The 179385-nt window shown below is 72.0% G+C and carries 153 protein-coding genes, 3 tRNA genes, 2 pseudogenes and 2 riboswitches (1 of these 160 only partly in view); of the genes and pseudogenes, 75 read left to right on the forward strand and 83 right to left on the reverse strand.

The features are described 5' to 3' along the window. A protein-coding gene (locus H180DRAFT_RS17070; protein ID WP_055486946.1) for a VOC family protein crosses the window boundary here: on the forward strand, positions 1 to 286 show its 3' portion. Its footprint begins 182 nt before the window's first position; 286 of the gene's 468 nt are visible here — the last part of the coding sequence; its start codon lies beyond the left edge, outside the window; its stop codon occupies positions 284 to 286. A gap of 107 nt (positions 287 to 393) precedes the next feature. Here H180DRAFT_RS17070 and H180DRAFT_RS17075 read toward each other — a convergent pair whose 3' ends face one another. Beyond that, a complete protein-coding gene (locus H180DRAFT_RS17075; RefSeq protein WP_055486947.1) occupies positions 394 to 1176 on the reverse strand; it encodes an IclR family transcriptional regulator in 783 nt (260 codons plus the stop codon). A 124-nt stretch (positions 1177 to 1300) separates the two neighbouring features. On the opposite strand from H180DRAFT_RS17075, the gene H180DRAFT_RS17080 reads away from it, so the two are divergent. Together H180DRAFT_RS17080 and H180DRAFT_RS30800 are read left to right on the forward strand one after the other, a co-directional pair. Continuing rightward, entirely contained in the window at positions 1301 to 2776 is a 1476-nt protein-coding gene (locus H180DRAFT_RS17080; RefSeq protein WP_055486948.1) for an MFS transporter, read from the forward strand. A gap of 286 nt (positions 2777 to 3062) precedes the next feature. Then, positions 3063 to 4688 carry a thiamine pyrophosphate-dependent enzyme gene (locus H180DRAFT_RS30800; protein WP_055486949.1) on the forward strand — a complete coding sequence of 542 codons (1626 nt, stop codon included), beginning with the start codon at positions 3063 to 3065 and terminating at the stop codon, positions 4686 to 4688. A 276-nt stretch (positions 4689 to 4964) separates the two neighbouring features. On the opposite strand, the gene H180DRAFT_RS17090 is transcribed toward H180DRAFT_RS30800, so the two are convergent. The 7 genes from H180DRAFT_RS17090 to pcaH form a co-directional block, all read right to left on the reverse strand. Beyond that, entirely contained in the window at positions 4965 to 6017 is a 1053-nt protein-coding gene (locus H180DRAFT_RS17090; protein WP_055486950.1) for a transglycosylase family protein, read from the reverse strand. Between the two features lie 5 nt (positions 6018 to 6022). Further along, positions 6023 to 6203: riboswitch (cyclic di-AMP (ydaO/yuaA leader) on the reverse strand. A gap of 277 nt (positions 6204 to 6480) precedes the next feature. Further along, positions 6481 to 7308, reverse strand: coding sequence for a response regulator (locus H180DRAFT_RS17095; protein ID WP_055486951.1), 828 nt, complete (start codon positions 7306 to 7308; stop codon positions 6481 to 6483). Positions 7309 to 7758: 450 nt separating this feature from the next. Beyond that, a complete protein-coding gene (locus H180DRAFT_RS17100; protein WP_055486952.1) occupies positions 7759 to 8676 on the reverse strand; it encodes an oxidoreductase in 918 nt (305 codons plus the stop codon). Positions 8677 to 8773: 97 nt separating this feature from the next. After that, complete coding sequence (locus H180DRAFT_RS17105; RefSeq protein WP_055486953.1) at positions 8774 to 9616, reverse strand: alpha/beta fold hydrolase; 843 nt, start codon at positions 9614 to 9616, stop codon at positions 8774 to 8776. 93 nt (positions 9617 to 9709) lie between these two features. Next, on the reverse strand, positions 9710 to 11281 hold the full coding sequence (locus H180DRAFT_RS28645; protein ID WP_254666060.1) for a lyase family protein: 1572 nt from the start codon (positions 11279 to 11281) through the stop codon (positions 9710 to 9712). A 61-nt stretch (positions 11282 to 11342) separates the two neighbouring features. Beyond that, positions 11343 to 11939 (reverse strand): protocatechuate 3,4-dioxygenase subunit alpha, encoded by a 597-nt coding sequence (gene pcaG, locus H180DRAFT_RS17125; protein WP_055486954.1) that lies wholly within the window; start codon positions 11937 to 11939, stop codon positions 11343 to 11345. Further along, entirely contained in the window at positions 11939 to 12706 is a 768-nt protein-coding gene (pcaH, locus tag H180DRAFT_RS17130; protein ID WP_055486955.1) for a protocatechuate 3,4-dioxygenase subunit beta, read from the reverse strand. Before pcaH ends, pcaG begins: the two co-directional genes overlap by 1 nt. Between pcaH and H180DRAFT_RS29865 the strand changes: the two genes are divergently transcribed. Next, positions 12705 to 12854, forward strand: coding sequence for a hypothetical protein (locus H180DRAFT_RS29865; RefSeq protein ID WP_159033584.1), 150 nt, complete (start codon positions 12705 to 12707; stop codon positions 12852 to 12854). The two genes, pcaH and H180DRAFT_RS29865, sit on opposite strands and share 2 nt — an antisense overlap. Positions 12855 to 13108: 254 nt before the next feature. Further along, positions 13109 to 13546 carry a MarR family winged helix-turn-helix transcriptional regulator gene (locus H180DRAFT_RS17135; RefSeq protein ID WP_055486956.1) on the forward strand — a complete coding sequence of 146 codons (438 nt, stop codon included), beginning with the start codon at positions 13109 to 13111 and terminating at the stop codon, positions 13544 to 13546. A 175-nt stretch (positions 13547 to 13721) separates the two neighbouring features. On the opposite strand, the gene H180DRAFT_RS17140 is transcribed toward H180DRAFT_RS17135, so the two are convergent. Genes H180DRAFT_RS17140 through H180DRAFT_RS17150 form a run of 3 tightly spaced genes read right to left on the reverse strand, consistent with a single transcriptional unit; the run spans position 13722 to position 18336 of the window. Next, a complete protein-coding gene (locus H180DRAFT_RS17140) occupies positions 13722 to 14255 on the reverse strand; it encodes a nitrite reductase small subunit NirD (RefSeq protein ID WP_079100175.1) in 534 nt (177 codons plus the stop codon). Beyond that, positions 14252 to 16939 (reverse strand): nitrite reductase large subunit NirB, encoded by a 2688-nt coding sequence (gene nirB, locus H180DRAFT_RS17145; protein ID WP_055486957.1) that lies wholly within the window; start codon positions 16937 to 16939, stop codon positions 14252 to 14254. Before nirB ends, H180DRAFT_RS17140 begins: the two co-directional genes overlap by 4 nt. Beyond that, positions 16936 to 18336, reverse strand: coding sequence for an NAD(P)/FAD-dependent oxidoreductase (locus H180DRAFT_RS17150; protein ID WP_055486958.1), 1401 nt, complete (start codon positions 18334 to 18336; stop codon positions 16936 to 16938). Before H180DRAFT_RS17150 ends, nirB begins: the two co-directional genes overlap by 4 nt. Before the next feature lie 153 nt (positions 18337 to 18489). On the opposite strand from H180DRAFT_RS17150, the gene H180DRAFT_RS17155 reads away from it, so the two are divergent. Then, complete coding sequence (locus tag H180DRAFT_RS17155) at positions 18490 to 19224, forward strand: helix-turn-helix transcriptional regulator (RefSeq protein ID WP_055487071.1); 735 nt, start codon at positions 18490 to 18492, stop codon at positions 19222 to 19224. Here H180DRAFT_RS17155 and H180DRAFT_RS17160 read toward each other — a convergent pair. Beyond that, the gene (locus H180DRAFT_RS17160) at positions 19164 to 19559 is read right to left on the reverse strand and encodes a VOC family protein (protein WP_055486959.1); all 396 of its coding nucleotides are present in this window, start codon (positions 19557 to 19559) and stop codon (positions 19164 to 19166) included. The genes H180DRAFT_RS17155 and H180DRAFT_RS17160 overlap by 61 nt on opposite strands. Before the next feature lie 305 nt (positions 19560 to 19864). Here H180DRAFT_RS17160 and H180DRAFT_RS17165 point away from each other — a divergent pair, with 305 nt between their 5' ends. Continuing rightward, entirely contained in the window at positions 19865 to 21358 is a 1494-nt protein-coding gene (locus H180DRAFT_RS17165) for a short-chain fatty acid transporter (protein ID WP_055486960.1), read from the forward strand. 72 nt (positions 21359 to 21430) lie between these two features. On the opposite strand, the gene H180DRAFT_RS17170 is transcribed toward H180DRAFT_RS17165, so the two are convergent. From H180DRAFT_RS17170 to H180DRAFT_RS17185, 4 genes are all read right to left on the reverse strand, one after another. Beyond that, positions 21431 to 21844 (reverse strand): VOC family protein, encoded by a 414-nt coding sequence (locus H180DRAFT_RS17170; protein ID WP_055487072.1) that lies wholly within the window; start codon positions 21842 to 21844, stop codon positions 21431 to 21433. 96 nt (positions 21845 to 21940) lie between these two features. Then, a complete protein-coding gene (locus H180DRAFT_RS17175; RefSeq protein WP_055487073.1) occupies positions 21941 to 22747 on the reverse strand; it encodes an SAM-dependent methyltransferase in 807 nt (268 codons plus the stop codon). A gap of 59 nt (positions 22748 to 22806) precedes the next feature. Then, entirely contained in the window at positions 22807 to 23502 is a 696-nt protein-coding gene (locus tag H180DRAFT_RS17180; RefSeq protein ID WP_055486961.1) for a SanA/YdcF family protein, read from the reverse strand. A gap of 166 nt (positions 23503 to 23668) precedes the next feature. After that, positions 23669 to 25918: a molybdopterin oxidoreductase family protein gene (locus H180DRAFT_RS17185; protein ID WP_074466851.1), complete on the reverse strand. Its 2250-nt coding sequence runs from the start codon at positions 25916 to 25918 to the stop codon at positions 23669 to 23671. A 255-nt stretch (positions 25919 to 26173) separates the two neighbouring features. Between H180DRAFT_RS17185 and H180DRAFT_RS17190 the strand changes: the two are divergent. The 4 genes and pseudogenes from H180DRAFT_RS17190 to H180DRAFT_RS17205 form a co-directional block, all read left to right on the forward strand. After that, positions 26174 to 26971 (forward strand): annotated as a pseudogene (locus tag H180DRAFT_RS17190) (sirohydrochlorin chelatase); the annotation flags it as partial. A 278-nt stretch (positions 26972 to 27249) separates the two neighbouring features. Then, on the forward strand, positions 27250 to 27768 hold the full coding sequence (locus H180DRAFT_RS17195; protein WP_055486962.1) for an SH3 domain-containing protein: 519 nt from the start codon (positions 27250 to 27252) through the stop codon (positions 27766 to 27768). Positions 27769 to 28051: 283 nt separating this feature from the next. Next, entirely contained in the window at positions 28052 to 29458 is a 1407-nt protein-coding gene (locus tag H180DRAFT_RS17200; protein ID WP_055486963.1) for a deoxyguanosinetriphosphate triphosphohydrolase, read from the forward strand. Between the two features lie 263 nt (positions 29459 to 29721). Further along, on the forward strand, positions 29722 to 31005 hold the full coding sequence (locus H180DRAFT_RS17205; RefSeq protein ID WP_055486964.1) for an NAD(P)/FAD-dependent oxidoreductase: 1284 nt from the start codon (positions 29722 to 29724) through the stop codon (positions 31003 to 31005). 90 nt (positions 31006 to 31095) lie between these two features. Here H180DRAFT_RS17205 and H180DRAFT_RS17210 read toward each other — a convergent pair whose 3' ends face one another. After that, positions 31096 to 32130: a LacI family DNA-binding transcriptional regulator gene (locus tag H180DRAFT_RS17210; RefSeq protein WP_079100193.1), complete on the reverse strand. Its 1035-nt coding sequence runs from the start codon at positions 32128 to 32130 to the stop codon at positions 31096 to 31098. 213 nt (positions 32131 to 32343) lie between these two features. Between H180DRAFT_RS17210 and H180DRAFT_RS17215 the strand changes: the two genes are divergently transcribed. The 6 genes from H180DRAFT_RS17215 (at position 32344) to H180DRAFT_RS17235 (ending at position 39529) form a co-directional block, all read left to right on the forward strand. Continuing rightward, positions 32344 to 33057: a nitrilase family protein gene (locus H180DRAFT_RS17215; RefSeq protein WP_199822496.1), complete on the forward strand. Its 714-nt coding sequence runs from the start codon at positions 32344 to 32346 to the stop codon at positions 33055 to 33057. A gap of 63 nt (positions 33058 to 33120) precedes the next feature. Continuing rightward, entirely contained in the window at positions 33121 to 33261 is a 141-nt protein-coding gene (locus H180DRAFT_RS30095; protein ID WP_199822497.1) for a hypothetical protein, read from the forward strand. Between the two features lie 13 nt (positions 33262 to 33274). Then, positions 33275 to 34567, forward strand: a complete 1293-nt coding sequence (locus H180DRAFT_RS17220; RefSeq protein WP_199822498.1) for a hypothetical protein — start codon at positions 33275 to 33277, stop codon at positions 34565 to 34567. Further along, positions 34564 to 35937, forward strand: coding sequence for an amidase (locus tag H180DRAFT_RS17225; RefSeq protein ID WP_055486966.1), 1374 nt, complete (start codon positions 34564 to 34566; stop codon positions 35935 to 35937). Before H180DRAFT_RS17220 ends, H180DRAFT_RS17225 begins: the two co-directional genes overlap by 4 nt. A gap of 129 nt (positions 35938 to 36066) precedes the next feature. Continuing rightward, complete coding sequence (dnaG, locus tag H180DRAFT_RS17230) at positions 36067 to 37992, forward strand: DNA primase (protein WP_055486967.1); 1926 nt, start codon at positions 36067 to 36069, stop codon at positions 37990 to 37992. A gap of 331 nt (positions 37993 to 38323) precedes the next feature. Next, the gene (locus H180DRAFT_RS17235; RefSeq protein WP_254666061.1) at positions 38324 to 39529 is read left to right on the forward strand and encodes an RNA polymerase sigma factor; all 1206 of its coding nucleotides are present in this window, start codon (positions 38324 to 38326) and stop codon (positions 39527 to 39529) included. A 68-nt stretch (positions 39530 to 39597) separates the two neighbouring features. Here H180DRAFT_RS17235 and H180DRAFT_RS17240 read toward each other — a convergent pair whose 3' ends face one another. The 3 genes from H180DRAFT_RS17240 to H180DRAFT_RS17250 all read right to left on the reverse strand — a co-directional run bounded on the left by H180DRAFT_RS17240 (position 39598) and on the right by H180DRAFT_RS17250 (position 44830). Next, the gene (locus H180DRAFT_RS17240) at positions 39598 to 41520 is read right to left on the reverse strand and encodes an ABC transporter ATP-binding protein (RefSeq protein ID WP_055486968.1); all 1923 of its coding nucleotides are present in this window, start codon (positions 41518 to 41520) and stop codon (positions 39598 to 39600) included. Further along, entirely contained in the window at positions 41517 to 43250 is a 1734-nt protein-coding gene (locus H180DRAFT_RS17245) for an ABC transporter ATP-binding protein (RefSeq protein ID WP_055486969.1), read from the reverse strand. The genes H180DRAFT_RS17240 and H180DRAFT_RS17245 overlap by 4 nt, the downstream gene beginning before the upstream one ends. 173 nt (positions 43251 to 43423) lie before the next feature. Beyond that, the gene (locus tag H180DRAFT_RS17250) at positions 43424 to 44830 is read right to left on the reverse strand and encodes an FGGY family carbohydrate kinase (protein WP_055486970.1); all 1407 of its coding nucleotides are present in this window, start codon (positions 44828 to 44830) and stop codon (positions 43424 to 43426) included. A 109-nt stretch (positions 44831 to 44939) separates the two neighbouring features. Here H180DRAFT_RS17250 and H180DRAFT_RS17255 point away from each other — a divergent pair, with 109 nt between their 5' ends. Beyond that, on the forward strand, positions 44940 to 46094 hold the full coding sequence (locus tag H180DRAFT_RS17255; RefSeq protein ID WP_254666054.1) for a MalY/PatB family protein: 1155 nt from the start codon (positions 44940 to 44942) through the stop codon (positions 46092 to 46094). A gap of 98 nt (positions 46095 to 46192) precedes the next feature. Here the strand turns inward: H180DRAFT_RS17255 and H180DRAFT_RS17260 are convergent, their stop codons facing one another. The 3 genes from H180DRAFT_RS17260 to H180DRAFT_RS17270 form a co-directional block, all read right to left on the reverse strand. After that, positions 46193 to 46723, reverse strand: coding sequence for a hypothetical protein (locus tag H180DRAFT_RS17260; RefSeq protein ID WP_074466853.1), 531 nt, complete (start codon positions 46721 to 46723; stop codon positions 46193 to 46195). Positions 46724 to 46922: 199 nt separating this feature from the next. Beyond that, positions 46923 to 47573 carry a Clp protease N-terminal domain-containing protein gene (locus tag H180DRAFT_RS17265; protein WP_055486972.1) on the reverse strand — a complete coding sequence of 217 codons (651 nt, stop codon included), beginning with the start codon at positions 47571 to 47573 and terminating at the stop codon, positions 46923 to 46925. A gap of 6 nt (positions 47574 to 47579) precedes the next feature. Continuing rightward, on the reverse strand, positions 47580 to 47804 hold the full coding sequence (locus tag H180DRAFT_RS17270) for a hypothetical protein (RefSeq protein ID WP_055486973.1): 225 nt from the start codon (positions 47802 to 47804) through the stop codon (positions 47580 to 47582). A 417-nt stretch (positions 47805 to 48221) separates the two neighbouring features. On the opposite strand from H180DRAFT_RS17270, the gene H180DRAFT_RS17275 reads away from it, so the two are divergent. Next, complete coding sequence (locus H180DRAFT_RS17275; protein WP_055486974.1) at positions 48222 to 48518, forward strand: antibiotic biosynthesis monooxygenase family protein; 297 nt, start codon at positions 48222 to 48224, stop codon at positions 48516 to 48518. A gap of 465 nt (positions 48519 to 48983) precedes the next feature. Here H180DRAFT_RS17275 and H180DRAFT_RS17280 read toward each other — a convergent pair. Next, positions 48984 to 49060: transfer RNA gene (locus H180DRAFT_RS17280), tRNA-Ile, on the reverse strand. Positions 49061 to 49250: 190 nt separating this feature from the next. Further along, positions 49251 to 49323 (reverse strand) — tRNA-Asn (locus tag H180DRAFT_RS17285). Between the two features lie 156 nt (positions 49324 to 49479). Between H180DRAFT_RS17285 and H180DRAFT_RS17290 the strand changes: the two genes are divergently transcribed. Beyond that, entirely contained in the window at positions 49480 to 49779 is a 300-nt protein-coding gene (locus H180DRAFT_RS17290) for a hypothetical protein (RefSeq protein ID WP_055486975.1), read from the forward strand. A 170-nt stretch (positions 49780 to 49949) separates the two neighbouring features. On the opposite strand, the gene ligD is transcribed toward H180DRAFT_RS17290, so the two are convergent. Next, the gene (gene ligD / locus H180DRAFT_RS17295) at positions 49950 to 50840 is read right to left on the reverse strand and encodes a non-homologous end-joining DNA ligase (RefSeq protein ID WP_055486976.1); all 891 of its coding nucleotides are present in this window, start codon (positions 50838 to 50840) and stop codon (positions 49950 to 49952) included. 30 nt (positions 50841 to 50870) lie between these two features. Here ligD and H180DRAFT_RS17300 point away from each other — a divergent pair, with 30 nt between their 5' ends. The 3 genes from H180DRAFT_RS17300 to H180DRAFT_RS17310 all read left to right on the forward strand — a co-directional run bounded on the left by H180DRAFT_RS17300 (position 50871) and on the right by H180DRAFT_RS17310 (position 54038). Next, positions 50871 to 52097 (forward strand): non-homologous end joining protein Ku, encoded by a 1227-nt coding sequence (locus H180DRAFT_RS17300; RefSeq protein WP_055486977.1) that lies wholly within the window; start codon positions 50871 to 50873, stop codon positions 52095 to 52097. 175 nt (positions 52098 to 52272) lie between these two features. Further along, positions 52273 to 53037, forward strand: coding sequence for an IclR family transcriptional regulator (locus H180DRAFT_RS17305; protein ID WP_055486978.1), 765 nt, complete (start codon positions 52273 to 52275; stop codon positions 53035 to 53037). Between the two features lie 125 nt (positions 53038 to 53162). Continuing rightward, positions 53163 to 54038 carry an SMP-30/gluconolactonase/LRE family protein gene (locus tag H180DRAFT_RS17310; RefSeq protein ID WP_055486979.1) on the forward strand — a complete coding sequence of 292 codons (876 nt, stop codon included), beginning with the start codon at positions 53163 to 53165 and terminating at the stop codon, positions 54036 to 54038. A 41-nt stretch (positions 54039 to 54079) separates the two neighbouring features. Here the strand turns inward: H180DRAFT_RS17310 and H180DRAFT_RS17315 are convergent, their stop codons facing one another. Further along, entirely contained in the window at positions 54080 to 54547 is a 468-nt protein-coding gene (locus tag H180DRAFT_RS17315; protein ID WP_055486980.1) for a MarR family winged helix-turn-helix transcriptional regulator, read from the reverse strand. A 91-nt stretch (positions 54548 to 54638) separates the two neighbouring features. Between H180DRAFT_RS17315 and H180DRAFT_RS17320 the strand changes: the two genes are divergently transcribed. Next, complete coding sequence (locus H180DRAFT_RS17320; RefSeq protein ID WP_055486981.1) at positions 54639 to 55667, forward strand: NADP-dependent oxidoreductase; 1029 nt, start codon at positions 54639 to 54641, stop codon at positions 55665 to 55667. A 169-nt stretch (positions 55668 to 55836) separates the two neighbouring features. Then, positions 55837 to 56265 carry an organic hydroperoxide resistance protein gene (locus tag H180DRAFT_RS17325; RefSeq protein ID WP_055486982.1) on the forward strand — a complete coding sequence of 143 codons (429 nt, stop codon included), beginning with the start codon at positions 55837 to 55839 and terminating at the stop codon, positions 56263 to 56265. Between the two features lie 157 nt (positions 56266 to 56422). On the opposite strand, the gene mmsB is transcribed toward H180DRAFT_RS17325, so the two are convergent. From mmsB to H180DRAFT_RS17360, 7 genes are all read right to left on the reverse strand, one after another. Next, a complete protein-coding gene (gene mmsB / locus H180DRAFT_RS17330) occupies positions 56423 to 57673 on the reverse strand; it encodes a multiple monosaccharide ABC transporter permease (RefSeq protein ID WP_055486983.1) in 1251 nt (416 codons plus the stop codon). Positions 57674 to 57683: 10 nt separating this feature from the next. Next, the gene (mmsA, locus tag H180DRAFT_RS17335; RefSeq protein ID WP_079100196.1) at positions 57684 to 59285 is read right to left on the reverse strand and encodes a multiple monosaccharide ABC transporter ATP-binding protein; all 1602 of its coding nucleotides are present in this window, start codon (positions 59283 to 59285) and stop codon (positions 57684 to 57686) included. Between the two features lie 53 nt (positions 59286 to 59338). Further along, positions 59339 to 60484 carry a multiple monosaccharide ABC transporter substrate-binding protein gene (gene chvE, locus H180DRAFT_RS17340; RefSeq protein ID WP_055486984.1) on the reverse strand — a complete coding sequence of 382 codons (1146 nt, stop codon included), beginning with the start codon at positions 60482 to 60484 and terminating at the stop codon, positions 59339 to 59341. Positions 60485 to 60487: 3 nt separating this feature from the next. Further along, entirely contained in the window at positions 60488 to 61399 is a 912-nt protein-coding gene (locus H180DRAFT_RS17345; protein WP_254666062.1) for a hypothetical protein, read from the reverse strand. 190 nt (positions 61400 to 61589) lie between these two features. Beyond that, positions 61590 to 62669 (reverse strand): zinc-dependent alcohol dehydrogenase, encoded by a 1080-nt coding sequence (locus H180DRAFT_RS17350; protein ID WP_055486986.1) that lies wholly within the window; start codon positions 62667 to 62669, stop codon positions 61590 to 61592. Further along, positions 62666 to 63838, reverse strand: coding sequence for a mandelate racemase/muconate lactonizing enzyme family protein (locus tag H180DRAFT_RS17355; RefSeq protein WP_055486987.1), 1173 nt, complete (start codon positions 63836 to 63838; stop codon positions 62666 to 62668). Before H180DRAFT_RS17355 ends, H180DRAFT_RS17350 begins: the two co-directional genes overlap by 4 nt. Positions 63839 to 63997: 159 nt before the next feature. Further along, positions 63998 to 64951: an SGNH/GDSL hydrolase family protein gene (locus tag H180DRAFT_RS17360; protein ID WP_055486988.1), complete on the reverse strand. Its 954-nt coding sequence runs from the start codon at positions 64949 to 64951 to the stop codon at positions 63998 to 64000. A gap of 322 nt (positions 64952 to 65273) precedes the next feature. Between H180DRAFT_RS17360 and H180DRAFT_RS17365 the strand changes: the two genes are divergently transcribed. Next, on the forward strand, positions 65274 to 65768 hold the full coding sequence (locus H180DRAFT_RS17365; protein ID WP_055486989.1) for a DUF3145 domain-containing protein: 495 nt from the start codon (positions 65274 to 65276) through the stop codon (positions 65766 to 65768). Between the two features lie 184 nt (positions 65769 to 65952). Here H180DRAFT_RS17365 and fabF read toward each other — a convergent pair whose 3' ends face one another. The 5 genes from fabF to H180DRAFT_RS17390 form a co-directional block, all read right to left on the reverse strand. After that, a complete protein-coding gene (gene fabF / locus H180DRAFT_RS17370; RefSeq protein WP_175437790.1) occupies positions 65953 to 67215 on the reverse strand; it encodes a beta-ketoacyl-ACP synthase II in 1263 nt (420 codons plus the stop codon). Between the two features lie 110 nt (positions 67216 to 67325). Then, positions 67326 to 67574 carry an acyl carrier protein gene (locus H180DRAFT_RS17375; protein WP_055486991.1) on the reverse strand — a complete coding sequence of 83 codons (249 nt, stop codon included), beginning with the start codon at positions 67572 to 67574 and terminating at the stop codon, positions 67326 to 67328. Between the two features lie 94 nt (positions 67575 to 67668). Then, positions 67669 to 68673, reverse strand: coding sequence for a ketoacyl-ACP synthase III (locus tag H180DRAFT_RS17380; protein ID WP_055486992.1), 1005 nt, complete (start codon positions 68671 to 68673; stop codon positions 67669 to 67671). 20 nt (positions 68674 to 68693) lie between these two features. Then, positions 68694 to 69626 carry an ACP S-malonyltransferase gene (locus tag H180DRAFT_RS17385; RefSeq protein ID WP_055486993.1) on the reverse strand — a complete coding sequence of 311 codons (933 nt, stop codon included), beginning with the start codon at positions 69624 to 69626 and terminating at the stop codon, positions 68694 to 68696. Between the two features lie 101 nt (positions 69627 to 69727). After that, on the reverse strand, positions 69728 to 70867 hold the full coding sequence (locus H180DRAFT_RS17390; protein WP_175437793.1) for a PucR family transcriptional regulator: 1140 nt from the start codon (positions 70865 to 70867) through the stop codon (positions 69728 to 69730). A gap of 162 nt (positions 70868 to 71029) precedes the next feature. On the opposite strand from H180DRAFT_RS17390, the gene H180DRAFT_RS17395 reads away from it, so the two are divergent. Further along, the gene (locus tag H180DRAFT_RS17395; protein ID WP_055486995.1) at positions 71030 to 71776 is read left to right on the forward strand and encodes a pirin family protein; all 747 of its coding nucleotides are present in this window, start codon (positions 71030 to 71032) and stop codon (positions 71774 to 71776) included. A gap of 165 nt (positions 71777 to 71941) precedes the next feature. Here the strand turns inward: H180DRAFT_RS17395 and H180DRAFT_RS17400 are convergent, their stop codons facing one another. Beyond that, positions 71942 to 72805: a serine hydrolase domain-containing protein gene (locus H180DRAFT_RS17400; RefSeq protein WP_055486996.1), complete on the reverse strand. Its 864-nt coding sequence runs from the start codon at positions 72803 to 72805 to the stop codon at positions 71942 to 71944. Positions 72806 to 72884: 79 nt separating this feature from the next. Here H180DRAFT_RS17400 and H180DRAFT_RS17405 point away from each other — a divergent pair, with 79 nt between their 5' ends. Further along, on the forward strand, positions 72885 to 73355 hold the full coding sequence (locus H180DRAFT_RS17405; protein ID WP_055486997.1) for a MerR family transcriptional regulator: 471 nt from the start codon (positions 72885 to 72887) through the stop codon (positions 73353 to 73355). 11 nt (positions 73356 to 73366) lie between these two features. After that, on the forward strand, positions 73367 to 74407 hold the full coding sequence (locus H180DRAFT_RS17410; RefSeq protein ID WP_055486998.1) for an aldo/keto reductase: 1041 nt from the start codon (positions 73367 to 73369) through the stop codon (positions 74405 to 74407). A 147-nt stretch (positions 74408 to 74554) separates the two neighbouring features. Here H180DRAFT_RS17410 and H180DRAFT_RS17415 read toward each other — a convergent pair whose 3' ends face one another. The 6 genes from H180DRAFT_RS17415 to H180DRAFT_RS17440 all read right to left on the reverse strand — a co-directional run bounded on the left by H180DRAFT_RS17415 (position 74555) and on the right by H180DRAFT_RS17440 (position 81484). Further along, entirely contained in the window at positions 74555 to 75760 is a 1206-nt protein-coding gene (locus H180DRAFT_RS17415; RefSeq protein WP_055486999.1) for an alpha/beta hydrolase, read from the reverse strand. A 159-nt stretch (positions 75761 to 75919) separates the two neighbouring features. Continuing rightward, positions 75920 to 76627, reverse strand: coding sequence for a response regulator (locus H180DRAFT_RS17420; protein WP_055487000.1), 708 nt, complete (start codon positions 76625 to 76627; stop codon positions 75920 to 75922). Beyond that, positions 76624 to 77994: a sensor histidine kinase gene (locus H180DRAFT_RS17425; RefSeq protein WP_055487001.1), complete on the reverse strand. Its 1371-nt coding sequence runs from the start codon at positions 77992 to 77994 to the stop codon at positions 76624 to 76626. The genes H180DRAFT_RS17420 and H180DRAFT_RS17425 overlap by 4 nt, the downstream gene beginning before the upstream one ends. 363 nt (positions 77995 to 78357) lie before the next feature. Beyond that, positions 78358 to 79260: a DUF4429 domain-containing protein gene (locus tag H180DRAFT_RS17430; RefSeq protein WP_079100179.1), complete on the reverse strand. Its 903-nt coding sequence runs from the start codon at positions 79258 to 79260 to the stop codon at positions 78358 to 78360. A gap of 103 nt (positions 79261 to 79363) precedes the next feature. Next, a complete protein-coding gene (locus H180DRAFT_RS17435) occupies positions 79364 to 80554 on the reverse strand; it encodes an alpha/beta hydrolase (RefSeq protein ID WP_055487002.1) in 1191 nt (396 codons plus the stop codon). Between the two features lie 237 nt (positions 80555 to 80791). Beyond that, positions 80792 to 81484 (reverse strand): TetR family transcriptional regulator, encoded by a 693-nt coding sequence (locus H180DRAFT_RS17440; protein ID WP_055487078.1) that lies wholly within the window; start codon positions 81482 to 81484, stop codon positions 80792 to 80794. A 218-nt stretch (positions 81485 to 81702) separates the two neighbouring features. On the opposite strand from H180DRAFT_RS17440, the gene H180DRAFT_RS17445 reads away from it, so the two are divergent. Both H180DRAFT_RS17445 and H180DRAFT_RS17450 read left to right on the forward strand, forming a co-directional pair. After that, positions 81703 to 83340: an MFS transporter gene (locus H180DRAFT_RS17445; protein WP_079100180.1), complete on the forward strand. Its 1638-nt coding sequence runs from the start codon at positions 81703 to 81705 to the stop codon at positions 83338 to 83340. A 495-nt stretch (positions 83341 to 83835) separates the two neighbouring features. Then, on the forward strand, positions 83836 to 84204 hold the full coding sequence (locus H180DRAFT_RS17450) for a peptidase inhibitor family I36 protein (RefSeq protein ID WP_055487003.1): 369 nt from the start codon (positions 83836 to 83838) through the stop codon (positions 84202 to 84204). A 233-nt stretch (positions 84205 to 84437) separates the two neighbouring features. Here H180DRAFT_RS17450 and aceE read toward each other — a convergent pair whose 3' ends face one another. Next, the gene (gene aceE, locus H180DRAFT_RS17455; RefSeq protein ID WP_055487004.1) at positions 84438 to 87185 is read right to left on the reverse strand and encodes a pyruvate dehydrogenase (acetyl-transferring), homodimeric type; all 2748 of its coding nucleotides are present in this window, start codon (positions 87183 to 87185) and stop codon (positions 84438 to 84440) included. A gap of 410 nt (positions 87186 to 87595) precedes the next feature. Between aceE and H180DRAFT_RS17460 the strand changes: the two genes are divergently transcribed. The 6 genes from H180DRAFT_RS17460 to H180DRAFT_RS17485 all read left to right on the forward strand — a co-directional run bounded on the left by H180DRAFT_RS17460 (position 87596) and on the right by H180DRAFT_RS17485 (position 92271). Then, complete coding sequence (locus H180DRAFT_RS17460) at positions 87596 to 88036, forward strand: DUF3052 domain-containing protein (RefSeq protein WP_055487005.1); 441 nt, start codon at positions 87596 to 87598, stop codon at positions 88034 to 88036. A gap of 280 nt (positions 88037 to 88316) precedes the next feature. After that, positions 88317 to 88775 carry a peroxiredoxin gene (locus H180DRAFT_RS17465; RefSeq protein ID WP_055487006.1) on the forward strand — a complete coding sequence of 153 codons (459 nt, stop codon included), beginning with the start codon at positions 88317 to 88319 and terminating at the stop codon, positions 88773 to 88775. A gap of 127 nt (positions 88776 to 88902) precedes the next feature. Next, positions 88903 to 89478: a TerD family protein gene (locus tag H180DRAFT_RS17470; protein WP_055487007.1), complete on the forward strand. Its 576-nt coding sequence runs from the start codon at positions 88903 to 88905 to the stop codon at positions 89476 to 89478. A 118-nt stretch (positions 89479 to 89596) separates the two neighbouring features. Further along, positions 89597 to 90175 carry a TerD family protein gene (locus H180DRAFT_RS17475; RefSeq protein WP_055487008.1) on the forward strand — a complete coding sequence of 193 codons (579 nt, stop codon included), beginning with the start codon at positions 89597 to 89599 and terminating at the stop codon, positions 90173 to 90175. A 39-nt stretch (positions 90176 to 90214) separates the two neighbouring features. Beyond that, positions 90215 to 91369 (forward strand): DUF475 domain-containing protein, encoded by a 1155-nt coding sequence (locus tag H180DRAFT_RS17480; RefSeq protein WP_055487009.1) that lies wholly within the window; start codon positions 90215 to 90217, stop codon positions 91367 to 91369. A 143-nt stretch (positions 91370 to 91512) separates the two neighbouring features. Further along, positions 91513 to 92271 (forward strand): Tellurium resistance, encoded by a 759-nt coding sequence (locus H180DRAFT_RS17485; protein ID WP_055487010.1) that lies wholly within the window; start codon positions 91513 to 91515, stop codon positions 92269 to 92271. Between the two features lie 52 nt (positions 92272 to 92323). Here the strand turns inward: H180DRAFT_RS17485 and H180DRAFT_RS17490 are convergent, their stop codons facing one another. Continuing rightward, positions 92324 to 93277 (reverse strand): TerD family protein, encoded by a 954-nt coding sequence (locus H180DRAFT_RS17490; protein WP_055487011.1) that lies wholly within the window; start codon positions 93275 to 93277, stop codon positions 92324 to 92326. A 239-nt stretch (positions 93278 to 93516) separates the two neighbouring features. Between H180DRAFT_RS17490 and H180DRAFT_RS17495 the strand changes: the two genes are divergently transcribed. Genes H180DRAFT_RS17495 through H180DRAFT_RS17505 form a run of 3 tightly spaced genes read left to right on the forward strand, consistent with a single transcriptional unit; the run spans position 93517 to position 98254 of the window. Next, positions 93517 to 94707: an HpcH/HpaI aldolase/citrate lyase family protein gene (locus H180DRAFT_RS17495; protein WP_055487012.1), complete on the forward strand. Its 1191-nt coding sequence runs from the start codon at positions 93517 to 93519 to the stop codon at positions 94705 to 94707. 17 nt (positions 94708 to 94724) lie between these two features. Continuing rightward, positions 94725 to 97373 carry a phosphoribosyltransferase gene (locus H180DRAFT_RS17500; RefSeq protein ID WP_055487013.1) on the forward strand — a complete coding sequence of 883 codons (2649 nt, stop codon included), beginning with the start codon at positions 94725 to 94727 and terminating at the stop codon, positions 97371 to 97373. Next, positions 97370 to 98254 carry an HAD family hydrolase gene (locus tag H180DRAFT_RS17505; protein WP_055487014.1) on the forward strand — a complete coding sequence of 295 codons (885 nt, stop codon included), beginning with the start codon at positions 97370 to 97372 and terminating at the stop codon, positions 98252 to 98254. Before H180DRAFT_RS17500 ends, H180DRAFT_RS17505 begins: the two co-directional genes overlap by 4 nt. Positions 98255 to 98285: 31 nt before the next feature. On the opposite strand, the gene H180DRAFT_RS17510 is transcribed toward H180DRAFT_RS17505, so the two are convergent. After that, positions 98286 to 98879: a rhodanese-like domain-containing protein gene (locus H180DRAFT_RS17510; protein ID WP_055487015.1), complete on the reverse strand. Its 594-nt coding sequence runs from the start codon at positions 98877 to 98879 to the stop codon at positions 98286 to 98288. 289 nt (positions 98880 to 99168) lie between these two features. On the opposite strand from H180DRAFT_RS17510, the gene H180DRAFT_RS30495 reads away from it, so the two are divergent. Then, the gene (locus H180DRAFT_RS30495; protein WP_055487016.1) at positions 99169 to 101829 is read left to right on the forward strand and encodes an SAM-dependent methyltransferase; all 2661 of its coding nucleotides are present in this window, start codon (positions 99169 to 99171) and stop codon (positions 101827 to 101829) included. 101 nt (positions 101830 to 101930) lie between these two features. On the opposite strand, the gene H180DRAFT_RS17520 is transcribed toward H180DRAFT_RS30495, so the two are convergent. Together H180DRAFT_RS17520 and H180DRAFT_RS17525 are read right to left on the reverse strand one after the other, a co-directional pair. Beyond that, entirely contained in the window at positions 101931 to 102161 is a 231-nt protein-coding gene (locus H180DRAFT_RS17520) for an FmdB family zinc ribbon protein (protein WP_055487017.1), read from the reverse strand. 92 nt (positions 102162 to 102253) lie between these two features. After that, positions 102254 to 103510, reverse strand: a complete 1257-nt coding sequence (locus tag H180DRAFT_RS17525; protein ID WP_254666063.1) for a hypothetical protein — start codon at positions 103508 to 103510, stop codon at positions 102254 to 102256. A 235-nt stretch (positions 103511 to 103745) separates the two neighbouring features. On the opposite strand from H180DRAFT_RS17525, the gene H180DRAFT_RS17530 reads away from it, so the two are divergent. Beyond that, a tRNA-Val gene (locus H180DRAFT_RS17530) sits at positions 103746 to 103820 on the forward strand. 257 nt (positions 103821 to 104077) lie between these two features. Here the strand turns inward: H180DRAFT_RS17530 and H180DRAFT_RS17535 are convergent. Further along, on the reverse strand, positions 104078 to 104965 hold the full coding sequence (locus H180DRAFT_RS17535) for an aminoglycoside phosphotransferase family protein (RefSeq protein WP_055487019.1): 888 nt from the start codon (positions 104963 to 104965) through the stop codon (positions 104078 to 104080). A 339-nt stretch (positions 104966 to 105304) separates the two neighbouring features. On the opposite strand from H180DRAFT_RS17535, the gene H180DRAFT_RS17540 reads away from it, so the two are divergent. Both H180DRAFT_RS17540 and H180DRAFT_RS17545 read left to right on the forward strand, forming a co-directional pair. Next, the gene (locus H180DRAFT_RS17540; RefSeq protein WP_055487020.1) at positions 105305 to 106546 is read left to right on the forward strand and encodes an ATP-grasp domain-containing protein; all 1242 of its coding nucleotides are present in this window, start codon (positions 105305 to 105307) and stop codon (positions 106544 to 106546) included. Between the two features lie 40 nt (positions 106547 to 106586). Further along, positions 106587 to 108611, forward strand: a complete 2025-nt coding sequence (locus H180DRAFT_RS17545) for a hypothetical protein (RefSeq protein WP_055487021.1) — start codon at positions 106587 to 106589, stop codon at positions 108609 to 108611. Between the two features lie 456 nt (positions 108612 to 109067). Here the strand turns inward: H180DRAFT_RS17545 and H180DRAFT_RS17550 are convergent, their stop codons facing one another. Both H180DRAFT_RS17550 and H180DRAFT_RS17555 read right to left on the reverse strand, forming a co-directional pair. Then, positions 109068 to 111317 carry a HelD family protein gene (locus tag H180DRAFT_RS17550; RefSeq protein ID WP_055487022.1) on the reverse strand — a complete coding sequence of 750 codons (2250 nt, stop codon included), beginning with the start codon at positions 111315 to 111317 and terminating at the stop codon, positions 109068 to 109070. 464 nt (positions 111318 to 111781) lie between these two features. Then, the gene (locus H180DRAFT_RS17555; protein ID WP_055487023.1) at positions 111782 to 112810 is read right to left on the reverse strand and encodes a baeRF2 domain-containing protein; all 1029 of its coding nucleotides are present in this window, start codon (positions 112808 to 112810) and stop codon (positions 111782 to 111784) included. 447 nt (positions 112811 to 113257) lie between these two features. Between H180DRAFT_RS17555 and H180DRAFT_RS17560 the strand changes: the two genes are divergently transcribed. After that, positions 113258 to 113653 carry a DUF2267 domain-containing protein gene (locus tag H180DRAFT_RS17560; RefSeq protein WP_055487024.1) on the forward strand — a complete coding sequence of 132 codons (396 nt, stop codon included), beginning with the start codon at positions 113258 to 113260 and terminating at the stop codon, positions 113651 to 113653. A gap of 364 nt (positions 113654 to 114017) precedes the next feature. Further along, on the forward strand, positions 114018 to 115139 hold the full coding sequence (locus H180DRAFT_RS17565) for a chitinase (RefSeq protein ID WP_254666055.1): 1122 nt from the start codon (positions 114018 to 114020) through the stop codon (positions 115137 to 115139). An 85-nt stretch (positions 115140 to 115224) separates the two neighbouring features. Here the strand turns inward: H180DRAFT_RS17565 and H180DRAFT_RS17570 are convergent, their stop codons facing one another. The 3 genes from H180DRAFT_RS17570 to H180DRAFT_RS17580 all read right to left on the reverse strand — a co-directional run bounded on the left by H180DRAFT_RS17570 (position 115225) and on the right by H180DRAFT_RS17580 (position 119099). Next, positions 115225 to 115893 (reverse strand): DedA family protein, encoded by a 669-nt coding sequence (locus H180DRAFT_RS17570; RefSeq protein ID WP_055487025.1) that lies wholly within the window; start codon positions 115891 to 115893, stop codon positions 115225 to 115227. Between the two features lie 210 nt (positions 115894 to 116103). After that, positions 116104 to 117960: an alkaline phosphatase D family protein gene (locus tag H180DRAFT_RS28660; RefSeq protein WP_079100181.1), complete on the reverse strand. Its 1857-nt coding sequence runs from the start codon at positions 117958 to 117960 to the stop codon at positions 116104 to 116106. A 467-nt stretch (positions 117961 to 118427) separates the two neighbouring features. Next, the gene (locus H180DRAFT_RS17580) at positions 118428 to 119099 is read right to left on the reverse strand and encodes an HNH endonuclease family protein (RefSeq protein ID WP_055487026.1); all 672 of its coding nucleotides are present in this window, start codon (positions 119097 to 119099) and stop codon (positions 118428 to 118430) included. Between the two features lie 559 nt (positions 119100 to 119658). On the opposite strand from H180DRAFT_RS17580, the gene H180DRAFT_RS17585 reads away from it, so the two are divergent. The 6 genes from H180DRAFT_RS17585 to H180DRAFT_RS17610 all read left to right on the forward strand — a co-directional run bounded on the left by H180DRAFT_RS17585 (position 119659) and on the right by H180DRAFT_RS17610 (position 125316). After that, complete coding sequence (locus H180DRAFT_RS17585; RefSeq protein WP_055487081.1) at positions 119659 to 120246, forward strand: TMEM165/GDT1 family protein; 588 nt, start codon at positions 119659 to 119661, stop codon at positions 120244 to 120246. Between the two features lie 348 nt (positions 120247 to 120594). Continuing rightward, on the forward strand, positions 120595 to 121716 hold the full coding sequence (locus tag H180DRAFT_RS17590; RefSeq protein ID WP_055487027.1) for a hypothetical protein: 1122 nt from the start codon (positions 120595 to 120597) through the stop codon (positions 121714 to 121716). A 428-nt stretch (positions 121717 to 122144) separates the two neighbouring features. Further along, entirely contained in the window at positions 122145 to 123200 is a 1056-nt protein-coding gene (locus tag H180DRAFT_RS17595) for a peptidoglycan-binding protein (RefSeq protein WP_074466854.1), read from the forward strand. 406 nt (positions 123201 to 123606) lie between these two features. Beyond that, on the forward strand, positions 123607 to 124272 hold the full coding sequence (locus H180DRAFT_RS17600) for an HAD-IA family hydrolase (RefSeq protein ID WP_055487029.1): 666 nt from the start codon (positions 123607 to 123609) through the stop codon (positions 124270 to 124272). Between the two features lie 89 nt (positions 124273 to 124361). Next, the gene (locus H180DRAFT_RS17605; protein ID WP_055487030.1) at positions 124362 to 124694 is read left to right on the forward strand and encodes a hypothetical protein; all 333 of its coding nucleotides are present in this window, start codon (positions 124362 to 124364) and stop codon (positions 124692 to 124694) included. Next, positions 124687 to 125316: a hypothetical protein gene (locus H180DRAFT_RS17610; protein ID WP_055487031.1), complete on the forward strand. Its 630-nt coding sequence runs from the start codon at positions 124687 to 124689 to the stop codon at positions 125314 to 125316. Before H180DRAFT_RS17605 ends, H180DRAFT_RS17610 begins: the two co-directional genes overlap by 8 nt. Before the next feature lie 75 nt (positions 125317 to 125391). Here the strand turns inward: H180DRAFT_RS17610 and H180DRAFT_RS30500 are convergent. The 9 genes and pseudogenes from H180DRAFT_RS30500 to H180DRAFT_RS17645 form a co-directional block, all read right to left on the reverse strand. Further along, positions 125392 to 125481 (reverse strand): annotated as a pseudogene (locus H180DRAFT_RS30500) (SAM-dependent methyltransferase); the annotation flags it as partial. Positions 125482 to 125560: 79 nt separating this feature from the next. Beyond that, positions 125561 to 125740 (reverse strand): hypothetical protein, encoded by a 180-nt coding sequence (locus H180DRAFT_RS29530; protein ID WP_139151404.1) that lies wholly within the window; start codon positions 125738 to 125740, stop codon positions 125561 to 125563. A 178-nt stretch (positions 125741 to 125918) separates the two neighbouring features. Then, positions 125919 to 126236, reverse strand: a complete 318-nt coding sequence (locus H180DRAFT_RS17615; RefSeq protein ID WP_055487082.1) for an antibiotic biosynthesis monooxygenase family protein — start codon at positions 126234 to 126236, stop codon at positions 125919 to 125921. Between the two features lie 187 nt (positions 126237 to 126423). After that, a complete protein-coding gene (locus H180DRAFT_RS17620; RefSeq protein ID WP_055487032.1) occupies positions 126424 to 127194 on the reverse strand; it encodes a class I SAM-dependent DNA methyltransferase in 771 nt (256 codons plus the stop codon). Between the two features lie 86 nt (positions 127195 to 127280). Beyond that, positions 127281 to 128180, reverse strand: a complete 900-nt coding sequence (locus H180DRAFT_RS17625) for an ECF transporter S component family protein (RefSeq protein ID WP_055487033.1) — start codon at positions 128178 to 128180, stop codon at positions 127281 to 127283. Further along, positions 128177 to 129994 carry an ABC transporter ATP-binding protein gene (locus H180DRAFT_RS17630; RefSeq protein ID WP_254666064.1) on the reverse strand — a complete coding sequence of 606 codons (1818 nt, stop codon included), beginning with the start codon at positions 129992 to 129994 and terminating at the stop codon, positions 128177 to 128179. The genes H180DRAFT_RS17625 and H180DRAFT_RS17630 overlap by 4 nt, the downstream gene beginning before the upstream one ends. A 14-nt stretch (positions 129995 to 130008) precedes the next feature. Next, entirely contained in the window at positions 130009 to 131205 is a 1197-nt protein-coding gene (locus H180DRAFT_RS17635; protein ID WP_079100183.1) for an energy-coupling factor transporter transmembrane component T, read from the reverse strand. Between the two features lie 21 nt (positions 131206 to 131226). Beyond that, positions 131227 to 132132: an SCO2322 family protein gene (locus H180DRAFT_RS17640; protein ID WP_107097679.1), complete on the reverse strand. Its 906-nt coding sequence runs from the start codon at positions 132130 to 132132 to the stop codon at positions 131227 to 131229. Beyond that, complete coding sequence (locus tag H180DRAFT_RS17645) at positions 132129 to 133460, reverse strand: prenyltransferase/squalene oxidase repeat-containing protein (protein ID WP_055487036.1); 1332 nt, start codon at positions 133458 to 133460, stop codon at positions 132129 to 132131. Before H180DRAFT_RS17645 ends, H180DRAFT_RS17640 begins: the two co-directional genes overlap by 4 nt. Before the next feature lie 180 nt (positions 133461 to 133640). After that, positions 133641 to 133734: riboswitch (cobalamin riboswitch) on the reverse strand. 489 nt (positions 133735 to 134223) lie between these two features. Between H180DRAFT_RS17645 and H180DRAFT_RS17650 the strand changes: the two genes are divergently transcribed. The 3 genes from H180DRAFT_RS17650 (at position 134224) to H180DRAFT_RS17660 (ending at position 136750) form a co-directional block, all read left to right on the forward strand. Then, positions 134224 to 135363: an ABC transporter substrate-binding protein gene (locus tag H180DRAFT_RS17650; protein ID WP_055487037.1), complete on the forward strand. Its 1140-nt coding sequence runs from the start codon at positions 134224 to 134226 to the stop codon at positions 135361 to 135363. A 137-nt stretch (positions 135364 to 135500) separates the two neighbouring features. Beyond that, on the forward strand, positions 135501 to 136508 hold the full coding sequence (locus tag H180DRAFT_RS17655; protein WP_254666056.1) for a helix-turn-helix domain-containing protein: 1008 nt from the start codon (positions 135501 to 135503) through the stop codon (positions 136506 to 136508). Next, a complete protein-coding gene (locus H180DRAFT_RS17660) occupies positions 136505 to 136750 on the forward strand; it encodes a DUF397 domain-containing protein (RefSeq protein WP_055487038.1) in 246 nt (81 codons plus the stop codon). Before H180DRAFT_RS17655 ends, H180DRAFT_RS17660 begins: the two co-directional genes overlap by 4 nt. 94 nt (positions 136751 to 136844) lie before the next feature. Here H180DRAFT_RS17660 and H180DRAFT_RS17665 read toward each other — a convergent pair whose 3' ends face one another. Next, positions 136845 to 137549 (reverse strand): GntR family transcriptional regulator, encoded by a 705-nt coding sequence (locus H180DRAFT_RS17665; RefSeq protein ID WP_055487039.1) that lies wholly within the window; start codon positions 137547 to 137549, stop codon positions 136845 to 136847. A 107-nt stretch (positions 137550 to 137656) separates the two neighbouring features. Between H180DRAFT_RS17665 and H180DRAFT_RS17670 the strand changes: the two genes are divergently transcribed. The 7 genes from H180DRAFT_RS17670 to H180DRAFT_RS17695 all read left to right on the forward strand — a co-directional run bounded on the left by H180DRAFT_RS17670 (position 137657) and on the right by H180DRAFT_RS17695 (position 147431). Further along, complete coding sequence (locus H180DRAFT_RS17670) at positions 137657 to 138409, forward strand: LamB/YcsF family protein (RefSeq protein WP_055487040.1); 753 nt, start codon at positions 137657 to 137659, stop codon at positions 138407 to 138409. Then, the gene (locus tag H180DRAFT_RS17675) at positions 138406 to 139074 is read left to right on the forward strand and encodes a 5-oxoprolinase subunit B family protein (protein WP_055487041.1); all 669 of its coding nucleotides are present in this window, start codon (positions 138406 to 138408) and stop codon (positions 139072 to 139074) included. Before H180DRAFT_RS17670 ends, H180DRAFT_RS17675 begins: the two co-directional genes overlap by 4 nt. Further along, complete coding sequence (locus H180DRAFT_RS17680; RefSeq protein ID WP_079100184.1) at positions 139071 to 140063, forward strand: 5-oxoprolinase subunit C family protein; 993 nt, start codon at positions 139071 to 139073, stop codon at positions 140061 to 140063. Before H180DRAFT_RS17675 ends, H180DRAFT_RS17680 begins: the two co-directional genes overlap by 4 nt. 418 nt (positions 140064 to 140481) lie before the next feature. Continuing rightward, on the forward strand, positions 140482 to 143148 hold the full coding sequence (lanKC, locus tag H180DRAFT_RS17685; protein WP_055487042.1) for a class III lanthionine synthetase LanKC: 2667 nt from the start codon (positions 140482 to 140484) through the stop codon (positions 143146 to 143148). 29 nt (positions 143149 to 143177) lie between these two features. Continuing rightward, entirely contained in the window at positions 143178 to 143303 is a 126-nt protein-coding gene (locus H180DRAFT_RS29175; protein ID WP_107097680.1) for a SapB/AmfS family lanthipeptide, read from the forward strand. 121 nt (positions 143304 to 143424) lie between these two features. Then, positions 143425 to 145458, forward strand: a complete 2034-nt coding sequence (locus tag H180DRAFT_RS17690; protein ID WP_107097686.1) for an ATP-binding cassette domain-containing protein — start codon at positions 143425 to 143427, stop codon at positions 145456 to 145458. Positions 145459 to 145628: 170 nt separating this feature from the next. Further along, positions 145629 to 147431: an ATP-binding cassette domain-containing protein gene (locus H180DRAFT_RS17695; protein ID WP_055487043.1), complete on the forward strand. Its 1803-nt coding sequence runs from the start codon at positions 145629 to 145631 to the stop codon at positions 147429 to 147431. Here the strand turns inward: H180DRAFT_RS17695 and H180DRAFT_RS17700 are convergent. After that, positions 147408 to 148019, reverse strand: coding sequence for a LuxR C-terminal-related transcriptional regulator (locus H180DRAFT_RS17700; RefSeq protein ID WP_368073132.1), 612 nt, complete (start codon positions 148017 to 148019; stop codon positions 147408 to 147410). The two genes, H180DRAFT_RS17695 and H180DRAFT_RS17700, sit on opposite strands and share 24 nt — an antisense overlap. A 573-nt stretch (positions 148020 to 148592) precedes the next feature. On the opposite strand from H180DRAFT_RS17700, the gene H180DRAFT_RS17705 reads away from it, so the two are divergent. The 3 genes from H180DRAFT_RS17705 (at position 148593) to H180DRAFT_RS17715 (ending at position 151988) form a co-directional block, all read left to right on the forward strand. Then, positions 148593 to 149996 carry a glycosyltransferase family 4 protein gene (locus H180DRAFT_RS17705; RefSeq protein WP_074466856.1) on the forward strand — a complete coding sequence of 468 codons (1404 nt, stop codon included), beginning with the start codon at positions 148593 to 148595 and terminating at the stop codon, positions 149994 to 149996. Positions 149997 to 150087: 91 nt separating this feature from the next. After that, the gene (locus H180DRAFT_RS17710) at positions 150088 to 150924 is read left to right on the forward strand and encodes a class I SAM-dependent methyltransferase (protein WP_055487045.1); all 837 of its coding nucleotides are present in this window, start codon (positions 150088 to 150090) and stop codon (positions 150922 to 150924) included. Continuing rightward, positions 150921 to 151988: a prenyltransferase gene (locus tag H180DRAFT_RS17715; RefSeq protein ID WP_055487046.1), complete on the forward strand. Its 1068-nt coding sequence runs from the start codon at positions 150921 to 150923 to the stop codon at positions 151986 to 151988. The genes H180DRAFT_RS17710 and H180DRAFT_RS17715 overlap by 4 nt, the downstream gene beginning before the upstream one ends. Positions 151989 to 152187: 199 nt before the next feature. On the opposite strand, the gene H180DRAFT_RS17720 is transcribed toward H180DRAFT_RS17715, so the two are convergent. The 3 genes from H180DRAFT_RS17720 to H180DRAFT_RS17730 all read right to left on the reverse strand — a co-directional run bounded on the left by H180DRAFT_RS17720 (position 152188) and on the right by H180DRAFT_RS17730 (position 154792). After that, the gene (locus tag H180DRAFT_RS17720) at positions 152188 to 153078 is read right to left on the reverse strand and encodes a hypothetical protein (RefSeq protein ID WP_055487047.1); all 891 of its coding nucleotides are present in this window, start codon (positions 153076 to 153078) and stop codon (positions 152188 to 152190) included. Positions 153079 to 153192: 114 nt separating this feature from the next. Further along, on the reverse strand, positions 153193 to 154182 hold the full coding sequence (locus tag H180DRAFT_RS17725) for an N-acetylmuramoyl-L-alanine amidase (RefSeq protein ID WP_254666057.1): 990 nt from the start codon (positions 154180 to 154182) through the stop codon (positions 153193 to 153195). Between the two features lie 10 nt (positions 154183 to 154192). After that, the gene (locus H180DRAFT_RS17730) at positions 154193 to 154792 is read right to left on the reverse strand and encodes a class I SAM-dependent methyltransferase (RefSeq protein WP_055487088.1); all 600 of its coding nucleotides are present in this window, start codon (positions 154790 to 154792) and stop codon (positions 154193 to 154195) included. Positions 154793 to 155220: 428 nt separating this feature from the next. On the opposite strand from H180DRAFT_RS17730, the gene H180DRAFT_RS17735 reads away from it, so the two are divergent. From H180DRAFT_RS17735 to H180DRAFT_RS17745, 3 genes are all read left to right on the forward strand, one after another. Beyond that, the gene (locus H180DRAFT_RS17735; RefSeq protein WP_079100200.1) at positions 155221 to 155889 is read left to right on the forward strand and encodes a molybdopterin-dependent oxidoreductase; all 669 of its coding nucleotides are present in this window, start codon (positions 155221 to 155223) and stop codon (positions 155887 to 155889) included. Further along, positions 155870 to 156718 carry a cytochrome b/b6 domain-containing protein gene (locus H180DRAFT_RS17740; protein ID WP_079100188.1) on the forward strand — a complete coding sequence of 283 codons (849 nt, stop codon included), beginning with the start codon at positions 155870 to 155872 and terminating at the stop codon, positions 156716 to 156718. The genes H180DRAFT_RS17735 and H180DRAFT_RS17740 overlap by 20 nt, the downstream gene beginning before the upstream one ends. A gap of 163 nt (positions 156719 to 156881) precedes the next feature. Next, on the forward strand, positions 156882 to 158477 hold the full coding sequence (locus H180DRAFT_RS17745; RefSeq protein WP_074466857.1) for an MFS transporter: 1596 nt from the start codon (positions 156882 to 156884) through the stop codon (positions 158475 to 158477). An 88-nt stretch (positions 158478 to 158565) separates the two neighbouring features. Here H180DRAFT_RS17745 and H180DRAFT_RS17750 read toward each other — a convergent pair whose 3' ends face one another. Beyond that, complete coding sequence (locus H180DRAFT_RS17750; protein ID WP_055487049.1) at positions 158566 to 159372, reverse strand: SAM-dependent methyltransferase; 807 nt, start codon at positions 159370 to 159372, stop codon at positions 158566 to 158568. Positions 159373 to 159560: 188 nt separating this feature from the next. On the opposite strand from H180DRAFT_RS17750, the gene H180DRAFT_RS17755 reads away from it, so the two are divergent. Next, the gene (locus tag H180DRAFT_RS17755) at positions 159561 to 160451 is read left to right on the forward strand and encodes a MaoC/PaaZ C-terminal domain-containing protein (protein WP_055487050.1); all 891 of its coding nucleotides are present in this window, start codon (positions 159561 to 159563) and stop codon (positions 160449 to 160451) included. 115 nt (positions 160452 to 160566) lie between these two features. On the opposite strand, the gene H180DRAFT_RS29870 is transcribed toward H180DRAFT_RS17755, so the two are convergent. Together H180DRAFT_RS29870 and H180DRAFT_RS29875 are read right to left on the reverse strand one after the other, a co-directional pair. Continuing rightward, a complete protein-coding gene (locus tag H180DRAFT_RS29870) occupies positions 160567 to 160722 on the reverse strand; it encodes a hypothetical protein (protein ID WP_175437791.1) in 156 nt (51 codons plus the stop codon). 72 nt (positions 160723 to 160794) lie between these two features. Continuing rightward, on the reverse strand, positions 160795 to 162594 hold the full coding sequence (locus tag H180DRAFT_RS29875; RefSeq protein ID WP_055487051.1) for a hypothetical protein: 1800 nt from the start codon (positions 162592 to 162594) through the stop codon (positions 160795 to 160797). Between the two features lie 341 nt (positions 162595 to 162935). Here H180DRAFT_RS29875 and H180DRAFT_RS17765 point away from each other — a divergent pair, with 341 nt between their 5' ends. Genes H180DRAFT_RS17765 through H180DRAFT_RS30110 form a run of 3 tightly spaced genes read left to right on the forward strand, consistent with a single transcriptional unit; the run spans position 162936 to position 165843 of the window. After that, complete coding sequence (locus H180DRAFT_RS17765) at positions 162936 to 163859, forward strand: Nif3-like dinuclear metal center hexameric protein (RefSeq protein WP_055487052.1); 924 nt, start codon at positions 162936 to 162938, stop codon at positions 163857 to 163859. After that, positions 163856 to 164599: a zinc ribbon domain-containing protein gene (locus tag H180DRAFT_RS30105; RefSeq protein ID WP_055487053.1), complete on the forward strand. Its 744-nt coding sequence runs from the start codon at positions 163856 to 163858 to the stop codon at positions 164597 to 164599. The genes H180DRAFT_RS17765 and H180DRAFT_RS30105 overlap by 4 nt, the downstream gene beginning before the upstream one ends. After that, positions 164599 to 165843, forward strand: coding sequence for a bifunctional RNase H/acid phosphatase (locus tag H180DRAFT_RS30110; RefSeq protein ID WP_055487054.1), 1245 nt, complete (start codon positions 164599 to 164601; stop codon positions 165841 to 165843). Before H180DRAFT_RS30105 ends, H180DRAFT_RS30110 begins: the two co-directional genes overlap by 1 nt. An 83-nt stretch (positions 165844 to 165926) precedes the next feature. On the opposite strand, the gene eda is transcribed toward H180DRAFT_RS30110, so the two are convergent. Both eda and yaaA read right to left on the reverse strand, forming a co-directional pair. Continuing rightward, positions 165927 to 166649, reverse strand: coding sequence for a bifunctional 4-hydroxy-2-oxoglutarate aldolase/2-dehydro-3-deoxy-phosphogluconate aldolase (eda, locus tag H180DRAFT_RS17780; RefSeq protein WP_079100189.1), 723 nt, complete (start codon positions 166647 to 166649; stop codon positions 165927 to 165929). Between the two features lie 76 nt (positions 166650 to 166725). Then, positions 166726 to 167526, reverse strand: coding sequence for a peroxide stress protein YaaA (gene yaaA / locus H180DRAFT_RS17785; protein ID WP_055487055.1), 801 nt, complete (start codon positions 167524 to 167526; stop codon positions 166726 to 166728). 310 nt (positions 167527 to 167836) lie between these two features. On the opposite strand from yaaA, the gene H180DRAFT_RS17790 reads away from it, so the two are divergent. Further along, positions 167837 to 169117 carry a PP2C family protein-serine/threonine phosphatase gene (locus tag H180DRAFT_RS17790; RefSeq protein WP_055487056.1) on the forward strand — a complete coding sequence of 427 codons (1281 nt, stop codon included), beginning with the start codon at positions 167837 to 167839 and terminating at the stop codon, positions 169115 to 169117. 67 nt (positions 169118 to 169184) lie between these two features. On the opposite strand, the gene H180DRAFT_RS17795 is transcribed toward H180DRAFT_RS17790, so the two are convergent. Further along, entirely contained in the window at positions 169185 to 170429 is a 1245-nt protein-coding gene (locus H180DRAFT_RS17795; protein ID WP_055487057.1) for a PP2C family protein-serine/threonine phosphatase, read from the reverse strand. Positions 170430 to 170760: 331 nt separating this feature from the next. Here H180DRAFT_RS17795 and H180DRAFT_RS17800 point away from each other — a divergent pair, with 331 nt between their 5' ends. After that, the gene (locus H180DRAFT_RS17800) at positions 170761 to 171465 is read left to right on the forward strand and encodes a zinc metalloprotease (RefSeq protein WP_055487058.1); all 705 of its coding nucleotides are present in this window, start codon (positions 170761 to 170763) and stop codon (positions 171463 to 171465) included. A gap of 84 nt (positions 171466 to 171549) precedes the next feature. Here H180DRAFT_RS17800 and H180DRAFT_RS17805 read toward each other — a convergent pair whose 3' ends face one another. Genes H180DRAFT_RS17805 through H180DRAFT_RS17820 form a run of 4 tightly spaced genes read right to left on the reverse strand, consistent with a single transcriptional unit; the run spans position 171550 to position 177020 of the window. Continuing rightward, positions 171550 to 173115, reverse strand: coding sequence for a helix-turn-helix domain-containing protein (locus H180DRAFT_RS17805; protein WP_055487059.1), 1566 nt, complete (start codon positions 173113 to 173115; stop codon positions 171550 to 171552). Continuing rightward, on the reverse strand, positions 173112 to 174200 hold the full coding sequence (locus H180DRAFT_RS17810) for a DUF917 domain-containing protein (protein WP_139151405.1): 1089 nt from the start codon (positions 174198 to 174200) through the stop codon (positions 173112 to 173114). The genes H180DRAFT_RS17805 and H180DRAFT_RS17810 overlap by 4 nt, the downstream gene beginning before the upstream one ends. A gap of 49 nt (positions 174201 to 174249) precedes the next feature. Then, entirely contained in the window at positions 174250 to 175410 is a 1161-nt protein-coding gene (locus tag H180DRAFT_RS17815) for a DUF917 domain-containing protein (RefSeq protein ID WP_055487061.1), read from the reverse strand. Next, positions 175410 to 177020: a hydantoinase/oxoprolinase N-terminal domain-containing protein gene (locus H180DRAFT_RS17820; protein ID WP_055487062.1), complete on the reverse strand. Its 1611-nt coding sequence runs from the start codon at positions 177018 to 177020 to the stop codon at positions 175410 to 175412. Before H180DRAFT_RS17820 ends, H180DRAFT_RS17815 begins: the two co-directional genes overlap by 1 nt. An 809-nt stretch (positions 177021 to 177829) precedes the next feature. On the opposite strand from H180DRAFT_RS17820, the gene H180DRAFT_RS17825 reads away from it, so the two are divergent. After that, the gene (locus tag H180DRAFT_RS17825; RefSeq protein ID WP_055487063.1) at positions 177830 to 178297 is read left to right on the forward strand and encodes an ATP-binding protein; all 468 of its coding nucleotides are present in this window, start codon (positions 177830 to 177832) and stop codon (positions 178295 to 178297) included. Between the two features lie 229 nt (positions 178298 to 178526). Here the strand turns inward: H180DRAFT_RS17825 and H180DRAFT_RS17830 are convergent, their stop codons facing one another. Further along, complete coding sequence (locus H180DRAFT_RS17830; RefSeq protein ID WP_139151406.1) at positions 178527 to 178976, reverse strand: alkaline phosphatase family protein; 450 nt, start codon at positions 178974 to 178976, stop codon at positions 178527 to 178529. 149 nt (positions 178977 to 179125) lie between these two features. Next, positions 179126 to 179385 (reverse strand): IS200/IS605 family transposase (tnpA, locus tag H180DRAFT_RS17835; protein WP_055487065.1); only part of this gene is annotated, 260 nt, incomplete at its 5' end.

Consider the following 179385-nt stretch of genomic DNA (forward strand, 5'->3'; position numbering starts at 1 on the left):
GCCGGCGACCTACGAGCTCGTCCAGGCGCTCGAACCTGTGCCGGTCGACCGGCACGAAGAGCTCGTCCTCTACTTCCCGGGCGAAGCGGCGCGCGACGTCGTGGCACGCCGTATCACCGAGGCCGGCTACCAGCCGGCTGAGCAGTACCGCTACTGGGACCTCAACGACGCCGTCACCTTCCTCGATCCCGACGGCCGCGAACTCGTCCTTGCGCCCTGGGTGTTCGGGGAGCAGACACCGCCGATGCGGAAGCGTTCCGGACGGCCGGCCGGTACCGGCGGCTGATGGACCGCTGAGAGTTCAGGTGCAGCGCTGAGCCCGGCTACGGCCGGCCGCCGCCACCGTTGGACCGGCCGGCCGCCGCCCGGTGTCCAGGCCGAACCCGCCTCCCGCTACAGCTCCGAGGCGATCCGTTCGGCCGTCTCCCGCAGCAGCGGGGCGAGTTCGGCGGCGCGGCCGGGGTCGAGGCGGATGCTGGGGGCGGCGACCGTCAGGGCTGCCACGCAGGTGCCGAAGCGGTCGCGCACGCGGACGCCCACGCCGTGCACGCCCACGACGCTCTCGTCGAGGTTGAGGGCGTAGCCGCGGGCGCGCGTGACGGCGAGTTCGGCGATGAGGGCGTCCACGTCGGGAAGTGTGGAAGCCGTCAGCGGTGTCAGACCGCGCCGGTAGCGGGTGCGCGCGGACTCGGGGGAGAGCTCGGAGAGCAGGGCCTTGCCTCCGGCGGTGCCGTAGGCGGGCACCCGGTCCCCGTTGCGCGGGCCCACGCGGAGGGGGTGCCGGCCCTCCACGCCGTCGGCGAAGCGCGAGTCGGGGCCGTCGAGGACGAGGAGGTTGGTCGTCTCGCCCACCTCGTCGCGCAGCCGCGCCAGATGGCAGTGGGCGACCTGCACGAGCGTCGGCTCGTCGACCGGTCCGCGGGTCAGCCCCAGCAGTACGGGCCCCAGGCGGTAGCGGCGGCCGCCGGGCTCCTGCTCGACGAATCCGTGGCCGCGCAGCGTCGTCAGCAGCCGGTGCGCGGTGGAGCGGGCCACGCCCAGGTGGTCGCTGATGTCCGTGACGCGGACGCTGTGGTGTCCGCGCAGATAGACCAGGGTGCGCAGGGCGTTGTCGACCGAGCTGGCGGCGTACGCGTCGGCCTGCCGATCCGGGTTCTCGCCCTGTTTTTTCGGCATAGCAGAAAAGCTACCGCAACCTGTTCCGCCCACCACTCCGTGACCTTAGTTTGACCGGCGGCCCGGGCGCACCTTCGGGTGCCGCCCCGGCGTCCGGCACTGCAACAACCGCTACGGAGACTCCATGAAGGCTGTACCGGGAGACCCCTCCTCAGTCGAGCCACGCACCGACAGCGCAGAGGAGGGCCGCGGCTGGCGCTCCTGGCACACCCTGTGGGTGCTGCTGCTCCTCGGCTGGACGGTCAGCGCCGCCGACAGAGCCGTCACCGGTCCCGTCGTCACGTGGATGATCGACAACAACGTCGGTTTCCTTGCGGACTCACCGCATCCGCACGCGCTCGGCGGCCTCATCGGCGGGCTGTTCTTCGCCGGCTACATGCTGACCCAGTTCCCCGGCGGCTACCTCGGTGACCGGTACGGGCACCGCACCCTCATCGTCGTCAGCCTGCTGTGGGCCGGTGTGGCGACCGTACTGACGGGGTTCATCGGTGGCCTCGTCTCGTTCATCGTCGTACGCGTCGTCACCGGACTCGGCGAGGGAGCCTTCTACTCCAACGACCGCAGCCTCATCACCGCCACGACTCCCGAGCGCCAGCGCAGCTTCGGCATGGGCGTGGTCATCACCGGTCTGTCCCTCGGCATCACCGTCGCGATCGTCTTCACCCCCGAACTCATCGAATTCGGCAAGGTCTTCCTCGCACACGTCGAGGCCTGGCGGATGGTCTTCTGGGTGCTGGGCGCCGCGACCATCGTGGTGGGCGTCGTCGTCGCCTTCTGGTTCCGCGCCCATCTCACCTTCTCCGGGCTGAGCCGGGCGACGCTGCACCTGAGTGCCTACTCGGCCGTCTCGCTCGCCCTGATCATGGCCGTGTACTGGCTGGGCACCGGCGCCGGGCTGTCCGAGCTGTGGATCGCCGTGCTCGAAGTCGTCCTCGCCATCGGTCTGGTGGTCTTCGCTCTGGCACGCAAGGGCGAGGAGATCGGCCCCGTCATCAAGAACCGCGATCTGTTCCTGGTCCACCTCGTCTACATCGCGATCCTGTGGAACCTGTGGTTCTTCAGCTTCTGGTCCGTCTCCATCGTTGCGGGAGCGGCGGACTCCTCGTTCATGAACGCCGCTCTCACCGCGGCGTTCAATGCGGGCGCGGGCATCCTGGGATTCCCGGCCGGCGGCTGGATCTCGGACCACGGGCTGCGGCGCGGCTGGGGCCGCAAGCAGATGATGCTGAGCTTCACCGGAGTGCAGGCCGTTCTCACGATCGCCTTCGCCTGGTACCTCAGCGCCGCCGCGAAGCCGTCCCTGTGGGTCATGGGTCTGCTGCTGTTCTCGGCGAGCCTCTTCTTCAACGCGCTGCAGCCGGTGGGTCACGCACTGACCGCGGAGATCGCGCCGGAACGGCTGCGGGGCTCGGCGTTCGGCATGCAGAACCTCATCGGTGAGACCGGCGCCGTGCTCTCCCCCGCGATCAGCGGCGTGCTGCGGGACAGCACGGGAGGCTGGGAGGCCGCCGTGTGGCTCGACGCGGGACTGATCGTCGCCGGATTCTTCGTGCTCATGCAGGTACGTCACCGCTCGCCGGCCGCCGTCGCCAAGGCCTAGGCCCTGTCTGACAAATCCCGTCTGGGCTGCGATGCCTGGCACGCACGTTCGCTGCGTTGTCGATCGTCGGCGCAGCCCGCTGCGCTCTCCTCCTCCGCCTTGCGACCGCACGCACCAGACACCGCAACCCACGTCCTGACGGACGTACGACGCTATTTGTCAGACAGGGCCTAGGTGTCCCGGGAGTCCTCACCCGGCGGGCCGTCTGTACCGTCCCTCCCCCCCCACAGAGGGGGGCCGGCACCGGCCGGCCCCCCTCAACACACGCAACAGGAGCCCCACTTCGATGCCCACCGTCCGTGAGGCGGCGCTCGACGTCATGCGCCGGCACGACCTGACCACCGTGTTCGCCAACCCCGGCTCGACGGAGGTGCCGTTCCTCGCCGGTCTCCCCGGCGACATCCGCTTCGTGCTCGCCCTGCACGAAGGCTCCGTCGTCGGAGCGGCCACCGGCTACGCCATCGCGCGTGACGCGCCCGCGCTCGCGCTGCTGCACACCACCGCCGGACTGGGGAACGCGGTGGGCGCACTGTCGACGGCGCGGGTCAACCGCGCACCGCTCGTCGTGATCGTCGGGCAGCAGGACCGCCGCCACCTCGTCCAGGAGCCTTTTCTCGCGGGGCACTTGGAGCAGCTCGCAGGCGACTATCCCGTACGGACCGAGACGCCGCCCCGCGCACAGGACGTGCCGGGCGCGATCGCCCGTGCCGCGCACGCCGCGCGAACGCAGCGCGGCCCGGCCCTGGTTGTCGTCCCGATGGACGACTGGGCCCAACCGGCCGAGGAGTTGCCGATTCCCGCGCCCGCGGAGCTGCGTCTTGCGGCGGCCGCCGACACCGGCGCCGTGGAGGACGTCGCGGCGCTGCTGGACGAGGCGGACGAACCCGCGCTTGTCGTCGGTGCCGGAGCCGACCACCCGGTGACGTGGGAGGCACTGACACTCCTCGCGGAGCGGCTCGGCGCTCCCGTGTGGCAGGAGTCGTTCGGTGCCCGCGCGGGGTTCCCGCAGGACCATCCCCTCTTCGCGGGGCACCTGCCGGCCGACCGTACGCGGCTGCGGGACGTGCTCGGCCCGTACGACACGGTGCTGAGCGTGGGAGCGCCCGTCTTCCGCCAGTATCCGTACGAGGAAGGGCCGTTGGTACGGCCAGGCACACGCCTCGCCGTCGTCACCGACGATCCGGCCGAGGCGCAGCGGGCCCCGGCCGGGCTCGCGGTGGTGGCCGCCCTTCCCGCGTTCTGCACGGCGCTGGCCCGGGCCGCGGGCAAGGACGGCGGCCGTGCCCGCGGTCCGCAGCAGGACGGGGAACCCGTGGGCGCCGGGCGGCCCGTACCGCCTCCGCCTCCCGCCGAGGGGGAGCCGCTGCGCGCCGCGCACGTACTGGCGGAGCTCGCGCGGCGGTTGCCGGCGGACACCGTGCTGGTGGAGGAGACGCCCTCCAGCCGTCCCGACCTGCACGCGCTGGTGCCGGCGCGGCGGCCGCTGGGGTTCCTGAGCGCCGCCATGGGGGCGCTCGGCTTCGCGCTTCCGGCCGCGATCGGCGTGCGGATGGGAGCGCCGCGGCGTCCGGTCGTGGCGGTCGTCGGCGACGGGTCGTCTCTCTACCAGATCCAGGCGCTGTGGACCGCCGTGCGCTACAGCGTGGGCGTCGTCTTCGTCGTCCTCGCCAACGGGCGCTACGCGATCATGGACCGGCTCGCGGACAAGCACGAATCCAGCGCGCCCTGGCCCGATTTCGAGGAAGTCAGCGTCTCCGGCATGGCGAGGGCTCTTGGCTGTCCGGCGCGCCGCGTGACCGGACACGCCGAACTGCTCGACGAATTGGACGCACTGCTTCCCGGACTCCCCGGCAGCACTTGTCCGCTCGTTCTCGAAGTGGAGGTTCGGGCCAAGGAGACCTTCCAGCCGTGAAACAGCCGCGGGCGGAATCCGCTCCGGTGGTCGTGAGCGGCCGGTGGAACGCAAAGCCGAAGGCGGCCCGCCGCCCGGATTCTTTCCGGGGAACGGGCCGCCGTCGGCGTCGCGACACGGTGCCCTTCCGATTCGCTGAATCGCTGATCCGTGACCGATTCAGGGAATCGCGGGAATGCCGTAGCACTCGCCGGATCACACCGTGCCTGTATCGAGATGTCACGCCCGGTCTCCGGGCCGGTCCGGGCGTTCAGCCGGACCGTCCGGCCGGTACCGTCAGTACGGGCCGTTGACGTTGTCGATCGAACCGTACCTGGCTGCCGCGTAATTGCAGGCGGCCACGATGTTCGCGACGGGGTCGGTCATGCTCCAGGAAGTGCCCTCGACGTGGTACGAGTCGAAGGTGGGCTTGATGGTCTGCAGCAGACCCTTTGACGGGGTGCCGTTCTGGGCATTGATGTCCCAGTTGTTGACGGCATTCGGATTGCCGCCGGACTCCCGGATGATGTTGCGCTTGATTCCGTCGTAAGTACCGGGAATGTTCTTGGACTTCATGATGTCCAGGGCCTCGCGAATCCAGCCGTCGAGGTTGTTCCCGTACTTCGAGCCGGACGAGTGCACGCCGCCGGCCTGCGGTGCCTTGGCGCCGCCCTGCGGCTGCGAGCCCGAGGCCTGTGCCTTGCCGGAGAGGCTGAGCTTCTGTCCGGGGTGGATCAGGTCGGGGTCCGAGCCGACGGTCTTCCGGTTGACCTGGTACAGCTTCTGCCAGCCGCCCTTGGTGTCGTGGTCGCGGGCGATGCCGCTGAGGGTGTCGCCGGGCACGACGGTGTACTTCTCGCCGCTCTTCGGGCCGTCCTTCTTCGCCTTGTCGGCCTTTGCGGCCTTCTTGGCCCGGCCGGACTTCTCCGCGGAGTCGCCGGACAGGTCCGGAGCGGCACTGTCCCGGCTCAGACCGGCCTTGGGGCCGCAGGACGGCCAGGCCCCCGGGCCCTGGCTGTCGAGCACCTTCTCGGCCACGCGGATCTGCTCCTGCTTGGTGGCCTGGTCGGCGCGCGGAGCGTATTCCGTGCCTCCGTTGGCGGACCAGGTGCCCGGGGTGAACTGAAGGCCGCCGTAGTAGCCGTTGCCGGAATTCATGGACCAGTTGCCCGAGGCCTCGCACTGGGCGACCTTGTCCCAGGTGTCCACGGAGGCCGCGTTCGCGGTTCCGGAGCCGACGAACGGAAGGGCGAGGCCCGCACCGCCCGCGGTGATGGCGAGCGAAGTGCGCGAAACTCTGCGCGAGATGGGGCGATTGGACTGACGACGGTGTCGACCGCGTCCGGACATAGGGCAGTTCCTCTCCTGCGCCTGCGGGGTGAGCTGTCGGATTCGGGCTGGAGCCGCCCGGCCGCAGCGAATGCGAGGGGGCATTCGCGTGCGGCTTCACCCCTAGCCGTGCGTTTCCTCGTGGGTGCGAAACGCGCGGCACTTACCTGGGTCCCCCGCTCCTGCCGGACTGGGATTGCGTGATTTCCGCCGGCCGGTGGCAGGATTCGGCGTTCCGGTGGCGGACCACCGCACGGGAGACGCGGTGGGATTGCACGTTAAACAGAAGAAATTCGCCTCCACAAGAAAGGCGCAGAATCCACCGGAGGCGAAGATCGTGGGAATTGGCATGTACGGGTTGAGGAGCGCCGTTCCATTCGCCTTGCGGCACAAGGGAATTGAACGGACCGGGATGCGTGCGACGCCGGTGATGTGATACCCGTCACGTTACTTCTGTGGTGCGAATCACGCGTTCTCCCCGCTTTTACGGACCGTTGTGCGCAGGCGCTGCGGAGCCGGCCGGATCCACTCGGTGATAGCGGCGCTCCGGGCGCCCCGTGGTGCCGTACCGCAGGGTGACGCGGGCGGTTCCCACGGAGACGAAGTGCTCCAGGTACCGGCGGGCGCTCACCCGGGACAGGCCTGCGCGTCCCGCGCACTCGGACGCGGAAAGGCCCGCGGGACCGGTCTCGGCGTCGAGCGTGGCGCGCACCAGTCCGGCCGTCTGTTCCGTGAGCCCCTTGGGCAGCCGCACGCGCCGCCCGTCGGAGCCGGCCGCGGCCTCGTGCGGGCGCAGCGCACCGCCGTCGCTTCCGCCCCTGTCGCCGGAGGAGCCCGGGCGGCCGGGCTCGTCCGGCTCGCCGCCCGGAGCCGCCGTGTCGCCGAACAGCCGGTCGACGTCCCGCTGTTCCGGTGCCTGGAGCGCCGCGAGCGCCTCGCGGCGCTCCGCGAACCGGAGCAGCCGCTCCTTCAGCAGCTGCCCCTCGAAGGGCTTGATGACGTACTGCACCGCGCCGCCGCGCTGCGCGCCGCGCACCGTCTCCGCGTCGCGGGCGGCGGTCACCACCAGCACGTCCGGGCCGTCCTCGGGGGCGCCGGTGCCGCGCAGCTCGCGCAGGACCTCCAGGCCGGGCAGGTCGGGAAGGTACATGTCGAGCAGTACGAGGTCCGGGCGCAGCTCGCGCACGGCCGTGAGGGCGTCCGTTCCGCTGTGCACGGCTCCCACCACGGTGAAGCCGGGCACCTGCTCGACGAGGGTGCTGTGCAGCCGGGCGACCATGAAGTCGTCGTCGACGACGAGAACACGGATCACGGCTGCCTCCTCCCGCCGCGCCGGATGTGCGGCTCGGGTGCGAATCGGGTGCACAGGGTGCAAGGGGTGTACGGGTGCTACGGGTCGACGGCTGCGCCTCACCGGTGCGGTCGGCGGCCCGGGAGGACCGCGCGGACGCAGGAAACCATGCCCGACGCGGGGGTTCCGCACCAAGCCGTGCGACCGGAACCGTGCGGCCGGAGCCGTGCTGCCGGAGCCGTGACCGAGCCGCACAGGGGCAGCGCGGTGGCCGCACGGCATCGGGCACCCACATGCGGGGCGGCCGGGCAGCAGGCCGGCCGGACCACCGGGCAACCGGACCACGGGGCCATCGGGCAACCGGGAAGCCGGGCCACCGAAGGGAGCCGGTCGGGCCCCGCGGTCAGGCTCCTGCTCGCCCCGGCCTTACGGCGCGTCCCAGCCTCTCCTCCGCACCCCGCGGCCGGCTGGTCACTTCATCCCGTACGTGACTCCCGTCAGCCGTTCCGAGACCGCCCACAGCTGCGCCGCCGCGATGTCGTTGCGTGCCCACGGGGCCCGCCGGGCCGGGCCGGGACCGCCGCGGACCCCCAGGATCCGCGGACCGTAGAAGGAGTCTCCGTGCACGTACGGCGCCGTCGCCGCGTACAGGACCGGCGCCGCACCCTGGTCGGCGGAGGCGCCGGCCACGTCGGTGAACAGCCGAGTGAGGCGCTCCAGCCCCGCCCGGCCCGCCAGCCGCGGCCCCTTGGCCTGGAGTTCGGTCCGTGCATAGCCGGGGTGGGCGGACGTGACGGTCAGGTCGAGCCCTTCACGGTCGGCGCGGTGGGCCAGCTCCCGCACGAAGAGCAGGTTGGCCGTCTTCGAGGCGCCGTAGGCGAGCAGGGGACGGTAGCGGCGCTCGCAGCCGAGGTCGTTCATGTCGATGTTGGACAGGAAGTGGGCCATGCTCGCGACCGTCACCACCCGCGCGCGGGGCGCGGCGGCGAGCCTGTCCAGCAGCAGCCCCGTGAGAGCGAAGTGGCCGAGGTGGTTCACGCCGAGATGCGTCTCGAAGCCGTCGGTGGTCCGCCCGTAGGGAACCGCCATCAACCCCCCGTTGTTGACCAGCAGATCGAGCCGTCTGTACGGCAGCGCGTCCGCGAACTCCCGTACGGACGCCAGGTCCGCAAGGTCCAGCAGCCGCAACTCCGCACGCGCCTCCGGCACTTGGGAGAGCAGTCGGTCCAGTGCCGCGGCGCCGCGCTGCTCGCTGCGGCACGCCAGCACCACGCGGGCGCCGCGCCGCGCCAGTTCGCGCGCAGTCACGTAGCCGATGCCGCTGTTGGCGCCCGTCACCACCACGCTACGCCCGCTCTGGTCCGGGATGCTGCGCGCTGTCCAGCTCATGCGACTCAGCGTATGGCGGGCGGACGGAGTGCGCGAGGGAGCCGGGGAGCCCCGGCAGCGGCAGGCTGTCCGCCGCCGTGCCGGCGGCGGACCGGGATCACCGCCGGTCCGCCTGGCCGGGCACCCCTTCGTGGTGTACGACCAGGGCCGAGGTGACCGGGTCGGGGCACTCGGCGTTGGCCAGATGCGCGGCCCCTGCCACCTCCACCAGGGCGGCGCCCGGGATGCCGTCGGTGATCTCGCGGGCGTGGGAGGGCGGCGTGGCGGGATCGAGGCGCCCGGCGACGGCGAGGGTCGGGACCGTCACCTCGGCGAGCCGGTCGCGCAGGTCGAACGAGGCGAGGGCGTCGCAGCAGGCCGCGTACCCGGCGGCATCCGTGCAGCGCAGGTCCTCCAGCATCGCCGTCCCGTGCGGTGTGCTCCCGTACTCGGCGGAGAACCACACGCCCGACCGGGAGGCGATCATGGACTCGGTGCCGTCCGCGCGCACGGCCGCCGCACGCTCACGCCAGACGGAGGGCTCCCCGAAGCGTGCCGAGGAGCAGATCACGGAGAGGGTCGTCAGCCGCTCGGGATGGTGCACCGCGAGGTGGAGGCCGACGGCGCCGCCCAGCGAGACACCGGCGTAGGCGAAGCGCTCCCAGCCCCGGGCGTCGGCCGCGCGGAGCACCAGTTCGGCGAGGTGCCCCACCGTGGCGGTGCCGTCGGTGGGGATCAGTTCGCTGGAGGAGCCCGCCATCGGTTCGGCGGGGGAGGCCCCGTGTCCCGGAAGGTCCCAGCGCAGCACCTGGTGGGTGCGGATCAGCGCGGGCAGCTGCGGTTCCCACAGGGCCAGCGAGGTGCCCAGGGAGGGGCCGAGAATCATCGGTCTGCCGTCGGCCGGTCCGTCGACCCGGTGGTAGGGGAGTGGTGCGGTGGCGGGATGTGCGGGAGCGGACACGGTGATGTCTCCGGGGCTGCTTGAGCTGCGGGGCGAGCCGCGTCCGCTGTCGCCGGGCGAGGCGGGGGATGGGATTCCGATGCCGATGGTCTGTCACCGCTCTCGTTCGGGGCCTGCTGCGTCGTCTGCTCCGCCGTGACCTTCCCGGCTCCGGCTTCCGTGATTCTCCGCGTCCTGAGCGGTACCGGGCCCTTGCGGGGGCCCGAACCCCTGCTCGGACGCGCGCACGGGCGCCGCCCGGCGCCGCAGCGCGCGGTCGGTGAGGGCGGGCGCGGAGCCCGTGTAGTGCGTCGGGTCCGTCAGGTCCCTCAGCCGGTCCCTGGAGAGCATCTCGCGCAGGGCCGGCTCTTCCTCCTCGAGGGCCTCGTCCAGCGTGATGCCCTCGTCCACGGCCATCCTGGAGGCGGCGTCGAGGAGCTTGCGGGCACGGGCGCGGCCGAGGAGAGGGCCGAGGGCGGCGGTGAAGCGCTCGCTGACGATCAGGCCCTCGGTGAGGGCGAGGTGTTCGTGCATGCGGTACGGGAACACCTGGAGCGCTCCGGCCAGTTCGGCCGCCTCATGGGCGGCGCCGCCGGTCAGCCGCAGCAGTTCGCGCACCGGCTGCCACTCGGCGTGCCAGGCGCCGCCGGGACGCTCGTCCTCCGCGGCGAGCGAGCCCAGCAGCGTGGCGGCGAGGGCGGGCGCCTGACGGGCGGCCGCGGCGATGAGCGTGGCCCGGACGGGGTTGGTCTTGTGCGGCATCGCGGACGAGCTGCCGCCGTCGCCCTCGCTCACCTCGCCGATCTCGCTGCGCGAGAGCACCAGCACGTCCGCGGCGAACTTGCCCAGCGCGCCGCATGCGAAGGCGCAGGCCGACGCCAGGTCGGCGACGGGCGTGCGCAGCGTGTGCCAGGGCAGCGCCGGTTCGGCGAGCGGCAGTTCACGCGCGTACGCGGCCAGCAGCCTGATCCCGAGGTCGGTGGCGGGAACGCCGTGGGCGGCGCCCTGCGGGGACTCCGACTCCGGTCCGTGGCTGCCCGGGCCGCTCCTCGGGGCCGTGCCGTCGCCGTCCGTTCCGGTGTGCGAGTCCGCTTCGGCGTATGCCGCGAAAGCCGCCAGCGTGCCCGCCGCACCGCCCAGTTGGACGGGGAGGGCGGCCCGTGCCGCCGCGAGCCGGTCGTGGGCGTCCAGGACGAGGCTGCGCCAGCCGGCGACCTTGAGGCCGAAGGTCGTGGGCACCGCGTGCTGGGTCAGCGTCCGCCCCGGCATGGGGGTGTCGCGGTGCTCGGCGGCCATCATGGCCAGCTCGCGCGCGGTGCGGTCCAGGTCCGGCAGGACCGTGTCCAGCGTGCGGGCGGCGACCAGCATCAGGGCGGTGTCGAGGATGTCCTGGCTGGTGGCGCCCCGGTGCACGTACGGCGCGGCGTCACGTCCGACGGCGTCGGTCAGGTCCGCGACCAGCGGGATGACGGGATTGCCGCCGGAGCGGGCACGCAGTGCCAGCCCGCGTGCGTCGAAGCGTTCCGCGCGTGCGGCCTCGGTCACCTCCGAGGCGACGGACGCGGGAGCCAGCCCCAGACCGGCCTGCGCCCGCGTGAGCGCGGCCTCGGCGTCCAGGAGTGCCTGGAGAACCGCGGCGTCGCCCGTGCCGGACTCCGCGCCCGAACCGGCCCTCGCCGGTGTCAGGAGTCCGACGTCCTCCGGTCCGCGGGCGGGGCGGTCACCCCGCCCCGGACCGGGGCCTCGTTCACTGGAAGTCAAGGAAAACGGTCTCCTTCTCGCCCTGAAGCCGGATGTCGAAGCGGTACGAGCCTGTGGCACGTTCAGCCGTTGCCACCAGGGTCTCGCGCCGTTCTGCATCGAGCGAGGCGAGAAGCGGGTCGTCGGCGTGCGCCTGAGTGTCCCCCGGAAAGTACACGCGGGTGAAGAGGTGGTGCAGCAGCCCGCGCGCGAAGACACACACACTGATGTACGGGGCGTGGCCCGTGCGAGCGCCGGGGCGGAGGGTGCGGGCGGTCCAGTGCCCGTCCGCGTCGGTCGGCACGCGTGCGAAACCGGTGAAGTCCACGCCGTTGCGGCCGAGATGGCCCCCGTCGACCGGGTCGCGCCGCATCGAGCCGGGCGCCCCGGCGAGGTCTCCGTCGGGGCCGGCCTGCCACAGCTCGATGAGCGCGTCCGGCACGGGTGCGCCCGAACCGTCGTAGACGTGTCCGTGCACGGTGACGGTGCCCTCGCTGCCCGCGGGTGCCACGTCGCCGCCGCCCGGGAAGGGCAGGGCGTAGCCGTAGAAGGGGCCCACGGTGTGGGACGGGGTCGGCTGCAGGGGGATGTGTGCGTCGGTCATCAGCGGCCCTCCTCGATCCAGGTGGCGGACGGTCCGTCGAGGACGATGTCCCAGCGGTAGCCCAGTGACCATTCGGAGCGGGACAGCTCGTGGTCGTACTGGGCGACGAGTGCCTGCCGGGCCCGCTCCTCGGTGACGGACTGCAGGATCGGATCGTGGGCGAAGAGCGGGTCGCCCGGGAAGTACATCTGCGTCACGAGGCGCTGGGTGAACGCCGTGCCGAAGAGCGAGAAGTGGATGTGGGCTGGGCGCCAGGCGTTCTCGTGGTTCCGCCACGGGTAGGCGCCGGGCTTGATGGTGGTGAAGGTGTAGCTCCCGTCGTCGCCGGTCAGGGTGCGTCCGACTCCGGTGAAGTTCGGGTCCAGCGGCGCGGGGTGCTGGTCGCGCAGGTGCGCGTAGCGTCCCGACGCGTTGGCCTGCCACAGCTCGATGAGCTGCCCGCGCACGGGGCGCCCGGCGCCGTCCAGCAGCCGGCCGGAGACGGTGATGCGCTCGCCGAGCGGCTCGCCGGTGTGCCGCGTCGTCAGGTCGTTGTCGGTGTCGGTGACGTCGGTGTGCCCGAAGACCGGCCCGTGCAGTTCGACGGTCTCCGGGTCGGGCCGCACGGGGACGAGCGGCTGCTTCGGGTACCGGAGCATGCTGCTGCGGTAGGGGGCGTAGTTGCGGGAGGGGTGGTGGGCGGCCGGGGCTCCGGCGGCGCGTGACTTCTCGTACGCGTCGCGCAGTTCGGCGATCTCGCGGTCGATGTCTTGCTGGGTGAGGGGCATGGACGAGCTCCTGTCGGTGCTCCTCGTGGACGAGGACGCGGACGAGGACTGGGACGCGGACGAGGACTGGGACACGGTCGAGGACCGGGACACGAGGACTGGGACGGGACGGGGCTCGGGACCGGGCCGGGACGAGGAGGGGGACTGACTGGAGGGCGGTGGCGGGTGCTGTCGCGGTTGTCCGGCTGTGGCTGCCTGGCAGAATTAATCAGTGTGCTGACTAATTCGGCCAGGTGCTCCTGACGCTGCCACTCCCGTTCGGGACCGTCAAGGGGCAGGGATGACGCAGGGCGGAGCGGGAAGGGCTCGACACCCTGTGCCGCAGGAGGCAAGAATCAGTCAGTGCACGATCGGAATCGTGTGCGGCGTGACAGGCGCGGGAAGAGGGAGAGCGGGGAGCGCATGGCGGCGGTCGATCTGAGTACGCATCCGGGACATCTCGCGCGCCGGCTCCAGCAGGCCCACTCCCTGCTGTGGGGGGCGATGGTCTCGGAGGAGACGACGTCGCCGCAGTTCGCCGTGCTCAACGCGCTGGAGGAGAAGCCGGGCATGGACCAGCGCACCCTCAGTGAGCACGTCCATCTCGACCGCTCCACCATCGCCGACCTCGTGGCCCGGCTCGCCGGGAGGGAGCTGGTCGAGCGGGTGCGCGACCCGGAGGACGGACGCCGCAACGTGCTCAAGCTGACGCAGGGCGGCCGCCGGCTGCACCGGAAGCTCGTCACGCGGACGGCGAGGATGAACCGGGTCTTCCTGGCGCCCCTCGACGGCGAGGAGCAGGAGACGCTGCTGCGCCTCATCGCGCGAGTGGCCGCGGCGGCGGAGGAGCTGCGCGGCTGAGCGCGCCCCGGTGAGGCGCGGCTGAGCGGGGCCCCGGCGGCCGGGGGCGGCAGGGGTTCACCGGGCGCCGGAGGGCAGTGGGCGGCCGGGGCGGCCCGGGCGGACGTGACCCTGGCCGGGCGTGACCCGGCCCCGGCCCCGGTCCCAGTCCCTGCCCCTGCCCCGGCCCCCGGGCTCAGTGGGTGCGGGTGCGGGAGCGGAAGACCGGAACGCTCACGCTCTCGTCGTCCAGGCAGCGGCCCGTGCGCAGGTCGAAGCGCTGCTTCAGCAGGGGCGAGGCCACGAATGGGGCCCAGCCGGAGCGGCCGGTCTCCCTGGACCGCGTCCGCTCGTCCGGCGTCTCCGGGGCCTCCGCCCCGGCCGGGTCGCCGGGTGTCGAGCCCAGCAGGCCGCGCGAGAGCACGTAGGCGCCGGTGAACGGGTCCCGGTTGCCGATGACGTACGTACGGCCCGCACGGTCCATGAAGACCGCGGCCTGGGAGCCGTCCCGCAGCAGGGCGGCCACTCCCCGGCCGGGGACGAGGTCGTCGAGGCCGCAGACCGTGAACCAGCCCCGGTCGTCGCGGACTTCGAGGCGGGGGCCCACGGCAGTGCCCACGGATCCGCCCGCGGTACGGGTTCCTCGCGCAGGGGCCGCGTCCGGCGGCGAGCCCGGACTCTGCCTCGTCGCGGTCGTCGTGTCCGGACCGGTGGTGGCGGTGATGGTCATCGGGTGGCAGTCCCTTCGAGTTCGAGTTCGGGAGCGTGGTCCGCCGCGGTGCGCACGGGGATGTCGGGGCCGGACAGCAGCGTCAAGTCCGGCTTCACCTGCTCGCGTTCGGCGACGAAGCGCACCGTCGGATCGGGGACGCCGGGCGCGTTGACGAACGAGACGAAACGGGAGAGCTTCTCCGGATCGGCCAGGGTCGCCGACCACTCGTCGCGGTAGTGCGCGACGTGGTCGGCCATGAGGGCTTCCAGCTCGTCGCACAGTCCCAGCGAGTCGTGCACGACCACGTCCCTGACGTGTTCCAGCCCGCCCTCGATCCGTTCCAGCCACGCGGAGGTGCGCTCCAGCCGGTCCGCGGTGCGGATGTAGAACATCAGGAACCGGTCGGTCAGGCGCACCAGTTCGGCGTCGCTCAGGTCCTGCGCCAGCAGGTCCGCGTGGCGCGGCGTCGCGCCGCCGTTGCCTCCGACGTAGAGGTTCCAGCCGGACGAGGTGGCGATGACGCCGAAGTCCTTGCCCATCGCCTCGGCGCACTCGCGTGCGCACCCCGAGACCGCCGACTTCAGCTTGTGCGGGGATCGCAGGCCGCGGTAGCGCAGTTCGAGGTCGATGGCCATGCGCACGCTGTCCTGCACGCCGTAGCGGCACCAGGTGCTGCCCACGCAGGACTTCACGGTGCGCAGCGCCTTTCCGTACGCGTGACCCGACTCGAAGCCTGCTTCGACCAACCGCGCCCAGATGGCCGGGAGTTCATCGACCCGCGCACCGAACATGTCGATGCGCTGCCCGCCGGTGATCTTCGTGTAGAGACCGAAGTCCCGTGCCACCTCGCCGATGACGATCAGCTTCTCGGGCGTGATCTCCCCGCCCGGGACGCGGGGGACCACCGAATACGAGCCGTTGCGCTGGAGGTTGGCGAGGAAGTGGTCGTTCGTGTCCTGCAACGCCGCCTGCTCGCCGTCGAGTACATGGCCGCCGGCGCCGATCGACGGTGCGAGCGAGGCGATGATCGACGCCACCGCGGGCTTGCACACCTCGCAGCCCTCGCCCTGCCGGGCCTGCTCACGGCCGTGCGAGTCGAGCAGCCCGGCGAACGACGTCAGCCGCAGGGTGCGCACGATCTCGTACAACTCGCTGCGGGTGTAGGAGAAGCAGCCGCACAGGCCCTTGTCGACGGCGACGCCGTTCGCCTCCAGCTCGGCGTCGACGATCTGGCCGAGCACCTTGATGCAACTGCCGCAGCCCGTCCCGGCCTTGGTGCACTTCTTCACCGACGGCACGTCCCCGCAGCCGTGTTCGGAGACCGCGGCGCGGACTGTCCCCTTGTCGATGTGGTGACAGTTGCAGACGACGGCGTCGTCGGGCAGAGCGGCGGGGCCGAGAGCGCCGGGGGAGCCTTCCGCGCCGCCCGCCGGCAGCACCAGCGACTCCGGCGGTACGGGCGGTACCGATCCGGTGAGCGCGCGCAGGGTGCCGTACGACTCGGCGTCGCCCACGAGGACGCCGCCGAGCAGGGTGCCCTCGGGGGAGATCACCAGCTTCTTGTAGACGCCCGCGCGGGAGTCGGAGTAGACGACGTCGAGACTGCCCTCGAAGGTGCCGTGCGCGTCGCCGAAGGAGGCGACGTCGACACCGAGGAGCTTGAGCTTGGTGGAGGTGTCCGCACCGGTGAAGGTGCGGGGCTCCGCCGGTGCGGGCGGCGGGTTCCCGTGGGCCGCCGACGGCGCTGCCGCGTGCTGTGCCGCCAGCCGGCAGGCGACGGCGTCGGCGGCGGTCTCCGCCATCTCGTAGCCGGGCGCGACCAGCCCGTACACCGTCCCGTCGGCTGCCATGGCGCACTCGCCGATCGCGTACACGTCCGGGGCGCTGGTGCGGCACCGCTCGTCGACGGCGATGCCGCCGCGCTCGCCCGCGGCGAGTCCGGCGTCGCGGCCCAGCCGGTCGCGCGGACGTATGCCGGCCGCGAAGACCACCATGTCCGCGGGGAGTTGCGAGCCGTCCGAGAGCGTCATGCCCGTCACTGCTCCGGCCGCGTCCGTCTCGATGCGCTCGCCCGCCACACCTGTTCGCACCTCCAGGTCCATCGCCTCCAGGGTGCGGCGCAGGGCCGAGCCTCCGCCCGCGTCGACCTGGAGCGCCATGAGCCGGTCGCTCAACTCGACGATGTGCGTGCGCAGTCCGAGTCCGCGCAGCGCGCCCGCGGCCTCCAGGCCCAGCAGCCCGCCGCCGACGACGACTCCGGTGCGTGCCGCGGCCTTCGCGTACGTCTCGATGGCGAGGAGGTCGTCGACGGTCCGGTAGACGAAGCAGCCCGTGCTGCTGCTCCCCGGGACGGGCGGCACGAACGGGGCCGACCCGGTGGCCAGGACGAGCGCGTCGTAGGCGACGGTCCGTCCCGAGCGGGAGGTGACGGTGCGCCGCGCGAGGTCGATTCCGGTAGCCGGGTCCCCGAGGTGGAGCTCGATGCCGTGCGAGGCGATGAAGTCCTCATCGGCCAGGGCCAGTTCGGCGGGCGTCGTGCCGGAGAAGTACGAGGTCAGCCGCACGCGGTCGTAGGCGGGACGCGATTCCTCGCCCAGCACGACCACCCTCGCCGTGCCGGTGATGCCGCGGTCGGCCAGGGCCTCCAGGAAGCGCTGGCCGACCATTCCGTGACCGATCAGCACGATCGTCGGCGTTGTCATAGAAGGGCCTCTCCGTCTCGGGTGAGCAGGTGGTGCAGCGGTTCGGAGGTCAGCGGTTCGTCGCTCTCCCAGGTGCGGGCGAGGGCGCCGACCTGCGTCAGGTCGCCGAGAAGGATGCCGCCGGCGAGGCGGCCGTCGCGCACGACGACCTTCCGGTAGGTCCCGCGGGTGGCGTCCGCGAGGTGGACGACGTCGTCGTCCGGCCGTGGCAGCGGATCGCCGAACGCGGCGAGGTCCAGCGGGTCGCGGGCCGCCGGAGCCTCATCCTCCGCCCGCACCTTGGCCTCCGTCTGCGTCTCCGCCCGCAACCGCGCCGGCGCCGGGCCCCGGGTCCCCGCGGTCGTCGCGGTCGTCGCAGGGTCCCCGGCGAGGGTGAGGCGGGTGAGTGCACGCGTGCCGCGGTAGCGCTCGGTGCCTGTGCCCCCGGTCAGGACGCGGGCGAGGACGTCGGCCTGCTCCTGGGCGGGGTCCGCGAGACCGTAGAGGACTCCGTCGTGTTCGGCGCAGTCGCCGATCGCGTACACGTGCGGGTCGTCGGTGCGCAGTTCGTCGTCGACGACGATGCCGCGAGAGACGGCCAGGCCCGCGGCCCCGGCGAGCCCGGTGCGCGGCCGGACGCCGCATGCGACGACGACGAGACCGGCGTCCAGGATGCAGCCGTCGGCGAGTTCGACGGCGCGCACCACCCGGCTCTCCGCTGCGGCACCGGCGGAGCGGGCGACGCCGCCCGCACGGCGCGGCTGTGTGAGCAGGCCGCGTACCCGGCACTCCGTGTGCACCTCGACGCCCAGGTCCTCCAGGTGCAGGCGCAGCAACGCCGCCGACCCGGCGTCGAGTTGGCGCTCCATGAGACGTTCGCCCTGGTGCGCGAGGACCACCTGCGCACCGCGGCGGGCCAGTGCGCGCGCCGCGGAGACACCGAGCAGACCGCCTCCGACGACGACGGCCTGCGTGCCCGGCTCCGCCTCCCGCCGGAGCGCGAGGCAGTCGTCCATCGTGCGGAACGCCCGTACGCCGTCTGGGAGTTCGCCGCCCTCGGGGGTGAACAGGCCGCGCAGCGGCGGCAGCACGGGATTCGCTCCGGTGGCCAGCACGAGCGCCTCGTAGGGAAGGACGCTGCCGTCGTCACACACGACTCGCCGGCAGGCCCGGTCGACGCGGACCGCGCGCACTCCCGGCAGCCGGCGGGCGGGCCCCGCGGGGAGCGTGATGACGTCCGGCTCGTACTGTCCGGCAAGGACGTCCGCCAGCAGCACCCTGTTGTACGGGGCGTGCGGTTCCTCGCCCACGACCGTGACGTCCGCGTGCGCGCCGGCGGCACCGAGCTGCTGGACGAGCCTGGCGCCCGCCATGCCGCCGCCGATCACCACGACGCGCTCACACTCTCGCAAGGTCATGGCACGAGCGTGCGTCCTGCGGGTTTCCGGACCGCATCACGACTGTTTCCGCGGGGGAACGGTGCCCTCAGCGGACGGTCACGAGGCATGTGAGCCCTGGACTTCCCCGTCGGGACGGGGCCGGTTGTCAGCGGCGGGCGGCATGCTGTGCACATGTACCGGGAGCGGCGGTCGCTGGTGGACGGTGCCGTGGTGTGGACGCACGGCGCCGTGCCCGAGGGGCACGGGCGTGTGCTGCCCGACGGGTGCATGGACCTGCTGCTGTGGGACGGCGCGCTGGTCGTCGCGGGGCCCGACACCCGGGCGCACCTCTTCCCGCGGGAGGCCGGCTCCCGCATGACAGGGCTCCGCCTGGCGCCCGGCACGGGTCCGCTCGTCTTCGGCGTACCGGCACACGAGCTGCGTGACCGGCGTGTGCCGCTCGGCGACCTGTGGCCGGCGGCCGCGGTGCGGGTCCTGGAGGAGCGGGCCGGCGAGGCGCCGCAGCAGGGGCGGGTCCTGGAAGGGATCGCGGCCGGACGGCTGACCGGACGCGGTCCGTCCCCGAACGGGAGAGCGGCGGAACTCCTCGCCCGCGGCCGGAGCGTCGCTGCGGTGGCCGGGGAGCTGGGCCTCAGCGAGAGACAGTTGCACCGGCGTTGCCTCGACGCGTTCGGTTATGGGCCCAAGACCCTCGCCCGGGTGCTGCGCATGCAGGACGCCCTGCGCCTGTCGGCCGGTGGCATGCCGCCCGCGGAGGTGGCCGCCGTCTCCGGGTACGCCGACCAGGCCCATCTCTCGCGCGAGGTCAAAGCGCTGGCCGGGGTGACCCTGACGGAGCTGCTGACTCAGGGCAGCGGTGCGAACAGATCGACTCCGTTGCCGTCCGGGTCGGCCACGACGGCGTAGCGCTGACCCCAGAAGGCGTCCCAGGGCTCATTGCGGCTCTCGTACCCGGCGCCGGTCAACTCGGCGTGCAGCCGGTCCACTTCGGCCGGGGAGTCGCACAGGAACGCCAGGCCGATGCGGCCGCCGCCCCGCGGGCCCGGGTCCCAGCCGGGGTCGAAGGAGCGGATCGTCTCCTCCGTGTCCCATGCGATGCGCAGCCCGCCGGGCAGCGCGGCCTCGACGTGCGGTTCGCCGTCGGCCCCGGCCGGGATGTCCAGGCCGAGCCGGCGGTAGAAGGCGAGCGTGGCGGCCATGTCGGCGGCGACGAGCCCGATGAGGTCGAAACGTGGTGTCATGCGCCGCAGATTAGGCTTGCCGCGGCCGCCGGTCTTGAACGAATCGGACGTGGCGCGCCCGCAGCGGGCCGGCGGCGACGAGCGGCGGGACCGGGTTGGCGGCGACGGACGGGCCACGACGCACGGGCCGTGCTGGGCAGGCCGCAATGGGCAGGCGCCCCACAGCTTCGTCCCGCCGAATGGGCTCAACGGCCAGCATGCTTCCGGTTCTGCAACGTTGCGCAGGCGGCAGCTTCCCCTCTCGCTTTCCGCTCGTCAGGATGCGCCGGACGCACCCGGCCGCCGAGAGCGAGCGAGGTAGAACCATGGCCAGGAATGCCGACAGCGCCGAGCAGGAGAACCCAAAGGGGGCGAGCGGGGAACACGGGAGCGCCGCCCACGGGAGCGCCGAGCCCGAGAAGGAGACCCTTCTCGCGCGGGTCGCGCTGAGATTCACCGCCTTCACGGAGAAGTGGCTCCCGGACGCCTTCGGGTTCGTGCTCGTCGGCACGTTCCTCATCTTCGCGCTCGGCCTCTCCACGGGGGAGCGGCCGACGACCCTCGTCGACGCGTGGGGCAAGGGCTTCTGGTCGCTGATCGAGTTCACCCTGCAGATGGCCATGATCATCATCGGTGGATACGCGGTGGCGGTCTCGGCGCCCGTCGCCCGGCTGATAGCCAGGCTCGCCCTGATCCCCAAGTCGCCCCGGGCCGCGATCACTTTCACCGCCGCGGTGGCGATGGTCAGCTCCTATCTGAACTGGGCGTTCAGCCTGGTCTTCTCCGCCATCCTCGCCAAGGAGATCGCGCGGGTCGTCCGCGGAGTCGACTACCGGGCGGTGGGGGCCATGGCGTTCCTCGGGCTCGGCACCGTCTGGGCCCAGGGGCTGTCCGGGTCGGCGGCGCTGCAGGTGGCCAGCGCGACCTCCAGTCCGAAACCCGTGCAGGACGTCATCGCCGACGGACGCGGCGGCGACGGGCTGATCCCGCTCACCGACACGATCTTCACCTGGCAGAGCCTGCTGGCGACCGCCGTCGTCTTCGCCGTCGCCCTCACCATGGCCTGGTTCCTCACGCCCTCGCCGTCCCGCGCCAGGACCGCCGAGCAACTCGGCATCGAACTGCGGCCCCTGGTCGCCGAGAGCGCCACCGAGGCGAAGCGCGCCCGGCCGGGCGACTGGCTGGAGAGCAGCCCCGTCTTCACCGTCCTCATCGGCCTGCTGGGCCTCTGGTACCTCGTACGGCACTTCGCCGCCGCCGAGGGGAACCCGATCGCCGCGCTCGATCTGAACACCGTCAACCTCATCCTGATCCTGCTGGCGCTGTGCCTGCACTGGCGTCCCATACGGATGGTCGACGCGGTACGGCGCGGAGCCCCCGCCGCATCCGGAGTGTTGCTCCAATTCCCGTTCTACGGCGGCATCTTCGGGATGATCGCGTTCACCGGCATCTCGAAGCAGGTGGCCGGCTGGCTCGTGAGCGTCTCGAACGAGGTCGTCTTCGCACCGCTCATCGCCGTCTACTCGGCCGTGCTCGGGATCTTCGTACCCAGCGGCGGCAGCAAATGGGTCATCGAGGCTCCGTACGTGATCGACGCCGCGAACCAGCTCCACGTCAACCAGGGCTGGATGGTCGTCGTCTACGACCTGGGCGAGGCGTCCGCGAACCTGCTCCAGCCGTTCTGGATGCTGCCCACGCTGGCGATTCTCGGGCTGAAGGCGCGCGACATCATGGGCTACACCTTCGCGATGTTCCTCGCCTGCTTCCCGGCCGTGCTCGTGATGGTGACGGTGCTCGCCGGGACGCTTCCCTTCCCGTAACGCGGGCCGCAGGCCCCGGCCCGCGTCCGGCGGAGGAGGGCCGGGGCCTGCGGGCCGGTCGCGGACGCCCGTTCAGGCCGGCTGCTGTTCGACGGCCGACGGGTCCATCCACACCACCTCCCAGTGGTGGCCGTCGAGGTCGTAGAAGCTGCGCCCGTACATGAAGCCGTGGTCCTGCGGCTCGCCTGCGGGGCTGCCGCCCGCAGCGAGGGCCTTGTCGGCCAGTTCGTCGACCGCTGCTCTGCTCTCGGCGCTCAGCGCGATCATCGTCTCCGTGCTGGTGCGCGCGTCGGCGATCTCCTTCTTCGTGAACGACTTGAAGAAGGGCTCCGTCAGCAGCATGGCGAAGATGTCGTCGCTGATCACGAGGCATGCGGCGTTCTCGTCGGAGAACTGTGGATTGAAGCTGTAGCCGAGCCGGGAGAAGAAGTCCCTGGCCTTGGCGAGGTCCTTCACGGGGAGATTGACGAAGATCTTCTGGGACACGAGCCGCACCTTCCGCTGGTTCCGTGCACTGCCCGGGTTTCCGCCCGGCCGCGGGGCTTTTCCCGCTGTTGTGCGGACCACCGGGACGGCCGCAACTCATCGGTGCCGGCCGAGGTTTCCCGCGCCTGCTCTTTCCCGCATCTGCTCGCGACTCGGCTCCGGGGAGGGGCGCAGCAGCAGCGTGACGAAGCCGAGCGTTCCCCGGTAGCCGCGCAGCCAGCCCTCGCGGTGCGCCGACGCGGCCTTCAGGGCCGCGGCGCTGTCCGGATGCCCGGGGTGGTCCAGGGCCCACTCGGAGAGCGAACCCGTCCACGCCCACTCGTACTCGTCCCACTCGCCGGGTGTGCTGACATGAGCGTGGACGGGCATCCAGCCTGCCGCCGTGACACGGTCGACGGTCGTGGCGAGGTCGTCGAAGTCGCCGGGCGGGGCGTCGAGCGCGGCCAGGGCGGCGCGGGAGGGCTCCCGCTCCCAGAACCCCTCGCCGATCAGGACGCGGCCCCCTTCCGCCAGCAGCGCTCCCGCCGCGGCCAGGGCCGGCATGAGACCGCCGAAGGCGTGCGTGGATCCGACGACGCACACCAGGTCGAAGGCGCGGGGCGCGGTGAACCGGGCCGCGTCCTGCTCGTGCAGCGTCAGTTGCCCCTCAACTCCCGCGGCGAGGGCGGCTTCCCGCGCCCTGGCCAGCGCGGGGGGCGAGAGGTCCACCCCCTCACCGCGGGCCCCCGGCCGGGCGGCCAGCGCACGTACGAGCCAGGCCGCCTCGCCGCAGCCCAGGTCCAGCAGACGCTCGTCGCCGCGCGGCAGCGCCCGGTCGAGGAGGCGGTCCACGGACGCGTCGTCGAGCGGGGCGGCGACGGGGTGGTCGCGGTGGGCGAGGCTGCTGATCACTTGACGGTCCACGGCGGGGAGTCTGCCGTCCGGCACGCCCGTCGTCCCGCGATTTTCCCGTCGGCGCCCGCTCAGTCCGCGCCGCGCCGCGCGTCCGCCAGCGCCGCCTCCACGCCGGGCTCGTGCGGGCCGAGGAAGTGCGGGTCAGGTGTGACGCCCGCGTCGAACGCCGCCTTGGCCGCGCCCGGGATCTCCCGCAGGCCGCCCGCGAACCAGGTGGCGTCGTGCGGCTCCGGTACGGCCACGCCGTGGGAGTCGATGCCGGCGGCGCGGCACAGCGCGGTGGCCCTGCGGATGTGGAAGTCCTGGCTGACCAGGAGAGCCCGCTCGACGCCGAAGACCCGGGCGGCCCGCGTACAGGAGTCCCAGGTGTCGAATCCCGCGTAGTCGGCCGCGATGTGCCGTTCCGGGACGCCGCGCCGGGTGAGGTAGGTGCGCATGGCGTCCGGTTCGTCGTACTCCTCGCGGCTGTTGTCGCCGGAGACGAGTACCGCCCGCACCTTCCCGCGCTCGTAGAGGCCGGCGGCGGCGTCGAGCCTGTGGGCGAGGTAGGGGGACGGCTCGCCGTCCCACAGCCCGGCACCGAAGACGAGCGCGACGGGCGCGGCCGGCGCGTCGGCGACGCCCGCGCCCGGGCGCACGTCGTCGGTGGCGAGCCGCAGCCAGGTGGCGGGCAGCAGGCCGAGGACGCAGCACAGCATCGCCGCCTGTACGGCACGTCTGCGGCGGGTTGTCCGGCCGGAGCGGCCGATGAGGCTGTCGGGCATGTCTCCTGCGACGCGCCGACGGCCCCGCCCGGTTGCGGGACCGGCCGCCTTCCGAGACCTTGCGGGACCGGCCGCCTTCCGAGACCTTGCGGGACCGGCCGCCTTCCGAGACCGGCCGCCTTCCGAGACCGGCCGCCTTCTGAGACCGGCCGCGGGTGGACGGCGCTCAGGCGGCAGGCGGCGGTGCCCCGCCTGGCGCGCCGGACGGGCCGGAGGCCCCGGGTGATGCCAACTCCACGGGAGTGGACGGCTGTTCGTCCTTCGCCGCCTCCGCGAGCTCCACCCGTACGGCGCAGACCTTGAACTCCGGCATCCGTGAGTCCGGGTCCAGTGCCGGATTGGTGAGGGAGTTGGCCCTGCCCTCGCCGTCCCAGTGGAACGGCATGAACACCGTGTCGGGGCGGATGCCCCGCGTGATGCGCGCCGGTGCCACCGCGCGCCCGCGCCGCGAGACGACGGCCAGCGAGTCGCCGTCCTTTGCCCCCAGCCGGCCGGCCAGCCGCGGGTGGAGCTCGACGAACGGGCCCGGGGCCGCCTCGTTGAGCACGCCGACACGGCGGGTCTGCGCGCCCGACTGGTACTGGGAGAGGACGCGGCCCGTCGTCAGGCGGAGCGGATAGCCCTCGTCGGGTTCCTCGCCGGCCGGACGGTGCATCACCGGGACGAAGCGTGCACGTCCGTCGGGCGTGGCGAAGCCGTCCAGGAAGAGCCGGGGGGTCCCGGGATGCGGGGAGGTGACGCCGGTGCCCTCGTCCCGACTTCCCTCCGGGCAGGGCCAGAAGACGCCGTCCTCCGCCGCGATGCGCTCGTAGCTGATGCCCGAGTAGTCGGCCGGGCCGCCCGCCGAGGCGCGGCGCAGCTCGTCGAATACCTCCTCCGGTGCGGCGGGGAAGCCCTTCTCCCAGCCCAGCCGCGCGGCCAGTTCCTCCAGCACCTCCAGGTCGGTGCGCACGCCCGCGGGAGGGTCGGCCGCCTTGCGGCGCAGCAGCACGCGGCCCTCCAGATTCGTCGTCGTGCCCGTCTCCTCCGCCCACTGCGTGACGGGAAGCACGACGTCGGCGAGGCGCGCCGTCTCGGACAGGACGACGTCGCACACGGCGAGGAAGTCCAGTGCACGCAGCCGCTGTTCGACGTGTGAGGCGTGCGGGGCGGAGACGACGGGGTTCGATCCGGCCACGAACAGCGTCCGCACGTCACCGCCGAGCGCGTCGAGGAGTTCGTACGCGCTGCGCCCCGGGCCCGGCAGGCTCGCGGCGTCCACACCCCACACCTGCGCCACGTGTTCGCGTGCTGCGGGGTCGTCGAGCCTGCGGTAGCCGGGCAACTGGTCCGCCTTCTGGCCGTGTTCGCGGCCGCCCTGCCCGTTGCCCTGTCCCGTCAGGCAGCCGTAGCCGGACAGCGGACGGCCCGGACGTCCCGTCGCCAGGCAGAGGTTGATCCAGGAGCCGACGGTGTCGGTGCCCTTGGACTGCTGTTCCGGTCCGCGCGCGGTGAGCACCATGGCGTGCTCGGCGTCGCCGAACAGCCGTGCGGCGCGGCGCAGTTCGGGCACGGATACCCCGGTCACCCGCTCCACCAGCTCCGGCCAGTGAGCCATCGCCGCGCTGCGGGCCCCGGCCCAGCCGGTGGTGCGGCTCTCGACGTACTCGCTGTCGATCCGGCCCTCCGCGATGATCAGATGCAGCAGTCCCAGCGCCAGTGCCAGATCGGTGCCCGGCCGCGGCGCGAGGTGGAGGTCGGCCTGCTCGGCGGTGCGGGTGCGGCGCGGATCGACGACGATCAACGTGCCGCCCCGCTCGCGCAGTTCCGTGAAGTGGCGCAGTGCCGGCGGCATCGTCTCCGCGAGGTTCGAGCCGACGAGGACGACGCAGTCCGTCCGGGCGACGTCCGCCAGCGGGAACGGCAGCCCCCGGTCGACGCCGAAGGCCCTGGTGCCCGCGGTGGCGGCCGAGGACATGCAGAACCGGCCGTTGTAGTCGATCTGCGAGGTGCCGAGCACGACACGGGCGAACTTGCCCAGCGCGTAGGCCTTTTCGTTCGTCAGTCCGCCGCCGCCGAAGACACCCGCAGCGTCCGGGCCGTGCTCGGCACGCGTACGCGTCAGGGCCGCCGCGACGAGATCCAGGGCCTCGTCCCACTCCGCCGGTTCCAGCTCGCCGGAGGACGGGCGCCGCACCAGGGGCCGGGTGAGCCGGGCGTGCGGGGCGAGGACCTCTGTCGCCGTGCGGCCCTTCACGCACAGCGCGCCCCGGTTCACGGGGAAGCCGGGACGCTCGGCGACCTCAAGTCCCGTCCCGCCGCCCGACGTCGAGCCGGACGTCGAGCGGCGCAGCGTCATGCCGCACTGCAACGCGCAGTACGGGCAGTGCGTGTCGGTGCCGGTCCCGGCGGGGGCGGCGGCGAGGTCGGAGCGCATTGAGCCAGAGTGGAACGCGCCTGTTACGGACGGCCGCGGCCCAGGTAACGAACGGGGCAACGCGTGCTCAGCGCCACGGTCTCCCGCCGGTGAGGTGGCGGCTGTGAGCGCGACGAAACGAAGTCCGCAGGGCGGCGCAACAGCACGGCAAACTCCCCCCGGCAGTCTCGCCGCATGAAGCCGTCGCCCGCACCGGAACCCACCCCCGGCCCCGAAGCCCGGCCGCTCCACGGCCTCGAAAGCACGGCGCAGCTCATGACCCGGGTCACCGCACAGCTGAGCACCCAGCTCACCACCGTGCGGCGGTCCGCCCCCGGCCCCGCACTGGTGGCCGTGGCCCACGGGTCCCGCGATCCGGCCGCGCTGCGCACGGTCTCGGCACTGCTCACGTCCGTACGGGCGCTGCGGCCGGGTCTTCGCGTCGAGCTGGGCCACATCGAGCTGAACGAGCCACTGCTGCCGCAGACCCTGGCGGCGCTGCCCGCCCGCGGCGAAGTGGTCCTCGTCCCCCTGCTGTTCGGACGGGGGCACCACGTCAAGCACGACATCCCGCGAGCTCTGGCCGCCGTGCCGCACCTTCGCGGCAGCGTCTCCGAACCTCTCGGACCGCACCCGCTGCTCGCCGAGGCCCTGCACGGCCGGCTGACCGAGGCGGTGCGGCGTGAGAACGCCCGCCGCGGCGCAGCCCGCGGCCAGGGGCAGGCCGGACCGGACGCCGTGGTGCTGGCCTCCGCCGGCTCACGCGACCCGGAGTCGGCCGAGGGCGCGCAGCGGATCGCGGCAGGACTGCGTGAACGGCTGGGCGGTACCGTCCCCGTGCTCCCCGCGTATGCCTCGGCCGCCCGGCCGACCGTCGCCGAGGCCGTGCACACACTGCGCGCGGCCGGGCACGGCCGCATCGCACTCGCCTCGTGCTTCACGGCCCCCGGCCACTTCGCCGCCCGCTGCGCGTCCGCGGCCCCGTGGGCCGCCTCGGCGCCGATCGGCGCGCATGCCGCGATGGCCCGGCTCGTCCTGCACCGCTACGACGAGGCGCGGTCGGCGGCTGCCGCCGCGGCAACCGTGCGGCTCGTCGGCGCGCAGGGCCCGGCCGGCCGGTCCTCCACGGGGCCGAGCGGTGTGCCCTGGCCCGCGCACACCGGCCCGGAGGGCGACCGCGGTTGTCCCGTCGCGGCACCGGCCCGGGCCGAGGGCGGCGGTCCCACGCGTCAAAGTGACGAGCCGTCAGGAGTCCGTGCTTCGCAACCGCCCACTATCGGAGCAATTTGCATATAAGCCTCTTTCTCTTCGTAGGTTCACTTCGTTGCTCATTTCTCAGCGAGAGGAACCACATGAAGAAGAACGCGATGCGCTTCAGCGTGACGGTCCTGGCAGCGCTGACCCTGGCGAGCGGAGGAATGTCCCCGGCCCAGGCCGACGAGGGGCACAAGAAGAGCGGCCACGACAAGCGGAACATCGTGGTGAAGGGCGACCACAACCAGATCGTGATCGGCGACGAGAACGTGGTCGGCGGGGGCAATGTCAGGAGCTCCGGCCACGGCGAGACCGAGGAGGGCGGCGAGAACGGCGGGAACGGCGAGAACGGCGGAGTGACCTCGCCGGGCGCGCCGTATGCCACGGTGCGCTCGAACGTCACCTATCTCGCGGAGCGGACCGCGCCGAGGACCTCCGCCGAGGAGATCGCGAGGTTCAGCGCCGGCACCAAGGTCCCGCTCTCCTGCTACGTCCCCAACGGCGGCGACGTCCATGGCAACACGACCTGGTACAGGGTGCGGCAGGAGGAGCCGTTCAGGACCGGCTACATCAGCGCCTACTACACCACGCTCACAGGCGCGCTCAGCAGGTGCTGAGAAGCTGACCGGGAGCACGTTCCGCGCCGCTGTCCGGCGCAGGCGGCCGGGACGAGCGGCCGGAACGGCGAAGGCCCCGCCCGGGCCGGGTGACCTCACGGCACGCGGCGCGGGCGGGGCCTTCGCGTGTTCGGCGAGTGCCGGGCGGGACCTTCCCGCGTGGGCGGTCGGGCGGACGCGCCCAGCGGTCCGCCGGGCCGGGGTGCCGCCGCGCGGTGTCCCTTCTCCGACGGCGGCCCCGTGCGGGATCCGCGCCCGGAACCCCTCCCGCTACCGTTCGCGTATGCACGGCACCCGCGACACAGAGACCGCCGGAACCGGCGGCGCTCCCGGCCACTACGTCCCCTCCGACCTCGAACGCCGGGCGCCCGAGCCCGACAAGCGGCCGGGGCGCACCGCATTCCAGCGCGACCGTGCGCGCGTGCTGCACTCGGCCGCACTGCGCAGGCTCGCCGGCAAGACGCAGGTCGTCGCGCCCGGAACCAGCGGGCAGGCGTGGGACGCCTCTCCGCGCACCCGCCTCACGCACTCCCTGGAGTGCGCTCAGGTCGGCAGGGAGCTGGGCGCGGCGCTCGGCTGCGACCCGGACCTGGTCGAGACGGCCTGCCTCGCGCACGACCTGGGGCACCCGCCGTTCGGGCACAACGGCGAACGCGTGCTGAACGAGATCGCCGCACCCTGCGGCGGCTTCGAGGGCAACGCACAGTCGCTGCGCCTGCTCTCCCGGCTGGAGCCCAAGCGGTTCCTGGAGGCCGGCCCCGCCGGGCCCGCCGGCGCGGCGTCCGCGACGGCAGGCGTCCCCGCAGGCAGAGCGGCCGCGGGCCACGGCGGCACCGGCGGTTGCGGTGAGACCCTCCGCGTCCCCGTGGGCCTCAACCTCACGCGCGCGGCACTCGACGCGGCCACCAAGTACCCCTGGACGCTGGGCTCCCGCCCCGGCGACCCCTCGTCGCGGAAGTTCGGCGTCTACGAGGACGACCTTCCCGTCTTCGACTGGGTACGTCGCGGTGCCCCCGCCGACCGTACGTGCTTCGAGGCGCAGGTCATGGACTGGTCCGACGACGTCGCCTACTCCGTGCACGACGTCGAGGACGGTCTGCACGCCGGCCACCTCGACCCCAATGTGCTCCTCGCCGAACCCGAACGCCGGGACATCTTCACCGTCGCCGCGGGACGCTATGCGCCCGACGCCGGTCACGGCGAACTCGCCGAAGCCCTCGACCGGCTGCTGGACCAGGAGTGGTGGCCGCACGGCTACGACGGCTCCGCCGTGGCGCAGGCCCGGCTCAAGGACGCCACCAGCCAGCTCATCGGCCGGTTCTGCCTCGCCGCCGAGGGCGCGACCCGGGCGGCGTACGGATCGGGACGCCTCACGCGCTACGCCGCCGAACTCGTTGTCCCGCGCGGCGTGCGGCTGGAGTGCGCGGTGCTCAAGGCCGTCGCGGACCGCTATGTGATGCAGCGGCCCGACCTGGAGCGGCTGCGGGCGGAACAGCGCGTCGTGCTGGGCGAGTTGGCCGAGGCACTGGTCAAACGGGCACCCGAGGGACTCGACCCGCAGTTCCGGGCGCTGTTCGGGGAGGCGGAGGACGAGGCGGCACGGCTGCGCGTCGTCGTCGACCAGATCTCGGCGCTGACGGACGTCTCGGCCCGCTCGCTGCACGCACGCCTCACGCGGCCCCACTCGTAGAGCCCCGCACCACGGTCCGCGCGCCCCGCGCGCCCCGAGCGCCGCGCCCCGCCGCGCCCCGCCGCGCCCCGCCGCGCCCCGCCGCGCCCCGCCACGGCCCGTCCGGCCCCGAGCGCCGCCGCCCGAACCGACGTGCGGGCGTGGCCCGTTCGTGTCCGGTTGTGCCCGCCCCCGGCCCGCGGCCTCTTCCCGCTGCCCGCTGTATGCGGGACGCTCGCACGTGGATGTTTCCGTCGGGGGTCAGGTCAGCGAGGAGGAACCAAGTGGTCGACGCACACCGGACGTTCGTCATCGTGGGCGGAGGGCTCGCCGGGTCGAAGGCCGCCGAGGCCCTGCGAGCCGAAGGCTTCACCGGCCGGGTCATCCTGATCGGCGACGAGCGCGACCACCCCTACGAACGTCCGCCCCTGTCCAAGGGGTATCTCGCGGGCTCCGACGAGCGCGAGAGCGTCTTCGTGCACGAGCCCGCCTGGTATGCCGGTGCCGACATCGAACTCCACCTGGGCCAGACCGTGGTACGCCTCGACCGCGCCGGGAAGAGCCTGGAACTCGGCGACGGCACCCGCCTCCACTACGACAAGCTGCTGCTCGCCACCGGCGCCGAACCCCGCCGCCTGGACATCCCCGGCACCTCCCTCGCCTCCGTGCACCACCTGCGCCGCCTCGCGCACGCCGACCGGCTGCGCGGCCGGCTGACCGCGCTCGGCCAGGAGAACGGGCACCTCGTCATCGCCGGTGCCGGCTGGATCGGCCTCGAAGTCGCGGCCGCCGCACGTGAGTACGGCGCGGAGGTCACCGTCGTCGAGCCCGAATCGACGCCGCTGCACTCCGTGATCGGCCCCGAGATGGGCATGCTCTTCGCCGACCTGCACCAGGAGCACGGCGTGCGCTTCCACTTCGGGGCGCGGCCGTCGGAGATCGTCGGAGCGGACGGAATGGTGCAGGCCGTCCGGACCGACGACGGCGACGAGCACCCCGCACACGACGTGCTCGCCGCCATCGGCGCCGCACCCCGCACCGCTCTGGCCGAGGCGGCGGGACTGGAACTGGCCGAAGGGCGCGGCGGGGGCGTGGCCGTGGACTCCGCGCTGCGCACCTCCGACCCCGACATCTACGCGGCCGGTGACGTCGCGTCCCTTCGGGAGACTCCCTGGGCGGAGTGGCTGCGCGTCGAGCACTGGGCGAACGCCCTCAACAGCGGTCCCGCCGCGGCACGTTCGATGCTGGGGCGCGAGGTCGTCTACGACCGGGTGCCCTACTTCTTCTCCGACCAGTACGACGTGGGCATGGAGTACTCCGGCTACGCGCCGCCCGGCACCTACGACCAGGTGGTGTGCCGCGGGGACGTCGCCAAGCGCGAGTTCATCGCGTTCTGGCTGCGCGAGAACCGCGTACTGGCCGGCCTCAACGTGAACGTCTGGGACGTCACCGCCGCCGTCCAGGACCTGATCCGCTCCGGGGCGCCCGTCGCACCGGACGCGCTCGCCGACGCGGGCGTGCCGCTGACCGACCTCGTCCGCGGGACCGGGGACGGAGCGAAGGGGTAGCCGGCTCGGGTTCCGCCGGGCTCGTGCTCGGCCTGCGCCCGCCTCCGACTCGTCCCCGTACTCGACTGGCGACCGGCTGCCGCGTCCGCCTCAGTCGTCAGACGCGGCCGGCGCGCCGCTGGACGCACGCGCGATCAGCGTCGGCGGCAGCCGCACCGGCTCTACCGTCTCGCCCTCGAGGCGACGTGCCAGCAACTCAACCGCGCGGCGGCCCATTTCGTGCACGGGGGAGTGAACAGAGGTCAAAGGGACGGGCAGTTGCGCCGCGAGAGGCGTGTCGTTGAAGCCGACGACGCAGACCTCCTCGCCCACCCGCAGTCCGACGTCGCGAACGGCGCCCATGGCGCCGATCGCGGCGAAGTCGTTGACGGCGAATACCGCCGACGGGCGCCGCCCGCCCGCGCCGAGCAGCTTCATCGTCGCAGCGTGGCCGCTGACGGTGTCGAAGTGGGAGTGCACGATGTGCTCGGGCGGCAGCTCCAGCCCCGCCTCGCGGTAGCGGTCGGCGAAGCCTCTGGTGCGGTCGGCGCCCGTGCTGGCGTGCGGCTCGCCCGCGATGACCGCGACCTCCTCGTGGCCCGACGCGAGCAGATGATCCGCGACGAGACGGCCGCCGAGGTAGTCGTCGCAGGTCACCGAGGGGTGTTCGCCCGCCCTCCGGCTGACGAGCACGAACGGTGTGTCCTGTGCGGCGATCTCGTCCAGGAACCGCGCGTCCAGATGGGCGTCGCCGAAGATCAGTCCGTCCACGCGGCGGTCCAGCACCATCTTCGTCCGCGTGCGCTGGGTCTGTGGATCATCCTGGGTGTTCGTGACGAAGGCGGACAGGCCACGCTCGGTGGCGGCCTCCTCGATGCCTTCGTAGATCATGGCGAGGACGATGTCGGAGAGCCGGGGTACCAGGACGCCGATGAGGTTGCTGCGCCGGGTGCGCAGGCTGGTGGCGTGCGGATTGGGCCGGTAACCCAACTCGGCGGCCAGCTGCCGGATGCGCTCCGCCGTATCGCCCGAGGCGGCACGTGCCCCGTCGTCGACCGCGCCGTTGATCACCCGGGACACCGTGGAAACATGCAGACCGAGCTGGTCGGCTATCGATCGCAGTGTCGCAGGTCGCTTACGGGCCACCCCCACCTCCCGCTTTCTCCTCCACGCTCCCGGTCGGATCCAAGACGTCACGCGATGCCTCTTGACCGCGGGCTTGGTCGCGCTGATGATACCCCAAACGTTTGAGCCAAACGATTGGGTAATTCGCTCAACATTTGCGCGCCCCGTCACCCAAACGATTGGCTCCTCAACTCGGTCCGATCAACTCGCCACCAGAGCCGGAAGAGGCCAGCGATGACAGCCCTGACGCAGCACACACCGGAGACCGAGGGGCGCATCAGCCCCGTCCGTATCGCCGCCGTGCAGTTCGACCCTCAGGTCGGCCTGGACAACCGCGAACGCAATGCCGCCCGCGCCCTGGAACTGGCCGGACGGTCGGTCGACGAAGGCGCCGACCTCGTCGTCCTCCCCGAACTGGCCACCAGCGGCTACACGTTCAAAGACCGCGCCGACGCCTACGCGCACGCCGAGGAAGTACCCTCCGGCCCCACCGTCCGCGCGTGGGAGTCCTTCTGCCGCGAACGCGGCGTACACCTCGTCGGCGGTGTGGCGGAACGCGAGGGCATGCGGCTGTTTGACACAGCCGCCCTGATCGGGCCGGACGGCTACATCGGGCGCTACCGCAAGACACACCTCTGGAACCAGGAGAAGCTCTGGTTCACGCCCGGCGACGAGGGCTTCCCGGTCTTCGAGACCACGATCGGCCGGATCGGAATGCTGATCTGCTGGGACATCTGGTTCCCCGAGGTTCCCCGCCTCCTCGCTCAGCAGGGCGCGGACATCATCTGCAGCCCCAACAACTGGGTCTTCACCCCGCCCCCGCTCTTCGACGAGTCCGGCAAGTGCATGGCCACATACCTCACCATGACTGCCGCGCACGTCAACAACGTCTTCATCGCGGCGGCCGACCGCATCGGCACCGAGGGCGACGCGAAGTTCCTGGGTTGATCGCTGATCGCCGGAACCAACGGCTGGCCCATCGGAAGGGTCGCCGGTCCGGAGGAGGAGACGGTGCTGTACGCGGACGTCGACCTCTCCGCACCCCGCAGCGCACCGGTCTGGAACCAGCTCAACGATCTGCTCCGCGACCGTCGCACGGACCTGTACGACGGCATGCTCGGATACCGGCTCTCCCCGGCCCTTCCCCGCTGAGAGGCGCAACCCGATGGAAGACACGCGTCCTGCCGACAGGACCACAGCGATACCCGACGTCCCCACCGCGCCGCCCCGCCCGGGCAGCGGGCGGCTCTGGCTCACCGCCGCTGTGATCGCCGGTGCCACCGCCCTCGTCGCCTACGGGCTCTCGGCCCTGCGGCCCTCGCTGCCCTCCGTGCTGCCCGACTACGGGGACTGGATCGGTGGCTACTACCGCATCGGCTCGTTCCTGCGCTGGATCGTCGCCGACGGCACCGAGTCCGAGTACGCCAAGACCGAACTGTCCGGCCTCGGAATGATCCTCGGTGCCTGGCTTGCCCATTGCATCCAGCAGCGCCGCAAGGGCGGCCGGTGGCAGGGGTTCGCCATCAGCTATGGCACCGGGCTCTGGCCCTGGGGCGCGGGCAGCGCGGCCATGGGAATGATCGCCAGCAACCTCGCCTGGGGCTGGACCGTGCCCGCAACAGGGGCATGGCAACCGACGTTCGCACCGTTCGTCTCGGTGCCGCCTGCCGTCGTCCTCGTCTACGGCGCGGGCTGGGCTGTGAGCCTTACGGGTGCCGCGCTCGGCGTACTGCTGACCACCCCCGTCGCCCTGCTCGCCGTGAACTACGTCTGCGTTCCGCTGGGCCTTCCGGGAGTGGTCGGAGCGACGACGGGGATGTGGGCGAGCGCGCTCATCGGCTTCGCCGTCTGCCGGGTGCTGCCCTGGATGCCGCGCCCGCTCGCGGCCGAGGAGCCGCGTCCCGAGCGGGAGCCGGAGGAGCCGCGTCCCGAGCGGGAGAAGGACTCACCGGCCCCCGCAGCAGAGCATGCGGGGGAACGTCAGGGGCCCGTCTGGGTCGCCCGCCGCGTACTCGCGGACTTCTCGGAGGCGCAGTTCTACGGCAACGAGTGGGCGAGCGTCGGCCTGCTGTTGGGCACGCTGTTCGCCTTCCTCCTCAACCCGATGCTGCCCGCCGCGGGCGGACTGTGGCCGCAGGTGCTCGCCTCACAGGTGCTCACCGGTGCGGTGGCGGTGGTGCTGTGGCGCTCCGGCTGGAGCAAGGCCGGCTGGTATCCGTCCTTCGTTCCGGTCGTCTCGGTGGCTCCCGCGACAGTGCTCGCCTACGGCGGCAGCGTGCAGTCGGTCGTCGTCGGCGCCGTGTTCGGAGCGGTGGCGGCTCCACCGCTCGCGGCGGCCATCGGCAACCGGATGCCGGCGCACTTCCACCCCTTCATCGGCAACGTCGTCTCCATGACGGTGTGCTGTGCCACGTTCGTGCCGCTGCTGGCCCTGCTCCCCGGGTTCACCACCTCATGAGCGAAGAGCCGGAGACGACGGAGGAGGAGGGCGGGGCCGGGTTCTTCACCGGCCCCGGCCATACGGTCGAGGCCCTTGCCGCACGGCTGCGTGCCGGTGAGGTGACGTCCGTGGAGCTCACCGAGCACTCGCTGCGGACCGTCCGGCGCCTCGACGGACAGCTGAACGCCTTTGTGACGCTCGATCCGGGCGGCGCGCTGCGCGCCGCCCGGATCGCAGACGCGGAGCTGGCCACGGGGCGCGACCGCGGCCGGCTCCACGGCATCCCGGCGGCCGTCAAGGACGTCGTCGACACCGCTGGGCTGCGCACCACCATGGGTTCCGCACACTTCGCCGGGCATGTCCCGTCGTCGGATGCCGAGTGCGTACGGCGTCTGCGCGCGGCCGGTGCGGTCGTCGTGGGCAAGACCACCACGCATGAGTTCGCCTACGGGCCGACCGGCGACCGGTCCTTGAACGGTGCTTCGCGCAATCCGCACGACCCCACGAGGATGTCGGGCGGCTCCAGCGGAGGAAGCGCGGTGGCGGTCGCGGCGGGCATGGTGCCGATGGCTCTCGGCACGGACACCGGAGGTTCGGTCCGCATACCGGCCGCGCTGTGCGGGGTGGCCGGGTTCAAGCCCGCTTACGGCGACATCCCCACCGACGGTGTCTTTCCGCTGGCCCCGTCGCTCGATCACGTCGGTGTGCTGGCCCGCACACCGAGGGACTGCCTTCTCGCGCACCGCGCCCTGACCGAATCACCCCCCGAGCCCGGCGTGCACCACCGTACGGCGCACGTCGGTTGGCTGCCGCCCGAGGGGCTCTTCCCCACCGATCCGGATGTCGGCCGCCTGGTCCGTGCCTGCCTCGCGGCCATCGGGGCCACCGCAGCGGTGGAGGATGTCGCCTTCGGTGAGGCGTCGGAGATGAACGAGGCGTTCTTCGCGATCCAGGACAGGGAGGCCTACGCCGTCCACGCCGAACGCATGGCGACGAGCCCTGGACTGTTCGGCTCCGAGGTGCTTGACCGGCTCCGCGGGGCGGCCCGTACAACCGCACGGCGCCACGAAAGGGCCCTCGCCGCCCGCGAGCGCATCGGACGGTCGGTGAACCGACTCCTGGCGCACCACGACGTATTGGCGCTGCCGACGACTCCGCTGACGGCACCACGCCTCGGGCAGCGCACCGCCGTCGTCGGCGGGGAGCGGGTCGGGGTCCGTTCGGCGCTCCTCGCGCTGACCAGCCCGTGGAATCTTCTCGGGCTGCCCGCTCTTACGGTGCCCGCGGCCACCGTCGGCGGGCTGCCCGCAGGGCTTCAGATGATCTGCCGTCCCGGTCGTGAGGACCTGATGTTCGCCGTCGCCCAGGCGGTCTCCGGTCGCCCGTGAGCCTCCACGGGCAAGGGAGGAGGAGCACGGCGCCGCCGCGCTTGCCGGGAGCGGTGACCCCTACCGCGCTGCGCCGCGGCACCCCTTGGGCGGGCGGGGGTGTCGGCGGCCCGCCGTACAATTCACCGTGTGGCGGGAAGGATCAACGACGAGGACGTGAAGGCGGTGCGGGGGGCGGTCCCCATCGACACCGTGGTCTCCGAGTATCTCCAGCTGCGCAACGCCGGCGGCGGCAACATGAAGGGCCTGTGTCCCTTTCACGACGAGAAGTCGCCCTCGTTCCACGTCAGTCCGGCCAAGGGCCTCTTCCACTGCTTCGGCTGCCAGGAGGGCGGCGACACCCTCGACTTCGTGATGCGGGTCGACCACCTCTCCTTCTCCGAGGCCGTCGAACGCCTCGCAGGCCAGGCGGGCATCACACTGCGGTACGAGGAGGGCGGGTACGGCCGCGCCAGCCAGCAGGGCGAGCGCACCCGCCTCGTCGAGGCGCACAAAGTGGCGGCGCAGTTCTACGCCGAGCAGCTTCAGGGCGCCGAGGCCGAGCCGGGCCGCCGCTTCCTGACCGAGCGCGGCTTCGACCAGGCCGCCGCGGAGCACTTCGGCATCGGCTACTCCCCGGCAGGCTGGGACCACCTGGTGCGGTTCCTGCGCGGCAAGGGCTTCTCCGACCGGGAGCTGACCGCGTCCGGGCTCGCGCAGGAGGCCCGCAACGGCCGCCCCATCGACCGGTTCCGGGGCCGGCTGATGTGGCCCATCCGCGACATCACCGGCGACGTCGTCGGCTTCGGGGCCCGCAAGCTGCGCGACGACGACAACGGGCCGAAGTACCTCAACACCCCCGAGACGGCGATCTACCACAAGTCCCAGGTGCTCTACGGCATCGACCTCGCCAAGAAGGACATCGCCAAGGGCAACCGCGCGGTCGTCGTCGAGGGCTACACGGACGTCATGGCGTGCCACCTCGCCGGCGTCACGACGGCGATCGCCACCAGCGGCACGGCCTTCGGCGAGGGCCACATCAAGATCCTCCGCCGGCTTCTGATGGACAACTCGGGCTCGGAGGTCATCTTCACCTTCGACGGGGACGCCGCCGGGCAGAAGGCGGCGCTGCGCGCGTTCGAGGACGACCAGAAGTTCGCCGCCCGCACCTCCATCGCGATCACACCGCAGGGCATGGACCCCTGCGAGCTGAGGATCGCCGAGGGCGACGAGGCCGTGGCGAAGGTCGTCGAAGACCGCTCCCCGCTCTTCGAGTTCGCGATCCGCTCGATCGTCGAGCAGCACAACCTCGATACGGCGGAGGGCCGTTCGGCCGCGCTGGAGCAGGCCGCGCCCGTCGTCGCACAGATCAAGGACCCCTCGATCCAGCACGAGTACGCCGTGCGCCTCGCCGGGCTCCTCGGCATCCTCGACACGCAGTTCGTGGTGCGGCGCCTCGGCCAGCTGGCCCGGCGGCGCGCGCACGGCCCGCCGGCGGGCCGTGCGGGCACGCGGGGGCCCGGCCCGGGGCCCGCCGGCCCCGGCGCGGGGGCGGCGGCGCCGTCCGTGGCGGCCCGCGGAGGCGGCCCCGCGCTGAACCTGCGCAGCCCGGCCCACCGTGTCGAGCGTGAACTGCTCAAACTCGCCCTGCAGCGCCCGGAGTTGGTGGCGCCGGCATTCGACGCCTACGAGACGGACGAGTTCACCGCCCCGCCCTACGCGGCCGTCCGCAGGGCCGTCGAGGCCGCCGGAGGCGTGACCGGCGCCGACGACGAATTCGTCGCCAGGGTGCGTGCCGCCGCGCCGGACGACACGGTGCGGGCCCTCGTGCACGAGCTGGTCGTCGAGCCGCTGCGCAGCGCCCGCGGGCGCGAACCGGACGAGATGTACGCGGGGATGCAGCTCGTCGCCGTGCGCCTCGCAGCCGTCAACGCCCGCATCGCCGACCTCGAAAGCAGCGCCCGGCGCCTGGAGGCCCAGCGCGACGACGAACGTTCGGCGGCCGTGCGCCAGGAGATCTGGACGCTCACGCAGTACGGCCGCTCCCTCAAGGAGCGGGGCGCGGCGGCGCTCTGACCCGCCCCGGGTGCCGCCGGCCCGCCGGCCTCTCCCGGGTTGCCGGCGGCGGCCGGCCCTTCCGGCCCTTCCGGCCCTTCCGGCCCTTCCGGCCCCTCCGGCCCGTGCGGTCCGCGGCTGCGCCCCCGCCTCCCTCCCTGCGCCTCGCAGCCTTCCCTCCTGCGACGGTCGCGCCGGCCGTGACGGTACGTATGCGAACAAGTCACCGCCCATTCCAGAAACTGGGCGCACGACCCTCGTGACCGGAGTGTGTCGTACCCCACACTGGTGGGCGGTGCTTGAGTCCTCGGAACGGGGCGTGCGCCGGCCGCGCTGCCGGAGAGTCCCTCGGATCCGAACAGCATGTACGCCTCCCCCCGTACCGGCAGCGAGCACACTGGAGGTCGCCCCCGTGCAGACCCGGACCCTGACCAGCGCGGCTCCTCCGGCCGCCCCGACGGCTCCAACCCGGCCCGCCGCCCACGCTCCCGCTCCCGAAGCTCCGCCCGTCCCGCCTCCGGACTGGCCGCCTCCGGGTGACGGGCCGGCCGCGCACACCGCCCCCGCCGCGCCGGACCCGCCGTCCGCGGAACCCGAGGCCGAGGCCCCGGCCGTCCAGGAGAAGCGGGAGTCCGCGGGCGGCGGCGCCTCCGCCGACCTCTTCCGGCAGTATCTGCGCGAGATCGGACGCATCCCGCTGCTGTCCGCCGCCGACGAGGTCGAACTCGCCCGCCGCGTCGAGGCCGGCCTCTTCGCCGAGCAGAAGCTCGCCGATCCGGCCACCCACCCCGACGGACGTCTCGCGCACGAACTGGACCAGCTCGTCGTCATGGGCAGAATCGCCAAGCGGCGCCTCATCGAGGCGAACCTGCGCCTCGTCGTCTCCGTCGCGAAGCGGTACATCGGACGCGGACTGACCATGCTCGACCTGGTCCAGGAGGGCAACCTGGGGCTGATACGGGCGGTCGAGAAGTTCGACTACGCCCGCGGCTACAAGTTCTCGACGTACGCGACCTGGTGGATCCGGCAGGCGATGTCCCGCGCCCTGGCGGACCAGGCCCGCACCATCCGGGTGCCCGTGCACGTCGTCGAGTTGATCAACCGCGTCGTGCGCGTCCAGCGGAGGCTGCTCCAGGAGCGGGGCGAGGAGCCCACGCCGGACGAGGTCGGCGCACATCTCGGTCTCACCGGTGAACGCGTCACCGAAGTGCTGCGCCTCGCACAGGAACCGGTGTCGCTGCACGCGCCCGTCGGCGAGGAGGAGGACGTCAACTTCGGCGACCTCATCGAGGACGGCGACGCCCCCTCACCGGTGGAGTCCGCCGCCTTCCTCCTGCTGCGCGAACATCTCGAAGCGGTGCTCTCGACCCTCGGCGAGCGCGAACGCAAGGTCGTCCAGCTGCGCTACGGGCTCGACGACGGGCGGCCGCGCACCCTCGAGGAGATCGGCGTCCTCTTCGGCGTCACGAGGGAGCGCATACGGCAGATCGAGTCCAAGACCCTCACCAAGCTCCGCGACCACGCCTTCGCCGACCAGTTGCGCGGCTACCTCGACTGACAGCTGCCCGGACCGAACGCCCACCGCGGGGCCCACCGCGGGGCCCGCCGCCCCGCCTCCGGCGGCCCTCAGTCGACCTCCGCGACGGCGGCCGCGAACTGCGACCGGTACAGGCGGGCGTAGGCGCCGTCCGCCGCCAGCAGCTCGCCGTGCGAACCCTGCTCCACGATCGACCCGTCCTCCATCACCAGGATCACGTCGGCATCCCTGATGGTGGAGAGGCGGTGGGCGATGACGAAGCTGGTGCGGCCGTGCGCCAGCCGCGCCATGGCCTGCTGGATGAGCACCTCGGTGCGGGTGTCGACGGAACTGGTCGCCTCGTCCAGGACGAGGATGACCGGGTCGCAGAGGAAGGCACGGGCGATGGTGATCAGCTGCTTCTCGCCGGCGCTGACGCCGGTGCCGTCCTCGTCCAGGACCGTGTCGTAGCCGTCGGGAAGGGTGCGGATGAAACGGTCGGCGTGTGCCGCGCGCGCTGCCTCCTCGACCTGCTCGCGGCTCGCGTTCTGCGCCCCGTAGCTGATGTTCTCCGCGATGGTGCCGCCGAAGAGCCATGCGTCCTGGAGGACCATGCCGATGCGGGAGCGCAGTTCCTCACGGTTCATCCCGGCCGTGTCCGTGCCGTCCAGCAGGATCCGGCCGCCGCGCGTCTCGTAGAAGCGCAGCAGCAGGTTGACCAGCGTGGTCTTGCCGGCTCCCGTCGGCCCCACGATGGCGACGGTGCTCCCCGGCTCCACGGTGAGCGACAGATCCTCGATGAGGGGGCGGTCCGCGTCGTAGCGGAAGGAGACGCGGTCCAGTTCGACACGGCCGCGCACCTGCGGGGGACGGGCCGGGTGCTCCGGCTCGGGCGACTGCTCGTCCGCGTCGAGGACCTCGAAGACGCGCTCCGCGGACGCGACCCCGGACTGCACCATGTTGGCCATGGAGGCGACCTGGTTGAGGGGCTGGGTGAACTGCCGCGAATACTGCACGAACGCCTGCACGTCGCCGATCGACAGCACGCCCGAGGCGACTCGCAGACCGCCGACGACGGCCACCAGCACGTAGTTGAGGTTCGCGACGAACATCATCGCCGGCTGCATGATGCCGCTGACGAACTGCGCCTTGTAACTCGCCCTGTGCAGCGCCTCGTTGTGCTCCCGGAAGGCCGCGGCGGACTCCTCCTGCCGCCCGAAGACCTTCACCAGCGTGTGCCCGGTGTACATCTCCTCGACGTGCGCGTTCAGCTTGCCCGTCTCCGACCACTGCCGTACGAACTGCGGCTGTGCACGCTTGCCCAGCCGCGTCGCCACCAGCAGCGACAGCGGCACGGTCACCAGGGCGACGAGCGCCAGCAGCGGTGAGATCCAGAACATCATCACCAGCACACCCGCCACGGTGAGCACGGAGTTGACGATCTGGCCCAGGGTCTGCTGCAGGGTCTGACCGATGTTGTCGATGTCGTTCGTCACGCGGCTGAGGACCTCGCCACGGGTCTGCCTGTCGAAGTACGACAGCGGCAGCCGCGACAGCTTCGCCTCCACCTGCTCCCGCAGCCGGAAGACCGTGTGGTTGATCGCCCGGACCGACAGGCGCCCGCTGACGAGCATCATCAGCCCTGCCGCCGCGTACACCGCGAGCACCAGCAGCAGCACGTCGCCGAGGGCGCCGAAGTCGATGCCCCTGCCCGGCGTGAAGGCCGTGCCCGAGAGCATGTCGGCGACGCCGGTGTCCCCTTCGCCGCGCATGCGGTCCAGGACCTGCTCGCGGCTCGCCCCGTCGGGCAGCTGCTTCCCGATGAAGCCCGCGAAGATCAGGTCGGTGGCGTCTCCGAGGATCTTCGGACCGAGGACGCTGAGCCCCACGCCGGCCAGTCCGAAGGCCACCATGCCGGTGAGTGTGGCCCGTTCGGGCCGGAACTGCCCCAGCAGGCGTTTCGCCGATCCGCGGAAGTCGGTGGAGCGCCGGGGCGGTGCGCCGCCGCCGAGCATCCGTGCGGGGCCGCTCACGCCGCCTCCTGTTCGGTCAGCTGGGACAGGACGATCTCCCGGTAGGTCTCGTTGTCCGCCATCAGCTCGTGGTGCCGGCCGGAGCCGGCGACCCGTCCCTCCTCCAGGACGACGATGCGGTCCGCGTCGCGGATCGTGGAGACCCGCTGGGCGACGATGAGGACCGTCGCGTCCGCCGTGCGCAGAGTGAGGGCGGCGCGCAGCGCCGCGTCGGTCGCGTAGTCGAGGGCGGAGAAGGAGTCGTCGAAGAGGTAGATCTCCGGCTGGTGCACCAACACCCGTGCGATGGCTAGGCGTTGACGCTGGCCGCCGGAGACGTTGTTGCCGCCCTGCCCGATCGGCGCGTGGAGCCCGCCGTCCATGGCAGCGACGAACTCGCGTGCCTGCGCGGTCTCCAGCGCCTCCCACAACTCCTCGTCGCTCGCGTCGGGACGTCCGTAGCGCAGGTTCGAGGCGACCGTCCCGGAGAACAGGTACGGATGCTGCGGCACCAGCCCCACCGTCCCGGCCAGCAGCTCCGGGTCGAGGTTGCGCACGTCCTCGCCGCCGACGACTACGGAGCCCCCGGTGGCGTCGAACAGGCGCGGCACCAGGCTCAGAAGAGTCGACTTGCCGCTGCCCGTGGAGCCGATCACCGCCGTCGTCTCGCCCGGACGTGCCACGAGGTCGATGCCGTGGAGGACGGGGGCCTCCGCCCCGGGGTAGCGGAAGCCGGCTCCGCGCAGCTCCAGCACGCCCCGGCGGCGCAGCTCCCGTACGGGCGCCGTGGGCGGAACCACGCTCGAAGAGGTGCTGAGGACCTCCGTGATGCGCTCCGCGCACACTTCCGCACGCGGAACCATCATGAACATGAAGGTGGCCATCATCACGGACATCACGATCTGCATCAGGTACGCCAGGAACGCCGTGAGCGCGCCGATCTGCATCCCGCCGCTGTCGATGCGGTGCGCGCCGAACCAGACCACGGCGACGCTGGAGACGTTCACGACGGTCATCACGGTCGGGAACATCAGGGCCATCAGCCGTCCGGCGCGCAGCTGCACGTCCGTCAGACCGCTGTTGTGCTCGTGGAAGCGCCGCCGCTCGTACTCGTCCTTGACGAAGGCCCGGATGACGCGGATGCCGCCGATCTGCTCCCGCAGCACCCTGTTCACACCGTCGAGCCGGCCCTGCATGGTGCGGAAGAGGGGACGCATCCGGCGCACGATCAGGCCCACCAGCAAGGCCAGCACCGGTACGACGCCCACCAGTACCGACGAGAGCGGCACGTCCTGGTCCAGCGCCATGATGACGCCGCCGACGCACATGACCGGCGCCGAGACCATCAGCGTGAAGGTCGTCAGCACCAGCATCTGCACCTGCTGGACGTCGTTGGTCGTGCGGGTGATCAGGGACGGGGCGCCGAAGTGCCCCACCTCGCGCGAGGAGAACCTCTGCACGCGGTCGAAGACCCTCGCCCTGATGTCCCTGCCGGCCGAGGACGCGGTGCGCGCCGCGAGGAGCACCGCCCCGATGTTGCACACCACCTGCGCGAAGGAGACGGCGAGCATGACGGCGCCGTAGCCGAGGATGTTGCCGGTGTCCCCGATCACGACACCGTTGTCGATGATGTCGGCGTTGAGCGTGGGGAGGTAGAGAGTGGCGGACGTCTGCAGCAGCTGGAGCAGCACCAGAGCGGTCACCGGGCGCCGGTAGGGGCGCAGATGCTCACGGAGCAGGCGTATCAGCACAAGGTCCCCCGTACGGAAAAAGAACTTCGTCGGCGCGCGAAAGCGGCGGTCGACACTACTCGCGGACCGAGTGCCGCGTATTCCTATTTTCGGGGCGCTCTCCGCCGCGCGCCCGCCGACTCCGGGCAAAGCCCCGGGTGATCGCTGCCGGCTGAATCCGCTCCGCGCACCTGTCATGCGCCGAAGGCGCCGGGGTGGACATCCTCGCGCACGGTCACGAACTGCTGCCGTACCGCCTGCCCGGCGGCCAGGTCCTCGCCGGGGTCGAACACCTCGCACTCGGGGGCCGGCCACAGCGGCGGATGCGAACCGCCCCTGAGGGCCCAGGCCGCCTGCCGTGCCGCACCGATCGCGGCATAGTTGCCCGGCCGGGGCACCACGACCTGTGTGCCGAAGATCGCCGGGGCTGCCGTGTACACGGCGGGCAGGCCCGCGGCCGGCCCCAGCAGGAAGAGTCTTCGCACCTGAACGCCTCTGTTGCGCAGCACGTCCAGCGCGTCGGCGAGCCCGCACAGCATCCCTTCGACGGCCGCCCGCGCCAGGTGCTCCGGCTTCATGCTCTCCAGCCGCAGACCGTGCAGCGATCCTGCGGTGTGCGGGAGATGCGGCGTGTGCTCGCCCGCCAGGTACGGCAGCAGAACGAGCCCGTACGCACCGGGGCTCGACGCCTGCGCCAGCTCCGAGACGCCCGCGACGTCGGTGCCCAGGAACTCGGCGGCACCGCGCAGCACACGCGTCGCGTTGAGGGTGCGCACCGCTGGCATGTGCAGGCCCGTGCCGTCCGCGTACGACGTGATGATGCCGCTCGGATCGGCGAGCGCCTCGTGGTGCACGGCGCAGACCGAACCCGAGGCGCCGAGGGAGATCACGGCGTCCCCCGGTCCCAGTCCCAGCCCGAGGGCCGCGGCCATGGTGTCGCCCGTTCCTGCGGAGATCAGCAGCCCCTCCGGGGTGCGCCCGGCGGGCTCGGCGGGGCCGATGACCTCGGGCAGCGAAATCCGGTGGCCGAGCGCGAGTTCGGCGAGATCGGGCCGGTAGCTCTCCAGGGCCGCCGACCAGTAGCCGGTGCCCGACGCCTCCCCGCGGTCCGTCGTGCGCCGCGAGGGCCGTGCCATCAGCTGCCACACCAGCCAGTCGTGGGGCTGGAGCACTTCGGCGACCCTGGCCGCGTTGTCGGGCTCGCTGCGTGCGAGCCACCGCAGCTTGGAGACGGGATGACCGGCTTCCGGCACGGAGCCGACGGCCTCCGCCCACGCGTGGCGGCCGCCCAGCGCGTCGACGAGGTCGGCGGCCGCGGGCTGCATCCGCCTGTCGTGGCCGAGGAGGGCCGACCGGACGGGATTGCCCGCCGAGTCGAGCGCTATGAGGCCCTGCTGCTGGCCGGAGACTCCGATGGCCTCCACGTCGGAGAACTGCCCGGAGCTGGCGGCCCGGCCCAGGGACAGCAGCCACGACTGGGGGTCGTCGCGCTCCGCGGGGTGCTCGGCGTAACCCTGTTTCACCACGGCACCGGAATCCACGTCGCAGACGACGATGCGTGTGTACTCGGCTGAGCTCTCCAGACCGGCGACTATCCCCATGCCGGAATGATGCACTACGCGGCGTGGCGCCCGGCTGCCGCCCTCGGCCCCCGCGGCCCGGCCCCCGCGCGGTCTGCTCAGATGCGCGGATGCCGCCTAGCGTGGTGGCGTGGAGACCTATGTGAGCAACCCGCTGCGGCAGTGCTCCCGGGAGGAGCTGAGCCGCCGTACGAGCGCGAAGTGGCGTGTGCACCCCGCCGACGTGCTGCCGATGTGGATCGCGGAGATGGATGTGCCGTTGGCCCCTCCCGTCGCCGACGCGCTGCACGCGGCGGTCGACGCGGGGGACACCGGCTATGCGATGGGGGAGCCCTACAGGGAGGCACTCGACGGCTTCGCCGAGCGGCACTGGGGATGGCGAGTGCCGCCGGAGCGCGCGGCGATCGTGCCCGACGTCATGGCCGGGGTCGTCGAGGTGCTGAAGCTGATCACGGAGCCCGGTGACGCCGTGGTCGTCAACTCGCCCGTATATCCGCCCTTCTACCAGTTCGTCTCGCACATGGACCGCCGCGTGGTGGAGGCGCCGCTGACCGCGGAGGGCCGCCTGGACATGGACACCCTCGCCGAGGCATTCCGTACGGGCTCCGACGGCACGGGCGCGGCCGCCTACCTGCTGTGCAGCCCTCACAATCCGACGGGCACTGTCCACACCGCCGAGGAGCTGGCGGCGGTGACGGAGCTGGCGGACGGCAGCGGTGTGCGCGTCGTCGCCGACGAGATCCACGCCCCGCTGGCGCTGCCCGGCGCCCGCCACACCCCGTATCTGTCGGTGCCGGGGACGGAGCGGGCCTTCTCGCTCCTGTCGGCCTCCAAGGCGTGGAACCTGGCCGGGCTGAAGGCGGCCATGGCGGTCGCCGGCGAGGAGGCTGCCGCCGAACTGGCGCTGATGCCGGAGGAGGTCAGCCACGGACCCAGCCATCTCGGCGTCATCGGGCACGTCGCGGCGCTGCGGCACGGCGACGCCTGGCTGGCGGCGCTGCTCGCCGGACTGGACGAGAACCGCAGCCTGCTCGCCGGGCTGCTGAAGGAGCACCTGCCGGAGGTGGGCTACCGCTCGCACGAGGGGACGTTCCTCGCGTGGCTGGACTGCCGCGCGCTGGGCCTCGGCGACGACCCGGCGGCGGCGTTCCTGGAACGGGGGCGTGTGGCGCTCATCCCCGGACCGGCGTTCGGCACGGGCGGTGCTGGATACGCGCGGCTCAACATCGCGACGTCGCCGGAGAACCTGGAGGAGGCGGTGCGGCGGATGGCGTCGGCGGTCTGACGGCCCCGTGCCGCCCTCAGGCGGACCGGACGGACGAAGGCTCCCCGTACGGCGATCCGTACGGGGAGCCCCGCCACTTCCCGGTCAGCCCTGCGGCCTCAGCAACGCTTCGACGAGGCGCCGTTGTTGGGCAGCGGGTCGCCCGCCTTGCGGACGGACCCCACCGCCGCGGTGCACTCGGACACCGTGTCCATGCCGTAGGACCAGAACTCCTGCTGGGTGGTGTTCGTCCAGGCCCTGCCGCCGAGCACCTCGTCCTGCGAGTAGCTGTAGACGGCCGCCGTCACGTCGTAGTCGCCGGCGGTCTTGCGGAAGCTGTCCCAGACCCACACGTAGCCGTAGTTCTCCTGGCACTCCGGCGAGTAGAACTGCTTGACCGAGGCGATGGTGACGCCGCTGCGCTTGACGTACCCGGTGGTGCCGATCTGGTACGCGTCGTCGCAGACCCCCGCCGCCTCGGCCCTCCTGCTCTCCGGGTTGCCCTTGGCGGAGGGTGCCGTGGACTCGGCGGCGCTCCGCTCGGACGGCTTGGGTGCGGGCCCGCTGCCTGCGTAGGCGGCTCCCGCGGGGACCGCGAGCATCGCGCAGGTCAGGGCGGCGATCGCGGTCTTGTTGTAGCGAATGCGCATTGTTCCCCCTCTTGTCATGCAAAGAATGATTCTTCAGGACAAGGGAATCTTGTGGTCTGTTGCCCGAAGAATCCGGCACCTGGAAAGACACCCGGAGCGGCCGCGGGGTTGTACGGCTGCCGCGTGATCGTGCGAACGGGGCTCAACAGCGTGCGTCGCGCGCCCTGTTGGGAACGGGGGCTGCCGCGCGGTGCGGGTCTCACGCCGCCGGGCGCAGATCCGCAAGGACGAGATCGCGCATCTCCTTCGGTGCCACGCCGAGCTGCCGGAACATCCCCTGCGAGATCCTGTCGTCCCCGCGCAGGAGCGCCAGCACGAGATGTTCCACGCCGATGCGGCGGTCCCTGCGTGCGATCGCCTCACGCAGCGACAGTTCGAGTGCCTTCTTCGCCCGGCCGGTGAAGCGGATGTGGCCCGAGGGCCCTGGAACGGACGCCGGTACGCCCAGGCTGCCTCCGCTGCCGGGCCGAACGCGCCGCGAGAAGCGGCTCTTTCGCGGCGCCCTCGCCTCCGGGTCGTGAGCCGGGGTGTCCAACGCGCCGTCTCCGAAGGCGTTTTCTGCACGCCGCCGGATCTCGTCCAGGTCGATGCCGAACGCCTTGAGCGCTTCGGCGTCCTGCGGCCCCAGTGCGTCGTCCCCCGTGCCTCCGACGACACTCGCGACCGCGGCGCGGCAGCTCTCGGCGCTGACCCCCAGCCGTACGAGGGTCGCGGCCCCCGGCTGTTCGGGCAGGCGCAGGGCGGCCAGGAGCAAATGCTCTGTGCCGATCCAGTCGTGGCCGAGGCCGCGTGCTTCCTCCTGGGCCCCCACGACGACCTGCCGTGCCTGCCGGCTGAAACGTTCGAACATCGCCGTCTACCTCCTCGCGTGCTTTTTGTGTACGGCCTGCCGGCTCACGCCCAGCGCGGCCCCGATCTCGTCCCAGGACCAGCCCTGGGCGCGGGCACTGTCGACCTGGAGCACCTCCAGGCGCTCGGTCAGCCGCCTCAGCGCCGCGACGGCCCGCAGCCCGACGCGGGGATCGCTGTTGAGTGCGGCCTCGGCTGTGTCCACTGCTTCACGTGCGTCCGATGCGGCCATGCTGTCAACCTAGGGTGACAGCATGGCGTTGTCAACTCTCATTGACAAAGTGGCGGTGGGGCCCGAACTCCGGTGGTGACGCGAGGGTGTTGAGGGGGGGAGGGGCGGTACGTGCGTCACGCCCGGTCCGCCGCCGCTACCGCGCTCCCGCGGCGGAACGGGCGTGACCGCGGGCTGAGCGTCCGTGAACCCACTGCGACGGCCGGCGGAGGCATCGCGGACCCCCGGAGATGCGGTCCGGAGGCAACGCCGGGCCGCGTCGTGCAGGTCCCGGTCGACGGGCGGTACCTGCTGCACCCACCCCCCGAACCCCGGCGGAGGCGCCTCCCGGTCCGTACAGCTCACGCCAGGACGCGAGGCGGGCGACAAGCTGGTCGACTGGACCTGGACCCTGCACACCGCCCGATGGAGCCGAGCATGGCAGTGATCGTGATCTTCGACAGTCTCGGTATGACCCGTGGGCTGTACGAGCAGGTCTCCCGGGGGATCACCGGCATGAACAAGGTCGCCGACAAGCTGGGCGACTGGCCCGTGCCCGGACTCATCTCGCACGTCGCCGCGCCCACGCCGGGCGGCTTCATCGTCGTGGACGTGTGGGAGTCCGAGGAGGCCTACCAGGCCTTCGCGGCGGTCGTCCTGCCGCTGCTGCGCGAGCTGGGAGCCCCCAACGTCGAGCCGCGGATCTACCCCGTATTCAGACTGGTCACCTCGTAGCCCCGGGGAGGAGACGCCGCCGGAATCCGGTGCCCTTGCCGGCGGCGCCGCGCTGTCCTGCGGCCTTCACTGCCTGCCTTCGTCCACCTGGGGCGTCAGGGCCACACTGCGCGGGACCGGACGGTGCTCGCCGAACCACGCGCCACCCACGGGCAACTCCGGGCGCGCCATGGCGAACTGGCCGCCTCCCTCGACGCCGGCTCCACCGCCACGGCAGCGCCGTGGCCGCGGAGGCGGCGTCCGCGTCACCGGCGTCGTGGGCTCCGGCGCCGACCGGACCCGCGAGGCAGTGGCCGAGGCCCTCCTCGCAGGATCAGGATCACCAGCCCGGTGCCATCGCCCCGCCCTCCGCGTCCCCGCCCCGGCCCGCCCCGCACCGGCCAGGAGTCAGCAGGCACAAAAAGCCCTGGCCGGCGAGGAATCCGCCGGCCAGGGGCACGCAGAGAGGCGCCTGCAAGGACACGCTGGTGGGGCGGGTGGGACTCGAACCCACGGCCGACGGATTATGAGTCCGCTGCTCTAACCGGCTGAGCTACCGCCCCGTTCGCCGGGTCACGCACATGTGTGCGCGCCGCGTCTGCCGCAGCATAGCTGCTCATACGATCTCCCGCCCCTGCCGGGTGGTGCCGTACGGGAGGGAGGACTGCGAGCACCGCGTGACCGGTTCCCGCTCTGCCCAACAGACTTGCCCGGCACAGAAAAAGAGCCCCCCGGGGAGGGCTCTTTCGGTTGCTCCCGCGACTGGACTCGAACCAGTAACCTGCCGGTTAACAGCCGGCTGCTCTGCCGATTGAGCTACACGGGAATGCGCTGTCGGACGCGCCCACTTGGTCATGGGCCGCGTTCCTCGGCCGCGGGCATACATTAGCGCATGCCAGGGGGTACTCCGAAATCGGTATCGGTTCGTCCTCGCGTCACCGGGTAACCGATGAACCGATAGATCCGAGAGAAGGGTGGAGCCATGCGCTACCGGCTCACGTTCGTCGCTGGACTGGCCGTCGGGTACGTGTTCGGTACGCGTGCCGGCCGCGAGCGCTACGAGCGGCTGCGGCTGACGGCACAGCGACTGGCAGAGAATCCAGCGGTGCGCAACGCCACCGAGAGCGCGGCGCAGACCGGCCGTGAGGCCGCGTCGAAAGCGGCGGGGATCATGACGGAGAAGGTCGGGCACCGGCTGCCGGAGGCGGTCAACGAGCGGGTTCGCTCGCTCCGCGACAACAGGACGCCCGCGGGCGACGACTGGGGCTCCGGCAGCAAGTAGCCCGTAAGGAAGACGGAAGAGAGCGCGGTGGGTGCTCCGGAACATGTTCCGGAGCACCCACCGCGTGCGTGTGGTGCGGTGCGCGTGCCCGGCGTGAGGCCCTGCGGACGGTCCGTCGTGTGCGGGCGGCCGGTGGGGTGCGAGTCCTGCGGCCGGCTGCGAGGCGCCGCTCAGGAGCGGGGAAGCGGCCGGACGAGAGCGGGGTCCAGGAGCGGCGCCATCAGGTCCCCGTGGTTCTCCAGCCGCAGGGGCATCTGGTCCGCGAGGTAGACGAGTTCGTCCGCGGTCCTCGCGGCGGTCAGCTCGTCCCACGTCAGCGGGGCGGAGACGCTGGGCTGCTGCTTGGCGCGGAGGGTGTAGGGGGCGGCGGTGGTCTTGGCGGCGGCGTTCTGCGAGTGGTCGACGAAGACCTTGCCGGGGCGCAGCGCCCGGGCCATCTTGCTGAGTGCCAGGTCGGGCATGGCCGCCTCCGCCTCGAGGGCGATCTTCTTCGCGTACGCGGAGACGGACGAGGACGGGGTGACCTCCACCGGTGCCAGCAGATGCAGCCCCTTGCCGCCGGAGGTCTTCGGGAGCACAGTGATGTCGTCCGACGCCAGCCGCTCCCGCAGCCACAGCGCGACGGTGCGGCACTCGAGGACACCGGCTCCCGGGCCGGGGTCGAGGTCGAAGACGAGCCGGTCCGCCCGTGCCTCGTGTTCGACGCGCCACTGAGGGGTGTGCAGCTCCAGCCCGGCGAGGTTCGCCGCCCACACGAGGGTGGCGAGGTCGTGGATCAGTACCTGGTGCAGCGGCGTGCTGCTGACCTCGGTGATCTCGCGGACGGTCACCCAGTCGGGGGCGCCGGGCGGCACGTTCTTGGCGAAGAAGGCTGCGGCGTCCACACCGTCGGGATACCGCAGGAAGGAGACGGGACGCCCCCGCAGGTGCGGGAGAAGCGCGTCCACGACGGTCACGTAATAGTGCAGTGCCTCACCCTTGGTGAATCCGGTGGCCGGATAGAGCACCTTGTCGAGATTGCTGAGAGCGAGACGGCGGCCCTCGACCTCCGTGTACGGCATACCCTGAGAGTCCCACAGAAGGGACGAACCATGCGATCCATCTGGAAAGGGTCCATTTCCTTCGGGCTGGTCTCCATACCGATCAAGGTGGTTTCGGCCACCGAGAACCACAGCGTCTCCTTCCACCAGGTGCACACGTCCGACGGCGGGCGCATCCGCTACCGGAAGGTGTGCGAACTGGAGGAGCGGGAGGTGCCCCGTGAGGAGATCGGCAAGGGATTCGAGACCGGTGACGGCACGACGGTGCAGCTGACGGACACCGACCTGGCGGCGCTGCCGCTGCCGACGGCGAAGACCGTGGAGATCCTCGGCTTCGTCCCCGCCGAGGACGTGGATCCGATCCAGCTCGACCGCTCGTACTACCTCGCGGGGGACGGCCGTTCCGCGACCAAGCCGTACGCGCTGCTGCGGGAGGCGCTGAAGCGCTCGGGCAAGGTGGCCGTCGGCAAGCTGGCGATGCGGGGGCGGGAGAGCCTGGGGATGCTGCGTGTGTACGAGGACGTGATCGCGCTGCACACCATGCTCTGGCCGGACGAGATCCGCTCCGTGAGCGGCGTCGCGCCGGAGGAGGACGTCACGATCCGCGATGCGGAGCTCGATCTCGCCGACACCCTGATGGAGACGCTGGGGGAGCTGGACTGGGCGGAGCTGCACGACGAGTACAGGGAAGCCGTGGAGGAGCTCGTTGCCGCCAAGGTCGAGGGCGTGGACACCTCCGCGCTGGGCGAGGAGGCGGTCGCGGCGCCCGGCAAGGGTCAGGTCGTGGACCTCATGGCCGTGCTGGAGAGCAGCGTGCAGGCGGCCCGGCAGTCCCGCGGAGAGGGCGGGGAAGCGGTGTCCCCGGACGCGACGGTGCACGAGCTGTCGAAGCAGCGGGGCGCGAAGAAGCCCTCCGGTGGGGGGAGGACCGCGGCCGCGAAGCGGGCGTCGGGCCCGGCGAAGAAGGCCTCGGGCGGGAAGCGGGCGGCAGCGGCGAAGAAGGCGTCCGCGCCGGCGAAGAAGACGGCGTCGAAGGCCGCGGCGTCGAAGGGCACGGCGTCGAAGACCGCGGCGAGGCCCGCCGCGAAGAAGGCCACCCCTGCCAAGCGGACGTCGGGCACGGCGAAGAAGGCCACCGGTGCGAAGAAGGCCGCCGCTCCCAGGGGCAGGGACCGGAGCGCCGCGAAGGGCACCGCGAAGAGCACGGCGAAAAGCGCGGGGAAGAGCACGGCGAAGACCTCCGCGAAGAAGACCGCCAGGGCGCGGAAGTCCGCCTAGCAGCATCCGGTGCCGGCGCGTGAGCGGCCGGGCCCGCTGAGGACGGCAGGGCTCCCGGCATTGTCGCCCCCGGCATTGTCGGCGGTGTCGCGGCATGGCTAGGCTGTTCGCGATGCCGACCAGTTGTCGGTATTTCGAACCACGACGCAGAGCGAGCAAGGGGAGGGCGGGGGACATGGGACGCCTCGTGCCGGCCGTGACCAGGGCCCTGGACGTGCTGGAGCTCTTCCTCGACTGCGAGGGAACCCTCTCCGCCCCGGAGATCACACGCAGGCTGCAGCTGCCCCGTACGACGGTGCACGAACTGGTGACGACGCTCACCGCCCGCAGCTATCTGGAACAGCCGCCGGACCAGCCGGGACGCTACCGGCTCGGCGTGCGCGGCTACCAGCTCGGCAGCCGCTACGCGGAACAGCTCGACCTCGCCGCCGAGGGGCAGCGGGTGGCGCGCAGCGTCGCCGACACGTGCGACGAGACCGTGCACGTGGCCATCCTCGAGGGCCGCGACGTCATCTACATCGCCAAGGTCGACAGCACGCACGCGGTGCGCATGGTCTCGGCCGCGGGCCGCCGCCTCCCCGCGCACTGCACGTCCGTGGGGAAGATGCTGCTCGCCTCGCTGTCCGAGGAGGAGCTGGAGGCGACCCTGGCGGAGGGGGGCCCGCTCGTCGCCATGACGCCCGACTCCATCACCTCGCCGCGGGAGTTGCGGAAGGCGCTGGCGGACGTCCGCGAGCGCGGCGTCGCCGTCGAGCAGCAGGAGTCCAATCCGGATGTGAGCTGTGTGGCCGCTCCCGTGCGGGACTCGGGCGGGAAGGTCGTGGCCGCGCTGAGCATCTCGGTGCCGAACGTCCGCTGGAGCGACGAGCGCCGCGGCGAGCTGGAGGGACTCGCGGTCAAGGGCGCGGCGGAACTGTCGGGCCGTCTCGGGCACCGGTGACGGGGTAGTACGGAGAAGACGTTCGCACAGGCGGCACGGGTGTGCGGACCTCGGCAGGGAATCCGTGGGGAAGTCCATGCGGAGGGCCGGACGAAAAGGCCGTACGGAAGAAGGAGTTGAGCAGCGTGCCCGAGTGGCCGGCGGTGGCGGTGGCGGTACGGACGCAGGCCCGGCTCGGGGAGGGGCCGGCCTGGGACGTTGCGCGGCAGCGCCTGGTGTGGGTGGACATCCTCAACTCCCGTGTGCACACCTACGATCCGTCCGACGGCACCCGCACGGTCATGGCGACCGAACAGCACGTGGGGGCCGCGAAGCCGAGGGCCGGCGGCGGTCTCGTCGTCAACCTCCGTGACGGCGTCGGGCTCTACGGCCCGGACGGCGCGTTCTCGTGGCTGCACCGCGAGGCCGTGCCCGGCCGGCGCGGCAACGACGCGGCGGTCGCCCCGGACGGCGCGCTGTGGGCGGGCAGCATGGCGTACGGCGAGGACGTGGGCGGCGGCGATCTCAAGCGCGTGACCGGGGACGGAACCGCGGTGACGGTGCTGCCGGAGGTCACGGTCAGCAACGGCATCGGCTGGAGCCCCGACGGTTCGCTGATGTACTACAACGACACTCCCACGCGCCGCGTCGACGTCTTCGACGTGCCCGGGGGCGCCGGTGCGGCCGGGGCGGACGTCTCCGGGAGGCGGGCGTTCGCCGAGATCGAGGAGGGCGCCGGCTATCCCGACGGGCTGACGGTCGACGCGGACGGCTGCGTCTGGGTGGCCCTCTGGGACGGCGGTGCCGTCCGACGCTACACACCCGACGGCAGGCTGGACCTCACGGTCGAGGTGCCCGTCCGGCGTCCCACGGCGTGCGCCTTCGGCGGCCCGGATCTGCGGGATCTGTATGTGACGACCGCGAGCGTGGGGGCCGATCCCGCATCCGCTCCGCTCGCGGGTTCTGTGCTGGTGCTTCCCGGCGTCGGGCAGGGGCTGCCGCAGCCCGCTTTCGAGGGCTGATCCGCGCGGAGAGGAACCGGGCGCTTCGCCGGGCCCCCGGTTCAGTCCTCCTCGGGCCTCTTGTCGCCCAGCATGCGCTGCAACAGGTCGCGCAGCACCGTGCGTTCGTCCGGCGTCAGGCCTGCCAGGGGTTCGCGGGCGAAGTCGAGCGCTTCCCGGAGCCTCTCGGCCAGGTCGATGCCTTCCTCGGTGGCCGCGGCGAGCTTCACGCGGCGGTCCGCCTGGTCCGCGCGGCGTACCGCGAGGCCGCGTGACTCGAGGCGGTCCACGATCCCGGTGACGTTCGACGGTTCGCACTTGAGCTGGCGCGCCACCTGGCGCATGGGTGTCGGTTCGCGGGCGAGGAGTGCGAGGACGCGGGCCTGGGCGCCGGTCAGCGAGTGGTCGGCCGCGGCCAGTTCGTACTCCTCGTGGTAGCGCGCGACGACGGTGCCGATCAGTTCGACGACTTCCCGCGTCACGGGGTCGTTGCCGGATCTGCGGGTACCGGCGGAGGTGTGGGGGGTCATGGCGGCAGTCTAACGATTTACTTGACAACATGAAATATCTAGGTGTTAGGTTGTTTCACAACCTGAAGCATATTCGTCGAGAGGCCCCCACATGAGCTCGCCCGAATCCCTCCCCGCGACCGGCCGCGAATGGCACCTGATCTCCCGGCCCCGGGGCTGGCCTGCTCCCGGTGACTTCGCGCTGCGTGAAGGCCCCGTCAGGGAGCCCGGTGAGGGAGAGATCCTGGTCCGCAACATCCACCTCTCCGTCGACCCGTACATGCGCGGACGCATGAACGACGTGAAGTCCTACGTCCCGCCCTTCAAGCTCGACGAGCCGATGACGGGCGGTGCGATCGGCATCGTCACCGCGTCGCAGGCCGAGGGATTCGCCCCCGGGGACCATGTGCTGCACGACCTCGGCTGGCGGGAGCACGCCACGCTGCGGGCCAGGTACGCCACCAAGGTCTCGCCCGAACTCGCCCCGCTCACCACCTACTTGGGCGTGCTGGGCATGCCCGGCCTCACGGCGTACGCGGGCCTGCTGGAGGTGGCGTCGCTGAAGAAGGGCGACGCGGTCTTCGTCTCGGGCGCCGCCGGGGCGGTCGGCAGCCAGGTCGGGCAGATCGCGAAGCTCAAGGGCGCCTCCCGGGTGATCGGCAGCGCCGGGTCGGACGAGAAGGTCCGTCTGCTCACGGAGGAGTACGGATTCGACGCGGCGTTCAATTACAAGTCCGGCCCGGTGGCGGCCCAGTTGAAGGAGGCCGCCCCCTCCGGCATCGACGTCTACTTCGACAACGTCGGCGGTGAGCACCTGGAGGCGGCCATCAGCTCGCTCAACGTGCACGGCCGCGCCACGATCTGCGGCATGATCGCGCAGTACAACGCCACCGAACCCCCCGCCGCGCCGCGGAACCTCGCCATGGTGATCGGCAAGCGGCTGCGCCTGCAGGGGATGCTCGTGATGGACCACCAGGACCTGATGCCCCAGTTCTTCGAGGAGGTCTCGGGCTGGATCCGCTCCGGTGAGCTGAAGTACCGCGAGACCGTCGTCGAGGGCGTGGAGAACGCCGTCGACGCCTTCCTCGGCCTGCTCAAGGGCGAGAACACCGGCAAGATGATCGTCACCCTCGCCGACTGACAGACTCACCAACGACCCGCGAAACACCCGGAGTTGCGGGACAGCCCCGGCAACCTGGGTTGCACGCACCTGCGCCGGGCCGCCGCCGAGGCGGTGGCCGGGCAGGGAACGGCCGGACGGTCCCGGGCGCGAGACCTCCGGCCCCGCCACCGAACAGGAGGATCGATCCATGTCCATCCAGCCCATCGACGTCAAGTACACCGCCGTGGCCACGGCACAGAACGGCCGTGACGGCCGCGTCGCCAGTGACGACGGCAAGCTCGACGTCGTGGTCAACCCGCCCAAGGAGCTGGGCGGCAGCGGTGAGGGGACCAACCCCGAGCAGCTGTTCGCCGCCGGTTACAGCGCCTGCTTCCAGGGCGCGCTCGGCGTCGTGGCCCGCCAGGAGAAGGCGGACATCTCCGGGTCGACGGTGACGGCCAGGGTGGGCCTCGGCAGCCTGCCCGAGGGCGGCTTCGGGATCAAGGTCGCGCTCGAGGCGCACATACCGAACGTCGACGAGGCCACCGCGAAGGACCTGGTGGAGAAGGCGCACCAGGTCTGCCCGTACTCCAACGCCACCCGCGGCAACATCGAGGTCAGCCTCGGCGTCGCCTGACACGTTCGGTACCGCCGCCGCCCGACGGGCGGCGGAGCACGTCAAGTGCGCTGCGCAGCACGCCCGTTCAGGGTGTCGTGCGCGATCGCGCCGGAGGGCCGCACGGCAGCGGCACAGCCGTGCGGCCCTCACCCTCGCCCGGACGGTGTGACGGGCCCTACGAGCCGACCCGGCGCTTGTTCCACACGTCGAAGCCGACGGCCGCCAGCAGCACCAGGCCCTTGATGACCTGCTGATAGTCGGTGCCGATCCCGACCAGCGACATGCCGTTGTTGAGGACGCCGAGCACCAGACCGCCGATCACCGCACCCAGCACGGTGCCCACGCCGCCGCTCATCGAGGCGCCGCCGATGAACGCCGCCGCGATGGCCTCCAGTTCGAAGTTGATGCCGGCCTGCGGCGTGCCCGCGTTGAGGCGCGCCGCGTACACACACCCGGCGAGCGCGGCGAGCACGCCCATGTTCACGAACACCAGGAACGTGACCCGCTTGTCCTTCACGCCCGAGAGCTTCGCCGCCGCCTTGTTGCCGCCCAGCGCGTAGACGTGACGGCCGACGACCGCGTTGCGCATCACGAAGCCCAGCCCGATGAGCAGCACGCACATGATGAGCAGCACCACCGGCACACCGTGGTAGCTGGCCAGGGTCAGCGTGAAGGCCACCACCGCCGCCACGATGGCCGTGCACTTCAGCACCCACAGGTTGAACGGCAGCACCTCCAGCTCGTACGCCAACTGCCGCCGCCTGTCCCGCCATTCCTGCACGAGGACGAAGGCGATGACGGCGAGGCCGATGAGCAGAGTGGGGTTGTGGTACTGGGTGTAGGGGCCCATCTCAGGGATGAAGCCCTGCGCGATCTCCTGGAAGCCCCTCGGGAAGGGAGCGATCGACTGGCCTTCCAGCAGGATCTGCGTGCCGCCGCGGAAGAGCAGCATCCCGGCCAGCGTCACGATGAAGGACGGGATGCCGACGTAGGCGATCCAGAAGCCCTGCCAGGCACCCGCGGCGGCGCCGATCAGCAGCGACAGGACCAGGGCCAGTACCCACGGCATGTCGTGCTTGACCATCATCACCGCGGCGGCGGCCCCGACGAAGGCGGCGAGCGAGCCGACGGACAGGTCGATGTGGCCGGCGATGATCACGATCATCATGCCCATGGCCAGGATCAGGATGTAGCTGTTCTGCTGGACGATGTTGGAGACGTTGTTCGGCAGCAGCAGCGAACCGTCGGTCCATATCTGGAACAGCACGACGATGAGCGCCAGCGCGAAGAGCATGCCGTACTGGCGCATGTTGTTGCGGACGGCGCCCAGGAGGAGCGCTCCGGCGGACGCCCCGCCGGAACCGGAGCCGCCCGGTGGCTGCGGACTTCCGTCCGGGTGGGCTTGTGTGTCTGTCGGTGTCGTCATGGGTCGGCCCTCAGCTCTTGTCACTCGTGCCGTCGGCAGGGGTGGTGGTGCTCGTGGGTGTGCTGGTGGTGGTGCCGGTGTCCAGGGACTCGGTCATGTGCCGCATCAGGACTTCCTGTGTCGCTTCCTCACGCGTGACCTCGCCGGTCAGCCGTCCCGCCGACATCGTGCAGATCCGGTCGCACATGCCCAGCAGTTCGGGCAGTTCGGAGGAGATGAAGACGACCGCCTTGCCCTCGGCGGCGAGCCTGTCGATGACCGCGTAGATCTCGTACTTGGCACCGACGTCGATGCCGCGCGTCGGCTCGTCGAGGACGAGCACGTCCGGTTCGGAGTGGATCCACTTGCTCAGGACGACCTTCTGCTGATTGCCGCCGCTGAGCCGCTGCACCTGCTCATGGACCGTCGGCGCCTTGATGTTCATCGACTTCCGGTAGCGCTCCGCGACGCGCCGCTCCTCGTGCTCGTCGACGACGCCCCGCCGGGAGAGCCCGTCGAGCGAGGCGAGCGAGATGTTCCGGTTGATGTCGTCGATGAGGTTGAGCCCGTAGGTCTTGCGGTCCTCCGTCACGTACGCGATGCCGTGCGAGATCGCCTCCGGAACGGTGCGGGTGAGGACCTCGCGCCCCGCTACGGACACCGTGCCGCCCGCGTACTGGCCGTAGGAGCGGCCGAAGATGCTCATCGCCAGCTCCGTGCGGCCCGCGCCCATCAGCCCGGCGATGCCGAGGATCTCGCCGCGCCGCACCTGAAGGGAGACGTCGTCGACGACCTTGCGCTGATGGTCGATCGGATGCCGGACCGTCCACCCGGAGACCGCCAGGGCGACCTGCCCCGCGTCCTTACCCGTGTACGGGGTGCGCGGCGGGAAGCGCTGGTCCAGGTCGCGGCCGACCATGCCGCGGATGATGCGGTCCTCGGAGATCTCCGGCTCGTCGCCGGGGTGTTCGCGCACCGTGAGCGTCTCGATGGTGCGGCCGTCGCGCAGGATGGTGACGGAGTCGGCGATCTGCCGGATCTCGTTCAGCTTGTGGGAGATGACGATGCAGGCGATGCCCTGCCCGCGCAACTCCCGTATGAGTTCGAGGAGTTTACGGCTGTCCTCGTCGTTGAGCGCGGCGGTCGGCTCGTCGAGGATGAGCAGCTTCACCTCCTTGGAGAGCGCCTTGGCGATCTCCACCAGCTGCTGTTTGCCGACACCGATGTCGGCGATGCGCGTCTGCGGCTTGTCCGGCAGACCGACCCGCTTGAGCAGCTTGTCGGCACGCCGCATGGTCTCGCCCCAGCTGATGACCCCGCGGGTGGCGTGCTCGTTGCCGAGGAAGATGTTCTCGGCGAGGGAGAGGAAGGGCACCAGGGCGAGTTCCTGGTGGATGATGACGATGCCGCGCTGCTCGCTCGCCCGGATGTCCTTGAACGCGCAGGGCTCGTCCTCGAAGAGGATCTCGCCGTCGTAACTCCCGTGCGGGTGCACGCCGCTGAGCACCTTCACCAGCGTCGACTTGCCCGCGCCGTTCTCGCCGCAGACGGCGTGGATCTCGCCGGCCCGCACCGTCAGATTGACGTCGGACAGCGCCTTGACCCCGGGGAAGGTCTTGGTGATGCCGCGCATCTGAAGGATGTTGCCGCCGGTCCCCGCCGGCGCCGACTGCTCTGCCGGGGCCGTCACTTGAGCTGCCCCGCCTTGTAGTAGCCCTCGTCGACGAGGCGCTGGGTGTTGTCCTTGTCGATGCTCACGGGCTTCAGCAGGTAGGACGGCACGACCTTCTTGCCGTTGTCGTAGGTCTTGGTGTCGTTGACCTCGGGCTTCTTGCCGGTCAGCACGGCGTCGCCCATCTGCACGGCCTGCTTGGCGAGTTTGCGGGTGTCCTTGTAGACCGTCTGCGTCTGCTGCCCGCGGATGATCGACTTCACGGATGCCAGCTCGGCGTCCTGCCCGGTCACCACGGGGAAGGGCTTGTCCTTGCCGCCGTAGCCGGCGCTCTTGAGGGCGGAGAGGATGCCGATCGAGATGCCGTCGTAGGGGGAGAGGACCGCGTCGATCTCCTCCGAGCCGTAGTTCTTCGACAGCAGGTCGTCCATCCGCTTCTGCGCGGTGCCGCCGTCCCAGCGCAGCGTCGTGGCCTGGTTCATCTTCGTCTGCTTGCTGCGGACGTGCAGTTGGCCCTTCTCGATGTAGGGACGCAGCACCTTCATCGCGCCGTCCCAGAAGAACTTGGTGTTGTTGTCGTCCGGGGAGCCCGCGAAGAGCTCGACGTTGAACTCCTCGTCCTTCTTCTCGTCCAGCTTCAGCTTGTCGACGATGTAGCCGCCCTGGAGTTCGCCGACCCGCTCGTTGTCGAAGGACGCGTAGTAGTCGACGTTCGGCGTTCCCAGGATGAGCCGGTCGTAGGAGATCACGGGGACGCCGGCCTCCTTGGCCCGGCGCAGCACGTCCGTGAGGGCCGAACCGTCGATGGCCGCGACGACGAGCAGCCGGTGCCCCTTGGCGATCATGTTCTCGATCTGGGCGACCTGGTTCTCCACCTTGTCGTCGCCGAACTGGAGGTCGGCCTTGTAGCCGGCGGCCTTGAACTGCTTGGCCATGTTCCTGCCGTCGGCTATCCACCGTTCCGAGGACTTGGTCGGCATGGCCAGACCGACCGTGCCTCCCTTGCCCTTGTCCGGCTTGTAGCGGCTGCCGCCCTTCGCCTCCTGGCCGCAGGCGGCCAGCGAGGCGGTGAGCAGCGCGGCGGCCGCCAGAGCGGCCACGGGCGCGGTTCGCCGGCGCCGTCGTGGTACGGGACTCGGAGCGGGCGTGCGGATACCCATGTGTCAGTTCCTCTCGGGGAGGGGGAAACGCTGGAGTGTGCCGGGCAGTCGTGAGCCCGGCGGTGACATTCCGGAGTCGGCGCCGAGCCGGGCGAGCAGATCCAGGGCGAGCCGGCCCCGGCGTACCCGCTCGCGCGCGCCCCGGAGCGTCAGTTCGCGCAGGTGCGCACCGTAGGGGTAGATGCCCGGCGCCTTGCTGAGGCCGAACTTGAGGTAGATGGGTGCGCCGCGCCGGATCAGCTCGGCCGCGTCGTACATCCGTACGTAGCCGCCGAGGTCGTCGGGCGCCTCCAGATAGAAGTCCATCGGGGCCGCGCTGACGCGGCGTATCTCGGTGATGTGCGCGAGCGTCAGATCGGACGGGATGTTGAGCGAGTCCGCCCCGAGACGCTCGTGCACGCTGTACGCGGCCGGGTTGACCGGACCGATGAGCGCCGAGACCTTGAGCGTGGTGTCGGCGGGAAGTTCACCGCGGGCACGCAGCCGGTGGAGCGTCCACAGCACGCCCTCGTCGGCCACCAGCAGGCAGCGCACGCCCAGTTCGCTCGCCCGCAGCGCGTCCTCGACGCAGCCGGCCACGGCGTCGTGGCCGCGGGCGCGCAGACCCGCGCCGCCGGAGTCCGTGCGGGTCGAGGCTCCGACGTCCCACGTGCCGCGCGGGCCGGTGAAGAGGCACAGCTCGACGTTCCGTTCGGCGCACGCGTCCACCATCTCCGTGATTTCCGCGTCGGTCAGCATCCATACGCCGCTGCCCTGACTGATGCGGTGCACGGGCACGTCGAGGGAGGAAGCCTCCTCCAGCACGGCGGCAAGCGCCTCCGGCCCCTCGCAGGAGGGGACTTCGGTCCGCCAGGTGCCGCCGTCGGGGAAGGTGTGCGGCGAGGCGTCGGCCGGATCGGGTTCGGGGGCGCCCATGCCCAGGATGTCCAGGGCGTCGGCGCCGGGACGGCGGGTTCCGGTGGCTCGGGTGGGCACGGTGCTCCTGACGTTCGGGGTCGGGGGTCGGGGGTCGGGCAAGTACGTGTGGACTGCGCATCCGTATGCGGTTGTGCGGCGGGGACGAGGCGGGTGCGACGGCCCCTGCCGTGAGGTCGGGGCGGCGCGCTCAGGGCCTCAGCAGCACTTTTCCGACGGCCGGATCGCCGCTGCCGACGAGGCCGATCGCCTCGCCGAATCCGGTCAGCGGCAGTTCGTGCGTGATGAGGGGTGCGGGATCGAGCAGGCCGGTACCGAAGGCCCGTACGGCGTACGCCCACGCAGCGGACGGCGCGCCGAAGACCGACCGGACCGTCAGCTGGCTGACGGAGAGATGCACCGGGTCGATGCCCTGGGCACCCGGCTCGAACATGCCGGTGAGCACGACCCGCCCGCCGCGCCGGGCCAGCTTGCAGGCGTCGTGGGCCGTTCCGGCCGCGCCGGCCGTCTCCACGACCAGGTCGAAGCCTTCGGACCCGGTTTCGGACCCGGTGCCGGTGCCGGTGCCGGTTCCGCCCGGTTCCGCGGGCGTACGGGCGTGCGTCGCGCCCATCGTCAGGGCCTGCTCAGCACGCCGCGCGCGGGGATCGACGGCCAGCAGCTCGGCGGGGGAGTGCGCCGCGAGCAGCTGCACCGCGAGCAGCCCGAGCGTGCCCGCCCCGAGCACGGCCACGTGCTCGCCCGCCCGGGGCCGGGCTGCCAGCACCGCCGCCGCGACGACAGCCGCGGGCTCCAGCAGCGCCGCGGCCCGCAGATCGGCGTCGTCGGGCAGGACGTGCAGCAGCCGCTCGGGCAGCACGAGCGAATCGGCGAAGGCGCCGGGCTCGGTGAAGCCCGTCTCCTCGTATCCGCTCATGCACAGGCTGGTCGCCCCCTCCCGGCAGCGCTCGCAGCGCAGACAGGCACGGAAGCCCTCGGCGACGACCTTGCGTCCCAGCAGGTCCGGGGACGCTCCCTCACCGACGGCGTCGACGGTCCCCGCCCACTCGTGACCGGGCGTCACCGGGTAGCGGACGTAGCCTTCGGCGCGCGTGCCGTCGTAGACCTCACGGTCGCTGGCGCAGATCCCGGCGGCATGCACTGCGACGCGCACCTCGCCCCGCCCGGGCTGCGGCTGCGCTGCGGTGACCAGCCGGTGCTCGCCGGGCCGGTCGATGACCACGGACCGTACGGACGGTGTGCCGCCGGCGTCCTCCGGGCCGCCGCTCACGCTCCCTCGCCTCCTCCGGCAGCGGCCGGGTCCCGCTTCTCCCAGCCCTCGGCCCACAGGTCGAACCGGGCCTGCTGCTGGGGGAATTCGGCTGCCGCGTCGACGTCCAGCTCGACGCCGAGACCGGGCTCGGAGGGCAGCTGGAAGTAGCCGTCGACGACCTGCGGCGCTCCCTTCACGACCTTCTTGATCCCGGCGTCGGCGAAGTCGTTGAAGTGTTCGAGGATCTTGAAGTTGGGGGTGCAGCCCGCGAGCTGAAGGGACGCGGAGGTCAGTACGGGCCCGCCGACGTTGTGCGGCGCCACCAGCATGTAGTGCGTCTCGGCGGTGGCGGCGAGCTTCCGGGCCTCGAGGATTCCGCCGATGTGGCCCACGTCCGGCTGGATGACGTCGGCGGCCTGCGACTCGAAGATCTCCCTGAACTCGATGCGGTCATGGATGCGTTCGCCCGTCGCCACGGGCAGGTCCACCTTCTCCGCGACCTTGGCCAGTGCCTTGAGGTTCTCCGGCGGCACCGGCTCCTCCAGCCACGCAGGACGGAAGGGCGCCATCTCCTGAGCCAGCCGCACGGCCGTGGACGGGCTGAACCGTCCGTGCATCTCCAGCATCAGCTCGGTCTCCGGCCCGATCGCGTCCCGCACGGCCTCGATCAGTGAGACGGCGTAGCGCGTCGCCTCGTGGTCCAGTTCGAAGTGGCCCGTCCCGAACGGGTCGATCTTCAGGGCGCGGTAGCCCTTGCCGATCACCGCCCGTGCCGCCTCGTGGTACGCCTCCGGGGTCCGCTCGGTGGTGTACCAGCCGTTCGCGTACGCCTTGACCCGGTCGGTGACCTTTCCGCCCAGCAGCTGCCACACCGGTACGCCCAGCGCCTTGCCCTTGATGTCCCAGCAGGCCATCTCCACGCAGGCGATGCCGGACATGACGATCTCGCCGGCCCGCCCGTAGTCGCCGTACTTCATCCGCCGCACCAGGTCCTCGACGGCGAACGGGTCCGACCCGGCGATGTGGTTGGCCTCTGCCTCCCGCAGATAGCCGACGAGAGCGTCGGTGTGGCCGAGCATCCGGGTCTCCCCGACCCCCGTGAGGCCTTCGTCGGTATGGACCCGCACGTACGTCAGATTGCGCCAGGGCGTGCCGACGACATGGGTGGTGATTCCGGTGATGCGCACTTGAGGCGGCCCTTCACAGACATTCATTGTTCGAGATTTCGTCACATGTTCGAAATGCTGTCCGTGAATGTATTGATGCTCTGTGAGCGGCGTCAATGGGTGGTGCGGCGCTTCTTGCGGGAGCGGCCGCGTCCGGGCGGACGCGTACGGGCCGCGCCCCTATCCGGGGTGCTCGCCGTGCCGCGCGGTGATGCCGCGGTGGGCGAGTTCGGCGAGCTTGCGCTGCCCGGCCTTGCTGGGGTGGAACCAGTCCCAGCGGCTCAGCTCGGTCCTGGTGAAGCGGTAGCGGAAGACCGCGCCCCCGTCGTAGCGGCAGCGCGGCATCTTCCCGCACTCCTCCTTCAGTACGGAGTTGTACGCCAGCACCCGCTCGTGCACCTGCTGCCGCCGCTCCCGGGCGGCCGGGCCGTCCGACAGCGGGTCGCGAAGCATCGACTGGCAGATCCCCAGGCCCCAGACGCGCTCGGCCCAGGGGTCGTCACGCCCCTCGGACCACAGGCGCTTGAGGTTCGGCACGCTCGAGACGTACACGTGCGACTTCGGGCGGGATTCGCGCAGAGTGCGCAGCGATGCGCGGAAGCCGGCGCGGAAGTCCTCGACGGGAGTCATCTGCCCGACGGTGGGCCGGCAGGCGTCGTTCGCGCCCGCCAGCACTGTCACCAGATCGGGGCGCTTCCGCGCGGCGCGCTCCATCTGCTGAGGCAGATCGGCCATGAGGGAGCCGCTGACCGCGAAGTTCCAGCTGCGCCGCTGCGGAGCGTCGTCCAGGAGCCGAGCGGCGAGGCTCCGCACCGAGGCGTCCGTACCGGTGACCCAGGAGACGCGGTCGCAGTCGGCGAGCAGTGAACAGGCGTCGAATCCACGGGTGATGGAGTCGCCGACCGCCGCGATGGACTCCGGGCTCCGGTCCCAGGGAGGCGTCGGCGAGGGGCGCGTCGCGCCAGGAGGGCGCTCCCCGGTTGTGTCCCCGCTTCCGAAGCCCCATACGGCGACGACGGCGAGACCTCCGGTGAGTACGAGAGCGGCCGAGGCGAGCGCGACGGCCCGCCCACGACGCGCTATCCGCGCACCGGTACCCGGGCGGCTGCCCGCGGCCCCGCGTCTCTCCGGCATCTTCCCCCTCGTTCCTCGCCCTCCGTGCGACGGTACGTCACCGCTCGTCCACGGGTGCGCGGTAGCTTGGCCCCGTGCTCTCCCGCGAGTTTCGCATCGGGCAGGCGGGCCGGCGGGCGTGTTCGGCGAAGCAGAACATTACACCGAGTCACCTCATGTCCCCTTCGGGGAGAATTGGCGCCAATGGTGTTTACTATTCGTGACCACGGCGCTGATGGAGAAGTGCCCGGTGGTGCAGGATGTCAGGCGCCGCTCCGGCGCGTGACCGGCAGTAGTCGAGGCAGTCCGGCGAAGACGCCCTCGAACCGCACTGGAGGTTCCGGTGACGACACGTGGAGTTCTGTACGTGCACTCCGCTCCCCGCGCGCTGTGCCCGCATGTCGAATGGGCTGTGGCCGGTGTCCTCGGCGCCCGCGTCAACCTCGACTGGATCAGACAGCCGGCCTCCCCTGGCACCTGGCGTGCGGAGTTCTCCTGGCAGGGCGACCCCGGCACGGCGTCCAAGCTCGCCTCCGCGCTTCGTGGTTGGCACCTGCTGCGCTTCGAGGTGACCGCCGAGCCCTGCACCGCCGCCGAGGGTGAGCGCTACAGCTCCACGCCCGAGCTCGGGATCTTCCACGCCGTCACCGGCATGCACGGGGACATCCTCATTCCGGAGGACCGGCTGCGTGCGGCGGTGGACCGCGCCTCGCGCGGCGAGAGTGAACTCGAGGCGGAGATCGCCAAGTTGCTGGGCAAGCCCTGGGACGACGAGCTGGAACCTTTCCGCTACGCGGGCGAAGGCGCTCCCGTGCGCTGGCTGCACCAGGTCGTCTGAGGCCTCAAGTCCTCACCGTCCCAAGGGTACTGGCCTTCCCCCGTGTCCGAACGGCTCCCTGCGGCTGTCCTCCCGGCGGCCGCCTGAGATGCCGGCCGCCTGAGCACACGGAAAGGCGTGAGGGGCAGCTCACGGGGAGCTGCCCCTCACGTGTGTGCCCGTCCGTCGTGTGCCGCGTGCGGGATCAGACCGTACGGAAGGCGAGCACGACGTTGTGGCCGCCGAAGCCGAAGGAGTTGTTCAGCGCGGCGATCGTTCCACCGGGAAGGGGGCGGGCCTCCCCGCCCACGATGTCGGCGTCCGCCTCCGGGTCCGGGTTGTTGAGGTTGATCGTCGGCGGGGCCGTGCGGTGGTGCAGAGCGAGGATCGACGCGACGGTCTCGATGCCGCCCGCACCGCCCAGCAGATGACCCGTCATCGACTTCGTGCCGGAGATGGCCATGTGGTCGGTGTCGTCGCCGAAGACCTTGCGCAGCGCCTTCAGTTCGGCGATGTCGCCGAGGGGCGTCGACGTCGCGTGCGCGTTGATGTGCATGACCTCGGCGGGCTTGAGGTCGGTCTGCCCGAGGAGGTTCTCCAGCGCCAGCGCGATGCCGTTGCCGCTGGGCTCCGGCTGCGTGATGTGGTGGCTGTCGGCCGAGATGCCCTGGCCGACGGCCTCCGCGTAGATCCGCGCACCGCGCTTCTTCGCGTGCTCGGCCGACTCCAGCACGACGACGCCCGCGCCCTCGCCCATGACGAAGCCGTTGCGGTCGGCGTCGTACGGGCGCGAGGCGCCCTCCGGGTCGTCGTTGTCCTTCGACATCGCCATCATGTTGCCGAACGCGGCGATGGGGAGGGGGTGTATGGCGGCCTCCGTGCCGCCGGCGACGACCACGTCGGCACGGCCCGAACGGATCATCTCCACCGCGTAGCCGATCGCCTCGGACCCGGAGGCACAGGCGCTGACCGGGGTGTGCACACCGGCGCGCGCGTTGATCTCCAGACCGACGTTGGCGCTGGGGCTGTTGGGCATCAGCATCGGCACCGTGTGCGGCGAGACGCGGCGTGCGCCCTTCTCCCGCAGGTTGTCGTACTGGCCGAGCAGCGTGGTGACACCGCCGATCCCGGAGGCGACGACCGCACCGAGCCGGTCCGGCGAGATGCTGGCTTCCTCGCCGGCCCTGGCGGTGAAGCCGGCGTCCGCCCACGCCTCACGGGCCGCCACCAGCGCGAACTGCGCCGAGCGGTCCAGCTTGCGGGCCTGGGGCCGCGGAATGACCTCCGTGGGCTCCACCGCGATCTCGGCGGCGATGCGGACGGGCAGTTCGGCCGCCCAGTCCTGGGTGAGAAGGGCGACGCCGGAACGTCCGGCGACCAGTCCCTCCCAGGTCGACGCGCTGTCGCCACCCAGCGGTGTGGTTGCTCCGATACCGGTGACGACCACGGAGTGTTGGGTCGTATTCACTGGATTCATCTCTCCACTGGTAGAGGGTGAGCCGTGCGAACCACCTCGCCCGCGCCCCGGTTCGGGGCCCGGGGACGCGGCGGATGGCGACGAATCGCGCGGGTGTCGTCTCAGCTCTGGTGCTTGAGGATGTACTCGGTCGCGTCGCCCACGGTCTTGAGGTTCTTCACGTCGTCGTCCGGGATCTTGACGCTGAAGCGCTCCTCGGCGGCGACGACGACCTCGACCATGGACAGCGAGTCGACGTCCAGGTCGTCGGTGAAGGACTTGTCCAGCTGGACGTCCTCGGTGGGGATACCGGCGATCTCGTTCACGATCTCGGCGAGACCGGCGACGATCTCTTCCTGCGTGGCGGCCATCTCGGCGCTCCTTAGGTATTTGCGTACTTGCGAGTTGTCTTGCGAGGTCGCCACACATTGCCGCACGACGCTGTACGGACTGTGTGGATCTTGACTAGGGGAGGGTAACCACCGTTGCCGCGTAGACGAGCCCTGCCCCGAAGCCGATGACGAGTGCGGTGTCACCGCTCTTCGCCTCTCCGGTCGCCAGCAGCCGCTCCATCGCGAGCGGGATGGAGGCGGCCGAGGTGTTGCCGGTGGTTTCCACGTCGCGGGCGACCGTGACGTGCTCCGGCAGCTTGAGGGTCTTCACCATCGAGTCGATGATCCGCATGTTGGCCTGGTGCGGGATGAAGACGTCCAGATCCGCCGGGGCCACCCCGGCGGCGTCGAGGGCCTGCTGGGCCACCTTCGCCATCTCGTAGACGGCCCAGCGGAAGACGGCCTGGCCCTCCTGGCGGATGGCGGGGAACTTCTCCACCTCGCCCGTGCGGTACGCGTCCCAGGGGACGGTCTGGCTGATGACGTCCGCCTTGTCGCCCTCCGAACCCCAGATGCACGGGCCGATTCCCGGCTCGGTGGCGGGGCCCACGATGACGGCGCCCGCGCCGTCGCCGAAGAGGAACGCGGTGGAGCGGTCCGTCAGGTCGGTCAGGTCCGAGAGCCGCTCCGAGCCGACCACGAGCACGTATTCGGCGCTGCCGTCGGCGATCATGCCCTTGGCGAGGGCGAGCCCGTAACCGAAGCCCGCGCAGCCCGCGTTGATGTCGAAGGCGGCCGCCTTGCCGGCGCCCATGCGGTCGGCGATCTCGGTGGCGATCGACGGCGTCTGCTTGAAGTGCGACACCGTCGAGATGATCACGGCACCCACCTGCTCCGGCGTGATGCCCGCATCGGCGACGGCCTTGCCCGCCGCTTCCAGCGTCATCTCGGCGACCGTCTCGTCCGGGCCGGCCCAGTGGCGGGCCGCGATGCCGGAGCGGGAGCGGATCCACTCGTCGGACGAGTCGATGTGCTTGAGGATCTCCTCGTTCGGCACGATCCGGGTGGGCCGGTAGCCGCCCACGCCGAGGATGCGCGAGTACGGGGAGCCCTTGGTGGGATTGATCTTCGCGGTCATGGTCTGGAGCTCCTTGCGGCTCAGGCGGTCTGCGCGTGCTCGGCGATCAGTTCGCGCGCCGCGTCGAGATCATCAGGTGTTTTCAGCGCCAGGGTCCGTACGCCGGGGAGACCGCGCTTGGCCAGACCGGTGAGGGTGCCGCCCGGGCAGACCTCGATGAGTGCGGTGACGCCCATCTTCCGGAAGGTCTCCATGCACAGGTCCCAGCGCACCGATGCGGAGATCTGGCCGACCAGGCGCTGCACGACCTGCCGGCCGTCCTCGACGACGGCTCCGTCCAGGTTCGAGACGTAGGGGAGCACGGGGTCGGCGACCTCTGCCCCCTCGACCGCGCCGGCCAGCACGTCGACGGCCGGTGCCATGTGGTGGGTGTGGAAGGCGCCCGCCACCTTCAGCGGGATGACCCGCGCCTTCTCGGGCTTGTCGTCGGTGAGGGCCGCGAGTTGCTCCGCGGTGCCCGCGGCGACGATCTGACCGCCGCCGTTGATGTTCGCCGCGGTGAGCCCGAGCTTGTCCAAGTGGGCGACGACCGCCTCGGGTTCGCCGCCGAGCACCGCGGACATGCCGGTGTCCGTGACGGCGGCGGCCTCGGCCATGGCCCGGCCGCGTGCGGTCACGAGCGTCATGGCGTCGGCGGGCGAGAGCACACCGGCCAGGGCGGCGGCTGCCAGTTCACCGACGCTGTGGCCGGCCACGGCACCGGCGGCCCCGGCCACGTCACGGCCCTCCAGGAGGGCGTCCGCCGAGACGAGGCTCGCGGCGACCAGGAGGGGCTGTGCCACGGCGGTGTCGCGGATCTCCTCCTCACCGGCCTGCGAGCCGTAGTGGGCGAGGTCCATGCCGACGGCGGCCGACCACTCCGCGAGCCTGTCGGCGACGCCGGGGAGTTCGAGCCAGGGAGTCAAGAGGCCAGGCTTCTGGGCGCCTTGGCCGGGAGCGACGAGTACGAGCACTCTTTCACTCTCCCCTGTGAGGCGCCTTGCGCGCCGGTACGGAGCGGTACGAAGAACCGGAGGGCAATTTGTCGAGGCCCGACAAAGACGCCCGGTCCCGGTCAGGCACCGTTCCCGAAGTCGCTGAGACGCCCCAGGATCAGGGCGATACGCAGCGTGAAGGCCGAGCGGACGTCGGAGGGCGACCACCCGGTGACGTCCGTCACACGTCGCAGCCGGTAGCGCACGGTGTTGGGGTGTACGAACAACATCCGCGCCGCGCCCTCGAGGCTGCTCGCCTGTTCCAGATAGACGCTCAGCGTCTCCAGGAGCGCGGAGCCCGCCTCCTCCAGCGGTCTGTAGATCTCCTCCACCAAGAGGTCCCGCGCGGTGGGGTCGCCGGCCATCGCGCGCTCCGGCAGCAGGTCGTCCGCGAGTACCGGACGCGGCGCGTCCTGCCAGGCGGCGCAGGCGCGCAGCCCGGCCGCGGCCGCCTGTGCCGAGCGGGTCGCCGAGAGGAGGTCTCCGACGATCGGACCGGCCACGACAGGACCCGGCGCGAACGGCCCGATCAGGGACTTCGCGGCGCGCAGCGGATCGTCGCTGCCGCCGGCGACGACGACGAGACGGCTGCCGAGAACGCCCGTGAGCACCTGGAGTTTCGCGTGCCGCGCGGCCCTCCTTATGGCCTCGACCGTCAGTTCGCTGTCTCCGTCCGGTGCCGTGCCCAGCACCACGGCGACGTGCTCCGGCGCGTTCCAGCCGAGCGCGGCCGCACGGGAGACGGCGCCCTCGTCGGCCTCGCCGGAGAGGACGGCGTTGACGACGAGCGACTCCAGCCGCGCGTCCCATGCTCCGCGTGCCTCGGCTGCCTGTGCGTAGACCTGGGCGGTGGCGAAGGCGATCTCGCGCGCGTACACCAGGAGGGCCTCGCGCAGCACCGACTCGTCACCCGGAGCGGCGACCTCGTCGATCGCAGCCTCGACGACCTCGATCGTGGTGCGCACGAGTTCGACGGTCTGGCGCAGCGTGATGGCCCGCGTCAGTTCGCGCGGCGCCGTGCCGAAGACGTCCGTGCTGATGGCCTGGGACGTCTCGGGGTGGCGGAACCACTCGGTGAAGGCCGCGATGCCCGCCTGCGCGACGAGTCCGATCCAGGAGCGGTTCTCCGGCGGCATCGCCCGGTACCACGGCAACTGCTCGTCCATGCGCGTAATGGCGGCCGCGGCGAGCTTCCCGGACGACTGCTCCAGGCGCCGCAGAGTCGCGCCGTGCGGGTGCTCGGCGTGCTCCGGGCGCTCGTCGGACGGGGGGTTCGCGGGAGGATCTGTGGATTCGGGCACGTGCCAAGACTGCCTCATCGGCCCGCGGGCCGACGGCCGGGGGCTCTGCTGCGGTGCCGCGGAGCGGATTACGGTGGGCGCATGCTTCAGGTGTGGCGGGGGTCCGACCGGTATCGGGGCGGTGACGAGGCGGCGGGGATCGACACCCGGCACGCCTTCTCGTTCTCGGGTTTCTACGACCCGGACAACGTCGGGTTCGGGCAGCTGGTGGCCTGCAACGAGGAGCGGCTGGCACCGGGTGCGGGGTTCCCCGAACATCCGCACAGGGACGTCGAGATCGTGACGTGGGTCGTCGAGGGGGAGCTGGAGCACATCGATTCGACGGGCCGTACCTCGCGCGTCCGTGCCGGCGACGTGCAGCGGATGGGCGCGGGGAGCGGCGTGCGCCACATCGAACGCAACGCGGGCCCGGGACCGCTGTGTTTCGTGCAGATGTGGCTGGTCCCCGGCTCCTCGGGCAGCGGCACGGACGGGCGGGGCGGCAGCGGAGAGCCCGAGTACGAAGTGGTGCACGGCATCGCCGACGGGACGCCCTTCGCGGTGCCGCGGACCGAGGCCGTGATGCATGTGCGGCGCCTGGCTGAGGGCGAGCGTACGGCGGTGCCGGACGCGGCGTGGGTGTACGTGCACGTGGTGCGGGGCGTGGCCGAGATCGGCTCGGGAGCGGCAGCCGGGGACGGGGCGTCCCCGGCCGGTGCCGGACGGCAGAGGCTGGCCGCCGGCGACGCCGCGCGTATCACCGACGCCCGTGACCTGGACGCACACGGCGCCGGGGGGCCTGTGGAGATGCTGATGTGGGAGATGCACGCGGAGCCCGGCTACGGCTGAACGCCGCGCGGGAGGCGCCGTCCGGCGCGCCGTCCGGCCCCGCACGGCCCCGCCCGGCCCCGTCCGGCCCGGGGCGCCTGCCGTACGTGCCGCCCGGCCCCTGCCGTGCGGGCCGTCCGGCACCTGCCGTACGTGCCGCCCGCCCGGTGCCGGACACCCGGGGGGTCAGCCCCGGGCGGCACCGGAGCGCAGCTCGGCGAGGACCGCGTCCGTGAACGGCGGCCACGCGTCGACGGCCCACTGGCCGAAGTCGCGGTCGGTGAGCGCGACGCAGGCGGCCCCCGCCTCCGGGTCGACCCACAGGAAGGTGCCCGACTGCCCGAAGTGCCCGTACGTGCGCGGGGAGGACGAACTGCCCGTCCAGTGAGGGGACTTGGAGTCCCTGATCTCGAAGCCGAGCCCCCAGTCGTTGGGCGACTGCTGTCCGTAGCCCGGGAGAACGCCCTTGAGGTCCGGGAAGGCCACCGACGTCGCTTCGTCGAGGGTCCGGCGGCTGAGCAGCCGCGGCGCGAGAAGTTCGGCGGCGAAGCGGGCGAGGTCGTCGGCGGTGGAGACGCCGTCCTTGGCGGGGGAGCCGGGAAGTTCCGTCGCCGTCATGGCCAGCGGCTCCAGGACCGCCTCGTGCAGATACTGCGGGAACGGGATCTCGGTGACCTTCGCGAGGTGATCGCCGAGCGCCTCGAAACCCGCGTTGGAGTAGATGCGGCGAGTGCCCGGAGCGGCCATCGGCTTGTCCTCGTCGAACGCCAGCCCCGAGGTGTGCGCGAGAAGGTGCCGGACCGTGGAGCCTTCCGGCCCGGCGGGATCGTCCAGCTCCAGGGCCCCCTCCTCGACGGCTATGAGGACCGCGTACGCGGCGAGGGGCTTCGTGACGGACGCGAGCGCGAAACGGTGACCTGTGCTGCCGTGAGCGGCGGCAGTGGTGGGCGTCCCGGCGCCGGAGGCGGCGTCCGTGCCGTGCGGCCACGAGACGACGGCGGCGGCAGCGGTCGGCACGGGCCAATTGTCGATCATCCGCAGGCTGTTCATGGGGCCGAGCGTACGTGACGCGGTCCGGCCGGGATTTTGCGCTTGCCTGGAGCGCACTCGAAGTCCGTAGCGTTCACTCATGACCGTGACGGAGACGGAGACAGCGGACGAAGCAGTAGAACCGGAAGCGTGCGCCGGCCGTGGGAGGCTGCCCCACCCCAGGCCCGACGGCCAGGACCGGTACACGATCAGCGAGGTCGCCGCGATCTGCGGGCTGAGCGCGCACACGCTGCGCTGGTACGAGCGGATCGGGCTGATGCCGCACGTGGACAGGTCGCACACGGGGCAGCGGCGCTTCACCAACAAGGACCTCGGCTGGCTCGACCTGGTCGCCAAGCTGCGGCTGACAGGCATGCCGGTCGCGGACATGGTGCGCTACGCCGAGCTCGTCCGGGCCGGTGAGCACACCTTCCCCGAGCGGTACGACCTGCTGGTGGCCACGCGTGAGGACGTACTGCGACGCGTCGCCGAGCTTCAGGAGACCCTCGCGGTCCTCGACTACAAGATCGGCATCTACTCCGACGCCCGGCGGGCGCCGGAATCCGCCTGAGAGGGGCAGCATTGACTTCGAATCCGGGCAACAGCGAGAAGATCGCGACGACACGGCTCGGCGCGAACGGTCCCGAAGTGGGCGTGCAGGGCCTCGGCTGCATGGGCATGAGCTGGGCCTACGGACCCACCGACGACCCGGACGAGGCGAGGGCCACGCTGGAGCGGGCGCTCGAACTGGGTGTCACCCTCTACGACACGGCCAACGTCTACGGCCGGGAGGAAGGCGAGAACGAGCAGTTCATCGCGCCCTTCGTCCGGTCCCACCGGGACGAGGTCGTCCTCGCGACGAAATACTCGCTGTCGTGGGACGCCGACGAGCCCGCCAAGCGGATCATCCGCAACGACCCTCCGTACATCAGGCGCTGCGCCGAGGACAGCCTGCGGCGGCTCGGCGTCGAGACGATCGACCTGTACTACATGCACCGGCGGGATGTGAGTGTGCCGCTGGAGGAGTCCGTCGGCGCCATGGCCGAGCTCGTGCAGGAGGGCAAGGTCAGGTACCTGGGGCTGAGCGAGGTGACGGCGGCGGAGCTGCGCACGGCACATGAGGTGCACCCCGTCGCGGCGGTGCAGTCCGAGTGGTCGCTCTTCAGCCGTGACGTCGAGGACGGCGTGGTGGAGGCGGCCCGTGAACTGGACGTCGCCTTCGTGCCGTACTCGCCGCTCGGGCGGGGCTTCCTCACGGGGTCCTTCGTGAATGCCGAGACGGAACTGACAAGCGACGACTTCCGCAAGACGCAGCCCCGCTTCACCGGCGGCAACGCGAGCGCGAACGCGGAGCTGCTCGAACCCGTGCGGAAGATCGCCGGGTCGCGCGGTGCAACCCCGGGGCAGATCGCGCTGGCCTGGGTGCAGCAGCAGGCCGCTCTGCGCGGGATGACGGTCGTCCCCATCCCCGGCACCCGCAGGCGGAGCAGGGTCGAAGAGAACGCCGCGGCCACCCGCATCGAGCTCTCGGAGGACGAACTGGCGTTGCTGGAGCCCATCGCGGGCCGGGTCGCCGGGGACCGCTACCCGGACATGTCGTTCACCTCCGCCGGGCGGGAATGAGGGACGACGGCGCGAACGACCGGCGACGGTGCGGAGGCGGCCCGGCGCCCGGGAGGACCCGGCCCCAGGGAGGGCCCGGCGCCCGATGGGCCCTGGCGCCCGGGAGCCCCACGCGCCCCCGCACCGTCGCCGTGGTCCCGTCGCGCATCACGGCGTGAGGCCCTTCGTGCACGATCCGGACGGTGTGCGCTCCGGCGACGAGCACTGCACCTCGTCGTACGAACCGAGCGTGATCGCGGCGAAGTTGGCCAGCGAGTCGGTGCCCGGGGCGAGGTAGCCGGTGTGGCCGCCGGCCCGAGCGGAGGAGACGACACGCGCGCCGAAGCTCTCCGACGCCGGGTCCGCACCGTGCCCGAGGCCGAAGACCTCCACGTTCGGCACCCTGCCGATCCAGTCACCGGCGTCGCGGGCCGCCCAGACCCGCAGGGGAGTGCCCAGCTCCCCGACGGAGCCGGCGTGCATCCCGGGCGAGCCGAAGACGATCAGGTCGGAGGCCTCGCGCCGCGTCAGGTGCCCGGCGGCCCTCCCGCACACGACGGAGCCGTAGCTGTGGCACAGCACCGTGGGTGCGGGAGCACCCGTGTCGGCGAGCCCTCGAAGGAAGCGCTCCAGCCGGGGAGCGCCGGCGGCGGCGAGGCGACCCGTCGCCGCGTCCGGTCCCAGCCCGACGGGTGTCGTGTAGCCGGACCAGGCGATGACGGCCGTGCGGGTGCCGGGTTCCGCGGCCGTCATGCGGGCGCGCAGAGAGGCGGCCATGCCCGCCGGAGTCCCGTATCTGTTGGGGCCGTTGCTGTCGTACGTGGCCAGGTCGATGTCCGATCCCGGCACGAAGACGGCTGTGCGGTCCGCTCCTTCCAGGTCGCCGTACACCTCCGCGATCTGGCCGCGGCCCCGCGGGTCGAAGGCGAGGATCCGGCGCTCCCGGCCGAGGAGCCGGGCGTACCGGTCGGCCTTCGCCCGCGCGAGCTGCCGGTCCTGCGGCGTACGGGAGGGATCGGCGGCGCGTGCACGCTCACGCGCGCGTTCGGCGCGCAGGGCACGGCGGTTGGCCGCGTATCGCAGCGCCGTCGGCGCGCCGTCGAGGTTGCCGGTCACCAGCGGGTGCCGGTGGACGAGGGCGTCCCGTTCCCCCGGCGTCAGCCCCGCGAAGAAGGCGGCGATACGGGCCGGCCGTGCCGCCGGGTCGGGGAGGGGGCGGCCGAGGGTGTGTTCGTCCGCGCGCCATGAGTCCGCCCCCTGGGGCGGACCGGTGACGGCCTTCTGCGTCGATCCGGCCGCCCAACCGGCGGTGGCCGCGACGACGGTGACCGTGAGTGCGGCCGCGGTCAGTGCCCGCTTCAGACGGCGCTTCATCCCCGTACTCCCTCCGTCGGCCGCCGGAGGGACCGGTGGCCTGTCGGGAGGAGAGTCGGACGGGCGTGTGCGGCCTCACGTCACACCGGGGAGCCAACTCCCGCGTGATACCGGGGTATCGGCATGCCCTCCGGGAGGAGGAGACGGGCCGCGGGAGGGTCAGGCCTCGCCCGGGGAGATCAGGCCCGATTCGTACGCGAAGATCACGGCCTGCGCGCGGTCGCGCAGCTGAAGCTTCGTGAAGATCCGGCTCACGTGTGTCTTGACGGTCTGTTCGGCCAGCACGAGGACATCGGCGATCTCGCCGTTGGACCGGCCGCGGGCGAGGAGTTCCAGCACCTCCGTCTCACGGTCCGTCAGCCCGTTGAGCCGGAGGCCGCGCGACGCCTGCGGCGCGGGCCGCTGCCTGGCGAAGTCGGCGATGAGCCGCCGGGTGACCGAGGGGGCGAGCAGCGCCTCGCCCTCGGCGACGATCCGCACGGCCGCGATGAGATCGGCGGGCGGTGCGTCCTTCAGCAGGAATCCGCTGGCCCCTGCGCGCAGGGCCTCGTAGACGTAGTCGTCCACGTCGAAGGTGGTCAGCATCAGCACCTTGGGCCGGTGGGCCTTTCCGTCGCCCCTGCCGGCGCGGGCCCGGGTGCCGTCGTCCGTTCCGAGCAGCCGCCTGGCGGCCTCCAGCCCGTCCGTCTCCGGCATGCGCACGTCCATGAGGACCACGTCGGGGTGCGTGCGCCGGCACAGTTCGACGCCCTGCGCCCCGTCCGCGGCCTCGCCCACCACGTCGATGTCGGACTGTGCGGCGAGGAGCGCGGCGAAGCCCGCACGCACCATGGCCTGGTCGTCGACGATGATCACGCGGGTCGTCATGAGGGCTCGGGGTCCTTCCCGGTCGGTTGCGCGGGGAGCAGCGGGATGCGGGCGGCGACGCGGAAGCCGCCGTCGGGGAGGTGCCCGGTCTCGAGCGAACCGCCGATGAGCCGGACGCGTTCGCGCATGCCCACCAGGCCGTGTCCGGTGCCGGCGGTCTCCAGGGGCGGGCCCGCGGAGCCGGCCGCGGGGCCGTTGACGACGAGGACCGTCAGACGGGCGGAAGCGGAGTCGCGGCTTCGCCCGGCGCGCCTGCCGCTCCTGCGGCCGGTCCCGTCGCGTTCGCCGTTCCCGCCGCTCGTGCTCCCCTCCCCGCTGGTCACCGATACGCGGACGGTGGCGCCCGGCGCATGCCGTACGACGTTGGCGAGCGCCTCCTGCACGATCCGGTACACGGACAGCTGCACCGCCTGCGGCAGCCCGGACAGCCCTTCCTCCACGGACAGTTCGGTGGGCACGCCCGCCCGTACGGTCGCCTCCGCCAGCTGACCGATCCTGTCCAGGCCGGGCTGCGGTGCCCGCTCGCCGTGCGACTCCTCGCTGCGCAGCACACCCAGCAGCCGCCGCATCTCCGTCAGCGACTCGCGGGCCGTCCCGGCGATGGAGCCGAACTCCTCCCGCGCCTGCGGCGGCAGCCCGCTCAGCCGGTACGGCGCGCTGTCGGCCTGCACGGTGATGACGGACATGTGGTGCGCAACGACGTCGTGCAGCTCACGCGCGATACGGGCCCGCTCCTCCAGCAGCGTGCGGCGGGCGCGTTCGGCCTCGCTGATCGTCTCCTGCTCCGCGAGGCGACGCTGAGCGTCCCCCCGCTCGCGTACCGCGCCGCCGAGCAGCAGCACGATGCCGCTGAGCACCGTCATGAGCACGTTCGTGCCGTCGCTGCGCTCCGGTGCGAGGAAGCCGAGCGCCAGCGAGAGCACGAGGGTGACCGACCAGACGGCGATCAGCGTGCGCCGCCGCTCGCGCAGCGACAGGGCCAGACACAGCGCCAGATAGCCGATGATCTGCGCGGGCGGCCACGGCCACGAGTTCTCCACGGGCGAGGTGAACAGCAGCAGCAAGGCGCCGACGGTGTCCGCGACGATCACGATCCACCAGGCCTGGAGCGGCCGTGTGACGGCCAGGAGCAGGGGGCCGGACTGCGTGAGGGCCAGCGAGACCGCCACAGGGCCCGGGAGTGCGTGCTCCTGTGACAGCACGTCGGAGGTGACCGGGATCAGCACCGCCACCAGTCCGAGAACGAGCACGTACGCCCATCGCCGTCCCCGGCGCCGGGACTCGGGGCCGGGCGGACGCGTGTCCGCGCTCGCGGGCGTGGTCAGGGCCTCCCAGAGCAGGTGCAGCCCGCGCTCGGCCGCCTGCACGGGCGCGGAGAGCGGCTTCGCCGGACCGTGTGACGGCGCGCGTGACGGCTCGTGGGGTGGCTCGCGTGGTGTTTCGCGGGATCGCCCGCGTGACGGCTCGCCGGGCGGGGAGCCCGGGTGTCCCGGAGCGTCTGAGGCGTTCATCGCGCAGCCAGGGTATGCGGTGGTCACGGGCCCGCACGTCATACGTGGGTACCGGGTGCACCCCCTACGTCAGTAGGGCGCGGCTCCCGCCGACGCAGGCCACCGCGCCCGCCGCGCCGGAGGGGCGCCGCCCTCCGTGCCCGTCGGAGCAGCGGTCCTCCGCCCCGCCGTGCGTGCGCGGCCACCGCGGCCGGGGTGGCACAACGGGACGCCGCGCGCTCACAGTTCGGCGAGCAGGTCGGCCTTCTTCTTCGCGAACTCGTCCTCCGTCACGAGACCTGCCTCGTGGAGTTCCCCGAGGTGCCGTATGCGCTCGGCGATGTCCGCCGGATCGGCGCGCCCGGCGGAGTGCCCGGACCGGGACGGACGGGACGGCGGCGAGGTCTCGGGAAGGGCAGCCGGCTGGGCCGCCCGGACGGCCTCCAGCACCGAGGCGGCGAACGGCAGCGACTCGTGCACCAGCCCGTAGCCGATGCCGAAGACCACCGACGCCGGGTCCTTGTCGGGTTCCCGGTTCTCCGGAGGCCTCCCGCCCCGCGGCGTCACACGCAGATGGCCGCTCGCGATCTCCGGCGAACGCCATTCGACGTCCTCCAGCTCGCTCACCTGGAAACTCTGGTCGCCCGCCTTCCACTTGCTGGAGGAGGCACCGGTCCAGAACCAGCGGAAGAAGACAGTGCCGCCGTCGAAGGACGCCTTGCCGTCGTAGGCCTTGAAGCTGTGCGGAGGCTCGGGGGCGGCGACGAGATGGTGCTCGGCGGGCTTGTCGGCGTCCGCGCCCAGGGCCGCGCGCAGCTCGGTGGCGTAGTAGTCGGCGAGCGTCTCGCGCTCGGCGGGCAGCACCAGACGGTAGGGATCGCAGCCTTCCTTGAGCTGGCCTGCGGCGGCCTCGATCAGCGGGTCGGCGCCCGCGCGGGGCTCTGCGCGCAGTACGACGGTGCCGCGTCTGCCGCCCGGGCCGAGCTCGACGCTGCTCAGTGCCTCGTACGGGACGCGCCGCTCTCCGAGCACGTGGAAGAGCTTCGGTGTGCGGATCCCCCGTTCGAAGCGGATGAGCACGGAGTCGGCTTCGAACTCCCAGGCGGAGTGAATTCCAGCCAGTACGTCACCCATGCGGCCCATCGTATGCGCGCGGCGCCCGCTCGTCCCCCTCCTCGACGCTACGCGCGTAATGGGCCGCATTTCCGGGGCATATGCATGCCCGTGCGAGAAATGAGCCGCGACGTCAGGCGGTCTTGACGGGTGTCCCGATGCAGCCGGGGTCGCTCGTCGCGCAGCTGATCGTCTCGTACGAACCTGTCGCGATCTCTGCGAAGTTGGCCAGGCTTCCGGTGCCGGGAACGTAGTAGCCGGTGTGCCCGTACGCGCCGTCGGCGGAGAGCCTGCGCGCCCCGAAGGCGGGGGAGACGGGGTCGGCCCCGTGACCGAGGCCGCCGACCTCCATGTGCGGCACGTCGGCGATCCAGTCGTCCCTGTCGCGGACGGCCCAGATGTTGGCGTCGGTGCCCAGGTCGTCGGCGTGGTCCACGCGCATGCCCGGGCTGCCGGAGACGGCGATGTCGGTGACGCGCGGCGGCAGCCTGTCCGCCGCGTCGCCGCACACGACCGAGCCGTAGCTGTGGCAGAACAGGGCGATGTGCGGGTTGCTCAGGCTCTGCACGAAGTCGGTGAGCCGCTGCGCCCCCTCCTCGGCGAGGTTGCCGGAGGCGGCCTCGACGCCGAGACCGGTCGGTGCGGTGTAGTCGGCCCAGGCGATGGTCGCGGTGGAGGCGCCCGGCGCCGCGGTGCGCTGCCGCTCCTGGAGGGCGCGCGCCATGCCGGAGGGCGCGGAGTAGGGGTGGTCGGTCTTCTCGAAGGTCAGCAGGTTCGTGTCGACGCCCGGTACGACCACCGACACCCGCCGCGCCCGGTCCAGATCGCCGAAGACCTCCGCCGCGCGGCCGCCGCCCGTCGGGTCGAAGGCGAGGATCCTGCGTCCGGGTTCGAGCATGGACTCGAAGCGTTCCATGCGGTGTCGCGCGGTCTGGCGTCCGTCGTCGGTCAGCCGCTGGTCGTGCATGCGTTCGCGTTCCACGTCCCGGGCCTCGGTCAGAGCCCTGTGGTTCGCGTCGTAGCGCAGTTGAAGCGGAGCGCCGCCCAGATTCCCCACGACGAGCGGATAGCGCTCCGCCAGGCGCTCCTGCTGACCGGCGGTGAGCGAACGGAAGAACCGGGCGACCGCTCCGGGCTTCTCGTCCGGGCCGGGCAGCGGGCGGCCCGCGACGGAACCCTTCTCCCAGGCCAGCAGGCTCGCGGCGTACGGGCCGGGCGTCCCCTCGTGCTCACGGATCGCCGTCCAGCCGGTCGTCGCCAGCAGAACCAGCACCACGGCCAGTGCGAGCACCGTGCGCCAGAAGGCCGTGCCCGGGGCTCCCACGGAAGGGAGGCCTGGTCCGGACAGCGGGTTGCTGAGGGCCTGGAAGGAATTCACTGGGCAGCAACCCTAGGAGACGGGGTCGGGTGCTCGTGTGCGCCGTGACCCATCTCACGTTTCGGCATGCCTGATTGGGTCAGTTTCGGGCGGGCCTGTGGCTGTCGTGCTCTTGCGGGCGTACGAGGACGTTCCCGCGGGTGCCTTGCCGCGGGCAGGCCGCGAACCCGCCTGCCGTGCAGATCAGTTGGAGGAGCCCGCCCCCGGAGCTCCGGGGGGTGAGGCCCGGGGTGCGCGCGGCGGCCGGCCGGGATCGCCCCAGTCCTCGGAGAGGGCGGGGCCCAGCTGGTCCACGTACGACTCGACCATGTGCTGGGCCGCGGCCACGGTGATGTCCCCGCCGAAGCTCCAGCGGCGGAAGGCGGCGCGCATCACACCGGAGAACGCCGCCACGAGCACTCGCGGTCTGGCGTCGCCGTCCGGGTCCACGCCCTCGCGCCGCGCGATCTCGGCGGCGAGCCGTTCCTCCATCTCCACGGCGTGACGGAGTTCGACGGCCACGAGGGAGGGGGTGGTCTCGATGATCTGCCACATCCTCATGTAGAGCGACAAGGGCACGATCTCCTCGATGGCCTCGCCGATGCTCTCCCACGTCTCGTCCAGCGTGCTGCGCAGCACCTCCACCGGGGATTCGTCCCCGGGCGGCCGCGTGCGTACCGCCTCCACGTACCGCTCCGAGACGAGCGCCTGGAGGAAGAAGGCCACTTCCTCCTTGCTTGTGAAGTAGCGGAAGAAGGTGCGCTGGGAGACGTCGACGGTGGCGACGATCTCGTCGACGGTGGTCTCCTCGTACCCCTTCGCGACGAAGAGCTCGCAGGCGGCGCGGACGAGCGAGTCCCGGGTGCGCTGCTTCTTCCGCTCACGCAGACCGGTCACTTCGGCCACCTCCCAGTGGTTCGCCGCTGATCCCTCCAGCGGCAGGGCATGTACGGACCGGACGCTGCCGCGGCCGGTGCCGAGGACGTGGTGCTCCGGACGAGGCTCTTCCGTCTCCGGCCGGGGTCACGGGTTCCCCGCCGGATGTGAGCAGCCTGACATCTACAGACGAATAATTTTGTTTGTCAATTGTCAGCGACTGTCATTAGTCTCGCATCATGAGCTCCCAGACCAGCACAGCCACGGGCCGGGCCGCGGAACCGCCCGGTCCGCGAGAACCAGGCATACCAGGCGCAGCGGGCGCACCGGAACCTCGATCGGGTGTCCGCGGCCACCCGTGGCTGACCCTCGTGACCGTGGCCATCGGCATCACGATGGTCGCCCTCGACGGGACGATCGTCGCCATCGCCAACCCGGCCATCCAGAAGGACCTCGGAGCTTCGCTCGCCGACGTCCAGTGGATCACGAACGGATATCTGCTGGCGCTCGCCGTCGCCCTGATCACCGCGGGCAAGCTGGGTGACAGGTTCGGTCACAGGCAGACCTTCCTGATCGGCGTCGTCGGTTTCGCCGCGGCCTCCGGAGCGATCGGCCTCGGCGGCAGCGTCTCGCTCGTCGTCGCCTTCCGCGTGCTGCAGGGCCTCTTCGGGGCCCTGCTGATGCCGGCGGCGCTGGGTCTGCTGCGCGCATCTTTCCCCGCCGAGAAGCTGAACGCCGCCATCGGCGTCTGGGGCGCGGTCATCGGCGCCTCGACCGCCGCGGGGCCCATCGTCGGCGGCCTCCTCGTCGAGAAGGTCAACTGGGAGTCGGTCTTCTTCATCAACATCCCGGTCGGCCTCGCCGCACTGGTCATGGGGCTGTTCATCCTCCGCGACCACCGGGCGGAGAAGGCGCCGCGCTCCTTCGACATACCGGGCATCTTGCTGCTGTCCGGCGCGATGTTCTGCCTGATCTGGGCGTTGATCAAGGCTCCGGACTGGGGCTGGGGCGACGCGTCCACACTGGGCTTCCTGGGCGGTTCCCTCGTCGCGTTCCTCGTCTTCGGACTGTGGGAGTCGAGGGCGAAGGAACCGCTGGTTCCGCTCAGCATGTTCCGCTCGGTCCCGCTGACGGCCGGGACGGTACTGATGGTGCTGATGGCCTTCGGATTCATGGGCGGCATCTTCTTCGTCACCTTCTACCTCCAGAACGTGCACGGGATGTCGCCCGTGGACAGCGGGATCCGGCTGCTGCCGCTCACGGCGATGATGATCGTCGCCTCGCCCCTGGCGGGCGGGCTCATCTCCAAGGTCGGGCCGCGCGGACCCCTCGTCGGCGCCATGATGATCGCCGCGGTCGCCATGTTCGGTCTCTCGACGCTGGACGCGGACAGCGGCGCAGGCATCACCTCCCTGTGGTTCGCCCTGCTGGGTCTCGGCCTCGCCCCGGTGATGGTCGGTGCCACCGACGTCATCGTGGGGAACGCGCCGCTGGAGCACTCCGGCGTCGCGGGCGGGCTCCAGCAGTCGGCGATGCAGGTGGGCGGAAGCCTCGGCACCGCGGTGCTGGGCGTCGTCATGGCCACCCGGGTCGACGACGCACTGCCGGAGAAGTGGGCGGACGCCAAGCTGCCGCCGCTGCCGCCCGGGCAGGCGGACAAGCTCGAAGGGGCCGCCGAGGTCGGCGTGGCGCCCCCGGCGCCGGCGGGCACGCCCGCGCAGATCGCCGAGGCGATGAAGGAGGTCGTGCACGACTCGTTCATCTCGGGGATGGGGCTGGCCTTCACGTGCGCCGGCGTGGTGGCGGTGTTCGCCGCGGGGGTCGCCTTCTTCACCAAGCGCGGCTCCAACGACGCGGGGCCCTCCGTGCACGTGTGACGGGGGCGGCTCGCCCACGGCGGGGGAGTGCGCACCTCCGGGCCTCGACCCCGCGCGTGAGCTCGGGGGTGAGCTTCGAAGCGGCAACTTCGGGCAGTGAACCTCGGGCAGTGAACTTCGGGCAGTGAACTTCGGGGCGGGACGGTCGCCGGCCGTTCCGCCCCGAGTTGTATCCGGATCCGGCTCATGGCGCTTGTGGATATCTCCGCCACTGGTCCTGGTGAAGCGTGCGGCTTTCTCTTGGCCTTGCCCTGGCGCCCGTACATGCTGGTCACGACGCCGGGCGAGCGGAGCCCGGCCCGGTACGGGGGAGTGATCGGAGTGCGGGGACGCGGGCGAGGCATGTCCGGACGGGACGAGGCCGGACGGGCGGAGTCCGGGCCGGGAGCAGCGGGGCCGGCGGTGTCGGCGCCGGCAGCATCAGGACGGGCGGTGCAGGAGCCGGGTGCACCGGGCCGCCGAGGGGTCGGGGGAACTTCTGCCGGCCGGACCGGCATGCGGGGTGTCGTGGCCGCCGCGCTCGCACTGGGCGCCCTGGCCGCGGGGACCGCGGCGGCGCCACCCCGGGCGGCGGCAGGGCCGAGGCTGGGCGACTGCGCGGCGGGGGCGCTCTGTATGTGGCCGGATGCCCCCTTCCGTGGCGAGCGGCGTGAGTACGCGCTGAGCGGGGTCTCCCTCGGAAGCTGTGAGCGGTTTCCCGGGCGTGCGGGTGCGGCGTCGTTCGCCAACCGTACGGGCCGTCCGGTGACCGTCTACGAAAGCGGTGAGTGCGCGGAGACCCGTGAGTTCCACACGCACCCTTCCGGTTCATGGACTCCTGAAGGCGCGTACAGGATGCGGGCGTTCAAGGTCTGGGAGCGCTGATGTCCCGCTCTCGCGGCGCGGTGGTGCAAGCCGTCGCCACGGCATGCGTACTGGCCTGGGGGCACGTTCTGCATGCGGGCGTCCGGCGTCTGCGCCTGCTCGGCAGGTCTCCCGGCGGCCGGCCCGTGTGCCCCGGCAGGGGCCGTGCACAGCGCGACGGCACGGCACGGCAGTGCCGTACCACGCCGTCGCGGTGCGTTCCCGTGCGACCAGGGGCTATGCCCCAGTGTTCGTCAGGCGTCGCCGCCCGCCGCGCCCGGGTCGGCAGCGGCCACGTCCAGCAGCTGGTACCGGTCGAGGGCCTGCTTCAGCGCAGAGCGGTCGATCTTCCCCTCCCGTGCCAGCTCCGTGAGCACGGCCAGCACGATCGACTGCGCGTCGATGTGGAAGAAGCGCCTGGCCGCTCCGCGGGTGTCGGCGAAGCCGAAGCCGTCGGCTCCCAGGGACTGGTAGGTGCCGGGCACCCAGCGGGCGATCTGGTCCGGCACGGACCGCATCCAGTCGGACACGGCCACCTTGGGCCCGTCGGCGTTCTGGAGCTTCCGCGTCACGTACGGGACGCGCTGGTCCTCCTCGGGGTGGAGCAGATTGTGCTCCTCGGCTTCCACCGCCTCGCGGCGCAGCTCGTTCCAGGAAGTCGCCGACCAGATGTCCGCCTTGACGTTCCACTCCTCGGCCAGGATCTTCTGGGCCTCCAGAGCCCACGGCACGGCGACACCCGAGGCGAGGATCTGCGCGGGGATCGTCCCCTTGTCGCCCACGCTGTAGCGGTACAGCCCGCGGACGATGCCCTCGGCGTCCACGTCCTCCGGCTCGGCCGGCTGCTGGATGGGCTCGTTGTAGACGGTGAGGTAGTAGAAGACGTCCTCGCCCTGCGGGTGCTCCGGCGAGGAGCCGTACATCCGCTGCAGGCCGTCCTTGACGATGTGCGCGATCTCGAAGCCGAAGGCCGGGTCGTAGGAGACGGCGGCCGGGTTCGTCGACGCCAGCAGCTGGGAGTGGCCGTCGGCGTGCTGCAGACCTTCGCCGGTCAGGGTCGTGCGACCGGCGGTCGCACCCAGTACGAAGCCCCGCGACATCTGGTCGGCCATCTGCCAGAACTGGTCGCCGGTCCGCTGGAAGCCGAACATCGAGTAGAAGACGTAGATCGGGATGAGCGGCTCGCCGTGCGTGGCATAGGCCGACCCGGCGGCGGTCGCAGCGGCGGTGCAGCCGGCCTCCGTGATGCCGTCGTGCAGCATCTGGCCGGTCGGCGACTCCTTGTACGCCAGCAGCAGTTCACGGTCCACGGACTCGTAGCTCTGCCCCAGCGGGTTGTAGATCTTGGCCGAGGGGAAGAACGAGTCCATTCCGAAGGTGCGGTACTCGTCGGGAGCGATCGGCACGAAACGCTTGCCGATCTCCTTGTCCCTCATCAGGTCCTTCAGCAGCCGCACGAAGGCCATGGTGGTGGCGATCTGCTGCTGGCCGGACCCCTTCTTGACGGCCGCATAGGCCTTGTCACCGGGGAGCTTGAGCGGCTTGGAGCGGTTCACGCGCGTGGGCACGTAACCGCCCAGCTCCCTGCGGCGGTCGTGCATGTACTGGATCTCTTCCGAGTCCCTGCCCGGGTGGTAGTACGGCGGGGCGCCGGACTCCAGCTCCTTGTCGGGGATCGGCAGGCGCAGACGGTCGCGGAAGCCCTTCAGATCGTCGATCGTCAGCTTCTTCATCTGGTGCGTGGCGTTGCGGCCCTCGAAGTTCGGTCCCAGCGTCCAGCCCTTGATGGTCTGCGCGAGGATCACCGTGGGCTGGCCCTGGTGCTCCTTGGCCGCCTTGTACGCCGCGAACACCTTGCGGTGATCGTGGCCGCCGCGTCCAAGGTGCAGGAGCTGGTCGTCGGTCATGTTCTCGGCCATCGCCCGCAGCCGCTGGTCACCACCGAAGAAGTGGTCGCGGATGTAGGCGCCGCTCTCGGTGGCGTACGTCTGGAACTGGCCGTCGGGCGTGGTGTTGAGCTTGTTGACCAGCACACCGTCGCGGTCCTGGGCGAGCAGCGGGTCCCAGGAACGGTCCCAGACCAGCTTGATCACGTTCCAGCCGGCACCGCGGAAGTACGACTCCAGCTCCTGGATGATCTTCCCGTTGCCGCGCACCGGGCCGTCGAGCCGCTGAAGGTTGCAGTTGATGACGAAGGTGAGGTTGTCCAGCCCCTCCCGGGCCGCCAGAGAGAGCTGCCCCAGCGACTCGGGCTCGTCCATCTCGCCGTCGCCGAGGAAGGCCCACACGTGCGACTTGGAGGTGTCGGCGATGCCGCGCGCCTCCATGTAGCGGTTCATCCTGGCCTGGTAGATCGCGCCGATCGGCCCGAGCCCCATCGAGACCGTGGGGAACTCCCAGAAGTCGGGCATGGACCGCGGGTGCGGATAGCTGGAGAGCCCGTTGGGCGACTTGCTCTTCTCCTGCCGGAAGCCGTCCAGCTGTGCCTCGGAGAGCCGGTCGAGCAGGAACGCGCGGGCATAGATGCCCGGCGAGGCGTGGCCCTGGAAGAAAACCTGGTCGCCGCCGTCCCCCTCGTCCTTGCCGCGGAAGAAGTGGTTGAAGCCCACGTCGTAGAGAGAGGCGGAGGAGGCGAAGGTCGCAATGTGCCCGCCGACCCCGATACCGGGCCGCTGTGCGCGGGAGACCATCACCGCGGCGTTCCAGCGGGTCGCGTTGAGGACCTTGCGCTCGATCTCCTCGTTCCCGGGGAAGTAGGGCTCGTCCCGGGTGGCGATCGTGTTCACGTAGTCCGTGCTGCGCATCTCCGGTACGGCGACGCGCTTCTCGCGTGCCCGCTCGATGAGCCGGAGCATGAGATAGCGGGCCCGTCCCCGTCCGCGCTCGTCGACGGCGGCGTCGAGCGAGTCAAGCCATTCCTGGGTCTCTTCGGGATCGAAGTCCGGGACCTGGCTGGGAAGGCCGCCAATGATGATCGGGTTGCGATCGGATCCGGAAGCCACGCTGTTCCTTCGCTGGTCGTGATCTGTCTGCCATGGTGTCGCGCCGACTCCATCGTCCACTGCCGCTGCGCCCACGTCACCTTTACTGCTGGGTAATCCGTTTTCGTCTCATGGGCGCGCGACAGCAACAAGTTGAATGGGGCGGCCGAATTGCCACCCTACGCCCGGCGCGGCAGAGGTGTGCCGCCGCCGGTGCACCGGGTGCGGAAGGGGCGGAACCGGCACATACGTCACAGGCCGATGTGGCGCGAATCACTGCGCATCGGGCATTGTGGGAGGACACGTCGGCGTTCGGGCGGGATGGATGGTCGGGTACTTGCGCGATCCGGCCCGCCCGTGTGGACTACGGCCATTGCCTCGCGTGCGCGTGGGGCGCAAGGCAGATTCCAGCAAGAGACAGGAGGCAATCCGTGAGCGCGACCGCGGACCACGCGGAGGAGCGGACCAACCCCGCCGCAAGGCTGGGTTTCCAGCCCGGACAGGTGGTCCAGGAGCTCGGGTACGACGACGACGCCGAGCAGGCCCTCCGTGAGGGAATCGAGGCCATCACGGGTACGGAGCTCGTCGACGAGGACCACGACGACGTGGCCGATGCCGTGATGCTGTGGTTCCGCGAGGATGACGGCGACCTGACGGACGCGCTGGTGGACGCCACCACGATGATCGACGCGGGTTCTCCTGTCTGGCTGCTGACCCCCAAGACCGGCCGCGAGGGGTACGTCGAGCCGAGCGAGATCGGTGAGGCGGCACAGACGGCCGGGCTCGCCCAGACCAGCACCGTCAACGCGGGCAAGGACTGGAGCGGAAGCCGTCTGGTCACGCCCAAGACCGCTCGCACCGGCAAGCGGTAGCCAGGCCTTGTCCGGCCTCGGGGGCGGCCGCGGGCGCAGCCCGATGAGGCCTTCCCCGGCAGTGGACCCGTCCGGATCCGGGCCCCCGGCAGCCAGGCTGCCGGGGGCCCGGACCCGCTTCGGGGGAAGAAATGAAAGACTGCGCCGGCGTCCCGTACGACGGTGACCCGCCCTCCCCGCCAGGCGCCCTGCGGACGCCGCGGGCGGCGCCCGCCGTCTTCCGGGCCGTGATCACAGAACGTCTCCATCGACAGTCATCACGGAAGGGGATCTTGATCCCATGGCAATCGAGGTCGGCACCAAGGCACCGGACTTCACACTGAAGAGTCAGCACGGAGAAGCGGTCTCGCTGTCCGACTTCCGGGGCAAGAAGAACGTCGTTCTGCTCTTCTACCCCTTCGCCTTCACCGGGGTGTGCACGGGCGAGCTGTGCGCGCTGCGTGACGAACTGCCCAAGTTCGTCAACGACGACGTGCAGCTGCTCGCCGTCTCCAACGACTCGCCCTTCGCGCTGAGGGTGTTCGCCGAGCAGGAGGGCCTGGAGTACCCGCTGCTGTCGGACTTCTGGCCGCACGGGGAGGCCTCCCGCGCCTACGGCGTCTTCGACGAGGAGAAGGGCTGCGCGGTGCGCGGCACCTTCGTGATCGACACCGAGGGCGTCGTCCGCTGGAGCGTCGTCAACGCCATCCCGGAGGCGCGTGACCTGAACGAGTACGTCAAGGCGCTGGAAGCCCTCTGAGCCAAGCGCTGGGAGCGTGGGGAACCGCTCACTAGGATCGATTCGTTCATCCGGCAGGAACAGAACCTGACCGCTACAGGCACGGGGCACGGCACGGTGCTCCTTCGAACAGACACCTGGAGGACTCGTGGGAGTCAGCCTCAGCAAGGGCGGCAACGTCTCGCTGACCAAGGAGGCCCCGAACCTGACGGCTGTGATCGTCGGTCTGGGCTGGGATGCCCGTACGACCACGGGGTCGGACTTCGACCTCGACGCCAGCGCTCTGCTTGCGAACAGCGAGGGCAAGGTCGGCAACGACAAGAACTTCGTCTTCTTCAACAACCTCAAGAGCCCGGACGGCTCCGTCGAGCACACCGGTGACAACCTCACCGGTGAGGGCGAGGGAGACGACGAGGTCATCAAGGTCAATCTGGCAGGTGTGCCGGCCGACGTCGAGAAGATCGTCTTCCCGGTCTCCATCTACGAGGCCGAGAGCCGTCAGCAGAGCTTCGGTCAGGTCCGCAACGCCTTCATCCGCGTCGTCAACCAGGCCGACAACAACGAGCTGGCGCGCTACGACCTCAGTGAGGACGCCTCCACCGAGACGGCCATGGTCTTCGGTGAGCTCTACAGGCACGGCGCGGAGTGGAAGTTCCGCGCCATCGGCCAGGGTTACGCGTCGGGGCTGCGCGGCATTGCGCAGGACTTCGGGGTCAACGTCTGAGGGATCCCGGCAGTCACCGGCGCCGCAGGCTTCCGTGAACAGGAGGTGTGCGGCGCCTGGTGATGTCGGGACACTGGGGGCATCAACACCGGGGAGAGTTCGGGGAGAGGATCAGAACATGGGCGTGACGCTCGCCAAGGGGGGAAATGTCTCCCTCTCGAAGGCCGCACCGAACCTGACGCAGGCCCGTATCGGGCTCGGCTGGAAGGCCCGCTCCACCACCGGGGCCGCCTTCGATCTGGACGCCAGTGCGCTGCTGTGCGGGAACGGCCGGGTACTCGGCGACGAGTACTTCGTCTTCTACAACAACCTCAAGAGCCCCGACGGATCCGTCGAGCACACCGGCGACGAACTGGTCGGCGGTTCCGGAAGCGAGGACGACGAGACGGTGCTGGTGGACCTGCCGCTCGTTCCCGCCCAGGTCGACAAGATCGTCTTCCCGGTCTCCATCTACGACGCGGAGCCCCGCCAGCAGACGTTCGGCCAGGTCACCGACGCCTACATCCGAGTTGTGAACCAGGAGGACGGGCAGGAGCTGGCGCGTTACGACCTCACGGAGGACGCCTCCTCGGAAACCGCGATGATCTTCGGGGAGCTGTACCGGCGCGAGGGCGAGTGGAAGTTCCGGGCCGTTGGGCAGGGGTACGCCTCAGGCTTGCGAGGCATCGCTCTAGACTTCGGGGTCAATGTTTCGTAAGCAAAGGTCATTTGTTCGTAAAGCGGATTGGGTAGCCCAGTGCTCTTGAAAACCTTCGGCTGGTCCTTCGGCGTCACGGCCGCGGGGCTCGCCCTCGCCGCGTTGCTCTGGGGGTGGCAGGGGTTCGCCGTCGTGGCGATCCTGTCCGTCCTGGAGATCTCACTGTCCTTCGACAACGCGGTCGTCAACGCAGGTGTGCTGAAGAAGCTCAACGCCTTCTGGCAGCGCATCTTCCTGACCATCGGCATCCTCATCGCCGTGTTCGGGATGAGGCTGGTCTTCCCAGTCGTCATCGTGGCCATCAGCGCCAAGATCGGGCCCATCGAAGCCGTCGATCTCGCGCTGGCGGACCCGGACAAGTACCAGCAGCTCGTGACGGACGCCCACCCGGCCATCGCGGCCTTCGGCGGCATGTTCCTGCTGATGATCTTCCTCGACTTCATCTTCGAGGAGCGGGAGTACAAGTGGCTCGCCTGGCTGGAGCGGCCCCTGGCCAAGCTCGGCAAGGTCGACATGCTCTCCGTGTGCATCGCCCTGATCGTGCTGCTGGTCTCGGCCATGACCTTTGCGGTCGAGGCGCACCAGCACGGCGGGGCCCACGTGGACAAGTCCGCCACGGTGCTGCTGTCCGGCGTCGCCGGACTCATCACCTACCTGCTGGTGGGCGGTCTCTCCAGCCACTTCGAGAACAAACTGGAGGAAGAGGACGAACGCGAGCACGAGGCCGAGGAGAAGGCCAGGCAGGAAGGCAAGGACCCGTCGCTGGCCGGACTCGCCGGCAAGGCCGCCTTCTTCATGTTCCTCTACCTCGAAGTGCTCGACGCCTCCTTCTCCTTCGACGGCGTCATCGGCGCCTTCGCCATCACCAACCACATCTTCTGGATGGCGCTCGGGCTCGGAATCGGCGCGATGTACGTGCGGTCGCTGACGGTCTACCTCGTCCGGCAGGGCACGCTCGACGACTACGTCTACCTGGAGCACGGCGCGCACTACGCGATCGGTGCGCTCGCGACCATCCTGCTCATCACGATCAAGTACGAGATCAACGAGGTCGTCACCGGCCTGATCGGCGTCGCGCTGATCGCCGCGTCCTTCTGGTCCTCGGTCCGGCGCAACCAGCGGATCTCGCAGTCGCACGACAGCGGCGGCGAGAAGGACGAGACCTCGGACGAGGAGGTCGGCTCCAAGGCGTGAGCCCCCTGTGCCCCAGGAAGGTGCGGCAGATCGCACGTTTCCGGGTGTCACGGCGGCCTGTTTGCGGAACGCTCTGACGGGGCGGTTCCGAGTCCCGACTCGGAACCGCCCCGAGGCAGTTGGAGTTCGAGTGGGGGTGCGGGATGGTCTCCCTTTGGGAGAACTGGCGCAGCAGCGCCGGGATGCGGCGGCGCGGGCCGAAGTTCGACACGATAGGCGGTCCTTCGACGTACGCCGTCGAGCTGACCAAGCGTCACTCGTCGCTGTCGCTGACCGAACAGGGCTCGGACAACGGCAGTCTGCGGGTCAACCTTTCCTGGCGGATGCGCTCTTCGGACTTCGACGGGAGAGCCGGGCGCCGCGGTTCGCTCCGCAACCCGCTCGAGGCACTCAAGCCCCAGGTCGTACAGGCGCACACGCAGGGCGTCGTCGACGTCGACCTCGATCTCGCCTGCATGTACGAAATGGCCGACGGCACCAAGGGAGTTGTGCAGCCGCTGGGCAACTTCCTCGGTGACTGGAACTCTCCGCCGTATGTGAAGCTCACCGGCGACGACCGCTTCGGTTCCCCCTCCGGCGAGACGATCTATGTGAATCTCGACCACAAGGACGACATCAAGCGGCTGCTCTTCTTCGTCTACATCTACGACGGCACCCCCGCGTTCGACCGCACGCACGCGATCCTCACGCTCTTCCCGAGCAACGGACCGCGCGTCGAGGTCGGACTCGATCAGCGGGCTCCGCAGGCGCGTTCGTGCGCGGTGCTGCTCATGCAGCACGAGAAGGACCAGCTGATGGTGCGCCGGCAGGTGCGCTACGTCTACGGATTCCAGTCCGAACTGGACCGGCTCTACGGGTGGGGCATGCAGTGGGGCCGCGGGTACAAGACCGGCCGGAGCTGACCCGGACCGTCCGGCGGCGCGAGCCGGTCCGGGCGGGCTGCGGGCGTTCCCGTCAGCGGTCCTGGAACTGCGGCCCCTGGGGTGGCAGTGCGAAGTCCGGGTCGGGCTGCGGGTATCCGTAGGCAGGCTGCGGATACCCGTACGCGGGCCGGGTCGCCGGCGGCTGCTGGGGCTGCTGCGGATAGCCGTAGCCATGCGTCGGTGCCGCGGGGCCCGGCCCTGCCGCCGCGATGGGTGACGGCGCCGTGGGCGGCGGCGCGGTGGGCGGCGGGCCCGCCGCGGGAGCCGCGAGGGGAAAGTCCTCGGGTTCCGCAGGCTGTCCGCCTGCGGTGAAGGCCGGCACGGTCGCTTCGTCGGGCGTCGGAGCGGACGTCTGGGGCGGGACCGACGGCGCGGGCGGCACGGTGGCACCCGGCTGTTCCGGTGCTGCGGCACCCGGCTCCCGGCGGGAGCCCTCGCTTTCCTCGACGGTGATCCCGTACTCGGTGGCCAGCCCGATCAGCCCGGTCGCGTAACCCTGGCCCAGCGCGCGGAACTTCCAGCCCGTGCCGCGCCTGTACAGCTCGCCGCAGATTAGCGCCGACTCGGCGCCCGTCTCCGGCTCGATGTCGAACGTCAGCAGAGGTTCGCCCTCCGAGCCGGGTCCGGCGCCCGCGTACGCCAGCAGCCGCAGCTGCGGCACCTCGCCGAAGGTGCCGCCGTCCGTGGACGCGGCGAGCAGCACGCGGTCCACGTGAGGGGCCAGCGCGCCGGGGTCGACCTCGACCGAGTCGCACCTGCCGTCCTGCTCCTGCGTCTTTCCCAGGTGACTCACCGCGCCCGAAGGGTGCCGCGGCTGGTTGTAGAAGACGAAGTCCTCGTCGGAACTGACGCGTCCGCTCTCGTCCAGCAGCAGCGCGGACACATCGACGTCGGGCACTGCGGACCCGGAGGACCAGCACAGGACGGCGCGAACCGCCACAGTCTCCAGCTGAACGTTCGAGCCCTTCACCATGGCGTGCGTCATGCGCTCATCCTGCCTTCCGCCCGCGCGTCAGGACAACGCGGGAGGCCGGGGTGGCCGGGCGTGCACCCGGTGGTGACGCATTCTTCATCGTCGGCTGGAACCAATGGGCCCCTCCCGTACGTACGATGAGCGGCTGCTTCTCGCCACCGGACCGCACAGCCGGCGGCGGGACGGGCTGCACGATCGACACGACCGCGTAGGCCACGCCGGATGCCACGCGAAGGGAATCGGGGTCACGCATGCGGCATTTCGGTCAACTCCCGCCCGAGGTGCGGCGAGCGCTGTTCCAGCACGAGCCGGCCGAGTTCACCGCAAACTCGCCGGGCCGTACGCTCGCCGCCGCGCTCGGCGCCACCCTGTACTGCCCGGCGACGCGCACGAGCCTCGCCGCCGACGTGGTCAAGCAGGCCCGTCGCGGCGTGAGGTCCATGGTGCTGTGCCTGGAGGACTCCATAAGCGATGCGGAGGTCGCGGGGGCCGAGGGCAATCTGACCCGGCAGGTGGCGCAGCTCGCGGCCCCCGGCGCCGGCCTGCCCCAGCGGGACGTCCCCCTGCTGTTCGTACGGGTACGGGAGCCGGAGCAGATCACCGACCTCGTGAAGCGGCTGGGGCCCTCGGCCGCACTGCTGTCGGGATTCGTGCTGCCCAAGTTCACCGAGGAGAGCGGCATCCCGTTCCTGGAGGCCCTGGCAGAGGCCGAAGCCGCCGCGGACCGCAGGCTGTTCGCGATGCCGGTGCTCGAGTCCCCGGCGCTGCTGCACCTGGAGACGCGGGCGGCGACGCTGGCCGGAATCGCCCGTGCCGTCGACAAGTACCGGGAACGGGTCCTCGCGCTGCGGCTCGGCGTGACGGACTTCTGTTCCGCCCACGGGCTGCGCCGTACACCCGAGATGACCGCGTACGACGTCCAGCTCGTCGCGTCCGTCATCGGTGACGTGGTGAATGTGCTGGGCCGCGCGGACGGCAGCGGCTACACGGTCACCGGACCGGTGTGGGAGTACTTCCGGCTCCAGGAGAGGATGTTCAAGCCCCAGCTCAGGCAGAGCATCTTCACCGGGCGCGCGGAGGAACTGCGTACGGCTCTCATCGACCACGACATGGACGGACTGCTGCGCGAGATCGAACTGGACCGGGCCAACGGTCTGCTCGGCAAGACCTGCATCCATCCCTCGCACGTGCTGCCGGTGCACGCGCTGTCCGTGGTGAGCCTGGAGGAGTACAGCGACGCCACCGACATCCTCCGCCCGGAGCGCAGCGGAGGCGGTGTCGTGCGGTCCGCGTACACGAACAAGATGAACGAGGTGAAGCCGCACCGGGCGTGGGCCGAGCGGACGCTGCTGCGCGCCGAGCTGTTCGGGGTGGCACGCGAGGGCGTCGGCTTCGTCGACTTCCTGGCGGCCGGCGTGCGGGCGGACGGCGAACCGGCGTGAGAGGGCGGGACGAAGGGATGGGCGACGGGGTGAGGGACGCGGTGAGGGACGCGGTGAGCGGTGCGGTGTGGTCCGGCGAGTGGGTCGCCGAACGGCTGGATGTGCGGCTGAGCGGCGACGGGCTGCGGGAGTTGATGGGCCTGGCGCTGCGCCGCAACCCCAAACGCGCGCATCTCCTCGTCTCGCGCGTCCTGGGCAAGCACGTGCCGGAGCGGCCCGGAGCCGTGCGCGGGGTCGGCGTCGGGCTCGGGAGGCAAGTGCGGACCCTGCTCGGCGACGGCCTCGCGGACCGTGCCGTGGTGCTCGGCTACGCGGAGACGGCGACGGGGCTCGGGCACTGCGTGGCCGACGGCATCGGCGGCGTCACGTATCTGCACTCGACACGGCGCGCGGTGCCGGGGGTGGCAACCGCCGGAGGGTTCGAGGAGGAGCACAGTCACGCCACGTCGCATCTGCTGCTCCCGGAGGATCCGGGGCTGCTGAGCGGGGACGGGCCGCTCGTCCTCGTCGACGACGAGTTCTCGACGGGCCGCACCGTGCGCAACACCATCGCGGCACTGCACCGGCGGCATCCTCGCCAGCGGTACGTCGTGGTGGCGCTGACCGACATGCGCTCGGCGGACGACGCGGCCGCACTGGAGAAGTTCGCGGCCGAACTCGGCGCGCGTGTGGACGTGGTGGCGCTGGCACGCGGCCGCGTCTCCCTCCCGCACGACGTGCTGGAGCGCGGGCAGCGCCTGGTGGCGCAGGCGGAGGCTCAGGCGGGTCCGGCGGAGGCGCAGGCACCCGACGCCACTGCGGGCCCGTGCGGCGCGAGCCCGGCGGCCCGGGTGGACCTCGGCTGGCCGCCGGGCCTGCCCGACGGCGGACGGCACGGCTTCACCGCCGCCCACCGGGCCCGCCTGGACGCGGCACTGCCCGGCATGGCCGCACGGCTGGCCTCCGCACTGGCTGAGGCGGGCACGCTCGACGAGGGTTCTTCGCCGGAAGCCCCGGGTGACCGTACGGCTCCGCGCGTACTGGTGCTGGGCTGCGAGGAGTTGATGTACGCACCGCTGCGCCTCGCCGTCGCCCTGGAGGAGCGCCTGGGCCGGGAGGCGGAAGTGCGCTTCTCCACCACGACGCGCTCGCCCGTGCTCGCGCTCGACGACCCGGGCTACGCCGTCCGTACGTGCCTCTCCTTCCCGGCGCACGACAGGACGGACGCGGCGAACGGCACGGACTCCGGGACGGACACCGGGCCGGCGACCGGCGCGGACACCGGGACGGACGGCGTCGCGGCCCGCGGGACGGAGGCCCGGGCCGAGAGCCGCCGCGGTTCCGGGACCGCCGTGCGCTATGCGTACAACGTCGCTCCCGGTGCCGACCCCGGCCGCCGCTTCGCCGCCGCCGTCGTCGTGACGGACTCGGCGTCGGACACCGCTGCCCTGCACGCCCCGGGCGGTCTGCTGCACCGGCTGCGCGAGCACACCGACAGCGTGCTGCTCGCGGTGGTCCCCGCCTACCGTCCGCTGCCCGCGCCGCTGCGCGGCCCGCGCTTCTCCTCCTACGCGCCCGACGAAGTCGGCTGGCTGCTGCAGGACCTGTCGCAGACGAAGCTGGAGGCCCCGACCGAGGAGCGCGAGGAGGCGATCCAGAGCGGAGGGGCGCACTACGCGGAGTCGCTGCCCGTCGAATACCAGCCGGGCCCGGACTACGAGCGGCTCTTCCACGGCGCGCTGGAGTCCTCCGCGAGCCGCGTCGCGCGCGCGGTCGGCACCGTCACCGAGACCGTGCTGAGTGAACGGGCGTCCCGCGGAACGGGCCGCCCGGTGCTGGTCTCGCTCGCCCGCGCGGGCACGCCCGTCGGCGTACTGATGCGGCGCTGGGCGCAGCGGGCCCACGGGCTGGACCTGCCGCATTACGCGGTGTCCATCGTGCGCGGGCGCGGCATCGACGCCAACGCGCTGCGCTGGATCGCCTCGCACCACGACCCCGCCGACGTCGTCTTCGTCGACGGCTGGACGGGCAAGGGCGCCATCACTCGTGAACTCGCCCAAGCCCTCGCGCAGTTCGAGGAGTTCGGGGAGTTCGATCCGGAGATCGCCGTGCTCGCAGACCCCGGCGGCTGTGTACGCACATACGGCACACGCGAGGACTTCCTCATACCCTCCGCGTGTCTCAACTCCACCGTCTCCGGGCTGATTTCGCGCACCGTGCTCCGCGCGGACCTGGTCGGCCCGGACGACTACCACGGCGCCAAGTGCTACCGGGAGCTTGCCGGTTCGGACGTCTCGGGCCTCTTCCTGGACCGGATCACGGCCCGCTTCGGCGACGTCGCCGAAGCCGTGGCGGGGGACGCGGCAGCGCTGCGGACCGCCGAGCGGGCTCCGACGTGGGCCGGCTGGAGCGCGGTGGAACGCATCAGCCGGGAGTACGGCATCGACGACGTCAACCTTGTCAAGCCCGGGGTCGGCGAGACGACGCGTGTGCTGCTGCGCCGAGTGCCGTGGCGGATTCTGACGCGGCGCGGCGCGGGCTCCGACCTGGACCATGTACGGCTGCTCGCCGAACAGCGGGGCGTGCCGGTCGAGGAGACGGACGGACTGCCCTACAGCTGCGTGGGCCTGATCCACCCGCGGTTCACGCGCGGTGCCACCGGCTCCGACGGGAGGGCCGCCGGATGACCGCCCCCTCCCGGCCGGTGACGCCGCCTCTCCCGCTCTTCGCCGGGGACCTCGACCGCACGCTGATCTACTCGGCGGCGGCCCTCGGACTGAGCGTGCCCGACAGCGAGGCTCCGCGGCTGCTGTGCGTCGAGGTGTACGAGGGCAGGCCGCTGTCGTACATGACGGAGACGGCCGCCGGACTGCTGGGGGAACTGACGGAACGGTGCGTCTTCGTGCCCGCCACCACCAGAACGCGCGAACAGTTCCGCCGGGTGCGGCTTCCCGGCGGTCCGGCACGCTACGCGGTGTGCGCCAACGGCGGCCATCTGCTCGTCGACGGCGAGGCGGACCCGGAGTGGAACGCGCAGGTGCGCCACCGTCTCGCTGCGTGTTCCCCGCTCGACGAGGTGCGCGCGCACCTGCGCGAGGCGTCCGCGGGCGGCGACTGGGTGCTCAAGCACCGCGTCGCCGACGACCTGTTCGCCTACCTCGTCGTCGACCGCGAACGGCTGCCGCAGACGTGGGTGAAGGAGCTGGCGGCCTGGGCGGAGCCCCGAGGCTGGACGGTCTCGCTCCAGGGCCGCAAGATCTACGCCGTGCCGCGCCCCCTGACGAAGGGCGCTGCCGTCGCCGAGGTCGCACGGCGCACCGGGGCGACGCACACCTACGCGGCCGGTGACTCGCTGCTCGACGCCCAGCTGCTGACCGCCGCCGGCCGGGGCTGGTTCCCCGGGCACGGGGAGCTGGCCGACAGCGGCTGGAGCGCCCCCCGCGTCACGGCGCTGCGCGAGCGCGGCGTCGCGGCGGGGGAGCGGATCGTACGGGAGATGTACGAGGAGGCGGCCGGGGCGGCGCGGGCACACGGCGCGGCCGGAAGGCGGGAGACCGGTGCCGGCTGAGCCCGTGCGGGCGGTCCGTGCCGGTGCCGGGTCAACTGGTGCCGGCGGCCCGTGCGCTCAGCCTGCTGAGGGTGGCGTCCAGGCCTCCGTCGCCGGACCGGCGGCGGTTGTGCGGCAGCTTCGAGAGCACCGCGGCCATGCCGCACGTGTTGCTCAGCGCGGAGAAGACCAGACCGGCCCCGATCAGGAACGAAAGGACGCGGGCGCCGGGGACCGCCAGGTCGAGCAGGATGCCGAGCAGCACCAGCGAACCGGCGGCGAGCCTGACCTGCCGTTCCATCGGCCACACCGCGCGGGCGCCTTCCGGACGGTCGAGCGCGTGACCGCTGCCGGACCAGGAGTCGGTCCCGCCGTCCAGTGACGCGGCGGTGATCCCCTCTCCCGCGAGACGGCTGCTCGCCGCCCCGGACCTGGCTCCGGAAGCGCAGACGACGACCAGTTCGCTCTGCTCGGCCGCGGTGCGCAGCGAGGGAAGCGCCTCGTCGAGCCGGTCCAGCGGGACGTTGAACGCGCCGGGGATGTGCCCGGAGCCGTACTCGCCGGGGGTGCGGACGTCGATGACGGTGGCGCCGGCGAGTCGGGGAGCGAACTCGTCGACGGTGAGGGGAGCAGGCGGAGCGGTCACAGCGGATCCTTTCAGTTCGGTCTTGATCGTGACCCTTCAGATCTGATCGCCTCAGCAGCGATAAGGAGCGGTGTATTCCGGATAGGGGAGCCGAGTCGCGTCGGCCCTGCTTGCGGATTCACCCATTTGTGGCATACAACGCGTACCGCCGTACCCGGTCCTGTCCTGCGGCGTCCGGCAGCGGTGACGGAGCCGCCCGGCCCGGCTCTCCCGCCGGCTCCCCGTCCCCGCACGCGGTGAAGCAGCACGCCGAGGTGCGCCCGAAGGAGCCCGGACCGACGCTGGAGCCATGCTGACGCTGGGCCGTCTGACCGCCGGCGTGCCTCCGCTGCTGCGGTGGGCAGGCAGGGGTGACGCGCCCGGCGACCCCGGCAGCGTGGTCGAGAGGATTTCGCGCTGCGGCCCCGACGGACCCCCCATCGGTGAGCGCACGGAACGGGTGCTGTTCGTCACGTCCCCCGGCAGCACCCTGGAGTGGGTGCGGCTCCGCGCGGAGAACGCGGCCGGAGTGGTGGTGTGCGGCGAATTCGCCCACCCCGACGAGGTGCCCGACTGCGGGCTCGTCCCCGTCCTGACTCCGCTGGTCCCCGGCGGGCCGGTCCGGGTCGCCGAGGCGCTCACGGGCGCGCAGATCGCGGTGCTCCAGGACGAGGTCCGGCAGGTGGAGACCTACACCGATCTCGCCGCGCACGCGATGGCCGAGGGCAGAGGACCGCAGGGACTGCTCGACTGGGTCTCGCGGGAAGCCCGTGCGCAGGTGGAAGTCGTCGACGGGTACCGGGAGCAGGACTGGCCAGCCGAAGTGTCCAGGCACACGCCCCTGCTGCGCGAACTCGTACGGGGCAGGGAGCACGGACCGGTACGGGGCGCCGGGCACGGGCGGTACGTCGAGGTGTGGCCGGTGGGAGTCGGCCCCCCGCACAGGCTGCTGATCGCCTCCCGCGACGAACCCTGGTCAGGACGCGGCCTGTTCGGCCTCGAGCAGGTGGCCGTGATGGTGGCCGGTCTGCTGCGCGAGGGGGAGGTGACCGAGCGCGAGCACCGCCTGCACGGGGCCGTGCAGGCGGCACGGACCTCCGCCTTCCAGTACCTGATGGTCGGCGACGTGACATCCGCCGGCCGTGCCGTGGAGCCGCTGGCCCCCGGCCTGATGGCCGCGGGCATGGTGCAGCTCGCGGTCGTGGAGAAGGCGCCCGGCGAGGAGCGGGAAGCAGTCGCGGAGGAAGTCGAGGAAGCACTGGAGTGGGGACGCGCCCTGACGGTGCTCTGCCCCGTCGACGAGACCCAGATCATCGTCGTCTGGGACGGTGCGCAGGCACCCGTGCAGACCGTGCTGGAGCCCGTCGCCGAAGCCGACCCCGACCGTGCGGTGGGAGTCAGCGGCCGCGGGCCGCTGGAGCACGCCGCGCGCCTGTACTCGGCCGCGGCGGTGAGCGTGGAGGCGGCCCGGCGCACCCCCGGCGGAGTGGCCGCGCACGACGGACGCCCGCCCCTCGCGGAGCTGCTCGGCGGCTCCGCCCGCGCCTGGGCACGCGAGCTGCTGGCGCCGCTCGAACGGAATCTCACCGCGGCGGAACGCCGGCGGCTGCTGGAGGTGTGCGGCGCGGCCATCGCCATGGGCACGCAGGGCGCCGGGCGGCTGCTCGGCCTGCACCGCGACACGGTCACCGCACGGCTGGACGAGCTGACCGAACGCGTGAACCTGGACCGCTCGCTCCTCGGTGACCGGGCCAAGCTGGATCTGGCGATGCGGCTGGCGGACCTGCCGCCGCCCGTCCCGGAGACCCTGCCCGCGGGCGGCGTGCGCCAGGTGCTCGACCAGGACGGCGCTTCGGCGTGGGGCAAAGGCGTGCTGTCCGGGCTCCCGCCGCGCCTGCTGTCCGCGCTGGCGCGGTGGGTCGGCAACGAACTGGACCGCGAGGTGACGGCGCAGGAACTGGGCATCTCCGGCAGCACATTCGGCGGGTGGCTGCGTGAGGCCGGGACGTTCACACATCTGCCGCTGCGCAAGGACAGGCCCGGCGCAGTCCACGAACTGCTCTGGGCCCTGTACACCACAGGTCGCGTCCGGCCCTCCACCGTCACCGGAAGCGAGGGCGAGCCGAAGCCGGACGGTCCTCACGGCAACGCACAACCCCCGCCCGCCGGCATCGGCCAGCCGCGCACCGACACGCCCCATCCCGCCCGGCTCTACGACTACTTCCTCGGCGGCCGCACGAACTACGCCGCCGACAGGGCGGCCGCCCAGCAGGCCGTGGACGCCGCCCCCGCGACAGCCGCCATGGCCCGCGAGAACCGCGCCTTCATGCTCCGCGCCGTGCGCCACCTCGCCGGGCACGAGGGCATACGCCAGTTTCTCGACCTGGGCGCCGGCATTCCCACGGAGCCGAACCTGCACCAGGTCGTCCAGGCCGAGACCCCCACCGCGCGGGTCGTCTACGTGGACGACGACCCCGTCGTCCACGCCCACGCCCAGGCCCTGCTCACCGGCAGCCCGCTCGGCCGCACCTCGTTCCTGAGAGCCGACGCCGCCGACCCCTCCGGCGTCCTGGCGTCCCCCGAGGTCCTCGAATGCCTGGACATGGACCAGCCCGTCGCGCTCTCCCTCGTGGCGCTGCTGCCCTTCGTCACCGACGACGAGTCCGCAAAAGAGATGATCCGCGGCTTCACCGACGCGCTGGTCCCCGGAAGCTGTCTGACGCTCTCCCACCTCACCGGCGACCTCGACCCCGAGGGGATGGCAGCGGTCTGCCGCCAGTACGAGCAGATCGCCGGCATCCGCACGAAGGCCCGCTCGTACGCCGAAGTGGCCGCGCTCCTGGACGGGTTGGAGCTGCTCGACCCCGGAATCGTCCTCGTCCACCGGTGGCGCTCGGACCGCTCCGAGTCAGACCTGGCCGACGACGACCCCCGGGTGGGCTCCTACGGCGCGGTGGCCCGCATCCCGTAACGGGACGGGCTCGGAAGCGGCCCGCGGGGCGGGCGGGCGCATCGAGGGGTGCCGGAGTTGGCCGGTGGTCTCCGGCGGACTCCGGCGAGTTCCGGCGGAAGTCAGCCGCAGCAGCCCCCGCCGCAGCAGCCGCCCCCGCCGCCTCCCGCCGGCGCGGCGCCGGCGGCCGGTGCGGAGGCGGCGGAGGTGCCGGCCACAGCGACCGTCGACAGCAGCTTCACGGTGTCCCCGTGACCCTGCGGGCAGGCGGCGGGGGCGCCGGACTCCGCCATCGGACGGGCCAGCTCGAACTGCGTGTCGCACTCGCGGCAGCGGTACTCGTATCGGGGCATGCAGGAATGCTATCCGGCACACGGCAGCGGCGGCGCGCGGCCGGGAAGGCTTCGGCAGACGCCTCACACGGGCGTCCGGCAGGCGGCAGGCGTCACTGCCCGGCTGCGCGCTGCTCCCGGATCTGTTCGACGACCCGCTGCACGGTCTCCTTCACGGCGTCCAGCTCGGTGAGGAGATGCCAGTAGTCGGGATGGCGGCCCGTCAGCCCGGCGACCGCACGGTCCACACGCGCGACGGCGTCGTCCAGCGGCCCGGCGTGGGACGGATCGGGTGTGCTGCGGCCCGCCATCGCGAGCCGCTGCGCGTCACGGATGGCGAAACGCGTCCGGTCGACTTCCTTCGTGTGATCGAAGGAGACCTCGTTGAGCCGCTGCAGACGGTCACCGGCGGCCTTGATCGCTTCGTCTGCGGAGTTCAGCAGCGCCCGCACGGTCGACAGCTGCGACGTCGCGTCCGCCCAGCGCTGCTCGTCCCGCGCCTTGCGGCCCTCCGCCAGCTTCTCCTCCGCCTGGCGCACGGAGCGGGCCGCCTGGTCGGGGACCTGCTGCAGGTCCTGCCAGCACGCCGCGCTGAAGCGGCGCCGCAGCTCGCTGAGGACCGGCTCGACCTGGCCCGCGCGGGTCTGCAGGGCCTGGGCGCGCGTGCGGAGCGACCCGAGCCGCTTGTCGATCTCCGCCGCCCGCTCCGGCAGACGGGCCGCCTCCTCCCGCACCGCCTCCGCCTCGCGCACGACGCGGTCGGCGCGGCGCAGCGTCTCCTGCACACCGTGCCGGCCGGCGCCTTCGTTGAGCTTGGTCAGTTCGGGCGAGAGCGCCGCGAGCCGGCCGGCGAGCTCGTCGGCCGTGAGGCCCGAGGCGCGGGCCGCGTCCAGCGCGTTCGACGCCGCGAGCAGACGCTGCTTCGCCTGTTCGACGGCCGGGGCCAGCCGCGCCAGCTGCGTCTCGGCCTGCGACAGCAGCGGCCCCAGGCTCTCCCCGAACCGCTGCAGCTCACCCCGTACCCGCTCCAGCTCCTGCCGCGCCCTGGCCAGCTCGGCCCGCGCGCGGGCGGCGGCGCCCGCATCGAGGTCGTCCCGGTCCAGGTCGTGGGCGTCCACGACGGAGATGTACTCGTGGCTGACCTGATCGATACGGGAGCCGAAGTCGGCGAAGTCCGCGACCGCCTTGCGGGCGGCGGGCGAGTCGTCGACGGCGTTCAGGGTCTCGATGGAGATCCGCAGGTCACGCTGGGCGGTGTCCAGCTCGTAGAAGGCTGCCGCGGCGTCGTCCCTGGCGGCCTGCGCATCGGCGCGCTGGTTCTCCGCACGGGCGCCGCCCCAGCCCCAGCGGCGGGTGCCGCCGCCGTTCATAGCCGCCACCGAACCTCTCCCCGCGTCCCCACGTGCCGCATCAGCGATCGCCGGTCATTCTCCCACCCTGTGCCAACGAACACACGAGTCAGTTCGTTCAACGATACGTGCAAGAGACATCGGACGGATCGCGGAGCGGCGGTCCTCCCGCCGGGAGGCCGCGCGGCCGGTGATGAGCGCCCACAAGGGTTTGTGCCCCCGGGCGAGGGACAAGGTAGTCTGTGCCCTCGTTCCCGGGCGCATAGCTCAGCGGTAGAGCGCTTGCCTTACAAGCAAGATGTCACTGGTTCGATCCCAGTTGTGCCCACCACAGCCCCACATGTCGAAGGCCCGCCGCGTGATCGCGACGGGCCTTCGTCGTGTGCTGAGTGTTCAACTGAGTGACTACCGTTCCTCGCAGTCCGGGCTGAGGCTCAGCGGCTTGCCGCCCAGAACAGCAGTGCTGTGCCCGACAGGTTTCGCCGGGTTGAGGGCGGCCTGGCCTGCGACCCCTGCATCCATGCTGGTCGTCGCACCGTCCGGTCCGCTTCCAGAGGCAGGCGGGGCGAGCAGGCCCCCGGCAGGTGACTACGCCGTGAGGCGGTCCGCTTCGGCCAGCAGCAGATCGCCGAAGGGCTGAAAGCCGATACTGCAGGCGTAGACGCCGCTGACGACTCGGTGAATGGTTCCCCATTCCCAGATGGCGGTGGCATCCACGCGCGTGCGAGAAGCCAGTCGTTCAGTCCGCGCCCAGAGGTCGTCGTCGAGGCCCGGGTTGCAACGCACGATTGTGCCGAGATCGCAAGCCGGTTCGGCCCGCAGCCCGGCTGGATCGATGAGCTTGTAGCTGCCGTCACTTGCCTGCAGGGCGTTCATCTCGTGGATATCACCGTGGACCAGAACCGAGGACCGGTCATCGTGGGCGAGGCGACGACGGTTCATGCAATTCAGAGCGTCCGCCACTGTGGCCGGCGAACAGGGTCGCCCCGCCTGCTCCCATAGTTCCGGCAGCCGATGGGCGTACTGCTCAGCCAACTCCGCGCCGGTTGGAAGGCCGATGTCGGGACCGATCGGACGCCACATGCGAACCGCCACTTCGCACAGCAAGTCGTGACGGTTTGAAGGGTCGGCGACGATGTCGTACATCGGAGCCCCAAGGCGCTCCAGCAGAAGGGCTTGTCGACCCACGTCCTCGCCCAACAGCTTCGCGCATCCCCCTCCGTTCGCCAGACGCAGCACCATGGCCTCATGCCCGAGGTCCCGACCTGGCACACCGATCTTGAGGACCGCCGGAGTTCCGTCAGCAAGCGTCACCTCGACGACCAGGGCGGCGTGACCGCCCGCCAAGCTGGACCCGATCGTCAAAGACCACTCCTGGGCCAGCGAGTCGACCACGCCTGGCAGCTCGTCCAGCCAGCATTCGTTCCCGTCGGCCATGACCGTCTTGCGGACCTGGTCAGGAATGTCGGGGCTCATACCGTCAACCTAGTGCCGTGACCGTATTGATTCGCCGGACCTGCGGCGAGGTCCGCAACGTCCCTGCGCCGGCGGTGAGTTCGGCATCCCCCGCGGCACGGCGCCGGGACATGCCCGATGCCTGGACCGGGGCTCCTTCGAGGAGGAGAACAAGCGGCCCGAGGCAGCCCACGACGCAGTCCGCACCCAGGCGTACCCGCGCGGAACTGCCGTCCGGGTCCTTGCGCCCGGGAATGAGGTGCCTGAGCGGGGGCAAGAGGTGCGTGCGCGGCAGATCGCCGGGCACGGTGGCGCCAGCCACGCTGTCAATGAGCCCACGCGCCGAAGGAGAAACGGTCCATGCCACAGGGCGAACCGGCCACCAAAAACCCGGACAAAGGCTATGTAGCGCTGCTCGGCTGGAGTCTCAACGCGGTGGAAGCCCTCGACCGGTTCGACCGGCGGTACGTCGTTGTGGCGCCGGAGTGGGCCGAGGAGTACTGCGTCGAGCACGACATCCCCTACGTGCCGTGGAATTTCGAACGGCTCAACGACCGCTCCATGGAGATCGCCGAGACCCTCCAGAACAAGGGTGTCGACGTCGCGATCCCGCTGTTCGAGGAAACGGTCGAATGGGCGGGGGCGATCAACTCGGTTCTGCTGGACAACCCGCGTCTGTACGGTCAGTCCCTGCTGCTCCGGGACAAGGCGCTGATGAAGCGCCGCGCGCAGCTCGGCGGCATCCGGGTCGGAATATTCGAGGAGGCCCACGACCGGGACGACGTGATCCGCTTCCTCAAGCGCGTCAATCAGACCCTGCTCAAGCTGGACGGCGACCCGAACGACCCGATCCACCTCAAGGCGTTCGACAAGGCCGGATGCCTCGGGCACCGCGTCATCCGCACCCCGGACGAGGTCGACACGATTCCGGACGAGGAGTTCCCGGTTCTCATGGAATCCCACCTCGACGGCTGGGAGTTCGCGGTCGAGGCGTGGGTGCACAACGGGAAGATCAAGTTCCTCAACATCTCCGAATACGTCACGCTCGGATATTCGGTGTTCGCGCCGGCGACCCCGGAACTGGAGCGGTACCGCCCGCAGATCAAGGCGCAGATCGAGAAGCTCATCAAGACGTTCGACATCGAGTTCGGCTTCGTTCACCCGGAGTATTTCGTCACCAGTGACGGCGAGATGTATTTCGGCGAGGTCGCCTACCGGCCGCCGGGCTTCAAGGTGTTCGAACTGCTGGAGCGGGCATACGGGTTCAACGCCTACCATGGACTGGTGCTGGCCTTCGACCCGAAGACCACCGAGGAGGAGATCGACGCCTTCTTCCCGCGCGAGGTCGTCGACGCGTCCGGGGTGGCAGGCTGCTTCGGTGTCTACCCGCGCCGCCGCGTCGTCAGCGACTTGCAGATCCCGCAGGAGACCGAGGACGACGACTACTACGAGTCGCACGACCTGTCGACCCCGCTCGAGGAGACCGTCACCAAGAGGACCGCGTTCGGCACCCACTGGGGCCTGGTGTACTTCTTCGGTGACGACCCCTACCGGATGCGCGACCTGCTGAAGATGCAGGAAGAGCTCGACTTCTACGTCTGACGACCGCGTGGACGCAGGAGACCAACCCGAGGGAACCCTTTTGAAACCGACCGCCGACGTCAGCGGTGAGGTCACGACGCTGGACAAGCGCCTGACCTCACTCGACGACGCCCTCCAAGCCATGGCCGAAACCCGCGACTTCGGCAAGCACACGAAGCTGCGGCGGGTGCTGGAAGCATTGCGACGGGTGCTCATGCAGCCGGGCGGCGCCGCGGCGGTCCAGGCCAGGGCGCAGGCGCTTGAGGAAGCCGGGCTCTTCCAGGAGACGGACTGGGCGTCACCGGAGATCCTTCTCCCGGCGCTGGTCAGCGCGAGCCTGCACAGCAAAGACGCGGACACCGTCGTCATGGAGGCGGCCAGCGAGCTGCGGATGCTCGCCGTCGCCCGCGGCGACTTCGCGCACCCGACGCTGCCCGCCGAGGACGCCCGCCAGTTCCTGTCCCAGGTGCTGGCGACGAACCTGGAGCTGCTGTTCACCCCGCCCAGCGAGGCGGAGCGAACCAAGCAGGGCCGCACCGCGCAGCTCGTCCGGGACCTCTTCCGCCACCTCGCCGACGAGATCGGCTACGACAGCGTCATGGACAACCTGGTCGACGAGATCTGGCGGATCCTGCGCCAGCGTCCCATCCAGGTCGAGACGGTGCAGTCCCTGATCACGCGGATCGCCGTCTACCGCGACGACCCGGAGGTCGCTCTCGGCGTGTCGTCGGGGCAGGGCATCGACCGGCTCATCACGAGCCTCTTCGGGACCACCGAGGCCTGCCGGGAGGACCCGGGCATCGACGTCTTCCGCTCCAGGCTCGAGGCGATGGACGCCGGCGGCCTGCAGCAGGAGGCCACGGGATTCGCGCGGGCGATGCACGACACCGGCCTGGTGTCGCCGTACCACGCGGAACTGCTCCGGTTCCTGCTGCGCGAGAGCGACTACCTCGTCGGTGAGGCGCTCGGGCTGTCCGACACCGGCCGGAACTGCCTGCTGCGCTACAGCCGGCTGGTGCACCGGCTGATCGAGGTGGCCGTGCACCCGCAGACCGCACAGAGCGTCTACGGGCTGGCGCTGCTGCTCGACCGCGGCATCCTCTACGAGCCGTCGGTGGTGCCGGCGCTGTGGCGCCAGCTGTCGCTGGAGCTCTCCCCGGCCGCGCGTGAGCGGCTGACGACGGTCTTCGGTGACGTGCCGGGGCCGCAGGCGCGGCTGGTCGCGGGGGTGCTCTCGATGCTGGGCCAGCCGCTCGGCGTCGGTCAGGGCGACAACCCCACCTGCCAGTCGGCCCGCGCGCTGTCGATGTGGTCCTACAACGACCCGGACTATCTGCTGCAAGTGGTCGTCTGGGCGGCCCGAGACGACGAGATCCTCATGCACTTCGAGGGGCAGCCGATCTCGTCGAAGGACAGCGCGACCGGAGTCGCGAGCACTCTGCCGATGGATCTGGACCCCGTGTCGCTGCTCGTGGTGCCGCACCTGGACCGGATCTACGCCGAGATGGGGCGGCGCTGCGCCGGGCGGCCGGGCGACCCGCACCGGTGGGTCAACCCCGAGTTCCACGGCTGGTGGGCGGCCCGTGGGTTCCACATCAACGTCGACGTCGGGACCGGAAACCTGGTCGACCTCGACGGGTTCCTGCGGCAGTTCCACGCCGGCTACCACCCGTCCTACAACGGCGAGCAGCCGCTGATCCATCCGCAGCCGGCCGGCGTCGCCGTCACCGACAGCGCGGCCCGCTACGTCGGCTGGCACGCGATCACGATCCTGCGGGTCGCGCCGGACCCACAGGACGTGATGCGGGTGTACTTCTTCAACCCGAACAACGACAGCGGCCAGGACTGGGGCGACGGCGTCGTCGTCTCCACCGCGGGCAACGGCGAGCGGTTCGGCGAGGCCTCACTGCCGTTCGACCAGTTCGCCTCGCGGCTCTACATCTTCCACGCCGACCCGCTCGAGCACGGCGAACCGGAGCGGGTGCCCGCCGAAGACATCGGGCGGATCATCGGCTACATCGAGCGCAGCTGGGGCAACGACCGGCTTCCCGCGGGGACGTTGCAGGCCCTCGGAAGGAAAGCGTGAACCACGTGAGGGCCTGTTCGTCGCCATAGGGGCGTCCCGCTCCCGGCGGGGAGCCGGAGAGGGCGCCGGGCCGTCGGCTGCCAGGCGTCGGCTGTCAGGCGCCGATTGACAAGCACCAACTGCCCAAGAGGACGTGCCGGTTGTACGGGCCCGCTCGGCCCCGGGCGGGCCCGTGCTCTCCGGCTCGCCCGCGCAAGGCTCGGTTCTGCCGTGGCCCGTCGTCGTGCGGAGGACTCGCTCACGGGTCACCTCCGGTGAGCGAACCCTGGCCCCCGCAGCCCGAACCCGCATCAACCCTCAGTGATGAGGCGGCGCGGCGGTCCCACGCGGCCGACGCGGGGAGACCGGGTTAGCGGCGCTGAACCCGGTCCATGCCGTGCTCGGCGGCATTCCTCGCTCCTCCCGGCATTGCTCGCACGGGGCTGCCTCGGCCCGGAGCCCTTCACCGGCCGACCCTCACCTCGGCGTCTGCCCGCGGCCGTCGGCCGCGTCCGCTGCCGCCAACTCCCCGAGTCCCACGGGCAGATCGCCGGTGTGGAGCACGCCGAGGCGCTGGGTGGCGCGCGTCAGCGCGACGTACAGGTCGCTCACCCCGAACTCGGCGGGTTCCACGACCAGAACGGTGTCGAACTCCAGCCCCTTCGCCTGCCGTGCGTCGAGCAGCACCACGTCCCGGGTGAGGTCGGGCTCGGACCCGTGGCCCGCGTCCGGCAGCTCGGTGAGAAGGGAGGCGTGCAGAACCGCCGGGGCGACGACCGCGACACGTCCACCGGCCCGTGCCGCTCCGGCCTCCCGCGCCGCGGCGGTGGCGAGCCCGTCCGCGCCGACCCGCCGCGCCCAGGGCCGCACCCCCGTCGAGCGCACCGAGCTGGGCGGCTCGTAGGACGGGTCGTGCACCCGCAGGAACCCGGCCGCCACCTCCATGATCTCGGCGGGCGTACGGTAGTTGACCCCCAGCCGCACGTGCTCCCAGCGGTCGGCCACGTACGGCTCCAGGACGCGTTCCCAGGAGCCGAGCCCGGCGATGTCGGCGGTCTGCGCCGGATCGCCGACGAGCGTCATCGAACGCGTCGGAATGCGGCGCATCAGCAGCCGCCAGGCCATCGCCGAGAGCTCCTGCGCCTCGTCGACGACGATGTGGCCGAACGCCCAGGTCCGGTCGGCCGCGGCACGTTCGGCGGCGCTGCGGTGGTCGGCCTCCTCGTGCCGCTCGGCCATCCGCTCGGCGTCGATGACGTCGTGCGCCGCGAGGACCTCGGACTCCTCGTCCTCGAACTCGTACGTCTCCGAGCCGGCGGACAGCTCCAGCACGCCCTGTGCGTAGGCGATGCGCTCCTGGCGCTCGGCCTCGGCCGCGGCCCGGGCCGCGCTGTCGTCCTCGCCCAGGAGCTCGGCGGCCTCGTCGAGGAGCGGTACGTCGGCCTGGGTCCATGGACCGCCCTGACGCCGGATCAGTCCGGCCGGCTCGTCGTCGAGGTGGACCGGCTCCGCGAGGAAGTCCGCGACGAACTCCTGCGGGGTCAGCAGCGGCCACAGCTCGTCGATGGCCGCGTGCACCTCCGGGCTCGTCGCGATCTCCTTGCCCATCTGCGCGATGTCGTCGGGCCCCAGCAGATTGGGCCCGCCGAACGGGTCGGCGCCGATGCGCTCGGCCAGCTGCCCGGTGAGCGCGTCGATGATGTGGAACGCGAAGTGCGGCCTGGCGAGGTTGTGGGGGAGCCCGCTCTCGCGCGCCCGCCAGCGCGCGTCCTCGGCCATGGCCCGCTCCAGGAAGAGCGTCCCGTAGTCGTCGTGGTCGATCTCCGTCGCCCACTCGGGCACGGTCTGACGGTCACGCAGCGCCTTCGCCAGCACCTCGGCCATCGCGGCACGTCCCTTGACCTCGGCGGCCGCCGGAGTGTCGGTGCCGGTGGCGCGCACGCCCGGGAAGAGCTCGCCGAGGGTGGCCAGCAGCACCCCGGTCTCGCCCAGGGAGGGCAGCACGTCGCCGATGTAGCTGAGGAACGCCGGGTTGGGACCGACGATCAGCACGGCCCGGCGGGCCAGCAGTTCCCGGTGCTCGTACAGCAGGTACGCCGCCCGGTGCAGCGCGACGACGGTCTTGCCCGTACCCGGGCCTCCCTCGACGACCATGACGCCCTGGTGCGGAGCGCGGATGATGCTGTCCTGCTCGGCCTGGATGGTCCGGACGATGTCGTGCATCCGGCCCGTGCGGGCGGCATCCAGTGCGGCGAGCAGGACCTCGTCGGCGTCCGCGCCCTCGTGGCCGGTGCGGGTCGGATCGCTGAGGTCCATCAGCTCGTCGTGCAGCGCCGTGACGGTGCGCCCCTCGGTGGTGATGTGCCGCCGGCGCCGCAGGCCCATCGGGGTGTGACCGGTCGCCAGATAGAAGGGGCGCGCCACGTCCGCCCGCCAGTCGATCACCAGCGGTGTACGGGACGGGTCGTTCTGCCGGATTCCGATGCGCCCGATGTGGTGGACTGTTCCGTCCCGGAAGTCGAGGCGGCCGAAGCAGAGCCCGTTCTCCCCCGCGTGGATCGCGCTGAGCAGCCCGGACTGTTCTGCCACCAGCACATCCCGTTCGAGCCTGGCCTGATGGCCGTTCCCGGCTGGCACGAGCGCGTCTCGCACCGACTCCTCGGCCTGCTCCCTGAGTTGGTCGAGCCGCGCGTGGAGACCGGTGATGAATTGCTGCTCCTGCCGCATTTCGTCGGTTGACAATTCCGCTCCTGACGCGATATGGTTCCGGCAGTTGATTCTTTTTCGGCCTTTTCAAGTGAAGGCACGGAGAATCGAATATACGCGAGATCAAGCCCTGGGCGCCAATTCGTCCAGGGCTTTTTTGATGCGTGACATCCACTGCGCAAGCTCAAATGCGGGGCGGCGATGCGGCGATGCGGCGATGCGGCGGTGCGGCAGGAGTGGCCGGTTTTCTGCCCGCTGCCCGGCTCTCGTGAGGCTCCGGACGCCGGAGGCCCGCCGCGACCGCGGCGGGCCTCCGTGCTGCTGTGCCGAATGACCGGTGCCCGGTCGGGCCTGACCGGTGTGCGGAGGAGGGGGCCCGGCGCGGCGAACCGGGCGCCGTTCACGCCCGGTCGACCGGCCCGGCCGCCGTCACCCGTGCCCTGGGTGCCTGCGCCGGCGGACGTGCCGGCGCAGGCGGGCACCGGTCAGCCCTCGGGGTGGAAGCGGAGGATGCCGGCGCTTCCGTCCTCCAGGCCGGTGCCGTGGGGCACCAGGGCGAGGACGGCGCCGGTCCGCGAGGCCTCCTTCAGGAGCAGGGATTCCCGCTTCGCGGTGGTCTCCTCCTCCAGGAACAGCGTTTCCAGGGCCCCGGTTTCGGCCGCCTTGAGGACCTGCGCGTCCCCCTGGACGGCGTCCTGGTGTCCGAGGGCTTCCCGCAGCCGGGACGCGTTGTCCTGCAGCCGCTGTTCGACGTGCTCGGTGGCGATGCGCAGCACCTCTTCGTCCAGGGCCTCCCGGGCTCCGGCGTCGGGTGCGCCGCCCCGCGAGGTCTCGACGACCTTGTCGTGCAGATGGCCCGGCAGCTGCTCGCGCACCGAAGTGCGTTTCTGGACCTCACCGGCGAGGATCACCACGTCCGGCGTGAACCGGGAGAGCGCCGAGGAGACGGCCGAGGCCAGAGCGTCGCCGTCCTGGACCGTGGTGTCCTCCGCGCGGCGCCGGATGCGCCGGTGGGCCGGCTCCCCGGCGTGCGTGTTGTGCGAGCCTTCCGCCGCACCGTCCTCGGGTCCGTCCGGTGACTCCGTCAGGTCCCGGGCCACGACGAGCCTGCGCAACTCCGTCTCCTCGTGCCCGGCGACGATGAGCAGCACCCGGGCCGCATGGGTGGCCTCCCGTGCGTAGGCGCCCAGTTGGGGCAGGACGCCCCAGCCGGCGTCGTCGCCCGCGCCCAGTGATGCGTCCCACGGTGCGTCGAGGCCGAGCCGGCCATGGTCGGACGCCACGAGGACCCGGCCGTTGGCCTGTTCCTCGCCCGCCTTGTCCCGCGCGAGCGCGTCGTCGAGAACCGTGAGCGCGGCCTGGTCGGCGCCGTCGGAGGCGAGCCTTTCGCGCAGGGACTTCCAGCGCAGCCGGATCTGGTCCGCGGCGTCCTCTCCGGGAGAGCGGCCCTCCAGGTAGACGGTGGCGAAGGCTTCTCCTTCCGCGTAAAGCGACTTGAGCGGACTGAGTTCCACTGCTTGCTCCTTCGGTTCCGGGTCGTCGAGCGGCCTCGCGGCCGGCCTCTGTGCGTTTGTGCGTTGCCTCCGTGCGTCACCGGTGTGGCACCGGCACTCCGTGGGGGGACGGGGACACGGGGACCGACTTGTGTGACGCACTGTGAGGCCGCAGTCCGACTTGCCTTTCATGCGCCGGTGAAACCCAATGGAATTAATCGGGCAATTCCGCTCGGAAGCCGTCAAAGGGTGAGTGAGGGCTTCTCAGGCGTGCGGAGATGCCCGTCACGGCGCGAATGGTGAACGGAACGCGACCGGTTTCAGGCGCGCACTCACGGAGACCCGCACACATTCACGCTGCGGAACGGGCCGTGGCCCGGTCCGTTCCGCATGCGTCATGCGAGAGACCACTTCGCCGGCGACCAGCCGCCGGCGAAGCCCCGACCGAAAGAGAGAAGGTGCTCACTCATGCGTGAGGACGAATTTCTGGCACAGGTCCGCGACCTGGGTGACTACCAGGACCAGGACGAGGCCTACCGGGTGACCTACGCCGTCCTGACGGTTCTGGCCTCCCGGATCACCGCGAGCGAGGCCCACGACCTCGCCTCGCAGATCCCCCCGCCGCTGGACGAGCCGTTGCGGGACGAGGACCGCGCGTCCGGAGAGGCGTTCGACCTGAACGAGTTCTACAACCGGATCAGCGAGCGGACCGGTGCCCGCCCCCACACCGCCGAACGGGACGCGACCGCCGTGCTCTCGGCGCTCTCCCACGCGGTCTCCGGCGGGCAGATCAGGCATCTGATCAGTCAGCTTCCCGACGACTTCGGCCCGCTGTTCGGGAAGAAGGAAAGCAGCCGCCGCTGAGGCGAGTTCGTGAGCGGGCGGTCCGGCTGCGGTGCGGTTCGGCTGCACGAACCCGGACCTGGAGCAGGGGCCGGACCCGGGGCCGGGGCCCGGACCCGAACCCGTGACTTGTGCACGACGGTGGCGTCCGGCCTCTGCACCCTCCGCCGGGAGCGGAGTGAGGGCCTCTCGGAGACCGACCGCCCGCAAGGGTGATGCGCCGATCCTCAACGTCCCCGCGTGCGCCCGAAGTTGGAGGCGGGGCGGGGCGGAGTGGGCGTCCGTACGGGCGCAGGACACGCCGGGGCCGGGGTGCTGCGTCCCGGAGCCCGGCGTGTTCAGCATCTCGGCATGGGAGCGAGACCGGCCGAGAGATGAGGATCGGATGAGAGCACTGACCCGCCTTCGCGGCACCCGCAGCGCCTTCCCCGCCACCAGCCCCGAGGGCGGCCGCACCGGTGGCCCCGTGACGCCCGGCGCGGTCCCCGCCCGGGCCGTCGCCGTCGCCGCTCTCGTCCTGGCCATGGCCGGACCGGCGTCCGCGGCTGCTCCCGCCGATGCACCGCGAGCCGATGCGCCGCGAACTGCCGACCCCCGAGCCGCCGCCCCGCCGCCGTCGCCCGCCCCGATGGCGGTCGCGCCCTACCTCTCGCTCGGCTGGGGAGACCCGCCGGAGCCCGCGAAGGTGATGAAGGAGACCGGCGTGCGCTGGTTCTCGCTCGCCTTCGTCCTCAGCAGCGGCTCGTGCGAGCCGCGCTGGGACGGACACCGGCCGCTGACCGGCGGCGTCGACGAACGCACCGTCAAGGCCGTGCGGAAGGCCGGCGGGGACGTCATCCCCTCTTTCGGGGGCGGCCTGGGCCACAAGCTGGAGCAGAGCTGCCCCGACGCGGCGTCGCTCGCCGCCGCGTACCAGAAGGTGATCGACGCATACGAGCTCAGGGCGATCGACATCGACATCGAGATGAGCGCCTATCGCAGCGCCGCGGCGCAGCGGAAGATGCTCGGTGCGCTCGGCGCCGTGCAGCGGGCGAACCCCGGGCTCGTCACGTACATCACGCTGCCCAGCTACCGCTCGGGGCCGGACAGTTCGCTCATCGACCGGGCGGCGGAGGAGGGGGTGGAGCCCGACGCGTGGAGCATCATGCCCTTCTCCTTCGTACCGTCCGCGAAGGGCGAGGACATGGGCCTCATCAGCACACGCGCCGTTGACGGGCTCAAGAACCGGCTGATGAGCGCCTACGGCTACTCGGAGACCGAGGCGTACAAGCGCAGCGGCGTCTCCTCCATGAACGGGATCACGGGCGAGGGCGAGACGATCCGCGTCGCGGACTTCCGCACCATCGCCGCCCACGCACGCGAACACAAGCTGGGCAGGCTCACGTTCTGGTCCCTCAACCGGGACCGGCCGTGCGGCGCCCGGCCCTACCCGGCGCAGGACCGGTGTTCGGGTGTGGCGCAGAAGCCCTGGCAGTACACGAAGACGCTGGTCCGGTACGGGCGCTGAACCGGCAGCCGGACTCCGTTGCGGGGCCGGGGGTCCGGGCGCGGCGGCGGCCACGCGTTGATCGCGTCCGGAAAGGCAACAGCCGTCAGGCGGAGCGCGTGTGATTCCGGCGGGACGGGGTGCGGGCCGTGCGGCGCAGCGTGTAGGCGGCGAGCGTGCCGAACGTGAACAGCGCCAGCACCGAGACCGCCGTGCCCAGCCAGGTCGCTCCCAGCCAGCGGCCCCCGAAGTAGCCGAGGCTCACGCTGTACGCGGCCCACGTCAGGCCCGCCAGCGCCGACCACGGCACGAATTCCTTCGCGCGCCGGTGCGCGGCGCCTGCCGTGAGGCTGACCAGGGAACGCCCCGCCGGTGCGAAGCGGGCCAGCACCACCAGCGCGCCCCCGCCGCCGGCGAGGGCCTGGCCGAGCTTCTCCTGAGCCGCCTTCAGACGGCGCGAGCGGGACAGGGCGCGGTCGAAGCGGTCGCCGCCGCGCCGGGCCATGCGGTACGCGACGAGGTCGCCGAGCACCGAGGCGGTGGCCGCGCACAGCACCAGGGCGACGATCTCCGGCAGATGCGCCGCCTCGGCGGCATCACGGGCGTGGCTGGGCAGTTGCGCGGCATCGGCGGCCGTGCCGGCGACGGCGGTTCCGGCGGCGACGACGAGGACGCCGCTCGGCAGCAGGGGGACGAAGACGTCCAGCAGTACGGAGGCCGCGATCACCCCGTACAGCCATGGGGATCCGGTCACAGACCCCAGGATCTCCAGCACCGTTCGTCCCCGTACCTCTCCCGGTCGCTGTGCCGTCCCGTGTGTTCCCCGTCAGGAGTGAAGGTCAAGTCGTTCAAGGCCGCTCCAGCGTACGCCCGCCGGTGACGCAGGGGACGGCTGGGACGTGCGGGATCGATCTCGGTCCTGTCTCGGCGCGGTAACGGGTATCCGGCGGCCCGGGAAGGGCCGGGGGACGAGCCCGGCGGAAGGTCAACTTCCGTTCTTGCCGGGCCCGTCGGAGGACGGGGGAGAAGTCCGGGACGGGACGAGTGTCCGCTCGACGATCCGCTCAAGTCGCGACCTGCTGCCGCGCCCCGCACCGGGCACACCACCCGGACTGTCCGCGCCCTCGGGGACGGCGCGCGCCTGCTCCAGCCACAGGTCGGCCGCCCGTCCTCGCAGCCGGAGCGTCATGAGCTGATTGCCGAACCACGGGCCCCCGGACCGCTTCCAGCTGATCACGGGACGTCCCGTACGCCCGTGGCGTGCCAGAAGGCGGCCGAGGCCGCGCCCGGCGCGGCTCCAGCCGAAGCGGAACCCTGCGCGCATCACCGCCGGGATGCTGTTGTGCATGGGCGAGCAGGTCAGTTGCAGCACGCGGGAGTTCACGGGGCCGCTGAAGCGGGGTTCGCTGACGTAGGCGTGGTGCACGTCCCCGGACAGGACGCAGACCGTCGAGGGAGCCCTGTGCGCGCCGGCGACCTCCTGCACGAGTTCACTCAGCGCCTCGAAGGAGCTGGGATAGGCGGCCCAGTGCTCCAAGTCGCCGGCGCGCCGCAGCACTTCGCCGATGCGAGCCCAGCGTTCACCCCGTACGCCGCGGCACAGGGCGGCGTTCCACGCCTCCGTGTCGTGGATGGCGGGAGGGAGCAGCCACGGGAGCGAGGTGCACAGGAGGAGATGGTCGTAGCCGCTGTCGTTCCCGTGTCCCGAGGCGGCGGGCGATGCCGTGGCGGAGGCGGGTGCTCCGGCAGCGGCGGTGGCGGCGGGGCCCACGGGGGCCTCGACGCCGGCCTGGCCGCTGTCAGGACCGCCGTCCGGGCCCGTTCCCGTCAGCATCTGCTCGCGCAGCCACATCATCTCCTGCTTGCCGAGCATGGCTCGCTGCTGCTCTTCCAGCACCCTCGCCGCCCGGGTGTCGATGATCAGCATGCGCACCCTGCCGAAGTCACGGCGGAAACTCCACCGGGCGGCGTCCGGGTTCGCGTCGGCGCGCTCCACGAACTCACGCAGCACCGCGGTGCCGTCCGCCTCGGCGCGTACGGCTGCGAAGACGGGGTCCTCGGCGAGTTCCCCGGGGGAGAGGTTGCCCAGATGCTGGTAGACCCAGTACGAGGCCAGCCCGCCGAGGATCCGCTCGCGCCACCATCCGGTCGCGCGCATCTCGCTGCGCCACGCGTCGCTGGTGTTCCAGTCGTCTATGACGTCGTGATCGTCGAAGATCATGCAGCTGGGCACCGTCGACAGCAGCCAGCGCACCTCCGGGTCGGTCCAGGACTCGTCGTAGAGGAGCGTGTACTCGCCGAAGTCCGCGACCTGGCTCCACGGAGGCTCCGAGAGGTCCCGCCTTGCGGCGAGTTCCTCCTTCACGACCTCGGACGTCTCGTCCGCGTAGACCTGGTCGCCGAGGAGCAGCAGCACGTCCGGGCGCTCACCGCCGGCGATGGCCCGCTGGGCGAGCGCGTCGAGGGCGTCGGGACCGACGGGGTCGTGGGGACTGGCGGAGGGCCGGGCGGCCCAGCGGCACGAGCCGAAGGCCACGTTCACCGTGCCCGTGCCGGGGGCCGGGGTGCGGATCGTGCTCGGAGGCAGCGGGGAGCCGGGCAGCGGCCACACCTCGGTGCCGTCGAGAAGAAGCCGGTAGGCGGTCTCGGTGCCCGGTTCGAGACCGACGACTGTGATCAGCGCATAGTGATGGCCCGAGATCTGCCAGGTGCGGGCGCTGCCACCGGCGCTGCCGGGGGTGCAGCGGACCTCCGCCTCGCAGGGCCCGTCGGTCTCGATCCAGATCGTCGCCGTGTCCTCGTCGACGTAGCGCAGCAATGGTCCCAGACGCAGCCTGCCCATGGAGTTCTCCCTCCGTCGTCCCGCACGGTACGGAACGCCCAGGGCAACCGGCGAGTTTCCGCAATGAGACATGGCGCACCGCTTTTCCGGAAGGGGAGAGGGGCGCGATGCGCGGGGATGCGGGGAGCCCGGTGGGCGGCGTGGGCCGGCAGGGACGCGGGTTGGGCGTCCCGGCCGGCCGAGGCGGTGGTGCTGGAGGGCTGTGCAGCGGCCGGCCGGGGCTGCGCTCGCGCCGGGCATGCCGGGCATGCCGGGCATGCCGGTTGCGCCGGTTGTGCGGGGCGCCCCCGAACCGGCAGCCCGGACGCAGCCGCGCCCCGCGGGACGGTGCACACGCGGAGCGCGGCCGGAGCCGGAAATCGCCGGCACTCGGCGGCGGCGGAGAACCCGGCAGGGCGGCGGAGAGAACCCGGCAGAGGCTGAGAACTCAGCAGGGCGGCGGTGAACTCAGCGGTGCCGCGCAGAGGTCAGCAGGTGCCCAGCGCCTCGGTCAGGGCGCTCTTCTCGGCCGAGTCCGCGGTCATGTCGTAGGTGTCCTTCACCCAGATCCACATCCGGGCGTAGGTGCAGTGGAAGTCGTCCTTCGGCGGCATCCACTCGGCCGGGTCCCGGTCGCTCTTCGACTGGTTCACGTTGTCCGTGACCGCGAGGAGCTGCGCGACCTCCATGTCGTTGGCGAGCTTTTCACGCTCGTCCTGCGTCCATTCGCTGGCGCCCGAGGTCCAGGCTTCGGCGAGCGGCACCATGTGGTCGATGTCGACGTCCGAGGGGTCGGTCCACTTCTCGCCGTCGTACGGGCTGGTCCAGGAGCCACTGCTCGGGTAGCAGTCGCTGCCGGTCTCGACGCCCTCGCCGTCACGCTTGAGGACGGCTTCGCGTGTGTCGCATCCCTCGCCCTGGTCGCTCCAGTGCGGGAACTTCTCGCGGTCGTAGCCGTCCATGGAGCCTTCTGCCTGCTCGTTCAGGCCGTCCAGCATCGTCTTCGCCTCGGAGGCGCTCGGCGGGGCGGGCGGTTCCGCCTGGGCCGGTGAGATCCCGGTGGTGAACAGCAGCAAGGCGGCGCAGGGCGCGGCGATCGCGGTGATGACGACCGATTTGCGGCGACGCGCGTAGAGCTCGGTGCGTATGCGCTTCTGCATACGAACTCCCTCGTTGTGGGGGGAAATTGCCAGGCGTGCAGCCCTTCTCGGGCCGATGGTGCGGGTGACACGTTGCCGGAAGGCAGGCATCGGGTAACAGCGTGACGACGTGTTCACGTCACATCAAGACCTTGCTCACAATCCGCAGCCGGCGGCCCCCGGCAGATCCGTGCGTCGCCCTTCACCTGCCGCTCCCCGCCGGGCCGCCACCGGTGCAGGTCGCGGAGGGGCGGCGGGGCCGGGGCCGATGGCCGCAGTGCGCACGGATCGTCTAGCCTTGCTGACTGCAGAAGGGGAGTAGCTCTTCGCCGGACCGTCGACATACTGGGCGGACCCGGCCTGCGTTCACCGAAGTCCACCGCCTGCGTGGCCGGTGCAGCCAGGCCGTGCGTCCCGCCCCGGCGCCCGGAGCGCGGCATCCCGGACAGGCGGCTCGTGGCCGCGTCCGGTCTGCGGCGCCGGCGAGACCTTCGGCCGAGCAGTGTCAGTCATGTACGACGCTGCCGTGCCGAAGCGTGCTCCGCGCCGGTACGGCAGCCCGTCCCTCAAGGACCTTTCAGTGATCAGCCTTTCCGTCGCCGCCGTCGTCTTCGGCGTCGTCTTCCTCGCCGAACTGCCCGACAAGACAGCCCTCGCGGGGGTGATGCTGGGGGCGCGCTACCGCGCCTCGTACGTCTTCGCGGGCGTCGCCGCCGCCTTCGCCCTGCACGTCGTCCTCGCCGTGGCCGCCGGAAGCGTGCTGACGCTGCTTCCGCACCGCATCGTCCAGGCCGTGGTCGGTGTGCTCTTCCTCGCCGGAGCCGCGGTGCTGCTGCTGAAGCAGAACGACGGGGAGGACGAGGAGCAGTCCAGGACCCCGGGGGGCCAGTCGTTCCGGAAGGTGGCCTCCAGTGGCTTCATGCTCATCCTGGTGGCCGAGTTCGGCGACCTGACGCAGATCATGACCGCCAACCTCGCGGCCCGCTACGACGATCCGCTCTCGGTCGGCCTCGGTGCCGTGCTCGCGCTGTGGTCGGTGGCGGCCATCGGCATCCTCGGCGGCCGTACGCTGATGCGTTTCGTGCCGCTGCGGCTGGTCACCAGGGTCGCCGCACTGCTCATGGCCGGTCTCGGCGTCTTCAGCCTGTACGAGGCCGTTGCGCCGTGACCGGGGTGCCGTGAGCCGGAGTGCCGGTTCAGAAAGGTCAGCCCGGCCGCCCGGCCGCCCGGTTGGCCGGCCCGCCGTGCCGGTGTCCGCCGTGGTGTGCCGTACGTGCCCGCATGACCGTCCGGTGATGCCGCGACGGGTCGTGCCCTACTCTGATGCTCCTCGCGGCATCGCGCGGTTCCCGCTCTCCTCGCCGGTCGTCCGGCTGTGCCGTCCGACAGGGCGGTGCGGAGCGGCAGTTGAGCGGTGCGGCGTGCGCCGGGCGGAGCCGAACCCGGCCCTGCCCGGACCGGATCGGACGGACCGGCCGGACCGGAACCACAGTCGAAGACGGGGGAAGTTGTGCGTGTGAACGGGCGTGTTGACGGAGGTCTGGGCAGAGCGGCGGGCGTCGTCGTGCTGGCGCTGACCGTGGCGGCCTGCGGCGGCTCCGGTTCGGACGGGAAGGACTCGGACCGCAAGGGCGGGGCTTCGGCTCAGTCGCCGGAGCAGGCCGCCCCCGCGCGTCCCGTTCCCGTGGAGAAGAAGCAGCGCGAGATCACCTGGTCGGACCGCGAGGGCCGGTCACACGCGCTGAGGGCGGCTCCCAGCGGACTGGCGCGCGGTTCCGCGGCCGACTTCAAGAACGTCCGGCTGGAGGACGGTCTGAAGGGGAAGGTGCCGTACTACCTCACGGTCTCGTACACGAACGAGAGCGAGAAGCGGCTGGAGAGGCCCTCGCCCGAACGGGACTTCGCGGTCGCCGCCGCGGACGGGCAGGCGGGCGAGGTGGTTTCGGTCTTCGGCTCCGCGCTCTCGAAGAACTCGGGCCTGCCGAAGGCGTGTTCAAGGAGCGCACCAGAGTCGCTGGAACCGGGTGGCAGGGCGACCGTGTGCCGGATCGTCATGATGCCGGAGAACCGGCCGCCGGCCGCGGTCTCCTACACCGGCCGGGACGCGCGCGGCGATGCGAGCGACCCCGTCATCTGGAAGGCGGGCGGCGGAGGGAAGGACGAACTCCCCAGCGGTGTACTGCCGTTGAAGAAGCCGGCGGAGTCGGCCGTGGAGGATGCCGAGGGCCGCACGGTCGAGGTACGGGCGACTCCCAGGAGCATCCGGAAGGGCAGCATCGCGGACCTCGGCCGGTTCGAGCTGGACGCGGGCGACAAGAAGAAGGTCCCGTACTACGTCACCGTCGCATACCGCAACGACGGCTCCCGCAAGCTGCTGCCGCAGATGAACCAGAAGACCGAACTGCGTGCCGTGAGCGGGCAGCCGGCACGCAGGATGACTCTGATCGACTTCGGTGGTGACGGCGTCTCCCAGTGCCCCGAGGCGGAACCCGACGGGCTCGTGAAGCCGAAGTCCTCGGTGACGGAGTGCTCGGTGTTCCTGCTTCCGAAGACCGACTCGCCTGCCGCGCTCGTCTTCACCGGTGAAGGCGACTCCGCGAAGACCGTCACCTGGCAGGCCCCGGAGCGCGGCAAGTAGCCCGTCCGCGCACAGGGTTGCCGAAGCCGTGGCCCTGCCGCCCGCGTGGATGGGCCTGTTGTGCGGCAGCCGGTCCGGCGCGTCCGTCGGCAGGGGCGCCGCGAGCAGGCGGCAGAAGCCCAGCAGGACGCCGGTCGGCGTCCGCCCCGCAGGCGTCCGGCTGCGGGTTCCCGACGGGGCCTGCCGCGGTGGCCGCCCGCGCAGCGCCGTCCGCGCAGGTGAGCCCGTTCCCTGCAGGTCAGCCCGGCCGCGGACGCGGTCCCCGGGGGCGAGTTCGCATGATCCTCGTCACCTTCGCACGTCATTTCGGACCTGCTCGCCCCAACGGTCCACGGACCGCGTAAGGTGCACGGCTGGACAGTCACTGGCGATTCGGGCGGCGTCGGCGCGCAAGGGCGCGGCGGCCGTGCCCGAGGGGAGGGGCCGGGATGACGGCGCATAGATGCTGCCCGGAGTGCGGCGCGGAGTTGAACGCCGGGGGCGGCAAGTTCTGTGGCTGCGCAGGCCCGTTCACGGCCGAGTATGTCGACCCGATGCACATACGTCCTTACGTCGACCTGCCGGAACCCGAGGACGAGGGCTCGCAGCCACCGGACCTCGAACCCTTCGCCCGCTGCGGCCGGGACGAGACGGCGGAACTCCCCGTGGTGGGCCCGTACGACGGGACGGAGCCGGGGGAGCCCGCGGCTTCCGTCCTGCCCGGTGAGGCCGGTGCCCTGCCGGCCCGGGCCGCGGCAGGCCGTCCGGGCGGCCCGTCCGGGACGCGGCGCGGCAGCCACCGTCGCCCGAAGGGACGTGACGCCTACGCCTACGGTCAGGACCAGGGCCCCGGACGACGTCGCGGACCCGCCAAAGCCGCGCTCGCCGCGGCAGGCGTCGTCGCCGCGCTCGGTGCGGGCCTGCTGACGACGCAGACACTCTCGGACGGCGGCGGCGACGACCGCAGCCTGAGCACCGATGACACCGCCCTCCCGGAGATCCCCGACGGCGGCCCGACGAAGGACCCGTCGAGCAGCGAAAAGCGCAAGAGCGGCAAGAAGCCGTCCACGAAGCCGACTTCACGCAGCGGTTCCGGCGACCGGCGTGCCGACCGGGACAGCGACGCCCACACCGACCGCGATCCCGTCCCGTCCGGTACGTCCTCCACGGCGCCCGGCGCCCCCGGAGACTCGGAGCAACCCGGCAACGGGCGGGGCCGGGGCGGCGACCACGGCCGTGACCGGCCGCGCCCCCCGCAGGAGCCGACGCAGCCCGGCGGCGAGACGCTGCGGCCCGGCGACAGCGGCCCGGAGGTCGCCGAGTTGCAGCGGCGGCTCAAGCAGGCCGGAGCGCTCGACGAGGACGCGCCGGAGGACGGCGTCTACTCGCAGCAGGTCCGGCGGGCGGTCGCCGAGTTCCAGGCGCGCAACAACGTGCGCGGGGACGACTTCGGCGAGTACGGTCCCAACACGCGCCGCGCTCTGGAGTCCCTGACCTCGGGCTGACCTGCCTCGCTTCGGGCTGACCTGCTTCGGGCTGCGCGGGCCGGCCGGGCCGGCCTGTGCTTTCGCAGGCCGGCCCACGGGGTGTCCCGGGCGGGGGCGGTCCGGTCCGGAGCGTTCCCGCCCTTTCTCCGTCCGGCCGCCATCCCCTTCTCCTGGTTGCGTGGCCGTGCCTCCGCGTCCGTGACCGTGCTTCCCGGCGCTGTGACCCGCCTCCCGGCGGGCTCCCCGCATGCGGACCGGCCGCCCGGCGGTACGGGGTGGCGCTCGGGGCCCACGCTTTGTATCGTGATGAAACAAAGTGGTCCCGCCCGTTCCCCTGCGCCAGGCTGCCTGGCCCGCGGGATTCCCCTGACCGGCGGGCGGGGCCGCCTTGGTTCTGTCTCCGTATGTGAGGGAGCGCGCCCGAATGACCACTCCGCAACCGCCCCTCACCGCCCGCGGACTGCTGCTCGACATGGACGGCACGCTCGTCAACTCCGACGCCGTCGTCGAACGCGTCTGGCGCGACTGGGCGGTCTCCAAGGGAATCGACCCCACCGCGGTGCTCAGCATCTCGCACGGCCGTCAGGGGCACGCGACGATGGCCGACGTCTTTCCAGACCGCCCCGCCGAGGTCAACCACGCGGAGAACGAGGTGCTTCTGGCCCGCGAGACGCGTGAGTTGGACGGCATCGTCCCCGTCGCGGGAGCCCTCGCCTTCATGGCCGCCGTCGCGACCGTGCCGCACGCCCTCGTCACGTCCGCCGACCGGGGTCTCGCGACCGCCCGCATGCGCGCGGCCGAGGTGCGCGTTCCGGACGTGTGCATCACGGCCGAGCACGTCAGCGCGAGCAAGCCCGATCCCGAGGGCTTCCTCAAGGGCGCCGCGGAACTCGGCCTCCCCCCGGAGGAGTGCGTGGCGTTCGAGGACTCCGGCGCCGGTATCGCGGCGGCGCGGGCGGCCGGAATGCGGGTCGTGGGTGTCGGGGCGCGGGCCGCCGAACACGCGCCCACAGTCCACGTCGCCGACCTGACCCGGGTCACGGTCGGAGTTCTCGCGGGCGGTGCCGTCCGCCTCGCGTTCCTGGACTGAGGTCAACAGGAGCATCAGCCGGGTGGCGAGGCCGAAAGGGGCCCGCCAATTCCGCTCCCATCACGGTGAGTTGGGGCATCATTGCTGGTATGGCGACGTTCCACCAGGACAATCAGACGGTGTACGGCAACCAGTACATGGGTGACACCGTCAATGTCACTCACGGGGAGAGCAGCCCCATCGACGCCCGGACGGTGGAGTGGGAGTTCGACCGGGCGGTGGCCGCCGTCCGGGAACTGGACGTTCCCGCCGCCACCCGCGAGCAGGTGACCGCCGAACTGATCGCCGCACGTGGAGAGTTGGAAGCCGGGGAGACCGGTGCCGCGCGGGGCCGCCTGGCCGGGCTGCTGACCCTGGGCGGAACCGTCGCGGAGATCGTGAACAACTGCGCAAGTGCCGTCGGGGTGTTCCTCCGTGGGTGAGCCGCCCGGCCGGGACCGCGACCGCGGACGTGACCGCGGGCGGGGGATGAACTTCAACCAGCAGGGACAGCAGGTCAACGGCCCCCAGTACAACGCCGACCAGATCAACATCGGCGCACCGGTGTCTCCGGAGGTGATCGCCGAAGCGATACGGCGACACCTCGATCCCCCTTCGCCGACCCCAAAGGGGATGAGTTCCGCCGAGATCCAGCGTCGCCGGGAGGAGAACGACCTCAAGCTCTACGGCTACCGGTACTACACGCGGGACAGGCAGAGATGGCTGCAGACCCTGACCCTCCAGGAGAGGTCGAAAGAAAGGAAGCGCGCAAGCGACCGGACCAAGCACGGAACAATGCCGTGGCGTCACCATGAGCGCATCCTGCGAGCGGGGAAGCTTCCTCCTGGGACGAGCCCTGCCGACCCCCGTTACCTTCAGGCGAAGAGGGAAGTCGAGCGCAAGGAAGACAAGCGCGAGCGGTACGGCATGATCGTGGGCCTCGCGGTCATGCCCGCGCTCATTCTGATCGCCGTACTGGACGGCGCCCACTGGATCGCCGGGATGCTGGGCATACTGACGGCCGTCGCGTTTCTGTGGGGCTACCTTTTGAGCCGGTCGGCGTAGCCGGGTCTCCGGAAGCAGGCGCCGGTGCAACGGGCGCCAGGGGGTCAGGCCTCGTGGCGGAACGGGGCCGTCCCGGAAGGGGTCGCCGAAGTGCGGCGACCCCGGCGGCTCGTCGTGCATGCGGCGCAGTTCGGCCTCCGTGAGGCCGGAGAAGATCCGGCGCAGAAACGCCGTGCCGCCTCACGCGCTCACTGCCGCCCCTTGCGCCGGCACACCTCGCACGGGAACGGGCACGGCGCCGGGCTCACCACGGGAGCGGAAGCTCCTGTCCGTGTTCCGCCCTCGCGTGCCGGCGCAGCCGCACCCGCGCGTCGGTCTCCGCGCTCCGGTCGTACTCCCGGGCGGCCTTCTCCACCAGCCCCATCAGTGTGGCGCATACCGAGCACTCCCTGGCCACCTTCACATCCCGCTTCATATCCGACATGCGTGGATGTTCGCCCCTGCGGGAGCGGGCGTGCGTCAGGCATCCCACGGACATGGCCAGTTGGCGTCATTCGGGTGGCGGCGGTACCGCCGCGGCAGCTTGCGCGGACCTGGTCCGATGGGCTGCTACGGAGGCCCCGCGGCCCCGGCGGCGAATCCAGGGCCCGGGGCGGCGCGGTTCAGCCGTCCTTCGGCTGCGCCTGCTGGACGACCTCGAAGGACCAGAGGGTGGACCCCGCGGCGGCGGGCTCGGGGCGGTCGCCTCCGCCCTGGTGGGCCGACTTCATCGGGCCTTCCATCCACGCCTGGAACGACTCCTCGTCGCGCCACCGCGTGTAGACGAGGTAGTTGTCGGTGCCCTCGACGGGACGGAGAAGTTCGAACCACTCGAAGCCGTCCGAGCCCTCCACGGCACCCGCGCGGGACGCGAAACGCTTCTCGAGGGTCTCCCGCTGCTCAGCGGGAACCTGCAGCACGTTGATCTTCACGATGCTCATGCCTCCCATCGTGCCGCACCGGCCCCGGGCGCCCGGGCGCGGCCGGGGTACTTCGCGGGCGGCGTGCTGGACGGCGAGCCGGAACCGCTGCCCGTCCTTCGCTCCACGGTCTGCGTCGGCGTCGACGTCTGCGTGGACGAAGCGAACGTCTGCGTCGACGAACCGGTTGCCGGACCGGGTGCCGGCCTCAGGACGGCTTGCGCCACACGGAGATGTGTTTCGGGGAGTCCGGGCCGAACGGCGTTCCGTCCCAGTCCGCGACGCGACGTTCCAGGTCGAGCCCGGCGATCCGTGCCATCAGGTCGAGCTCCGCGGGCCAGGCGTACCGGTGCCGGGAGTTGCCGCGGCGGTAGCGGCCGTCTCCCCCGGACTCCGTCCCGGGGGACCCCGAGCCGTCGCGGGTGAAGTGGTGGGAGACGAGGATCTGCTCGACCAGGTCGAAGGTGTCGAAGCCGAGATGCCGCTCGGAGACGTCGAACGGCACCGCGACCTGGCCGGGCGGCAGGAACCGCAGGGGCGGCACGCCCAGCTCGATGACGAATCGGCCGCCGGGTGACAGATGGCGTGCGGCGTTGCGGAAGCACTCGACCTGCTCGTCCTGCGTGAGCAGGTTCGAGATCGTGTTGTAGACGAGGTAGACCAGGGTGAACTCGCCGGGGACGACGGTCGTGGCCATGTCCCCGATGGTCACCGGGAGGGTGTCCTCGTCGGCCTTGCGCCGCAGGACCGCCGCCATGTGCTCGGACAGTTCGATGCCCGCCACGGGCACGCCGCGCTCCCGGAGCGGGACAGCCACTCGTCCGGTTCCGACGGCGAACTCCAGCGCCCGTCCCTCTCCGGCGAGTTCGGCGAGGAAGTCGAGAGTGGGGCCGAGAACGGCGGCCGAGGCCATCTCGTTCTCTTCCTCGGCGTCGTAGCGTTCGGCGGCCGCACGGGACCACAGCTCACTGGTCGTCATGGGCGGTCACTCTGCCGGGTGGCGATGAGCCTGTCGACGCAATTACCGTTCCGCCGGCTCCGCGCGCCCATCGGCCTTCACGACGCTCATGCCTCCCGCCCTGCCGTACCGGTCCCGGGCGCCGGTTGCCGCGCGGCCCCCTGCGGTACGAAGGCGGGCGCGGCGTCGAAGGCCGCGCGGCGGGTGGCGCGGCGCAGGGCCCGCAGGACGGTGCTGCCGAGGGTGAGGACGAGGACCACCGTCAGCGTGGCGCGGGGAAGGTCCCAGCCGAGGGACGTGGCCAGTACGTAGGTGAGGAACCGTGCCAGGTTCTCCGGCACCGGGTCGCCCGGGACGAAGGAGATGCCCGAGCCGAGACCGGCGATGTAGGGCCAGCCCTGGAGGTTCATCACCAGCCCGTACAGCAGGGCCGAGACCGCGCCGTAGAGCGCGAGCATCAGCAACTCGGGTCTGCCACGCAGTCGTTCGGCGCCGGGCAGCAGTCCCGCGCCCATGGCGACCCAGCCCATCGTGAGCATCTGGAACGGCATCCACGGTCCGGCGCCGCCCGTGAGCAGGGCGCCGGCGAACATCGACAGTGCGCCCAGTACGAAGCCGAAGCCGGGACCGAGGACCCGTCCGGAGAGGACGATCAGGAAGAACATCGGCTCCAGGCCCGCCGTTCCCGCTCCCAGGGGGCGCAGCGCGGCGCCGGCCGCCGCGAGCACGCCGAGCATCGCGACCGCCTTGGCGTCCATGCCGGTGTCGGCGATCGTCGCGACGACGACCGCCAGCAGCAGCGGCAGCAGCGCCGCGAACAGCCAGGGTGCGTCCCGCGAATGCGCGAGCCCGGACGCGGAGTCGGCGAGCAGCGGCCAGCCGAAGGCGACGACGCCGGTGGCGCTGGTCAGTGCGAGCGCAGCGATCGAACGGGGACCGAGGCGGAGGGCGCGTGGGGCGCCGCCGGGGCCCGACGGGGAACTGCCGGTTGCGGAAGGCGAGTTCACTCCGCTGCCTCCTCGGGGGAGCCGAGCGCCGCACGGACCTGGGGGACGGTGAGCCACCGCTGCGGGGCGAGGACCTTGGCGACCTGTGGTGCGAACGCCGGGGAGGAGGTGACCACTTCGGCGGTGGGACCGTCCGCGACGATCTCGCCCTGCGCGAGTATGACGACGCGGTGCGCGACCTCGGCCGCCAACTCGACGTCGTGCGTGGCCAGTACGATCGCGTGGCCCTCCCCGGCCAGCGTGCGCAGAATGCCGACGAGTCGGGACTTGGCCGCGTAGTCGAGGCCGCGAGTGGGCTCGTCCAGCAGGATCAACTGCGGGCGCGCGGTGAGGATCACGGCGAGGGCGAGCGCGAGCCGCTGGCCCTCCGACAGGTCGCGCGGGTGCGTCTGCCCGGCCACGTCCGGCAGCAGCACTGTGACCAGGTTCCGGCAGGTGCCCGCCTCGGCTGCGGCGTCCTGGTCCGCTGCCGCGCACTCGGCCTCGACGGTGTCCGCGTAGAGCAGGTCGCGCGGCTCCTGCGGGACGAGGCCCGCGTGCCGCAGGAGGCGCCGGGGGTGCGTGGCTGCCGGAGCGAGGCGCTCGGGCCCGCCGACTGTCACCGCGCCGCCGGTCGGCGGGTGCACTCCCATGAGCGTGCCCAGCAGGGTGGACTTGCCCGCTCCGTTGCGTCCCATGAGCGCGACGGTCTGCCCCGGGCGGAGGGTCAGGTCCACGCCGCGCAGCGCGGTGACGCTGCCGCGGCGGAGGGTGAGCCCCGCGATCTGTGCCACCGGGGCCTCGTCGGTGCCGGTGTCTGCCGCCCGGCTTCCCTCTCGTTGTGCCCGGGGCTTCAGGGCCGTCCGGAGGCGCGCCAACGGGCCCGAGGTGACGGGGAGTTCGTCGTCGCTCCGGGTGACGGCCCGGCGCGGGGAGGGGGGTGGCGCCGGGTCCTCTCCGGCGCCGGGGACGCCGGCGGTGCCGTCCGTCCGGCCCTGCTCCGCGCGGTGTTCGGCGAGCCTGGCGCGCAGCGGCCCGGCTCTGCGGCGCGCGTCGCGCACGGACAGCGGCAGCGGCGACCATCCGGCGAGCCGCCCCAGTTCGACGACGGGCGGCCGGACCGGAGAGACGTCCATCTGCCCGGCGGGGTCGCCGAGTCGGGCCGGGGCGCCGGGCTCCGGCAGCAGCAGCACCTGGTCGGCGTAGTGGACGACGCGCTCCAGCCGGTGCTCGGCCATCAGCACCGTCGTGCCGAGGTCGTGGACGAGGCGCTGCAGCACCGCGAGCACTTCTTCGGCGGCGGCCGGATCGAGGGCCGACGTCGGTTCGTCCAGCACCAGCACGCGCGGGTGCGGGGTGAGCACGGAGCCGATCGCGACGCGCTGCTGCTGCCCCCCGGAGAGGGTGCTGATGGGACGCTCGCGCAGCTCGTTGAGGCCGAGGAGGTCGAGGGTCTCCTCGACGCGGCGCCGCATCGTGGCGGCGGGAAGGCCCAACGACTCCATGCCGTAGGCGAGTTCGTCCTCGACGGTGTCGGTGACGAAATGCGCCTGCGGGTCCTGTCCCACGGTGCCGACGACGTCGGCGAGTTCGCGCGGCTTGTGGGTGCGGGTGTCGCGTCCGGCGACCGTGACGCGGCCGTGCAGGGTGCCGCCGGTGAAGTGGGGCACGAGTCCGGAGACGGTGCCCAGCAGCGTGGACTTGCCGGCGCCGGACGGGCCGACCAGCAGGCACAGTTCGCCCTCCGGGATCTCCAGATCCACCTCTTGCAGGGCGGGCCGCGGCACCTCGCCGGGCCGCCCGGAGGCAGCGCCGGTGTCGTAGCGGACGGACACATGCTCGAAGCGGATCACCGGGCGGGCTCCTCGTGTACGGGCGACGACGCGACTGCGGACGGTTCCGGGGCCGGTTCCCGAGCCGAAGTTGGTTCCGGGCCCGGTTCCGGGGCCGGGGAGGGCGCGACGAACGCCGGCAGCAGACCGGCCAGCAGCCCGGCCGCGGGCCACAGCGGGAACTGCGGTGCCGTCAGCGGCACCGCCTGCGGATGCAGCGCCTCCGGAAACGCGCTGCCCGCCGCCACCATCACCGCCCCGGTAGCCGCCCCGGAGAGGGAGACCAACCAGGCACGCGAACCGAAGAGTTCGGGCCGGTAGCGGCTGCGGATGCTGCGCCGCCCGCCAAGCCGCAGGCCGGCCAGCGCCAGCAGCACACCGGCGAGCAGCACCGGCAGGCCGTACACCGCGCCCTGCGCCGACAGCAGCGCGTACGTACCGGCACACACGCCGAGCAGCCCGCCGAGTGTGAGCAGGGTGGTCGTCCGGCGCACGGCGGGCGGGACTTCGGCACTGCGCCCGTAACCGCGTGCGTCCATCGCCGCGGCGAGGGCGACCGACCGCTCCAACGCGCCCTCCAGCACCGGCAGTCCGACCTGGAGCACCGAGCGGACGCCCTTGTCGGCGCGTCCCCGCAGACGTCGTGCGGCACGCAGCCGGCGCACGTCCGCGACCAGATTGGGCGCGAAAGTCATCGCGACGACGACGGCGACGCCTGCCTCGTAGAGCGCTCCGGGAAGGGACTTCAGCAGCCGGGCCGGGTTCGCGAGGGCGTTGGCGGCGCCCACACAGACCAGCAGGGCCGCCAGCTTCAGCCCGTCGTACAGCGCGAAGACCAGCCCTTCGGCGGTGACGCGTCCCCCGACCCGTACGCCCATCGCCCAGTCGGGCAGCGGCACTTCGGGCAGTACGACCAGGACGTGGCTGCCGGGGACGGGGGAGCCGAGGAAGAAGGCGAAGAAGAGACGGATGACGAGCACCGCGAGTCCCAGCTTCAGGAACACGCTGTACGAGCGTGCCCAGGGGGCGTCGGTCCGGCGTGCGGAGACGACGTAGCCGGCCACGGCGCACAGCAGCATCAGCAGCAGCGGATTCGTGGTGCGGGACGCGGCGGTCGCCAGGCCCAGCGCCCACAGCCACCAGGCGCCCGGGTGCAGTTCGAAGCCGCGTCCAGCCTCGGGTGCGCGCAGCCGCTCCCTCATCGGGTCCCTCATCGAGTCACCGCGTTTCTCCTGTCACCGGCCGCGGCGCGAGCGCCGGAGGGCCGCGACGGAGAGCGCGGCGACGGCGGCGAGGCCCACGGCGACGCCCGCCATGGAGCCGAAGCCGCCACCGGAATCCGCGCCGGAGTCGTTGCCGGGGCCGTCGCCGGTGCCGCCCTTCTCCGCGCTGTCCGGCTCTCCGCCGTTCTGCCCGGCTCTGCCCTCGCCGCCGCTGCCGCGGTCCTCTTCTCCGGCGCCGCCCCCGACCTGTTCGCCGCAGCCGCGCTCGGGGTAGCCGTCGATGGCGCACAGCAGCGCCGCGGAGTTGTAGCGCAGCGGTTCGGCCTCCTCGGCGAGCGCGTCGGCGGCGGTGGCGTCCCCGGAGACGCGTGCGCACGCGGAACGCGGCTTCGGAGGAGTCTCGCCGCGGGGCGCGTGCGCACCGGTGCCGAAGTCGATACGGAGCGCGATCCGCTTGTCGCCGCGCGGTGCGTCCGTACCTCCGCAGATGGCGTCGAACTCCGCCTCGCCGCGCGGCTTCGCCGCATCACCGGGGCTCTCGCCGATCGCGAAGCGGAACCCGATGACAGCGCCGTCGGCGGGACGCAGAACCGAGGGGCCCTGGGTGGCGTAGGACCAGCTTCCCTCCTCCCCGTCCTGCTCCCAGAAGGACCAGTACCGGTAGCCGCCGGACTCCGAGGCGGCGGCGGACTCCGAGGCGGCGGCGGGGACAGCGGGGGCGGCGGGAACCGTCGTGACGGCCCTCGCCCCGGAGGCGTGTGCGGGTGACGCGACCGCGACCACGGGGACCGCGACCGTGACCGCGGCCGGCAGCAGTGCGAGACCGGCGACTGCCGCCGCCCTCCACGCGGGGCGCGCCGGCGGCGCGGAGCGCGCTCGCCGCGCGCCCGCGGGCGGCCGCGCACTCGGTGCGCTCACTGGCCCTGCCGCTTTCTGCGGGCGCTGATCAGGAAGCCGACGCCCGCACCCGCCGCCAGCCCGGTGCCCACCAGGGACCAGCGGAGCACGGCGCCGCCGTCGCCGTCCTCCTTCTCGGCCGTGGCTCCGGCCGCCTTCTCTCCGGGCATGCGGGCGGGTTCCGGGCCGGTGGCGACGAGGCGTTCGAGCAGCTCGGTGTCCTTGAGCTTCGCCGCGTCGCCCCCCGTGGCGTGGACGGCGAGCATGACGCCCGCCAGGGCGGCCGGGTCGCTGCCGGCCTTGTCCCACGAATCGAGCTTCGCCCCCAGCCAGTCGAGGGCCTTGAGCGCTTCGGTGCGGTGGCCGCTCGCGGCGAGGGCGATCACCGCGTCGGCGGTGTTGGCGTAGTCGGGCTTGCCCTCGGCCCCCGGCGTCACGGCCAGGAGATGGTGGCCGTTCTTGTCGAGTACGGAGTCGAGGTGGGCGGCGCCCGCGTCGGCCGCGTCATCGGGGGCGAGAGGCTTCCCGTCGTCCTTCCCCTTGCCGCAGCCGAGCGGCTTCAGGGGGCGGTCGGACTGCCGCTCGGCCTGGAAGCCGGAGCCCGCACCGGCCAGGACGGCCGCGGCGGTCGCGTCCTCGTTGGCGGCAAGCTTTCCGTCCTTGCCGGGCTGGTACGCGAAAGCTCCGCGCTCGGCGTCCTCGGCGTCGCAGCCGAGCTGGAACGAAGTGAGCGCGTCGTAGGGGGACTTGCCGTCCTTTGTGACCTTCTCCGGCTTCCTGCCGGCGGCGGCATGGGCGCCGATGACGACGGAGACCGAGTTCGCGTCGCTGGGGCTGCCCGGGTTGTAGCCCCAGCCTCCGTCCTCGTTCTGCACCGAACGCAGCCACGCGAGGGCCTTGCGCACTGCTTCCTTCTCGCCGCCGACGGCGGCGAGCGCCTGCACGGCTGCGGCGGTGGCGTTGGTGTCGCCGGGGGACTTCTTCTCGTCGCACTCGGCTTCGGGGTCGGCGCGGTACGCGGTGAAGGAGCCGTCTTCGCACTGCTGCCCGCTGAGCCACTCCACGGCCTTGCGGGCCGGTTCCGCACCGGCCGCGTCCAGCGCGAGGAGGGCCATGGACTGTCTCCACACGCCGTCGTACTTGGGGTCCGCCTTGCCGTACAGCGCGTCCGGCAGCTTCTTCCCGGCGGCGGCGGACCTGACGGTCGTGGTCGTGGCGGAGGCCGAGGTGGCGGAGGCGGACGTGGATATGGAGGGTGCCGAGCGCACGGCGGCCGAGGCCGCGGGGGCGGCTGAGGCGCACAGGGCGGTGGCGGCGGCGACGGCTGTGACGCTCCGGCGCAGGAACATGTGGGGTGCCTTTCGGTGAGCGGTCCGCAGCCCTGCACGGCCGCCCCGCCCGCGGCGCCGCATGCCGCGCGGCATGCGATCGTCGGGCGGCGCACCCGGCTCAGCTCCGTAGACCTCGACGGTGGGAGCCGGCCACGCCCTGCGGCGGAGGCACGGCTCCACGAGCCTTGCCTCCGGCCGGGTGCTCCGGCTCACGACTCCCGTACGGGGCGGTGCACTCCGTACGGGCGTCGCTCACGGTTGCGGGTCAGCGCCGGACTTTCACCGGCTTCCCTCGGTCGGAGGCGATGCACGCCACTCTAGCCTTCGCGCTTTGGGGGTCTCCCGGGTCTCCCCTCCGGCGAAGGCGCAGCGGTCCGGGCACTCCGGCCGGCCGCCGGGACCCAGGGCGGAAGGCTCCGCGAACTCGGCCTGCCCGTCGCCGAGTTCGGCGCGAGTGGCGAGTTCGGCCCCGCCTGTCCGCCGCTGATGGCGCACGAGGTGACCGGCGCACGAGGTGACCGGCACCCGAGGTGATCGGGGCCGGAGGTGACCGGCGGGGCCCGGCCCCGGGCGCGGGAGACGTGGTGCGCCTGGCAGGGGGAGGCCCGGCGCCTCGGCGAGCGGCAATTCGGTTGCCTGACGGTGCGGGTGGTGGATGAAATGTCCGTCATCTTGCGGGTGCGCTCGGCGCGACGGGACGAGAAGGACGAGCATCACCGTGCCTTGCCACTCGGCGACCCGGGCCACCTGCGACCGGATCGTCCCGTGGGAGACGCCAAGCATGGATTCGTCACCGCCACCGTCACTGTCGTCATCGTCCTCGTCGTCGCCGGCAGCGGACCGGGCCGACGGCCCACCGGTGCGGATCGGCGCTCTCGTTCCGCTGTCGCGGCCCGGCTGGGTCGGGGCGGGCCGGCACTTGCTGGCCGGACTCGAACTGGCTGTTCGCGAGGTCAATGACGCAGGCGGGATCGCCGGACGTCCGCTCGAACTGGTGGTCCGGGACACCGCCGCCGATCCGGACAGGGCCGCGGCGGCCGTGGACGAACTGGCCGGCCTGGGCGTGGCCGCCCTGGCGGGGGAGTACCACAGCGTCGTCGCTCGCTCCGCGGCCACCCGGGCCGACGCCCTCGGCCTGCCGTTCCTCTGCTCGTCAGCGGTTCTCGACGCGCTCACCGAGCAGCCGACGGAACAGGTCGCGCGCCTCTGCCCGGCACAGTCCCATGGCTGGCGGATCTACGCGGACTTCCTCCTCGGCGCGGGCCACAGCCGTATCGCCGTAGCAGCCCAGCGGAGCATCTACTGGGCGTCCGGGACGCGCATCCTGCGGGACTGCCTTGCTCCGCGCGGCGGCACCGTCATCGAACTCGACATGGGCGAACTCGCCCCCGCGGCCGTGTGCGACGAACTCCTCCACCACCGCGCGACGGCGCTCCTCGTGCTGACCGGCCACCCGGAGCCGGCAGTGTCCGTCGTCAGGTCCGTCCGCCGTGACCGGCGCCTCGCCGAGATCATGATCGGTGCTCCGGCAGGGCAACCGGAGTTCGCCGAATGGGCGGCGCTGCTGGGCGACGACGGCGCCGCGATCCCGTTCCTGCGCTACCTGCCCGAGCGGCTCAGCCCGCTCGGTGCGCGAGTCGGCACGGCGCTGCGCGAGCGGCTGGGCGAGGCGCCCTCCTTCGTGGCCTTCGAAGGCTATGACACGGTCGCCGTTCTCGCCGATGTGCTGCGTTCTCACGGCATCGACCGGGCGGGCATCGCGGAATCGTGGCCGCGCGTCGCCGTCGAGGGCACCCGCGGGCAGATCGGGTTCTCCCGCGTGCCGGGCATCGGCGTCCGGCAGTGGGCTTGGCCGCCGGTCCAGGTCGTCGACCGGGATCCGGCGGACCCCGAACGCTTCCGGATCCTGCACGCCGGTTGAGGGGGAGCCCGGGCGCCGGGCGCAGAACCCGTACGCACGCGGGGCGTACGTGCTCACAGATCGACAACGGTCGTAACTGTCCGTGAGGATGGCCGGGTCGGGGCGGGAGAGGCGAACGGGCGGAGAGGCGACCGCAGATGACGGACGGAACGGGTGCTGCCGGGGGCGTGGGCGACGTGGACGGCGGCATGGACCGAGGCACGGAGGCCGGCAGGGGGGCGGGCATGGGGACCGGCCACGGCGCGCACGGAGCGGACAGTACGGGAGGCACGGGCGGTCACCCAGCGCCCGGCACCCGCCCGGACACCGGCACCGGCGCCGGAAGCGGATCCGACGGCGAACCGGAGACCTCCGACAGCCTCAAGGCGTTCGGCGCGGTCCTGAAGGCCTTCCGCAAACGCGCGGGCCTCACCCAGGAGGAGTTCGCGACGCGCATGAGCTACTCGCAGCAGACCATCGCCTCCGTGGAGCAGGGACGCCGCTTCCCCACCCCGGAGTTCGTGGAGCGGGCGGAGGAAGTCCTCGACGGATTCGGCGCGTTGCGGGGAGCCGCCCGGCACCTGTCGCGAAGTCCGGGGCTGGCGCGGTGGTTCCGGCAGTGGGCACGGCTGGAGGCGGAGGCCATCACCCTCAGCACGTACGAATGCCGCCTGGTGCCCGGGCTGTTGCAGACCGAGGCGTACGCGCGGACGCTCTTCGTCAACCAACTGCCGCCGCTGGACGACGCGCAGATCGAGGCCCAGTGGACGGCGCGGGCTGAGCGCAAGCGGCTGCTGACCGAACGCCCGCACACCGCCTACAGCTTCATCCTCGAAGAGCACCTCTTCCTGCGCCGCACGGGCGGCACCGAGGTCACCCGCGAACTGATCGACCACGTCCTCGGCGTGGCCCGACTGCGCAATGTGGAGATCCAGGTGATGCCGCTGGTACGGGAGAACCACGCGGGGCTGGACGGGCCCACGCAGCTCCTGGAGACGCCGGAGAACCGGTGGTTCGCCTACAACGAGGGGCAGCGGGGAGGCATGTTCGTCTCCGACCCGAAGGAGACCAGCGTGCTCCAGCGCCGCTATGCCAGGATGCGCTCACAGGCTCTTACTCTCGAAGACTCCGTGAGTCTGTTGAAGCGGATGCGAGGAGCGCTATGAGCAGCGGTGAACTGGCCTGGTTCAAGTCCAGCTACAGCAGCGGCGACGGTGACGACTGTGTGGAAGTCGCCCTGTCCTGGCGCAAGTCGAGCTACAGCAGCGGCGGTGACGGGGACTGCGTGGAGATGGCCGCCTGCGCAGAGAGCGTTCATGTGCGGGACTCCAAGATCCCGGAGGGTCCGCGGCTCGCGCTGACTCCGGCGGCCTGGCGCGGCTTCGTCTCGTACGCGTCCCGGGACTGACCCGTAGCGGCGTCACCGTGCCCCGCTGCGGGACCGGCTCCGCCGCCGGGCACGCGCGCACCCGATCCGGAACGGGCCCGGATCCGGACCGGTCTCAGCCGTCCTGCTCCGGGTACGCCTCGATGACCTGGCGCCGGGAGTCCTCCAGATAGCGGCCGAGCAGCCGTTCCGCGCCCGCCGCGTCCCCGTCCTCGAGTGTGGTGAGGATCTCGCGGTTGCGGGCGAGGTAGGGCTCGTAGAAGCGGCGGGTGTCCTCCATGACGTGGAACGCGAGCCGCAGTTCCGCCAGTACGCCGCGCATCAGGTCGTCGGTGCGCTCGCTGCCCGCGAGGCCGGCGAGGGCCTGGTGGAAGTGGATGTTGGCCGTGCCGCAGTCGTTCCACTCGTTGCGCCCGGCGGCGTGCTCGCCCGCCGTCACCGCCTCGGCGACCTGTTCCAGCGGATAGGGAGGGTCTGCCAGCCCGCGCACCGCGGCGCATTCGACGAGGTTTCTTACGCGGTAAATGTCCGCGATGTCCGCCGCCGAGAGGACCCGTACGAACGCTCCCTTGTTGAGCCGGTGCACCAGAAGCCGCTCATGTGTCAGCAGCCGGAACGCCTCGCGCAGAGTGTTGCGCGAGACGCCCAGGGCGTTTCCGATGCGCTCCTCGGAGAGCCGGACCCCGGGCAGGAAGAAACCCTGTGCGATACGTTCGCGCAAGATGCCGGCGACTCGCTCGGCTGTGCTGGTACGGCCCAACAAGGCGCGGTCAGCGGCGAGTTCGGACAGCTCCAGGCCGGAGTCGGTGTCGGCGGTCATGGTGATCTTTCTTCAGGGCAGGTGGTCCGCCCCAGTGAAACGTACAAAGCCGTACGGGACAACAACCCCCTTGCCGTATTGTTCAACAATCCTCTAGGTTGGCTCCGATGATCGACCTCAACGCCGACCTGGGAGAGGGCTTCGGCCGGTGGCAACTCACCGACGACGAAGCCCTGCTGAACTCGGTCACAAGCGCCAACGTCGCCTGCGGCTTCCACGCCGGCGATCCGCTCACCATGCGCCGCGTCTGCGAGCGGGCCGCTGCGGAGGGGGTGCGGATCGGAGCCCAGGTCTCCTACCGTGACCTGGCCGGATTCGGCCGCCGCAGCATGGACGTACCCGCAGCCGAACTGGCCGCCGAAATCGCCTACCAGGTCGGCGCCCTGGAGATCTTCGCCCGAGCCGCGGGCACCGCCGTCGCCTACGTCAAGCCGCACGGTGCGCTCTACAACCGCTGCGTGCGCGACAGCGCGCAGGCCGCCGCCGTCGCCGACGGCATACGCATGGCCGGCGCGCCCCTGCCGGTGCTGGGGCTTCCCGGCTCCGAACTGCACAGCGCCGCCGAGGCCGTCGGCCTTCCCGTCGTCGACGAGGCCTTCGCCGACCGCGGCTACCGCCCCGACGGCACCCTCGTGCCCCGCGGTGAACCCGGTGCCGTCCTCACCGATCCCGAGGAGGTCGTCGCCCGCTCCATCGCCATCGCCGAGGGCAAGGATGTCGCAGCCGTCGACGGGAGGCCGCTGCGGCTGCCCGCCCGCTCCCTCTGCCTGCACGGCGACACCCCCGACGCCGCCCGCCTGGCCCGCCGGATACGCGACGAGCTGACGGGTGCCGGGATCACGCTCCGGGCGTTCGCGTGAGCACCGCCGCGAGAGTCTCCGGCATCCGCGGGAGCGAGTGCGTCGTCCTGCCCGTCGGGCGTCACGGCCTGCTGATCGAACTGCCCGGAGCCGAAGCGGCGGAGGCCTTCCACGCAGAAGTGCTGCGCCGCCGCGCCGCCGGCCTGCTGCCGGGCATCACGGAGATCGTGCCGGGCGCCCGCACCGTACTGCTGGACGGACTGGCCGAACCGCGGCGTCTCGCGGAGCAGGTGGGGGAGTGGGAGATACCGCCCCTGGAGCGCGGCAGCGAGTCCGCCGTGGAGATCACCGTCCGCTACGACGGGCCGGACCTTGCGGACGTCGCCGGAATGTGGGGCGTCGATCCAGTGGAGGTGGGGCGGCTGCACGCCGCCACCTCGTTCCGTGTGGCCTTCTGCGGCTTCGCGCCCGGCTTCGGCTACCTCACCGGGCTGCCCGAGCAGTACCACGTGCCGCGCCGCTCCGATCCCCGTACGAAGGTCCCGGCGGGCTCGGTCGCGCTCGCCGGCCCGTACACGGGGGTCTATCCCCGCTCCTCGCCGGGGGGCTGGCAGCTGATCGGCACCGCCGTGGACACCGTGCTGTGGGACGCGGCACGTGAGCCCGCCGCCCTCTTCGCGCCGGGAACCCGCGTCCGCTTCGTCCCGGAGGGCGGAACGGAATGAACGTCCTCGCCGGCTCCGACTCCGGCTCCGACTCCGGCCGCGTCCGGGCAGAGGCCGCCGCCGGGCTGCACGTCGTACGCGCCGGGGCACTCACCACCGTCCAGGACCTGGGGCGGCCGGGGCACGCACACCTGGGCGTGCCCCGTTCGGGAGCGCTGGACGAGCCCGCTCACCGGCTGGCCAACCGGCTGGTGGGCAACCCGGACGATGCCGCCACCCTGGAGACCACCCTCGACGGCTGCGCGGTGCTCGTCACCGCGGCCGGGCGGGAGGGCGCCGGAGGCCCGGCGGGCCGGGACGGCGGCGGAAGGCCCCGAGGACCGGTCACCGAGGCAGTGGTCACCGGCGCCCCCTGCGCGGTCACCGTGAACGGCAGGCCCGCGCCGTGGGGCGTCCCCTTCCGGCTGGCGGCGGACTCGGTGCTGGACGTCGGACCCGCCGAACGCGGCCTGCGCAGCTACATCGCCTTCTCCGGCGGCGTCGACGCCGAGAAGGTGCTGGGCAGCAGGGCCACCGACCTGCTCTCCGGTCTCGGTCCCGAACCCCTGCGCGACGGAGCCCGGTTGCCGCTGGGCGCTCCTTCCTCCGGGATGCGCCACGGTGCCGCCCCCGACGCCGCACCATGGGCGGCACCGCCGGGCGAACTGGTGCTGCCGGTGGTTCCCGGGCCGCGCGCAGACTGGTTCTCCGACGAGGCGCTGCGCACCCTCCTCACCGGCGGCTACAGCGTCTCCTCCGCCAGCAACCGCATAGGGCTGCGCCTCGAAGGGCCGGTGCTGGAGCGGGCTCGCGAGGGTGAACTGCCCAGCGAGGGCATCGCGTTGGGCGCCCTCCAGGTGCCGCCGGAGGGCCGTCCGGTCGTCTTTCTCGCCGACCATCCCGTCACGGGCGGTTACCCGGTGATCGGCGTCGTGCCGGAGGAGGCGCTTGCCGCCGTGGCGCAGGCGGTGCCCGGCACACCCGTGCGCTTCACGCCTCTCGGGAGATGAGGCGCGGCCCGGCGTCGACCCGGCGTGGCCGGAACGGTCTGCCGCGGGGACCGGTCGTGCTCGCGGAGGACGGGACGACGGCTCCCGGACGGGCGTCTCCCTGACGGCCCCGCCTCTGGTGCCTCCTCCCCGTCCCTTTCCCGTCCCCTTTTCCCGGCCTCCTCCCCGTCCCCTTTTCCCGGCCCCCGGCCCCCGGCCCCCGGCCTCTTTCCCCCTGCCCTTCTCCTGCGGCCGGGCAGGGCCCCTGACGGCCGGGCGGAGGGGAGAAGAGGCCCGTTTCGGACGCGGGAGCGGAAGCGGTGACGCAAAAACGAGGTTACCTGTGCGTTCCTCATGAGTGCCTTGTGACAGTCGCTACTGTTCCCCGTTCCGGACGGAGTGTCATTCTCTTTCCGTGCCGCAGAGGGGGGCCGCCGAAATGGACAAGCGATACGAGGTTTTCTGCCTCGCCGACAGATTCTTCTACGAAACTCCGGATCGTCTCTCCGGTGACGCGGCGGAGTCTGCCCAGGATGATCGCGACTCCTTCCCGACGGCGCTTCGGCCTGTTCCGGAGGGATGGCGCCGGACGCGTTCCGGCGACTGGCTCGAATTACGGCCGGTGCAGGGCCAATTCCAGCCCCAGGGCTGGAAAGTGCACGCTTCGGCCTGCCTCGATAATGCCGACGCAGTCGCCGAGAAAGTCTGGGACTACTGTGTGGCCCGGGGAATTCCTTTCAAATTCGTGCCGGCCCGCACGCTCCTCTACCTCCGGAACGCCAAATACGCCGGCCGTGGCACGAGCGGAAAGTTCGCCACCATCTATCCCTCGGGCCAGGAGCAGTTGCAGGTGCTTCTGGAAGAGCTCGGCGAGCTGCTCGCCGGCGAGCCCGGCCCGTACATCCTGACCGACCTGAGATGGGGGAACGGCCCGCTCTACGTCCGCTACGGCGGCTTCGCACCGCGCTTCTGTCTCTCGCCGGGCGGCACGCTGGTGCCGGCCGTCGAGGACGCGCACGGGCGGCTCGTACCGGATCACAAGGAGCCCTCCTTCCACGTGCCCGAGTGGGTGTCCCTGCCGTCCTTCCTGGAGCCGCACCTCGCCGCACGCCGTGCCGCCAAGGTCACGGACCTCCCGTACCGGATCGAACGCGCGCTGCACTTCTCCAACGGCGGCGGCGTCTACGGCGGTACGGACGAGCGCTCCGGCGAGGCCGTGGTGCTCAAGGAGGCCCGCCCGCACGCCGGTCTGGCCGCCGACGGCGCCGACGCCGTGACTCGTCTGGAGCGTGAGAAGGCGGCCCTGGAGCGGTTGGAGGGCCTGTCCGTCGCCCCGGCCGTGCGCGACTGGTTCACCCTCGACGGGCACCGCTTCCTCGTCATGGACCACCTGCCGGGGCAGACCCTCAACGCGTTCTTCGCACAGCGGCATCCACTGCTCACGGCGAGCCCGGACCCGGCGGCCGTCCGCGAGTACACCTCGTGGGCGCTGCGCATTCACGCTCTGGTCGAGGAGGCCGTGGACGCGGTCCACTCACGCGGCCTGGTCTTCAACGACCTGCACATGTTCAACATCATGGTCGCTCCCGACGAGCGCTCCGTCGCCCTGCTCGACTTCGAGGCAGCGGCGCCCGCCGAGGACGATCCACGGCAGATCGTCGCCCACCCCGGGTTCATCGCACCGGCGGACCGGACCGGGTACGAGATCGACCACTACGCTCTCGCCTGCCTGAGGATCGCTCTCTTCGTGCCGATGACGATGCTGCTGGCCGTCGACCGCGGCAAGGCCGCGCATCTGGCCCGGGTGGCGGCGAAGCAGTTCCCGGACGTGCCGGAGGAGTTCCTGTCGGACGCGGTCGCCACGATCGAAGGCACAACCGGCCCACGGAAGGCGCGAGTCCGGACGCAGCTGCCGGCCGAGCCCGCCGACTGGCCGCAGGCCCGCGCGTCCATGGCCAGGGCCGTGCTGGCCTCGGCGACACCTTCGCGCGAGGACCGCCTCTTCCCGGGCGACATCGCACAGTTCGCCGACGGCGGCGGGCTCGGCCTCGCCCACGGCGCCGCCGGTGTGCTCTACGCCCTGGCCGAGACCGGTGCCGGCTCCTGCCCCGAGGGGGAGGAATGGCTGCTGCGGCACAGCGAGAGCCCGCCCCGCGGCACCCCTCTCGGCCTCTACGACGGGCTGCTCGGCGCGGCGTTCGTCCTGGACCGGCTCGGACACTCCAAGAACGCACTGGCGCTCGTCGAGCGTGTCCTGGGTGAGAAGTGGCAGCATCTCGGGCCGACCCTCAACGGCGGCCTGGCCGGCGTCGGCCTCACGCTCGACCGGCTGGGCACCACCACGGGCGAGAGCGCACTGCACGCACAGGCGATGCGGGCCGCCCAACTGCTCGCCGACGGCCTGACGCCGGGCGCGGCCCGGGGAAAGCCAGCAGGCGACGACGACCCGTACCGGGGACGCGCCGGCCTGCTGCACGGCGCCACCGGAGCGGCCCTGCTCTTCCTCCGCCTGCACGAACGCACCGGCGACAGCGGCCTGCTGGACCTGGCGGCGACGGCTCTGAGGCGCGACCTGTCGCACTGCGTACCGGACAGCAGCGGCACGCTGCAGGTCGACGAGGGCAGCCGCGTCATGCCCTACCTCGGCGCGGGCAGCGTGGGCATCGGGACCGTCATCGACGACTACCTCGAACACCGCCCGGCAGAGCAGGAGTTCGAGGCGGCGAGGGCGGCGATCCTGCCCGCGGCGCGCATGCGCTACTACGCGCAGCCCGGCCTCTTCCAGGGGCGGGCGGGGATGCTGCTGCACCTCTGCCGCACCTCCAGCCCGGACGTCCGCGCCGCCGATGTCGCCGCCCAGCTGGACGGGCTGGCCTGGTACGGCATGACGTACGAAGGCGGGCTGGCCTTCCCGGGCGACCAGATGATGCGGCTGTCGATGGACCTGGCCACCGGTACGGCGGGCTGCCTGCTCGCGGCCGGCGCCGCCTTCGCAGCCCGCAACGGCGAGCCGCCCGTCGGCCTGCCGTTCCTTCCGCCGCTGCCCCGCAGCGGCCCCAAGACCGGTCCGGAAACGGGCCGTACCGATGCACCACCGTCCCTGTAATGAATATGAAGCACCGAAAGGAAACCGACATGTCCCTTCTTGACCTTCAGACGATGGAGCCGCAGGAGCACACCGGCGGCGGCGGCGACGACAGCAGCGCCAGCCTGCTGCTGTGCGACAAGTTCAGCTCGCACAGCACGCTGCTCTGCCTCTGAGTCTCACCGGACGGTCCGCCGTCCGCATGAGATGACGACCGGCGGCTCCGGGCGGGGTGTGTCCGCACCACTCCTCCCGGAGCCGCTTCCACCTCTCGGCTTGCAGGAGGACGAGGACGCCATGGCCAGCGCCGTGCGGGAGACCGCCCCGACCGGGCCCGTGCCCGGGGGCCCGCCGGGGGACGGCGTCGCGGGGAGGGTTCCGGGGGCCGGGGCGAGCGCCGTCACCGACACGGGTCTTCTCGTCTCCGCCGCCCGGCACAGCGCCGCACGTACCGCCTGTCTCTGCCTCACCTCCCTCCTCGCGGCCGCGGCGACCTTGCTGCTGCCCGCCGTCCTCGGCCGTGCCCTCGACCGGGTTCTCGCCGGATCGGACGCCGGTCCCTGGCTCGCCCTCGGCGCGGCGCTCACCGCCGCCCTGGTGCTGCTCGACTCGGCCGACGCAGTGCTGACCGGCACCCTCAACGCGCGCAGCACCGCCTGGCTGCGTACCCGGCTGCTCACCCACATCCTGGCCCTGGGCCCCGGCCGGGCCGCCCCGTTCACCGGCGGCGACCTCGTCACACGCGGCACCGGCAACGCGGCCCTGGCGGGCAGCGGTCCGAGCGCGGCCGCCACCGTCGTCCCGGCCGTGGCCGTGCCCGTCGGCGGCCTCGTCGCTCTCGCCCTGCTCGATCTGCGCCTGGCGGCGGTCCTCCTCGCCGGAATGCCGGTACTGGCGCTGGTGCTGCGGGCCTTCACCCGGCGGTCCGCGGACTGCACCTCCCGCTACCAGGCCGAGCAGGCCCGCATCGCCGGCCGTCTCACCGAAGCCCTCGAAGGCGCCCGTACGGTGGCAGCGGCGGGCACCTGGCAGCGTGAACGCCGCCGTGTCCTCGAACCACTCCCCGCACTCAGCGGCGCCGGACACGGCATGTGGCGGGCGCAGGGCCGGGCCACGGCGCAGGCGGTGGTGCTCGTTCCCCTGCTGCAGGTCGCGGCGGTGGCCGTGGCCGGAACCCTGCTGGCCGGAGGGGAGTTGAGCGTCGGCGAGCTGGCCGCCACCGCCCGCTACGCGGCGCTGGCCGCAGGCGTCGGCGTGCTGGTCGGCCGTCTCAACGCCCTTGTGCGCAGCCGCACCGCCGCCCGGCGCCTGGCCGAGGTACTGGCCGTCGACCCGCCGCGGCACGGGAGCGGCCGGCTTCCCGAACACGGCCCCGGGCGGCTGGAGTTCCACGGCGTACGGGGGTCGGCCGGAGAGAGGACCGTGCTGGACGGGGTCGACCTCGTGGTGCCGGGCGGGGCGACGGTCGCGCTCGTGGGACGTTCGGGCTCCGGCAAGTCGCTGCTGGCGGCGCTGGCGGGACGGCTGGCGGAGCCGGACGCCGGCCGCATCCTCCTGGACGGCGTCGAACTGGCCTCCCTGGACCGTCATTCGCTCCGTCAGGCCGTGGGTTACGCCTTCGCCCGTCCGGCGCTGCTGGGGGGAAGCCTCGGCGAGAGCATCGCCTCCGGCCGCCCTCCGGCGCAGCCTCCGGGGGTACCGCACGCACCGGGCCGCCGAGGCGTGCCCCGGCAGGCGGCGGCCGAGCAGACCGGGCCCGGCGTCGCCGAATGGGTCGTCCGGGCCGCGCGTGCCGCCTGCGCGGATCACTTCATCCGTACCCTTCCCGAGGGGTACGGCGCCGCTTGCGAGACCACCCCGTTGTCGGGCGGTGAGCGTCAACGTCTCGGCCTGGCACGGGCGTTCGTCCACGAGGGCCGGCTGCTGATTCTCGACGACGCGACCTCCAGCCTCGACACCGTGACCGAACTGCACGTCACCGAGGCGCTGTTCGGCCCCGCAACGACCGCACGCACCCGGCTGGTGGTCACCCACCGGGCATCCACCGCGGCCCGCGCCGACTTCGCCGCCTGGCTGGACGAAGGCCGCGTCCGCGCCGTGGGACCGCACGAGGAACTCTGCCGTCTCCCCGGCTACCGCGCCTTGTTCACCGGCGAGGCGAACGGACCGGAGGACCAACCGGCACCCGGGCCCGTAGCCGCATCGGGAGCAGAACCGGTCGCCGGGCCGCGAGCCGGACCGGACGGCGCCGTGGCCCGGACCGACGAACCGCATCAGCCGCGCGCAGCGGTTCGCGGAGGATCGCGCGACGGCGGCGGACCGTGCGCCTGAGGCCCCGCGCAGCGACAGGGAAGGGCCGGATGACGCGTGCCCCGCGACCGGAGAGGAACGGACGGAGAATGACAGGCGGGTCCGCGCGGCCACGTCGCCGGCAGGGTCGCCCGGAGGCCGCAGACGGCGGCCCGGGCACCCCCGCGCAGACCGGACTCGCCGGTGAAGGGATGCGTTTCCTGCTCCGGCGCCCGAGGGTGCTGGCCGCTCTGGCCGGCTGGTCCGCGCTGGAGGCGCTGCACGCCTTCGTCTCCGGCTACTCCCTGGCCCGCGCCCTCGACGACGGTTTCCTCGCCGGCCGCCCCGCCGTCGGCCTGGCCTGGCTGGCGGTCACGGCGGTCGCCGTTCTGGCCGGTGCCCTGGGCACCGGACGGGTCTTCGGCGCGGTCGCCGACCTGACCGAGCCGCTGCGGGACGCCCTCGTGCGCGGTGTCGTGACGCGGGCGCTGAAGGCAGGAACGCCCCGTGCGGGCGGCGGCGGGGGCGTCGCGGCGGGAGGGAACGACGGCGACAGCGCCGTGGTCTCCCGGCTGACCCATCAGGTCGAGATCGCGCGGGACAGCTTCGCCGGTCTCGTGATGGTCTCCCGCTCCTTCCTCTTCTCCGCCGTGGGCGTGCTGACGGGGCTCCTCTCGCTGGCGCCGCTGCTGCTGGTGGTCGTGCTCCCTCCGCTGGTGCTCGGCGTCGGAATCTTCGCCGCCTCGCTGCGCCCCCTGGCCCGCCGTCAGCAGGTCCTCCTGGAGTCCGACGAGAACCTCGCCCGCGAACTGGGCGCGACCTTCCGGGGTTTGCGTGACGTTGCCGCCTGCGGTTTCGAAGACCGTGCGCAATCGGCCGGCGACGCGCGTATCGACGCCGAGGTCCGCGCAGCCGACTCTCTCGCACGGTGGGGCGTCACGCGCGCCGTGGCGCTCGGAGTGGGCGGCCGGCTGCCCCTCGTGGTGCTGCTGGTGGCTGCGCCGTGGCTGCTCTCCCGGGGAGTCACGGCGGGCGCCTTGGCCGGGGCGCTGACGTACCAGACCCAGGTGCTGATGCCGGCGCTCCAGAGCCTCGTGCACGGTCTGGGCACCGCGGGTGCACGGCTGGCCGTCGTCATCGGACGTCTCCGGGAGCCGCCGTCGGCGCAGCGGCCGGGCGCCGAGCCGGGTACTGGCGCCGAGCAGGACCCCCGGGTACCGGCGCTGCCGGACCGTGCGCTCCGCGGACGTCCGGCGGTCGACGTCCGGGGGGTTTCCTTCCGTTACGGGGCGGGCGCCGCGCCGCTCATCGACCGCCTCAGCCTCGTCGTGCCGGAGGGCGGTCACCTCGCGGTCGTCGGCCCGAGCGGAACGGGCAAGTCGACCCTGGCCGCCCTGATCGCGGGGATGCTGGAACCGGACACCGGCCGGATCGCGCTGGCGGGCCGCCCGGTGTCCGGCGGTCGGGCTGCCGGTGAGCGTGTGCTGATCCCGCAGGAGGCGTACGTGTTCTCCGGCAGCCTCCGGGACAACCTCGTCTATCTGTGTCCGCTCCAGCCGTCCGACGACGAGGTCGAACGAGCCGTCGCGGCCCTCGGCGGCGAGGCTCTTGCCGCGCGGCTCGGCGGCCTGGACGGTGACGTGGAACCCGCCGGGCTCTCGGCGGGAGAGCGGCAGTCGATCGCCCTGATCCGCGCCTATCTCTCGCCCGCCCCCCTGGCCGTACTGGACGAGGCCACCTGCCATCTCGACGCGGCGGCGGAAGCGAGGGCCGAACGGGCCTTCGCCGGCCGCACGGTGAGGAGGGCCGGCGGCGCGAGGGCCGCCGGCGCACTCGTCGTCGTCGCGCACCGCATCAGCTCGGCGCGGCGAGCCCCGCGCGTACTGGTGCTCGACGGCTCGCGGGCCGAGACCGGCACCCACTCCGAACTGCTGGAGCGCTCTCCTCTCTACCGGGAACTCGCCTCCGTCGGCGGCTCCTCCCCGCGCCGGTCACAGCCATCCCGCACGCTGTGAGATACGGATGGCGTCCACCCGGTTACGGGCCCCGGTCTTGCGGGTGATCGCGGCCATGTAGTTGCGCACCGTGCCGCCGGACAGGCTCAGATCGCGGGCGATCTCGTCGATGCCGGCGCCCTCTGCGGCGACCTTCAGCACGGCGAGTTCCCGTGCGGTCAGCGGCATTTCCGATGCGCGCAGGAAGGCGAGGGCGAGGGATTCGTCGACGAACCGTTTCCCCTGCGCGACATTCCTGATGCCGGTGAGCAACCGGTCGGGTGTGGCGTTCCGGTCCAGGAAACCCAGCACGCCGGCGTCGAGTGCCCGGCGCAACGCCCCCGGGCGGTCCGCGTCGGCCAGTGCGAGCATCCGGCTGCCCTTCGCTCCCGCCCTCCTGAGCGCGGCGGCCAGTTCGTCCAGTGCACTGTCCCTCAGGCCTTCGGTGTCCATGACGCAGACGTCGGCAGGAGTGGTCCGTGTCGCGGGAAGCGAGCGGCTCCAGCCTGCGGTCTCGATCGTCATGTCGTGGGCCTTGCTCACCAGGGCCTCCAGCCCGGATCTGAGCAGGCCCGCGTCATGCACCAGCAGTACCCGTATCAACTTCACCCTCCGGAACAAAGATTCACAGCTTATATACGAATCGCACCGTCTATACATACACGGTCCGGATTGCGGAGTCGGGTCAACTCCCGATAGCCCGTGGTGTATCTGGAGCGCGCACCAGGCGCGCGAAGAATGTGCGCGCGCCGGTTGGGCTTCAACTCGTCGTCCATGCCGTGCAACCGCCGTGGTGAGCCGTGGAACACCGCGAAAGGGCAGGGGTGACTGCTCGGCCGGTCGTGCCGGTTCACGGTTGGGCCGTCGTGGACGGAGCACGGTTCGGCCGTCATGGACGGAGCACGGGCGCGGCCCGCGGGCGCCCCGTTTCGCGACGGGTGCCCGCTTCCGTGGTGAAACCGCCTCGCCGCCGCCTCGCCACCGCCGCGTCCGCGGTGCGGCATCGGTGCTGGTGGGGGACGGGTGGCGCGAATCACCTGCCTCGGCTGCTCGGGACAAGTGACTGGCCGGTAAATTCTTGGTCCGAAGGCGGGCGGCCCGGCAGGGCCCGCTGCCCGACGTCCAGCAACAGCTCCGGTGTCTCCGATCCCCGTGGAAGCGCCGTGACGAAGGGGGCCGTGAGTGACCGCAGAGGCCGTACGGGACACCCCGGCCGCCGGAGAGAGCGGACCCCCCGGGCCCGTCGCTCTCCCCGCAACTCCCGCCCGCGCGGCGGACCTTGGCGGCCACGGCGAGAGACCTCTGCGCATCGCCATGCTGACGTACAAGGGCAACCCGTTCTGCGGCGGCCAGGGCGTCTACGTCCGGCACCTCTCCCGCGAACTGGCCCGGCTCGGGCACACCGTCGAGGTGATCGGCGCGCAGCCCTACCCCGTGCTCGACGAGGGAGTCACCCTCACCGAGCTGCCCAGCCTCGACCTGTACCGGCAGCCCGACCCGTTCCGCACTCCCGGGCGCGGCGAGTACCGGGACTGGGTGGACATGCTGGAGGTCGCCACGATGTGGACCGGCGGCTTCCCGGAACCGCTCACCTTCTCGCTCCGTGCGCGGCGCCATCTTGCCGCCCGCCGCGGCGAGTTCGACATCGTGCACGACAACCAGACACTCGGCTACGGCCTGCTCGGCGACCTCGGCGCCCCGCTCGTGACGACGGTCCACCACCCCATCACCGTCGACCGCCGGCTCGACCTCGACGCCGCCCGGACCCGCCGCGCCCGCGCCTCCGTGCGCCGCTGGTACGGCTTCACGCGCATGCAAAGGCGCGTCGCACGGCGGCTGCCGTCCGTGCTGACCGTCTCCGGCTCGTCGCGCAAGGAGATCACCGACCATCTCGGGGTGCGGCAGGAACGCGTCCACGTCGTCCATATCGGCGCGGACACCGGCCTCTTCTCGCCGGACGCGTCCGTGCCGCAGGTGCCCGGACGGATCGTGACCACCTCGAGCGCCGACGCACCCCTCAAGGGACTCGTTTATCTGGTCGAGGCGTTGGCCAAGGTGCGCACCGAGGTTCCCGAGGCGCATCTGGTCGTCGTCGGCAAGCGGCCCGCCGAGGGCCCGGTCGCCGATGCCCTCACGCGCTTCGGACTCGGCGCGGCGGTGGAGTTCGTCAAGGGCATCAGCGACGCCGAACTGGCCGGACTGGTGCGGGGAGCACAGGTCGCGTGCGTGCCGTCGCTGTACGAGGGTTTCTCGCTGCCCGCCGCCGAGGCCATGGCGACCGGCACACCCCTGGTGGCCACCACCGGCGGCGCCATCCCCGAAGTCGCGGGCAAGGACGGCGAGACGTGCCTCGCGGTGCCGCCCGGCGACGCGGGCGCCCTGGCCGCCGCGCTGCGGCGGCTGCTCGGCGACGAGCGGCTGCGCGCCCGTCTGGGAGCCGCAGGACGCGAACGTGTGCTGCGCAACTTCACCTGGGAGCAGGCCGCCCGCGGAACCGTGGAGCACTACCGCGCCGCGATCGCCCGGCAGCGTGGCGCGTCCCGCGACTCGAGCGGATCCGCACCGGCCGCGAGCGTGCCGCGCTGATCCCCGCCCCCGGCAGCGTCCCGCCGAGTGCCGCACCGGAACCCCCACTTGACGCCGAACCCGCCGAACCCGCCGAAAGCAGAGGCAGACCGTGCTGACCGTCGACTTCTCCCGCTTCCCCCTCGCACCGGGCGACCGCGTGCTCGACCTGGGCTGCGGCGCCGGCCGGCACGCCTTCGAGTGCTACCGCCGCGGAGCACGCGTCGTCGCACTGGACCGCAACGCCGAGGAGATCCGCGAGGTCGCCAAGTGGTTCGCGGCGATGGCCGAAGCGGGCGAGGCACCCGCCGGCGCCACGGCCACCGCCATGGAGGGCGACGCGCTCGCCCTGCCCTTCCCGGACGACAGCTTCGACGTCGTGATCATCTCCGAGGTGATGGAGCACATCCACGACGACAAGGGTGTGCTGGCCGAGATGGTGCGGGTGCTGCGGCCGGGCGGCCGCATCGCCGTGACGGTGCCGCGCTACGGGCCGGAGAAGGTCTGCTGGGCGCTGAGCGACGCGTACCACGAGGTCGAGGGCGGCCACATCCGCATCTACCGTGCGCACGAACTGCTCGGCAGGATGCGGGAGGCCGGTCTGCGCCCGTACGGGACGCATCACGCGCACGGCCTGCACTCGCCGTACTGGTGGCTCAAGTGCGCCTTCGGCGTCGAGCGCGACGGCGACGACGCCGCGCTCCCGGTGCGCGCCTACCACCGCCTGCTGGTGTGGGACATCATGAAGAAGCCCCTGGCCACGCGCCTCGCGGAGAAGGCCCTCGACCCGCTCATCGGCAAGAGCTTCGTGGCGTACGCGACGAAACCGCACCTGCCGCAGGGGATTTCACCCGGCGACGACGCTGCGGCGGCCGGACCGGCGGCCGGACCGGGGACGGGCGCGGGGACCGGTTCCGCAGGCGCGGACGCCGCCGGGGGGCAGGCGTGACGAGCCCGGGGCGTACCGAACGCCTCGTCCTCGACGGTGTCCTGACGGCCGCGCAGGCACGGCAGACCGTGAAAGGACTGCTGGCGATCCAGCGCCCCGACGGCGCGATCCCGTGGTTCCGGGGCGGCCACCTCGACCCGTGGGACCACACGGAGTCCGCGATGGCACTGGACGCCGCCGGTGAGCATGCCGCGGCCGAGGCCGCCTACCGGTGGCTCGCCGAACACCAGCTGACCGACGGCTCCTGGTACGCCGCCTACGCCGACGGGGAGGTCCAGGAGCCCAAGGACCGGGCCAGGGAGAGCAACTTCTGCGCGTACGTCGCCGTCGGCGTCTGGCACCACTACCTCGCAACCGGCGACGAGGCCTTCCTCCAGCGGATGTGGCCCGTGGTCGTGGCGGCCGTCGGGTTCGTGCTGCGGCTCCAGCTGCCCGGCGGGCAGATCGGATGGAAGCGGGAGGCGGACGGCACCGCCGTCCGCGAGGCGCTCCTCACCGGGTCCTCGTCCGTGCACCATGCGCTGCGCTGCGCCCTGGCGATGGCCGAACACCGTGAAAGGCCCCAGCCGGACTGGGAGTTGGCGCTCGGACTGCTGGGGCACGCCGTGCGGCGGCACCCGGAGCGCTTCCTCGACAAGGGCTCCTACTCGATGGACTGGTACTACCCCGTCCTCGGTGGCGCGCTGCGCGGCGAGGAGGCCAGGGCACGCATCGAGGAGGGATGGGAGCGCTTCGTCGTGCCCGGCCTGGGAGTGCGGTGTGTGCTGCCCAACCCGTGGGTGACGGGCGGCGAGAGCGCCGAACTGGCTCTGGCGCTCTGGGCGTCGGGGCAGCCGGACCGCGCCCGGCTGATCCTGGAGTGGGTGCAGCACCTGCGTGCCGAGGACGGCCTTTACTGGACCGGTTACGTCTTCGACGACGACGCCGTGTGGCCGGAGGAGCTCACCAGCTGGACGGCGGGCTCGCTGCTTCTGGCCGTCGCGGCACTCGGCGGCGACGAGGCCACCGTGGAGGTCTTCGGCGGCGAGCACCTGCCCGAGGGGCTGGCGCCGGACTGCTGCTGAGCGGCGCCGGTCCGGGCGTGCGGGCCGGGTGCGAGCTGCCGTGAGGCCGCCGGGCGCCCCGGGCCTTCCGTTGCCTTTCGTTCGGCTGCATGACCGCGGCCCCTCTCCCGTCCGGAGGTACCGACCGGGAAGAGGGGCCGCTGCCGTGAGGGCCGTGCGAGGGGCCGGCACGGAGAACCGTGCCGGCCGCGGTGCCGCTTCAGCCGCGCTGTATGCCCGAGGTGTCCTGCAGGACGCCGCGACGGCCGTCCTGGGTCTGCGCGATGAGTGCCTGACCGCGCTGCTCCACCGCCAAGTACCAGGTTCCGGGGGCCAGTTCGGCAACGGGCTGCGGAGCGCCGTCCTCGCCGAAGAGCGGACGCGTGACCGGTACGGCGAACCAGAAGGGCTGGAAGCTCTGGTCCGGGGCGCCCCCGCCTGCCGCCGCACCGCCCTGCTGCTGTGCCTGCTGCGCTCCCGGCTGGCCGGGCTGGCCCTGCTGCGCTCCGCCGGGGTAGCCGTAACCGCCCTGGGGCTGACCGCCGTACGGGCCCTGCGCTCCCGGCTGGGGTCCGCCCGGGTAGCCGTAGGCGCCCTGCTGCGGCACACCGTACGGGGAGGAGGGCTTGGGAGCGGGCAGCAACGGAGCCTTCAGCGCCGCGGCGGTGGTGCTCAGCGCACCGACCACGGCGAGAGCCAGGGAGAGCACGAGCGTCAGATAGGCGCCCGCGGCGAGCTTCCACTTCTCGTTCGGGTCGCCCCCGAAGCCCGGCTGCTCCAGGTCCGGGAAGACGACCGAGACCGCCGCCCAGATCCCGGCCCAGCCGACGACCAGGCAGAGCACCATTCCCCACTGGTCCAGAGCGAGCCCCAGCACCTTGCGGCCGTCCGGCAGCAGACGGGCGGCGACAATCAGGGCCGCGGCGACGAGACCGAGCAGGTGCACGGTCGTCAGCATCGGAAGAGTGGAGCGCGACCACGCGGACACGCTGCAGGATTCGATGGGGCAGTCTCCATCGAACTCGAAGAACGGGAAGAAGGAAGCGATCAGCAGCAGCAGCGCTGCCCCGATGACCGCTCCATCGCCTCGTGTGAGCGAGCGGATGTTCACTTGGCGTCCTTAGTAGATTTCATGCGGTCTGTGGTCTCTGCCGGGGTGGCACCCCATCGTACGGATGGGTGAAGAGGCCGAACCGGCGGGGCGACGTCGGCCCGGAGGGCGCCGTCAGCGCTTCTCGGTGAGGAAGCCGGCCAGGCCTTCGACCACTCCGCGGGCGGCGCGGTCACGCCAGCTCCGGTCGGTCAGGTCTGCGGCGTCCCGCGGATCACGCATGTTGCCGCACTCCAAAAAGACCTTGGGCACGCGCGTGAGGTTGAGCCCGCCCAAGTCACCCCGTGTGTCCGTACCGTTGCCGTCCCCCGCATAGGAGGCAGGCTTCGAACCGGTGAACTCGCGGAAGGAGTCGGCCAGTTCACGGCCCAGGCGGCGCGAGGGACCGGCCACCGCCCGGGTGTCGGCACGGCCCTCCTTCACGGACTCGGGAATGATCACGTGGAAGCCCCGCCGCCCGGCCGGTGCTCCGTCGGCGTGCAGGGATACGACCGCGTCGGCGTCCGCGCGGTTGCCCGCCTCGGCACGGTCGTCCACGCACGGCCCCCACGGCCTGCGCCCGTCCTGGGTCAGCTTCACCGTCGCGCCGCGCTCCCGCAGCCCGGCCCGTACACGGCGGGCGAGGTCGAGGGTGAACTTCGCCTCGGAATAGCCGGATGCGGTGGCCGTCCCGGTGGTGTCGCACTCCTTGCGGCCGGTGCCGATGCTGACGCTGCGGTTGATCTCGGCCGCGTGGTAGCGGTTGTTGGGATTGTGGCCCGGGTCGATCACGACCGTCATGCCCTTCAGCGGCTTCCCGCCGGCGGCGTCCGAACCGCCCCCGCCGCCCGGCTCGCCGCCGGACCCGGCGGAACCCTCGCGGGACTCCGGATCCTGCGGCAGCGGCATCAGCGTCGGCGTCGAGCCCCCGGCCTCCGCCGCACCGCCGGCGGACTGCCATATCAGCCACCCCGCGAAGCACGTCGGAACCAGCACCCCGAGCGTGATCAGCAGCCGCATGCCCATCCGGCGGGCCCGCCGCGGCTCCGGAGCCCATCGGGTGCCCGGCTCGGCGCCGGCGTCGGAGCGGTACGGATCGGGCGGGGTCGGGCTTCCGTTGGACACGCCCAGGATGCTAGCCGTCCGTGCACAGCGCCGTGCCGGTACGCCGGAGAACCCTCAGCGACCTCGTCACCGAAACCTCCCTGAATGCACCGGAATCGAGCGCACGCCGGTAGATGCGGTACGGCGCCTGCCCGCCGTCCGCCGGGTCGGGGAAGACGTCGTGCACCACCAGCAGCCCGTCCCGCGCGAGATGCGGTGCCCAGCTCTCGTAGTCGGCCGTTGCGTGCTCGTCCGTGTGGCCGCCGTCGATGAAGACGAGGCCCAGCGGACGCCCCCACAGCGCGGCGGCGCGCGGCGAGCGCCCGACCACGGCGACGACGTGTTCCTCCAGGCCCGCCGCCTGCAGGGTGCGGCGGAAGACGGGCAGCGTGTCCATCAGCCCGGTGTGCGGATCGACGACGTCCGGGTCGTGGTACTCCCAGCCGGGCTGCTGCTCCTCGCTGCCGCGGTGATGGTCGACGGTGACGGCCGTGACGTCCGCGTCCCGTGCGGCCTCGGCGAGGAGGAGGGTGGAGCGGCCGCAGTAGGTGCCGACCTCCAGCAGCGGCAGCCCGAGCCGCGCCGCCTCGACGGCTGCCGCGTACAGGGCCAGTCCCTCGTCGGAGGGCATGAAGCCCTTCGCCGCCTCGAACGCCGCGAGCGTCGCCGGAGCCGGGCGCGGTGCCGGCGGCTCCGGCGCGAACTGCGGCTGCGGCTGCGGTTGCGGCGTTCGGGCGGGCTGGCTCATCGGACTCCTTCGGCGGCGTGATCCTGCGGTTCATGCTGCCTCACGGTCCGGGTCCGGCCCGGTGCGGGTCCTGTCCGGTCCGGGTCCGGCCCGGTGCGGGTCCTGTCCGGCAGATCCGCCGGGCCCTGCGGTGACTGCGCGGGGCGGATGACGGAAGTCTGACGGCTTCCGCCGGACACTGGCGCCGGCGCGGGCCGCAGTGCTCGAATCGTCGTGTGGAGACAGCCGATTCAGCCCGTGCCGCGGACACCGACGGGACCGCGGACACCGACGGCGAGGGCTCGCCCGTCGGCCGGCGCCTGGTGCTCGGGATGCTCGGGCTGGGCGCGGCAGGCCTGGCCGCCGCGCCGTATCTGCAGCGTGGCACGGAGAGCGCGCTGAGCGCCGTCTCCGGCAAGGACCCGACCGGCGTGACCGGTCTGCTCCCCAACGGAGGCGGATTCCGCTACTACTCCGTGGCCGCCTCCGTCCCGCACCGCGGGGCCAGCGACTACGCGCTCACGGTCGGCGGCCTCGTCGAACACCCCACCCGTCACAGCCTCGGCGACCTGCGCGCCATGCCGCAGCGCCGCATTGTGCGCGACGTGCAGTGCGTGACGGGCTGGCGCGTGCCCAACACGCCCTTCGAAGGTGTACGGCTCTCCCACCTCCTCGACCTGGCCGGGGTGCGCCCCGAGGCCACGGCAGTCCGGTTCACCTGCTTCGACGGCCTCTACAGCGAAAGCCTCACCCTCGAACAGGCCCGGCGCGACGACGTGCTGGTGGCGCTGCGCATGCAGGACAAGCCCGTCAGCCACCAACACGGCGGCCCCGTGCGGCTGTACGTCGCGCCGATGTACTTCTACAAGTCGGCGAAGTGGCTCTCCGGCATCAGCCTCACCCGTGAAGTGGTGCCCGGATACTGGGAGAAGCGGGGCTACGACGTCGACGCCTGGGTCGGCAGGTCGAACGGACGTGACGATGCTCCGACAGCCGCCTGACCGGCACTCGGCCGCCACCCGGCCGGAGAACACCGTGACCCCGGCGCCGCCGCCCGCGGAGGCCGCCCGGACCGCCGAGGGGCTTGCGGAGGACGCCCGGACCGCCGGGGAGAGCCTCCCGCCGGACGTGCTGCGCTTCACCCGGGCCGTGCGCTGGTGCCACCACGCCACGGGCGCGCTGATGGCGCTCTGCGTGGGCAGTGCCCTGTTCCTCTACGTACCGGGCCTCGCCCAACTCGCCGGACGCCGCGCCCTCATGGTCACCGTCCACGAGTGGTCGGGGCTGCTGCTGCCGGCACCGGTCCTGCTCGGTCTCGCCTCGCGTGCGCTGCGCGCCGATCTGCGCCGCCTCAACCGCTTCGGACCGCACGACAGGCGGTGGCTGCGGCGGGCCCGCCGCGCCCGCAGGCCGTATCCGCCGCCGGGTGAGGACTGGGGCCGCGACGCGGGCAAGTTCAACGCCGGGCAGAAGGTCTTCGCCGCGTGGACGGCCGGTGCCGTACTGGTGATGACCGGGACCGGGCTGCTGATGTGGTTCACCGGGCTCACCCCGCTCGCGTGGCGCACGAGCGCGACGTTCGTGCACGACTGGCTCGCGCTGGCCGTCGGCGTCGTACTCGCGGCGCACGTCGCGATGGCGGTGGCGCACCCGGAGGCGCGCCGCGCCATGCGGACCGGCATGGCCGACCGTGCGTGGGCCCGCCGCGAACACGCCCTCTGGCGGCCCGAGCCGGAGCCCCGGCACGAACACGGGGCCGCTCACGAGAACCGGAGCGGGAACGGGACCGGCAGCGGGAGCGGGATCAGGGGCGGGCGCCGGAGCGAATGACACGGCGCCCCGGGGTGCGCCGGCCCCTTCGGCGCGCGATGACCGCCGGCGCCCGGTGACCCTGCGGCGCGATGACCGGCGCGGCCGCGGGCTCACCCTTCAGGTCCGTGCCCGTCCTCGGCGCCGGATATCAAGTGGGCGGCGGACAGGGGCAGCTGCGAGCATGACGGGCGTGACAGACAAGGCTTCCCCGCCCTCCGGGCCGTCCCGGTCCACCCGCTCCGGCACGCCCGTGCGCCTGTGGGTCGTCGTCCTCGCCGCCTGCGCGGGGCAGTTCCTCGTGGTGCTCGACGTCTCGGTGGTCAATGTCGCGCTGCCGTCGATGCGCACCGACCTCGGCATGGACGCCGCGGGACTCCAGTGGGTCCTCAACGGCTACACCCTTGCCTTCGCCGGGCTGATGCTGCTCGGCGGACGGGCAGCCGACATCTTCGGCCGGAAGCGGACATTCCTGCTGGGGCTCGCGCTGTTCACCGCCGCCAGCCTCCTCGGCGGCCTCGCGCAGCAGCCGTGGCAGCTGCTGGCGGCACGGATGGTGCAGGGCACCGGCGCGGCCGTGCTGGCCCCCGCGACCCTGACGATCCTCACCACGGCGTTCCCGCCAGGCCGCGCCCGTACGCGCGCGATCGGCACATGGAGCGCCGTGGGCGCGGGCGGCGGAGCGGCGGGCGGCCTCGTCGGCGGCGTGCTGACCGACGCCCTCTCGTGGCGCTGGGTGCTTCTGATCAACGTCCCCGTGGGCGCGCTGGTGCTGCTGGCCGCTGCGATATGGGTCTCGGAGGGACGGGACGCCCGCCCCGGCCGCCGTCTCGACGTCCCCGGAGCGCTGCTCGCCACCCTGGGTCTGGGGGTGCTGGCCTGGGGGATCGTACGGACGGAGACGGCTGGGTGGACGGCGCCGTCGGTGCTGTGGCCTCTGGCGGCGGGCCCCGCGCTCCTCGCGGTGTTCGTGGCGGTCGAGGCACGCACGAAGGACCCGCTGGTGCCGCTGCGCCTCTTCCGCAGCAGAGCCGTCTCGGCTGCGAACGCGGCGATGTTCATGTGCGGAGGCGCTCTGTTCTGCATGTGGTACTTCATGTCGCTCTACATGCAGAACGTGCTGGGCTACACGCCGCTTCAGGCCGGGCTCGGATTCATCCCGCAGTCGCTGAGCATCGTTCTCGGCTCCAAGGCCGCGCCGCGTCTGATGGTGCGGTTCGGGGCGCGGAACGTCGCCCTGGCGGGAGTCGTGCTGGCGGGAGCCGGCTGCCTGTGGCAGAGCGGCATGCACGCCGGAGGCGGCTTCCTCCAGACGGTCATGGGCCCCGGTGTGCTGATGGCGCTCGGCGGAGGAATGGCAGGAACGCCGCTGGCGTCGCTGGCCATGTCCGGGGCGCCGCACGGAGACGCGGGACTGGTGTCCGGGCTGTTCAACACCGCGCGGACGATGGGTGGTTCGCTCGGCCTCGCCGTCTTCTCCACGATCTCCGCCGCCCGTATCGGGGACGGCACCGGTCCGCAGGTTCTCGCCTCCGGCTACGGGCTGGCCTTCCGCAGCGCTGCCGCCCTCCTCGTGCTGTGCGCGGCGCTCGTGCTGTTCGTCCTGCCCCGCCCGGACGGCGAGGGCGCCCACGAGGGCGAGGGCGTCCACGAGGGCGAAGGGGCCCACGAGGAGGACGAGCGGGAGGGCGCGGACCGGCCGGCCGCCGGCGCCGGCCCGGGGGAGCCCTTGGCCTCCGGCACCGGGAACCCCGGGCCGAAGGCCGGCGGCGAGAGCTGACGCCCCGGGAACGCCCCGGGACGCCCCGGTTCGGGGCCGCCGGCCACGTCCGGCTCGCGCACGGGCCGGCCGGTCCGCCGCGCGCCGGTCAGGGTTTGCGGCCGACACCCCCGTAGGCCGCCGCGTCAGGTGCCTCGTCCCCGTCGATGTCGGGACGCCAGCGGTTGATGCGCACCACGCCCGGCGGCACCAGCTCCAGGCCGTCGTAGTAGGCGCGGATCGCCTCCGGTGAGCGCAGGACGTAGGGCACGGCACCGGAGTCGTTGTAGTCGTCCTGCGCGGCGTTGGTGTCCGGGTTCTCGTCGATGCCGTCGTTGTGGGAGAGGTAACTCCCGGACGGAAGCTGCGACATGAGCCCGCGGACGATCCCGCAGGCCTCCGCGTGGTCGCCGATGTGACCCAGCACTCCGCTGAGGATGAGAGCCACCGGCTGCGACAGGTCGAGGGTCTCGCGCGCCCCCGCGATCACCGCCTCCGGGTCGCGCAGATCGGCCTCGATATAGGCCGTCATGCCCTCCGGGGAGCTGGTGAGCAGCGCGTTCGCGTGGACGAGGACGAGCGGGTCGTTGTCGACGTAGACGACGCGCGCCTCCGGCGCCACCCGCTGCGCGACCTCGTGGGTGTTGTCGACGGTGGGCAGGCCCGTACCGACGTCGAGGAACTGGCGGACACCGGCCTCGGACGCCAGATGACGGATGGTGCGCACGAGGAAGTAGCGGGAGGCGCGGGCGAGTTCGTCGATGCCCGGGAACGCCTGACGGTACTGCTCGCCGGCTTCGCGGTCGGCCGCGTAGTTGTCCTTGCCTCCGAGCCAGTAGTTCCAGATCCGTGCCGAGTGCGGGACGCTCGTGTCGATCTCACCGGTGCCGTTGCCGGCGGTTCTCCGCGGCTCCATTACTGCCCCTCCCTGAAAGCGTGTCCGGTACGGGACTGTGTCCCGCCCGGAATCCCCGGGATCTTCGCAATCCCCGTGGCACCGAAGTCTTCACCCCACGGCCCCGATTGTGCAGACCTCCCGGGGGTTCCGCCCGCGGAACGCCCGGGACCGGTGGTTATCCTCCCCCGGGGAGAGGAGCTGAGGTCATGCCGATCGACGTCGAGCGGGCACTGTCCGCGGAGCCCGTCAGCACCCGGATCACCTGGGACCACAAGGACGTTCAGCTGTACCATCTCGGGCTCGGTGCGGGCGTGCCCGCGACCGAGATCCGGGAGCTGCGCTACACGCTGGAGAGCCGGCTGCATGTGCTGCCCAGCTTCGCGACCGTGGCGGGCGGAGGGATGGGTGTCGTGGGCGGGCTGTCGGCGCCCGGCATCGACGTGGACCTCGCGGCGGTGCTGCACGGGGGGCAGACGGTGCATACGCACCGGCCCGTTCCGGTCGGCGGCAGCGCGACGCAGACCTCGTCGGTCGCCGCCGTGTACGACAAGGGCAAGGCCGCCGTCATCGTGCTGCGTTCCGAAGCCGCCGACGACGACGGCCCGTTGTGGACCTCGGAGGCCCAGCTCTTCGTGAAGGGCGAGGGCGGCTTCGGCGGCGACCGCGGCCCCTCGTCCGGTTCCGGCACGCCCGAGCGGGCCCCGGACCGCGAGGTGCGGCGCCCGGTGCGCGAGGACCAGGCACTCCTCTACCGGCTCTCCGGAGACTGGAATCCCCTGCACGTCGACCCGGACTTCGCGGCGCTCGCGGGCTTCGAGCGGCCGATCCTGCACGGGCTGTGCTCGTACGGGATGGTGCTCAAGGCCGTGGTCGACACGGTGCTCGGCGGGGACGTGACGCGGGTGAGGAGCTACACCACACGCTTCTCCGGGATCGTCTTCCCCGGGGAGACGCTGCGCGTGCGGATGTGGACCGAGGCGGACGGGGGCGGAGACCCGAAGGGAGCGGGCGGCGCCGGGCGCGTGCTGCTGTCCGTCACCGCCGTCGAACGGGACGACGCCCCCGTACTGACCGACGCCGTCGTCACACACTGCTGAGGCGCCTACGTCCCGGGCGCAGGCACGAACAACTCTTCGGACAGGGGTTGTTCGTGCCTCGCCGTTCGTGACTCGCCGCTGACGTTTCCGCCCCTTCCGCGGTCGCCCGGGCCGGCTACTCCGGTTCGCTCTGCTGAGGCGGACGCCGGTGGCGGCCCTGGGCGCGCCGCCCGGTCTCCTCCGCGCCGGCGGCCTGCCCTCTGTGCTTGCCTGAACCGTCGGTCGGTGCCTGGCTGTTGCGCGTTTCGGTCCCGGTCTGGGTCTCGGACATCGCGGGGGTGACTCCGTGGATCGCGTTGCTGCTCAGTACCCGACCAGAGTGTAGTGACGGACACTCACGCGATCACACCGTCCTGGCGCGGACGGCTGCCTCGTGGAGGGCCGCCGCGAGCGGGGCGTCCTGGAGCGGCACCGGCTTGCGTCCGGCGCACGTGGCGGCGACTGCGAGGGAGGGGGACGCAGCAGCACCGGGCGGGGAGGCCGCGGGCGCGGGGGATGCCGACGTGCCGTCAACCGACGTCACCGGTCCCATCGGTGACGGCGATGCCTCCGCTGCTGTCGCCGCCGGCCTCGGACCTTCCGCCGGCCCTCCCGTTGCGGCCTCCCGCACCGGGGGCAGCCGCGGGGGCAGCCGCGGCGCCGTCTCCGGCCGCGGCGGAACCTCAGCGGGCAGCGCTCCCGGCGGTACGAGGTGTGCCGCATTCCTGGGCTCCGGGGGCGGCAACTCCTTTGCCGGCGCTCGCTGTTCGATCTGCGGTGCGGCACCGGGCGAGCCTGCCCGGGGCGAGCCGGCCCCGGCGGGCCTGGCTCCGGCTGCCGGGGGAGCGGCAGAGGGGAGGCCTCCCGTCATGACGGAACGGGAGCCGTCCCAGGGGGAGCGCGCCGGGCCCTCGCGCCCGGCCTCGGCCCGCTCGCCCCGCGCCGCCTCGGAGACCGCCTCGGCTCCGGAGCCCGTATCCGGGCCCGCGGCGGGTCCGCCGGGCTGTGCGCCCGCGGGACCGGCGCCGGCACCTGTACCGGCGCCCGGCGCCGCGCTCATGTGCACGCCACCGCCCAGGGTTTCGCCCGTGCCCGTACCAGTGACGGTCGCCCCGGCGTCGGCGTCGGCGCTCCTGCCCCGCATCCTCAGCCGTGCCAGCCCGCACGGCGCATGCGCTGTGGCACAGGGCAGCCGCAGTTCGCCCTCGCGCGTCCACACCCCCCTGCCCGGCAGCCAGCCGCCCGGAGCGCGGAAGCGGCGCAACTCCTTCTGCATCGGGCGCCATACCCCCAGCCAGGCACCTCCCGCACGTGTCCCGGTGGTCTGGCCGTGCAGCGCCACCGCGCAGCTCTCCGGGAGGAGCATCTGACCGGGCTGTACGGCGAAGGGCGTGAGCAGCGCGTCCGTGGGATGCAGGGACTCCGGGAAGCGCACCGGACGGTGGGATCCCAACACTCCCCAGCCCAGGCGGAATTCGCCGGGCGCGTCGGATCGCACGATCAGCAGGCCGCTGTCGGCGTCGGCCAGCAGCAGCCGGTCGTCGCTCTCGTCGGTGATCTGCAGCAGCGGGCTGACCTCGCCGCCGCGGCCCAGGTCGACGGCGACCGTCTTCGTGCGGCCCGTCCCGGCCGTGTCCGTACGGTCGACCGCGAGCAGCCTGCCCTCGCGGTCCAGCCAGGCTCCGCCCCCGCAGCGGCCGGGAACCTCGGCGATCAACTGCGGCACTCCGTCGCCTCCGCCCGCCACCAGCCATACGCCCGTGGTGTGTTCGCCCACGGTGAGTGCGTACGCGCGGCGCCCGCACGGTGCGGGCGGCAGCAGAGCGAACCATTCGGACTCGACCGAGCCCAGGTCGAGTTCGCCGGTGCCCGGGCCCGTCGGGTAGAGGAGCGCGAGCCGGTGGGCGCCGTCCTCGCGGCGGGCGATCAGGACCCTTCCGTCGGTCAGCGGCAGCACCTGGCTGTCGGGCTCCTCGGGCCGGGCGCCGGGCAGCGGGACCGCGTACGGCTCGGGGCCGTCGAGAGTCCAGCGCTCGGGGAACCAGCCGTCCTCCTCGGACGCGTTGAGCCGGGCCGCATAGGCGCCGTCGGCTGCGATCGTGAACGTGGAGTGCCTTGCCGTCCGGCTGTCCGCAGCGACGGCCTCGGGGGCACAGGCAGTCATGGGTCGATCACCTCCAGTGAGGAACCTAGGTGTCGTACTGCCGCCCGAACAATGCGAGTTCGGACCCTTCACGCGGATGAGTGGCGGATGTGCGAATTGCCTGCGCGAGGCTGTGCCGGTGTGCTGCGGACGCTGCCCACCGGGAGCGACCAGGCCGTGCCGCCGGAAGACGGTGACCACGGAAACCGCAGGCCAGGGACGCCCGAGCGGTACGGCGACGACGAGCGCGCGGCGAGGCCGGCAACTGCGGGGGTGCTCCGGCGCCCTACATGCGCGGGCGGTGTCCCCCGGCGGGGCGGTGACCGGACGGGCCGGCCGGGGCGGAAGGTAGCCTTTCACCCGTGCCAGCACTCTCCGAAGTCATCGCCGCGCTCGACGCCCTCTGGCCGCGCGAACGGGCCGAGCAGTGGGACGCCGTCGGCACCGTCTGCGGTGACGTCGGCAGTCCGCAGGCCCAGGTGGACCGCGTGCTCTTCGCGGTCGATCCCGTACAGGAGATCGCCGACGAGGCCGTCGCGCTCGGAGCCCAACTGCTCGTCACGCACCACCCGCTGTATCTGCGCGGCACGACGACCGTCGCCGCCGACACCTTCAAAGGACGCGTGATCCACACCCTGATCCGGCACGGTGTCGCCCTGCACGTCGCGCACACCAACGCGGACACCGCGGACCCCGGAGTCTCGGACGCCCTCGCCGGCGCACTCGGCCTGCACGTCCTGCGGCCCCTGGTGCCGGACACGACCGACCCGCAGGGCCGTCGCGGCCTCGGCCGCATCTGTGAACCGCCGCGCCCCATGCGGCTGTCGGAGCTCACGGAGTGGGTCGCGCAGCGGCTGCCCGTCACCGCGCAGGGCATCCGGGCGGCCGGCGACCCGGACCGTACGATCCGGACCGTCGCCGTGTGCGGAGGTTCCGGTGACTGCCTGTTCGACGAGGTGCGCGCGGCCGGCGCCGACGCGTATCTCACGGCCGACCTGCGACACCACCCCGCCTCCGAGGCCCGCGAGCACTCGCCGCTCGCGCTGCTGGACGCCGCGCACTTCGCCACCGAGTGGCCGTGGTGCGAGCAGGCGGCGGCACAGCTCGACGAGGTCTCCGACCGGCACGGCTGGGGCCTGCGCACGCATGTCTCGCGTACGGTCACCGACCCCTGGACCGCCCAAGCGGCGTCGAAGGGGCCCGCCGCCCCCGGCGCCGCGCAGAGCGGCCCTTTTGAATCCCACCGCAGCGCCACCGACGACATCACCTCGGGAGCCCCCAACTGAACGCCGCGCCCGCCGATCAGATCCGACTGCTGGACGTCCAGGCACTGGACACGCGCCTGACGCAGCTCGCACACAAGCGCAAGAACCTGCCCGAGCACGAGGAGATCCAGTCGCTGGAGGCGGACCTCGCCCAGCTGCGCGATCTGCTCGTCGCCTCCCGCACCGAGGAGAGCGACACCGCCCGCGAGCAGACCAAGGCCGAATCGGACGTCGACCAGGTGCGCCAGCGCTCGGCGCGGGACCAGAAGCGTCTCGACTCCGGCCAGGTCACCAACCCCAAGGACCTGGAGAACCTGCAGAGCGAGATCGCCTCGCTGGCCAGGCGCCAGGGAGACCTGGAGGACGTCGTCCTGGAGGTCATGGAGCGTCACGAGGCCGCCACCGAGCGGGCGGCGGAGCTGGCGCAGCGCGTCGAGGCCGTACAGGCCAAGGCCGAGGACGCGGTCGCCCGGCGCGACGCGGCCCTGGGGGAGATCGACGGCGAGGCGGGGACGGTGCGCGCGGAACGCGACTCCGTGGCCGGCACGGTTCCCGCGGACCTGCTGAAGCTGTACGAGAAGATCCGCGAGCAGCAGGGCGGTGTCGGCGCGGCCCGGCTGTTCCAGCGGCGCTGCGAGGGCTGCCGGCTGGAGCTGAACATCACCGAGCTCAACGAGGTCCGCGCGGCCCCGGAGGACGAGGTGGTGCGGTGCGAGAACTGCCGCCGGGTCCTGGTCCGTACGCCCGAGTCGGGGCTGTGATGGCGGCGGGACGCGGCCGCCGCTTCGTCGTCGAGGCGGACGGAGGCTCGCGCGGCAATCCGGGGCCCGCCGGTTACGGCGCGGTCGTACGGGACGCCGCCAGCGGTGAAGTCCTGCGGGAGACGGCCGAGTTCATCGGCCGCGCGACCAACAACGTCGCGGAGTACAAGGGACTGATCGCCGGCCTGCGCGCGGCGCACGAGCTCGACCCGCACGCGTCGGTGCGGGTGCGCATGGACTCCAAGCTCGTCGTGGAGCAGATGTCGGGGCGCTGGAAGATCAAGCACCCCGACATGCGGCCGCTCGCCGCGGAGGCGCAGCGGATCTTCCCGCCGGGTGCCGTGACCGGGTACGAGTGGATCCCCCGCGCCGAGAACGGGCACGCGGACCGCCTCGCCAACGAGGCGATGGACGCGGGCAGGCGGGGCGAGCAGTGGTCTGCCGCCGCGTCGACCGCCGAACTGGACGCGGCGGACCAGGCGGCCAGGGGCGGCGGAGCGGCCGGGACGGGCCGGGCGGACGACGCCGCCGGAGCCGGCGAGGAGCACATACGGGAGTCGCCCGGCGGCGGCAGCGCCGCGGGCACCGAGGTCTCGCACAGCGGCTGGGGCCCCGACGTGGGTCCTCCCACCACGTTCGTACTGCTGCGGCACGGCGAGACGGCACTCACCCCCGAGAAGCGTTTCTCCGGCAGCGGCGGCACCGACCCCGAACTCTCCCCGGCCGGCCTCCGCCAGGCGTACGCCGCCGGCGAGGCGCTGGCCGCGCGCGGGACGATCGAGGCCATAGTCACCTCCCCGATGCGCCGCTGCCGGGAGACGGCATCGGCCGTCGCGGAACGCACCGGCCTGAAGGTGCGCGTCGACGAGGGGCTGCGCGAGGCCGACTTCGGCGCCTGGGAAGGCCTCACCTTCGCCGAGGTGCACGAGCGTTTCCCCGGTGACCTCGAGAAGTGGCTGGAGTCGACCGAGGCGTGTCCGACGGGCGGCGGGGAGAGCTTCGCGACGGTCGGTGAACGCGTCGCCGTGACGCGGGACAGGCTGCTGGCGCGCTACCCGGGGAGGAAGGTGCTGCTCGTCACCCACGTCACGCCTGTCAAGACCCTTGTGAGGCTGGCGCTCGAAGCGCCTCCGGCCGCGCTCTTCCGCATGGAGCTCTCCGCGGCCTGTCTCTCGGCGATCGCCTACTACTCGGACGGCAACGCGTCGGTCCGTCTGCTGAACGACACGTCCCATCTGCGCTGAGGCACGCGAGGCCGGGTTCCCTGCCGGGGCCCGGCCCTGTGGGCCCGGGTGCGCACTCCTCCTGCCGCCCGGGCCGTGCGTCCTCAGGCGCGCAGTGCGGCGGCGCCTTCGGCGAGGCGCTGGATGCGGGGCCAGTCCCGGGCGGCCAGCGCACCCCCCGGAAGCATCCAAGTGCCGCCCACGCACCCGACGTTGGGCAGTGCCAGATACCCCGGCGCCCGTGCCTCGTCGATGCCGCCCGTCGGGCAGAAGCGCGCCTGCGGGAGCGGCGAGGCGAGGGACTTGAGGTAGGGGACGCCGCCGGCGGCCTCCGCCGGGAAGAACTTCATCTCCGTCACGCCGCGCTCCAGCAGGGCGACCACCTCGGACGCGGTGGACACCCCGGGCAGCGCGGGAACCCCGCAGCCGAGCATCGACTCCAGCAGCCGCTCCGTCCAGCCCGGGCTGACGAGGAAGCGCGCGCCGGCGCCCACGGCCTCCTCCGCCTGTGCGGGCGTGAGCACGGTGCCCGCGCCCACCACCGCTTCCGGCACCTCGGCGGAGATCGCCCGGATCGCCTCGTTGGCCGCGGACGTCCGCAGTGTCACCTCCACGACGGGCAGACCGCCCGCGACGAGGGCGCGGGCGAGAGGTACGGCGTCGGCCGCGTCCTCCAGGACGACGACCGGAATGACGGGCGCCAGGCCCAGCAGCGAGCCGGAGGGCGAGGGCGGTGCAGGAAACGATGCGGAGGGCGAGGACGAGGGCGAGTCCGAGTCCGAGTCCGAGTCCGAGGAAGCGGAGGGCGAAGCGGGAGCAGGAGCCATGCGCGAATCCTCTCCTCGGGGGCCGTGGCGCGCAACGCGCATTGCAGGGCACGCAATCCGTCCGGCTGCCGTCGCGTCAGAGCTCGCTGACCACCACGTCCAGTGCCCGCGGTTTCCCCGCCTTCTGCCCGGAAGCGGGCTCCTCCACCACGTGACCCAGCCCCCGCAGGGCCTCGACGAGGGCGTCGGGAGTGCGCGGCGCGGCTCCCTCCTCCAGCAGTGCGCGCACGATCCGCCCCTTCGTCGCCTTGTTGAAGTGGCTGACCACGGTCCGCTTCTCGCGACCGTCGACGAGGGCCGACTGCAACACCCTTACGGTGACGGTGCGTTCGGCCAGTTCGCCCTTGGGCTTCCACATCTGTGCGTACGCCGTCGAGCGCAGGTCGAGGACCGGGCCCGTTCCGGCGGCCTCCGGCAGCACGGCCGCCAGCGGCTCCCTCCAGTGCCCGCTCAGCGGACCCAGCCCCGGCAGCCGTACGCCGCCCGGGCAGCGGTACGAGGGAATACGGTCCTTGATCCCCACCGCGCCCCACAGGCCCGAGAAGAGCAGCAGCGACTTCGCCGCGCGCCGCTTGGCGGAGGGGCCGAGCGTGGCCAGTCCGAGGGCGTCGTAGAGGACGCCGGTGTAGATCTCACCCGCAGGCCGGGCGGGTGCCGAGCGCAGCCGTGCGTTGCGGGCGACCTCGCCGCGCAGACCCTCGCTCAGGCCGAGCACGTGCCGCGCCTTCTCCTCGTCGGCCGAGCAGAGCCCGACGAGCTCCTCCAGCACCGCCTCGCGTGCCGGTGCCAGCCCGGGCAGCGACAGCTCGTCCGGGGCGAAGGGACGTCCCCTGCCCCCGTCGGCCTTTCCTTCGGACGGCGGCAGCAGCACGAGCACGGCGGGTCTCCTCGGATACGACAGCGGTGACTGACGCGGAGCAGCGTATGGGGTGCGAGGGGGCGGGGGCACGCGGGGCTGCCGGACCACCGCGGACGGCGGGCGCCCGCCGCTGCCGGGCGGGAGAACGGGCGTCCGCGCAGCGCATCCGTTGGCGGACACCCGGGAGCGGGGTGCAGCCTTGAAGGGAAACCGCTGTTCGCGCGCGAGCGCGAAAGAGCCGGGAGACGGTGAGCACGGGCTGCACTGATCAGATCCGGAACGGGCACCGGTGCCTCCGGTCGCACCGGCGGCTGAAGGAGGCTGAGCCATGGGCAGGGCATCCGACCGGGCCAAGGTGCTCGGCGGGCTCATCTCCGCCAGCCATCTGAGCACCTTGACTCAGGTGCCCGGCGTGCTGAGCGACCAGGCCCGGCGCTTCGGCTGGTCGGAGGTGCTTCTGTACATCTCCGACATCCAGCAGACCGTGCTGACGCTGATGCCGCGCGAAGGCACGGACGGCCGCAGCGACAGCGGTGACGCGCCCGCCGAGCTGCCGATCGACGGCACCGCGCCGGGCAGGGCCTTCCAGCTCGGCGCGATCCTCCCCACCTCCGCGCGCGGTGGCCAGTGGTGGGTGCCGGTGCTGAACGGCACGGAACGGGTGGGTCTGATGCGTGTCACGGCGTCGGAGGCCGACGAGGGCTGCATGCAGGACATGCGGGAGCTGGCCGGTCTGGTCGCGCTGCTGCTGGTGACCAAGCGCGGTACCAGCGACGCCTACGCCCGCCTGGTGCGACGGCGCCGCATGAACGTGGCCGCGGAGATGGAGTGGCGTCTGATGCCGCCGCGGACGTTCGCGACGGACCGGGCCGTCGTCAGCGCGCTCATGGAGCCCGCCTACCAGGTCAGCGGGGACGCCTTCGACTACGCCTTCGCCGACGGCACGGTGCACTTGTGCGTCATCGACGCCATGGGCCACGACACGGCCGCCGGCCTCACGGCGAACCTCGCGGTGGCGGCCTGCCGGAACCACCGCCGTCAGGGAAGCGACCTGGTGGAGACGTCGAACGGGATGGAGAAGGCCCTCGTCGACCAGTTCGAGGACAGCCGCTACGCCACGGGCGTCCTCGCCGACCTCGATGTGGGCACCGGCCTTCTGACCTGGATCAGCCGCGGCCACTACCCGCCTGTGGTCATCCGCGGAGGCCGCTTCGCCGTGCCGCTCGAATGCTCGCCGGCGCCGCCGATGGGCACCGGGCTGGGGCTCGGCGCGGACCTCTGCCGCGAGCAGCTGGAACCCGGCGACCGGCTGCTGCTGTACACCGACGGGATCACCGAGGCACGCAACCCGGACGGCGAGGAGTTCGGCCTCGACCGCTTCACCGACTTCCTGATCAGGCACCACAGCGACGGCCTGCCCGTCCCGGAGACGCTGCGCCGCCTCATCCGCCACCACCTCGACTACCACCGGGGCAAGCTGAGCGACGACGCCACGGTGCTCCTCCTGGAGTGGCACGGCCCGGTTCCGTACCCGCCCGGCCAGGCCGAGGCCCTTGTGGGACTGCCCGCGGGGAGCGCGCCGGCGAGGCTGGACCGCCCTGCCCGCTGAGGCGGTCGAGGCCGCAACAATCCGGGTCTCGGCAGGTGCCGCGGCGGCGTAGGGATGCGGCGGGATCTCAGAGGTCGATGACGACCAGGGCGATGTCGTCTGCGGCGCCCTCGCTGACTCCGAGCCCGGCCAGCACGTCGTCCGCGACCTGCTCCGCGTCCAGCCCTCCGCAGGAGGCGAGAACCTGCGTCAGCCGGGCGATGCCGCGGTCGATGTCCTCGCCCCGGCGTTCCACCAGCCCGTCGGTGAACAGCACCAGGGACTCACCGGTGGTGTAGGAGGCGTGTGCCTCCGGCCGGGGCCCGGTCTGGAGACCTGCGGCCAGCGGCGGGTCCGTGGCCCGGTCCAGCAGCTCGCAGGCGCCGTCACGGTGCAGCAGTACGGGCGGGAGGTGCCCGGCGCTGCTGTAGGTGATCAGCCGCTCCTGCGGGTCGACCCTGACCTTGACGGCCGTCGCGCACTGCGCTCCCTCCACCGACCCCGCGTAGAGGTCCAGGATCTGAAGGGCTCTGGCGGGCCGGTCCGTCGCGCGCATGGCGGCGCTCAGAGCGCTGCGCAGCATCCCCATGATCCCGGCCGCCTCCAGGCCGTGGCCGACGACGTCTCCGACCGCCGCGGTGAACCCGTCCCCCGGCACGTCCGCGACGTCGTACCAGTCCCCGCACACGTTGAGCGTTCCGACCGCGGGCAGGTAGCGGACGGCTACTCCCGGACGGGGGAGGCCGGGGGAGTAGAGCATCGCCTCCTGGAGCGTGAGGGCGACCCGGCTCTCCCTGGCGTGTGCGCGCCGCAGCTCCTCGTTGGCCTTCTGCAGTTCCTGGGCCCGCGCGTACAGCTCCGACTCGGCGGTGCGGAACCGTTCGGCGGTGGCCTCGCCGGCGGACGGAAGGTGGCGGTCACGTTCCTTGATGAAGGCCGTCACGTCCTCCACGCGGTGGATGATGTGCACCACCGAACCGTCGGGGCCGATGACGGGGGTGTTGATCGGCGACCACCAGCGCTCCTCGAACTCGCCGGGACGGCTGACGACGGGGATGTCGTACTTCTGCAGCGCCATCGTGTCGACCCTGCGCAGCTCGAGGACCCGGTGCAGCGAAGCAGCCAGGTTGACCACTCCGTGCGACCACGGGTCATCGGGGTTCGGCGGGAAGGCGTCGAAGACGTACTGACCCACGAGGTCGTCGCGCGTCCGGCCCGTGGCCCGCAGGTACGCGCGGTTCGCGTCCACGATGTACAGCCCCGGATCGACCACCAGGTACGGGCTGGGCGTGGCCGCGAACAGCGCTTCGTAGTCGATCTCCGATCTCTCCACCGGCTCCCGCCAACCCCCCTGTCGGCTGTGCTCCCGAATCTAGGCCTGTCCCCGGCTCCCCGCCCGCCGGGCGCGGCCGTCCGTGCGGCGGCGCGGGACGTACCGGCAGCGGCATGGCCGCCCCGGCCGGCGGGCAGCAATCAACGGACCGGGAAGAAACGGGCGAAAGCCGATGACCGCCGCACGGCGGGGCCACGCCCCGCGTGGCCGCGGCTGTGCTGTGCCGACGCCCCTGATGGCTTGCCGTGCGGCCCGGGCCCCTGCCGGATCTGCCGTGCCGGCGGCCCCGTGCTCCGCCCGAGCTCGTCCCGTGCGACTTCACAGGAGCCACATGCTGAGGACCGGGATCGCAGTCGGCGCCGCACTGGTCGTGACGTGCGCGTTCAACGTGCCCCCGGCCCACGCCGCCCGGGTCGTCACCCTCGCCGGCCCCGGTTTCCAGGTGGCCGCGAGGTCAGGGGTGACCTCGGTCAGTCCGTCGCGCTCCTACACGATCACGTTCGCCTCGGTGCGGCTGCGGGAGCGCTACGTTCCCCATCTCACCGACGGGGTGGCACAGTTGAGGGCGGCCGGCGTGAAGGTGACCATCGGCGGCGTGGAAGACGTCGACCCGGCGGTGTGCCCGCCGCGGGGGCACATCCAGTTCACGCAGACGTACCGGCCCGTGGGACGCGGCGGCTACAGCCGCGGCATGCCCTGCCCGGCCCCGGAGAAGGGCGTCGCGGCGGGCGGCGTGGTGACCATGGACAGCGAATACTTCGACGGCACCTGGGACATCGCCCCGCACAAGCTGCGGAACACCTTCACGCACGAGATGCTGCACGTCTTCGGCCTCGGCCACCCGAACCTCGACCGGGACGGCGACGGCAGCGTCGAACCGTACGAGTGCGTGACGGACCCGCACGGCACCAGCCCCGTGATGTGCTCACCGAACGGCGGCCACAGGAGTGCCGCAGGGGCGGGGAGGCTCACCGGGTTCGACGTGGCCGGGATCAGGGCGCTTCTCGCCAACTTCGGTCTCAGCGGGTCCGGTTGAGAGCGATCGAAGGCGCTGCAGCCCGGTACCCGGACGGTTGCGCACAACGGGCCGGCGCGGCGGGCGGTTCCGGGCCGGAGCGCTTCAGCGGGCGCGGCGTCCGCCGAACCGCAGCGTGCGGCAGGCGAGTTGCACCACGAGCCGGTGGTCGGGAAGGGCGAGGTTCACATCGAGCAGGCTCTCCACCCGTGCGATCCGCTCCGCGACGGTGTTGCGGTGGACCCCCAGATACGCGGCCGTCGACGAGGCGGACGACTCGTGCTCGAGATACGCCTCGACCGTCCGGATCAGCTCCGTCTCACCGCGCTCGGAGAGCGGCTTGAGGATCTGCCGTGCGTAGGTCTGGAACGACTCCAGGCTGTACCAGTCGGCGAGGAGCTGCTGCAGGTCCAGCTCGTCGATGTGCGCCACATGCACCCCTCGAGCCGCCGCGCCGGCGAGCAGGCACGCCTGCCGTGCTTCGGTGAGGGTCCTGGCCAGGCCCTCCGGCCCTTCACGGGGACGTCCCACTCCCGCCGTCAGCGGTGCCTCGTCGGAGAGCGAAGTCAGCGCGGCACGCAGCTGCTTGACCATGTCGCCGGAGGCGGCATGCGCCGGCTCGCGTTCAGTGGTGACCCAGAACGCCCAGCCCTCGCCCCGCTCCACGAGGTGCCCGCCGAGGCCCTGTTCGCCGAGCGCGGCGTTCAGCAGGTCGGCCGTCCGCCGCCGCCAGTTCGGGGCGGGCCGGAGCGAGCGCAGATGGACGCCCGTGTGCCAACCGTGCATCTGCCAGCCGAGTTTCAGGCCGCCCTCCGCCACCTCGCGGTTGGGGCTGTTGGGCTTCTTCAGCAACTCGGAGAGCAGATCGCGGCGTTCGCTCAGTTCGCGTTCGCCCTCCATGCGGCGCCGGGCGACCCAGCCGGTGATCGCGGACGCCGCGAGCGTCGCCGCCTGTTCCGCTGTCGTCGTCCACGTCCGCGGCCCCGGCGGGAGCCGCACCGCGAGCCACACGTCCGGCCCGGACTGGACGTCGAGAGTGACGGGCACGAGCACGAGGTCGCCGTCGCGGCTGTCGGAGTCCGCGGGCAGAGTGTGCGGGGAGGGGTCGGCCAGCGCGCCCTCCGGAAGCGCCACCGCGGACCCGGCCAGCACCGTGCCGACCGGGTCGATCAGGCTTGCCCGGCCGCTGAGCATGCGCGCCAACGTCTCCAGGACGGGGCCCGGTTCGGCGTGGCGGCGGCGCAGCTGACGGCCGAGCTGGCTGAGCACGTCCGCCCGCACCAGCTCGGGCGCGTGGACGACTCGGTCGAGCTGCCGCGCCAGCTGAAGAGGGTCCTTGAACGCGGCGACGAGGAGCGGCATCCCCAGCTTGTCGGCCAGCCGCGCGGCGGAGCCGACCAGATGAGGCCCCTTCGTCACGACGAACCCGACTGCGCCCGCCGCCCGTACGGCGCTGAGCATCATGTCCAGCACGACGAGTTCGGTGTCGCCGGGAGCCGCGATGACGAGCGCACCGGTCTGCACCGACTCCGCGCTGGCCAGGGTGGAGACGACCTCGATCGAGCACACCTCGTGGTCGAGGCCGGCCTTTCCGGCGGCGAGGTGGGCGCCCGCCAGGCCTTCCAGCCCGCACAGCATGCGGACCGTGACCGGCTGCCACGGCGTCGTCATCCGGCCGTTCCCTCCAGCGGTACGTAGTCCATGTCGTATCCGAACGCCCGCGGCCCCAGCAGCTCCAGCCCGGCCGCGCTGCGCCACTGAGGGTGGCACGGAATCCCCAGCACCTCGACCCACAAGCCGTAGCGGACCCGCTCGGCCGTCAGGCACGTGCCCGACTCCTGTTCCAGAACGCAGATCAGGTCCGGGACGCAGGCGACGATGCCTCCGTCCTCGATCGCGACCAGGTACTCGTTCTGCATCTCGATGCGCAGTGCGCGGTCGGGCTGTCCGCTGTGCTCGACGACGACGGTGCCCGCCGGGAACTGGCCCAGGTGCCGCCGCGGCACCTCGACGACCTTGCCCTCGAAGAGGGTCCGGGCCCCGTAGCGCGCCGCCAGCCCTTCCCGGTCGCGCTCTTCGAGCATGCGTCCCATGTCGAGCGCCATGGAATAGGTGCCGACCAGCATGCCTCTGTCGATCTCGTCCATGCGCAGCGGCCGCCAGGCCATGCCGGCCCAGCCGCCCATCGCGGGCATCGACAGCCGGATCACCGACTCCGCGTCGGCGCTGTTCACCCCGTCCACGAGGAGGTTGGACCCCTTGTCGGCGGTGAACGCCGCCGGCGTCAGGTCGATCCCGGCCAGCGTCAGCGTGGTCTGGCTGAGCTTCGTGACGCCGCGCCCCGTGCCGTCCGCGTCCACGAGGGGGAGTCCGAGCTGCGCGGCCGCGATGACCGGGATCACCGCCATGATGCCGGTCATCGCCACGCCGACCACCGCCTGCACCGTGACACCGGTGTGGCCTTCGACCCCGCGTATCGCGCGGGCGATCTCGCTGCCCTCGTACGGCTTTTCATGCATGACCGTGCCGGAGCCGACGAAACCGACCGGCACCGCCAGGCTTCCGGGCGGCAGTTCGGCAGGTTTCACGACTTCGACGGGGCCGTGCTCCCGCAACGCCCGGCGGAGGATGGGTTCCACGAGTTCGGTGCCGGTGCCGCCACCTCCGCCCGTACCGAGCAGCATCGCGGCCTTGGAGAGTGCCGGTACGTCGTCAAGTGTGATCTGCCACATGCCCACCATTGTGGTGGTGCTCACCGGACCGAAGCGGTCAATGACCGAACTGACATATGCCTGATGGCAGGCCTCAGGCGAGCCGCACGGCGGGGTGGTAGTCCTCGTCGATACCGAAGGCCCGCGGCCCGAAGGCGGCCAGCGCCTCGGGGGTGCGCAGCTGGGCCGGTGCGCAGATCACGAACACCCGCACACGCTGCCCGTACGCCAGTCCCTCGGTGGTGACCGGTTCCCCCGAGTCCGCGTGCAGCACGGTCACGAGATCGGGTACGAGGGCGACCGTGCGGCCGTCGACGCGTGCCGCCAGGTTCTCGTTCTGGAAGACGAGTTCGCACGTCGTTCCGGTGCCGTCGGTGCCGTCGAGGCCGTTGCCCACGGTGCCGTCGCTCCCGGTGCCGTCCGCGCGGACGCCGTCCGCCGCGACGAGCGCACGTCCCCGTGCGAAGCCGTCCGTCGTGCGGCGCTCCACGTCGACGACCTTGCCGCAGAAGACGGCCCGCCCGTGCCGGTACACCGTGTGCGGCAGCGCCTCCTGGAGCGCGGCGACCGGGTCGGTGTGCCGCTCCCTCGCCTCGCGCACGGCCCGCCCCAGCCGCACGGCCGTGCTCACGGTGCGCGGCACCGCCGTGCGGCGGACGTCGCGGCCGCTCATGGGGTAGATGGCCATCGACGCGGAGGCGCCCATGCTGACGGCGAGGGCGCGGGCCAGCGATTCCAGCCGCCTGTTGTCCGAGCCGGTCTCGACGACGGCCACACTGCCGTGCTCGTCGGCCATCGCCATGGGCGAGCCGGGCATACTGCGGGCGCCGAACGTCGTCATCGACAGCTCGGGGAACGCCCGGCCCATGCCGTCGGCGTCGACGACCGGTAACGCGAGCTGCGCCGCCGCCAGCAGCGGGACCATCGAGTTCATGCCGCCGCACTCGGCGGGCATCGTGGCGGTGACCGGTCTGCCCAGGCGCTTCTCCAACGCGCGTAGAGCGCGGGCCGCTTCCGTGCCGTTCGGGAGCTTCTCGACCAGGACGGTCGGCGCTCCCAGCATGGCCGTGGTGACGACGAGGCCGTCCTCGTCCAGCTCGTCCGGATCGAGGAACCGGACGTGCCCCGCGGCCGATTCGAGCGCATCGGCCGCCAGCGACTCACCCAGGTAGGGGTCGCCCCCGCCGCCCGCGCCGAGCAGCGCGGCACCACGGGCGAGGTCGGGCAGATCGGTGAGATCGAGGTTCCACGCCATCAGCTGATCCCGCGCCCGTGCGTCGCCGGGGACGGCGCGGACGACCGCGCGGACGACGGTGCGGAGCCCGGGGCCAGGTCGCCGACGGCTTTCACGCGGATGCGCGTCGCGTTGCCCGGCAGGTACGCGAGGGGGATCTCCTCCACCTCGACGATCTCCACCGTGCCGGGGCCGGCGCCGGCGATGAGGGCACGGTCGGTGGCCTCCTGCTTGGCGGTGTCCAGCGCGGCGTCCCGCTGACCCGGCTGGATTGCGAAGATCCGGTCGACATCGCCGCTGATCTGGGCGATGGCGGCACCGACCGCGTTGGCGACGGCGAACTGCTCCGGCCGCAGCACCGAGGACGCCAGCGGGAACTCCTCGGGCAGCAGCACGCTTCCGCCCCCCACCAGGACGACGGGGACGGGCTCCCGGCTGGTGCGCATCCGGTCGATCGTCCCGGTGATCCGGTCCGTCACATAGCCCAGTCCCGCCCTCACCAGGTCACGGTCCAGGGAGGCCACCCGTTGCGGGTCGCCGATCCGCGCACGGCCCGCGGCGACCACGAGGTCCGTGGCCGTCAGGGTCTTCCCCCCGAACACCACGGCCTCGTCCTGCAGCCGGTAACCGACGCTGTCCGGGCCCACTTCGACGTCCGCGCCGTCCTGCCGCACGAGGCTGCCTCCGCCGACGCCGAACGAGAGCACGTCGGGCATGCGGAAGTTCGTGCGGATGCCGCCCACGCTCACTTCCGTGCTCGCCTCACGGGGGAAGCCGCGGTGCAGCATGCCGACGTCGGTCGTCGTGCCGCCGACGTCGACGACCGCGCAGTCGTCGACACCGGACAGATAAGCCGCGCCGCGCATCGAGTTGGTCGGCCCGGACGCGAACGTCATCACCGGGTACTGGCGGGCGTAGTCGACGCCCATGAGCGTCCCGTCGTTCTGGCTGAGGTAGAGCGGGGCGTGGAGGCCGATGGTGCGCAGCGTCGCCACCATGCCGTCGCAGATGCGCTCCGCGAGTTCACCGAGGGCGGCGTTGATGACTGTGGCGTTCTCCCGTTCCAGCAGGCCGGTGCGGCCGACTTCGTGGGAGAGGCTGACCCGCAGACCGGGCAGCCGCTCGGCGAGGATCTCCGCGGCCCGCAGCTCGAACTCTGAGTTGACGAGCGAGAAGACCGACGTGATGGCGACCGAACGGACCTCGGCGGCGGCGAGTTCGTCGGCGATCCTGTGCAGTTCGCCGGGGTCGAGTTCGGAGATGACGCGCCCGTCGTACTCGTGGCCGCCGTGGCACAGGTAGGTGTGGCCGCCGATGGCGCTCACCAGGTTGTCGGGCCAGCCCACCAGTGGGGGCAGCGACTGGGTGGCGGGCAGGCCCAGCCGGACGGCGGCGGTCGGAGCCAGGTCACGTGCCTCGACGATCGCGTTGATGAAGTGGGTCGTCCCGAGCATCACGCCGGTGAGGGCAGCCGGGTCGAAGTCCCGCTGCTCCCGCAGGTGTTGCACGGCCCGCACGATTCCGTCCGTCACGTCGGGAGTCGTGGTGACCTTCGCGTCGGCCAGCACCGAGTCGCCGTCCATCAGCACGGCGTCCGTGTTCGTTCCGCCGACGTCGATACCGATCCGCATGTGGTGAGAACTCCTCGGTCATGGACGTGCCGGGCTGGGGACGAGCGGGAACGCCACGGTACGGGCGAAGTTCACGGCGTCCAACCTGCCGGAGGACGATTTCCGGCCAAGGGTCTCCGGCGCGGTTCGGAGGAACATGCCATTGGCGGCGAGGGCGCGGCGCGGAAAATGGCCGGAAACGGGGAAAGGACCCGAGGTTGCACGCGCGCACACCCGGAACGGAATCCGGTTCTTCCGAATTACCGAAAGCCCGGCGAGCATTGCGCAGACCTTCCGGGGAATGCGATACGCCACGGATGTCCCGTTCCGGAAGCGGTACGGGACACGAACTCCCCTTGTCGACAAGGAATGTTGCTCCACCCGGATGTGAACTCCTGGCGCGGTGCCCGGCTTCGGGCACCTTGGGGGGTGGCCCGGCGGGGTGCGCATCGACCACCGAATACTAGGCGCGGCACCGTACCGGCGCAGTGGGCAAAGTGCCGGTCCCGCGTCGGGTGCCAGTGCAGGGTGCACAGTACGGCCTCGCGCGAGGACCCCGTCAGCAGCGGCGAGGCGCCGGGGAAGGCCGTGCAGGGTGTCACCCCGAGGGCCCGGCGTGTGCACTGTGACCACTTCCTCAAGGCGGCAAAGCTGCTTACGGTAAGGCCTTGGCAGGAAGAACACCGCCGTCACGAAAGCCACGGAGCACGCCCATGGCAACTGGCCGTCCCCCCACGGACGTTGCGCAGGGAGAAGACACGACCGAGCCCCCTCGCCACCGGCGCACGGCCACGGCTTCGACCGAGCCGCGGCCCCATTCCGTGTATGCCGTGGTGCCCCGTTCCAAGGACAAGCTGATCGAACTGGTGGAATTCCTGGCACCCATTCCTGAAGCGGTTCCCGTCGCCCGCCGTCACGTAGTGGAAATGCTGGAGGGTTGGGGCTTGAGCGCGCTGTCGGAGACGGCGGCGTTACTGACGTGCGAACTGGTCGCGAATGCCGTGAAACACGGCACTCCGCCCGCCGGCACCCTGACGGAGCGCGCAGGGCAGCAGATAGTGCTGACGGTGCGCCACAGCGAAGGGCTGATCATCGAGGTCTGGGACCCCGGGTCGAAGGGCCTGCACCCCCGGGTGCGCAGGGCCGCGCTCCACGACGAGGTCGGCCGCGGGCTCCACATGGTCGCCACCCTGAGCCGCGCCTGGGGCCACTACTCGCCCGCGTACGGCGGCAGGACCGTCTGGTACGAACTCGCGCTCCCGGGCGCTGACGAGGGGGAACGGGCACCTGCCCGCTGAGCCGACCGCGGCCACGGGGGGGCCGCGGTCGGGAGCCGGCCCCTCCGACCGGCGTTGCCGCCTGGACGGCCACGGGTACCGGCACGGTGGCAGGGCGCCCTCGGCCAGAGGGTCCTGCCACCATGAGGGTGCGCCCCGCCGGGGGACGACGGCCGCCGCCCGGAGCTGCGGGCCCCCGGGCGCCTCACCCCGCGGGGGGCGCGCCCTCAGCCGTTCCTCGCACCAGGGCCTAAGGACCGAAGGTCGTCAGGAAGCGGTCGCGGAAGCTGTCCATCCGCCAGACCGGGGCCTTCTTGCCGGGCTTCAGCCCCTCCTCCCAGCCCCAGCCGGACACCCGGTCCATCACCTTCGGATCGTGGGCGACGACCGAGATCGGCACGTCCCGGCTGACGTGATTGCCGACGACGGCAGGCACGGGCTGGTGGTCGCCCAGGAACACCAGCACGGTGTCCTCGTCGCCGTACTCCGCCACGTAGTCGGTGAGGCTGCGTATCGAGTACTCGACGGAACGCCGGTACTCGGTGCGCAACTGACGCGGGTCCTTCCACACGTCCTCGGGGTCCTTGCCCGCCTTCTTCTGCGCGTGGAAAAGGGAACCGTCACCGAGCTCGTCCCAGCCGACCGTCGTGGGCAGGGGCGCCCACGGGTTGTGGCTGGTGGCGAGTATGACCGTCGTCATCAGCGGCCTGCGGTCCTTCCTGCCGTTCTCCAAGCGCTCGAAGGCCTTCAGCTTGATCTAGCGCGGAACCCTGGGCGTTCACGCTGGGGAGGAAGCGTTTCTTGGCGCTGTTCTGACCCGCGCGGGTGCACGGGTCTGCGCTGTTGACTTCAGCCGGGACGTTTCTGGTTCTCGATGTACTCCTTGATGACGGCGAGCGGGGCGTCCCCGCACGAGGCGGCGAAGTAGGACGGCGACCAGAAGTGCTCACCCCACAGGTACTTGCGGATGTGGTCGGGGAACTCTTGCCGCAGGCGCCGGGCGGAGACGCCCTTGAGGGAGCCTACGAGCCGGGAGATGGCGACCTTGGGCGGGTAGTGCACGAGCAGGTGGACGTGATCGCGTTCCCCGTTGAACTCCCGCAGCTGCG

The organism is Streptomyces sp. WMMB 322 (genome assembly GCF_900090145.1).
Taxonomy (GTDB): domain Bacteria; phylum Actinomycetota; class Actinomycetes; order Streptomycetales; family Streptomycetaceae; genus Streptomyces.

Coding starts and splice junctions, on each gene's coding strand:
- H180DRAFT_RS17645 (WP_055487036.1), bottom strand. CDS start 133,460: ATGTTCCTGCGCCGGAGCGTCACAGCCGTCGCCGCCGCCACCGCCCTG.
- H180DRAFT_RS17490 (WP_055487011.1), bottom strand. CDS start 93,277: ATGACGCACGCCATGGTGAAGGGCTCGAACGTTCAGCTGGAGACTGTG.
- H180DRAFT_RS17400 (WP_055486996.1), bottom strand. CDS start 72,805: ATGAACAGCCTGCGGATGATCGACAATTGGCCCGTGCCGACCGCTGCC.
- H180DRAFT_RS17790 (WP_055487056.1), top strand. CDS start 167,837: ATGGGCAGGGCATCCGACCGGGCCAAGGTGCTCGGCGGGCTCATCTCC.
- H180DRAFT_RS17405 (WP_055486997.1), top strand. CDS start 72,885: ATGACCGTGACGGAGACGGAGACAGCGGACGAAGCAGTAGAACCGGAA.
- H180DRAFT_RS17345 (WP_254666062.1), bottom strand. CDS start 61,399: ATGGGCGCCCCCGAACCCGATCCGGCCGACGCCTCGCCGCACACCTTC.
- H180DRAFT_RS17755 (WP_055487050.1), top strand. CDS start 159,561: ATGCCGATCGACGTCGAGCGGGCACTGTCCGCGGAGCCCGTCAGCACC.
- H180DRAFT_RS17420 (WP_055487000.1), bottom strand. CDS start 76,627: ATGACGACCCGCGTGATCATCGTCGACGACCAGGCCATGGTGCGTGCG.
- H180DRAFT_RS17500 (WP_055487013.1), top strand. CDS start 94,725: ATGGGCGACGGGGTGAGGGACGCGGTGAGGGACGCGGTGAGCGGTGCG.
- H180DRAFT_RS17380 (WP_055486992.1), bottom strand. CDS start 68,673: ATGACCGCGAAGATCAATCCCACCAAGGGCTCCCCGTACTCGCGCATC.
- H180DRAFT_RS17150 (WP_055486958.1), bottom strand. CDS start 18,336: ATGACCTTGCGAGAGTGTGAGCGCGTCGTGGTGATCGGCGGCGGCATG.
- H180DRAFT_RS17220 (WP_199822498.1), top strand. CDS start 33,275: ATGGAAGACACGCGTCCTGCCGACAGGACCACAGCGATACCCGACGTC.
- H180DRAFT_RS17615 (WP_055487082.1), bottom strand. CDS start 126,236: ATGAGCATCGTGAAGATCAACGTGCTGCAGGTTCCCGCTGAGCAGCGG.
- H180DRAFT_RS17155 (WP_055487071.1), top strand. CDS start 18,490: ATGTACCGGGAGCGGCGGTCGCTGGTGGACGGTGCCGTGGTGTGGACG.
- H180DRAFT_RS17730 (WP_055487088.1), bottom strand. CDS start 154,792: ATGCCCTCCGACGAGGGACTGGCCCTGTACGCGGCAGCCGTCGAGGCG.
- H180DRAFT_RS17660 (WP_055487038.1), top strand. CDS start 136,505: ATGAGCAGCGGTGAACTGGCCTGGTTCAAGTCCAGCTACAGCAGCGGC.
- H180DRAFT_RS17265 (WP_055486972.1), bottom strand. CDS start 47,573: ATGTTCGAACGTTTCAGCCGGCAGGCACGGCAGGTCGTCGTGGGGGCC.
- H180DRAFT_RS17635 (WP_079100183.1), bottom strand. CDS start 131,205: ATGAGGGACCCGATGAGGGAGCGGCTGCGCGCACCCGAGGCTGGACGC.
- H180DRAFT_RS17485 (WP_055487010.1), top strand. CDS start 91,513: ATGGTCTCCCTTTGGGAGAACTGGCGCAGCAGCGCCGGGATGCGGCGG.
- pcaG (WP_055486954.1), bottom strand. CDS start 11,939: ATGACCGACGCACACATCCCCCTGCAGCCGACCCCGTCCCACACCGTG.
- H180DRAFT_RS17680 (WP_079100184.1), top strand. CDS start 139,071: ATGAACGTCCTCGCCGGCTCCGACTCCGGCTCCGACTCCGGCCGCGTC.
- H180DRAFT_RS17830 (WP_139151406.1), bottom strand. CDS start 178,976: ATGACGACGGTCATACTCGCCACCAGCCACAACCCGTGGGCGCCCCTG.
- ligD (WP_055486976.1), bottom strand. CDS start 50,840: ATGCCGTACACGGAGGTCGAGGGCCGCCGTCTCGCTCTCAGCAATCTC.
- H180DRAFT_RS17450 (WP_055487003.1), top strand. CDS start 83,836: ATGCGGGGTGTCGTGGCCGCCGCGCTCGCACTGGGCGCCCTGGCCGCG.
- mmsB (WP_055486983.1), bottom strand. CDS start 57,673: ATGACGACACCGACAGACACACAAGCCCACCCGGACGGAAGTCCGCAG.
- H180DRAFT_RS29530 (WP_139151404.1), bottom strand. CDS start 125,740: ATGTCGGATATGAAGCGGGATGTGAAGGTGGCCAGGGAGTGCTCGGTA.
- H180DRAFT_RS17320 (WP_055486981.1), top strand. CDS start 54,639: ATGAGCTCGCCCGAATCCCTCCCCGCGACCGGCCGCGAATGGCACCTG.
- H180DRAFT_RS17160 (WP_055486959.1), bottom strand. CDS start 19,559: ATGACACCACGTTTCGACCTCATCGGGCTCGTCGCCGCCGACATGGCC.
- H180DRAFT_RS17080 (WP_055486948.1), top strand. CDS start 1,301: ATGAAGGCTGTACCGGGAGACCCCTCCTCAGTCGAGCCACGCACCGAC.
- H180DRAFT_RS17505 (WP_055487014.1), top strand. CDS start 97,370: ATGACCGCCCCCTCCCGGCCGGTGACGCCGCCTCTCCCGCTCTTCGCC.
- H180DRAFT_RS17540 (WP_055487020.1), top strand. CDS start 105,305: ATGCCACAGGGCGAACCGGCCACCAAAAACCCGGACAAAGGCTATGTA.
- H180DRAFT_RS17560 (WP_055487024.1), top strand. CDS start 113,258: ATGCGTGAGGACGAATTTCTGGCACAGGTCCGCGACCTGGGTGACTAC.
- H180DRAFT_RS17090 (WP_055486950.1), bottom strand. CDS start 6,017: ATGTCCGGACGCGGTCGACACCGTCGTCAGTCCAATCGCCCCATCTCG.
- H180DRAFT_RS17415 (WP_055486999.1), bottom strand. CDS start 75,760: ATGAAGCGCCGTCTGAAGCGGGCACTGACCGCGGCCGCACTCACGGTC.
- H180DRAFT_RS17690 (WP_107097686.1), top strand. CDS start 143,425: ATGGCCAGCGCCGTGCGGGAGACCGCCCCGACCGGGCCCGTGCCCGGG.
- H180DRAFT_RS17745 (WP_074466857.1), top strand. CDS start 156,882: ATGACGGGCGTGACAGACAAGGCTTCCCCGCCCTCCGGGCCGTCCCGG.
- H180DRAFT_RS17395 (WP_055486995.1), top strand. CDS start 71,030: ATGCTTCAGGTGTGGCGGGGGTCCGACCGGTATCGGGGCGGTGACGAG.
- lanKC (WP_055487042.1), top strand. CDS start 140,482: ATGGACAAGCGATACGAGGTTTTCTGCCTCGCCGACAGATTCTTCTAC.
- H180DRAFT_RS17520 (WP_055487017.1), bottom strand. CDS start 102,161: ATGCCCCGATACGAGTACCGCTGCCGCGAGTGCGACACGCAGTTCGAG.
- H180DRAFT_RS17465 (WP_055487006.1), top strand. CDS start 88,317: ATGGCAATCGAGGTCGGCACCAAGGCACCGGACTTCACACTGAAGAGT.
- H180DRAFT_RS30800 (WP_055486949.1), top strand. CDS start 3,063: ATGCCCACCGTCCGTGAGGCGGCGCTCGACGTCATGCGCCGGCACGAC.
- H180DRAFT_RS17185 (WP_074466851.1), bottom strand. CDS start 25,918: ATGCGCTCCGACCTCGCCGCCGCCCCCGCCGGGACCGGCACCGACACG.
- chvE (WP_055486984.1), bottom strand. CDS start 60,484: ATGGGTATCCGCACGCCCGCTCCGAGTCCCGTACCACGACGGCGCCGG.
- H180DRAFT_RS17430 (WP_079100179.1), bottom strand. CDS start 79,260: ATGGGCCGCATGGGTGACGTACTGGCTGGAATTCACTCCGCCTGGGAG.
- H180DRAFT_RS17655 (WP_254666056.1), top strand. CDS start 135,501: ATGACGGACGGAACGGGTGCTGCCGGGGGCGTGGGCGACGTGGACGGC.
- H180DRAFT_RS17165 (WP_055486960.1), top strand. CDS start 19,865: ATGGCCAGGAATGCCGACAGCGCCGAGCAGGAGAACCCAAAGGGGGCG.
- H180DRAFT_RS17215 (WP_199822496.1), top strand. CDS start 32,344: ATGACAGCCCTGACGCAGCACACACCGGAGACCGAGGGGCGCATCAGC.
- H180DRAFT_RS17200 (WP_055486963.1), top strand. CDS start 28,052: ATGCACGGCACCCGCGACACAGAGACCGCCGGAACCGGCGGCGCTCCC.
- H180DRAFT_RS17260 (WP_074466853.1), bottom strand. CDS start 46,723: ATGCGCATTCGCTACAACAAGACCGCGATCGCCGCCCTGACCTGCGCG.
- H180DRAFT_RS17250 (WP_055486970.1), bottom strand. CDS start 44,830: ATGGGGATAGTCGCCGGTCTGGAGAGCTCAGCCGAGTACACACGCATC.
- H180DRAFT_RS30110 (WP_055487054.1), top strand. CDS start 164,599: ATGGCGGCGGGACGCGGCCGCCGCTTCGTCGTCGAGGCGGACGGAGGC.
- H180DRAFT_RS17735 (WP_079100200.1), top strand. CDS start 155,221: ATGCTCGGGCTGGGCGCGGCAGGCCTGGCCGCCGCGCCGTATCTGCAG.
- H180DRAFT_RS17275 (WP_055486974.1), top strand. CDS start 48,222: ATGGCAGTGATCGTGATCTTCGACAGTCTCGGTATGACCCGTGGGCTG.
- H180DRAFT_RS17620 (WP_055487032.1), bottom strand. CDS start 127,194: ATGACGACCAGTGAGCTGTGGTCCCGTGCGGCCGCCGAACGCTACGAC.
- H180DRAFT_RS17375 (WP_055486991.1), bottom strand. CDS start 67,574: ATGGCCGCCACGCAGGAAGAGATCGTCGCCGGTCTCGCCGAGATCGTG.
- H180DRAFT_RS17535 (WP_055487019.1), bottom strand. CDS start 104,965: ATGAGCCCCGACATTCCTGACCAGGTCCGCAAGACGGTCATGGCCGAC.
- H180DRAFT_RS17820 (WP_055487062.1), bottom strand. CDS start 177,020: ATGCGGATCGGTATCGACGTCGGCGGAACGAACACGGACGCCGTGCTG.
- H180DRAFT_RS17305 (WP_055486978.1), top strand. CDS start 52,273: ATGGGACGCCTCGTGCCGGCCGTGACCAGGGCCCTGGACGTGCTGGAG.
- H180DRAFT_RS17195 (WP_055486962.1), top strand. CDS start 27,250: ATGAAGAAGAACGCGATGCGCTTCAGCGTGACGGTCCTGGCAGCGCTG.
- mmsA (WP_079100196.1), bottom strand. CDS start 59,285: ATGCGCGGCATCACCAAGACCTTCCCCGGGGTCAAGGCGCTGTCCGAC.
- H180DRAFT_RS17290 (WP_055486975.1), top strand. CDS start 49,480: ATGCGCTACCGGCTCACGTTCGTCGCTGGACTGGCCGTCGGGTACGTG.
- H180DRAFT_RS17550 (WP_055487022.1), bottom strand. CDS start 111,317: ATGCGGCAGGAGCAGCAATTCATCACCGGTCTCCACGCGCGGCTCGAC.
- H180DRAFT_RS30495 (WP_055487016.1), top strand. CDS start 99,169: ATGCTGACGCTGGGCCGTCTGACCGCCGGCGTGCCTCCGCTGCTGCGG.
- H180DRAFT_RS17270 (WP_055486973.1), bottom strand. CDS start 47,804: ATGGCCGCATCGGACGCACGTGAAGCAGTGGACACAGCCGAGGCCGCA.
- H180DRAFT_RS17580 (WP_055487026.1), bottom strand. CDS start 119,099: ATGCAGAAGCGCATACGCACCGAGCTCTACGCGCGTCGCCGCAAATCG.
- H180DRAFT_RS17600 (WP_055487029.1), top strand. CDS start 123,607: ATGACCACTCCGCAACCGCCCCTCACCGCCCGCGGACTGCTGCTCGAC.
- H180DRAFT_RS17650 (WP_055487037.1), top strand. CDS start 134,224: ATGGATTCGTCACCGCCACCGTCACTGTCGTCATCGTCCTCGTCGTCG.
- H180DRAFT_RS17140 (WP_079100175.1), bottom strand. CDS start 14,255: ATGACCATCACCGCCACCACCGGTCCGGACACGACGACCGCGACGAGG.
- H180DRAFT_RS17300 (WP_055486977.1), top strand. CDS start 50,871: ATGCGATCCATCTGGAAAGGGTCCATTTCCTTCGGGCTGGTCTCCATA.
- H180DRAFT_RS17180 (WP_055486961.1), bottom strand. CDS start 23,502: ATGCCCGACAGCCTCATCGGCCGCTCCGGCCGGACAACCCGCCGCAGA.
- H180DRAFT_RS29875 (WP_055487051.1), bottom strand. CDS start 162,594: ATGACTGCCTGTGCCCCCGAGGCCGTCGCTGCGGACAGCCGGACGGCA.
- H180DRAFT_RS17750 (WP_055487049.1), bottom strand. CDS start 159,372: ATGGAGCCGCGGAGAACCGCCGGCAACGGCACCGGTGAGATCGACACG.
- H180DRAFT_RS17665 (WP_055487039.1), bottom strand. CDS start 137,549: ATGACCGCCGACACCGACTCCGGCCTGGAGCTGTCCGAACTCGCCGCT.
- H180DRAFT_RS29865 (WP_159033584.1), top strand. CDS start 12,705: ATGGACGAGCTCCTGTCGGTGCTCCTCGTGGACGAGGACGCGGACGAG.
- H180DRAFT_RS17075 (WP_055486947.1), bottom strand. CDS start 1,176: ATGCCGAAAAAACAGGGCGAGAACCCGGATCGGCAGGCCGACGCGTAC.
- H180DRAFT_RS17670 (WP_055487040.1), top strand. CDS start 137,657: ATGATCGACCTCAACGCCGACCTGGGAGAGGGCTTCGGCCGGTGGCAA.
- H180DRAFT_RS17565 (WP_254666055.1), top strand. CDS start 114,018: ATGAGAGCACTGACCCGCCTTCGCGGCACCCGCAGCGCCTTCCCCGCC.
- H180DRAFT_RS29175 (WP_107097680.1), top strand. CDS start 143,178: ATGTCCCTTCTTGACCTTCAGACGATGGAGCCGCAGGAGCACACCGGC.
- H180DRAFT_RS17135 (WP_055486956.1), top strand. CDS start 13,109: ATGGCGGCGGTCGATCTGAGTACGCATCCGGGACATCTCGCGCGCCGG.
- H180DRAFT_RS17495 (WP_055487012.1), top strand. CDS start 93,517: ATGCGGCATTTCGGTCAACTCCCGCCCGAGGTGCGGCGAGCGCTGTTC.
- H180DRAFT_RS17525 (WP_254666063.1), bottom strand. CDS start 103,510: ATGAACGGCGGCGGCACCCGCCGCTGGGGCTGGGGCGGCGCCCGTGCG.
- H180DRAFT_RS17800 (WP_055487058.1), top strand. CDS start 170,761: ATGCTGAGGACCGGGATCGCAGTCGGCGCCGCACTGGTCGTGACGTGC.
- pcaH (WP_055486955.1), bottom strand. CDS start 12,706: ATGCCCCTCACCCAGCAAGACATCGACCGCGAGATCGCCGAACTGCGC.
- H180DRAFT_RS17445 (WP_079100180.1), top strand. CDS start 81,703: ATGAGCTCCCAGACCAGCACAGCCACGGGCCGGGCCGCGGAACCGCCC.
- H180DRAFT_RS17225 (WP_055486966.1), top strand. CDS start 34,564: ATGAGCGAAGAGCCGGAGACGACGGAGGAGGAGGGCGGGGCCGGGTTC.
- H180DRAFT_RS17315 (WP_055486980.1), bottom strand. CDS start 54,547: ATGACCCCCCACACCTCCGCCGGTACCCGCAGATCCGGCAACGACCCC.
- H180DRAFT_RS17595 (WP_074466854.1), top strand. CDS start 122,145: ATGACGGCGCATAGATGCTGCCCGGAGTGCGGCGCGGAGTTGAACGCC.
- H180DRAFT_RS17605 (WP_055487030.1), top strand. CDS start 124,362: ATGGCGACGTTCCACCAGGACAATCAGACGGTGTACGGCAACCAGTAC.
- H180DRAFT_RS17805 (WP_055487059.1), bottom strand. CDS start 173,115: ATGACGACGCCGTGGCAGCCGGTCACGGTCCGCATGCTGTGCGGGCTG.
- eda (WP_079100189.1), bottom strand. CDS start 166,649: ATGGCTCCTGCTCCCGCTTCGCCCTCCGCTTCCTCGGACTCGGACTCG.
- H180DRAFT_RS17100 (WP_055486952.1), bottom strand. CDS start 8,676: ATGAGCTGGACAGCGCGCAGCATCCCGGACCAGAGCGGGCGTAGCGTG.
- H180DRAFT_RS28660 (WP_079100181.1), bottom strand. CDS start 117,960: ATGGGCAGGCTGCGTCTGGGACCATTGCTGCGCTACGTCGACGAGGAC.
- H180DRAFT_RS17475 (WP_055487008.1), top strand. CDS start 89,597: ATGGGCGTGACGCTCGCCAAGGGGGGAAATGTCTCCCTCTCGAAGGCC.
- H180DRAFT_RS29870 (WP_175437791.1), bottom strand. CDS start 160,722: ATGTCCGAGACCCAGACCGGGACCGAAACGCGCAACAGCCAGGCACCG.
- H180DRAFT_RS17695 (WP_055487043.1), top strand. CDS start 145,629: ATGCGTTTCCTGCTCCGGCGCCCGAGGGTGCTGGCCGCTCTGGCCGGC.
- H180DRAFT_RS17815 (WP_055487061.1), bottom strand. CDS start 175,410: ATGGCGTGGAACCTCGATCTCACCGATCTGCCCGACCTCGCCCGTGGT.
- H180DRAFT_RS17325 (WP_055486982.1), top strand. CDS start 55,837: ATGTCCATCCAGCCCATCGACGTCAAGTACACCGCCGTGGCCACGGCA.
- H180DRAFT_RS17740 (WP_079100188.1), top strand. CDS start 155,870: ATGCTCCGACAGCCGCCTGACCGGCACTCGGCCGCCACCCGGCCGGAG.
- nirB (WP_055486957.1), bottom strand. CDS start 16,939: ATGACAACGCCGACGATCGTGCTGATCGGTCACGGAATGGTCGGCCAG.
- H180DRAFT_RS17360 (WP_055486988.1), bottom strand. CDS start 64,951: ATGCCGGAGAGACGCGGGGCCGCGGGCAGCCGCCCGGGTACCGGTGCG.